General features: G+C 55.2%; 234 protein-coding genes, 13 tRNA genes and 2 pseudogenes (1 of these 249 only partly in view). 146 read left to right on the forward strand and 103 right to left on the reverse strand.

Annotated elements, in window-relative coordinates:
- The 6 genes and pseudogenes from E3E37_RS00005 to E3E37_RS00030 form a co-directional block, all read right to left on the reverse strand.
- Positions 1–204, reverse strand: a pseudogene (locus E3E37_RS00005) (acetyl-CoA carboxylase biotin carboxyl carrier protein subunit); the annotation flags it as partial.
- 2 nt (positions 205–206) lie between these two features.
- A complete protein-coding gene (locus E3E37_RS00010) occupies positions 207–578 on the reverse strand; it encodes an OadG family protein (RefSeq protein WP_167715175.1) in 372 nt (123 codons plus the stop codon).
- A gap of 18 nt (positions 579–596) precedes the next feature.
- Complete coding sequence (locus E3E37_RS00015; RefSeq protein ID WP_167714344.1) at positions 597–2,165, reverse strand: carboxyl transferase domain-containing protein; 1,569 nt, start codon at positions 2,163–2,165, stop codon at positions 597–599.
- Positions 2,166–2,263: 98 nt separating this feature from the next.
- Entirely contained in the window at positions 2,264–2,710 is a 447-nt protein-coding gene (locus tag E3E37_RS00020) for a translation initiation factor IF-2 subunit beta (RefSeq protein ID WP_088864036.1), read from the reverse strand.
- Positions 2,711–2,762: 52 nt separating this feature from the next.
- Positions 2,763–5,285 (reverse strand): AAA family ATPase, encoded by a 2,523-nt coding sequence (locus E3E37_RS00025; RefSeq protein ID WP_167714345.1) that lies wholly within the window; start codon positions 5,283–5,285, stop codon positions 2,763–2,765.
- Positions 5,285–5,779 carry a DNA replication complex GINS family protein gene (locus tag E3E37_RS00030; RefSeq protein ID WP_167714346.1) on the reverse strand — a complete coding sequence of 165 codons (495 nt, stop codon included), beginning with the start codon at positions 5,777–5,779 and terminating at the stop codon, positions 5,285–5,287. Before E3E37_RS00030 ends, E3E37_RS00025 begins: the two co-directional genes overlap by 1 nt.
- A gap of 142 nt (positions 5,780–5,921) precedes the next feature.
- On the opposite strand from E3E37_RS00030, the gene E3E37_RS00035 reads away from it, so the two are divergent.
- Together E3E37_RS00035 and E3E37_RS00040 are read left to right on the forward strand one after the other, a co-directional pair.
- Entirely contained in the window at positions 5,922–6,434 is a 513-nt protein-coding gene (locus E3E37_RS00035; protein WP_167715176.1) for a metallophosphoesterase, read from the forward strand.
- A 64-nt stretch (positions 6,435–6,498) separates the two neighbouring features.
- Entirely contained in the window at positions 6,499–7,341 is an 843-nt protein-coding gene (locus tag E3E37_RS00040; protein ID WP_167715177.1) for a hypothetical protein, read from the forward strand.
- Here the strand turns inward: E3E37_RS00040 and E3E37_RS00045 are convergent.
- Positions 7,322–7,912 carry a hypothetical protein gene (locus tag E3E37_RS00045; protein ID WP_167714347.1) on the reverse strand — a complete coding sequence of 197 codons (591 nt, stop codon included), beginning with the start codon at positions 7,910–7,912 and terminating at the stop codon, positions 7,322–7,324. The two genes, E3E37_RS00040 and E3E37_RS00045, sit on opposite strands and share 20 nt — an antisense overlap.
- 89 nt (positions 7,913–8,001) lie before the next feature.
- Here E3E37_RS00045 and rtcA point away from each other — a divergent pair, with 89 nt between their 5' ends.
- Positions 8,002–9,027, forward strand: a complete 1,026-nt coding sequence (rtcA, locus tag E3E37_RS00050) for an RNA 3'-terminal phosphate cyclase (RefSeq protein WP_167715179.1) — start codon at positions 8,002–8,004, stop codon at positions 9,025–9,027.
- A 10-nt stretch (positions 9,028–9,037) separates the two neighbouring features.
- On the opposite strand, the gene E3E37_RS00055 is transcribed toward rtcA, so the two are convergent.
- The 9 genes from E3E37_RS00055 to shyB form a co-directional block, all read right to left on the reverse strand.
- A complete protein-coding gene (locus tag E3E37_RS00055) occupies positions 9,038–10,978 on the reverse strand; it encodes a hypothetical protein (protein WP_167714348.1) in 1,941 nt (646 codons plus the stop codon).
- Positions 10,979–11,143: 165 nt separating this feature from the next.
- On the reverse strand, positions 11,144–11,989 hold the full coding sequence (locus tag E3E37_RS00060; RefSeq protein ID WP_167714349.1) for a TatD family hydrolase: 846 nt from the start codon (positions 11,987–11,989) through the stop codon (positions 11,144–11,146).
- 10 nt (positions 11,990–11,999) lie between these two features.
- Positions 12,000–12,308: a translation factor gene (locus tag E3E37_RS00065; protein ID WP_167714350.1), complete on the reverse strand. Its 309-nt coding sequence runs from the start codon at positions 12,306–12,308 to the stop codon at positions 12,000–12,002.
- A gap of 303 nt (positions 12,309–12,611) precedes the next feature.
- Positions 12,612–13,313, reverse strand: coding sequence for a DUF257 family protein (locus tag E3E37_RS00070; RefSeq protein ID WP_167714351.1), 702 nt, complete (start codon positions 13,311–13,313; stop codon positions 12,612–12,614).
- Positions 13,313–13,978 carry a DUF257 family protein gene (locus tag E3E37_RS00075; RefSeq protein WP_240921902.1) on the reverse strand — a complete coding sequence of 222 codons (666 nt, stop codon included), beginning with the start codon at positions 13,976–13,978 and terminating at the stop codon, positions 13,313–13,315. The genes E3E37_RS00070 and E3E37_RS00075 overlap by 1 nt, the downstream gene beginning before the upstream one ends.
- A gap of 113 nt (positions 13,979–14,091) precedes the next feature.
- Positions 14,092–15,339 (reverse strand): NAD(P)-dependent hydrogenase/sulfhydrogenase 2 subunit alpha, encoded by a 1,248-nt coding sequence (gene shyA, locus E3E37_RS00080; RefSeq protein WP_167714353.1) that lies wholly within the window; start codon positions 15,337–15,339, stop codon positions 14,092–14,094.
- Entirely contained in the window at positions 15,336–16,076 is a 741-nt protein-coding gene (shyD, locus tag E3E37_RS00085; RefSeq protein WP_167714354.1) for an NAD(P)-dependent hydrogenase/sulfhydrogenase 2 subunit delta, read from the reverse strand. The genes shyA and shyD overlap by 4 nt, the downstream gene beginning before the upstream one ends.
- Positions 16,073–16,948: an NAD(P)-dependent hydrogenase/sulfhydrogenase 2 subunit gamma gene (gene shyC, locus E3E37_RS00090; protein ID WP_167714355.1), complete on the reverse strand. Its 876-nt coding sequence runs from the start codon at positions 16,946–16,948 to the stop codon at positions 16,073–16,075. The genes shyD and shyC overlap by 4 nt, the downstream gene beginning before the upstream one ends.
- On the reverse strand, positions 16,945–17,949 hold the full coding sequence (shyB, locus tag E3E37_RS00095) for an NAD(P)-dependent hydrogenase/sulfhydrogenase 2 subunit beta (protein ID WP_167715180.1): 1,005 nt from the start codon (positions 17,947–17,949) through the stop codon (positions 16,945–16,947). Before shyB ends, shyC begins: the two co-directional genes overlap by 4 nt.
- 167 nt (positions 17,950–18,116) lie before the next feature.
- Between shyB and nuoE the strand changes: the two genes are divergently transcribed.
- The 5 genes from nuoE to E3E37_RS00120 all read left to right on the forward strand — a co-directional run bounded on the left by nuoE (position 18,117) and on the right by E3E37_RS00120 (position 25,780).
- Positions 18,117–18,581: an NADH-quinone oxidoreductase subunit NuoE gene (gene nuoE, locus E3E37_RS00100; RefSeq protein WP_167714356.1), complete on the forward strand. Its 465-nt coding sequence runs from the start codon at positions 18,117–18,119 to the stop codon at positions 18,579–18,581.
- Entirely contained in the window at positions 18,574–20,376 is a 1,803-nt protein-coding gene (gene nuoF / locus E3E37_RS00105) for an NADH-quinone oxidoreductase subunit NuoF (protein ID WP_167714357.1), read from the forward strand. The genes nuoE and nuoF overlap by 8 nt, the downstream gene beginning before the upstream one ends.
- A gap of 1 nt (position 20,377) precedes the next feature.
- Entirely contained in the window at positions 20,378–23,236 is a 2,859-nt protein-coding gene (locus E3E37_RS00110; protein ID WP_167714358.1) for an NAD(P)-binding protein, read from the forward strand.
- Positions 23,237–23,371: 135 nt separating this feature from the next.
- Positions 23,372–24,757 (forward strand): ATP-binding protein, encoded by a 1,386-nt coding sequence (locus tag E3E37_RS00115; protein ID WP_167714359.1) that lies wholly within the window; start codon positions 23,372–23,374, stop codon positions 24,755–24,757.
- 3 nt (positions 24,758–24,760) lie between these two features.
- Positions 24,761–25,780 carry a hypothetical protein gene (locus tag E3E37_RS00120; protein WP_167714360.1) on the forward strand — a complete coding sequence of 340 codons (1,020 nt, stop codon included), beginning with the start codon at positions 24,761–24,763 and terminating at the stop codon, positions 25,778–25,780.
- 2 nt (positions 25,781–25,782) lie between these two features.
- On the opposite strand, the gene E3E37_RS00125 is transcribed toward E3E37_RS00120, so the two are convergent.
- Both E3E37_RS00125 and E3E37_RS00130 read right to left on the reverse strand, forming a co-directional pair.
- Positions 25,783–26,970 (reverse strand): aminotransferase class V-fold PLP-dependent enzyme, encoded by a 1,188-nt coding sequence (locus E3E37_RS00125; RefSeq protein ID WP_167714361.1) that lies wholly within the window; start codon positions 26,968–26,970, stop codon positions 25,783–25,785.
- A 64-nt stretch (positions 26,971–27,034) separates the two neighbouring features.
- Entirely contained in the window at positions 27,035–27,937 is a 903-nt protein-coding gene (locus E3E37_RS00130) for an asparagine synthetase A (protein ID WP_167714362.1), read from the reverse strand.
- 199 nt (positions 27,938–28,136) lie between these two features.
- Between E3E37_RS00130 and E3E37_RS00135 the strand changes: the two genes are divergently transcribed.
- Complete coding sequence (locus tag E3E37_RS00135) at positions 28,137–28,718, forward strand: Flp pilus assembly complex ATPase component TadA (protein WP_167714363.1); 582 nt, start codon at positions 28,137–28,139, stop codon at positions 28,716–28,718.
- Here E3E37_RS00135 and E3E37_RS00140 read toward each other — a convergent pair.
- Both E3E37_RS00140 and E3E37_RS00145 read right to left on the reverse strand, forming a co-directional pair.
- Positions 28,711–29,496 carry a hypothetical protein gene (locus E3E37_RS00140; protein WP_167714364.1) on the reverse strand — a complete coding sequence of 262 codons (786 nt, stop codon included), beginning with the start codon at positions 29,494–29,496 and terminating at the stop codon, positions 28,711–28,713. The genes E3E37_RS00135 and E3E37_RS00140 overlap by 8 nt on opposite strands.
- A gap of 29 nt (positions 29,497–29,525) precedes the next feature.
- The gene (locus E3E37_RS00145) at positions 29,526–30,680 is read right to left on the reverse strand and encodes an alanine--glyoxylate aminotransferase family protein (RefSeq protein WP_167715182.1); all 1,155 of its coding nucleotides are present in this window, start codon (positions 30,678–30,680) and stop codon (positions 29,526–29,528) included.
- Between the two features lie 165 nt (positions 30,681–30,845).
- Between E3E37_RS00145 and E3E37_RS00150 the strand changes: the two genes are divergently transcribed.
- The 55 genes from E3E37_RS00150 (at position 30,846) to E3E37_RS00420 (ending at position 62,836) form a co-directional block, all read left to right on the forward strand.
- Positions 30,846–32,012: an MFS transporter gene (locus tag E3E37_RS00150; RefSeq protein ID WP_167714365.1), complete on the forward strand. Its 1,167-nt coding sequence runs from the start codon at positions 30,846–30,848 to the stop codon at positions 32,010–32,012.
- An 81-nt stretch (positions 32,013–32,093) separates the two neighbouring features.
- The gene (locus tag E3E37_RS00155; RefSeq protein ID WP_088864062.1) at positions 32,094–32,642 is read left to right on the forward strand and encodes a 50S ribosomal protein L16; all 549 of its coding nucleotides are present in this window, start codon (positions 32,094–32,096) and stop codon (positions 32,640–32,642) included.
- A 112-nt stretch (positions 32,643–32,754) separates the two neighbouring features.
- Positions 32,755–33,897 carry an RNA ligase gene (locus E3E37_RS00160; RefSeq protein ID WP_167714366.1) on the forward strand — a complete coding sequence of 381 codons (1,143 nt, stop codon included), beginning with the start codon at positions 32,755–32,757 and terminating at the stop codon, positions 33,895–33,897.
- 39 nt (positions 33,898–33,936) lie between these two features.
- Positions 33,937–35,319 (forward strand): ATP-binding protein, encoded by a 1,383-nt coding sequence (locus E3E37_RS00165; protein ID WP_371731659.1) that lies wholly within the window; start codon positions 33,937–33,939, stop codon positions 35,317–35,319.
- Positions 35,320–35,332: 13 nt separating this feature from the next.
- Positions 35,333–36,349 (forward strand): hypothetical protein, encoded by a 1,017-nt coding sequence (locus tag E3E37_RS00170; RefSeq protein ID WP_167714367.1) that lies wholly within the window; start codon positions 35,333–35,335, stop codon positions 36,347–36,349.
- 284 nt (positions 36,350–36,633) lie between these two features.
- A complete protein-coding gene (locus E3E37_RS00175; RefSeq protein WP_167714368.1) occupies positions 36,634–37,404 on the forward strand; it encodes a putative RNA uridine N3 methyltransferase in 771 nt (256 codons plus the stop codon).
- 1 nt (position 37,405) lies between these two features.
- Positions 37,406–38,449, forward strand: a complete 1,044-nt coding sequence (locus tag E3E37_RS00180) for a 50S ribosomal protein L3 (RefSeq protein ID WP_167714369.1) — start codon at positions 37,406–37,408, stop codon at positions 38,447–38,449.
- A 10-nt stretch (positions 38,450–38,459) separates the two neighbouring features.
- On the forward strand, positions 38,460–39,227 hold the full coding sequence (rpl4p, locus tag E3E37_RS00185; RefSeq protein ID WP_088864070.1) for a 50S ribosomal protein L4: 768 nt from the start codon (positions 38,460–38,462) through the stop codon (positions 39,225–39,227).
- Positions 39,228–39,233: 6 nt separating this feature from the next.
- Entirely contained in the window at positions 39,234–39,494 is a 261-nt protein-coding gene (locus E3E37_RS00190) for a 50S ribosomal protein L23 (protein WP_167714370.1), read from the forward strand.
- Positions 39,495–39,507: 13 nt separating this feature from the next.
- Entirely contained in the window at positions 39,508–40,227 is a 720-nt protein-coding gene (locus E3E37_RS00195) for a 50S ribosomal protein L2 (RefSeq protein WP_088864071.1), read from the forward strand.
- A gap of 2 nt (positions 40,228–40,229) precedes the next feature.
- On the forward strand, positions 40,230–40,631 hold the full coding sequence (locus tag E3E37_RS00200) for a 30S ribosomal protein S19 (RefSeq protein ID WP_088864072.1): 402 nt from the start codon (positions 40,230–40,232) through the stop codon (positions 40,629–40,631).
- Positions 40,632–40,641: 10 nt separating this feature from the next.
- On the forward strand, positions 40,642–41,112 hold the full coding sequence (rplV, locus tag E3E37_RS00205) for a 50S ribosomal protein L22 (protein ID WP_167714371.1): 471 nt from the start codon (positions 40,642–40,644) through the stop codon (positions 41,110–41,112).
- A 5-nt stretch (positions 41,113–41,117) separates the two neighbouring features.
- On the forward strand, positions 41,118–41,750 hold the full coding sequence (locus E3E37_RS00210; protein ID WP_167714372.1) for a 30S ribosomal protein S3: 633 nt from the start codon (positions 41,118–41,120) through the stop codon (positions 41,748–41,750).
- A complete protein-coding gene (rpmC, locus tag E3E37_RS00215) occupies positions 41,737–41,937 on the forward strand; it encodes a 50S ribosomal protein L29 (protein ID WP_167714373.1) in 201 nt (66 codons plus the stop codon). The genes E3E37_RS00210 and rpmC overlap by 14 nt, the downstream gene beginning before the upstream one ends.
- 36 nt (positions 41,938–41,973) lie before the next feature.
- Positions 41,974–42,240, forward strand: a complete 267-nt coding sequence (gene yciH, locus E3E37_RS00220) for a stress response translation initiation inhibitor YciH (RefSeq protein ID WP_206204009.1) — start codon at positions 41,974–41,976, stop codon at positions 42,238–42,240.
- A complete protein-coding gene (locus tag E3E37_RS00225) occupies positions 42,126–42,503 on the forward strand; it encodes a ribonuclease P protein component 1 (protein WP_167714374.1) in 378 nt (125 codons plus the stop codon). Before yciH ends, E3E37_RS00225 begins: the two co-directional genes overlap by 115 nt.
- The gene (locus tag E3E37_RS00230) at positions 42,500–42,835 is read left to right on the forward strand and encodes a 30S ribosomal protein S17 (RefSeq protein WP_088864076.1); all 336 of its coding nucleotides are present in this window, start codon (positions 42,500–42,502) and stop codon (positions 42,833–42,835) included. Before E3E37_RS00225 ends, E3E37_RS00230 begins: the two co-directional genes overlap by 4 nt.
- A gap of 5 nt (positions 42,836–42,840) precedes the next feature.
- Complete coding sequence (locus E3E37_RS00235; RefSeq protein WP_055429656.1) at positions 42,841–43,266, forward strand: 50S ribosomal protein L14; 426 nt, start codon at positions 42,841–42,843, stop codon at positions 43,264–43,266.
- 10 nt (positions 43,267–43,276) lie between these two features.
- Positions 43,277–43,642, forward strand: a complete 366-nt coding sequence (gene rplX / locus E3E37_RS00240) for a 50S ribosomal protein L24 (protein WP_088864077.1) — start codon at positions 43,277–43,279, stop codon at positions 43,640–43,642.
- On the forward strand, positions 43,642–44,373 hold the full coding sequence (locus tag E3E37_RS00245; RefSeq protein WP_088179853.1) for a 30S ribosomal protein S4e: 732 nt from the start codon (positions 43,642–43,644) through the stop codon (positions 44,371–44,373). Before rplX ends, E3E37_RS00245 begins: the two co-directional genes overlap by 1 nt.
- An 11-nt stretch (positions 44,374–44,384) precedes the next feature.
- Positions 44,385–44,936 (forward strand): 50S ribosomal protein L5, encoded by a 552-nt coding sequence (locus tag E3E37_RS00250; protein WP_167714375.1) that lies wholly within the window; start codon positions 44,385–44,387, stop codon positions 44,934–44,936.
- Between the two features lies 1 nt (position 44,937).
- Positions 44,938–45,108, forward strand: coding sequence for a 30S ribosomal protein S14 (locus E3E37_RS00255; protein ID WP_014012546.1), 171 nt, complete (start codon positions 44,938–44,940; stop codon positions 45,106–45,108).
- 11 nt (positions 45,109–45,119) lie between these two features.
- A complete protein-coding gene (locus E3E37_RS00260) occupies positions 45,120–45,512 on the forward strand; it encodes a 30S ribosomal protein S8 (protein WP_088179855.1) in 393 nt (130 codons plus the stop codon).
- Between the two features lie 10 nt (positions 45,513–45,522).
- A complete protein-coding gene (locus E3E37_RS00265; protein ID WP_088864079.1) occupies positions 45,523–46,077 on the forward strand; it encodes a 50S ribosomal protein L6 in 555 nt (184 codons plus the stop codon).
- A gap of 10 nt (positions 46,078–46,087) precedes the next feature.
- A complete protein-coding gene (locus E3E37_RS00270) occupies positions 46,088–46,471 on the forward strand; it encodes a 50S ribosomal protein L32e (RefSeq protein ID WP_167714376.1) in 384 nt (127 codons plus the stop codon).
- A 5-nt stretch (positions 46,472–46,476) separates the two neighbouring features.
- Positions 46,477–46,923: a 50S ribosomal protein L19e gene (locus E3E37_RS00275; RefSeq protein ID WP_088864081.1), complete on the forward strand. Its 447-nt coding sequence runs from the start codon at positions 46,477–46,479 to the stop codon at positions 46,921–46,923.
- Between the two features lie 10 nt (positions 46,924–46,933).
- Entirely contained in the window at positions 46,934–47,539 is a 606-nt protein-coding gene (locus tag E3E37_RS00280; RefSeq protein ID WP_167714377.1) for a 50S ribosomal protein L18, read from the forward strand.
- Positions 47,536–48,243: a 30S ribosomal protein S5 gene (gene rpsE / locus E3E37_RS00285; RefSeq protein ID WP_088864083.1), complete on the forward strand. Its 708-nt coding sequence runs from the start codon at positions 47,536–47,538 to the stop codon at positions 48,241–48,243. Before E3E37_RS00280 ends, rpsE begins: the two co-directional genes overlap by 4 nt.
- Before the next feature lie 11 nt (positions 48,244–48,254).
- Positions 48,255–48,722, forward strand: a complete 468-nt coding sequence (locus tag E3E37_RS00290) for a 50S ribosomal protein L30 (RefSeq protein ID WP_088864084.1) — start codon at positions 48,255–48,257, stop codon at positions 48,720–48,722.
- Between the two features lie 11 nt (positions 48,723–48,733).
- Positions 48,734–49,180: an uL15m family ribosomal protein gene (locus E3E37_RS00295; protein ID WP_167714378.1), complete on the forward strand. Its 447-nt coding sequence runs from the start codon at positions 48,734–48,736 to the stop codon at positions 49,178–49,180.
- A 34-nt stretch (positions 49,181–49,214) separates the two neighbouring features.
- Complete coding sequence (gene secY, locus E3E37_RS00300) at positions 49,215–50,660, forward strand: preprotein translocase subunit SecY (protein ID WP_088864086.1); 1,446 nt, start codon at positions 49,215–49,217, stop codon at positions 50,658–50,660.
- 75 nt (positions 50,661–50,735) lie between these two features.
- Entirely contained in the window at positions 50,736–51,326 is a 591-nt protein-coding gene (locus E3E37_RS00305) for an adenylate kinase (protein WP_088864087.1), read from the forward strand.
- The gene (locus E3E37_RS00310; RefSeq protein ID WP_088864088.1) at positions 51,319–51,846 is read left to right on the forward strand and encodes a DUF106 domain-containing protein; all 528 of its coding nucleotides are present in this window, start codon (positions 51,319–51,321) and stop codon (positions 51,844–51,846) included. The genes E3E37_RS00305 and E3E37_RS00310 overlap by 8 nt, the downstream gene beginning before the upstream one ends.
- Before the next feature lie 42 nt (positions 51,847–51,888).
- Positions 51,889–52,161 (forward strand): 50S ribosomal protein L34e, encoded by a 273-nt coding sequence (locus E3E37_RS00315; protein ID WP_088864089.1) that lies wholly within the window; start codon positions 51,889–51,891, stop codon positions 52,159–52,161.
- Positions 52,162–52,171: 10 nt separating this feature from the next.
- Positions 52,172–52,753: a (d)CMP kinase gene (gene cmk / locus E3E37_RS00320; protein WP_088864090.1), complete on the forward strand. Its 582-nt coding sequence runs from the start codon at positions 52,172–52,174 to the stop codon at positions 52,751–52,753.
- Between the two features lie 13 nt (positions 52,754–52,766).
- Entirely contained in the window at positions 52,767–53,018 is a 252-nt protein-coding gene (locus tag E3E37_RS00325) for a 50S ribosomal protein L14e (protein ID WP_167714379.1), read from the forward strand.
- Positions 53,019–53,202: 184 nt separating this feature from the next.
- A complete protein-coding gene (locus tag E3E37_RS00330; RefSeq protein WP_167714380.1) occupies positions 53,203–54,087 on the forward strand; it encodes a hypothetical protein in 885 nt (294 codons plus the stop codon).
- A 591-nt stretch (positions 54,088–54,678) separates the two neighbouring features.
- Positions 54,679–55,683 (forward strand): RNA-guided pseudouridylation complex pseudouridine synthase subunit Cbf5, encoded by a 1,005-nt coding sequence (locus E3E37_RS00335; RefSeq protein WP_167714381.1) that lies wholly within the window; start codon positions 54,679–54,681, stop codon positions 55,681–55,683.
- A 325-nt stretch (positions 55,684–56,008) separates the two neighbouring features.
- Positions 56,009–56,596 (forward strand): class I SAM-dependent methyltransferase, encoded by a 588-nt coding sequence (locus tag E3E37_RS00340; RefSeq protein WP_167714382.1) that lies wholly within the window; start codon positions 56,009–56,011, stop codon positions 56,594–56,596.
- Positions 56,582–56,668 (forward strand) — tRNA-Ser (locus tag E3E37_RS00345). The genes E3E37_RS00340 and E3E37_RS00345 overlap by 15 nt, the downstream gene beginning before the upstream one ends.
- Positions 56,669–56,707: 39 nt before the next feature.
- Entirely contained in the window at positions 56,708–57,157 is a 450-nt protein-coding gene (locus tag E3E37_RS00350; protein ID WP_088864095.1) for a 30S ribosomal protein S13, read from the forward strand.
- Positions 57,158–57,167: 10 nt separating this feature from the next.
- On the forward strand, positions 57,168–57,710 hold the full coding sequence (locus E3E37_RS00355; RefSeq protein WP_088864096.1) for a 30S ribosomal protein S4: 543 nt from the start codon (positions 57,168–57,170) through the stop codon (positions 57,708–57,710).
- Complete coding sequence (locus E3E37_RS00360; protein WP_055429679.1) at positions 57,707–58,126, forward strand: 30S ribosomal protein S11; 420 nt, start codon at positions 57,707–57,709, stop codon at positions 58,124–58,126. Before E3E37_RS00355 ends, E3E37_RS00360 begins: the two co-directional genes overlap by 4 nt.
- 30 nt (positions 58,127–58,156) lie before the next feature.
- On the forward strand, positions 58,157–58,942 hold the full coding sequence (locus E3E37_RS00365) for a DNA-directed RNA polymerase subunit D (RefSeq protein WP_088864097.1): 786 nt from the start codon (positions 58,157–58,159) through the stop codon (positions 58,940–58,942).
- A gap of 1 nt (position 58,943) precedes the next feature.
- Positions 58,944–59,031 (forward strand) — tRNA-Leu (locus E3E37_RS00370).
- A gap of 68 nt (positions 59,032–59,099) precedes the next feature.
- Positions 59,100–59,465, forward strand: a complete 366-nt coding sequence (locus E3E37_RS00375; protein ID WP_088864098.1) for a 50S ribosomal protein L18e — start codon at positions 59,100–59,102, stop codon at positions 59,463–59,465.
- A 6-nt stretch (positions 59,466–59,471) separates the two neighbouring features.
- Positions 59,472–59,900 carry a 50S ribosomal protein L13 gene (rplM, locus tag E3E37_RS00380; protein WP_167714383.1) on the forward strand — a complete coding sequence of 143 codons (429 nt, stop codon included), beginning with the start codon at positions 59,472–59,474 and terminating at the stop codon, positions 59,898–59,900.
- Positions 59,901–59,911: 11 nt separating this feature from the next.
- Positions 59,912–60,319 carry a 30S ribosomal protein S9 gene (locus tag E3E37_RS00385; protein ID WP_055430131.1) on the forward strand — a complete coding sequence of 136 codons (408 nt, stop codon included), beginning with the start codon at positions 59,912–59,914 and terminating at the stop codon, positions 60,317–60,319.
- A gap of 35 nt (positions 60,320–60,354) precedes the next feature.
- Positions 60,355–60,552, forward strand: coding sequence for a DNA-directed RNA polymerase subunit N (locus E3E37_RS00390; RefSeq protein WP_088864100.1), 198 nt, complete (start codon positions 60,355–60,357; stop codon positions 60,550–60,552).
- Between the two features lie 16 nt (positions 60,553–60,568).
- Positions 60,569–60,646, forward strand: a tRNA-Pro gene (locus tag E3E37_RS00395).
- A 21-nt stretch (positions 60,647–60,667) separates the two neighbouring features.
- A complete protein-coding gene (locus tag E3E37_RS00400) occupies positions 60,668–60,841 on the forward strand; it encodes a DNA-directed RNA polymerase subunit K (RefSeq protein ID WP_088853851.1) in 174 nt (57 codons plus the stop codon).
- Between the two features lie 6 nt (positions 60,842–60,847).
- Complete coding sequence (locus E3E37_RS00405) at positions 60,848–61,873, forward strand: hypothetical protein (RefSeq protein WP_088864101.1); 1,026 nt, start codon at positions 60,848–60,850, stop codon at positions 61,871–61,873.
- A 13-nt stretch (positions 61,874–61,886) separates the two neighbouring features.
- Complete coding sequence (gene rpsB, locus E3E37_RS00410; RefSeq protein WP_088864102.1) at positions 61,887–62,492, forward strand: 30S ribosomal protein S2; 606 nt, start codon at positions 61,887–61,889, stop codon at positions 62,490–62,492.
- Between the two features lie 40 nt (positions 62,493–62,532).
- Positions 62,533–62,620: transfer RNA gene (locus E3E37_RS00415), tRNA-Leu, on the forward strand.
- Positions 62,621–62,677: 57 nt separating this feature from the next.
- Positions 62,678–62,836 carry a 50S ribosomal protein L40e gene (locus tag E3E37_RS00420; RefSeq protein ID WP_012571071.1) on the forward strand — a complete coding sequence of 53 codons (159 nt, stop codon included), beginning with the start codon at positions 62,678–62,680 and terminating at the stop codon, positions 62,834–62,836.
- 69 nt (positions 62,837–62,905) lie between these two features.
- On the opposite strand, the gene E3E37_RS00425 is transcribed toward E3E37_RS00420, so the two are convergent.
- Positions 62,906–63,232, reverse strand: coding sequence for a PadR family transcriptional regulator (locus E3E37_RS00425; RefSeq protein ID WP_167714384.1), 327 nt, complete (start codon positions 63,230–63,232; stop codon positions 62,906–62,908).
- Between the two features lie 111 nt (positions 63,233–63,343).
- On the opposite strand from E3E37_RS00425, the gene E3E37_RS00430 reads away from it, so the two are divergent.
- Positions 63,344–63,643 (forward strand): FUN14 domain-containing protein, encoded by a 300-nt coding sequence (locus tag E3E37_RS00430; RefSeq protein WP_088864104.1) that lies wholly within the window; start codon positions 63,344–63,346, stop codon positions 63,641–63,643.
- A 24-nt stretch (positions 63,644–63,667) separates the two neighbouring features.
- On the forward strand, positions 63,668–64,990 hold the full coding sequence (locus E3E37_RS00435; RefSeq protein WP_167714385.1) for a lipopolysaccharide biosynthesis protein: 1,323 nt from the start codon (positions 63,668–63,670) through the stop codon (positions 64,988–64,990).
- On the opposite strand, the gene E3E37_RS00440 is transcribed toward E3E37_RS00435, so the two are convergent.
- Both E3E37_RS00440 and E3E37_RS00445 read right to left on the reverse strand, forming a co-directional pair.
- On the reverse strand, positions 64,962–65,717 hold the full coding sequence (locus E3E37_RS00440; RefSeq protein ID WP_167714386.1) for a metallophosphoesterase: 756 nt from the start codon (positions 65,715–65,717) through the stop codon (positions 64,962–64,964). The genes E3E37_RS00435 and E3E37_RS00440 overlap by 29 nt on opposite strands.
- A 249-nt stretch (positions 65,718–65,966) precedes the next feature.
- Positions 65,967–66,044: transfer RNA gene (locus E3E37_RS00445), tRNA-Arg, on the reverse strand.
- A 67-nt stretch (positions 66,045–66,111) separates the two neighbouring features.
- Between E3E37_RS00445 and E3E37_RS00450 the strand changes: the two genes are divergently transcribed.
- Positions 66,112–66,564, forward strand: a complete 453-nt coding sequence (locus tag E3E37_RS00450) for an Lrp/AsnC family transcriptional regulator (protein WP_198362198.1) — start codon at positions 66,112–66,114, stop codon at positions 66,562–66,564.
- Here the strand turns inward: E3E37_RS00450 and E3E37_RS00455 are convergent.
- From E3E37_RS00455 to E3E37_RS00475, 5 genes are read right to left on the reverse strand one after another with little or no spacing between them, the layout of a single operon-like run.
- Positions 66,550–66,876 carry a hypothetical protein gene (locus E3E37_RS00455; RefSeq protein WP_167714387.1) on the reverse strand — a complete coding sequence of 109 codons (327 nt, stop codon included), beginning with the start codon at positions 66,874–66,876 and terminating at the stop codon, positions 66,550–66,552. The two genes, E3E37_RS00450 and E3E37_RS00455, sit on opposite strands and share 15 nt — an antisense overlap.
- A gap of 5 nt (positions 66,877–66,881) precedes the next feature.
- A complete protein-coding gene (locus E3E37_RS00460; protein ID WP_088864108.1) occupies positions 66,882–67,598 on the reverse strand; it encodes a phosphoribosyltransferase family protein in 717 nt (238 codons plus the stop codon).
- A 54-nt stretch (positions 67,599–67,652) separates the two neighbouring features.
- Positions 67,653–68,153, reverse strand: coding sequence for a YkgJ family cysteine cluster protein (locus E3E37_RS00465; RefSeq protein ID WP_167714388.1), 501 nt, complete (start codon positions 68,151–68,153; stop codon positions 67,653–67,655).
- A 4-nt stretch (positions 68,154–68,157) separates the two neighbouring features.
- Positions 68,158–68,397, reverse strand: a complete 240-nt coding sequence (locus tag E3E37_RS00470) for an Lrp/AsnC family transcriptional regulator (RefSeq protein ID WP_088864110.1) — start codon at positions 68,395–68,397, stop codon at positions 68,158–68,160.
- The gene (locus tag E3E37_RS00475; RefSeq protein WP_088864111.1) at positions 68,394–69,740 is read right to left on the reverse strand and encodes a signal recognition particle protein Srp54; all 1,347 of its coding nucleotides are present in this window, start codon (positions 69,738–69,740) and stop codon (positions 68,394–68,396) included. The genes E3E37_RS00470 and E3E37_RS00475 overlap by 4 nt, the downstream gene beginning before the upstream one ends.
- A gap of 412 nt (positions 69,741–70,152) precedes the next feature.
- On the opposite strand from E3E37_RS00475, the gene E3E37_RS00480 reads away from it, so the two are divergent.
- The 4 genes from E3E37_RS00480 (at position 70,153) to mtnP (ending at position 73,537) form a co-directional block, all read left to right on the forward strand.
- Entirely contained in the window at positions 70,153–71,007 is an 855-nt protein-coding gene (locus tag E3E37_RS00480; protein WP_167714389.1) for a damage-control phosphatase, read from the forward strand.
- An 82-nt stretch (positions 71,008–71,089) separates the two neighbouring features.
- The gene (locus E3E37_RS00485; RefSeq protein WP_088179890.1) at positions 71,090–71,299 is read left to right on the forward strand and encodes a hypothetical protein; all 210 of its coding nucleotides are present in this window, start codon (positions 71,090–71,092) and stop codon (positions 71,297–71,299) included.
- 91 nt (positions 71,300–71,390) lie between these two features.
- Positions 71,391–72,692 carry a hypothetical protein gene (locus E3E37_RS00490; RefSeq protein WP_167714390.1) on the forward strand — a complete coding sequence of 434 codons (1,302 nt, stop codon included), beginning with the start codon at positions 71,391–71,393 and terminating at the stop codon, positions 72,690–72,692.
- A gap of 41 nt (positions 72,693–72,733) precedes the next feature.
- On the forward strand, positions 72,734–73,537 hold the full coding sequence (gene mtnP, locus E3E37_RS00495; RefSeq protein WP_167714391.1) for an S-methyl-5'-thioadenosine phosphorylase: 804 nt from the start codon (positions 72,734–72,736) through the stop codon (positions 73,535–73,537).
- 145 nt (positions 73,538–73,682) lie between these two features.
- Here the strand turns inward: mtnP and E3E37_RS00500 are convergent.
- Positions 73,683–73,760, reverse strand: a tRNA-Gly gene (locus E3E37_RS00500).
- 104 nt (positions 73,761–73,864) lie between these two features.
- On the opposite strand from E3E37_RS00500, the gene E3E37_RS00505 reads away from it, so the two are divergent.
- A tRNA-Arg gene (locus E3E37_RS00505) sits at positions 73,865–73,942 on the forward strand.
- Between the two features lie 461 nt (positions 73,943–74,403).
- Here the strand turns inward: E3E37_RS00505 and udp are convergent.
- Positions 74,404–75,240, reverse strand: a complete 837-nt coding sequence (gene udp, locus E3E37_RS00510; protein ID WP_167715186.1) for a uridine phosphorylase — start codon at positions 75,238–75,240, stop codon at positions 74,404–74,406.
- A gap of 70 nt (positions 75,241–75,310) precedes the next feature.
- Here udp and E3E37_RS00515 point away from each other — a divergent pair, with 70 nt between their 5' ends.
- From E3E37_RS00515 to E3E37_RS00535, 5 genes are read left to right on the forward strand one after another with little or no spacing between them, the layout of a single operon-like run.
- A complete protein-coding gene (locus E3E37_RS00515; RefSeq protein ID WP_167714392.1) occupies positions 75,311–76,375 on the forward strand; it encodes a pyridoxal-phosphate dependent enzyme in 1,065 nt (354 codons plus the stop codon).
- 33 nt (positions 76,376–76,408) lie between these two features.
- Positions 76,409–77,290 (forward strand): MEMO1 family protein, encoded by an 882-nt coding sequence (locus tag E3E37_RS00520; protein WP_167714393.1) that lies wholly within the window; start codon positions 76,409–76,411, stop codon positions 77,288–77,290.
- 50 nt (positions 77,291–77,340) lie between these two features.
- The gene (locus tag E3E37_RS00525; protein WP_088864118.1) at positions 77,341–78,345 is read left to right on the forward strand and encodes a mevalonate kinase; all 1,005 of its coding nucleotides are present in this window, start codon (positions 77,341–77,343) and stop codon (positions 78,343–78,345) included.
- The gene (locus E3E37_RS00530) at positions 78,342–79,130 is read left to right on the forward strand and encodes an isopentenyl phosphate kinase (protein WP_167714394.1); all 789 of its coding nucleotides are present in this window, start codon (positions 78,342–78,344) and stop codon (positions 79,128–79,130) included. The genes E3E37_RS00525 and E3E37_RS00530 overlap by 4 nt, the downstream gene beginning before the upstream one ends.
- 59 nt (positions 79,131–79,189) lie before the next feature.
- Complete coding sequence (locus E3E37_RS00535) at positions 79,190–79,924, forward strand: hypothetical protein (protein WP_167714395.1); 735 nt, start codon at positions 79,190–79,192, stop codon at positions 79,922–79,924.
- Here the strand turns inward: E3E37_RS00535 and E3E37_RS00540 are convergent, their stop codons facing one another.
- Genes E3E37_RS00540 through E3E37_RS00555 form a run of 4 tightly spaced genes read right to left on the reverse strand, consistent with a single transcriptional unit; the run spans position 79,925 to position 84,046 of the window.
- Positions 79,925–81,109, reverse strand: coding sequence for an NAD(P)/FAD-dependent oxidoreductase (locus E3E37_RS00540; RefSeq protein WP_167714396.1), 1,185 nt, complete (start codon positions 81,107–81,109; stop codon positions 79,925–79,927).
- A 4-nt stretch (positions 81,110–81,113) separates the two neighbouring features.
- Complete coding sequence (locus E3E37_RS00545; RefSeq protein ID WP_167715188.1) at positions 81,114–81,554, reverse strand: 4Fe-4S dicluster domain-containing protein; 441 nt, start codon at positions 81,552–81,554, stop codon at positions 81,114–81,116.
- Complete coding sequence (locus E3E37_RS00550) at positions 81,554–82,111, reverse strand: 4Fe-4S dicluster domain-containing protein (RefSeq protein ID WP_167715190.1); 558 nt, start codon at positions 82,109–82,111, stop codon at positions 81,554–81,556. The genes E3E37_RS00545 and E3E37_RS00550 overlap by 1 nt, the downstream gene beginning before the upstream one ends.
- Complete coding sequence (locus E3E37_RS00555; protein ID WP_167714397.1) at positions 82,112–84,046, reverse strand: aldehyde ferredoxin oxidoreductase family protein; 1,935 nt, start codon at positions 84,044–84,046, stop codon at positions 82,112–82,114. It lies immediately after the preceding gene.
- A gap of 142 nt (positions 84,047–84,188) precedes the next feature.
- Here E3E37_RS00555 and fni point away from each other — a divergent pair, with 142 nt between their 5' ends.
- Positions 84,189–85,313 carry a type 2 isopentenyl-diphosphate Delta-isomerase gene (fni, locus tag E3E37_RS00560; RefSeq protein ID WP_167715192.1) on the forward strand — a complete coding sequence of 375 codons (1,125 nt, stop codon included), beginning with the start codon at positions 84,189–84,191 and terminating at the stop codon, positions 85,311–85,313.
- Here the strand turns inward: fni and E3E37_RS00565 are convergent.
- The gene (locus tag E3E37_RS00565; RefSeq protein ID WP_167714398.1) at positions 85,310–86,404 is read right to left on the reverse strand and encodes a hypothetical protein; all 1,095 of its coding nucleotides are present in this window, start codon (positions 86,402–86,404) and stop codon (positions 85,310–85,312) included. The two genes, fni and E3E37_RS00565, sit on opposite strands and share 4 nt — an antisense overlap.
- A 154-nt stretch (positions 86,405–86,558) precedes the next feature.
- On the opposite strand from E3E37_RS00565, the gene E3E37_RS00570 reads away from it, so the two are divergent.
- From E3E37_RS00570 to E3E37_RS00580, 3 genes are all read left to right on the forward strand, one after another.
- A complete protein-coding gene (locus E3E37_RS00570; protein ID WP_167714399.1) occupies positions 86,559–87,881 on the forward strand; it encodes an RNase J family beta-CASP ribonuclease in 1,323 nt (440 codons plus the stop codon).
- A 67-nt stretch (positions 87,882–87,948) separates the two neighbouring features.
- Entirely contained in the window at positions 87,949–88,980 is a 1,032-nt protein-coding gene (locus E3E37_RS00575) for a polyprenyl synthetase family protein (RefSeq protein WP_167714400.1), read from the forward strand.
- 91 nt (positions 88,981–89,071) lie between these two features.
- On the forward strand, positions 89,072–90,601 hold the full coding sequence (locus E3E37_RS00580; RefSeq protein ID WP_167715194.1) for an MFS transporter: 1,530 nt from the start codon (positions 89,072–89,074) through the stop codon (positions 90,599–90,601).
- Positions 90,602–90,648: 47 nt separating this feature from the next.
- Here the strand turns inward: E3E37_RS00580 and leuS are convergent, their stop codons facing one another.
- A complete protein-coding gene (gene leuS / locus E3E37_RS00585) occupies positions 90,649–93,552 on the reverse strand; it encodes a leucine--tRNA ligase (protein ID WP_167714401.1) in 2,904 nt (967 codons plus the stop codon).
- Positions 93,553–93,807: 255 nt separating this feature from the next.
- Between leuS and E3E37_RS00590 the strand changes: the two genes are divergently transcribed.
- Positions 93,808–94,482, forward strand: coding sequence for a DUF257 family protein (locus E3E37_RS00590; RefSeq protein ID WP_167714402.1), 675 nt, complete (start codon positions 93,808–93,810; stop codon positions 94,480–94,482).
- A gap of 41 nt (positions 94,483–94,523) precedes the next feature.
- A complete protein-coding gene (locus E3E37_RS00595) occupies positions 94,524–96,101 on the forward strand; it encodes an amidohydrolase (protein WP_371731660.1) in 1,578 nt (525 codons plus the stop codon).
- Here E3E37_RS00595 and E3E37_RS00600 read toward each other — a convergent pair.
- Positions 96,091–97,161 carry a Xaa-Pro peptidase family protein gene (locus E3E37_RS00600; RefSeq protein WP_167715198.1) on the reverse strand — a complete coding sequence of 357 codons (1,071 nt, stop codon included), beginning with the start codon at positions 97,159–97,161 and terminating at the stop codon, positions 96,091–96,093. The two genes, E3E37_RS00595 and E3E37_RS00600, sit on opposite strands and share 11 nt — an antisense overlap.
- 127 nt (positions 97,162–97,288) lie before the next feature.
- On the opposite strand from E3E37_RS00600, the gene E3E37_RS00605 reads away from it, so the two are divergent.
- Complete coding sequence (locus E3E37_RS00605; RefSeq protein ID WP_167714403.1) at positions 97,289–97,873, forward strand: 50S ribosomal protein L15e; 585 nt, start codon at positions 97,289–97,291, stop codon at positions 97,871–97,873.
- Between the two features lie 53 nt (positions 97,874–97,926).
- Complete coding sequence (locus E3E37_RS00610; RefSeq protein ID WP_167714404.1) at positions 97,927–98,940, forward strand: hypothetical protein; 1,014 nt, start codon at positions 97,927–97,929, stop codon at positions 98,938–98,940.
- 46 nt (positions 98,941–98,986) lie between these two features.
- Here the strand turns inward: E3E37_RS00610 and E3E37_RS00615 are convergent, their stop codons facing one another.
- Together E3E37_RS00615 and E3E37_RS00620 are read right to left on the reverse strand one after the other, a co-directional pair.
- A complete protein-coding gene (locus E3E37_RS00615; RefSeq protein ID WP_167714405.1) occupies positions 98,987–99,355 on the reverse strand; it encodes a type II toxin-antitoxin system VapC family toxin in 369 nt (122 codons plus the stop codon).
- A gap of 1 nt (position 99,356) precedes the next feature.
- Positions 99,357–99,587: an AbrB/MazE/SpoVT family DNA-binding domain-containing protein gene (locus E3E37_RS00620; RefSeq protein WP_014788401.1), complete on the reverse strand. Its 231-nt coding sequence runs from the start codon at positions 99,585–99,587 to the stop codon at positions 99,357–99,359.
- Between the two features lie 106 nt (positions 99,588–99,693).
- Between E3E37_RS00620 and E3E37_RS00625 the strand changes: the two genes are divergently transcribed.
- Both E3E37_RS00625 and E3E37_RS00630 read left to right on the forward strand, forming a co-directional pair.
- On the forward strand, positions 99,694–100,149 hold the full coding sequence (locus E3E37_RS00625; protein WP_167715200.1) for an RNA-binding protein: 456 nt from the start codon (positions 99,694–99,696) through the stop codon (positions 100,147–100,149).
- Positions 100,146–100,820, forward strand: coding sequence for a Ribonuclease P protein component 3 (locus E3E37_RS00630; RefSeq protein ID WP_088864137.1), 675 nt, complete (start codon positions 100,146–100,148; stop codon positions 100,818–100,820). The genes E3E37_RS00625 and E3E37_RS00630 overlap by 4 nt, the downstream gene beginning before the upstream one ends.
- On the opposite strand, the gene E3E37_RS00635 is transcribed toward E3E37_RS00630, so the two are convergent.
- Positions 100,817–102,142 carry a TrpB-like pyridoxal phosphate-dependent enzyme gene (locus E3E37_RS00635; protein ID WP_167714406.1) on the reverse strand — a complete coding sequence of 442 codons (1,326 nt, stop codon included), beginning with the start codon at positions 102,140–102,142 and terminating at the stop codon, positions 100,817–100,819. The two genes, E3E37_RS00630 and E3E37_RS00635, sit on opposite strands and share 4 nt — an antisense overlap.
- Positions 102,143–102,722: 580 nt before the next feature.
- On the opposite strand from E3E37_RS00635, the gene E3E37_RS00640 reads away from it, so the two are divergent.
- Entirely contained in the window at positions 102,723–103,724 is a 1,002-nt protein-coding gene (locus tag E3E37_RS00640; protein ID WP_167714407.1) for a TIGR00341 family protein, read from the forward strand.
- Here the strand turns inward: E3E37_RS00640 and E3E37_RS00645 are convergent.
- Positions 103,721–104,167, reverse strand: a complete 447-nt coding sequence (locus E3E37_RS00645) for a hypothetical protein (RefSeq protein ID WP_167714408.1) — start codon at positions 104,165–104,167, stop codon at positions 103,721–103,723. The two genes, E3E37_RS00640 and E3E37_RS00645, sit on opposite strands and share 4 nt — an antisense overlap.
- An 81-nt stretch (positions 104,168–104,248) precedes the next feature.
- Between E3E37_RS00645 and nikR the strand changes: the two genes are divergently transcribed.
- Both nikR and E3E37_RS00655 read left to right on the forward strand, forming a co-directional pair.
- Positions 104,249–104,665 (forward strand): nickel-responsive transcriptional regulator NikR, encoded by a 417-nt coding sequence (gene nikR / locus E3E37_RS00650; protein WP_088864141.1) that lies wholly within the window; start codon positions 104,249–104,251, stop codon positions 104,663–104,665.
- 22 nt (positions 104,666–104,687) lie between these two features.
- Positions 104,688–105,098: an amino acid permease gene (locus tag E3E37_RS00655; RefSeq protein WP_167714409.1), complete on the forward strand. Its 411-nt coding sequence runs from the start codon at positions 104,688–104,690 to the stop codon at positions 105,096–105,098.
- Here the strand turns inward: E3E37_RS00655 and rqcH are convergent.
- Positions 105,095–107,044: a ribosome rescue protein RqcH gene (rqcH, locus tag E3E37_RS00660; RefSeq protein ID WP_167714410.1), complete on the reverse strand. Its 1,950-nt coding sequence runs from the start codon at positions 107,042–107,044 to the stop codon at positions 105,095–105,097. The genes E3E37_RS00655 and rqcH overlap by 4 nt on opposite strands.
- Positions 107,045–107,173: 129 nt before the next feature.
- On the opposite strand from rqcH, the gene E3E37_RS00665 reads away from it, so the two are divergent.
- On the forward strand, positions 107,174–109,165 hold the full coding sequence (locus E3E37_RS00665) for a 1,4-alpha-glucan branching protein (protein WP_167714411.1): 1,992 nt from the start codon (positions 107,174–107,176) through the stop codon (positions 109,163–109,165).
- A 68-nt stretch (positions 109,166–109,233) separates the two neighbouring features.
- Positions 109,234–109,551, forward strand: coding sequence for a P-II family nitrogen regulator (locus E3E37_RS00670; RefSeq protein WP_088864145.1), 318 nt, complete (start codon positions 109,234–109,236; stop codon positions 109,549–109,551).
- A 13-nt stretch (positions 109,552–109,564) separates the two neighbouring features.
- Here E3E37_RS00670 and E3E37_RS00675 read toward each other — a convergent pair whose 3' ends face one another.
- Positions 109,565–110,293 carry an alpha-glucosidase gene (locus E3E37_RS00675; RefSeq protein WP_088864146.1) on the reverse strand — a complete coding sequence of 243 codons (729 nt, stop codon included), beginning with the start codon at positions 110,291–110,293 and terminating at the stop codon, positions 109,565–109,567.
- A 157-nt stretch (positions 110,294–110,450) separates the two neighbouring features.
- The gene (locus tag E3E37_RS00680; protein WP_088864147.1) at positions 110,451–112,034 is read right to left on the reverse strand and encodes a sodium-dependent transporter; all 1,584 of its coding nucleotides are present in this window, start codon (positions 112,032–112,034) and stop codon (positions 110,451–110,453) included.
- Between the two features lie 612 nt (positions 112,035–112,646).
- Between E3E37_RS00680 and gdhA the strand changes: the two genes are divergently transcribed.
- Positions 112,647–113,906, forward strand: a complete 1,260-nt coding sequence (gene gdhA, locus E3E37_RS00685) for a glutamate dehydrogenase (protein WP_088864148.1) — start codon at positions 112,647–112,649, stop codon at positions 113,904–113,906.
- 22 nt (positions 113,907–113,928) lie between these two features.
- Here gdhA and E3E37_RS00690 read toward each other — a convergent pair whose 3' ends face one another.
- Positions 113,929–114,279, reverse strand: a complete 351-nt coding sequence (locus E3E37_RS00690) for a potassium channel family protein (protein ID WP_088864149.1) — start codon at positions 114,277–114,279, stop codon at positions 113,929–113,931.
- A 3-nt stretch (positions 114,280–114,282) separates the two neighbouring features.
- Positions 114,283–115,446 carry a hypothetical protein gene (locus E3E37_RS00695; RefSeq protein ID WP_088864150.1) on the reverse strand — a complete coding sequence of 388 codons (1,164 nt, stop codon included), beginning with the start codon at positions 115,444–115,446 and terminating at the stop codon, positions 114,283–114,285.
- A gap of 118 nt (positions 115,447–115,564) precedes the next feature.
- On the opposite strand from E3E37_RS00695, the gene psmB reads away from it, so the two are divergent.
- The 6 genes from psmB (at position 115,565) to E3E37_RS00725 (ending at position 120,738) form a co-directional block, all read left to right on the forward strand.
- Complete coding sequence (gene psmB / locus E3E37_RS00700; RefSeq protein WP_167714412.1) at positions 115,565–116,176, forward strand: archaeal proteasome endopeptidase complex subunit beta; 612 nt, start codon at positions 115,565–115,567, stop codon at positions 116,174–116,176.
- Positions 116,177–116,186: 10 nt separating this feature from the next.
- The gene (locus tag E3E37_RS00705; RefSeq protein WP_088864152.1) at positions 116,187–118,133 is read left to right on the forward strand and encodes a beta-CASP ribonuclease aCPSF1; all 1,947 of its coding nucleotides are present in this window, start codon (positions 116,187–116,189) and stop codon (positions 118,131–118,133) included.
- Between the two features lie 6 nt (positions 118,134–118,139).
- Positions 118,140–119,474, forward strand: coding sequence for a pyridoxal-phosphate dependent enzyme (locus E3E37_RS00710; protein WP_167714413.1), 1,335 nt, complete (start codon positions 118,140–118,142; stop codon positions 119,472–119,474).
- Between the two features lie 39 nt (positions 119,475–119,513).
- A complete protein-coding gene (locus tag E3E37_RS00715) occupies positions 119,514–119,867 on the forward strand; it encodes a hypothetical protein (RefSeq protein ID WP_371731661.1) in 354 nt (117 codons plus the stop codon).
- A 4-nt stretch (positions 119,868–119,871) separates the two neighbouring features.
- Entirely contained in the window at positions 119,872–120,555 is a 684-nt protein-coding gene (gene rpiA / locus E3E37_RS00720; RefSeq protein ID WP_167714414.1) for a ribose-5-phosphate isomerase RpiA, read from the forward strand.
- A gap of 95 nt (positions 120,556–120,650) precedes the next feature.
- Positions 120,651–120,738: transfer RNA gene (locus tag E3E37_RS00725), tRNA-Leu, on the forward strand.
- 190 nt (positions 120,739–120,928) lie between these two features.
- Here E3E37_RS00725 and upp read toward each other — a convergent pair.
- The 5 genes from upp to E3E37_RS00750 all read right to left on the reverse strand — a co-directional run bounded on the left by upp (position 120,929) and on the right by E3E37_RS00750 (position 129,835).
- Entirely contained in the window at positions 120,929–121,597 is a 669-nt protein-coding gene (gene upp, locus E3E37_RS00730) for a uracil phosphoribosyltransferase (protein WP_167715204.1), read from the reverse strand.
- A 50-nt stretch (positions 121,598–121,647) separates the two neighbouring features.
- Positions 121,648–123,102, reverse strand: coding sequence for an MATE family efflux transporter (locus E3E37_RS00735; RefSeq protein WP_167715206.1), 1,455 nt, complete (start codon positions 123,100–123,102; stop codon positions 121,648–121,650).
- A 38-nt stretch (positions 123,103–123,140) separates the two neighbouring features.
- Positions 123,141–124,532, reverse strand: coding sequence for an MATE family efflux transporter (locus E3E37_RS00740; RefSeq protein WP_167714415.1), 1,392 nt, complete (start codon positions 124,530–124,532; stop codon positions 123,141–123,143).
- 110 nt (positions 124,533–124,642) lie between these two features.
- Positions 124,643–126,997, reverse strand: a complete 2,355-nt coding sequence (gene ppsA / locus E3E37_RS00745) for a phosphoenolpyruvate synthase (protein WP_167714416.1) — start codon at positions 126,995–126,997, stop codon at positions 124,643–124,645.
- Positions 126,998–127,375: 378 nt separating this feature from the next.
- On the reverse strand, positions 127,376–129,835 hold the full coding sequence (locus E3E37_RS00750; RefSeq protein WP_167714417.1) for a glycosyltransferase family 39 protein: 2,460 nt from the start codon (positions 129,833–129,835) through the stop codon (positions 127,376–127,378).
- A 91-nt stretch (positions 129,836–129,926) separates the two neighbouring features.
- Here E3E37_RS00750 and E3E37_RS00755 point away from each other — a divergent pair, with 91 nt between their 5' ends.
- The 5 genes from E3E37_RS00755 (at position 129,927) to cdr (ending at position 139,697) form a co-directional block, all read left to right on the forward strand.
- Complete coding sequence (locus tag E3E37_RS00755) at positions 129,927–130,940, forward strand: hypothetical protein (protein ID WP_206203988.1); 1,014 nt, start codon at positions 129,927–129,929, stop codon at positions 130,938–130,940.
- A 142-nt stretch (positions 130,941–131,082) separates the two neighbouring features.
- Complete coding sequence (locus tag E3E37_RS00760) at positions 131,083–136,728, forward strand: S8 family serine peptidase (RefSeq protein ID WP_240921878.1); 5,646 nt, start codon at positions 131,083–131,085, stop codon at positions 136,726–136,728.
- 72 nt (positions 136,729–136,800) lie between these two features.
- Entirely contained in the window at positions 136,801–137,100 is a 300-nt protein-coding gene (locus tag E3E37_RS00765) for a DUF424 domain-containing protein (RefSeq protein WP_088864162.1), read from the forward strand.
- Positions 137,101–137,144: 44 nt separating this feature from the next.
- A complete protein-coding gene (locus E3E37_RS00770; protein ID WP_167715210.1) occupies positions 137,145–138,311 on the forward strand; it encodes a 60S ribosomal export protein NMD3 in 1,167 nt (388 codons plus the stop codon).
- Between the two features lie 60 nt (positions 138,312–138,371).
- Positions 138,372–139,697, forward strand: a complete 1,326-nt coding sequence (gene cdr / locus E3E37_RS00775; protein ID WP_167715212.1) for a CoA-disulfide reductase — start codon at positions 138,372–138,374, stop codon at positions 139,695–139,697.
- A gap of 4 nt (positions 139,698–139,701) precedes the next feature.
- Here cdr and E3E37_RS00780 read toward each other — a convergent pair whose 3' ends face one another.
- A complete protein-coding gene (locus tag E3E37_RS00780) occupies positions 139,702–140,946 on the reverse strand; it encodes an MFS transporter (protein ID WP_167715214.1) in 1,245 nt (414 codons plus the stop codon).
- Between the two features lie 118 nt (positions 140,947–141,064).
- The gene (locus E3E37_RS00785; protein WP_167714419.1) at positions 141,065–141,805 is read right to left on the reverse strand and encodes a Rossmann-like domain-containing protein; all 741 of its coding nucleotides are present in this window, start codon (positions 141,803–141,805) and stop codon (positions 141,065–141,067) included.
- A 141-nt stretch (positions 141,806–141,946) separates the two neighbouring features.
- On the opposite strand from E3E37_RS00785, the gene E3E37_RS00790 reads away from it, so the two are divergent.
- Genes E3E37_RS00790 through E3E37_RS00805 form a run of 4 tightly spaced genes read left to right on the forward strand, consistent with a single transcriptional unit; the run spans position 141,947 to position 146,467 of the window.
- Entirely contained in the window at positions 141,947–142,897 is a 951-nt protein-coding gene (locus E3E37_RS00790; protein WP_167714420.1) for a radical SAM protein, read from the forward strand.
- Between the two features lie 32 nt (positions 142,898–142,929).
- Complete coding sequence (locus E3E37_RS00795) at positions 142,930–144,375, forward strand: potassium channel family protein (protein WP_167714421.1); 1,446 nt, start codon at positions 142,930–142,932, stop codon at positions 144,373–144,375.
- A 4-nt stretch (positions 144,376–144,379) separates the two neighbouring features.
- Positions 144,380–145,510, forward strand: a complete 1,131-nt coding sequence (locus tag E3E37_RS00800) for an ATP-NAD kinase family protein (protein ID WP_167714422.1) — start codon at positions 144,380–144,382, stop codon at positions 145,508–145,510.
- Between the two features lie 57 nt (positions 145,511–145,567).
- A complete protein-coding gene (locus E3E37_RS00805; RefSeq protein WP_167715216.1) occupies positions 145,568–146,467 on the forward strand; it encodes a hypothetical protein in 900 nt (299 codons plus the stop codon).
- On the opposite strand, the gene E3E37_RS00810 is transcribed toward E3E37_RS00805, so the two are convergent.
- The 6 genes from E3E37_RS00810 to E3E37_RS00835 form a co-directional block, all read right to left on the reverse strand.
- Positions 146,464–147,663 (reverse strand): aminotransferase class V-fold PLP-dependent enzyme, encoded by a 1,200-nt coding sequence (locus E3E37_RS00810; RefSeq protein ID WP_167714423.1) that lies wholly within the window; start codon positions 147,661–147,663, stop codon positions 146,464–146,466. The two genes, E3E37_RS00805 and E3E37_RS00810, sit on opposite strands and share 4 nt — an antisense overlap.
- The gene (locus E3E37_RS00815; RefSeq protein WP_167715218.1) at positions 147,660–147,953 is read right to left on the reverse strand and encodes a hypothetical protein; all 294 of its coding nucleotides are present in this window, start codon (positions 147,951–147,953) and stop codon (positions 147,660–147,662) included. The genes E3E37_RS00810 and E3E37_RS00815 overlap by 4 nt, the downstream gene beginning before the upstream one ends.
- 90 nt (positions 147,954–148,043) lie before the next feature.
- On the reverse strand, positions 148,044–149,054 hold the full coding sequence (hypE, locus tag E3E37_RS00820) for a hydrogenase expression/formation protein HypE (RefSeq protein ID WP_167714424.1): 1,011 nt from the start codon (positions 149,052–149,054) through the stop codon (positions 148,044–148,046).
- 49 nt (positions 149,055–149,103) lie between these two features.
- On the reverse strand, positions 149,104–151,422 hold the full coding sequence (hypF, locus tag E3E37_RS00825) for a carbamoyltransferase HypF (protein ID WP_167715220.1): 2,319 nt from the start codon (positions 151,420–151,422) through the stop codon (positions 149,104–149,106).
- A 92-nt stretch (positions 151,423–151,514) separates the two neighbouring features.
- Positions 151,515–152,627 carry a hydrogenase formation protein HypD gene (gene hypD, locus E3E37_RS00830; RefSeq protein ID WP_167714425.1) on the reverse strand — a complete coding sequence of 371 codons (1,113 nt, stop codon included), beginning with the start codon at positions 152,625–152,627 and terminating at the stop codon, positions 151,515–151,517.
- A gap of 2 nt (positions 152,628–152,629) precedes the next feature.
- The gene (locus E3E37_RS00835) at positions 152,630–152,854 is read right to left on the reverse strand and encodes a HypC/HybG/HupF family hydrogenase formation chaperone (RefSeq protein WP_088864176.1); all 225 of its coding nucleotides are present in this window, start codon (positions 152,852–152,854) and stop codon (positions 152,630–152,632) included.
- Between the two features lie 101 nt (positions 152,855–152,955).
- Between E3E37_RS00835 and mobA the strand changes: the two genes are divergently transcribed.
- Positions 152,956–153,540: a molybdenum cofactor guanylyltransferase MobA gene (mobA, locus tag E3E37_RS00840; protein WP_167714426.1), complete on the forward strand. Its 585-nt coding sequence runs from the start codon at positions 152,956–152,958 to the stop codon at positions 153,538–153,540.
- Here the strand turns inward: mobA and E3E37_RS00845 are convergent.
- Genes E3E37_RS00845 through E3E37_RS00865 form a run of 5 tightly spaced genes read right to left on the reverse strand, consistent with a single transcriptional unit; the run spans position 153,532 to position 157,044 of the window.
- A complete protein-coding gene (locus E3E37_RS00845; RefSeq protein WP_167714427.1) occupies positions 153,532–154,404 on the reverse strand; it encodes a GNAT family N-acetyltransferase in 873 nt (290 codons plus the stop codon). The two genes, mobA and E3E37_RS00845, sit on opposite strands and share 9 nt — an antisense overlap.
- Complete coding sequence (locus E3E37_RS00850) at positions 154,388–154,867, reverse strand: hydrogenase 3 maturation endopeptidase HyCI (protein WP_167714428.1); 480 nt, start codon at positions 154,865–154,867, stop codon at positions 154,388–154,390. Before E3E37_RS00850 ends, E3E37_RS00845 begins: the two co-directional genes overlap by 17 nt.
- A gap of 44 nt (positions 154,868–154,911) precedes the next feature.
- On the reverse strand, positions 154,912–155,643 hold the full coding sequence (locus E3E37_RS00855; protein WP_167714429.1) for an Mrp/NBP35 family ATP-binding protein: 732 nt from the start codon (positions 155,641–155,643) through the stop codon (positions 154,912–154,914).
- Positions 155,640–156,059, reverse strand: coding sequence for a hydrogenase nickel incorporation protein HypA (gene hypA / locus E3E37_RS00860; RefSeq protein ID WP_167714430.1), 420 nt, complete (start codon positions 156,057–156,059; stop codon positions 155,640–155,642). The genes E3E37_RS00855 and hypA overlap by 4 nt, the downstream gene beginning before the upstream one ends.
- Positions 156,060–156,111: 52 nt before the next feature.
- Entirely contained in the window at positions 156,112–157,044 is a 933-nt protein-coding gene (locus E3E37_RS00865; RefSeq protein ID WP_167714431.1) for a hypothetical protein, read from the reverse strand.
- Between the two features lie 61 nt (positions 157,045–157,105).
- On the opposite strand from E3E37_RS00865, the gene E3E37_RS00870 reads away from it, so the two are divergent.
- Positions 157,106–158,062, forward strand: coding sequence for a PD40 domain-containing protein (locus tag E3E37_RS00870; RefSeq protein ID WP_167714432.1), 957 nt, complete (start codon positions 157,106–157,108; stop codon positions 158,060–158,062).
- 17 nt (positions 158,063–158,079) lie between these two features.
- On the opposite strand, the gene tdt is transcribed toward E3E37_RS00870, so the two are convergent.
- Both tdt and E3E37_RS00880 read right to left on the reverse strand, forming a co-directional pair.
- Positions 158,080–159,078: a tellurite-resistance/dicarboxylate transporter gene (tdt, locus tag E3E37_RS00875; RefSeq protein WP_167714433.1), complete on the reverse strand. Its 999-nt coding sequence runs from the start codon at positions 159,076–159,078 to the stop codon at positions 158,080–158,082.
- 44 nt (positions 159,079–159,122) lie between these two features.
- Positions 159,123–159,494, reverse strand: a complete 372-nt coding sequence (locus tag E3E37_RS00880; protein WP_167714434.1) for a NifB/NifX family molybdenum-iron cluster-binding protein — start codon at positions 159,492–159,494, stop codon at positions 159,123–159,125.
- Positions 159,495–159,632: 138 nt separating this feature from the next.
- On the opposite strand from E3E37_RS00880, the gene E3E37_RS00885 reads away from it, so the two are divergent.
- Genes E3E37_RS00885 through E3E37_RS00900 form a run of 4 tightly spaced genes read left to right on the forward strand, consistent with a single transcriptional unit; the run spans position 159,633 to position 163,270 of the window.
- A complete protein-coding gene (locus E3E37_RS00885) occupies positions 159,633–160,328 on the forward strand; it encodes an FmdE family protein (protein ID WP_167715221.1) in 696 nt (231 codons plus the stop codon).
- Position 160,329: 1 nt separating this feature from the next.
- Entirely contained in the window at positions 160,330–161,451 is a 1,122-nt protein-coding gene (locus E3E37_RS00890) for an iron ABC transporter substrate-binding protein (protein WP_167714435.1), read from the forward strand.
- Positions 161,452–161,456: 5 nt separating this feature from the next.
- Complete coding sequence (locus tag E3E37_RS00895) at positions 161,457–162,491, forward strand: iron ABC transporter permease (RefSeq protein ID WP_167715224.1); 1,035 nt, start codon at positions 161,457–161,459, stop codon at positions 162,489–162,491.
- Entirely contained in the window at positions 162,488–163,270 is a 783-nt protein-coding gene (locus E3E37_RS00900) for an ABC transporter ATP-binding protein (protein ID WP_088864189.1), read from the forward strand. The genes E3E37_RS00895 and E3E37_RS00900 overlap by 4 nt, the downstream gene beginning before the upstream one ends.
- Here the strand turns inward: E3E37_RS00900 and E3E37_RS00905 are convergent.
- The 3 genes from E3E37_RS00905 to E3E37_RS11745 form a co-directional block, all read right to left on the reverse strand.
- The gene (locus E3E37_RS00905) at positions 163,232–164,191 is read right to left on the reverse strand and encodes a lipopolysaccharide assembly protein LapB (protein WP_167714436.1); all 960 of its coding nucleotides are present in this window, start codon (positions 164,189–164,191) and stop codon (positions 163,232–163,234) included. The two genes, E3E37_RS00900 and E3E37_RS00905, sit on opposite strands and share 39 nt — an antisense overlap.
- 69 nt (positions 164,192–164,260) lie before the next feature.
- Complete coding sequence (locus tag E3E37_RS11615; RefSeq protein ID WP_371731662.1) at positions 164,261–164,869, reverse strand: PKD domain-containing protein; 609 nt, start codon at positions 164,867–164,869, stop codon at positions 164,261–164,263.
- Positions 164,755–167,241, reverse strand: coding sequence for a PKD domain-containing protein (locus tag E3E37_RS11745; protein WP_305849821.1), 2,487 nt, complete (start codon positions 167,239–167,241; stop codon positions 164,755–164,757). Before E3E37_RS11745 ends, E3E37_RS11615 begins: the two co-directional genes overlap by 115 nt.
- 202 nt (positions 167,242–167,443) lie before the next feature.
- On the opposite strand from E3E37_RS11745, the gene E3E37_RS00915 reads away from it, so the two are divergent.
- The 11 genes from E3E37_RS00915 to glmM all read left to right on the forward strand — a co-directional run bounded on the left by E3E37_RS00915 (position 167,444) and on the right by glmM (position 177,249).
- Positions 167,444–168,388, forward strand: coding sequence for a ribonuclease Z (locus E3E37_RS00915; protein WP_167714437.1), 945 nt, complete (start codon positions 167,444–167,446; stop codon positions 168,386–168,388).
- On the forward strand, positions 168,385–169,086 hold the full coding sequence (locus E3E37_RS00920) for a TraB domain-containing protein (protein ID WP_167714438.1): 702 nt from the start codon (positions 168,385–168,387) through the stop codon (positions 169,084–169,086). Before E3E37_RS00915 ends, E3E37_RS00920 begins: the two co-directional genes overlap by 4 nt.
- Positions 169,087–169,182: 96 nt before the next feature.
- Complete coding sequence (locus E3E37_RS00925; protein ID WP_088864193.1) at positions 169,183–169,362, forward strand: KH domain-containing protein; 180 nt, start codon at positions 169,183–169,185, stop codon at positions 169,360–169,362.
- 21 nt (positions 169,363–169,383) lie between these two features.
- A complete protein-coding gene (locus E3E37_RS00930; RefSeq protein ID WP_167714439.1) occupies positions 169,384–169,992 on the forward strand; it encodes a site-2 protease family protein in 609 nt (202 codons plus the stop codon).
- A 66-nt stretch (positions 169,993–170,058) separates the two neighbouring features.
- Positions 170,059–170,628 (forward strand): glucose-6-phosphate isomerase, encoded by a 570-nt coding sequence (locus tag E3E37_RS00935; protein WP_167715226.1) that lies wholly within the window; start codon positions 170,059–170,061, stop codon positions 170,626–170,628.
- Positions 170,629–170,699: 71 nt separating this feature from the next.
- A complete protein-coding gene (locus E3E37_RS00940) occupies positions 170,700–172,064 on the forward strand; it encodes an ADP-specific glucokinase (RefSeq protein WP_167714440.1) in 1,365 nt (454 codons plus the stop codon).
- 82 nt (positions 172,065–172,146) lie between these two features.
- Positions 172,147–173,328 (forward strand): mannosyl-3-phosphoglycerate synthase, encoded by a 1,182-nt coding sequence (gene mpgS, locus E3E37_RS00945; protein ID WP_167714441.1) that lies wholly within the window; start codon positions 172,147–172,149, stop codon positions 173,326–173,328.
- A 2-nt stretch (positions 173,329–173,330) separates the two neighbouring features.
- Entirely contained in the window at positions 173,331–174,062 is a 732-nt protein-coding gene (gene mpgP, locus E3E37_RS00950) for a mannosyl-3-phosphoglycerate phosphatase (RefSeq protein ID WP_167714442.1), read from the forward strand.
- Positions 174,059–175,441 carry a mannose-1-phosphate guanylyltransferase/mannose-6-phosphate isomerase gene (locus E3E37_RS00955; RefSeq protein ID WP_167714443.1) on the forward strand — a complete coding sequence of 461 codons (1,383 nt, stop codon included), beginning with the start codon at positions 174,059–174,061 and terminating at the stop codon, positions 175,439–175,441. The genes mpgP and E3E37_RS00955 overlap by 4 nt, the downstream gene beginning before the upstream one ends.
- A 2-nt stretch (positions 175,442–175,443) precedes the next feature.
- The gene (locus E3E37_RS00960; RefSeq protein ID WP_088864200.1) at positions 175,444–175,869 is read left to right on the forward strand and encodes a hypothetical protein; all 426 of its coding nucleotides are present in this window, start codon (positions 175,444–175,446) and stop codon (positions 175,867–175,869) included.
- A gap of 9 nt (positions 175,870–175,878) precedes the next feature.
- Positions 175,879–177,249 carry a phosphoglucosamine mutase gene (gene glmM / locus E3E37_RS00965; RefSeq protein WP_167714444.1) on the forward strand — a complete coding sequence of 457 codons (1,371 nt, stop codon included), beginning with the start codon at positions 175,879–175,881 and terminating at the stop codon, positions 177,247–177,249.
- A 13-nt stretch (positions 177,250–177,262) separates the two neighbouring features.
- Here glmM and E3E37_RS00970 read toward each other — a convergent pair.
- From E3E37_RS00970 to E3E37_RS01010, 9 genes and pseudogenes are all read right to left on the reverse strand, one after another.
- A pseudogene (locus E3E37_RS00970) lies at positions 177,263–178,039 on the reverse strand (energy-coupling factor ABC transporter ATP-binding protein); the annotation flags it as partial.
- Complete coding sequence (locus E3E37_RS00975) at positions 178,036–178,695, reverse strand: CbiQ family ECF transporter T component (protein WP_167714446.1); 660 nt, start codon at positions 178,693–178,695, stop codon at positions 178,036–178,038. The gene E3E37_RS00975 and the pseudogene E3E37_RS00970, both read right to left, overlap by 4 nt.
- Position 178,696: 1 nt before the next feature.
- Positions 178,697–178,945, reverse strand: coding sequence for a PDGLE domain-containing protein (locus E3E37_RS00980; RefSeq protein ID WP_167714447.1), 249 nt, complete (start codon positions 178,943–178,945; stop codon positions 178,697–178,699).
- Positions 178,942–179,556: an energy-coupling factor ABC transporter permease gene (locus E3E37_RS00985; protein WP_167714448.1), complete on the reverse strand. Its 615-nt coding sequence runs from the start codon at positions 179,554–179,556 to the stop codon at positions 178,942–178,944. The genes E3E37_RS00980 and E3E37_RS00985 overlap by 4 nt, the downstream gene beginning before the upstream one ends.
- A 140-nt stretch (positions 179,557–179,696) precedes the next feature.
- Positions 179,697–180,497: a proteasome assembly chaperone family protein gene (locus E3E37_RS00990; RefSeq protein WP_167714449.1), complete on the reverse strand. Its 801-nt coding sequence runs from the start codon at positions 180,495–180,497 to the stop codon at positions 179,697–179,699.
- A gap of 1 nt (position 180,498) precedes the next feature.
- Positions 180,499–180,678 carry an RNA-protein complex protein Nop10 gene (locus tag E3E37_RS00995; protein WP_088864207.1) on the reverse strand — a complete coding sequence of 60 codons (180 nt, stop codon included), beginning with the start codon at positions 180,676–180,678 and terminating at the stop codon, positions 180,499–180,501.
- Complete coding sequence (locus E3E37_RS01000) at positions 180,675–181,502, reverse strand: translation initiation factor IF-2 subunit alpha (RefSeq protein WP_167714450.1); 828 nt, start codon at positions 181,500–181,502, stop codon at positions 180,675–180,677. The genes E3E37_RS00995 and E3E37_RS01000 overlap by 4 nt, the downstream gene beginning before the upstream one ends.
- Before the next feature lie 101 nt (positions 181,503–181,603).
- Positions 181,604–181,801: a 30S ribosomal protein S27e gene (locus E3E37_RS01005; RefSeq protein ID WP_012571194.1), complete on the reverse strand. Its 198-nt coding sequence runs from the start codon at positions 181,799–181,801 to the stop codon at positions 181,604–181,606.
- Positions 181,802–181,804: 3 nt separating this feature from the next.
- Entirely contained in the window at positions 181,805–182,089 is a 285-nt protein-coding gene (locus tag E3E37_RS01010; RefSeq protein WP_014012391.1) for a 50S ribosomal protein L44e, read from the reverse strand.
- A gap of 183 nt (positions 182,090–182,272) precedes the next feature.
- On the opposite strand from E3E37_RS01010, the gene E3E37_RS01015 reads away from it, so the two are divergent.
- On the forward strand, positions 182,273–182,851 hold the full coding sequence (locus E3E37_RS01015) for a hypothetical protein (protein WP_167714451.1): 579 nt from the start codon (positions 182,273–182,275) through the stop codon (positions 182,849–182,851).
- Here the strand turns inward: E3E37_RS01015 and E3E37_RS01020 are convergent.
- The 4 genes from E3E37_RS01020 to E3E37_RS01035 are packed head-to-tail and all read right to left on the reverse strand — an operon-like array spanning position 182,833 to position 185,296.
- Positions 182,833–183,018 carry an HTH domain-containing protein gene (locus E3E37_RS01020; RefSeq protein ID WP_232460731.1) on the reverse strand — a complete coding sequence of 62 codons (186 nt, stop codon included), beginning with the start codon at positions 183,016–183,018 and terminating at the stop codon, positions 182,833–182,835. The two genes, E3E37_RS01015 and E3E37_RS01020, sit on opposite strands and share 19 nt — an antisense overlap.
- A gap of 55 nt (positions 183,019–183,073) precedes the next feature.
- Positions 183,074–183,655 (reverse strand): lysine exporter LysO family protein, encoded by a 582-nt coding sequence (locus tag E3E37_RS01025; RefSeq protein ID WP_167714452.1) that lies wholly within the window; start codon positions 183,653–183,655, stop codon positions 183,074–183,076.
- Positions 183,652–183,897 carry a hypothetical protein gene (locus tag E3E37_RS01030; protein WP_167714453.1) on the reverse strand — a complete coding sequence of 82 codons (246 nt, stop codon included), beginning with the start codon at positions 183,895–183,897 and terminating at the stop codon, positions 183,652–183,654. Before E3E37_RS01030 ends, E3E37_RS01025 begins: the two co-directional genes overlap by 4 nt.
- A 28-nt stretch (positions 183,898–183,925) precedes the next feature.
- Positions 183,926–185,296, reverse strand: coding sequence for an RNA-guided endonuclease InsQ/TnpB family protein (locus tag E3E37_RS01035; protein ID WP_371731678.1), 1,371 nt, complete (start codon positions 185,294–185,296; stop codon positions 183,926–183,928).
- Between the two features lie 163 nt (positions 185,297–185,459).
- On the opposite strand from E3E37_RS01035, the gene E3E37_RS01040 reads away from it, so the two are divergent.
- Positions 185,460–186,659: a pyridoxal phosphate-dependent aminotransferase gene (locus tag E3E37_RS01040; protein ID WP_167715228.1), complete on the forward strand. Its 1,200-nt coding sequence runs from the start codon at positions 185,460–185,462 to the stop codon at positions 186,657–186,659.
- Between the two features lie 15 nt (positions 186,660–186,674).
- Here the strand turns inward: E3E37_RS01040 and E3E37_RS01045 are convergent, their stop codons facing one another.
- On the reverse strand, positions 186,675–186,878 hold the full coding sequence (locus E3E37_RS01045) for a MoaD/ThiS family protein (RefSeq protein ID WP_167714455.1): 204 nt from the start codon (positions 186,876–186,878) through the stop codon (positions 186,675–186,677).
- A gap of 192 nt (positions 186,879–187,070) precedes the next feature.
- Between E3E37_RS01045 and E3E37_RS01050 the strand changes: the two genes are divergently transcribed.
- The 5 genes from E3E37_RS01050 (at position 187,071) to E3E37_RS01070 (ending at position 191,580) form a co-directional block, all read left to right on the forward strand.
- Positions 187,071–187,156 (forward strand) — tRNA-Ser (locus E3E37_RS01050).
- A gap of 21 nt (positions 187,157–187,177) precedes the next feature.
- Positions 187,178–187,252, forward strand: a tRNA-Cys gene (locus tag E3E37_RS01055).
- A gap of 355 nt (positions 187,253–187,607) precedes the next feature.
- Entirely contained in the window at positions 187,608–188,876 is a 1,269-nt protein-coding gene (locus E3E37_RS01060) for an Nre family DNA repair protein (protein WP_167714456.1), read from the forward strand.
- 60 nt (positions 188,877–188,936) lie between these two features.
- Positions 188,937–190,058 (forward strand): alkaline phosphatase family protein, encoded by a 1,122-nt coding sequence (locus E3E37_RS01065; protein ID WP_167715230.1) that lies wholly within the window; start codon positions 188,937–188,939, stop codon positions 190,056–190,058.
- A 238-nt stretch (positions 190,059–190,296) separates the two neighbouring features.
- Positions 190,297–191,580, forward strand: a complete 1,284-nt coding sequence (locus tag E3E37_RS01070) for an FAD-dependent oxidoreductase (RefSeq protein WP_167714457.1) — start codon at positions 190,297–190,299, stop codon at positions 191,578–191,580.
- Positions 191,581–191,636: 56 nt separating this feature from the next.
- On the opposite strand, the gene E3E37_RS01075 is transcribed toward E3E37_RS01070, so the two are convergent.
- The 9 genes from E3E37_RS01075 to E3E37_RS01115 form a co-directional block, all read right to left on the reverse strand.
- Positions 191,637–192,284 (reverse strand): 30S ribosomal protein S7, encoded by a 648-nt coding sequence (locus E3E37_RS01075; RefSeq protein WP_167714458.1) that lies wholly within the window; start codon positions 192,282–192,284, stop codon positions 191,637–191,639.
- Between the two features lie 5 nt (positions 192,285–192,289).
- A complete protein-coding gene (locus E3E37_RS01080; RefSeq protein WP_014788295.1) occupies positions 192,290–192,733 on the reverse strand; it encodes a 30S ribosomal protein S12 in 444 nt (147 codons plus the stop codon).
- 10 nt (positions 192,734–192,743) lie between these two features.
- Positions 192,744–193,181, reverse strand: a complete 438-nt coding sequence (locus E3E37_RS01085) for a NusA-like transcription termination signal-binding factor (RefSeq protein WP_088864220.1) — start codon at positions 193,179–193,181, stop codon at positions 192,744–192,746.
- On the reverse strand, positions 193,181–193,489 hold the full coding sequence (locus E3E37_RS01090) for a 50S ribosomal protein L30e (protein ID WP_167714459.1): 309 nt from the start codon (positions 193,487–193,489) through the stop codon (positions 193,181–193,183). The genes E3E37_RS01085 and E3E37_RS01090 overlap by 1 nt, the downstream gene beginning before the upstream one ends.
- Positions 193,490–193,502: 13 nt before the next feature.
- On the reverse strand, positions 193,503–194,678 hold the full coding sequence (rpoA2, locus tag E3E37_RS01095; protein WP_088864222.1) for a DNA-directed RNA polymerase subunit A'': 1,176 nt from the start codon (positions 194,676–194,678) through the stop codon (positions 193,503–193,505).
- A 5-nt stretch (positions 194,679–194,683) separates the two neighbouring features.
- Positions 194,684–197,401: a DNA-directed RNA polymerase subunit A' gene (locus E3E37_RS01100; RefSeq protein ID WP_167714460.1), complete on the reverse strand. Its 2,718-nt coding sequence runs from the start codon at positions 197,399–197,401 to the stop codon at positions 194,684–194,686.
- A 5-nt stretch (positions 197,402–197,406) separates the two neighbouring features.
- Positions 197,407–200,775 carry a DNA-directed RNA polymerase subunit B gene (locus E3E37_RS01105; protein ID WP_167714461.1) on the reverse strand — a complete coding sequence of 1,123 codons (3,369 nt, stop codon included), beginning with the start codon at positions 200,773–200,775 and terminating at the stop codon, positions 197,407–197,409.
- A gap of 17 nt (positions 200,776–200,792) precedes the next feature.
- Positions 200,793–201,041, reverse strand: a complete 249-nt coding sequence (locus tag E3E37_RS01110) for a DNA-directed RNA polymerase subunit H (RefSeq protein WP_088865748.1) — start codon at positions 201,039–201,041, stop codon at positions 200,793–200,795.
- A 552-nt stretch (positions 201,042–201,593) separates the two neighbouring features.
- Positions 201,594–201,670: transfer RNA gene (locus E3E37_RS01115), tRNA-Thr, on the reverse strand.
- A gap of 101 nt (positions 201,671–201,771) precedes the next feature.
- Here E3E37_RS01115 and E3E37_RS01120 point away from each other — a divergent pair.
- Together E3E37_RS01120 and E3E37_RS01125 are read left to right on the forward strand one after the other, a co-directional pair.
- Positions 201,772–201,847: transfer RNA gene (locus E3E37_RS01120), tRNA-Asn, on the forward strand.
- A 5-nt stretch (positions 201,848–201,852) separates the two neighbouring features.
- A tRNA-Ile gene (locus E3E37_RS01125) sits at positions 201,853–201,930 on the forward strand.
- Positions 201,931–202,035: 105 nt separating this feature from the next.
- Here the strand turns inward: E3E37_RS01125 and E3E37_RS01130 are convergent.
- From E3E37_RS01130 to gcvPA, 3 genes are all read right to left on the reverse strand, one after another.
- Entirely contained in the window at positions 202,036–202,350 is a 315-nt protein-coding gene (locus E3E37_RS01130) for a hypothetical protein (RefSeq protein ID WP_167714462.1), read from the reverse strand.
- A gap of 132 nt (positions 202,351–202,482) precedes the next feature.
- Entirely contained in the window at positions 202,483–203,988 is a 1,506-nt protein-coding gene (gene gcvPB, locus E3E37_RS01135; RefSeq protein ID WP_167714463.1) for an aminomethyl-transferring glycine dehydrogenase subunit GcvPB, read from the reverse strand.
- The gene (gene gcvPA / locus E3E37_RS01140) at positions 203,989–205,329 is read right to left on the reverse strand and encodes an aminomethyl-transferring glycine dehydrogenase subunit GcvPA (protein ID WP_167714464.1); all 1,341 of its coding nucleotides are present in this window, start codon (positions 205,327–205,329) and stop codon (positions 203,989–203,991) included.
- A 127-nt stretch (positions 205,330–205,456) separates the two neighbouring features.
- On the opposite strand from gcvPA, the gene E3E37_RS01145 reads away from it, so the two are divergent.
- The gene (locus E3E37_RS01145) at positions 205,457–206,134 is read left to right on the forward strand and encodes an HAD family hydrolase (protein WP_167714465.1); all 678 of its coding nucleotides are present in this window, start codon (positions 205,457–205,459) and stop codon (positions 206,132–206,134) included.
- On the opposite strand, the gene E3E37_RS01150 is transcribed toward E3E37_RS01145, so the two are convergent.
- Positions 206,126–206,410, reverse strand: coding sequence for a hypothetical protein (locus tag E3E37_RS01150; protein ID WP_088864229.1), 285 nt, complete (start codon positions 206,408–206,410; stop codon positions 206,126–206,128). The genes E3E37_RS01145 and E3E37_RS01150 overlap by 9 nt on opposite strands.
- A 91-nt stretch (positions 206,411–206,501) precedes the next feature.
- Here E3E37_RS01150 and E3E37_RS01155 point away from each other — a divergent pair, with 91 nt between their 5' ends.
- Genes E3E37_RS01155 through E3E37_RS01180 form a run of 6 tightly spaced genes read left to right on the forward strand, consistent with a single transcriptional unit; the run spans position 206,502 to position 209,667 of the window.
- The gene (locus tag E3E37_RS01155; RefSeq protein WP_167714466.1) at positions 206,502–207,182 is read left to right on the forward strand and encodes a metallophosphoesterase; all 681 of its coding nucleotides are present in this window, start codon (positions 206,502–206,504) and stop codon (positions 207,180–207,182) included.
- A 47-nt stretch (positions 207,183–207,229) separates the two neighbouring features.
- A complete protein-coding gene (locus E3E37_RS01160) occupies positions 207,230–207,988 on the forward strand; it encodes a hypothetical protein (RefSeq protein ID WP_167714467.1) in 759 nt (252 codons plus the stop codon).
- 45 nt (positions 207,989–208,033) lie between these two features.
- Positions 208,034–208,741 carry a PrsW family intramembrane metalloprotease gene (locus E3E37_RS01165; RefSeq protein WP_088864232.1) on the forward strand — a complete coding sequence of 236 codons (708 nt, stop codon included), beginning with the start codon at positions 208,034–208,036 and terminating at the stop codon, positions 208,739–208,741.
- A complete protein-coding gene (locus tag E3E37_RS01170; RefSeq protein WP_167714468.1) occupies positions 208,738–208,944 on the forward strand; it encodes a hypothetical protein in 207 nt (68 codons plus the stop codon). The genes E3E37_RS01165 and E3E37_RS01170 overlap by 4 nt, the downstream gene beginning before the upstream one ends.
- Before the next feature lie 53 nt (positions 208,945–208,997).
- Positions 208,998–209,480, forward strand: coding sequence for a hypothetical protein (locus tag E3E37_RS01175; RefSeq protein WP_167714469.1), 483 nt, complete (start codon positions 208,998–209,000; stop codon positions 209,478–209,480).
- 7 nt (positions 209,481–209,487) lie between these two features.
- Positions 209,488–209,667, forward strand: coding sequence for a hypothetical protein (locus tag E3E37_RS01180; protein ID WP_167714470.1), 180 nt, complete (start codon positions 209,488–209,490; stop codon positions 209,665–209,667).
- 145 nt (positions 209,668–209,812) lie between these two features.
- Here the strand turns inward: E3E37_RS01180 and E3E37_RS01185 are convergent, their stop codons facing one another.
- The gene (locus E3E37_RS01185; protein WP_167714471.1) at positions 209,813–210,565 is read right to left on the reverse strand and encodes a glycerophosphodiester phosphodiesterase family protein; all 753 of its coding nucleotides are present in this window, start codon (positions 210,563–210,565) and stop codon (positions 209,813–209,815) included.
- Positions 210,543–211,280, reverse strand: a complete 738-nt coding sequence (locus E3E37_RS01190; RefSeq protein ID WP_167714472.1) for a glycerophosphodiester phosphodiesterase family protein — start codon at positions 211,278–211,280, stop codon at positions 210,543–210,545. Before E3E37_RS01190 ends, E3E37_RS01185 begins: the two co-directional genes overlap by 23 nt.
- An 87-nt stretch (positions 211,281–211,367) precedes the next feature.
- Here E3E37_RS01190 and E3E37_RS01195 point away from each other — a divergent pair, with 87 nt between their 5' ends.
- From E3E37_RS01195 to E3E37_RS01205, 3 genes are all read left to right on the forward strand, one after another.
- On the forward strand, positions 211,368–212,693 hold the full coding sequence (locus E3E37_RS01195) for an SLC45 family MFS transporter (RefSeq protein ID WP_206204014.1): 1,326 nt from the start codon (positions 211,368–211,370) through the stop codon (positions 212,691–212,693).
- Positions 212,694–212,779: 86 nt separating this feature from the next.
- Positions 212,780–214,084 (forward strand): MFS transporter, encoded by a 1,305-nt coding sequence (locus E3E37_RS01200; protein ID WP_167714473.1) that lies wholly within the window; start codon positions 212,780–212,782, stop codon positions 214,082–214,084.
- Positions 214,085–214,087: 3 nt separating this feature from the next.
- Positions 214,088–214,957, forward strand: a complete 870-nt coding sequence (locus tag E3E37_RS01205) for an alpha/beta fold hydrolase (RefSeq protein ID WP_167714474.1) — start codon at positions 214,088–214,090, stop codon at positions 214,955–214,957.
- 14 nt (positions 214,958–214,971) lie between these two features.
- On the opposite strand, the gene E3E37_RS01210 is transcribed toward E3E37_RS01205, so the two are convergent.
- From E3E37_RS01210 to E3E37_RS01230, 5 genes are all read right to left on the reverse strand, one after another.
- Positions 214,972–216,201, reverse strand: coding sequence for an ABC transporter permease (locus E3E37_RS01210; RefSeq protein WP_167714475.1), 1,230 nt, complete (start codon positions 216,199–216,201; stop codon positions 214,972–214,974).
- Positions 216,198–217,088 (reverse strand): ABC transporter ATP-binding protein, encoded by an 891-nt coding sequence (locus E3E37_RS01215; protein WP_167714476.1) that lies wholly within the window; start codon positions 217,086–217,088, stop codon positions 216,198–216,200. Before E3E37_RS01215 ends, E3E37_RS01210 begins: the two co-directional genes overlap by 4 nt.
- A 358-nt stretch (positions 217,089–217,446) precedes the next feature.
- Positions 217,447–218,070 carry a dTMP kinase gene (gene tmk / locus E3E37_RS01220; protein WP_088864244.1) on the reverse strand — a complete coding sequence of 208 codons (624 nt, stop codon included), beginning with the start codon at positions 218,068–218,070 and terminating at the stop codon, positions 217,447–217,449.
- A 101-nt stretch (positions 218,071–218,171) separates the two neighbouring features.
- Positions 218,172–218,879, reverse strand: coding sequence for a phospho-sugar mutase (locus tag E3E37_RS01225; RefSeq protein WP_088864245.1), 708 nt, complete (start codon positions 218,877–218,879; stop codon positions 218,172–218,174).
- Between the two features lie 10 nt (positions 218,880–218,889).
- The gene (locus tag E3E37_RS01230; RefSeq protein ID WP_088865751.1) at positions 218,890–219,975 is read right to left on the reverse strand and encodes a sugar phosphate nucleotidyltransferase; all 1,086 of its coding nucleotides are present in this window, start codon (positions 219,973–219,975) and stop codon (positions 218,890–218,892) included.
- Positions 219,976–220,200: 225 nt separating this feature from the next.
- Here E3E37_RS01230 and E3E37_RS01235 point away from each other — a divergent pair, with 225 nt between their 5' ends.
- Positions 220,201–222,078, forward strand: coding sequence for a phosphoenolpyruvate carboxykinase (GTP) (locus tag E3E37_RS01235; RefSeq protein ID WP_206203993.1), 1,878 nt, complete (start codon positions 220,201–220,203; stop codon positions 222,076–222,078).
- Positions 222,079–222,175: 97 nt separating this feature from the next.
- A protein-coding gene (gene malP, locus E3E37_RS01240; protein ID WP_167714477.1) for a maltodextrin phosphorylase crosses the window boundary here: on the forward strand, positions 222,176–222,180 show its start. The gene runs 2,494 nt beyond the window's last position; 5 of the gene's 2,499 nt are visible here — the first part of the coding sequence; its start codon is at positions 222,176–222,178; the stop codon falls past the right edge of the window.

The raw sequence follows: 222,180 nt of genomic DNA on the forward strand, positions 1-222,180 counted from the left end.
GGCGGCCGTGGGAGCGGGAACGCTCGGGGCACTCGGGGCACTTGCGGCGGGAACCGCGCTCAGGGCACCCACGTCGATTCCAAGGCCCTTCGCCTCAACGGTGTACTCTTTGTCCTCAAAGGCAACCTTAAAGCGGCCCATCCCAAGCTCCTCAACCTCAACCTCGTACTCAACACCATCAACGATGACCTTGACCTTCGCCATCTTCACCACTTCCCCATTTCGTAGTTGAAGTCCTCAACCTCTTCCATCTGGCTCTGGACGCCGTAGAGGCGCCAGGCATCGGAAACTTTCCTCTTGAACGGCAACAGTCTGAGCTGTGAAGCCTTCTCCGCGGTGTATGCCAGCACCGCGGCCGTTATGACCGCGAGGTCCCTCGGCGGTATGGCGGGCTTCTCTTCGCTCTCTGCCCTGGAGGGTGGAACGGGGACTGGGGAAGGGGCTTTCCCCTCCCTTTCCACCAGCCTTCTCTCTGTCCAGCCAACGGCGTAGAGAACGACCGCCAGTATGCTGAGCACCATGAAGACTATCGTCACTCCCAGCACCGTCAGGTTCAGGCCCTCCATGAACTCGCTCATCACAACCATGCTAACACCTCACAGCGGTATGTTGCCGTGCTTCTTGGGCGGCAGCTTAACACGCTTGCTCTCCATGGCCTCCAGAGCGAGGATTATCTTTGCCCTCGTCTCCGCCGGGTCTATGACGTCGTCGATGTATCCCCTCGCGGCGGCGACGTACGGGTTGGCGAACCTCTCGCGGTACTCGGCTATCTTCTGCTGGCGAACCTCCTCCGGGTTCTCAGCCTGAGCTATCTCCTTTCTGAAGATTATGTTTGCGGCCCCCTCGGGACCCATAACCGCTATCTCCGCTGTGGGCCAGGCGAAGACGAAGTCGGCACCCAGGTGCTTGCTTCCCATCGCGAGATAAGCACCGCCGTAGGCCTTCCGGAGGATGACGGTAACGAGCGGAACTGTGGCTTCCGAGTAGGCGTAGAGAACCTTTGCGCCGTGTCTTATGATTCCGCCGTACTCCTGCTGAGTTCCCGGGAGATAGCCCGGAACGTCCACGAGGGTAACGATGGGTATGTTGAAGGCATCGCAGGTTCTGACAAATCTCGCTATCTTGTCGCTTGAGTCTATGTCAAGAACGCCCGCGAAGTGTATCGGGTTGTTGGCGACTATGCCGACGGTCTGGCCGTTCATTCTGCCGAAGCCCACCACGGCGTTGGGGGCGAAGTACGGGAGTATCTCAAGGAAGTCCGGGTTGCCGTTCTCGTCCCTGTCAACTATCTCGTAGATGACCTGCCTGACGTCGTAGCCCTTGTTCGGGTCGTCCGGGACGATGGAGTAAAGGCTTTCCGTCTTCCTGAAGGGCAGGTCGGTGGTCTTGACGCGCGGCGGCTTCTCCATGTTGTTTGATGGCAGGTAGCTTATAAGCCTCCTTATTAACGCCAGAACCTCTTCGTCGCTCTTGCCAACTAAGTGGGCCTGCCCGCTTCTCTGGGCGTGAACCATCGCGCCACCGAGCTGAACCGGTGTAACCTCGACGCCTGTCACAGCTTTAACGACCTGCGGGCCTGTGATGAACATGAAGCTCGCCGGGTTGTCCACCATGAGGATGAAGTCACCTATTGCCGGGCTGTACACCGCACCACCGGCACAGGGGCCCATAATGGCTGTAATCTGCGGCACAACACCGCTGAGAATCGTGTTCATCTTGAAAATCTCGCCGTAGCCCTTGAGGGAATCGACGCCTTCCTGAATCCTGGCTCCACCCGAGTCGTTGAGGCCTATGATTGGCGCTCCAGCTTCGAGTGCCAGCTCCATTACGCGCTTTATCTTGGCCGCGTGCATCTCACCGAGGGAACCGCCCATGACCGTGAAGTCCTGGGCAAACACGAAGACGAGCCTTCCATCGATGGTACCGTAGCCGGTGATGACGCCGTCGGCGGGCAGTTCCTTCTTGTCCATGCCGAATTCGGTACCGCGGTGCTTCACGAACATTCCGATTTCCACGAAGCTTCCGGGGTCCAGGAGCTTTTCAATTCTCTCGCGAGCCGTTAGCTTTCCCTTAGCGTGCTGTTTTTCGACGGCCTTTTCGCCGCCCATCTCAAGAATCTTCTTCTTTCTCTCATACAGTTCGTTAACCTTCTCTTCCATGCTCATGAGAACTCCCCCTGACCGCTGAGAGTGTCGCCTACTTGTAGTTTGTAAAGTTTAAAAGAGTTTTTATCGGCCCTCAAATCATGAAAAGAAAAGGGTATTCAGAGGTGCTGAATCGGCGTTTCGGCACCACAGGCCTCGCACTTGAGGAAATGGAAGCGGCCGCGCTTGATAATTTTCGTATCCGGGCTTCCACAGACCGGACAGATGACGTAGTCCTTGAGGTACTTCTTCATCTTGTTGGCTATCAGGTAAGGTGTGAAGCGTCCCTGCAGTATGACGCGCCTTCCTTCGAGTGTTCCGGCCGTTGCCACCTCACGCAGGATGAACTTGAGCAGGTGGTTCGGGTCGCGGTTCATGGCCTCGGCTATGTCCACGAAGTTCTCGATTATAGTCCTGTTTCCGGCTATCGTGACCACCGCAGCGGGAACCTCGAAACGAGATGTGTGATGCTTGACGTTCTCGGGGAGCTCCTCGTAAGCCTTATCGAGTAAGCCTTCGAAATCGTAAAAGTCAACCTTCTTCTCGCTCACTTTCCTCACCTCCATCTTAACTATCGGGAGACGTTTATAACCTTTTGGCGTGGATAAATGGTGAGAATCAGAGCACGCGGTAGAAGCCCGCACGCGGCTCGTATATCCTCGCGTCCCTCTTAAGGTCGTTGAGGAGCTTCTTTATCTCGTTCTCCGAGCCGAGGCCGGCCTGCTTCGCGGCCTCGATTATCCTGTCCTCCGGGGCTCCAAACTCTCCCTCGCTCTCCAGGCTCTTTATGATGTCCACCATCCTGTCGATCTTGTTTATCTTCTTGGAGCTCTTGCCGACCTCCAGTATGGAGACGTCCAGCGTTCCCTCCTCGTCAACGGCTATTTTCCTTATCATGTCCTCGATTATCGCTATCGCAGCTTTAGCATCTTCCCTCGTGACCGTCTCGCTGAGGCGCATCCTTGCGTGGGCCTCGCTGAGCCTTATCAGGGCCTCCAACTGCCTTGCGGTTATTGGAATCGGCTGCACGCCGTCCTCCTCGCCCGGGCGCTTGAAGCCCTTCCTCATCCTGACGTAGTAGCGCTTTATCTCCTCCATCGCTTCCCTGCTCAGCACGGGATGGACGTTCTTCCTGGCGTAGGCTATGTACTTCTTGAGCAGGTCGTAGGGTATCTTGGGCGTTACGGCCTCGGCCTCCCCGCGGCGGACCTTGAGGATGTGCTCCGCTATGCTCGCGTCGACCTTCTCGTCGGGCTCGTCGAGGAGCAGGAAGATGAGATCGAAACGGCTCAGCAGGGTTGGTGGGAGGTCGAGCTGCTCGGGTAGGGACTTGTGGCGATTGAAGCGGCCGTACTTTGGATTTGCGGCCGCTATGACGGTGGTTCTTGCGTTGAGAGTGGCCGTAATGCCCGCCTTGGAGATGCTTATTGTCTGCTGCTCTAGTGCCTCGTGTATCGCGCTCCTGTCGCGGTCGCTCATCTTGTCGAACTCGTCGATGCAGTTGTGGACTATGATTCCCTCGGCCAGGAAGTTGTGCTCGCCCGGCACGTAAAGGTCGTAGACGTAGCCCTCGTAGGGAACGCGCTCGATGGAGACGATTTCGTCCGACCTGGGTTTGAAGTCCTCATCCAGCCCCACAACGCTTTCTCCAACCCTGAACTTCTCCGCCTCTTTCCACTCAAGGGTCTGGCCGTCTATGAGGAGGTGGTCAGGGGTTAGGGTTACCTCGTTGCCGGAGCGGAACTTCAGCCTGAGTAGCTCACCTTTCCATGGCTTCCTGCGGATTATCGTGGCCGTGGAAGTCCCCGTCTTCATGGTTTCAAGGTTCAGGGCGACGACGCTCATCTCCTTCTCCTGAATATCAACGACCTGGCCGTCGGAGAGGGCCTTATAGGATTTCTCAAGCTCGAAGAGGTCTTCGATGCGAACGTACTTCCCATCTACCAATACCCTCGAATCGGGGTGCAGGCAGGCGAACCCGCCATCTGCCAGAACGAGAACACCCGCTTCGAGAACCCAAGACCCCGTGAACTCGTCCCGGACTGCTGCGGCCGTCAAACCGGCGGCGGAGCTGCTCTTTCCACTCGTATAAATCGCTCTCGGCGCTAAATTGGCAACGTATCGGAGGAGCTGACTCTTCGCTACTCCCGGATCTCCAACCAGCAGAACGTGGCTCTCTCCCCTTAGCTTCGTTCCATCGGGGAGCGTTCTCTGCACGCCACCGAAGAGGGCCAGGGCTATGCCCTTCTTGACGGTCTTGTGCCCCCATATTGCAGGTGCTATTGAGTCAACTATCGCATCGACGATGTCCTTTCTCTTTGCCAGCTCCCGTATCTTCTGCTCGTCCTCCGGTGAAATCTCAAGCTCCTCTATCTCCTTGCTGAGCTGTTCGATGTGGTTTACCTCCAGAACCTTCTTGAATATCGGCCTCTTGTCCCTCTGCTCAAGGATGACGCGCAGTATGCCCGTCACGAGAACCCTATCGCCCGGCAGTGCCGTGTCCACGAGGTCATCGAGCAGGATCGCATCAACGAAGCGCGGCATCTGGCCTCCTTTAAGGCTCTCGGGTCTGTCCTGAAGGCGGAAGCTCTGGAAGTTGATAAACCTGCTCTTCTCGACGTCGAGGTCAACGTTTCTGGAGCCGCAGGCGTCGCACTTGCTCGGCTTGACTATGTTCTCGTAGGGTCTCTGGAGGCGAACCATCTCGTTGCCGCAGTCCTTGCAGACGAATACAGCCTTCTCAACGAAGGGCTTCACCTCGCTCACGCGCGTGATTATACCCTCAACCTGAATGAGCCTGTTTATGTGCTCGCTCCCAAGTTCTTTGACCAGAAGGGTTCTGGGAAGGTTGTAAAACCTCGCGTGAACTTTGAACTCTTCCTCCTTGAGGAGGGGCGGCTCTCGCAGGACTATCTGAATGGCATCCTCCGCCGCAAGAATGCTTTCCTCAGGGTTCTCAAGGAGCTCCGCCGCCAGCTCGGGGTCAAAGGAGTTGAGGTGCGTCCAGTCTATAGCCAGCGAGCGCTTTGGGGTGACCGTGAGAAGGTCTTTGAGCTTGTTCAGGTATACCTCGTTCCCGCTGTCGTCCACGTACTCTCTCAGAAAGCGCGCATACCTCTCTATCATATCCTCCCTGTCCATCAGTCCTCACCCAGCCACTCGTTTCTAATCCTTGAAAGCTGAAGGTATATCCTTCTCTCCTCCGGCGAAAGCCTCGAAAGAAGCTCCAGGCTGTTGGGCCTCAGCATGACCGCCTTCAGGATTTTGTTGAAGCGTATCGTCTTCAGGTGTTCCAGCTTCTTCTTCAGGTTCGCCAGCTTCGTCAGCTTGACGTTTATTGTCTCTATGCTCTCCCCTGCGTTCATCCTCACGTAGTTCTCCAGGTAATACATGTAGAACTCGGCCCTCTCGTACAGCCCGGCAGGGAGGGGCATCAAGGGCTCGTTCTCACGCTCCTCCGCTATCGCACGGTCTATCTCCCCTATCACCTTGTCGGTCTCGTCAATAACTTCGACTATCCTAGCCTCCCAGAGTTCCTTTGCCTTCCAGTCCTCAAGGAGAACGACGTCACCAGCGCTCCAGTCTCCCAGGGGACGGAGGATTTTAACCGCTATGACCGCCCTACCGGTGAACATGACATCACCCTCTCGAATATACCCATCCTCTCGAATGCCTATTAATTTTGTGTTGTTTTTTGTATGAAAAAACTGGAAGATTTTCACGTATTTCCACGTTAACCCTATAAGCCTTGAGGGTGTACTCTTCATGGGTGAGGACATGCTGATAGGTATAATGAGCGATACCCATGACAACCTTCCTGCAATCGCTAGGGCGGTCGAGCTGTTTAACGGAAGAAACGTTGAGCTGGTCATCCACGCGGGCGATTACGTTGCCCCCTTCGTTGCCAGGGAACTCAAGAAGCTCCGGGCACCGCTCAGGGGTGTGTTTGGCAACAACGACGGCGAAAGGAAGGGCCTCTACGAGGCGCTGGGCATCTACGATGAGATACTCGAAATCGAGGCCGACGGAATGAAGATAGCCGTGACGCACGGCACCGACGAGCGCATCGTCCGCGCGCTGGCCAGGAGCAGGCTCTACGACGTTGTCATAGTCGGTCACACCCACCGCTACGAGATACGGGAGGAGGGCAGGACCATACTCGTCAACCCCGGCGAGGTCTGCGGCTACGTCACGGGGGTGAAGAGCATCGCCCTGCTGGACACCAGAAAGAGGGAGGTGCAGATAGTCAACCTCGACACTGGGGAGCTCCTCGGGGCAATGAGTCTCTGAAGGTTGATGATTTTTGCATCCTGTTTTTGTTCCTCCAATCAGCAGAGACAAACCGGGGATGGGTATGGAGGATATACTGATTCCGAGGGAAAGGCGCGACGCGGTCGTGCTGATAGGGGTCGACGGGGGGGAGAACGTGGAGTTCATAAAGGTTTACGCGGTCAGCGAGGAGAAGGCAAAGCAGACACTTGAGGAGTTTTTCAGTGCCCGGGGCCTATTTCCCGGCGACTACCGGCTCGTGAGCAGGGGAAGCGAGGAAGTGGGGGGGAGAAAGGCGATAACAACGAAGAGCGAAGCCTCGCTCAGTGCCTCCCTAGCCAGGCTTGGCCTCAGGCTTCTCTCCAACGGGGTTCTCTACCTTGAGGGTGTTGAGAGGATCTACCAGTTTACACTCGTGAGCGAGTCCCTTTACCGGCGCATAACCACCGAAAAAGAGGGAGATGTGAAAGAAGAACCCATCCCCGAGTTTGAGCCGCTGGATGTGCTCTCACTCGGCGTTGACGTCCTGGTTGAGAACCTGAGGGGAATCGAAGTGGCAGAACTCCTCCCGCCTAACGCGGTTCTCCTGAGGGAGCCGCCACTTGAGGAAGTCTACGAACTGCTGGAAACGGAGCGGGATTTCCCGGTTGTCGTGGAAACAAAGGACGCGGGAAGGTATTCCTCCCTGGATTTTCCCGCCGTCGTCCGCCTTCCGCCCCTGACCGTCGAGGAATTCGCGGCGGAGCTGTCGGAGAGGCTGGGCTTTGTGGTTGAGCCGGAGCGCTTCCTCGACTATCCCCCTGAGCGGCTGAACCTGAAAAACGCGGATGCCCTGGCGGGGCTGGTTAAGGCCCTGATGGCTCAAAAGAGATTTTCCCCCGAGGAGGCCCTCTCCCTCGCAGTGAGGCTCAACCTCGGAGGGCCTTAAAGTAGCGAACAACCATTTCGCGGAACTCTCTGTTGTGCTTGCCGAGGGCGGCGTTCACGAGCTCCTTCAGTCCGGCTTCCTCCGACAGGTAACTCAGAAGAAGGGCGGCGTCAACGCTCAGCTCGCTCAGGAAGTCAGCCTTGGCCAGAAATTCGGAGCGGTCCGCGGTCTGTTCTCTGAGCTCCACGATTCTTCTGAGGTAGGGTTTCACCTCCTCTTCCCGCCTCTCGAACTCCAGCCAGTCTATTGTCGTTGAAGTTCCCACGCGGATGTACTCCCAGGGTTCCCTTAGGTAATCTCCAACGGCCTTCCCCAGCTCGGAATTCAGAATCTTCTGCCTAAACTCCTCTAACTTCCGATAATCATCGCTCAGACGTTTTCTGTCAACCACGTCAAGGCTCGCAAAGAGCAGCAGCCCTGTGAGATAGCATTTTGCCGCAAAGGGAATTTTCGGGAGGAGCAGAGCGTTTCCAGAAATTGTGAGTGTGCCGCCCTCCTCTCTCAGGAGGTTTTCAACGCACATTCCCAGCGGGTAGCTCATGCTCTTGATGCAGAACTCAAGCTCGTCCATGCTCACACCACCTGAAATTGGTTTCACCGAGTAAAAGCCTTTCGGCAAAATTTTTAGCATCCCCGCCGAAACCTCCGACGGTGGGAGAGATGATAGTGATAGACGGCTCCTACGGTGAGGGAGGGGGGCAGATACTGAGGACGAGCGTCGCCCTTTCAGTGATCACCGGAAAACCAGTTAAAATCGTTAAGATTCGCGCGAACAGACCGAACCCCGGCCTGAGGCCACAGCACCTCCACGGAATTCTAGCCCTGAAGGAGCTGAGCAACGCGAGGGTTAAGGGTGCTCAGGTCGGCTCAACGGTTCTGGAGTTCATACCCGGGAAGGCAAAGCCCCGGCATATTCGTGTGCCCATAAAGACGGCCGGGAGTGTAACCCTTGTCCTTCAGGCCCTGCTCCCTGCGATGGCCTTCACCGGGGGAAGCTTCGAGGTAACCGGGGGAACCGACGTCCCCTGGAGTCCACCGGTGGACTACCTCAGGAACGTTACGCTCTTCGCGCTGGAGAAGATGGGTCTTAAAGTTGAACTCGAAATCAGGCGGAGAGGTCATTACCCGAAGGGAGGTGGCCTCGTCATTGGAAAAGTTGAGCCCTGGGAGGAGAGGAAACCCCTGAAGGCCGTCGAGTGGAGCAGAATAGAGCGCTTCGCCGGAATAAGCCACGCCACCAACCTTCCTTCTCACGTCGCCGAGAGGCAGGCCAAGGCGGCCAGAGAACGGCTTGAGGAGCTTTACAACGTCCCCGTGGAGATAGAGACCGAGGTCTCGCGCTCCCTCGGGCCGGGAAGCGGTATCGTCGTCTGGGCCGAGACGGATGAACTGAGGCTCGGCGGTGATGCCCTCGGGAAGCGTGGGAAACCCGCGGAAGTGGTCGGGAGGGAAGCGGCTGAAGAGCTGATAGCCCAGCTGACCGGCGGAAAAGCGGTTGGCAGGTTCCTCGGCGACCAGCTGATACCGTTCTTAGCCTTCGCCGGCGGCGAGCTTGGGGTGGCGGAGGTTACCAACCACCTTGTCACCAACGTCTGGGTCGTGGAGCGGTTCCTGGGAAAGGTCTTTGAGGTGGAGGGGGAGGTTGGAGAGCCTGGAAGGGTGAGGGTGGAGAACTTTAGGCATTAAATATTAAATTCTAGTCATTACTAAAGAACTTGCTAAATATTCCAAATTTGACTCCTATCGATAGGCTTTTCCACGTAGCGGGACATAATGTTAAAAGTAACTTTAATTCTTCTTGTCTTAGGTTTGGAAAGCTGCCATGCTTTTTGTGGTAACCTCGTATATAAGCTAGCTGTGGGAAATACAACACTACAGACTCCAGATTTGATTTAAGGTCTTTTATCAAAAACTTTGTTTTTGTGTATTCTTTTTTATTAGGTATCTTTTGGAGGAGTTCATTAAAAATCTTGTCAATTTCCTTTTGGAGTTTTTTAACTTCATCTGGGTTATATATTGGCGGTCCTCCATTAACGTTGTTCTCATAATACTCGATTTTCCTTTTATATTTCTCCCAGATATCCTTTTTTATTTTTTGAAGTATGTTATTGGCATCCGCAAGCATACTTGTATTTAATGTTTCCGACAACTCATTGAATATCTTATCAACATGAGATCTGCGTATATCTATCGCATCAAGATACTCTATTATGTAATCTTCGCCTCCTAGCTCAGGTATAACAATAGAACCATCTTTGTAGTTGTCTAGGTCTTTGAGATATTCATTGAAAAGATTCTCGTTTTTAAACATTTCCCTGACTTTATCAATTGATAACAGTAGTATGGGTTCTCTAATGAATATCTCCCCTGTAACATTATGAGTTTTTCTTTCGATAACTTTGGTTAACTCACCTGTTAGAGGATAAACATTTTCATCAAGTTCAATTTCGTACACTCCCAAAATGTCGATTCCCTGTTCAAAGGGATTTATTGTAAATATAACATCAGATACAATGCTTTTTTGTTGTCTGTATTCTTCAGTATCATATGTTATTTCAACCTCAAAAGGAGTTTCGACTGGATGGAGAACTACTATTTGTTCTTCATCAGTACTTAAGACCATCTCATCTATTTTTTCCCTTAGGGATACATGTCTTTTTAAGTGTTCATAAAGTTCATCCAATGTTTGGGGAGGTAAATACGTTGAGCATCCTCTTACAGTAAAGTTTTTGAATTCTATTTTTCTCTGTTGAGGGTCTCTAATATATTGCAGAAGGGCTTTTCTGTTAACTATTAATACTTCTTCATGAAACTCTCTTAGCATTAGTTCCCTTAAGTTTTTGTATTCTGACTTAGTTTCAGAGGCGCCTAACGGTAGATTCCAACCGATTGGGGGTATAGTCCTGAAAATTAGCATTATGTAGTATTTCTTTCCTATCTTTACTATTGGCAAAACTCCTGCGGATGCCCACCTAAATGGAGTCTCACGGATTTTCGTGTTTAAAAGCTTCTTATATTTAATCCATTCAATGAAGTCCTTTTCAATGTCTTTGTATTGTTCTTTAGCTTTTTCGAAAAAATGTGTCTTAAGAAATTTTTTCCCATCATTATTGTATATCCCATAAGACTGGCCAGTTAAGTCTATTTTCAGTGTATATTTCCCACCTCTGTAGTTCATTTCCAGTTTGTTCCTTAAGACTACTATTGAAAATGCCCACTTTTTCCAGAAGTATTTTTCTGTTAAGTGCCTTCGTTGAACATACAAAGGTTTTTTGCAGCCTACTTTTAATTTTTCTTGTTTGTCTTTACATTTAGTGGACTCAAGTACTAAATTGAGATTTCCAGTAACATTTCCATGCTTTTTGCTGATTTTGGTGACCATTAGATCAGTATCTTCATTTAGTGATTTATACAGATTGTTCCGTATAAATTCCCACCTAATAGCGAGATTTAACATGAAAGGAGAATAAAAGATTTTCAATAACATAACTATAAAAATATGCCTAATTTCTTCATTTACACTCTCTATATACAATCTAAATTTAGAATTTCTTAGAGCTATTATAAGGAGAATCGTGGATATTATAGTGAATCCTATTATTAATATTGGCATTTTGCTTAATGCAATACTCAACACAATTGTCGATGTTATAACCCATAATGATCTTAAGAGCTTTTTTGTTTTCTCATTTTCTCCTGTCAACTCAATTAGAGCTCGTATAAACATTAGCAGGACTAACCAGAGAATTAAGAAAATAGGAGATTGAAAAAACACTTCCAGTAACATTGGAATCCCCAGCTTTTATGTTTGTAAATCCACCTTATAAACCTTCTCCGGGTTCTCGACGTGAATCTTGTAGACGTCCTCCTCGGTGAAGAGGCCATTCTGGAGGAATGCCTTCGTTCTCTTCGGCACGGTCTTCGGCCCGAGAACAGCCCCGGGACGGCTCTTGTCGTCTATGTAGTCGGTCTCCATCATGAAGCGGTTGCCCTGCTTTATCGCTTCCTCGATGTTCTTCCTGCTCGCGATGATGCTCGGGAAGACTCCGACCTCCTCAGCGACCTTCACCAGCGGCGGCGAGAAGTGCTTGACGACCCTGTACGGCTTTATCCCGACCTCCCTCACGTACTCGCCGAGCTCCCTGAACTTCTCCTCGTCGAAGCTCTCTGTGTGAAGCTGAACAGCACAGCCGGCCTCCTTCGCTAGGCTCATCCCGTACTTCATCAGCTCGATGCTCGCCCCCCAGATTTCCTCGCTTACCTCGTAGTGGGGCCTACCTATTTCGCCTATCGCTATCGCTTTCCCTTCCAGGCAAAGTCTCTGGGCGTATTCAAGTGCCTTCATGACCTCGTTTCTGGCATAGTTTAGGCCCTTCTGCTCGGCCATATAGACAAACTCCGCGGGGTGAACGCCGACGACGGCATAGGCTTTAACCGGCGTTTCTCGGTTGATTCTCTCGACGAGCCCGATGTGGAAGTCCATTGCCCTCATGAAGTCCTCGGCCCTCAGACCTTGGAAGCCGTAGTCGTGGGCCGTCTTGTAGACAACCACCAGGTGGGTTCCTCCGGCACGGTGGAACTGCTTGACGGCCTCAAGGAAGAGGCCCTTGTAGGGGTCAACGTGAAAGTGGTCGTCCCAGATTATCATGACAATCACCTCACGAGCGGTAAACTTCGAGGATGTCTCCTTCTTTAACCTTAAGCACTCCCTCAAGAACCAGGGCCGCTTCGTCGTGCTCCACGATGAAGTCCACCCTTCTGTTCTGGAGGCGTATCTCCCTCACGAGCGCTATTCCACCGCCCTTGAGCTTGTAACCTGGATATATAATCCCCTCAAGCACGATCCCCCTCAAAACCTGCTTTCCGGGGATGCGAGTAGTCCCAACAACCTTGAACTTCCCGATGTGATGCCTTGAGGCTATCTCCGGCCCATTCACTTTCCTTCTGAACCGTTTGAAGATGTCCATACACCTCCCCCGAGAAGATTGGTAAAAGGGGATTAAAACTTGTCCCTGTGTTGCCTATTTCGCGTCATCACGGGTATATCCTATAGTACCTCATAATTCTCTACAGGCATGCTTTCTCCGGCATTACTTCGACTTTGTCCCCGCTGACGATGGGGGATCCCTGGTCTTTCTCCTTTACATTCACTGTGATTTATTGAATGCCAAGAATCTTGGGACACTCCATCCTGAATTTCCACGGGTTTTTGGAACAATTTGAGTGTGCTCCATCTTTTCTTGCCCTACCCAGGAGCTCCCCAAGAAGGTTCACATCCACCACCGCAGTATCTCCCTTGGGGAGACGAGCAGGTGATCTCTGTGCATGAGCAGTGTGAAGACAGACTTTTTCAATTTTATATCTATGAGTTCGTCCTCGTCTTGGAGTTCTATCACGGATGTTGCCAGGTCTTCGAGCATCGGGAGGGGGTTGAACTCTAGGGTTTCCATGATCGGCGTTTCTATCAGGTACAGGTTTATTCTCCTCGCATCTCCCAGCTTCTGCTTTATCAGCCCCATAAGGGTGTAAATGCTGTGGACATCACCCTGAAGGACCAGTAGCCTCTCCAGGCCGAGGACGAGATGCACGTACGTTGAGTTACCCGTTATCTTCTGGAGCTCCCTGTCGATCTTTTCCTGATAGACGTGAGGGTCGTTTCCGAACTTTATTCTTGCTATTACGTCCCCTACCTCTTGGGTTCCACCCACCTTGATGACCTTCACATCGGGATCCTTTACCTGAACCCCCATCAGTCTCAGATGGGTCATGTAGACGGGTAGTGTGTCGAATATGTCCTCGACTATCAGGGGGATTCCCCTCTTTTTTGAGTACTGGATGAATGCATGGAGTGCGAACTCTATCCCCAGTGATGCCCTGTTCTCGACTATGGTGGTTCCTCCTGGCCAAATCTGCTCCAGCAGTTCGTCGAGGTCCCTTTCTGTGATCAGAACTGGTTTTTTTAGGGCTTCCATTAGCTCCACCCTCCCGCATCTATCGTTGTTTCCGTTCCAACCAGACTTGGATTAATGGTCTTCAGGACTTTAACATCTGCCCCAGTGTGGTACGGTGTCAGCCTGACGACGGTCGTGGAGATCCTTTCCAGCTCGTAAAGGCTTTTCACGGGGAGACTCTCCATTATCCCCTCATTGACAAGGTAGAACGCCTTTCTCCTCTTGTCTCCTGTGAATCTCTGCATGGCAAGTATAATGCGGTATGTGTCAAGGGGAGTTCTCGTGACGAGAAAGAGGTTCTCCAGCCCCAGGACGAGGTTTATCATTGGGGAGGGAATTTCTCTGAAGATTTTAATGCTGCTTTCTTCATAGTTTTTGAGGTAGACCCTTGGATCCGGGTGAAAAGGAACCTTTGCCAGGACGTTTCCTACGTCAAATTTTCCTCCGGTCTTAAGAACGTAGACGCTGTCCAGATCCAGGGAAAGTCCCATGGTCTTGGCGTGGATTGCAATAGCGTGAAGAGTGTCGAAGTTATCATCAATAACCAGGGGGACGCCCCTCTCCTTTGAGTACTCGATGAAGAACTTCAGGGTGAACTCTGGAATGTAGGATGTGGTGTACTTTACCAGAACCGTCTCACCGGGAAGAACAGAGTCAATTATTTCGGCGACCTTTTCCTGTTCCATTGCTCTCACCTTTTTAAGGTTATTTGGGAGGGATATAAATATTTTGGAAGAATCCTCGGTTTAACGGCGTTTATTGGAGATGTATGGAAAATAAAATGAAGTCCTTCGCCGACTTAGAGCTTCACCAGGTGAACCGAGCAGGAGATACACGGGTCAAAGGCCCTCACTGTCTCCTCGAGCCTCTGAATCATTACCCTCTCCTCGGCCTCCCCGTACAGCTTTCTTGCCTCCTCCAGCAGGCTGGCCTCCATCATCGCGTGGTTCAGCGCCGTGGGGGTTATTATGTTGGAGTAGGCTATGTTTCCGTTTCCGTCTATGCGGTAGTGGTGGATGAGCACGCCTCTGGGCGCCTCCACGTAGCCTATTCCCTCACCCTCCCTGGCTTCAACAGGGACGTTCTCCCCTTCGATTCCCCTATCCAGAAGAACCTTGGCTATCTCCTTTGCCCTCTCAAGGGAGTAAACCAGCTCTATCGCCTGGGCGAGGTTGTTGTAGCTCACGTACCCTGTGGCAAGCTTGTCTCTGTGCTCCTCGAAGAGCCTCTTTGCCGTGTGAGTCAGCATCTCCGACTTTAGGAGGAGTCTTGGGAGGGCGCCAACGAAAAATGGTTCCCCCTTATAGCGGCTCTGCTTTGCGAAGCTGTACACGAGGGAGCGCTCCTCTATCCGCTCGGTGTAGTGGAACTCCCCTTCCTCGTCTGATACCAGCTTTTCGCCCCAGAGGTAACCGTCGGTGGCGACGAAGTGTTCCGCCCGTGCGCCGTACGGGTCCAGCTGGGCGAAGAGCCTTACCGCCCTCCTGGCCAGCCTGAGGAGTGCCTCACTTTCCTTCTCCACCCTCTCAAGCTCTTCCACGGAGGGATACCTGCCGAAGCCGCCTGGCTTGACGTTTATACCGTGTATCTCCCTGCCGCCCACTATAACCCTTATCCTGTTCCCGAAGGACTTGAGGGCCAGGCCTTCCTTTACAAGCTCTCCGTGTTTGGTCGCCATCCGTATCGCATCGGGGTAGCCAAACACGTCGGGAGCAACGAGGAGATAGAGGTGCAGCGCGTGGCTTTCCAGCAGTTCGCCGATGAGTCCGAGCTCCCTGATGAGCTGAATCTCCTCCGGAACCTCCACGCCGAGGGCCCTTTCTATGCCCAGAACGGAGGCGACGCTGTGGGAGAGGTAGCAGATGGCACATATCCTCGCTTCGAGATCGGGCACGTCGTAGTAATGCCTGCCAAGGGTTAGAAGCTCAAAAAAGCGCGGCCCTTCGATGATCTTAAGCCTGACGTCCTTTACCTCCCCGTCATCTATGACAATCTCTGCCTTACCGTTGCCTTCAACCCTCGTAAACTCGTGGAGTTCTATTATCATGGCTCCCACCTCGCGAAGGTCTTGAACTTCCTTATGATGTATTTGTCATCGTAGCCGAGCTCCTTGAGTATCTCGTATTCGCCCGCAGGGTTCACTTCTCCGGGCAGCGGACCGCGGCAGCCTATACAGCCGAGGCCCGAGCGCACGCAGACGGCGTTGCAGCCGCCATAGGTTATCGGGCCGAGGCACGGAAGGCCCTTCTTCACCAGCACGCACTCGTATTCATTGAGCTTGCACTCGAGGCAGACGGGATAGTCTTTTTTAACGGGCTCGACGTCCTTGGCGATGTCCAGGAGAACCTGGTAGACCTCGTTCTTGTCGTAAGGACAGCCGGGGAGTGCGAAATCAACTGCCACGTACTCCACCACCGGCTTTGAATCGAGGGCACGCATCGGATTGCCTTCATCTCCGTAAACGGCCTTCAGCTTTTCTCTGATTGGCAGCTCAACGCTGGCCTGAACCGAACCGTGGGTTGCGCAGGTTCCGAGTGCTATCAGGTAATCAGAGTGGTTTCTCGCCTCCTTGAGCAGGTTCAAATCGCGCTGAGTGGAGACGGTTCCGGTAACGAGGGCCACATCGTAGTGATTTTCCACCTTCAGACTGGTTGCCATGTGGAACTCGGTTATCTCGTAGAACTCAAGGAGGTCGAAGAGCCTCTCGTAAAGGAAGAGCATGTTCAGGGCACAGCCACCGCAGTCGGTAAGCTCGAAAACTGCCAACTTAAGCTTGTCCATCATATCAACCCCCTCGTGGAGAGAGCGTCCCAGTAGGTGAAGACCGGGCCGTCCTGGCAGATGTACTTCATGGAGACGCTTGTTCCGACGACACAGTGGCCGCATTTGCCGACTCCGCAGCGCATGCGCCTTTCAAGTGTCATGTATATTCTGCCCGGTGAGAGCTTCCTGTCCAGGAGCTCCCTTATGACGAACTTGTACATGACCGGCGGGCCGCAGATGAGGGCGTACGTGTTGTCCACGTCGAACTCCTCGCCCCTGAACAGGTCGGTGACGACACCCTTGCAGACCCTGTCCGAGAACCCCTGTTCGAGGTAGATGCATGAGGGGCTCTCAACCTCATATGCCAGCTTCACTGAGCAGTTCATGGCCTCACCGTGCTTGAGGAGGTGAATTATCTCGTCGCGGAAGAGTATGTCCTCGTAGGCCTTGGTTCCGTAGAGCAGCCAGACGTTCTCGTATTTGCCAGTATCAATGGCGTACCAGAGCACCGAGCGGAGGGGAGCCATTCCCAGACCGCCTGCGACCAGAATCAGATTCGAGCCCTCCATCTTTTCCATCGGGAAGCCGTTGCCGTAGGGCCCGCGGATTCCAACAACGTCGCCCTCTTTCATTCTGTGGATGAACTTGGTCATCCTGCCCGCTTTCCTTATGCAGAGCTGGAAGTAGCCCTTTCTTGTCGGTGAGGAGCAGATGCTTATCGGGAACTCTCCGAAGCCCCGGATGTCAACGATGACGAACTGGCCCGGCCTAAAGTCGAACTTGTCTTCGATCTTTGAGTCAACGAAGCGCAGGGTGAAGAGCTTCTCCCTCGATGTTAAGTCCTTCACTTCGAGAATCCTTGCGTCATAGGTTTGATACGGATTCTCGCTCATCTCAGCGACCCCCTAACCTCCTCAAGAACCTTAACATGCTCTATCTTCGCCGGGCAGAACTCGTCGCAGCGGCCGCAGCCGACGCAGTTGTAGCCCGAGGAGGGGTCAAAGTAGCTCTTGCAGTAGTAGCGGTGCCTGAAGCGGTCCAACCGCGTGGGCCTGAAGTTGTAGTTGCCCGCAACGAGTCCGTGGTTCTCCATGAAGCAGGAGTCGTAGCGCCTCTCCCTCACCGCGCTGTAAGCATCTATCCAGCGGTCGCAGACCTCGTAACAGCGGCAGGTCGGACAGACCATGTTGCAGTTGCCGCAGGCGAGACATATTTCGGCGTACTTTTTCCACACCGGGCTGTTGTATGCCAAATCGAGCATGTCGGCGAGGCCCTCCTGTGGAAGCTCCTTCTGGAAGGCTTTCGCGCGCTTCTCTTCGAACTCCTTGAAGTTGGCCAGGTCTTCGTCGGTTACCTCCTCGAACAGCTCGCCGTTTTCCCATGCGATCTCATGTCCCCTGACGCTGCCGATCCTCACCAACCAGCCGTCGGGAAGCTCGTGCAGGAACAGGTCGAAGCCGTCCATCGCGAAGTGCGTTCCGAGGCTCTTGCAGAAGCAGTACTCATCTGGCATGCAGCTGATACCTACGATGACCGTTTTCTCACGCCTGGTCCGGTAGTAGGGGTCGGCTGGCTCGTCGAGGTAGACCTTGTCCAGTATCTTGAGGCCGTGTATGTCGCAGGAATGGAGTCCGAAGAGAACCATCGGTTCCACTTCGAGGTTTTCTTCCCAGCGGCCGTTTTTCATGCGAAGTACGGTGTCCCTCGGCCTGAAGAAAAACTTCTTTGGTGGGAGCATCGTTCTGTTGTAATCCAGGGCTATCTCTGCCGGGTCGTGGACTTTCTGGAAAGAATAGATGCCACCCCTCTTTACCGGGGCGTAAACACTGCCCCAGGCCTCAAGTGACTTGAAGAACCTCTCAAAGTTTTCGGAGGGTAGTTTTATGTATCTCAAGGGCATCACCGCCTTGAACGGGCTTACGATTTTAAGTTTGTAAAGGATTGATTTAAGAATTTTTCAAACAAATGGTTGCCAACCAGATGTTACAAACTTGTACTTTAGTGCACTCTTATAAACATTAAAGTCGAAACTTTTCCGAGAAAAGCTTGCGGTGATGCAAGATGGAAGCTTCGTTCGATTACATGCGCTCTTATCCGCCGGAGCCGAGTTCTCTAATCCCTCTTCTCCAGAGAACCCAGGAGCGCTTTGGCTACCTTCCCAGGGAGGCCCTTGAAGAGATTGCGAACTACCTCGGGATTCCCCTCAGCAGGGTCTACGGGGTCGCGACTTTCTACGCCCAGTTCCGCTTTGAGCCTCTTGGAAAGTACGTCATCAAAATCTGCCACGGTACAGCGTGCCACGTCAACGGTGCCGTCAACATAGCGCAGGCCATAACCGAGGAGCTCGGGATTGAGGAGGGTCAGACGACCGAGGACGGCCTTGTAACGCTTGAACGCGTTGCCTGTCTCGGCTGCTGCAGTCTTGCCCCCGTGATAATGATAAACGAGAAGGTCTTCGGCAAGCTGACACCGGACAAGGTCCGGAAGCTCGTCAGGAAGCTCAAGGAGGAGAAGCTCGATGTCTGAGATTAAAGCCATCGCAGTTGGTATGAACTCCTGCGGTATAGCTGCGGGCGCCAAAGAGACCTATGAGGCCATAAAACGTGAGCTTGAGAAAAGGAATCTCGACGTCAGGCTCAAGATAGTCGGCTGCGTTGGCATGTGCTACCGCGAGCCTCTCGTGGACATCATCACCGAGGACGAAATAATCACCTACGGCCACGTTGACCCGAAGAAGGTTCCGAGGATCATAGAGGAGCACGTCATTAATGGGAAACCCATAGATGAGTGGGTGGTTAAGCGCGACTGGTGGGAGAACGGGGAAAGAAAGACGTGGGACGTTGACGGCTATTTCGCCAAGCAGAAGAAGATAGTGCTTGAGAATTCGGGATACATTGACCCCGAGAACATCGATGAGTACATAGCTGCTGGCGGCTACGAGGCCCTCAAAAAGGCCCTCAAGATGGAGCCCGAGGAGATCATCGACGTAATCATGAAGTCCGGCCTGAGGGGAAGGGGCGGAGCGGGCTTCCCGACGGGGCTGAAGTGGAAGTTCGCGAGGGAAGCTAAGGGCGACGTCAAGTACATCGTCTGCAACGCCGACGAAGGTGATCCTGGAGCTTTCATGGACAGGAACGTCCTTGAGGGCGATCCGCACAGGGTAATAGAGGGCATGATAATCGGAGCCTACGCGATCGGAGCGACGAAGGGGTTCATCTACGTCCGCGCCGAGTACCCGCTCGCGATAAGGAGGCTGAAGATAGCGCTGAAGCAGGCGCGCGAGAGGGGATTCCTCGGCGAGAACATCCTTGGCTCGGGGTTCTCCTTCGACATCGTCATCAAGGAAGGTGCCGGGGCCTTTGTCTGCGGTGAGGAAACCGCTCTGATAGCCTCCATAGAGGGCAAGCGCGGAATGCCGAGGCCGAGGCCTCCTTACCCGGCTCAAAAAGGTCTCTGGGGCAAGCCCACGAACATCAACAACGTCGAGACGTGGGCAAACGTGCCGTGGATAATAAAGCACGGCTGGGAGGCCTACGCCTCAATCGGAACGGAGAAGAGCAAAGGAACGAAGGTCTTCGCCCTCTCAGGCAAGATAAAGCACGGCGGAAACGTCGAGGTTCCGATGGGCATGACCCTGAGGGAGATACTCTACGATATCGGCGGCGGGACGAAGACCGGTAAAAGAATAAAGGCCGTCCAGCTCGGCGGTCCTTCAGGTGGCTGTATCCCGGAGTACCTCTTTGACACTCCCGTTGATTACGAGAGCGTCAACGCAACTGGTGCAATAATGGGAAGCGGCGGAATGGTCGTCATGGACGAGGACACCTGTATGGTCGATGTCGCCAAGTTCTTCCTGGACTTTACCGTGAAAGAGTCCTGCGGGAAGTGCACCTTCTGCCGTTTGGGTACCAAAAGGATGTGGGAGATTCTGGACAAGTTCACCCAGGGCAAGGCCACCGGGGAAGACCTTGAGAAGCTCGAAAGGCTCGCCTACCATGTCAAAGCGGGTTCGCTCTGCGGCCTCGGCCAGACGGCACCAAATCCAGTTCTAACAACGCTCCGCTACTTCAGGGATGAGTACATGGCCCACATCGAGGGCCGCTGCCCGGCCAAGGTCTGCAAGCCGCTCATAAGGTACGTCATCATCGCCGACAGGTGCACCGGCTGTACGGCATGTGCGATCTTCTGCCCGGTGAAGGCGATAAGCGGCGAGAGGCTCAAGCCCCACGTCATCAACCAGGACGAGTGCATCAAGTGCGGGACCTGCTACGAGGTGTGCCGGTTCAACGCCATCGAGATAGTCGATGCGGGGGGTGAGTGAGATGGTCAAAATCATAGTCAACGGTAAAGAGCTTGAAGCTCCCGAGGGAAAGCCGCTCATAGACTTCCTGCGTGAAATCGGGGAGCACATCCCGGGCTTCTGCTACACGAACGAGCTCGACCCTTACGGCTCGTGCAGGCTCTGTCTCGTTTCAACGCCCAGAGGAGTGACAACCTCGTGCACGCTCAAACCAATGGAAGGGCTGAAGATAGAGACCCTCAGCGATGAAGTCGTTTCAATGAGAAAGACCGCGCTGGAGCTCATCCTCTCGGACCACTACGGCGACTGCATCGGCCCATGTCAGGACGGCTGTCCGGCGCACAGCGATGTTCAGGGCTACCTGGCGCTCATAGCGATGGGCAAATACCACGAGGCTGTTAAGCTGATGAAGGAGAAGTACATCCTTCCGGCGGTCCTCGGAAGGGTCTGCCCGGCCTTCTGTGAGGACGCCTGCAGGAGGAACCTCGTGGATGAACCCCTGGCGATAAGGCAGCTCAAACGTTTTGCCGCTGACTACGACCTCGAGCACGGCCCGTGGATGCCTGAGATACCGCCCTCGACAGGGAAGAGGATAGCCGTCGTCGGCGGGGGGCCAGCTGGCCTTGCCTGCGCCTATTACCTCAGGACCATGGGGCACGAGGTTACGATAATCGAGGCCATGCCCGAGCTCGGCGGAATGATGCGCTACGGGATTCCGCCCTACAGGCTTCCAAGAGAAGTCCTCGACAGGGACATCGCGACGGTTATAAACACCGGAATAGAGGTGAAGACCAACACCGCCCTCGGAAGGGACGTTACACTCGAAGAGCTCCGCGAGAGCTATGATGCCGTCTTCCTCGGCGTCGGCGCCTGGAGAAGCAGAAGGATGGGAATTCCGGGCGAGGAGCTTGAGGGAGTTATGCACGGCATAGAGTTCCTCCGGAAGGTTAACACCGGCGAAAAGGTTGAGCTCGGCGAGCGCGTCATAGTTGTCGGCGGCGGAAACACTGCGATGGACGTGGCGAGGACGGCTTTAAGGCTCGGTGCAAAGGTTACCGTCGTTTACCGCCGCTCAAAGGCCGAGATGCCCGCCAACGAGAGGGAAGTTGAGGAGGCCATGGAGGAAGGCGTTGAGTTCATGTTCCTCACCAACCCAGTCAGAATCCTTGGAGACGGCAGAGTCGAGGGAGTCGAGCTGGTGAAGATGCGCCTCGGTGAGCCGGATTCGAGCGGAAGGAGGAGGCCGATACCGATAGAGGGTTCGGAGTTCCGCGTTAAGGCCGACAACGTGATCCTCGCGATAGGCCAGTACTGTGACGAGGAGTTCCTCAAGAGCCTCGGCATAGAGGCGAAGCGCGGGAAGGCTCTCGTTGATGAGGTAACCCTCCAGACGAGCATCCCCGGCGTTTTCGCGGGCGGTGACCTCGTCCTCGGGCCCTCAACCGTCATCGAGAGCATCGCGACGGGAAGAAGGGCCGCGATAATGATAGACCTCTACCTCAAGGGCAAGCTCGATAAGGCAAAAGCAGTCCTCACCGAGCCGGAGAAGTACATAGAGGAGGTTCTCGGCGACGACGACCTGTATAGGGTTCTCTTTGACCTCAGGCCCTACAACCACTGGAAGAGGGTCACCGAGAAGGACTACGAGGGTGTGGAGAGGCTGCCTAGGGCCAAGGTCAAGCTCCTCGAACCGGAAAGGAGGAAGAAGACCTTCGAGGAGGTCGAGCCGGCCTTGAGTGAGGAGGAGGTTCTGAAGGAAGCCCAGCGCTGTATGAGCTGCGGCTGTATGGAGGTCTTCCGCTGCAAGCTGAGGGAGTACGCAACGCTCTACGGTGCCGAACAGCACGCCTTCGAGGGCGAGGGGAACAAGTTCGAAATAGACGAGAGCCATCCGTGGGTGACGCTCGACAACAACAAGTGCGTCCTCTGCGGCCAGTGCGTCAACTTCACCCATGAGGTCGCTGGAGAGGGCGTCCTTGACTACCTGTTCAGGGGCTTTGCCACGAGAATCGGGCCTCCACTTGGAGAGAGCCTTGGAAACATGGAGGGCAGGTTCATCGGGGAAATGATAGACGTCTGTCCGGTGGGGGCTATAACCGAGAAGCTCCCCTTCGTCAAGCCCGGCCCGTGGAAGACGAAGCCGGTAAAGACCATCTGCAACGGCTGCTCTTTCGCCTGCGAGATGAACGTGGAGGTTTACGACGGCATGCTCGTCAGGGCATCGAGCAGGGAGGATTCATGGAACAGGCATATCTGCGACCACTGCAGGTTTGACAGGCCCTGGGCCGAAGACCTTGCCGGGCCGCTCCTCAACGGAAAGCCAGTAAGCTGGGAGGAGGCAAAGCGCTTCATAGCTGAGGGGAGCTACGCCTTGATCCTGACTCCCGACTTAACCAACGAGGAGATTGCCTTCCTGAAGGAGTTTGCCGGAAGGAAGGGTATTCCAGTGGGCTCAACGGTGAACGGAGGCTCCTCGACGGCTACGCTGGAGGACATCAGAAACGCCAAGAGGGTTCTCCTGAAGGCCAGCCCGGAGAAGTTCCCGCTCCTCAAGATACTGCTGAAGGGCAAGGAAATCGTCGAGGAGGAATACGATGTGGCCGTTTTGGAGGGCCCAGCGGAGCCGCTCGAAGTGCCAACGCTTATCCTGCACGAGGGCGTCAACGCCGCCGGAATCATCAAGGCGGGCATCGGGGGAATCCCGGAGAGCGAAGCCTACGTGGTCGTGGGCAGGCCGGCGAAGGAGCTACCTGGAGATGTCCTCGTGATTCCGGCCGGAGTGTGGGCGGAGAAGAGCGGAACGGTAGTCAACGCCCTCGGAATGGAGCTGAAAATGGAGAGTGCGAGGGAAGGTTACTCGCCGCTGGGGCTTTTTGAGTGATTTTTGTCTTTACCCCTCCACTTTCTTCCAGACCTTTCCGGGATAGGTATGTCCTGGCTTGGTCATCTGGAACCCGTCTGGAAGTTGGAAATGCTCTCCGAAGTTTTTAAATAGCATAATGACGATTATATAATCATGATTACGCAAAAGTTCGTTGACAGGGAGGAGGAAATCGCGACCCTGAGGAGGGCATTTGAAAGGGGTGCCCTCGTTGTGGTCTACGGAAGGAGGCGAGTCGGGAAGACGCGGCTTCTCATCGAGGCCTCGAAGGGCTTCGAAACCCTCTACCACCTGTGCAAGGAGGAAGAGCCAAGGGAAACCTTAAAGTCCCTCAACGCAAAGCTCTTCTCGCTGACGGGGGATGATTCTCTTCTCAGACGCCCGGTCAGCTCCTTCGAGGAGTTTTTTGAGCGGCTTCCCGAGGGGGTCGTGGTGATATTCGACGAGTTTCAGGTGCTGGTCAGGAATCACCCGAGAATCCTCGGCGTCCTGCAGGAGTACTGGGACTTCTGGGGAAAGGGCAGCCTTGTCCTCTGCGGTTCAAGCGTCTCAATGATGGAGGAGCTGACCTCCTACGGGAGCCCGATCTACGGCAGGAGAACGCTCTCCCTGAAGGTTCAGCCCTTAAAGTTCCGCCACGTGGGGGAGTTCTTCCCGGGTTACAGCCTCGAAGATGACGTCAAGGTTTACGGCGCGGTGGGCGGTGTTCCGGAGTACCTCCTCCGCCTCGACCCCTCGCTTCCGCCTGAAGAGAACGTACGGAGAGAGTTTTTTGGCAGGGGTTTTCTCTACGAGGAAGCTGAGTACCTGCTCCGCTACGAGCTCAGGGATTTGAGCACCTACAACACGATACTTGAGGCAATAAGCTACGGCTACCGCTCCTTCAACGAGCTGAAGACCGCGACGGAAATTGACGGCTCGAAGCTGACCCGCTACCTGAGCATACTGATGAACCTCGGCATCGTTGGGAGGGAACTGCCGGTCACGGCCACGGCAAAGAAGAGGCGGAGGAACTCCCGCTACTTCATAAAGGACAACTACTTTGCCTTCTACTACACCTTCGTCCACCCATTCAAGGAGGAAATCGAGCTCGGCATTCCGGATGTTGCCGTTGAACATTTCGAGCGGAGCTTCAACCGCTACCTCGGCTTCACCTTCGAGGGCATCGCCAGGGAATTCCTCCTGGAGATGAACAGGGCTGGGAAGCTGCCGTTCAGGTTCACCAAGGTTGGAAGGTGGTGGCGTAAGAACGAGGAGATTGACCTGCTCGCTCTGAACGAGAGGGAGAGAAAGGCGTTGTTCGTCGAGGTGAAGTGGAAAAGCCTGGAGGAGAGGGAAGCACGTGGAGTTCTCAAAGACCTGGAGCGGAAGGCTGAGCTGGTCGGGCTTGAAGGGTGGAAGAAGAGCTACGGGCTGGTGGCGAGGAGGATTAAAGACAAAGAGAAGCTGAGGGAAGAGGGCTACCTCGTCTGGGATTTGGGGGATTTCGAAAGGCTTATCTCTTCCAGAGGTGAGGATTGAGGGGTGATGTCCTTGACGCTTCTCGCTTTGACCGGGATGTTCATCTTCGGGAAGAAGAAAGAAGAGAGAAAGGTAGATGAAAAAACAGAGCGGCTCAGAAGTGCTGTCACAATATTAGTGATGGACAACGGAAAGGGACTGTACAGAATACTGGCGCGTGCGGACCCAGACGGAGATGAAAATCGCATAAAAAAGATACTCAAACACGATGGAGTGCTTGAAAAGCCAGACGTGATCAGAGAGGCATGGTATATGAAAAAATACGTCGAGTATGATATTCCCGTAGAGCGTGAAATTCTTGCCACCCACTATCCGATAATCCACGCGTTCTTGGCGCTTGCGCTGGCACACCACACAGGAGTGCACAACGACACTCCAGGGTGGGCTGTGGAAAAAATTATGAGCGCCCTATACGCCCAGCAAAAGGACTACGAGGCCATGAAAAGGGAGTACCAGGAAATAGCAAAAGCACTGGCATACCAGGCAATGAAGCACGGCTTAACTACGGATGAAGAAAAAACCGCAAAAGTCATGGAGGAAGCATTGCTCAAAACTTTCAAGATCGTAGACAAGCTTCTGCCGGAGATCACAGAGGAGCGGGTACGAATCGTAGGAAGGGCGCTACACAAAGATACTGACGACCCATTCGTTGTCCTCCGAAACGCAGGCATCGACATCGAGCCAGAACTTGAAGAATTCCGGCAGTTCCTGGCGGAGATCGGCGGAAAGAAGATGGAGGCTGAGCCCCCGAAAGCCGGGGCAAAAACCGGGCACGCGTTGGCTTCTCCAGACCTCTCCAAAGCCAAGCTCGAAGTCCTCTCCGTCCTCAACGGCCTTGAGTTCGCGGGCTTTTCAGAGGAGGCAAAGGCCAGGGCGGTGGAGAAACTCTCGGCAAAGATAGCCGAGCTCTCGAAGAAAGAGCTCACTCCAGACAGCCTCCAGGCCATCGGTCTCTACGCCTTCGCGCTTGAGGCAGTAAAGAGGGAAAACTTCGAAAGGCTGAGGGAGGTCGATGACCTCTGAGCTCAGCTTTGGCCGCTTCCGAGCCCCTCGAACAGCGCCTCAAGGAACATCTCGACGTCCTCTCTTCCGTTGTAGAGGTGCGGCGAGGCCCTTATCCCGTAGTGGCCGAGAACGCCGCGGTGGCTGACTGAAATCCCCTCCGCGGCGAGCTTCTGATACAGTCTTTCCTCCTCCTCGTAGCTCAGCCCTGTTTTTATTGTGACTATCGGGGAGCCTTCCGCGAGAACCTCAAGACCGGCACTCAGGGCTTCGTCCCTTATCCTGCCCGCCAGTCTGATGTTGTGGCGCTCTATCTCCTCGATGCCTATCTCGTTTATCAGCCTCAGCGACGCGAGGAAAGCCCCTGCCACGAGATAGGGCGGCCCTCCGCCGAAGTCAAGCCTCTTTGCCCCTCTGGCGGGTTTCAGCTCTCCCCAGGGGTCCTTCTCCGGCAGGCCCCACCAGCTCCCCCATTCACCCGTCGGCGGCTCGCTGTTGAGCAGCCCCGCTATCGGCTCTGCCTCCTCCAAAAGCTCATCGGAGACGTATATCAGTCCCGCCCCGGTGTCCGGGCTGAGAAGCCACTTCTCGCCACCCGCGGAGAGCGCATCGATGCCCTCCCTCTCGGGGAAGAGCCTCAGGGAACCGAGGTGCTGGACTGCGTCGACTATAAGCAGGGCCCCGTGCTCGTGGGCAACCCCAGAAAGCTCCCGCAGATCGATTCTCCCGCCGGTGACCCAGTTGACGCTGCTCAGAACCACTGCAAAGGTGCCTTCGTCTATCGCTCTCTCGATGTCCTCGATGCAGTGAACCCCGTTCCTGTTCTCTACCACCCTGAGCTCGAGGTTAAAACGTTCGGAGTAGCTCTTGAGGAGTGCCGGTATCGTTGGAAACTCGGTGTCGAGGGAGACGATGTTCTGGCCCCTCTTCGGCTCTAGAGAAAGGAGAATCCTCCTGAGGCCTTCGGTGGTCTGTATGGAGAGGCCAACGTTTTCGGGGCTGACCTTCATCAGCCTGGCGGCCTCATCCAGAAGGGGCTTCAGAACACGCTCATCCATGTAATCGACGGAGTTGACCTCGCCGTTGAACTCGATAACATCGTTGAGGAGCTTTGTCGTCTCAAGAAGGGCCGTTGAGGGCATGAGACCGAGGCTCGCGGTGTTCAGGTAGGCTTTAAACTTTTTTAAAGCGGGAAACAGGCTCCTTCTCATGAAAATCCCCGGAGAAATATATGAAGGAGGGTTTAAATGGGTTTTGAGATGAAAACCTGAAAGCTCAGATCACCGCCGGAACGCCCGGAATCCTCGGGAACGGCTGAACCTCGGCTATGTGTTTCGCCCCCACCATGTAGCGGACGAGCCTTTCAACTCCTATACCAGCTCCGGCGCTCGGCCTCAGCAGGCCGGCTTTAGCCACCTCCAGATAGGGCCTGAAGGCCTCGAGGCTTATGCCGGCTTTCCTCATCTTCCTGACGATGACCTCGTACTCCCACTCCCTCTCGCCGCCGCTCGAAACTTCACCGTAGCCCTCCGGCAGGTAGAGGTCGTAGTTCCTGAAGTGGCCGGGTCTTTCCGGGTCCTCCCTGTCGTAGAACTCCCTCTCGATGTCCGTGACCCAGAAGGGTTCTTTCATAACCCTGCTGGCCTCGTCCTCATCTCCGAACTCCGCCTTTATCTCCTCCAGCGTGAAGCGCTTGAAGGGCGGCTTAACCCTGGGCACCTCCCTTTCGAGCCCCCAGCCCCTGGCCTCCTTGAACAATCCGCTTATAAGCCCCTCTATTAGGCCCATAACGTCGTCCATGCTCGCGCCGGCCATCTCAAAGTCCAGCTGGGTGAACTCGTAGGCGTGCCTGCCGTCGTCTGCCGAGCGACCTTCGAGCCTGATGTTGGGCGAGAGGATGAAGAGCCTATCGATGCCCATCGCAACTGCCATCTGCTTGTGGAGTATCATGCTGTGGGTCAGCCTCAGTCTGGAACCGTAAACCTCGACTTCAGGCGGCTTCAGAGCCTCTTCCGCCGCTGGATCCGGCCAGAGGGGATCGGTTATGGAGCTGAGCATGACCGGAAGGAGCCACTTGAAGCCCTGGCTCACCATGTATCTTGTCATATAGTCAATAACTCTCGTCTGAACTTCCATAACTGGTTCAATTTTTCTGGTCACAATTTGGAGAGCGTTCATGTTTACCACCTAATTTTTGTCACTGACTTTCTCCTTTATGGCCTTTGTGCAAAAAATTTTGGATTTTGGGCAAAGTATGACATTTAATTCCAGTGATTTTTGGATATATGACAACATATTGAGCTTTGTTTGACGTTCATCAAAGCCCTGCGGCGATAGCGTTATAACGCCCGCTGAGAACCCTATACGGTGGTAATGTATGGGAATATACATATTCACGCCGGAAGACCTTACCAGGTACGGGGCTGCCACCCAAGAGCAGCTTGAGGTTCTCAGAGAGGCAATCCTGAACAGGAAGGACATTTTGATAGTCGGTTCCAGCCGCTCCGGAAAGACCAAGCTGGTTGAGGCGCTGATGCACTTCATACCCGGCGACTGGAAGGTGGCCGTTATAACCGCCTACGGGGAGTTCAAGCCCTTCAAGCCGAACATCGTTGTGGTGGATACCAAGTTCGACAGCCGGCCCCTGGAGAGGCGCACCTCTGAGGTCATCTCAAAAATCAAGGCACTGAACCCGGACTACGTGGTCATAGACACCCTCCACACGGTAGATGTCGCGAGGATATTCCGCGAGCTTATAGACGACTACGCATTCATAGTGACCTCCCTCGCGCTGACCGACGACATAAAGGGCGAGGTTAAGCACTGGCTCAGGATAAGCGGTGAGACCTTTGACAAGTTCGACATAGTCGTCGAGCTCAAGAGGGACTTCAGGACAGGCAGAAAGAGCATAAACCGCATCTATGAGGTAAAGAACGGGGAGCTCAGGCCCGTTATTTAGAGCGTCCTTTCAGCCACTCCTTTACCTTTCTCCAGCCGTCATGGATTTCGTTTCTGACCTTCCTCTGCGGTTCTCTTGTAAAGTAGCCCTTCCTCCAGGCTGCGAACATCACCCCGTTGAATGCCAGGGTCGCCACTATGGCCAGGAAGAGGGAGTCGAAGGTTATGCCGGCCATCGAATACTGGGTTCTTCTGAACATTCCGAGGGCAACGTAGTCGTCCGGAGTCATGTGCCTCATGGGGAGCACGACCCTCTCCGTCCCGTTCTCCGGCAGAAGGGATAGCATGTGGTTCCAGGTAACCACGTAGACCTTCACGTGCGTCCCGTTGACGGCGCAGTCGGGGACGACCGTGTTCTCCTCAATCCAGAGGCAGCTGCCGTTATCGAGGAGCTGTCCGTTGACGTTGGTGTGCCCGTAGGTCTGGAAGTAGAAGGTTCCGTTGTTCGGATTCACCTGTACTACCTCTATGTCCTGCGTCGCCCCACCGTAAACGAGACCGCGGAAGAAGCGGTAGAGCTTGTCTATGAGCGAGTTGCTGAAGTACTCGTCCTCCCAGACGATGTAATAGTAGATGACGCCGTCGTAGTCCACCATGTAGAGGATTCCAACGGGCTTATCGTCCGGGGCGGTGTAGACAACGGGGGTGTACTGGTCAACCTTGTCGCTCTCTCCGGGCAGGTAGCCCTCCATGGAGTAGCCGCTCGAAGCTAAGCCGACGAACCAGAAGATGAGGAAGTTCAGGATGAGCCATGCGGTTATCCACTTCTTCGATATCATGCCCCTCACTGGAATAAAGGGAAAGGGGCTTAGCCCTTAAGCTTTTCTATGACCTCGCGGAGGTTGGCGAGCATTTCCTCGATGTCCTCGAAGGTCATGTAGCCCATATTTCCAATGCGGAAGGTCTTCTCGGCCACGCTTCCGTAGCCCTTGGCCAGCTCGAAGCCGCGCTCGCGCATCGCGTTGTAGACGTCGACGCCCTTCATCCCCTCCGGCACCACCACTGCTGTAATGGTCGGGCTTTCGTAGCCGGGCTCGGCGAGGATTCCGAGGCCCATCTCCTTGACTCCCTCGCGTATCATTTCGCTCCTCTTCCTGTACATGTCGAGCCATTCTTTCTTTCCGCCCATCTTTTCAACAATGCGGAGCACGACGTTGAGGCCGAATATCTGCGGGAGCGGCGGAGTTGAGGGTGTCCCCTTCTTTTTCTCGTTGAACTTCTTGTAGAGTGGCAGGTCGAAGTACCAGCCGCGCTCGGGCATCTTCTCGGCTATCTCGAAAACCCTTTCGCTGACCGCTGCAACTGCCAGCCCCGGCGGGACGCCAAAGGCCTTCTGGGAGCTGGCGAATATCATGTCGAGGCCCCACTCGTCGAACTTTATGTCGGCACCGCCCATGGCTGAGACCGCGTCAACGAAGAGCAGCTTATCGTGCTCGTGGACAACCTTTGCCAGCTCGGGGAGCGGGTTGAGGACACCGGTTGAGGTCTCGTTGTAGGTTATGGTTACCGCAACGACGTCGGGGTTCTTTCTCAGAGCCTCGTCGAGCTCCTCCGGCTTGATGGCGTAACCGGGTTCCTTCCTGAGAAGGATGGCTTTCCTGCCGTTGGCCTCGACAACGTCTGCAAACCTGTTTCCAAAGGCTCCCACGGTTGTAACGAGAACCTTGCCGCCGCGCGGAACGGTGTTCCTTACAGCCGCCTCCATGAAGCCGGTTCCGGAGCTGGGGAAGAGAATTATCTCGCCCTTATCGGCTTCGAGAAATGCTTTGAGTCTGTTGAGAGTGTCAACGTGAACCTCCTTCGCCTCGGCCGAGCGGTGGCTGAACATCTGAACGCTCATTATCGCGAGAACCTCGGGGAAACATGCGACGGGGCCGGCGGTAAAGAGCTTGTACTTAGGCTTGACGAGCTCATAAACCTCCCTGTAGGCTTCTTCATACTCCATTTCGAACCTGAGTTCCATCAGCATCACCTCGGCGGGAGTTTGGAGGCTAAATATAAAAAGGGTTCGCTGGCGGCGGGCACCCATCGGTTGAAGCTCCGCTCATTTATCTCGCCGATGGCTGAAAAATCTTCGGCATGGTCAACACTTTTAAAAGCTACGCCCTAGCGCTTAGAAGGTGGTCTGATGGAACGGAGACGCCTCGCCGGAATAGTCCTCCTTATAATCTCGGCGTTCACCGGGACGATAGCCTTCCGTCTCGCTACTCCCGCGATAGCCTTCTACACGCGCGACATACTCCAAGCTTCGATGCTGTCTGTTTCAATCGTCTCGATGTCATTTGTGCTTGCGAGGGCCCTTTCCTCGGTTTTCGGAGGATTGATGCTCGAAAGGGGAAAAAAGCTCGTCTATCTCGGCGCGATGGCAATGATGGGGAACGCAATAGCCGTTCAGCTCTATCCCCTCACCTCAACGTGGGTTCAGGTCGCCGGAATAAAGCTCCTTAACGGCTTCCTCAACGGTCTGAGCTGGCCGATGGCGCAGTTCGTCATAGCCGTTGCCACGCCCAAGGAGATAAGGGCGAGGGTGACGGCGGTCTATTTCTTCTTCGGGAGCATAGCCTCCCTCCTCGGGAACTACGTCTACGCCTACACCATAGACCTGGGGCTTGGGGGCCAGATGTGGATTTCCTCGGCCTTCTTTGTCCTCACGGGCCTGATAATGGTGGCCAGCTACGTCCTCCTCTACGGGCTGATAACGCCGAGGAGAAAGAAAACTCCCGATGGAGAGAGGCCGAGCCTCGATCCGAGGAGGATTTTGATAATCGCATCGCTGATGGCGGTCATAGTGGCCTTCACCTCCGGCGAGATAACATATGTCTACGTCTCTGAGGCCCTGGGGTTGGAGAAGGCAAGGACGGCCACGCTAATCGGCTGGGCGGGGTTTCTTGCAGCCATGCTGAGCTACTTCGCATCCTGGATAGCTGACGTGAGGAGCGAGCGGCGGATGGTGTTGCTCACGTCACTCATGGCAGCGCTCTCGCCACTGCTGGCGGCGATAAAGACCGCTCCAACGGTCTTCCTCGGCATATTCCTTGCCCTCTTTGCCTTCCAGAGCTTCAGGCCGATATCTAGGAAGGTTTTGGCAAGCTACCACCGCTCCTCCCTCGCGATAGGGGGGGTAAACGCGGTTCAGAACCTCTCAACCTTCATAGGCGGCATGCTATTTGGGGTTGCATACTCCCTCGGCGAGCTTCACGGCTTGGTGACGCTCAACCTCGCCCTGCTCGTGTTCTCTCCCGTTTCCGTCGCACTTTTGTGGCAAGGAATCCGGCTTAAGAGGAGGGGTGATTAGGGCCAAGGCCCTCCAAAACTTTTATAAAAGCGAGGTCAAGCTAAGTTTAGGCTTAGCTTACGCTCATTTGGAGGTGAGATAATGGGACTGAGACCAGCCAAGATTGATAGGGACGTTGACAAGCCCGCTTACACGAGGAGGGAATACATACGCGGTGCGCCCGGTCCGAAGATAACGATATTCGACATGGGCAACCTTTCGGCCGAGTTCGAGTATGAGGTGAGCCTTCACGCCGAGCAGGCCATGCAGATAAGGCAGAACGCCCTTGAGGCCATCCGTATACAGGTTAACAGATACCTCCAGAAGAACGTCGGAAGGAGCAACTATCACTTCAAGATAAGGGTCTACCCCTTCCAGGTTCTCCGCGAGAACCCGATGGCTACCGGAAGGAAGGCCGACCGTTACGGAAACGGTATGCGCAGGCCCTTCGGAAAGCCGATTGGCCTTGCCGCCCGTGTCAAGAAGGACCAGAAGATACTCACCGTCTGGGTGAACGAGAACCACCTCAAGTTCGCCCTCGGTGCCATGCACAGGGCCAAGATGAAGTTGCCCTACTCGGCGTACTACAGGATATACGACAGGGAAGGCAACGACATCACCACCAAGGTTCTCTCGACCATGAAGCGCTAAAGCGTAGCGCTGAAGCGCTTTACCTTATCCTTTTCTCGCATCCTTCTTCGTGGTCTCAGCGTATATTCATAATAATTATTAACGATGCAGTCCAACTTAGACTGGTGGGATTATGGTAAGCTCAGGTTTCAAGGCCATGCTCCTCAAGCTCGGCGTTCCTGAGGAGCGCCTGTCGGTTCTCGAGGGCAAGGGGGGCATTGTGGAGGATGAGTTCGCCGGTGTGAGGTACGTTCGCTTCCGTGACTCCGCCAAAGGCTTCCGGCGCGGGACGGTGGTCTTTGAGAACGGCGATGTTGTTCTGGGCTTCCCTCACATAAAGCGCATCGTTCAGCTGGAGAACGGGATAAGGCGGGTCTTCAAGGGCAGGCCTTTCTACGTCGAGGAGAAGGTGGACGGCTACAACGTGCGCGTCGTGAAGGTGCGGGATAAGATTCTTGCCCTCACGAGGGGCGGCTTCGTCTGTCCGTTCACGACGGAGAGGATTCCCGACTTCGTGAACGAGGAGTTCTTCAGGGACTACCCGAACCTCGTCTTGGTAGGAGAGATGGCCGGACCGGAGAGTCCGTACATTGTCGAGGGACCCCCATACATTAAGGAGGACATCCAGTTCTTCCTCTTCGACATCCAGGAGAAGGGAACGGGGCGGAGCCTTCCAGTGGAGGAGAGGCTCAAGTTGGCGGAGGAGTACGGCATCGAGCACGTTGAGACCTTCGGCGTCTACGACCGCTCGAAAATCGACGAGCTGTACGAGCTAATCGAGAGACTCAGCCGCGAGAGGAGAGAGGGCATCGTCATGAAGACGCCGGATATGAGGAGAATCGCGAAATACGTCACCCCCTACGCCAACATCAACGACATCAGGATAGGCTCCCACATATTCTTTGACCTTCCTCATGGTTACTTCATGGGGAGGATTAAACGCCTCGCCTTTTACCTGGCCGAGAGGAAGGTGAAGGGCGAGGAGTTCGACGAGTACGCCAGGGCCCTTGGAAAGGCCCTTTTGAGGCCCTTCGTTGAGAGCATCCACGAGGTTGCCAGCGGCGGCGAGGTCGAGGAGGTCTTCACGGTGCGGGTGAAGAGCATCAGCACCGCACATAAGATGGTGACCCACTTCGAGAGGCTTGGGGTCAAGATACACATCGAGGACATCGAGGATCTGAAGAACGGCTACTGGAGGATAACCTTCAAGCGCGTCTATCCCGACGCCACGCGGGAGATGAGGGAGCTGTGGAACGGGCTGGCGTTTGTGGATTGAGGCCGAAAGGCTTAAATTATTATCCTGCGCAAGATTATCATGGTGAAGATAATGTTTGTCAATCGAAAGGGTGAGCTGGCATTCCTTGAGTCGCTCCACTCCTCCGGCAAAAAAGAGGTTCTGATTCTCTACGGGCGCAGACGGGTTGGGAAGACGGAACTCGTGAAGAGATTCATTCGGGGGAAAAACGTCCTCTATTTCCTGGCCGACAGGGACGGACTGGAGTCGAACGCGAGACGGTTTTACTCGGAGGCGGCAGGGATTCTTGGACTTCCCGGGCTGGAGGTGAGGGACTTTCGTGAGGCCTTTGAGCTGATAAAGCTTAGGGCCCCGGAAAGGTTGGTGGTCGTTATAGACGAGTTTTCCTACCTTCTGCTTGCCGATAAGAACACTCCCGCCGTTTTCCAGCACGTGATAGACGAAATCCTCGACGACCGCTTCTTCCTGATCCTGAGCGGCTCGATAATCGGCCTCATGGAGGGGCTCATGGACTACGGCAACCCCCTCTACGGAAGGAGGACGGCACAGCTAAAGCTTAAACCTTTGAACTTCTTCCACGTTCGAGAGTACTTCAAAAACGCGCCCATCGAAACCGTCGTGAGGATATACTCGGTCACCGGTGGCGTGCCCATGTACTTCAGGCTCTTTGAGGGGAAGAACTTCGAGGAGGAACTCCGGAAGGTGGCGTTCTCGCCGACCTCGATACTCTACGAGGAGCCCGAGTTCATTTTGAGGGAGGAACTCGGCGACGTCCACCGCTACTACCTCATTCTCGAAGCGATTGCTCTCGGAAAGCACAGGGTCAGCGAGATTGCGAACTTCGCGGGAATCGAGGCGAAGGACATGCCGAAGTACCTCAGAACCCTAACCTCTCTCGAACTCGTGAGGCGCGAGGTTCCCGTCACGGAATCCGAGAGGAGCAGGAAGGCGCGCTATTACATTAACGACCGCTTTTTTGAATTCTGGTTCCGCTTCGTGAAGCCCAACAGGGGGCGGATAGAGATTGGGACGTTTGAGATGGACTGGGGGGCTTTCAACACCTACGTGGGGAGGGCCTTTGAGGAGGTCTCCAAGCAGTTCCTCATACAGCTGAACAAGTCCGGAAACCTGCCCTTCCGCTTCACCAAAATAGGCCGCTGGTGGCGTAAGAACGAGGAGATTGACCTGCTCGCCATGAACGAGAGGGAGAAAAGAGCCCTCTTCGTAGAGGTGAAGTGGAAAAGCCTGGGGAAGAGGGAAGCGCGGGGTATTTTGAAGGACCTTGAAAGAAAGGCTGAGCTGGTGGGTCTTGATGACTGGGAGAAGAGCTACGGGCTGGTGGCGAAGGCGGTTGAGGGAAAGGAGAAACTCAGGGAAAACGGTTACCTCGCCTGGGACTTAAGGGACTTCGAAAGGCTTATCTCTTCCAGAGGTGAGGATTGAGGGGTGGTGGGTTATGCTGCTGACAGTTCATCAGCTCCCCTTTGATGTGGTGCACCTGCAGGCGCTCCTGTTTTCGATAATGCCGGTGCTGTGGATCGCGCATGAGAAAAAGATAAAAAAGAATCCGAAAATCGTACACACATACCTAGCTACAACGATAGACATCCACCTCGGAAAGCAAGGGATCCCTCTGGAACTGCAAGGACTCATAAGTGACCGGTACAAAGGAGAGCCTATATACGTGGTTGCAAAAAACGACGTGGAACTGGCAAAAATTCTGATGTTTTTAGACATCGTAACCTCAATAGCGAGGAAAAAATTTGGCAGCACTGCAAAAGTCGAAAGTGCGATCCCCGTCGACATGCGATTGTTAAGCATGAAAGAAGACCTAGATCTTAAATTCGACAAAAAATACCGGGAAAAGAAACTGAGGAAGCGAGGAAAAAAGCCCCTTACACTCGACGACATCATAAACTCCGAGGATATTTTGAACTCTATCGCGGCAAAGATTGCCATATCATCTGGGACAAACGTTACCAGAGAGGATGTAAAGAAAATGATAAAGGAGTACATCCCATACATTAAAAGGATCGCCGACGCGTACCCTGAAGATCCATCGTTCTATGACAAGATCATGCAAATCCCAGACCTGCCAGATTTAGAAAGAGACATCAAACCGCTGAATCCCGAAATATACAACGCAGTGGAAGCGTTGGCTGAAAAGCTGAAAGAGGATCTCAAAGCACCAGAACCCGTGCAGGAGAAAATCCGCTCACAGACAAAAACCTCGCCGATTGATCTCTCCAAAGCCAAGCTCGAAGTTCTCTCCATCCTCAATGGCCTTGAGTTTGCGGGCTTTTCCGATGATGCCAAGACCAAGGCCATCGAAAAGCTCTCGGCGAAGATAGCCGAGCTCTCCTCCGGCGGGCTGACCCAGGGGAGGGTCTTTGAGATGGGCCTATACGCCTTCGCCCTTGAAATGATAAGGGCCGGCAAGTTCGAGAGGCTGAGGGAGGTGGAGCGGCTCTAACTTGCACCCCTACAAGTAGCTTGCGGGGGTGCAAGTTGATTTTACACGTTTTTGCCTATATTATAAGCTTGAAACATCTTCCTGGCAGGGGAGCTGTTGGGACAACGGTTGCTTCTGTAAATTCCGCCAAAAGCCTGTGGCTCTTCGCAACGTGAAGTCTGCTTTGCAAAAAAGTTTCACACCATCAACACCAAAAAAGGGTGGAAGGGTTCGAAAGCCTTTTAAATAGTCTCCATAGACCCCACTTCAGCGTTGAAGTTAGCACAGCGAAGGATGACGGAAAAATGGCCTGGCACGTCTTCATTCCCGATTCGCTCCTCGAGGAAACCGACGACCCAAAAATCAGGACGTACAAGGTTGGACAGATAGCCAGGAGCTGCGCGATATTCGGCGTCGAGCACATCTGGATATACAGGGCGGGCGGCAGGGACGGAAGGTTCATCAAAACGATCTTGGAGTACGCGGAAACGCCCCAGTACCTCAGGAAGAGGCTGTTTCCGCTGATGCCCGAGCTCAGGTACGTCGGCGTTATCCCGCCACTAAGGACACCCCACCACAAGCTCAAGGGCAAGCCTAGGGTTGGGGAAATCCGCGAGGGCTTTGCCTTCCGGAAAGGCAAACGGGTTTACGCTGACATAGGTCTCGACGAGCTCGCCTTGGTGGAGGGGGACGTTGAGGGACGCGCGACCTTCAGGATCGTCTCGGTAAGGCCGCTCAGAGTGATACCAGCGAAGCCAGAGGAGTACTGGGGATACAGGGTGCATCTCACGAGGAAGTCGCTGGCAAAAACACTTAAAAAGGCCAGGCTGGATTTGAGCATCGCGACCTCAAGGAGGGGTCGTGACGTTCGAGAGGTGAAGCTTCCCCCGCTTGAGGGGGAGGTCGGATTCGTCTTCGGCTCACCGAGGAAGGGCGTGATGGAGCTCCTCGGCGAGGAGGAATATGACTTTGATCTAATCCTCAACACCGTTCCAAATCAGCGGACAGCTACCGTCCGCACCGAGGAGGCGCTCCTCGCTACACTCGCGGTGTTTAATCTCATAAGGAGGGATTGAGATGGGAAAAATACACAGGCCAAGGAGAGGTTCACTGGCTTACTCCCCAAGAAAGAGGGCCAAGAGCATAGTCCCGAGAATCAGAAAGTGGCCGCAGGACAGTGAGGTCAGGATGCTCGGTTTCGCCGGCTACAAGGCTGGCATGACCCACATCCTCATGATAGACGACAGGCCAGGGCTCACCAAGGGCAAGGAGATATTCATGCCGGTCACGGTAGTCGAGGTCCCGCCGCTCTTCGTCTACGGCATCAGGGCCTACAGGCAGGGCTACCTAGGGCTTGAAACGGCCACCGAGGTCTGGTTCCACGAACTCAACGATTACGTTAGGAGGCGCATAAAGACCCTGCCGAAGGAGTACGGCGAAGAGGCCTTCAAGGCCAAGCTCGGCCAGCTTGAGGACCTCGTCAACGATGGCGAGATAGTTGACGTTAGGCTTCTCGTTCACACACAGCCGTGGCTCATCAAGCTCAAGAAGAAGCCCGAGGTCATGGAGTACGCCATCGGTGGCGACGACGTCAGGGCCAAGTTCGAGTACGCCAAGGAGAAGATCGGCAAGGAGCTCCGCGCGAGCGAGGTTCTCCACGAGGGCGAGCTACTCGACGTCATAGCGGTCACCAAGGGTAAGGGAACCCAGGGCCCTGTCAAGCGCTGGGGTGTCAAGATACAGTTCCACAAGGCCCAGAGGGCCGGTAAGGGCAGGCACATCGGTAACCTCGGTCCGTGGCACCCGACCAGGGTCATGTGGACCGTCCCGCAGGCGGGCCAGATGGGCTTCCACCACAGGACCGAGTTCAACAAGAGGCTCATAGCCATAGGCGAGAACGGCAAGCTTAAGCTCGACGAGAAGAACGAGATTGAGATCACCCCGAAGGGAGGCTTCCCGCACTACGGAATAATAAGGAGCGACTTCCTCATGATACAGGGCACCGTTCCGGGAGCCTTCAAGAGGATCATCAGGGTCAGGCCTGCTATAAGGCCGCCGAAGAAGAAGCCGCCGGTTGAGAGGCCGCAGATAACCTACGTCAGTAGGGAATCCAAGCAGTGAGGTGAGATAGATGAAGGTTAAGGTTTTCAATCTCGAAGGCGAGCCGGTGGAGGAGATAGAGCTTCCGAAGGTCTTTGCCACTCCTTTCAGACCGGACCTCATCAGGCGTGCCGTCATCGCCTCATGGACCCACAGGATACAGCCGCAGGGCAGGGATCCGATGGCCGGCAAGAGGCGCGTCACCGAGAACATAGGCAAGGGCCACGGAATGGCCAGGGTTGAGAGGATAAAGACCTCCCCGAGGTTTGCCGCCTTCGTACCCTTCGCGAGGGGTGGAAGGAGAACCCACCCGCCCAAGGTCGAGAAGATCATCTGGGAGGACATCAATAAGAAGGAGCGCAGGCTTGCCATAATGAGCGCGATAGCAGCTACGGCCAACTACGACCTCGTCAGGGCCAGGGGCCACATCGTTGACAACGTCCCGCAGGTTCCGATAGTGGTCACCGACGACCTCGAAAAGGTCTTCAAGACCGCCCAGACCAGGGAGATATTCAAGAAGCTCGGCGTCTGGGACGACATCGAGAGGGCCAAGAAGAACACCAAGATAAGGGCCGGGAAGGGCAAGATGCGCGGAAGGCGCTACAAGAAGGCCAAGGGCCCGCTCATCGTCGTTGCCAAGAACGAGGGCATCGTCCAGGGCGCGAGGAACCACCCGGGCGTTGACGTGGTCACCGTTGAGAACCTCAGTGCCGAGCTTCTCGCCCCGGGAACCCACCCCGGAAGGCTCACCATATGGACGAAGGGAGCCATAGAGAGGCTTAGGGAGATTTACGGGTGATGAGAGATGGATCCGTACAAGGTCATCATCAAGCCGGTCGTCACGGAAAAGGCCGTGGCGATGATAGAGAACGAGAACAAGCTCACCTTCATAGTTGACAGAAGAGCCACCAAGCAGGACATCAAGAGGGCCGTGGAAGCGATGTTCGAGGTCAAGGTCGAGAAGGTCAACACCCTCATAACCATGAGGGGAGAAAAGAAGGCCTACGTGAAGCTCAAGCCTGAGTACAGCGCAAGTGAGGTTGCCGCAAGGATAGGATTGTTCTGACGGGGTGAGTGAGATGGGAAAGAGTTTGATCCAGCAGAGGAGAGGTAAGGGAACCACGACCTTTAGGGCCCCCTCCCACCGCTATAGGGGTGCCGTCAGGTACGTTCCGCTCAACATTACCAAGGAGAAGACTATAGTCGGCAAGGTCGTCGAGATACTCCATGACCCGGGCAGGACCGCTCCGGTCGCCCGCGTCAAGTTCGAGAACGGAATGGAGAAGCTCATCATCGCCCCCGAGGGACTCCTCGTAGGCGAGGAGATAGCAATAGGCCCAAACGCCCCGATCAAGATAGGCAACACCCTTCCGCTCGCGATGATACCGGAGGGAAGCTACGTCTACGACATCGAGGGCGTTCCGGGCGACGGCGGCAAGTACGTTAGGGCAGGAGGTGCCTACGCCCTCGTCGTCAGCAGGGAGAAGGACAAGGTCATCGTCCAGCTTCCGAGCGGTGAGCTCAAGCAGTTCAAGCCCGAGTGCAGGGCCACCATAGGTGTCGTTGCCGGCGGTGGAAGGCTTGAGAAGCCCATCGTCAAGGCGGGCAAGGCCTACTACATCGCCAAGGCCAGGAACAGGTTCTGGCCGAAGCCGAGGGGTGTCAAGATGAACGCGGTGAACCACCCGCACGGTGGTAAGGAGCACCACATAGGAAGGCCGAGCACCGTTTCGAGGCGCGCCCCGCCCGGAAGGAAGGTCGGTCACATAGCCGCGAGAAGAACGGGTAGGAGGAAGTGAAGATGGCGAGAAAGAAGGAGTTTAAGTACAGGGGTTACAGCTTCGAGGAACTGCTCAACATGTCACTTGAGGACTTCGCCAAGCTCCTTCCGAGCAGACAGAGGAGGAGCCTCAGGAGAGGTCTCAGCCCGGAGCAGAAGAAGCTCCTCAGGAAGATCAGGCTTGCCAAAAAGGGCAAGTACAAGAAGCCCATAAGGACCCACAGCAGGGACATGGTCATCCTTCCCGAGATGGTTGGCATGACCATCCACGTCTACAACGGAAAGGAGTTCGTCCCGATAGAGATCAAGGAGGAGATGATAGGCCACTATCTCGGCGAGTTCGCCCTCACGAGGAAGATCGTCCAGCACGGCTCGCCTGGTGTCGGTGCGACCAGGTCATCGATGTTCGTGGCCATCAAGTGAGGTGGTATAGATGAGCAGGGGCAGGTTTTCCTACTCATTCCAAAATTTTGACCCGGACAGGATGGCTCGCGCCAGCGGAAGGGACCTCAGGATATCCTCCAAGCACAGCGTTGAGATCCTCAGGGAGATAAAGGGCATGATGCTCAACGACGCGCTTCGCTATCTCGACGACGTCATCGCCCTCAAGAGGCCGGTTCCGATGAAGCGCTTCAACGACAGCCAGGGTCACAAACCCGGAAAGGGCTTTGGTCCGGGCCGCTACCCGGTCAAGGTCGCCAAGGCCGTTAAGAAGGTCCTCCTCAACGCCAGGAACAACGCCGAGCAGAAGGGTCTCGACCCGGACAGGCTCAGGATAATCCACGCCGCAGCACACCGGGGGCCAGTGCTCCGCGGTTACATACCGAGGGCCTTTGGAAGGGCCACACCGTTCAACGAGCAGACCACCCACATCGAGATAGTCGTTGAGGAAGTTAGGAGGTGAGACTTTTGGCGATCGAGAGATACTTCATCAAGGAAGGCGTTAAGGAGATGCTCATCGACGAGTACCTTGAGAAGGAGCTCCGCAGGGCGGGCTACGGTGGAATAGACATCAAGAAGACCCCTCTTGGGACCAAGGTCGTCATCTTTGCCGCCAACCCCGGCTACGTCATAGGAAGGGGTGGAAGGCGCATCAGGGAGCTCACCAGAACCCTTGAGAGGCAGTTCGGCCTTGAGAACCCGCAGATCGAGGTCGAGGAGATCAAGAACCCCTACCTCAACGCCAAGGTTCAGGCCGTAAGGCTCGCCCAGGCCCTTGAGAGGGGAATCCACTTCAGGCGCGCGGCATACTCGGCCATAAGGGCCATCATGAGGAACGGCGCCAGGGGCGTTGAGATTCGCCTGAGCGGAAAGCTCACCGGTGAGAGGGCAAAGAGCGTCCGCTTCTACCAGGGCTACCTCGCCAAGGTTGGCAACCCGGCCGAGACCCTCGTCAGCAAGGGCTACGCCCAGGCCAAGCTCAAGCTCGGTGTCATCGGCGTCAAGGTCTCCATCATGCCGCCCGACGCCAAGCTCCCGGACGAGATTGAGGTTATAGAGAAGCCCGTCGAGGAAGAGGTGAGCACCAATGAAGCCGAGTGAGATTAGGGAGATGAGCATCGAGGAGATCGAGAAGAAGCTCAGGGAGCTCCGCCTTGAGCTCGCCAAGGAGAGGGGTGTGCTCACCATGGGGGCCTCTCTTGAGAACCCCATGGTCATCCGGAACCTCAGGCGCGACATCGCGCGCCTGCTGACCATAAAGAAGGAGAAGCTTAGGGAGAAAAGGTGATGGTTAGTGCCTAGGATTGTTAACCCTCTGGATGAGATGCTCTTTAAGGAAGTGCTGAAGGAGCAGCAGAGAATTAGAGTCTACATCGAGAAGGCCCGCTACGGAAAGCTTAAAACCATAATTGAGGGCATAGACGAAAAGGAGTTCGACCTCGAAGATATAGCCAAAAAGCTGAAGGCGAAGCTGGCATGCGGCGGAACGGTAAAGAAGGGAAGGATAGAGCTCCAGGGCGACCACAGAGAAAGGGTCAAGAAATTGCTCGGAGACCTTGGATTTTCAGAGGACTTGATAGAAATCGAGTGACGGCAAAGAACATCATCTGGAGCGAGCTCATAGGGCTGAAAGCAAAAATTATAAGGGCATCTCATCCAGAGCTGGTTGGCATCGAGGGCTACGTCCTTGACGAGACGAGGAACACCCTCACCATCGGCGGTGAGAGGGTCTGGGTTATCCCGAAGGACGTGGTGGAGCTCGAGTTTGAGGTTGGCGATAAGAGAATCCGAATCAACGGAAAAGAGCTGATTGGAAGACCCGAGATGAGATTGAAGAAGAGGTGGCGAAAATGAGAGAGATTGGATTGAAGGTTCAGCCTCCCGCTGAGAAGTGCGACGACCCGCACTGCCCCTGGCACGGGCACCTCAAGATACACGGCAGGTACTTCGAGGGTATAGTCGTTAGCGACAAGGGTAAGAAGACCGTCGTCGTCGAGAGGCAGCACTACCACTACCTCAAGAAGTACGAGAGGTATGAGCTCAGGAGGAGCAAGGTTCACGCTCACAACCCGGAGTGCATAGACGCCAAGGTCGGTGACAGGGTTCTCATAGCCGAGACCAGGCCGATAAGCAAGACCAAGAGCTGGGTTGTCGTTGCAGTTACCAAGAGGGCTGGCGAGAGGTGATCTGAATGGCGAAGAAGGGTGCAGGTGCTACGAGAGGAATTAGCCCTGTCAGACCGACCCGCGCTCTCCCAATAGGCGCTTACCTCAAGGTTGCCGATAACAGCGGCGCCAAGGTCATCCAGATAATCGGCGTCGTCGGCTACAAGGGAACCAGGAGGAGGCTCGCCTCCGCTGGCGTTGGTGACATGGTCATCGCCGCCGTCAAGAAGGGAAGGCCGGACATCAGGCACCAGGTCGTCAGGGCCGTTGTCGTCAGGCAGAGGAAGGAATACAGGCGCCTTGACGGTATGCGCGTCAAGTTCGAGGACAACGCGGCAGCGATAGTCACTCCGGAAGGCGTTCCGAGGGGAACCGAGATCAGGGGTGCCATAGCAAGGGAGGCCGCCGAGCGCTGGGTCAGGCTCGGAAGCATAGCGAGCATAGTGTTGTGAGGTGAGAATGATGAAGTTGAAGACGAGACAGCCCAAGAAGCAGAGGAGATTCCTCTACAACGCTCCCCTTCACCTTAGGAGCAAGATAATGGCCGCTACTCTGAGCCCGGAGCTCAGGAGCAAGTACGGCGTGAGGAGCCTTCCGATAAGGGAGGGCGACAAGGTTCGCGTTATGCGCGGCGACTTCAAGGGCAAGGAAGGTAAGGTCGTCGAGGTTGACCTCAAGAGGTACAGGATACACGTCGAGGGAGTCACCCAGAAGAAGGTCGACGGCACCGAGGTCTTCTACCCGGTTCATCCGTCGAACGTCATGATAATAGACCTCAACCTTGAGGACGAGAAGAGGGAGAAGATAATTAATAGGAGGGCTGGTTGATGGCGAGGAAAGGAGCCAAGAGGCACCTTAAGAGGCTTGCCGCTCCGAATCAGTGGTACATCTCAAGGAAGACCTACAAGTGGGCGGTCAGACCGAGGCCGGGTCCGCACAGCATGAGGACCTCAATTCCGCTGCTCTACATAGTCAGGGACTACCTCGGCTACGCCAAGACCGCCCGCGAGGCGAGAAAGATACTCAACGAGGGCAAGGTCCTCGTTGATGGGCGCGTTAGGAAGGACTACAAGTTCCCGGTCGGAATCATGGACGTCGTTTCAATCCCCGAGACCGGCGAGCACTACAGGGTTCTTCCGAACAGGATTGGCAAGCTCATACTCCACCCGATAAGCGAGAAGGAAGCCAACATCAAGCCGCTCAGGATAAGCAACAAGCGCATGGTCAAGGGAGCCAAGGTTCAGCTCAACCTCCACGACGGAAGCAACCACCTGGTCACCATGGACGAGAAGGACAAATACAGGACTGCCTACACCGTCCTGATGAAGGTTCCTGACAGGGAGGTCATCGAGGTCATCCCGTTCGAGGTTGGAGCCTACGTCTTCGTTACCCAGGGTAAGAACGTCGCCAGGAAGGGTAAGGTCGTCGAGGTCAGGCAGTTCCCGATGGGATGGCCGGACGTCGTCACCATCGAGGACGAGAACGGCGAGCTCTTCGACACCCTGAAGGAATACGCCTTCGTCGTTGGTAAGGAGAAGCCGGAGATTTCCCTTCCGTGAGGTGAGATGAGATGCAGATCAACAGAGAGGCAATCCTTGCAGACTGGGAAGCTCACCCGATGAGGAAGCCCAGGATTGCGAAGGTCACGATAAACATTGGAGTTGGCGAGAGCGGTGAGAGGCTCACCAAGGCAGAGAAGATGCTTGAGGGGCTTGTTGGCCAGAAGCCGATAAGGAGGCGCGCAAAGCAGACCAACAAGGACTTCGGAATCAGGCGCGGCGAGCCGATAGCGGTCAAGGTTACCCTCCGCGGCGAGAAGGCGGAGGAGATGCTCAGGAGACTCCTGGCTGCGGTTGACAACAGGCTCAAGGCGAGCAACTTCGACGAGCACGGCAACTTCTGCTTCGGTATCGATGAGCACATCAACATCCCCGGCGTCGAGTACGACCCTGAGATAGGCATCTTCGGTATGGACGTCTGCGTCACCCTTGAGAGGCCCGGATTCCGCGTGGCCAAGAGGAAGAGGCAGAGGAAGAAGATACCGAACAGGCACAAGCTGACCAAGGAGGAAGGTATCGTCTTCGCTATGGAGGAGTTTAAGGTTACCGTGGAGGGATTGTGAGATGGCGAAGGCTGACTACAACAAAAGGAAGCCCAGGAAGTTTGGGAAGGGTGCGAGAAGGTGCATGCGCTGCGGCCAGTACGGCCCCATCATCAGGATACACGGCCTTATGCTCTGCAGGCACTGCTTTAGAGAGATAGCCCCCAAGCTGGGCTTTAAGAAGTACGAGTGAGGTGAGAGGAGATGACTTTGCTTGACCCGCTGGCAAACGCGCTTTCGCACATAACCAACAGCGAGAGGGTCGGAAAGAAGGAGGTCTACCTCAAGCCGGCCTCCAAGCTCATGGGAGAGGTTCTCAGGGTTATGCAGGAGAACGGCTACATCGGCGAGTTCGAGTTCATAGACGACGGAAGGGCAGGCATCTACAGGGTGCAGCTCATAGGAAAGATCAACAAGGCTGGAGCCATAAAGCCGAGGTTCCCTGTCAAGGCCAGGGAGTACGAGGCCTGGGAGAAGAGGTTCCTTCCGGCCTTCGAGTTCGGTATCCTCATAGTCTCGACCTCCCAGGGTGTCATGACCCACAAAGAGGCCATCGAGAAGGGAATCGGCGGAAGGCTGATAGCCTACGTCTACTGAGGTGAGAGAGATGCCGATAGACGCGTGGGTAAGGGAAGAGGTTGAGATTCCAGAGGGAGTCGAGGTCACCGTTGAGAACAACGTCGTCAAGGTCAGGGGTCCCAAGGGCGAGCTCGAGAGGGAGCTCAGGTATCCTGGCGTTCAGATCTTCACCGAGGACGGCAAGGTCGTCGTCTTCAAGGAGTTCCCGAGGAAGCGTGACATAGCCATAGCTAGGACCTTCAAGGCCCACATAGCCAACATGATCAGGGGTGTCACCGAGGGCTTCACCTACAAGCTCAAGGTTGTCTACAGCCACTTCCCCATGACCGTCAAGGTTCAGGGAGATGAAGTCGTCATCGAGAACTTCCTCGGTGAGAAGAACCCGAGGAGGGCCAAGATACTGCCCGGCGTTACCGTCAAGGTCATGGGTTCAGAGGTTATCGTCGAGGGCATTGACAAGGAGGCAGTCGGTCAGACCGCGGCAAACATCGAGCAAGCAACGAGGATAACCAAGTGGGACAGGCGTGTCTTCCAGGATGGAATTTACATCGTTGAGAAGGCTGGTAAGCCGATAAAGTTCTGAGGTGTGAGAAATGAACGAGAAGGCGAGACTCCTTAGGATAAGGGCGAAGATCAAGAGGAAGAAGCCCCGCTTCCTTCGCCAGGAGTGGTGGCGCTATCCGAAGTTCAAGAACGACCCGAAGTGGCGCAGGCCGAAGGGAATCGACAGCAAGATGAGGCTCAAGAAGAAGGGCAAGGCCCGCTCACCGAGCATAGGCTGGAGCTCACCGAGGCTCGTTAGGGGGCTCCACCCGAGCGGCTACGAGGAAGTCCTCGTCCACAACGTCAAGGAGCTTGAGGCCATAGACCCGACCAGGCAGGCGGCGAGGATAGCCGGAACCGTTGGTGCCAGGAAGAGAGAGGCTATACTTGCCAGGGCGAAGGAGCTCGGTGTGAAGGTTCTTAACGCGAGGTGAGACTCATGCTCAAGATGCAGAGAAGGATTGCCGCTGATTTGTTGAAGTGCGGTGAGAACAGGGTCTGGATCGACCCTGAGAGGATCGACGATGTCGCTGCCGCCATCACCAGGGAGGACATCAAGAGGCTAATCAACGACGGCGTCATCAAGAAGAAGCCCGTTAAGGGCCAGAGCAGGGCCAGGGCAAGGGCCTTCCAGGAGGCCAGGAAGAAGGGCCGCCACAGGGGCCCGGGAAGCAAGAAGGGTAAGAAGACCGCCAGGATGGGCAAGAAAGAGCGCTGGATGATGACGATAAGGGCCCTCAGGAAGGAGCTCAGGAAGCTCAAGGCCGAGGGCAAGCTCGACGAGCACACCTACAGGAGGCTCTACATCCGTGCCAAGGGCGGCCAGTTCAAGAACAAGAGGCAGCTCTACATGTTCATGCAGGAGCACGACATACTGAAGGAGTGAGGTGAGAGAAATGGCACACGGACCGAGGTATAGGGTTCCGTTCAGGAGGAGGAGAGAGGGCAAGACTAACTATCACAAGAGGCTCGCCCTGCTTAAGTCGGGCAAGCCGAGGCTCGTCGTTAGGAAGAGCCTCAACCACCACATAGCTCAGATCGTCGTTTACGACCCGAAGGGTGACAGGACGATAGTTTCAGCTCACACCAGGGAGCTCATGAGGGACTTCGGCTGGAAGGGCCACGGAGGAAACACACCATCGGCTTACCTGCTCGGTCTCCTCATCGGCTACAAGGCCAAGAAGGCCGGAATCGAGGAGGCCATACTCGACATAGGCCTCCACCCGCCGACCAGGGGTTCGAGCATATTCGCCGTCCTCAAGGGTGCAGTTGATGCCGGACTGAACGTCCCGCACAGCGAGGAGATATACCCTGAGGACTACAGGATAAACGGCGAGCACATAGCGAACTACGCCAAGACCCTCAAGGAGGAAGACGAGGAGCGCTATAGGAAGCAGTTCTCGGGATACCTTGTCAAGGGCCTTGAGCCCGAGAAGCTCCCCGAGCACTTTGAGGAGGTCAAGGCGAGGATAATCGAGAAGTTTGAGGAGGCGAGAGAATGAGCGACCCGAGGGAGATTGCCCAGAGGGTTTTGGAGGAGTGGGAGCCGAGGACCAAGCTCGGCATGCTCGTCAAGGAGGGGCAGATAACTGACATTCACGAGATATTCCGCAAGGGATACCAGATAAAGGAGCCGGAGATAGTTGATGTGCTCCTTCCCGAGGTGAACCTCAGGGAGAACCAGGAGGTCCTCGACATAGCCCTCACCGTCAGGATGACTGACAGCGGCAGAAGGATCCGCTTCCGCGTTCTCGCGGCAGTTGGCAACAGGGACGGCTACGTCGGCCTCGGAATCGGCCACGGCAAGGAGGTTGGAATAGCCATCAGGAAGGCCATCAACTACGCCAAGATGAACATAATCGAGATCAAGCGCGGCTGTGGCTCTTGGGAGTGCAGGTGCAGGAGGCCACACTCGATTCCCTTCGCCGTCGAGGGCAAGGAAGGAAGCGTCCGCGTCAAGCTCATGCCGGGACCGCGTGGCCTTGGACTGGTCATCGGTGACGTTGGCAAGAAGATACTCAGCCTCGCCGGCGTCCAGGACGTCTGGTCCCAGAGCCTGGGTGAGACAAGGACAACAGTCAACTTCGCCAAGGCCGTCTTCAACGCGCTCTACAACACCAACCGCGTCGCAATTCAGCCGGGCATGGAAGAGAAGTACGGTATCATCGTCGGAAGGGAGATGCCGACGAGCTTTGAGCTGGAGTGAGGTGAGAGAGGATGGCAAAGCTCGCACTCATCAGGCTTAGGAGCGGGATCAGGGCGAGGGGTGAAGTTAGGGACACCCTCGCCATGCTCCGCCTCCACAGGATCAACCACCTCGTCCTCGTTGACGACAACCCGAGCTACAAGGGAATGGTTCAGAAGGTCAAGGACTACATCACCTGGGGCGAGATAGACAAGGAAACCCTCGCCAAGCTCCTCAGGAAGAGGGGCAGGCTCATCGGCAACAGGCCGATAACTGACGAGTACGTCAAGGAGAAGCTTGGAATGACCATCGAGGAGTTCGCTGAGAAGGTCGTCAACGGCGAGATGAAGCTCACCGACCTGCCAAACATCAAGCCGGTCTTCAGGCTCCACCCGCCGAGGGGTGGCCTCAAGGGCAGCAAGAAGCGCTCCTTCAAGGAAGGTGGAGCGCTCGGCTACCGTGGCGAGAGAATAAACGACCTCATTGAGAGAATGCTCTGAGGTGGCGAGAGATGATAAGGAGAAAGAAGAAGGTTAGGAAGCTCCGCGGAAGTCACACTCACGGATGGGGCTGCAAGAAGAAGCACCGCGGTGGCGGTAGCAAGGGCGGTAAGGGAATGGCCGGAACCGGTAAGAGGAAGAACACCAAGTGGACCTGGACCATCAAGTACGCCCCCGACCACCTTGGAAAGCGCGGCTTCCACAGGCCAAAGGCAGTTCAGTACACTCCCAAGACCATAAACCTCAGCGACATCGATGAGAACCTCCAGCTCTTCCTCGATATGGGCGTCGCCTACGAGGAGGAGGGGAAGATAGTCGTTGACGTCACCCAGCTCGGCGTCGACAAGGTTCTCGGAACCGGCAAACTCACCAAGCCCATTACCATCAAGGCCTACTACGTCACCCCGAAGGCAGAGGAGAAGATCAAGGCCGCTGGCGGCGAGGTTCTCCTCGCCTGATTCCCTTTAATTTAAGTTTTGGCGGGTGTTAATCATGGGGTTCAGAAACGTAGTGTTTGCGATTGAAAGGTACTTCCCAGAGGTTGAGCGGCCCAAGAGGCACGTGCCGCTCAAGGAGAAGTTCATGTGGACGGGAATCGTTCTACTACTGTACTTCATCCTCGCTGAGATTCCACTCTATGGAATTCCTGCGCAGATCCAGGACTACTTCGCCACGCTCAGGTTCGTCCTCGCCGGAAGGAGCGGTTCTCTTCTGACGCTCGGTATCGGGCCGATCGTCACCGCGAGTATTATCATGCAGCTTCTCGTCGGTTCCGAGATAGTTCACCTTGATCTCTCCAATCATGAGGATAGAAGGTTTTATCAGGCCGCTCAGAAGCTTTTCGCCGTATTCATGAGCTTCTTCGAAGCAGCCATCTACGTCTTCGCCGGTGCATTCGGTAGGGTTGATACCAGCCTTGGCGCCTTCCAGACAGTCACAACACCCGCCGGTGAGGCGTACATAGGGCTCGGTCTGGCGATACTCATCATACTTCAGCTTGGATTCGCCTCCGTGATGCTCATCCTTCTGGATGAGCTGGTCAGCAAGTGGGGAATCGGAAGCGGTATCAGTCTCTTCATCGCCGCGGGTGTTTCCCAGACCGTTATCACAAAGGCTCTGAACCCGGCAACGACCCCGGACTACATTGACCCCGTTACCGGGGGACCCGCGATAATAGGTGCCATCCCGGCCTTCATACAGCACCTGTTCTACGGCGACCTAACCGGAGCCCTCTACAGAGGGACGCTGCCAGACATGATGGATTTGCTGGCGACGATAGTCGTCTTCCTGGTGGTTGTCTACCTTGAGAGCATGCGTGTCGAGATACCTCTGAGCTATGGCCGCGTCACAGTCCGTGGAAGGTATCCGATAAGGTTCATGTACGTCAGCAACATTCCTATCATCCTGACCTTTGCACTCTACTCCAACATTCAGCTCTGGGCCAGGCTTCTCAACAACTTCGGCTACACCTTCCTTGGAACCTTCGACGAGAACGGCTACCCGCTTACCGGGTTCGTCACGTACCTCTACCCGCCAAGGGACATCTACCACGTCATAGCAGACCCAGGAAGGGCGCTGGTCTATGCGTTGATGACAATATTCTGGGCGATACTCTTCGGATTCCTCTGGGTTGAGCTAACCGGCCTCGACGCCAAGAGCATTGCCAGACAGCTCCAAAGCGCGGGACTTCAGATACCGGGATTCAGACGCGACCCGAGGATACTCGAGAGGGTGCTCAACAGGTACATACCCTACGTTACCTTCTGGGGCTCCTTCACACTGGCGCTGGTCGCAGTCCTGGCTGACTTCCTTGGGGCACTCGGTACAGGAACGGGAATCCTCCTTACGGTGGGCATACTCTACAGGTTCTACGAGGAGATAGCTAGGGAACAGGCAACGGAGATGTTCCCAGCTTTGAGGAAGTTCTTCACCAAGTGAGCCTTTTCTTTTCTTTCACAAAACCTTTTAAACCCGGTTCGATTACTTCTTCCAGAACCTCCTTGGGTGAGCGTGATGCCGTTTGTGGTCATGATAACAGGAATTCCAGGGGTGGGGAAGAGCACCATAACCCGGCTGGCCCTCAGGAAGACAAAGGTTAGGTTCAGGCTCGTCAACTTCGGCGACCTGATGTTTGAGGAGGCCGTTACAGCGGGGCTTGTTAGTCACAGGGACGAGATGAGGAAATTGAACCCAGAGATACAGAAGGAGCTCCAGATGAAAGCCGCTAGGAGGATAGTGGAGATGTCCAAGAGCGAGCCAGTGCTCATAGATACCCACGCCACCATCAGGACCCCTGTGGGGTATCTCCTCGGCTTCCCCAGGGAGGTTATAGAGGTCATAAACCCTAACTTCATAGTCATAATCGAGGCCACGCCGAGCGAGATACTCGGAAGGCGCCTCCGCGACCTGAAGCGCGATAGGGACGTTGAGACGGAGGAGCAGATACAGAGGCACCAGGACCTGAACCGTGCCGCTGCCGTGAGTTACGCCATGCACTCGAACGCGCTTATTAAGATAATCGAGAACCATGAGGATAAGGGCCTCGAAGAGGCCGTTCATGAGCTTGTTGAAGTACTTAACCTGGCGGTGGGAGAGTATGATTGAGGGGATATACGCTTTCCTTGACGATCTGTTCGGGCCCATGATACAGGCCCACCATCCGATAGTGGTGGTCACTGTTGCGGGCATAATGCTGGGCGGGCTCTTCACCCTGCTGAACTACGTTCTGGTCGACCAGAACAAGGTCAAGATGCTCCAGAAGAAGAGCAAGGAGTTCCAGAAGAAGTACAAAGAAGCCCAGGCCGCAAAGGATGAGAAGAAGCTCAAGAAGCTCCAGCAGGAGCAGATGGAACTCATGAAGCTTCAGAGCGAGGTCATGAAAGATACAATGTTCAAGGTCACCCTGCTGACGCTACCGATATTCTGGATTTTCTTTGGCTGGCTTAGGAGATGGTACGTTGAGGTCGGCATAGTGAAGTCGCCCTTCAACTTCTTCCTCTTCGACTGGTTCCACAGGCTCTATCACTCCGGACTGCCCGCGAACGAGCTCGGTTACGTTGGCTGGTACATAATGACGTCGATGATAACCGGTTACATCCTCAGGAAGCTCCTTGACATGGGTTAAATTTAAAAACACTCCGAAAATAGGGGTTGCGAGGTGAGAGAAATGAAGCCGATGTACAGGTCAAGGTCATGGAGAAGGAAGTACGTCAGAACTCCGGGCGGAAGGACGGTTATACACTTCGAGCGCAGAAAGCCAAAGGTTGCCCACTGTGCCATGTGCGGAAGGCCCCTCAACGGCGTTCCGCGCGGCAGGCCGAGCGAGATCAGGAAGCTCCCGAAGACGGCAAAGAGGCCCGAGAGGCCCTACCCGAACCTCTGCCCGAGCTGCATGAGGAAGGTCATGAAGGCGCAGGTAAGGGCCGGCATAGCCCTCTGAAGGTGTAATCATGCCGAAGGGCTGCCTCGTGATAACCGTCAGCGGTCTGGCCGGTTCGGGAACGACGACGCTCTGCAGGAACCTGGCCAGGCACTACGGGTTCAAACACATCTATGCCGGGCTCATCTTCCGGCAGATGGCCAAGGAAATGGGCATGACTCTGCAGGAGTTTCAGGAGTATGCGGAGCTCCACCCCGAGATTGACCGCGAGGTTGACAGGAGGCAGGTGGAGGCAGCCAGGGAGTGCAACGTCGTTATTGAGGGTCGGCTTGCGGGTTGGATGGTGAAGGATGCCGATCTCAAGATATGGCTCGACGCTCCGATAATGGAGCGCGCCAGAAGAGTTGCCCGGCGCGAGGGCATAACCGTTGAGGAGGCCTTCGTGCAGATTGCCGAGCGCGAGAAGGGTAACAGGAAAAGGTATTTAAACCTCTACGGTATTGACATCGACGACAAGTCGATTTACGACTTGATAATCAACACCGCTAAATGGGGTCCCGATGGGGTCTTCGCGATCGTGAAGGCCGCCATCGACCACCTTTACCCCGACGGTGACGCGGGGTCGGGTGCAAACCCGGGCAACAAAAGATAAGGAGGTGGGATGAATGCCAGCTATGGACGTTGGAAGGCTTGCCGTTATAATCGCCGGAAGGAGGGCCGGGGAGAAGGTCGTCGTCGTTGACGTCATCGACAGGAACTTCGTCCTCGTTACCGGCGCCGGCCTCAACAAGGTCAAGCGCAGGAGGATGAACGTCAAGCACCTTGAGCCCCTTCCTGAGAAGGTCAACATCGAGCGCGGCGCCGACGACGATGCAGTCAAGACCGCCCTTGAGCAGGCTGGAATCAGTTTAAACTGAGCCTGTCTTTAATTTCCTTTTTATTGGGGGATGCAGTTTGGGTTTACATGATCAGGCCCTTGGATTTGTATTGGGTATATTCAGTGCGTATGTTTACGATACTCTTCGTAATAATTGGAGTCACTTCAAAAAAAGAAGGATTTCTAGGCAACTTGGAATGACTCTGTCTAAGATTTCTGAGTTGGTGTATCCCTTGGAGGTTCTTCAACGAGGAATTTTTAGAGAAGGAGATATCGAGATATTACTTGAGAATTCTCCTGTAAAAGTGCCTAGTGATATAATCAGGTTAATTGATAAGTATGCTCATATCTGGGAAGAACAGGGCTTTTATGATGAATTTAGAATTGGTAGTGTCCGGGAAATAATTTTGACAAGAAGAGGATCTTCTGAAGACCCGTTCGTGATATTAAAATTACAACCTACTGGATATTTTCATTTTTTAGCTACTAATGCGAACTTAAATCTCAGGAAGGATTTCTATGAGAAAGACAGAGTAATTCTACAAACCCGAGCCAAGCAACTAAAAGACCCCTTTAATCCAATTCGAGATTTTGCAAATCCGCTAAGTGTTAATACAATAGTTTTATGTGATAAAGGGACAAAAACTATTATTGTTAAAAGATCCTCTAGGACATGTTTTAGGGATGGTTTGTGGTATCCAAGTGCGGCTGAGACATTTTCAATACCCCATGATACTTCTGAGGATGGAAGACCCAGTATATTTTCAACCATAAAAAGAGGCGTACATGAAGAGATAGGGATAATTCAAGAGGATATAACCGATTATTACATTAGTGGACTTTTCTTTGATTGGGAAGTCTATGACTATAAATTCAGTGCTATTGTTGATACTGCACTTTCATGTGAGGATATAATTGGAAGATGGAAATTACTGGCAAAAGATTCAAAATATGAAGGAATCTCGGTTAATATTGTTCCCTTTGAAGTGAAGACCCTCTTAAATGCTCAGGGATGGGCCCCTGAACTTAGAGCATCTTTTATTATGGGGCTTGTTTCTAAATATGGTCCAGCAAGAATAAAAAGAGAACTCGAAAAGCTGATTTTATAGTGAGGCATCATGAAATATCTTGTCACTGGAGCTTTTTGGAACAAGCTATTTTGTTTTGGGAGTTGGTAGGAATGAAAAGCCCTGGGAGAGCTAAGCTCCCTCTGAACTTTTGACTAACATTATTGCAACTCTAAGTGAAAAAAGAAGCGGCAAAGAAAGTTAAAGAGAAGCTGGAGTAGAGAAATTAAAAAGCTTAACATCCCCATTAACAAAGCTGGCTTTGCCATAGCTAGGCATCTCAGCAAAATGAAAGGAACTTGAGAAACTTTTCAAGATGATTACAATAGTCCTTTCTATTAATGAAAGAGCTCTTGGATATGATTTCCAAGATAGAAAACTCGTCTTTGTGATAAGTGCTGTAGCATGTTAATACAGTAGATCTGCTGTCCTGTGGGTCTGCAAAGGTTGCTTTTCAGTATATAGCTGTTAATATTGAAAAAGAACTGAGCAGAAAAGTTTGTTTCTGCTTATGTCGAGCTCGTTAGGTATCTCCTAAGATGGCTGATCTTTGACTACAGGTTTAAACTCTAAGGGCAGGTTTATAAAGCCGTAGTGGAAACTTAGGGCGATAACGCTCACCGGGTGATGTTCATGGCGAGGGACGAAGTGAGGAGAATCCTTCCTGCTGACATAAAGCGAGAGGTTCTGGTTAGAGATGAAAAGGCCGAGACGAACCCGAAGTGGGGCTTCCCGCCGGAGAAGAGACCGATGGAGATGCACATGCAGTTCGGTATAATCAACCTCGATAAGCCTCCTGGACCGACGAGCCACGAGGTCGTTGCGTGGATTAAACGGCTCTTCGACCTCAGCAAAGCGGGTCACGGCGGAACACTCGACCCAAAGGTCAGCGGCGTTCTTCCCGTCGCCCTTGAAAGGGCCACAAGGGTGGTTCAGGCACTGCTCCCTGCTGGAAAGGAATACGTCGCCCTCATGCACCTTCATGGGGATGTTCCGGAGGACAAAATCCGCGCGGTGATGAGGGAGTTTGAGGGAGAGATAATCCAGAGGCCCCCGCTAAGGAGTGCGGTCAAGAGACGCCTAAGGACAAGGAAGGTGTACTACATCGAGATACTCGAGATAGACGGCAAGGACGTGCTCTTCCGCGTTGGAGTTGAGGCGGGAACCTACATCCGTTCACTAATCCACCACATAGGCCTTGCCCTTGGTGTCGGCGCCCACATGGCCGAGCTTCGCCGTACCAGAAGCGGCCCCTTCAAGGAGGACGAAACGCTGGTAACACTTCACGACCTCATCGACTACTATCACTTCTGGAAGGACGACGGCATCGAGGAGTACTTCAGGAAAGCCATCCAGCCCATGGAGAAGGCCGTTGAGCACCTTCCCAAGGTATGGATAAGGGATTCCGCCGTTGCTGCCGTAACCTACGGCGCCGATTTGGCCGTTCCGGGGATAGTCAAGGTTCACAAGGGCATCAAGAAGGGAGACCTCGTCGCGGTTATGACCCTCAAGGACGAGCTGGTTGCCCTCGGAAAGGCCGCCATGACGAGCGGCGAGATGCTTCAGAGGAGCAAGGGCATAGCCGTCGATGTAGACAAGGTCTTCATGCCGAGGGATTGGTATCCGAAGATGTGGTAGAAACTTTGCTCTGCAAAGTTTCATCAAAGTTGTGGCTCTTTCCCAAAGTTCCTTTTTTGAGTGGTTTCTTGATTAATGGGTTGTTTGAAAGGGAGAACTAAGTTAGGTACTCTTTTGCTGAGGTTTAGCTCTAAAAAGACGCCCGAAGGGCGTCAAAAGAAAAGCAAACCTATACAAAAGGGCCCCTACAAAAGGATTCTTACTTAAAACGTCGGGCTTTAAGTTGGAAACCAGCCCTTCAGGGGTAACGCAATGGAGGAGCTACAATTTTTGGTCAAGCTTTGCGCAAGCAAAGGTTGATAAACCCCTCAACGAACCACCGCACATGACCCACTACTACTCCGAAGAGCCAAACGTTCCGCTGAGGACCAAAACTATAGAGGTTTGTCTTAGGGGTTACTGCTTCAAGTTCATCACAGCGAGTGGTGTTTTTTCCTTCGGCAAGCTCGACAGGGGGACGGAGTTGCTCATAGAGAGCATGGTGCTTGAGGAGGGCTGGCGCGTCCTCGATTTGGGCTGCGGCTACGGGGCGATTGGGATAGTGGCTTCTCGCTTCGTTGAATACGTGGTGATGACCGACGTGAACAGAAGGGCCGTAAAAATGGCGAGGAAAAATTTAAAAATCAACGGCGTTAGAAACGCCGAGGTGAGATGGGGAAGCCTCTACGAGCCAGTTAGGGGCGAAAAGTTCGACGCAATCATCACTAACCCCCCGGTGCACGCGGGAAAGGAAATCCTGAGGGAAATAGTTATAAACGCTCCCCGGCATCTCAACGATGGAGGCCTCCTGCAGCTGGTGATTAAGACGAAGCAGGGGGCAAAGTATATTAAGGCTCTAATGGATGACCACTTCACCGAAGTGAGAGAGCTGGCGAAGGGGAGCGGTTACCGCGTGTATGCCGGGATCGCCTAGCCTGGGATGGCGCGGGCCTTGAGAGCCCGTGTCCGCTTGGACACCGGGGTTCAAATCCCCGTCCCGGCGCCAAAATCCTCTATGAAGGATTGAGATGGAGGTGTATTCGTAATGACGGACAACTTCAGACACATCGTCCGTGTAGCGGGAGTTGATTTGGACGGAAATAAGCAGTTGAGATGGGCCCTTACGGGCATCAGAGGCATAGGCATAAACTTCGCCACCATGGTGCTCAGGGTTGCAGGAATTGATCCATATATGAAGACCGGTTACCTCACCGACGAGCAGGTCAAGAAGATTGAGAAGATACTGGAAGACCCGATTGCTCACGGCATTCCTGCCTGGGCAGTGAACAGGCCGAAGGACTACGAGACCGGTAAGGACATGCACCTCATTACAGCCAAGCTCGTCATGGCCTGGCGCGAGGACGTCAACAGGCTCAGGAGAATCAGGGCTTACCGCGGCATAAGGCACGAGCTCGGCCTGCCGCTCCGCGGACAGAGGACCAGGTCGAACTTCAGGCACGGCTCGACCATTGGCGTGAGAAGGAAGAAGAAGTGAGGTGGTTTAGATGGGAGACCCGAAGAGGCAGAGGAAGAAGTACGAGACTCCCTCTCACCCCTGGATTAAGGAGAGGCTCGACCGCGAGAGAGTCCTCATGAGGAAGTACGCCCTCAAGAACAAGAAGGAACTCTGGCGCCACGAGACCCAGCTCAAGGAGTTCAGGCGTAGGGCCAGGCGCCTCCTTGCGGCGAGGGGCAAGCAGGCCGAGGTTGAGAGGGTTCAGCTTCTGCAGAGGCTCAACAGGCTCGGCCTTCTCCCGGCCGATGCAGTCCTAGATGACGTTCTCTCGCTCACCGTTGAGGACGTCCTTGACAGGCGCCTTCAGACCCTCGTTTACAAGAAGGGCCTCGCCAGGACCATCAGGCAGGCCAGGCAGCTCATAGTCCACGGCCACATCGAGGTCAACGGACAGATCATCCGCTCCCCAGGATACCTCGTTCTCAGGGAGGAAGAGGACGCCATAACCTATTCGAAGACCTCTCCTTTCGCGAAGGAGAGCCACCCCGAGAGGATGGTTATCGAACAGGCTAAGCAGGGTGAGGCCTCATGAGTGAGGAAGTTCAGCAGGTTAACCTCAAGAAGAAGGAGAAGTGGGGAGTTGCCCACATTTACTCCTCCTACAACAACACCATCATACACATCACCGACCTCACCGGGGCGGAGACGGTAAGCAGGTGGAGCGGTGGTATGGTCGTCAAGGCAGACAGGGACGAGCCCTCCCCGTACGCGGCAATGATAGCCGCCAGAAGGGCCGCTGAGGAGGCCATGGAGAAGGGCTTCGTCGGTGTTCACATCAAGGTTCGCGCTCCGGGAGGAAGCAAGAGCAAGAGCCCTGGACCTGGTGCCCAGGCGGCCATACGTGCGCTTGCCAGGGCCGGTCTGAGAATTGGAAGGGTTGAGGACGTCACCCCGATTCCGCACGACGGCACCAGGCCGAAGGGCGGAAGAAGGGGCAGGCGCGTCTGACCCCCAATAACTTCTTTTTTGGTGATGCCGATGGAGCCAAAGTTTCAGATTCTTGAGAAAAGGGAGGACTCGATTAAGTTCATCGTCGAGGGAGTTGACGTTCCCTTCGCCAACGCCCTGAGGAGAACCATCCTTGCCGAGGTTCCCACCTTTGCCGTTGACGAGGTGGAGTTCTTCGAGAACGATTCGGCCCTCTTTGACGAGATAATCGCCCACAGGCTGGCGATGATTCCGCTCACCACCCCGGTTGAGAGGTTCTCTCTCGATGCCCTTGAGCTCGACGACTACACCGTCACACTCTCCCTTGAAGCCGAGGGACCCGGAATGGTTTACTCCGGCGACCTAAAGAGCGACGATGAGGGTGTGAAGCCGGCAAACCCGGACATACCTATAGTCAAGCTCGCCGAGGGGCAGAGGCTCACGCTCAATGCCTACGCCAAGCTCGGCCGCGGAAAGGATCACGCCAAGTGGCAGCCTGGCTTCGTTTACTACAAGTACCTCACGAAGATACACGTCAGCAAAGAAGTTCCCGACTGGGAGGAGCTCAAGAAGCTCGCCGAAAGGCGCGGTCTTCCCGTTGAGGAGGGGGAGGGGGAGTTCGTCATCACAACCACCAAGGCATTCTATCTGCCGAGGAAGTTCGAGCCGTATCAGGGCGATAAGATACGGGAAGAGGTAGTTCCCGGAGCGTTCGTGTTTACCGTGGAAACCAACGGAGAGCTTCCCGTTGAGGAAATCGTGGCCATAGCCCTCAAAATCCTCATGAGAAAGAGCGATAGATTTATAAGCGAACTCCATAAATTAGCGTCCGACTGACGCGGGGGTAGCCGAGCCTGGCCAAAGGCGCGGGATTCAGGGTCCCGTCCCGTAGGGGTTCCGGGGTTCAAATCCCCGCCCCCGCACCAGTATTTACGCTCACCCCGTTGGACCTGTCGGTTTCCCACCTGCGAGAGAGCGTTAAGGAGGTATGTTCATGGTCAAGAGAACCGGACCCACAGACATCAACCTGAGGAGGCTCATCCGCTACCTCAGAAAGAAGTCGAACGAGGAAGGGGTTAGGATATGGAAGGACATAGCCTGGCGCCTTGAGAGGCCCAGGAGGCAGAGGGCTGAAGTGAACGTCAGCAGGATCAACCGCTACACCAAGGAGGGCGACACGGTCATCGTTCCGGGAAGCGTCCTCGGTGCCGGAAAGCTCGAGCACAAGGTCACCGTTGCCGCGTGGAAGTTCAGTGAGACTGCCAAGAAGAAGATAATTGAGGCCGGTGGAGAGGTCCTCACGATTGAGGAACTCATTGAGAGAAACCCGAAGGGTAGTGGAGTAATCATAATGGAGTGATGGGCCATGAGGATAATTAACGCTGAAGGACTCATACTCGGAAGGCTCGCCTCTAAAGTTGCAAAGATGCTCCTTGAGGGCGAGGAGGTCGTCATAGTCAACGCCGACAAGGCCATCATCACCGGAAACCGCGAGGACATCTTCGCCAAGTACAAGCAGAGGACCGAGCTCAGAACCAGGACCAACCCGAGGAGGGGCCCGTTCTACCCGAAGAGGAGCGATGAGATAGTCAGGAGAACCGTTAGGGGAATGCTTCCCTGGAAGACCGACCGCGGAAGGAAGGCCTTCAAGAGGCTCAAGGTTTACGCCGGTGTTCCAAAGGAGTTCGAGGGCAGAGAGCTTGAGACCATAATCGAGGCCCACATGTCAAGGCTTGCAACCCCGAAGTACGTTACCGTTGGCGAGGTTGCCAAGTTCCTCGGTGGAAAGTTCTGAGGTGAGAGAAAATGAAGGTCATCCAGACTGCTGGTAAGAGAAAAACGGCCATCGCGAGGGCCACCATAAGGGAAGGAAAGGGCCGCGTCAGGATAAACCACAAGCCCGTGGAGATAATCGAACCCGAGATAGCGCGCTTCACCATAATGGAGCCGCTCGTCCTCGCCGGCGAGGAGATAGTTAGCAAGGTTGACATAGACGTCAAGGTCGAGGGCGGAGGCTTCATGGGGCAGGCAGAGGCCGCTCGCGTCGCCATAGCCCGCGCGCTCGTCGAGTGGACCAACGACATGAACCTCAAGGAAAAGTTTATGAAGTACGACAGAACCATGCTCGTCGGGGACAGCAGGAGAACCGAGCCCCACAAGCCCAACCGCTCAACCAAGGGTCCACGTGCCAAGAGGCAGAAGTCCTACCGCTGACCGCTTTCCTTTAATATTCGGAGAAGGTGATACGGGTGATAGTTCCCGTCAGGTGCTTCACGTGTGGAAAGGTCATAGGGGACAAATACTACGAATTTAAGGCCCGGGTTGAAAAGGGCGAGGATCCCGAGAAGGTCCTCGACGACCTTGGGGTCGAAAGGTACTGCTGCAGGAGAACCCTGCTGAGCCACGTCGAGCTCATCGACCAGGTAATGGTATACAGGGTATACTGAAAAACCACATTTCTGGGGGGCCGTGGGGTAGCTTGGTCTATCCTCCCGGCTTGGGGTGCCGGAGACCCGGGTTCAAATCCCGGCGGCCCCACCAAAATTTGCACGGGTGGTTGGAATGTTCAGGTACACGAGATTTGAAAAGGCCCGTATAATTGGAGCAAGGGCCCTCCAGATAGCGATGGGTGCGCCCATACTCATCGACGTTCCGGAAGGAATCACGCCGCTCGAAGCCGCGCTGCTCGAGTTCGAGAAGGGCATAATACCGCTCACCGTAATCAGGCCGAGCTGATGAAAAATGACCGTGATAGAGAACGTAATCGGCAGAGTCGCGGTGCTCAGGGGCGGGAAGTACTCCGTCGAGGTAGACGTCATAACGAGTTCGGGCTTTGGAAGATTCGCCGCTCCCGTGGACGAGAATCCCAGCCTCTACATCGCCGAGGCCCACAGGGCGGTGAGTGAGGTCGACGAGATAATCGGGCCCGAGCTGATAGGCTTCGACGCCAGCGAGCAGGAGCTCATAGACAGCTACCTCTGGGAGATAGACGGCACCGAGGATTTCAGCCACATAGGGGCCAATACGGCACTCGCCGTTTCGATAGCGGTCGCCAAAGCTGCGGCGAGCGTCAAGAGGATGCCCCTGTACAGCTACATCGGGGGAACTTTCACCACCGAACTGCCAGTCCCAATCCTTGAGATAGCGACCGGTGAGGCTTTCGACTACTACGTGATGGTCAGGGATTTGATGGAGATAACCGACGTCGTTGATGCAGCTAGCAGGGTCCTTGAGAATGCAGAGGCCGGAACGGTGGAGGCCTTTTCGAAGGCCACGGAAAGGGCAGCCGATGAGCTCGGCCTTGAGGTTGCCATCGGGCTCGTACAGAAGACGCCTATGGAGACCGAGGAAGTGCTCTCCCTGGTTGAGGACAACAACGTCGCCTACATAAAGCCCCTCGGTGACGAGGAGCTGTTCCTTGAGCTGATAGCAGGCACCCACGGGGTGTTCGTTGACGGCGAGCACCTCTTCCGTGAGAAGGACATACTGGACAGGCGCTACTACAACGCCCTGTCAATAAAGCCGATAAACCTAGGCACGCTCACCGACTTATACAATCTCGTGAACGATGCGAAGTCGGAGAGGATAACTCCCATCCTCGCGGAGGCTCGCTATGAGTCCTCCGATGAGGCACTGGCCCACCTCGCGGTGGGTCTGCGCTGCCCGGCGATGGTGCTCCGGAAGGACTCCATCGCCAAGCTGAACGAGCTGATAAGAATAGCGGAAGATCTGGGTGAAAGGGGTAGGATAATAACCTTTGAAGGATGAGGAGGTGTGAAGAATGGAGGAATACCTTGTTCCACTCGACCAGTACCTTGCCGCGGGTGTCCACATTGGCACCCAGCAGAAGACCCAGGACATGAAGAAGTTCATATACCGCGTTAGACAGGACGGCCTCTACGTCCTCGACGTCAGGAAGACCGATGAGAGGCTTCGCGTTGCCGGCAAGTTCCTGGCCAAGTTTGACCCAGCGAACATCCTCGCCGTCAGCGTCAGGCTTTACGGCCAGAAGCCGGTCAAAAAGTTCGGCGACGTCACCGGTGCAAGGGCCATCCCGGGCCGTTTCCTGCCCGGAACCATGACCAACCCAAAGGTCAAGAACTTCATGGAGCCGGACGTTCTCATCGTTACTGACCCGAGGGCCGATCACCAGGCCATGAAGGAGGCCATCGAGATAGGAATCCCGATAGTGGCCCTCGTTGACACCGAGAACTTCCTGAGCTACGTTGACGTCGCTATCCCGACCAACAACAAGGGTAGGAAGGCCCTCGCGCTCATCTACTGGATTCTCGCGAGGGAGGTACTCTACAACAGGAAGGAGATCGAGAGCAGGGAGGACTTCAAGGTCCCGGTTGAGGACTTTGAGATGAGGATTGTCAGAACCTGAGGGGAAAGCTTTTAATTTCCCCCGCTTTACACTCCCTCGCGCGGGGGTGCCCGAGCCTGGCCAAAGGGGGCGGACTTAAGATCCGCTGCCGCAGGGCTGCGCGGGTTCGAATCCCGTCCCCCGCACCAAAGCTTTAAAAGTCCGTTGCGGTAGGTGTGTTGGATTAAGATCATGGGGTGATCACGATGGCGAGATTCCCAGAGGCTGAGGCCAGAATCTTTAGGAAGTATATCTGCATGCGCTGCGGCGCTACCAACCCGTGGAAGGCCAAGAAGTGCAGGAAGTGCGGCTACAAGGGTCTCCGTCCGAAGGCGAGAGAGCCGCGCGGTGGAATGGGACGCTGAGGGCCCTGGCCCTCAAAGGTTTCTCTTTTGCACTTTTCTACGCACTGTAAAACCAAAAACTTCTGGAATTCACTCCTTGAGTTTCGAGAGCATGTTCTCAAGAAAGGCTATGCCCTCTTTGAAGAGCTTCTCGCCTTCGGGGGTGAGTCTGTAGTACTTCCTCGACGGCTTTCCGGTTTCGCTTTCCTGCCACTCCGCGGTAACGTAGCCCTCCTTCTCCAGCTTGTAGAGAACGACGTAAGAGCTAACAGTTGCTGGCTCAAAGTTGAAGGCTTCCCTTATCCTCTCCTTGAGCTCGTACGCGTACATGGGCCTCTCCTTTAGGAGCCTAAGGATGTAGAGCCACAGAACCTCCTTCGTTATCTTGTTCTTGAGCCTCTCCATTGGGGTCGTCATGTTCTCACACCTACTTTTATGCTTTGCAAATATTTTGGAACCGTATAATTTAAACGTTTTGGCAAAAACGTTTTATCCTCGGGCAGGCTAGTATCCTACAGGTGAGCATGCATGGAGTTCGATGTAAGTGCCATGATGGGCGACATGGGCGTGGGTGCAGTGGTTGGCTTCGTAACGGGCTACGCTGTCAAGAAAGTGATGAAACTGGCGCTGGCACTGATAGGGGCATACGTGGTTAGCCTTCTGTGGCTTGAGCAGAAAGGGGTCCTTATAATCGACAAGGACAAGCTCTTTAACCTTGCCGGCGAGTGGACCCATGAAATCCTGACCCTGGGGGAGAAGGTAATGGCGCTCCTTCCCGGAACGGCCGCTTTCCTCGGCGGCTTTGCCCTCGGCTTCCACAAAGGTTAAATTTTCCCCTTTCCTTCTCCATCCATGGGCTATGAGCGCCGGATCATTCTGCGCCATTCACTTGCATCGGTGATTGCCCTTGGCCTCACTGGGTTAACCCGGTTTCTGTACAGCGCGATAATTGCGAGGCGCTTCGGTCTTGAGGAGCTGGGGATGGCCAACTCCCTGATTTCGAAGGCCTTCTTTGCGGCGATACCCCTGAGCTTTTTCGCCATTGCCCTGGGTAAATACGCTTCCGAGTTCCTTGGCAGCGGCAAAACGGACTCGATACGCTCCATGACCATTCCTGCGTTTCTTCTCCCTCTGGCGGGACTCCTTCTCCTCCCGCTGAACCTCTACCTCGGAATCCTCGCAATCCTCCGGGGAGTTCAGCTGACCCTCAGGAGCTTCCTCTACGGCATTCACAGGGGGGAACACTACGCGTACATAATAACATTGGCTTTCTTGGGTTTCCTTGTGGGTTTCATACTGCCCAACGTCTTTGCCCCGTACCTGCTCTTTCTGGGTCTGATAGCGGTTTTCTCTGCGGTTTATCTGGTGAGGTTTGGCCTGATCGGAAAGCCAAGGAAAAGCGAGATTCACCTGCTCCTTTCGTATTCGTCCTTTGCGTTTCTGGGCACTCTCTCGGGCGTCTTCCTGATACAGGGGCCGTACTTTATGAGTGAATACCTCGCGGGCCCAGAGGTTGCGGGGGTTGTTTCGGCCATCCTATCTGCCGCCTTCCTGCTGACGTACCTGCCCCAGGTTCTCCAGTCCGCCATAATGCCCCTGTTCTCGTACAAGTATGGCAGACGCGAGAACGAATACGTCAAGTTCCTTGCCGAGAGGACAACCGCCCTGCTGGTACTCGTGACGGGCTCTATCATCTTCGTCTTGATGCTCCTTGGCAGGGAGATTCTCTCGGCGGTGTTCGGCTTCGATGTGGGCCCGGCATTTTATCTCGCCCTCATTGCGATGGAAGTCTACATAGCCTACAACCCGAGCATAGTTGCCCTCAACTCGACAGCCTACGTTAAAAAAGGAACCATCGTGGCGCTTCTCGGAGCCTTTGCGGTTTTTCTCTCATGGCTGTACCTCATCCCGACTTCTGGTGCCGTGGGTGTAATGATTGGCCTTATCATCGGCTATGGCTCCATACTCCTCGGCGTTGCTTATTATGCCAGGGGCTACCTGAAGATATCCCCTCGCATATACGTTCCCCTGCTCGTGGCGCTCTTCCTTCAGTCTCTGATGTTTTTCTCAAAGTACGCCTTAATTCTCGGCTTCATCGGCTTCCTTGCCTACGAAAGGAAGGAAATAGCTGAGGGGATAAAACTTCTCAAATCCTTCCGTGGTAGAGAACCTTAACCAGCTCCTCTGGGAGACCCTCGCGGCGGATTCTCTCTTCAATCAGTCTTTTGTCGTACTCGACCTCTATGAACTTGGTGTGGAGTGTATCAACGTCCACGAGAGCGAACGTGGCCCTGTGCTCCCTTCCGGGTGGAAACCCTATGCTTCCAGGGCAGACGACCCTTCCGTAGCGGGTCATGGCATTGACTGGGTACCTTGGTGATGCCACGAAGAGTATCTCGTAGTCTTTCACGGGACGCATTATGGTCTCGTAGTAGCTGGTTGGTTGCTCTGGAAGGACTTTTCCTCCAAACGGGTCCAGCGGGCTTCCATAGACGCCGAAGATGTCGTTCTTTCCAATCCTGTCGACTAAGTATATCGGCAGGTCCCTTATGAACTCTCTGCCATCGTGACCCAGCGCCTCCCACGTGTACTTCAGTGCCCTCTTAACGTACTCTGGATAGTCCGTTTTCTCTATGTAGTCAGGTCCTTCGGCGTGGGGATCGCTTGCGGCTATGACCTGGTCGAACTCACCCCGGATGACGCTGACCCTGTTGTTCCTTATGAGGTCATCCAGGGTGTCCAGAACCTCTTGAGGATAGGGGAACAGGCCAACAACGTTTCCAAGGATGTAGTACTTTTCGATTTCGTAGCCCTCTTCTCTGAGAGTCTCTATCTTTTCAAGGGCCTTTGCGAGGGCTGGAAGGTTTCCGTTAACATTCGCCAGAACCGCGACGTACACCATCCTCCCACCTCCCAATTTTTCTTACCTAAATTAACTAAAAGTTCGGGATATTTAAACGTTTCGGAAAATCTCATGGAAGGGCACCAGCTTTGTGCGGGGCTTAACGCCATTGTGAGCCGTGTTCCCGGAGAACACAGAAACTGCCGGTTCCACGGAAAGGTGCTCGAAGGGTGAAGGGTGTGTTTAATCATCAGAAACAGCCTGCCAAGAACTTTATGTTGGATTACAATTTCACAATCGGAGTTTCGATGGCGGACCGGCGGGGATTTGAACCCCGGACCTGCGGCTTAGGAGGCCGCCGCCCTATCCTAGCTAGGCTACCGGTCCACTGCCCGCTATTCCCTCCAAGGGAAGGGTATTTAAAGTTTACGGTGTATTCTCCCCGGTGGTGAGAATGGTGGACGAGCTGGACCTTAGGATACTCTCTCTGCTTCAGGAGAACGCCAGGCTCTCCTATCGCGAGATAGCCCGTGAACTGAAGGTTGCCGTGGGAACCGTGTACAACCGCATTAAAAGGATGGAAGAGGAGGGAATAATCAAGGGCTTTGCGCCGATTCTTGATTATGAGAAGCTTGGTTTTGGGCTGACCACGGTTATCGGGGTAAAAGCACAGGGGAGGAAGATAGTTGAGATAGAGCGGGAAATAGCCCAGAGCGACCGGGTGATTATGGTTTACGACATAACCGGGGAGTTTGACATAGTAGTTGTTGCCAAGTTCAAGGACCGGGCCGACATGAACCGCTTCGTCAAGTGGCTCCTCTCGCTGGAGGGCGTGGAAAAAACGAACACCAGCGTGGCGATGCAGGTTGTGAAGGAGGATCTACGGCTTAAACTAACGGAGGACTAAAACCTCGTCCAAAAAACGCTTTGCGAAGTCGTCAAAGCTCTCAACCGGGAGCCTTACCTCCCTTCCGTTCACCTTTCCCTCAAAGATGAGCATCTTGGCGGTAATCTCTCGTATCTTTTTGAAGTCCGAGTTCTCGGCTATCGTGTCCTCGATGGTTCTGGTGAACTCCTCCTCGCTTGCCAGCCTGACGATTCCCTCTATCACTATCTCCCTGCCGCACTCCTCCTCGGTACAGCGGAATTTGAAGGGGAGGCCGAGTTCGACCTCCACGGGTATCGTGAGACCGTCGACGTTGTAGATGAACACCTTCATCCCTATCACTCCAGCCGGATAAGGCTCTCGACCGGGATGCTGTATTCCTTCTTCAGGTGGTCTATGACATCGCCGACGCTTATCAGGAAGAACATGCCGACGGGTTTTGCCCCTGCTTTTCTGCACATCTCAAGGAGGGCCCTTTGGGTTTCCCCGCTCCTGATAACGTCGTCAACGATAAGGACGTTTTCGCCCTTTTTGAGAGCCCACTGTGGCAGGTAGAGCGTTGTCACGCTTCCAGAGGCACTCGGAACGTAGCTGACCTCGTAGAACTTCTCGACCCCGACCTCCTTCTTCTTCTTGGCGTAGACAACGTCAACGTTGAGTTCCCTGGCCACGTGGACACCGAGCGCTATTCCGTCGGTGGCCGCTGTGAGGACCTTGTCCACGTTCTTGTCCATGTACCTGCTCGCAACGTCCTCCGCTATGAGGCTCATCAAAGCCGTGTCGCTGAGGACGGGCATGTTGTCGAAGAACCCGTACTCGTCGAATTTTATCCTCTTCCTAACCTCTTCCTCTATGTTGATGTAGGGGAGCAGCAGTTCGAGGAGTTCCTTGGTTCTCTCCGCACTCGGCAGGACCTTCCCCCTAACGTACCTGTTGAGCACCGTGATGGGAAGGCCGGTTATCTTGGAGAGCTCCTCGTAGGTGTACGTCTTCTTGAGCAGTCTGAGCACCCTGACCAGTCTGAGCTTTTCCTGAACGGACTTTAGCTGACTCATTCTCTCACCTCCGGTGGCCAGAAATTAACAAGAAAATGTATAAATATGTTTCGGTTACTCCCGGCTCTTCACAACTTTCCTGCGGTACTCTTCCAGGACGTCGCCATATTCCCGCAGGATGAAATCCTTCGTTATCGGCTCTCCCTCGGGATGGTCGAGACCCGGGCAGAAGGAGTCCATCTTGACGTAAATTTCCATGGTCTTTCCCTGCTTCACGAAGACGAAGGGGTACAGCCTGCATGCCAGGGGCCTCTTCTCGTATATCCTGCATCTTTTGGTCTCGGGGTCGAGAAAAACGCATCCCCCGTCGAAGGGACGCTTCTTAAGGGCGTAGCTCAGGAACTTATCCCCCCGATAGAACATCTTTTCATAATCAACGAATTCCCATGCGTTGTAGCCGAGTTCCTCTATCCTCGCTATATCCTCATCCCTGACGGGTATCTCCAGCTCATAGCAGCATTTTCCGCAGTTTTCGATGCATTTAAATTTAAAAGAGGGGTCGTGCTCAACTTCGAGGGTGTCGAGGTGAATCCTGGCGACCCACCTCTTCTCCAAACCTTCACCCCCTGTACGAGCTGGCTATGAGTGTCTCGGTCATCTCTATGTTGCTTATCTTCCTCAGAACCTCATCGTGGAACCTGTCGAGCTCGTGGATGTTCTCAACCTCCACCCGGATTATGATGTCGTACTCCCCGTAGACGCGGTATATCTCCTTTACCTTCTCTTCCTTGGCCAGAGCGTTGTACACCTTCTCCTCGTTTCCCGGCTTAACAACCACCAACACGAAGGCCTCTATCATAAGCCAAACCCCCCAAAGTTGAATTTCCTTGCCATCTTAGAAAGCTTTCTCTTGTCCATACTCTTGAACATCTTCTTCATCTGGTTGTACTGGTGGAGCAGTTCCCTGACCTCCTGGGTGCTCGTCCCAGAGCCCCTGGCTATGCGTTTTATCCTCGAGTAGTTGATTATCTCTGGGTGCTCCAGCTCCTCCTCAGTCATCGAGTCCATTATTATCCTGTACCTCTTCAGCTTCTCCTCTCCGACTTTAACTGCATCGTCCGGAAGGGAGTAGCCCATTCCGGGAATCATCTGGAGAACCTGCTTGAGCGGCCCCATCTTCTGCATCGCTTCGAGCTGGGCGTACATGTCCTTGAGGTTGAACTTGCCCTTGAGGAACTTTTCCAGGTCCTCCTCCTTGAACTCCTGTTCCTTCTGGAGCTCCTCAAGCTTCTGGAGGAGCCCCTCTATGTCGCCCATGCCGAGGAGCCGCGAAACAAAGCGCTTCGGGTCGAAGGGCTCCAGGTCGTCTATTCTCTCTCCGACGCCGATGAACTTTATCGGCGCGCCCGTGGCAGCGACGGCCGAGAGAGCGCCTCCACCCTTGGCGGAGCCATCGAGCTTGGTAACTATTATCGAGCCTATGGGTGTTGCCTCCTTGAACGCCAAGGCCTGATTGTGGGCCTGCTGGCCGATGGTTCCGTCTATAACGAGAATGACCTCGTGCGGCTTTATCGCCTCGCTTATCTGCTTCATCTCCTCGATGAGGCCCTTCTCCTCCTTGTGCCTTCCCGCGGAGTCGACGATGATGACATCAACACCCTTGGATTTGAAGTATTCAACGCCCTCACGGGCAAGCTTTACGGCGTCCTTTTCCTCCGGATCACCGAAAACCTCTATCCCAAAGGGCTCAACGAGCTGTTTTAGCTGGTAATACGCACCCGGACGCCACGTGTCCGAGCAGACGAGGCCGACCTTGTAGCCCCTCTTCTGAAGGTGCCTCGCCAGCTTCGCCACGCTCGTCGTCTTACCGGAGCCCTGAATACCAACGGTCAGCAGTATGGTTGGCTTCTCCTTTATTTCGAGGGGCTTTGCCTCGGTTCCGAGGAACTTGGTGAGCTCTTCATAAACTATCTGGATTATATGCTCCTTCTTTGAGGCCCCTGCAGGGGGTTCCTCCTCAAGTGCCCTCCTTTCTATGGTCTTGGTCAGCTGGAGAACCAGTCTGACGTTGACGTCCGCCTGGATGAGCGCCCTCTGGATGTCTCTCACGACCTCCTTGATGGTGGCCTCGTCAACGGTGCTCGAACGGGCGAGCTTTCTGAGGGCCGTGTTGAGTGCCTTCCCAAGCTTCTCTAGAGCCATTTTCTCCCACCGTAGTGATGGAGTCTCCAAAGTTTATAAACGGTTGGGTTTTAATCCCGTGTTCAAATGTATGCTTTTGAAATGAAAACTGTTATTGGAGCACTTTGAATTGTCGATTTGTGTGCATTTCATGACAAAAACCTTCATCGCTGTTTTTCCGGGAGAGTAAAGGCCTTCTGTAGGCATAGATGAGATTTTGCGGGCTGACAAAGCTTTTAAGCAGTGAAATCGGCTAAATTTCCCTGGAAAAATCAGAGGGGTGAGAAAATGGAGTGGATGACCGTTCTCTACGGGTACATGGTCGAGGTGGGAATGAAGAGGAGGAAGAAACCCATTCCCGAGGAGCTTGAGTACGTCGAGATGCTGAGGGCTTGATTTATAAGGCTCTTTTCTATTCCCTCTGGGTGGTCCCATGAAAATCCACTACGAGTGCATAGCATGTGCGGTCAATCAGGCTCAGAAGATAGTCGAGATGGGCACAGAGGATGTGGTTCAGAGAAAAAAGGCGATGCTCTTTATCGCTAAGAAACTGGGAGAATTTTTTAATGAGGACTCGGTCCCAGCGACGGACGGGGGAAGACTGTTCCTGGAGCTCTATGAGTTCCTCCGGAACGATGACCCGTTCGAGGAGTATAAGAGACTCTCCACCGAGCTCGCCAGGGACGTGGTGAGCGATATGGGCCGTGTCAATGACCTGAAAACGGCCCTCAAACTCGCGATAGCGGGAAACTTGATAGACTTCGCCGTTGGCTACGACCCGAGGAAGGCGGAGGAGGACATGCTCAGGCTCACCTCCGGAGAACTTTACATTGACCACAGCAGCGAGCTTTTCTCTGAACTTGAAAATGCCAGATCACTCCTCTATCTCGTTGACAACTGCGGCGAGATATACTTCGACAGGATGTTTATAGAACGCATCCGCGAGGAGTTCCCGGGCCTTAAGGTGTACGTCGCCGCCAAGGAAGGGCCGATAATCAACGATGCCACGGTGGAAGACCTCCGCGAGGCGGGGTTCGATGAAATCGCGGAGGTGGTTTCCACAGGTTCCAGGTTGCCCGGGACGCCCCTGGAGTATGCATCGCCCGGATTTTTGAGGCTCTTTGAAAGGGTGGACGTGGTAATAGCGAAGGGACAGGCCAATTTTGAGACTCTGAGCGACCTGAAAGACCCGAGAATCTTTTTCCTGCTCAAGGCGAAGTGCACTCCCATATCGAGGGAACTGGGGGTTCCAAAGGGTTCCTTGGTTTGCGTAAGGGGAAGGTATTAGACGATTGCCGATATTATCTTTGACGAATGTCTATAGGAAAGCTTTTTATATTTTGAAGTAGTAGATAGTAGTGGTGATACCGATGACAACCGTTATTAGACGTGATGCGGAAAGGTTTTTGAGGGAGCTTAGGGCCCATTACGGCGATGTCTGGAGGATGCCCACCAGTAAGTATCTGTCCAAGCCGGATTTCGTTGTTGTTGACCCCAAGAGCGGTAGAAAGACCAAGGTAAGCTTTGTCTCCCTTGACGACGGAGAGGTCGTCGGCGTGGTTTACGACGAGCTCGGCTGAACTTTCGTTTTTTGACTAACCTTTTGCGTTCTGTTTTAGGTGTTGGAAATAATTAAATACCCTCATATCGTAAATTTTCCCGGTGGAAATAATGCCTGTGGACGTTTATCGCGAGGCCCTTCGGCTGGCTTCTGATATACGGGACAAGTACCTCAGAGCGGTCACCTACGCTAAAATTGGCTATTATATGTACCGCGCCAAAAAGCCGGAGTATAAAACCGCCTTCAAATATGCGTTCAACGCGGCCGCCTCCATCGAAAACCCCGTTCTTCTTGTCAAGGCGCTTGTGGAGATAGGGACGTACCTCAGGCGTGCCGACTCAAAAACCGCCCAGAAGGTTTTCCATCAGGCTTACGAATCCATACTAACCTTTCCCGAGCCCCTGAAGGACGACCTCCTGGAGGAGCTGGTTATACGCCTCCTTGAACTGGACATGCCCGACGATGCGCTCTTCTACGCCACCGATGTTGAGGACTCCGTAAAGCGCAACGACCTGTTTCTGAAGATACTCAGGGTCTATCTCAAGAAGGGAAACATGCGCAGGGCGAGGCTCATTATAGAGCAGATAGACGACGAGCCCTGGCACTCCATAGCGGCGATAGAGGCGATAAAGGAGCATCTTAAGAGGGAGGAGTTCGGGAGCGCCATCCGGGTTCTCTCTGAGCTCAAGAGCGAGTACTGGCTTGGAGAGGCCATGAAGGAGGTTGCAGTCTACCTGAAGAACTCCGACGTTCCAACGGCGACCTACGAAAAGTTCGTGGACATCGCACTTGGAATGTCATCCGACACGGGATTCGACGTCCTTAGGTCTCTCCTCATAGGCCTTGGAAATCAGGGGGAGCTGGACTTCGTTATGGACATTCTGAGCAGGGTTTATCCCGACGAAAGGCTCTCGATAATTGAGGGCATCGTCAAGACATCGGTGGACAAGGAAGACGTTCTCTTCGACCTGATAAATCACCTCGAAGGAGAGGAGTTCGAGAGAATAGCGGGTTTCATAATGGACCAGCTGCTCTCAAAGCCCGCCCATGAGAAGTACCGTCGCCTCGTTAAAACCATCGGCGAGCATACGAAGGAGGACTCCGTGAGGGTAAAGGTGGCAACCTATCTGGCCAAGCTTGGTGATTTTGAGGATGCCCTCAAGTTTGCCCAGCTCGTCCGCGGCCACTACCTCCGCTCTCTGGCCTTCGGAAGCATAGCCGTCGCGAAGCTCAAAGCCGGGGACATTGACGGGGCCATAGACGCGGCTTTGGAGGTCAAAGACCCCAAGTGGGGCTCGTGGCTCCTCAGTGAGATTCTGACCAAAATACTGGAACTCCACGCCGAGGGTGAGGTTAGCGAGGACATAGAAGAGAAGGCCAAGCATCAGCGGATTCTCTGGGAGAAGGGCTAACGTTTTAAGCTTCCCTTCGTTTCTTCTCTTCAGGTGATACCATGCCAAGGATAGCGATTATTGGAGGTTCCGGAGTCTACGATCCAAAGCTCCTGGAGAACGTCAGGGAGGAGTTCGTAAGCACTCCCTACGGGAAGGTCAGGGTGAAGATAGGGGAGTACGGCGGGGAGGAGATAGCGTTCCTTCCGAGGCATGGGGAAGGCCACAGCGTCCCCCCGCACAGGATAAACTACCGCGCCAACATCTGGGCCCTTCACGAGCTTGGTGTTGAGAGGATTCTCTCAACGTCCGCCGTTGGTTCCCTCAACGAGGCAATGAAGCCCGGCGACTTCGTAATCCTCGACCAGCTCATGGACTTCACGAAAACCAGGCACTACACCTTCTACGACGGCGAGGAGAGCCCCCACGACAGAAAGTTCGTCGCCCACGTTGACTTCACCGACCCGTACTGTCCGGAGCTCAGAAAGGCTCTCATAACGGCGGCGAGGGAGCTGGGATTTGAATACCACCCAACCGGCACCTACGCCTGCATGGAAGGGCCGCGCTTTGAGACGAGGGCCGAAATCAGGGCGCTCAAGATACTTGGCGCCGACGTCGTTGGCATGACCCAGTGCCCCGAGGCGATTCTCGCGAGGGAGCTTGAGATGTGCTACGCCAGCGTTGCGATAGTCACGAACTTTGCGGCCGGAATAAGCAGGGAAAAGCTCACACACAAGGAGGTCGTTGAGCTGATGGCCCAGAAGAGCGAGGAGATAAAGTACCTCCTGATGAAGTCCATCCGGTACATTCCGAAGGAGAGGCGCTGTGGGTGTAAGGACGCCCTGAAGGGTGCGACCGGGGACTGAGATTTCCCGCTCTTCTCATTTTGACTGCTCAATAACTTTCGGGCGCAGAGACCTGATGATTTTCCGAACATGGCCCGGTTGAGCCAGAGGGCCTTCCAATGCACCCTGGAAAGGGACTCTCATCAACACTTTGAGAAACGAGTTGTGGTGCGGTGGCCGGGATTTGAACCCGGGCCAGCGGCGTGGCAGGCCGCTGTCCTAGACCAGGCTAGACTACCACCGCAGTTCAGGCCCGTAGAATACTCACCTGTGCCCGATTTATAAATCTTTCGGTGAGCTGAGACGGTTAAATTTATAAAGCGTTGCCGAGAAGGGTTAGCGGGCAGTGCCCCGGTGGCCTAGTCTGGATAGGGCGCGAGGCTGCGGACCTCGAGGTCCGGGGTTCGAATCCCCGCCGGGGCGCCATAGAAACTTTTGTTTGGCAAAAGTTTCATCAAAGCTGGTAGCTCCTTCTCAAAAGTTAAATTCTGCGTGATTTTCTCTTTGAATGGCCAATTGAACTTGAGAACATTTCAAATTGTCCTTTGAATACAGTTTAACTTTAAAATCGACGCCCTTCGGGCGTCAGGGGGAGAGTAAACCCTTTATCGGGGCTTACCTAACGTGTTCTCTTCTGGAAGATGGGCGTTTAATTGGTAAAATCATCCCCTGCTGGGCCTTTCGACGGAGAGCTACTAACTTTTGGTGAAGCCCTTTCCTAAGCGTCCTCCGCAATCGCTGGCGGAAGATTAGGTGTATTCTAATCGTTGCTCGTTTTTTGGGTGGGTTTATCGGGTGTGGCTTTCTCGTTCCACAGAGCGCCCAAGGGACGCCAATAAGAGAAAAGAAATCTTCGCAAGACATTTCGGGGATAAAAAAACCAGCTGTCAAACCCTTCTCAGCCCCGGGAACCAGACCTTCTTTCCGGCCTTTTCCTTCTCCTCGTCCCACTCCGCGAGTATCTTCACTGCCTCGCTCGCGACCATCGCTGCCTCCTTCTCCCCGGCCTTTCCGAACTCGTTGGTTATCCTGTTGGCGAAGACGGCGCAGACACAGCCGGCCCTCAATCCGTAGATGCTTGCAAGGGTATAGAGCGTCGCCGCCTCCATCTCGAAGTTGGTAACGTTGGCCTGCCGCAGGTCGTCCATTATGTGCTTTGCAAAGCTCGGGAAGTAGCCCTTCAAACCTGGCCTCCCCTGTCCGAGGTAGAAGCTGTCGGTTGAGGCCGTTATGCCGATGTGATAGCGAACGCCCAGCGTTTCAGCGGCCTCAATCAGCGCCAAAGTAACCTCCAGGTCTGCAACTGCCGGGTACTCGACGCGGACGTACTGCTTCGAAGTCCCCTCAAGCCTCACCGCTGCCCTGGCTATGATGAGGTCCCCTATCTCCATCCCGGGCTGGATTGCACCGGTTGAACCCACCCTTATGAAGGTGTCGGCCCCAATCGCCGCCAACTCTTCTATTGCTATCGCCGTCGAGGGGCCGCCTATGCCCGTTGATGTGACGCTTATTGGAACTCCCTTGTATTTTCCAGTGTGCGTCCTGTACTCGCGGTGGAAGGCTATTTCCCTGGCCTCGTCCCAGAGGGAGCTTATCTTTGGAACCCTCTCCGGGTCTCCGGGCAGGAGGACGTACCTCGAAACGTCACCTGGCTTGCAGGCTATGTGGTACTGATAACCCTCCTTTGTCTGGGGCCTGTCTGCCGAAACGAACTTCTCTCCCATGGCAACCACCTTTTTATTCACCTGTGCCATAGATATCAACGCACGTCCTAAAAACCCTTGGGTGGTTCCCGTGCTGGTGTGCTCCAAATGTGGAGGAGAGTATCCCGAAAGATTCAGACTGCGCTGCGACTGTGGAGGCACGTTGATGGTCATGCGTGAAACCCCTGGCAGTCTAAGCGATGCCCTCACCGAATACCTCGACATGAGGAGGTACCTGGGGCTTCTCCCGCTTTCCAGCGGGTATCCCGAGCCCGTCCCCTCGATAACGCCGGTCTCGGAGCTCGATGTTGAGGGAACCACCGCCATCTTCAAGCTCGAATACCTCCAGCCGAGTGGCTCATTTAAGGACAGGGGAACGTGGGTGACGGTGGCGAAGCTGGTTGAGGAAGGCATCACCGAGGTTGTCCTGGACAGCTCCGGCAACGCCGCTCTTAGCCTCGCCGTTTTTGCGAGAAGAGCGGGGATAACTGCCCATCTCTTTGTGCCGGCTCGTGCAAGTCCCGGGAAGCTTTCCCTCCTCGGGAGGCTCGGTGCGGTGCTCCACGTCATTGAGGGTGACAGGATGGCAGTGCACGAGAGGGCGGTGGAGTTCGCGGAGCGGAGCGGTCTGACCTACATCTCCCACTGGCTCAATCCGTACTTCATTGAGGGTACGAAGACGGTTGCCTTCGAGGCTTACGAGCAGTTAGGCGTCCCCGACTACGTTCTCGCGCCGACTGGAAGCGGCACTCTCTTCCTCGGCCTCTGGAAGGGGTTCAGCGAGCTAAGGAGTATGGGTGAGATCGATAGGCTCCCAAAGCTGATAGCCGTCCAGGCTTCGGGCTACGAGAGTCTCTGCGGCCGCTCCTTCCTCAGGAGTTGCCTGGCGGAGGGAATAGCGATATCCGAGCCCCCTCGGCTGGAGGAGATGCGAAGGGCTCTCGCCGAAACAGGGGGGAGTTGCGTAAGCGTTGGTGACCCCGAGATAGAAAGGGCTCTGAAATGGCTCTGGGAGAGGGGCTTCATGGTGGAGCCAACCTCCGCAACGGTTCTCGCGGCCCTGTGGAAGCTGATGGAGTCGGATGGGATTGAGAGGGGGTCAAAGCTGTTACTGCCGCTCACCGGCTCGGGACTGAAGACGGTTGAAGGTATTTAAGGTTTGAATCCAAAAATGGCTGGAGGTGAGAGGATGGACGGCGTAAGGTATCCAGCCGTTGCGGGGAGCTTCTATCCCTCCGGAAGGGCTCTCATCGAGATGCTGGAGGAGTTCTTCAGCGACCTCGGCGAGGAAGGGAACGAAAGGAGGATAACCGCCGGAGTTGCACCCCACGCGGGCTACGTGTTTTCGGGCTACACCGCATCGAGAACATACAAGGCCATCTTTGAGGACGGCCTTCCCGAGACCTTTGTTATTCTGGGACCCAACCACACCGGATTAGGCTCGCCGATAGCGGTCTATCCGGCCGGAAAATGGCGCACACCGCTCGGTGACGTCGAAGTTGATGCGGGGATGGCGAAGGCCATAGCGAAGCTCTCGGGGATAGCTGACTTGGACGAGCTTGCCCACAGGTACGAGCACTCGATAGAGGTTCAGCTCCCCTTTATACAGTACCTCGCGAAAAGGGCCGGCAGGGCGGTGAAGATAGTGCCGATAGCCCTCGGCATCCAGGACGAGGAAACCTCCGAAGACCTCGGAAAGGCAGTATTCGAGGCGAGCAGGGAGCTCGGCAGGGACGTGGTGGTGATAGCGAGCACGGACTTCATGCACTACGGCCCAATGTACGGCTACATGCCCTTCAGGGCGAGGGCCGACGAGCTTCCGCATAGAATAAAGGAGTGGGACTTCAGAGTGATCAGGAGGATACTCGACTTCGACGTCAGGGGTATGTTCAGAGAGCTAAGGGAGATGAACCACACCATGTGCGGGCCTGGAGGAGTCGGAACCGCCATCGTTTACTCCCGCCTTGCCGGAGCGCTTGAGGCCGAGCTCCTCCATTACACGACGAGCTACGAGGTCAGCAGGAGCACCGAGGCGGTCGTGGGCTACGCGAGCATCGTGATGAGGAGGTGAGACCAAAAGCCACATAAACTTTCACTCCTCTTACCTGGGGAGGGTGAAAAATGAGGGTTTTAGCTTCCGCTCCTGCCAAGATTATCCTCTTTGGAGAGCACAGCGTGGTCTACGGAAAGCCGGCGATAGCCGCTGCAATAGACCTCAGGACCTACGTCCGGGCTGAGTTCAACGATAGGGGCACGATAAAGATAGAAGCCAAGGACATACGCGTTCCTGGCCTGACGGTTTCATTCTCCGAGGACGAGATATATTTCGAGAGCGATTACGGCAGAGCCGCTGAGGTTCTCAGCTATGTCCGCCAGGCGATAGAACTGGTGAGGGAAGAGGCCGGTGCGAACGGAAAAGGAATTACGGTCTCGATAACCTCTCAGATTCCCGTCGGTGCGGGCCTCGGTTCATCGGCGGCGGTGGCAGTTGCAACTATCGGTGCCGTCTCAAGGCTCCTCGGCCTTGAACTGAGCAACGAGGAAATTGGAAGGCTCGGCCACAGGGTTGAGCTCCTCGTCCAGGGTGCCTCAAGCGGAATAGACCCGACGGTTTCTGCCATAGGCGGATTCATCCACTACGAGAGGGGGAAGTTCGAGCACCTGCCCTTCATGGAGCTGCCCATCGTTGTCGGCTACACTGGTTCGAGCGGCTCAACAAAGGAGCTCGTCGCGATGGTCAGGAGGAGCTACGAGGAGATGCCCGACGTTATCGAGCCGGTACTCGTTGCGATGGGCAAGATAGTCGAGAAAGCAAGGGATGTCATTCTCTCGGAACTGGACGACGATGTCCGCTTCTCCCAGCTCGGGCGGCTCATGAACATCAACCACGGCCTGCTCGATGCCCTGGGCGTTTCAACCAAGAAACTCAGCGAGCTTGTCTACGCCGCGAGGGTTGCCGGGGCGATAGGGGCGAAGATAACCGGCGCAGGCGGCGGTGGCTGTATGTATGCCCTGGCCCCGGAGAACCAGAGCGAAGTGGCAACGGCCATAACGATAGCCGGCGGAACACCTATGATAACGAGGATAAGCAGGGAAGGGCTTCGCATAGAGGAGGTTCTGCCATGATAATCGTCAAGGTTGGGGGAAGCGTCTTCAGCGACAAGAAGGGCAAACCTGAGAACTTTGACAGCGCGACCGTCAGGAGCATAGCGAGGGAGATATCCAAGTTTTACCCACGTGAAAGCTTCATCGTTGTGCACGGTGGAGGGAGCTTCGGGCATCCGGAGGCGAAGAAGTACGGCATAAGGGAGGGCCTTCCCGAGGACTGGAAGACCGCCAACTTCAGGAGGATAGGCTTCACCGAGACCCACCAGGCCATGCTCCGGGCGAACGCGAGGTTCATTGAGGAGTTCGTCAGGGAGAACCTGCCGGCCTTCTCAGTCTCGACCTCCTCGGTCTTCATCACCGAGAACGGCGAGGTTGCCTACGGAGACCTTGAGGTGGTGGAAAGGCTTCTGGAGCTTAGGTTCATCCCCGTTCTCTTCGGAGACGTCTCGGTAGACCTCGCGAAGGGCATCGACATACTCTCCGGCGATCAAATCATCACATACCTCGCCAAGATGCTCGAACCTGAAAAGGTTGTCTTCCTGATGGACGTGGACGGTGTCTACGACGGGAAACCCGGCGAGGGATCGCTGGTTCAGAGCCTCGCCAGGGATGAGATAGACTCCCTCCTCGAAAGGCTCCGCTGCACAGCCTCCGGGACCGACGTCACCGGCGGAATCTGCAACAAGCTGGAGGAAGCGAAGAAGATAGCCGAGCACTCGGAGGTCTGGTTCGTCAACGGCAAAGTTCCTGGAAGGCTGAGCGGGGCGATAAGGGGTGACGGCTTCGGGACGAGGATAGTCTGATAACGCTTCCCAGGCGTAAACTTTTTATTTTCAGAAGGTTATCCCATTCGGGGTCTCGGATGGGAAGGAAAACGCTGGCCATCGTTATAGTGCTCGTGGTTTTTGGATGGACTTTCCTGAGTGTTAAGAGTGCCGTCCAGCACGGTCTCCTGAGCGGCTGGACCTCTGGCCCCGAGCAACTGAAGGTTCGGCAGGCCGTTCTCGACACCTCCGACGGAACGGTGCTCGTGGTTGAGTGGAACCTGACCGAGAAGCCGCTGGAAAAGCTGGTGGACGGCCGGGATGCAGTTTTCCTGTTCTACCCCGTGATGGTTTACCTGCCCGACGAGGGTCACGCCCTCACCCAGGGGATTCCGAGGGTGAACCTCACCGTCTACCCATCGGAGAGGAGGGTGAACCAGAACGGGATTGACTACACCTACTGGTACTACGACACCCCTGGATTCGCCTTGCCTAAAGTTGGCATGGTGCGGGCGGTTTATCCGCTCCCCCAAAACGTTACGGGCGGCAGGATTGAGCTCCTCCTCGATGCCCTCAACGACTCCCGCTGCTCGGTCGTCCCGGTCGTCTTCGCCTACTTCCACGGGACCGGCGGCGATGAGATTGAGCCGGACCACCTCGACCTCCGGTTACCGCTCCGCCTCGGCCCCGATTTCCCGCTCTTTGGCAACAGCACGCTGGAGGTGCTCCTCGACTTCAACGCCTCCCACTGGGTCGAGATGCACCTCGGCGAGCGCGGCGGCTGGGTCAGGGTCGAGACCTTCAACGTCACGCTCCCCTGCCAAGGTGGCTGATTATCCCCAATCCTCCTTTATCCTGATGTAAGCCTCTGCAGAGCCTATCGAGTGGAAGTGACCAATCTGGACCCTCTGCCATCCGAGGATCCTGTCTTTTTCGTCCGTTAGGATCGCCTCCGTCCAGCCCTGCCCCTCTGAAATCTCTATATTTGAGCGGAAGCCGAAGCGCTCCGCTTCCCATGGAGTAAGCCCTATGGAATAGACCTCAGCTTTTCCAATCCTCTCGTAGACCGCGGGGATTATCCCGCTGTCCTGTGCAGTCCTTCCAGCGATGTCCGCTGCTATCAGCCTCGCGTAATGCCCGGCGACGAAGCCCAGGGGGCGGTAAACAGCCCTTCCGGTTATGAAGTCCCAGCTCATTGCGCAGTCCCCAAGGGCATACACGTCCGGAATCGCAGTCCTCCCTGCCCTGTCAATCCATATCGGCTTTCCATCGTCCCTCAAAAGCGAGGAATTGGGCCTCACCCCCGCGGCGAGGACGACCGCGTCTATTTCCAGCTCCCTACCGTCCGCCAGCTCAATCCCATTTACTTTCCCGTTTCCCAGGACTTCCTTCACGATGGAGCCAGTGAGAACATGGATTCCCTCCTTCTCCAGGTGTTCCTCAAGGAGTTCCGAGGGTCTTCTGGCCAGAATGTTGGGCAGAACTCTCTTCTTGGCTTCCACCACGGTGACAGTGTGTCCCCTCTCCACCAGTGCCATTGCTGCCGTCAGCCCAACGAGTCCCGCCCCTATGACCGCTATCTTCCTCTCAGGGGGAAGGGTGGCGAGAAATTCAACATCCCTGAGGCCGTGGAATCCAATGACGCCCTTTTTCTCGATTCCCCTTATCGGCGGCACGAAGGGCCTTCCTCCCGTTGCCATAACCAGCAGGCCGTACCCAATCCTGAGGTTCCCTTTTTCGGTCCGCACACCCACCAGCTTTTCTTCCGTCCGCAGTTCAACCGCCTCGCCCCTCACGACCTCTATGCCCGCTTCCTGAAGGGAGTTCACGGCCCCTGGCATGGCATCATCCTGGGAGAGACCTTGGGAGAGCATCTCCGCAAGGCGGTGTCTAGTGTAGGGGGGCCATTCTTTCGCCACGATTGTTATTCTGCTGACTTCAACTCCGTTTTCGACGAGGTTGAAGGCTGTGTAGAGCCCTCCAATCCCGCCGCCGATTATCGTGATTTTCTCCTCCATGCTCTCACCGCAGGCCCTTTAGTTCAAGAAGCTCGGCCACCGAAGGCTTTCCCTTCATCAGACTCTTTTTCTCCACCCTTTCGTAGATGAGGGCGCCCTCACGGCAGGCCTCGGCACACTTCGGGCTTCCGGAGCAGAGGTCGCATTTTGCCATCGTGCCGCTGGGCCTGAGGAAGACCGCGCCGAAGGGGCACACCGCGATGCAGGCCTTGCAGGACGTGCAGAGGGCCGGGTTTAGAACCACGGCACCATCTCCCGAAACACCGAGCGCCCCGAAGTCGCAGACTTCCACGCAGGGTGCCGGGTTGCAGTGCCTGCAGACTACTACGTTCCATTCTCCCGAGGGGAGGGGAATCACCCTTATCCCGTCCTCGATCGGGCACGCCTCGACGCAGTCCATGCAGCCGGTGCACCTCTCTGCCAGGACGTGGAGGAGGTATCCCATCAGACGTCCAGCTCCCCACTCTTCTCAACGAGCTCCATCAGGTATTCAACGGCCTCTTCAGCTTTCTTCCTTGGATGTTCTGACGTCTCCTTTCCCCCGTAGAGTCCGTAAGCCACCCCCGCCGCCTTGGCCTTCTTCAGCTCCCGCGAGGCTTTCTTTTCTTCCATGTAGATTATGGCATCGTGAGGACAAACCGCCACGCACTCGGGCTCTCCCTCACAGAGGTCGCACTTTATCGGCTTTGCCTCAATCTCAAAGCTTATCGCCCCGAATGGGCAGGCGTAGGCGCACTCCCTGCAGCCTATGCAGCGGTCGTAGTCTATAACGTAGGCCCCCCTCGTGTCCCGGCTTATCGCGTCCATGGGACAGACACGCTCGCAGGCGGCGTCGCGGCACTGGAGGCAGTAGACCTGAACGGAGGTCTGGATTTCTGGCTTGGTCAGAATCGTTATCCTCGACAGCGAGAGGTCGAAGACGCCGTGGTGCTTGAATGAGCAGGCGAGCTCGCATAGGTGGCAGCCGGTGCAGTTCTCGTAGATGACCGCCAGGACAAACATTCAGGCCACCTCCCTCACAGGCCCGTCCCACTCGGGGAATTCCTTCCCCTCTATCCGGTTGGCGATGTGGCCGATGCCCAGTCTCTCAAGGGTGTCTCTCTTTGGATAGGCCGTTTTCACGTCACAGCCGCGCCTTTCCAGGTACTCGTCAACCAGCTTCCAGTGTCGCTTTACCTGGGCCTTTGCCTTCTCTGTTACGGCGAACTCCGGCGGGAACTTCACGTCGTAGTGCTTCTTCTTGATTCCCTGCCTGACGTTGAACGCCATCTCCGTCAGGTATATCCTGTCGGCCGCGTCAATGACGTCCTTCTCCGTGAACTCCATTCCGGTGAAGGCGCTCAGCAGAATTGCCGTCCCCCTGAATACGGGATACTTCCAGACGAGCGGAACCGCCTGGAGCCAGGTGTTTATCGAGCCCTTGCACCTTCCGAGGGAGTCCGCCAGGGTGCAGGCCCTCTCACCGTAGATGAGCGCTCCAACCGGGTCCTTCCGGTAGTCGGGTAACCCTGCATCGAGCATTCTGCGGACTGCGTCGGGGTCCATCAGCTTGTCGTTCTCCCAGTAGGCCCACGAGCGGCCCCTCAGGTGATCGGCTCCCCTCGTCGAGGTCGCGTGGGAGAGTGTGAAGATTCCATTGATGAAATCAACCTCGTACCAGCCCCTGTTCACTCCCTTGACGTCGTAGCAATAGGCTAAAGCCTCCCCTCCGTAGAGCTTTGCGAAGTTGCGGTAACCTTCCGCCAGTTTGTCCCCGAAGCCCTCTCTGTACGCGGTCATCTCGATGAGTTCAATCTGTCCCTCCGCGTCGCCCCACTCCAGTGAAATCCCCTCCACTTCCTCCTCACTCAGGATTCCTTTCTCATGGAGGAGCCTCGCGAGGGCTATCGTGTCTCCGAGGGTCATCACGTCCATACCGTACTCGTCCGCCATGTGCTCCATCCTCAGAACTGCCTCGGTGTCGGTTATGCAGTTGTTGCTTCCGAGGGCGTATATGGACTCAAACTCGCTCGCAGTACCGTATTCACCCGTGCTCGGCAGGTAGTAAACGTCCTTACACGCGAGCGGACAGGAGAAGCATTGAGTCCTTCCCACCTCGTACTCCGCCAGATCCTGAGGTCTAAGCCCAACAGGCAGTTCCTCGGCACTGAGCGGAACTTGGAAGTACTTCCAGCTCGGGTACCACTGTATCAGCCCGTAATGAGTCCCGATGACGGAGTAGATTCTCTTTACGAACTCGTTCCGATTGAAGTAGTCTATGTCCTCCCGGGCCATCTCGTAGAACCTTTCAGGGTCGGCCGGCTCAACCTCCCCCGTTCCGATAACCGCTATTGCCTTGAGGTTCTTCGAGCCCCACACAGCGCCGCTTCCCCTGGCCCCTGAGTGGTACTTGTCCACCATCGTCGTGGCAAAGCGCACGAGGTTCTCCCCCGCCGGGCCGATCCCGGCAACGCTGACCTCATCACCGTGCTCGTCCCTCAGCCAGTCAACGGTCTCGCCTGTGGTCAGGCCCCAGAGTTCCCCCGCGTCCCTTATTTCGACGTTATCGTCTTCGATGAAGATGTACTTCGGTTTTTTGGCCCTTCCGGTTAGAACGATCTGCTCATAACCGGCAAATTTCAGCATCGCGGAGAACTCACCGCCGGCGTTACCGTCCCCAAGAATCCCGGAGAGCGGCGAAAGGGTGCTTATGTGAAGCCTGCTGGTCATCGGAAGTGCAGTTCCAGCGAAGGTTCCGTTGCCCAGTGCAAGGACGTTCTCAGGACTCAGTGGGTCTATTCTTCCTGGCACCATATCTAGGAGGGCCTTTGAGTTGAAGCCCCTACCCCCGAGGTAGGCCTTTACATCCTCCGGCGAAACTTCCCGTTTAACGACCTTCTCACGCGTCAGGTCGATGATTAGAACGTTCCCGGCATTCTGCCCAGGTGATGTTGACATTTTTTCATTCCTCCGTTGAATGGCTCGTAATATATCAAATCCTGTATTGATGTATATAAGCGTTATCTGGGCTGTGGAGAAAATCCACCCGTGTTCCAAAAACCTCTTAACCCCTCGCTCCCTTCTCTCTCAGGTGGTTGGAATGGAGGCTTTTGATAAGGAAGAGCTCACGATCATCAGGAAGTTTGAGCACATAGAGCACTGCCTCAGGAGGAACGTTCAGGCTCATGTAAGCAACGGCTTTGAGGATGTGCACTTCGTCCATATGAGCCTGCCCGAGATAGACAAGGACGAGGTGGATTTGAGCGTCGAGTTCCTTGGAAGGAAGTTCGACTACCCGATTTTTATAGCCGGAATGACCGGCGGAACGAGGGGCTCTCAGCTCGCGGGCAAGATAAACAAGACCCTCGCCCAGGCTGCACAGGAGCTCAACATACCGATGGGCGTCGGCAGTCAGAGGGCCATGATAAGGAAGCCTGAAACCTGGGAGAGCTACTACGTCCGCGATGTCGCTCCGGACGTCTTCCTCGTCGGCAACCTCGGGGCACCGCAGTTCGCCGAGACGATGCCGGGGCGCTACGGGGTTGAGGAGGCCCTTAAAGCAGTTGAGACCATCCAGGCCGATGCTCTTGCCATACACCTCAACCCGCTCCAGGAGAGCGTTCAGCCGGAGGGGGACACGCAGTACCGCGGAGTGCTGAAGGCACTAGCCGAGCTTAAAGCCGAGTTTCCCTACCCGATTATAGCTAAGGAAACCGGTGCCGGCGTCTCGATGGAGGTCGCGATAAGGCTCGAAAGCATTGGAATAGACGCGATTGACGTCGGTGGCCTCGGCGGAACCAGCTGGAGCGCCGTCGAGTACTACCGGGCGAAGGATGAGATGGGCAGGAACTTGGCGTTGAGGTTCTGGGACTGGGGGATAAAGACGGCCATAAGCGTTGCTGAGGTTCGCTACTCAACGGATCTGCCGATTATAGCCACCGGCGGAATGCGCGACGGAATAACGATGGCGAAGGCCCTCGCAATGGGTGCAACCTTTGCCGGCGTTGCACTGCCGCTCCTTAGGCCGGCTGTGAAAGGTGACGTCGATGGAGTAATCAAAGTCCTCCAGCGCTACATCGAGGAGATACGGAATGCCATGTTCCTCGTTGGGGCCAAAAACGTCGAGGAGCTCAGGAAGGTTCCGCTTGTCTTCACGGGCTTCACTAGGGAGTGGCTTGAGCAGAGGATTGACCTGAAGGACTATCTAACGAGAAGAAGACATTAAATGACTGTTTGATCTTTGTGTTTCTTTATTATCCCCTCTATCTCCTCTGCAATGTCATTATAACCATGTGCTCTTAAGACTCCTGGATAATAATGCAAAATGAGAGAGAAAAACTGGGGGAAAACTTTGTTTTTGATTTCATCTGGAGCTTCCTGTATCCTTTCTAGTACAATATCTAATTCCAAAAGAACTTGAGAAACACATCCTTTAGCGTTAGGGTACTTTGGTAGTACAATCAGTATTAAAGTGGGCAAAATTTCTTGGAAACCCTTTCTAATCCATTCAAGAATCCATATTGCTTCGTCTTTGCTTATTCTCTTGGCTTCAAACTGGTCTATCGTGTACCATGATAAACTTCTGAACTGATAACACAATCGCTCAATGAATTTTAATTTTTGCTCAAGGGGATCTTTTTTGCCAGAGTAGTCTTCACTCTCAATTTCATCTGTCATTTCTTTTGTCATGTCTTGGATCTCGTCATTAATATGTGTAAGGAGGTAGAGTGTTGCCTCAACATTTTGGGTTTGTATCGTTTTTTGGGCTACTCTAAAATATATTCTAAGAGCATCTTCTCCGTAACTGTAAGAGAAAGGGAATATCTTGAATAATCTTTCAAAAAGATTCCTGGGATAGAACAGTTTAAATAAATGTTTGAGGAGGATTATAAGTGCAATGACATTAAACGTTGCCCAGCCAGCAATTAAGCCGCTTATGGGTATCGAGAGATGTTGGGTGTTGAGCATCGTGGATGCAATCCACTCAGATTTTCCTATCGATACAATGGATACGGAGATTAGTAACAATGTTGAGGAAAGTATCAACCAGAGTTCACGACTTTTAAAATATACCTCATAGATCACCTCTGAGTAGTCCCTTGTTAGTTGAATCCCCACAACCACGATTGTGAGATATATCCCTATGAGAGCAGCTTCTACTTGAGCGAGTGCACTTAGAAAATATCTTACATTGTCGGTACTAGTGAACAAGCTCCATTTTGATATAATCGCAATTACAATAATCGAGAACAAAACTGGAATTAGATATGTATCCAGCACTACATTCTGTAGCTTATCTTTTATATCTTTTATCATAACGCTTAATTTCTGGATACACAAGATTAAAGGATTTCGGTTTGGAATGGTTCGAATCCAAGGTGATGCACACCTTTTTAAACCCCTGCCAACAACTAAGACCAACGCAGCCCCACGCCTCAGGAGAGGCCTGGGGGCGTAAGGAGGAATAGACATGATAAAAATCTACACAGTTAGCGGTTACGAGGAAGTAGGCAAGAACATGACCGCCGTCGAATACAACGGCGAAGTTGTTATAATCGACATGGGGATAAGGCTTGACCGCGTTCTCATTCATGAAGACGTCAATATCCAGCAGTTTCCCACGAAGGAACTTCAAAAATTGGGTGCAATTCCTGACGATTCATCAATACGGAACAGGAAGGTCGTCGCGATAACCTTCACCCACGGCCATCTCGACCACATCGGAGCCGTCGCGAAGCTGGCTCCCCATTACCCGGATGTCCCGATATACGGCACGCCCTACACGATAAAGCTCGCGAAGGGCGAGGTCAAGAGCGAGCAGTACTTCGAGGTCAAGAACCCCATGTACGAGACAGAGTACGGCGAGATAGTCCAGGTGAGCGAGAACCTGGCGATAGAGTTTGTGAGGATAACCCACTCCATCCCGCAGTCCTCTATGGTCGTCGTCCACACCCCGGAGGGTGCCGTGGTTCACACGGGCGACTTCAAGTTTGACAATAACAATCCCCTCGGCGAGAGGCCGGACTACAAGCGCCTGAGGGAGCTCGGCAAAGAGGGCGTTAAGGTTCTTATCCCTGAATCAACGCGCGTTTCCGAGCCCACCAAAACGCCGAGCGAGGCGGTCGCCCAGATGCTCCTCGAGGACTTCTTCCTCTACGAGGGAATGGAGGCTGACGGCCTTATAGCGACCACCTTCGCCAGTCACATCGCCCGCCTTCAGGAGCTCATATGGATAGCCAACAAGATGGGCAGGCAGGCCGTTCTTGTGGGCCGCTCGCTCGCCAAGTACACCGGCATAGCCAAGCAGCTCGGTCTCATCAAGATGAAGGGTGCCAAGGCGGTGAGGAGTCCCAACGCGGTAAGGAAGGTTCTCAAGGAGGTCTCCGGGGCGAGGGAGAACTACCTCCTCATAGTAACGGGCCACCAGGGTGAGCCGGGGGCCGTTCTTACCAGGATGGCCAATGGGGAGCTCTACGACATCGGCAAGCGCGACACCGTCGTCTTTTCAGCGGGGACGATACCCAATCCCTTAAACAGGGCCCAGCGCTACGTCCTTGAGACGAAGCTCAAGATGAAGGGCGTTAGGATGATAAAAGACCTTCACGTCTCCGGCCACGCCAGCAGGGAGGACCACCGCTACCTCCTTCGGTTGCTCAACCCGGAGAACATAGTGCCGGCACACGGCGACTTCAGGATGCTCACCCACTACGCCGAGCTGGCGGAAGAGGAGGGCTACCTCATAGGCAGGGACGTCTTTGTATCGAGGAACGGGTACATGGTCGAGATAAAGTAGGGTAAAACTGATAAAGAGTTGCCCTACTTTTCCTTTAGGTTGCTTTCATCGTTCACGGGGTGATATGATGGGGAAGTACGACGAGCTGTTTGCAAGGGTTAGGGAGCTTGTAAAGGACGTTGATAATGCTATATTCGAGCTTATCCCTGAGAAAGAACCAAGAGAACTGTACGAGGCCGCGAGGCACTATCCACTCGCCGGAGGAAAGCGCGTCAGGCCCTTCGTGGTTCTCCGCGCCGCCGAGGCCGTGGGGGGAGACAGGGAAAAAGCCCTCTATCCAGCGGCCGCAGTCGAGTTCATCCACAACTATTCCCTCGTCCACGATGACATCATGGACATGGACGAGCTGCGCAGGGGAAGACCGACCGTCCATAAGCTCTGGGGAGTGAACATGGCGATTCTGGCTGGAGACCTGCTCTTCACCAAGGCCTTCGAGGCGATAGCTAAAGCCGAGGTTAGCCCCGAGAAGAAGGAGAGAATCCTTAACGTTCTGGTCAGGACATCCAACCTTCTCTGCGAGGGCCAGGCCCTTGACATCGAGTTCGAGACCAGGGATGAGGTCACCGTTGACGAGTACCTCAGGATGATAAGCGGCAAGACCGGGGCGCTCTTTGAGGGCTCGGCCGAGATAGGCGCGATAGTCGGGACGGATAACGAGGATTACATAAAGGCCCTCGCCAGGTGGGGGATGAACGTCGGAATAGCGTTTCAGATATGGGACGACGTTCTCGACCTGATAGCGGACGAGGAGAAGCTTGGAAAACCCGTCGGAAGCGACATAAGGAAGGGCAAAAAGACGCTCATAGTCAGCCATTTCTTCAGCAAAGCCAGCGAAGAGGACAAGGCCGAGTTCCTCAAGGTCTTCGGCAAGTACGCCGGCGATGCCAAGGGAGACGCCTTGATACATGATGAGATGGTTAAGGAGGAAGTTGCCAAAGCCATTGAACTCCTCAGGAAATACGGGAGCATAGACTACGCGGCAGAATATGCCAAGAACCTCGTTAGGGAGGCCAACGAGGGCCTGAAGGTCCTTCCGGAGAGCGAGGCGAGGAAAGATTTGGAGCTGCTGGCCGAGTTCCTCGTCGAGAGGGAGTTCTGATTTCTGCCTCCTTTCTTTGATTCTCCCATCAACGGGTTCTCATACAAAATCTTATAACATCACTTCCCCTAATTATCCTCTGGTGAACAGCATGGGACAGTCCAAATGGGGAGTTCTTATGATCATGAGCGCGGCGCTCTTCATTATGTTCATCGACACCACGATGATGAACGTTTCTATCAGCGCCCTTGTAAGGGATCTTGACACAACCGTGGCCGGCGTCCAGGGTGCGATAACGCTCTACGCCCTGGTCATGGCAGCCTTCATGATAACCGGCGCAAAGCTGGCCGACATCTGGGGTACAAAGAAGGTCTTCTTCCGCGGACTGGTTATATACACAATAGGAACGCTTATGGCCGCCTTTGCCCCCAATCTCGCCGTTCTTCTCCTTGGGTGGTCAATCCTGGAGGGCATCGGCGCCTCGATGATGATGCCGGCGACGGTCACCTACATAACCAAGGCCTACACCGGCAAGGACAGGGCCTTCGCCTTTGGCGTCTGGGGTGGCGTCGGCGGTGCCGCCGCGGCATTCGGTCCGATTATTGGTGGTTTCTTCACGACATACATCACCTGGCGTCTCGGCTTCTTCATGGAGGCCTTCATAGCGGCGGGAATATTCGCCTACATGAAGATACTCTCCGACTACAGGCCGGAGAGGAAGGTGAAGCTCGACGTGGTCGGGGCGGCGCTCGTTGGCATTGGTCTGTTCCTGCTCACGCTTTCCGTCCTCATTATGGATCCCCTATCCAACCCGCCGGTTCTGCTCCTCATGGTCGCCGGCCTGGTGGTGCTGGCGGCATTCTGGAAGTACGAAGAACGGAGGAAAAGCAGGGGCGAGGACATTCTCATAGATGTAGACATCTTCAAGTCCAAAATCTTCACCGCGGCCAACCTGGTGAGCATCTTCTTCCAGATAACGCTCGCGGGCATAATGTTCACAATCCCGGTTTTCGTCCAGCAGTACCTCCACTACAACGCCATCCAGACCGGTTTTGTCATAGTCCCTCTCTCGATAATGATGTTCATATTCTCCATGAGCGGCCAGAGGTTTTTGAAGTACCTCACCCCGAAGCAGATAATCCAGCTCGGAATAGCCCTCACCTTCGTAGGCCTCTACCTCCTCCTCCGCGTCCTCAAGCCCGGGGTCGAGGGAAGCGACTTCGCCCTCGGCCTGGCCCTCTACGGAACGGGCTTTGGGCTTATATTTTCCCAGATAACCAACCTGGCAATGATGGGTGCAAAGCCGGAGCAGCAGGCGGACGCTTCGGGAATATTCAACGCTCAGAAGCAGTTCGGCCTGTCCCTCGGAACGGCCTTCATCGGTGCCGTCCTCGTCCTTGGAGTCATACACAGCATAACGAGGCAGATCTACGAGTCGGGCCTCTTTGAGGGGAACAAGGAGCAGATAAAGGAGGCCGTCATCCAGTGGATAATTAAGATGCAGCAGGGCGAGCTGAACATTCCACCGGAGTACCACGACATTGTTGTGAAGATGGTGAACGCGTCTTTCATTGACACGATGAAGGTGGCGGTAATCTTCATGATGGGCATCCTCGTCATCAGCGCCCTGCTTTCATTCCTCCTGCCGAAGGGGGAGAAGGCCGTCGAAGAAGCTGCCTGAGAGTGAGCAAAGAGGTGTTCAAAAGGGTAGGAAAAAGAAAGCAGAGGTCACTCAACAAACACCGCCGGCTTCAGCGGCATCGCGGCCTTCTTCTTTCCTCCTTTGTCCTCCTCCGGGTTGATGATTATCTCGATGCCGAGCTCCTTTTCCATGAACTCCTTCGCCTCTCTCAGGGCCTTCTCCTCGTCTATGCGCTTGACCTCAAAGGCCCTCTCCTTGATGAGCTTCTGGATGAGCCTGCTTACCTCCTTGCCGCGCTTCCTCATCTCCGGGTCTTTCATCAGCTCGGCCATAGCTGACTTGAAGTCCTTCTTTTCTGAGACCACTTCCACAACGCGCCACTTCCACTCCGGGGCGGTGTAGACGTAGGCCCTCTTTGGCTCCTCTATCCTCGCCACGCGGATTATCTCCTTGATGTCCTCGATGAGGGCCTTGACGAACTCCTCCTCCGCCTCGACCGTCTCGTTCCACCACTCTGGAACCGGCTCGGGCCAGGGAGCGAGACTCACGAACCCTTCCCCGCCGAGCTTCTCCCAGAGTTCCTCGCTGATGTGCGGGGTGAACGGCGCCATGAGCCTGACCCAGATTTCTGCGAGCTTTCTGAGCACGTAGCGCTTGGCGGTATCATCTCTTCCCTCCGTCCGCCTCATGTACCAGCGCAGGTCGTTGAGAACGCTGTAAAACGCCCACTGCACTGCCGTCCTTGTCCTGAACTCTTCGAGGGCTTTGGTGGCTTCCTCGATTGCCTTGTTCAGCCTGTGGAGCATCCAGCGGTCGATGTCCTTGAGTTCGACATCTTCCTTTGCTTCATAGCCCGCGAACTCGCTTACCAGTTCGTAGAACCTCTCGACCTGCCTGCGGAGCTTTCCGACCTCCTTCCTGCGCCAGTCAAAGTCGCTGTCGTGCTCAGCTAAGCCCATTATGTAGAGCCTCACCACATCGGCACCGTTCTCTTCAATGGCATCAATGAAGTTCAGAACGTTGCCCTTGCTCTTGCTCATCTTGGTGCCTTCCAGTGTTCCGAAGCCGTTGACGGCTATTCCCTTCGGCCAGTGCTCCTTCCTGAATATCGCCACGTGGTTGAATATGAAGAACGTCAGGTGGTTCGGTATCAGGTCCTTCGCCGAGCAGCGCCAGTCGAGCGGGTACCAGTACTCGAACTCCTCCTTCATTTCATGGATAATCTCCGCTGGAATCCCGGTCTTCTCGGCCAGCTCCTTCTCGCGCTTCTCGCTGAACTCCTCCAGGAACAGGTAGTCGAAGAACTCCCTGTCGAGCTTCTCCGGGTCGAGCCTACCCTCCTCGCGGAGCCTGTTGATGTGCCTGCTTATCGTGTAGTAGGCCATGTAGATGGTTGAGTCGCTCAGGCTCTCGATGACCCAGTCGGGATCCCACGGGAGCGGCGTTCCCAGGCCGACTTTTCTCGCGCAGGCCTTCTTATCGAGCCACTCTATCACCGCCTCGAACTGTGCGCGCCTGCTCTCTGGATAAATCGTCATCTCCGCCAGGGCTTCCCTCGCCTTCTCCTTCCACTCGGGGTTGCCGTAGTCGATGAACCACTGGTCGTGGATTATCTTGATGACGGCCTGGTTTCCGAAGCGGCTTATCACGGGCTTCTCGGCGAACTCGTACATTATCTCGGCCCTTCCGCTCTCTAGCAGCTCCTTAGCTATCAGGTCTTTGGCCTCCTGGACCGTCTTGCCGGCGTAGGGCTCTATCTTGAAGATGCCCTTGTGGTACTCGGCCTTGTAGATGTTCTTTGTCGCTTCCTCAAGCTTCTCAACGTCCTTCTGGCTCTTCACCCCGAGCCTCTCAGCCTCTTCCACGGCGGGGAAGTCGCCGTAGCCTTCGAGCCTTATCAGTGAGATGTAGCTTATCTCCTCGACCACGCGCGGGTCTATGTCGTACTTGAGCAGGAGCTCGGTCTCCTTCTTCAAATCCTCCAGGGCCACGTGGTCGAAGGGAGCGTGAGCCGGAACGCTCATGACAACCCCAGTCGCGTTGTCCGGGTCAACGAACTCGGCCGGCAGGATTATGACCTCGTCACCGGTGACGGGGTTCCTCACATACCTCCCGATAAGCTTCTCGCCCCTGAACTCCTCGATGACTTCAATCTCCCTGTCCTGGAAGGAGAGCTTGTAGGCTGCCTCCTTGCTGATTATCCAGGTCTCTTCCCTTCCGTTGCGCCTGACTTTCGCCTTGACGTAAATCGCCTCTGGGTTCAGCCACATGTTGGTTACTCCATAGACTGTCTCCGGCCTCAGCGTAGCGGCGGGCAGGTAGATTTCCTCGCCGTTCTCCTCCAGTATGAACTTGATGATGACGTAGTCCAGTATCTGGACGTCCTCGCCCTCCATTATGTCGTGGTCGCCGAGAGGAGTGCCGACAACCGGATCCCAGCGGACCCTGTGGGCGCCCTTGACGACCAGCCCCATGTCCCTGAGCGTCCAGAACTGCCACTCAATGAACTTGCTGAAGGGCGGGAAGAGGCTTGTGGTGTGGAACTCGCGCGTCCAGTCAACGGAGAAACCAGCCCTTATGAAGGTCTCCTTCGCGGCCTTCATGAAGTACTTGACTATCTCCCTCGGGTCCTCGAACTTCCAGAGGATTTCCTCGGGAACTTTGTATACGTCGCGGTAGATGTGTATCGTCTTGGGGTCGCGGTTCTTGATGCGCTCGGCGATTCCTACTATGGGTGCGCCGGTGATGTGCCAGGCCATGGGGAAGAGAACGTTGTATCCCTGCATTCTCTTGAACCTGGCGATAACGTCGGGAATCGTGTAGGTTCTCGCGTGGCCGACGTGAAGGTGCCCCGAGAGGTACGGGAAAGCGACCGTTATGTAGAACTTCTTCTCTTTCGGTTTCTCATTTGCCTTTGGTTCAAAGGCCTTCTCTTCCAGCCAGCGCTTCTGCCACTTCTTCTCAATGGCCTTAAAGTCGAGCTCAGCCATGGCTATACCTCCTCAGAATTTTTTCAAAAGAGCGTGAGCGATACTCCAGAATAGGGGGGTTATCGGGGAAATCAGTCACAGGTGAAATCCAAGCCCTGGAGAAGGCACTCCCCCCTCATTGGCATCGGAGCGAGTAGGATTCCTTATATTTAAATCTTTTGTCGGACTCGTCCGGTTCTCTTCGTTTACTTTTTGGCATCTTCCGAACCAAAGTTGTTATATATCTTGGGTTCGTCGGGTTAAATTGGTGGGGTGATGGCCGTGGGTAAACTCGGCGAGGTGTTTCAGTTCCTGGATTCCGTCGGATTTGGAGAAACCGTACTGATAGAGTACACCTCACCCAACTACACCCTCGACTTCATGGTGCTCCTTCTGAAACGATACGCCGATGACAGGGGTCATCCGTTCGTCGTCGATGATAACTTGGATACGCTCCATGTAATCAACGAGCATCTCAGGTTCTTTGGGGTGAGGGGTATTTTTGACGATGCCATCGTTCTGAAGACCGGAGGGGTCGTGAACGTAGGAAAGGTCATTGATAGGGTGAAGGTGGAGAGTGAAGCCTCTATTTATCTGCGTAGATACGAAGAAGCAAGTGCCAAGGCTTTTTCTAACCTGGAAGGGTCTATAAACGTTGTCATTGGACTGGAAAAACTCTTCGCTTTCGTTGACAACTACCGCAACTTCTATGAGATGATATCCAGCATAGACCGGTTCCTGGGAAACAGGAAAAGAAAAGCGTTCTACCTGCTTGACAGGAACATCTGCGAGATGATACCAATCAACCCGCTTCCAGAACTTGAGAAGATCGCGAGCACATTCCTGGATGTTCAGTTCGACGGCACCAGGCTGATAGGGAAAATACACAAATCCCCGGACATTAGGATGATAGGATGGGAGATAGAGGTCTCGGTTGAGGACATCCTCTGACGCTTCGAAACCCTTTTCTTCCGTTTTGCCATCTCTATTCGGTGGTGTGTTTGAAGCATGCCTTCATAAACGGAAATGTCTACGTTTCATTCCGTCCGGTCCGGCGCGTTGAAGCGTTTTTGGTCGTGGACGGGAAGGTGGCCATGCTCGGGAGCACTGAGGATATCCTCAGGACAGCCGGGGTTCTGGGGGCAGGGGTAACCGACCTCGGCGGAAGAACCGTTCTGCCGGCTTTCATAGACTCCCACATGCACCTCGATGAGCTCGGCGAGTACCTTAACATGCTCGACCTCAGGGGAGTGCGGAGCATCGGGGAGCTCAAGGAAAAGCTCAGGGAGTTTGCGGAGGGAAGGAGGGGCTGGCTTCGCGGTCACGGCTGGGACCAGGAGCTCTTTGAGGAAAAACGCTGGCCCACCCGATGGGACTTGGACGAGGTGGTCAGCGACAGGCCGGTCATGCTCTCCCGCGTCTGCCTCCATGCGGCGGTTCTGAACACGAGAGCCCTGGAGGAGACCGGTCTGATCGACTGGGACTCCGAGGACGTTATCAGGGACGAAAGCGGGGAGCCCACGGGCATAGTGAAGGAGGAGGCCTTCAGCGTTGCCGTGAGGAAGTTCGACGAGATGATAGGCGAGGAGGAATACGCTGAATACCTGCTTCAGGCTGCTGAGTATGCCCTCTCCAAGGGCGTAACGACTGTGGGCTTCGTCAGCGTTGGCGAGAGAGCCCTGAGGGCTCTGAGCAGGCTTGAGGCCGAGGGAAAGCTGAGGCTGAGGGTGAGGGCTTACCTGAACCCCGGGGAGGAGCTTGAGGTTCTGGAGTCCCTTGAGAGGCTGGGGATAAGGCGCGGCTTTGGTGGGGGAATGCTCAGGATAAACGGAGTCAAGGTGCTGGCGGATGGCTCCCTCGGGGCGAGGACGGCGTGGCTTTCGGGCCCTTACAGTGATGCGGATACGAACGGGCATCCCAACGTGGGTAAGGAGTGGCTCGAGGCTGTGGCGAAAAGGGTTCACAATGCCGGCCTTCAGATGGCGGTTCATGCGATAGGAGACGCCACGATGGACATGGTTCTCGACGTCTATGAGTCCCTGGGGGACGTTGAAAGGGCCGGCCACAGGATAGAGCACGCATCCATAATGCGGTCCGACCAGATCGAGAGGGCGAAACACCTCGGAGTTAGACTCTCCGTACAGCCCCACTTCGTGCTCACGGACTGGTGGGTCATTGAGCGGGTCGGAGAAGAGCGTGCAAAGTGGGTCTATCCGTTCAAGAGCATTGCTAAGGCCGGGATTCCCTTCGGACTCGGCACGGATTCGCCGGTGGAGCCCCTGGATCCATGGGAGACTGTCTACGCCGCGGTAACGCGCGGAAAGTACGAGAACCTTCCGCTGGCGGCACTAACCGGGGACGAGGCGCTTGGCCTTGAGGAGACCCTCCATGCTTACACGGCCGGCTCGGCGCAGGTTCTGATGGATGAGGAGCTTGGAACACTCGAGGAGGGAAAGCTGGCCGACTTCATAGTGGTTAGCACTGACCCGTTTGAAGTTGATGAGAAGGAGTTGAGAAGAATCCGGGTTCTTGAGACGTACGTTGGAGGGGAGAGGGTTTTCAAAGCCTGATGAGCTCCCTCTCCGCTCTGGTGAGTCTCTTTCCTTTTCCATCGAGCACCGCCACGTCGTCCTCTATGCGAACCCCTCCGAGGCCGGGGACGTAGATTCCAGGCTCTATCGTGAAGGTCATGCCGTTTTCGAGGATGGTTTCCCCATTGGGGCCGATGTATGGCTCCTCGTGCACATCCAAACCGAGTCCATGTCCGGTTCTGTGGGTGAAGTACTCACCGTAGCCGGCTCTGGCTATGGTCTCCCTGGCCGCCCTATCGACTTCCTTTGCCTTTGTTCTCTCCCTGACCGTCCGATAGGCGTTCTCCTGGGCCTCCCTGACGACCTCGTAGATCTCAACCAGCCTCTCGCTGGGCCTTCCAATGGCTATCGTCCTCGTTATGTCCGAGCAGTAGCCCTTCCACCTGGCCCCGTAGTCGAGTATCACCATGTCCCCCTTTCTCAGCCTTCTGTTCCCCGGCTCGTGGTGGGGGTTTGCCCCGTTCTCCCCGCTCGCCACTATCGGCTCGAAGGAAATCCCGTCGCTGAGCTCCCTTACCGCCAATTCTATCTTCAACGCCAGCTCACGTTCGCGCATGCCGAGGAGGTCCCAGCTCAGTATCTCGTCGAAGACTCTATCTGCTGCCTTGGCAGCGTGCCCCATCATCTCTATCTCGTGCCTGTCCTTCCTCATCCTCAGTTCTCTGATTACAGAGCTCAGGGGATGGAACTCGAAGGGGCCGAGCCGTATTACCCCTATCAGCCAGTCCGCCCTCATGGTGTCCTCGATGAGAAGTCTGCCCTTCGAGAGATGGAGCTCCGCTAAAATCCACGCGAGCTTGTCGTAGGGGTTCTCCCCGTCGCGCCAGAACGTAACCGGGAAGTTCCTGACGACGTTTTCGTAGAGACTCGGAGCCAGGAGACGGTAGTCGCCGTCGGCGCTCACGACGAGGACGGTCAATCTTTCCCCTGCCTCGTGTATCCTCAGCCCGGTGAGGTAGTAGAGGTTCGTCCCGGGGCTTATTAGAGCTCCATCGAAGCCCCTCTCCTTCATGAGTGAGATCAGTTTCTGAAGGCGCATCCGTTTCACCGTACTAACTACTCCGCAAGGCTTAAAAACTCAACCTCGAACCCCGACCGACTGGGCGGGCTTGGCCCGCGGGATGTTCCCGTAAGGGAGAACCACAAACTCGGAAGGAGGGAACAAGATGGGAATGTACAAGTACATTAGGGAAGCCTGGAAGAGCCCGAAGAAGAGCTACGTTGGGGACCTTCTCAAGGTCAGAATGATAAAGTGGCGCCGCGAGCCTGTCGTTGTCAGGATCGAGAGGCCGACCAGGCTCGACAGGGCTAGGAGCCTCGGCTACCAGGCCAAGCAGGGCTACGTCATGGTTCGCGTTCGCGTGAGGAAGGGCGGAAGGAAGAGGCCCAGGTGGAAGGGCGGAAGGAAGCCGAGCAAGATGGGTATGGTCAAGTACAGCCCGAAGAAGAGCCTCCAGTGGATAGCCGAGGAGAAGGCCGCCAGAAAGTTCCCGAACCTTGAGGTTCTCAACTCCTACTGGGTTGGCGAGGACGGAATGTACAAGTGGTTCGAGGTCATCATGGTGGACCCGCACCACCCGGTCATCAAGGCCGACCCCAAGATCAACTGGATAGCCGGCAAGGCCCACAAGGGAAGGGTCTTCAGAGGACTCACCAGCGCCGGCAGGAAGAGCCGCGGCCTGAGGAACAAGGGCAAGGGTGCCGAAAAGGTCAGGCCCAGCATAAGGGCCAACAAGGGCAAGGGCAAATGAGCCCTTGGTTCCTTTCTATTCTCTTCCAGGACGGGCGGTAGAGGGACAACGTAATGCCCATGGCAAAAGGCATACCCTTTAAGGTGTTCATTGGCTTTTTTGTCCTCACGCTTTTCCTGCCTATTCCCTCGGTTTCTGGGGCGTATTCGGGCGTGAAAATCACTACCAAAGTTGTTCCCGGAGACGATGATTTTTTCGTTGAGACCTCTGCATACGGTGTCTACCATCCGGGCGACACCCTAAGTGCTCCCAATCTCACCGAGGACGAATTTCCGTGGCAATCCTTCATGTTCTACGTCTCCAATGGGAGTTCGTACATTGTATGGCGGGGGGACTTTTCATCGAAGTTTCACGGGGCTTTCTACTCGAACGGCTCCTGGTATCTCCTTCTTCAGGGCGGCTATCCTCTCCTCAGGATAGATGGGAAGCCATTCTCACGGACTTATCCTTACAATTCAACATACACCTCGATAACGGTTTACAGAATTGAAAACGGATGTATAGAGCCAACATGGGTTATTCCCGCCTCGTCTCCTGGGGTTTTTGGCTCCGCAAGATTGGAGAACAGCACCATCATTATGTCATCATATTCCCAGGCTTCTGGGAGGGGATTTGTGGTAAGGGTGCCCTTAAAATCCTTTGAGAGATACATCTCAATAACCAACGCTTCTGCCTTTGCGGATTTGCTCTCGGCTGTAGGATTGCCCAACGGCAACGTTATTATCTTCTTTTCGGAGCTCTACTATTTCAGATCAAACGGGACAGTCTATGGAGGAATGTTTAGGAACGGCGGGTTCATCCCGATTTTTAGGGGAAACGAGACATACATTTTCCTCTATAACGGCTCCCTCAGTGCGGTTCCCATTGTGAGGGTGGATCTCAACCTCGGGAAAGTTTTTCCCGAGATCACAGCTCAGTACGAGCTCCGCACCTGCTACCAGAAGAACTCCACAGAGGTGCCGGTTTCCAGAACTCCCGCCGGGACGGCTTTATTGAGCCTTGGCATCGGCCTTGTAACTGGAACCATCATCGGATACCTGCTGAAAGGGTGGAGAAGGAAAAGTTAATGCGCAGGATGATGAGTTAGGCTCTTGAGGAGGATGCGTGGTTCCCTTATTCTTCCCGACTTTCGAGCTTTATCCTTTTGATTCCCAACTTGTCAAAGGCCTTGTCAAAGCTGATTATCGTCCCGCCGCACTTTGCCGCGTGGAGGGAATCGAAGGGATTGAGGCCGTGCTCCTTCATGTAGTAGGCCGCCCTGAGGTAGGCCTCATCTTCGATGTCCGTTATCGCCATGACTGCGGCCATGAGCTTTACCGGGTCGAGGCTGAACTTCTTCGAGAGTATCAGGAGTTCCATTAATGTCGCCTCGGAGGTCGTTATCTGACCCCGGTACCTCTCGTAGATTTTCCTGGCGTTTTCCTTGAGCCAGTCGCTGGGTTTCAGCAGGGCAAGGAAAAGATCTGTATCTGCGTAGACCATCTCACCCACCCGCGAGCCTCTCCGCTTCCTTCAGGATTTCCCTCCTCAGCTCTTCGATCGGAACGTCGGGGAGGCCCTTCCCGAGCTCTTCGAGTTCCTTTACCGGATCATCGGGCTTTGGGACTATGAGTATGCCATCATCGACCCTGACCAGGTAAACCTCCCTCGGTAGGTTTTCCCTGAGCTCCTTGGGGAGGTACAGCCTTCCCCTTGAATCCACCCTTGCCAGCATTTTCCCACCATTAGCTAATTAGTAGGATTCTATTTAAGTTTTTCCCACCAACGCGCGCGGCGGTTACCTTTTAAAGCGCGGCATCGAATCAACCCCGGTGAGGGCGATGGGAAAGATTAGAGCACACCACGTCAGGATAACCACCTTCATTCAGGCAACCGAAGACGAGGACAAGGTTCTGGAGGCGATAGCGACCTTCATCCCCGATGAAATAGACGACGATGACGTTCTCTTCGACGTGGACGATACCACAGGCTTCTTCGGGAACCCAATTAAAGTGGTGAACGTCGAGATAAAGCGGAGCAGGGCGGTGAGGGCCTTCCTCGACCACTTCAGGGAACTGTTGAGCGAGGACGACAGGCGCTACCTCCTGGAACACCTTGATGAGAAGGTCGACGAGGAGGGCACCCTCTACGTCCGCTTCAACAAGCAGAAAGCGTATCTCGGCGAGCCGGAGATAGACGAGGGCGGCGACACCATCCAGGTCAGGATAAAGGTCAAGGCCTTCCCGATGAGGAAGGAGGCCGTGATGAAAGCCGTAAGGGAGTGGCTGGAGGAATGAGCGGGGAAGTGGAAGAGATCTCCTTCTCGCGCGAGCACTTCATCGAGATGGATGTGAGGAGCGAGGAAGCCTATGAGCTGGCCAAGGAGTGGTTCGACGAAGTGGTTTTCACGAAAAAGCTGGTTCTCGAAAGCTCTCCGAACTGGAGTGAGCTCAAAGAGGAGCTCAGGCTTCTCCGCGAGAGGTATGGAAGGGTGGCCCTTCTCATAGTCACGAAAAAGCCCAGCCTAATCCGCGAGGTGAAGAACCGCAACTTAAAGGCCCTCATCTACGTCCAGGGCGGAGATATGAGGGTGAACCGCTTTGCGCTGGAGAGCGGCGTCGATGCCCTGATAAGCCCCTGGCTCGGGAGGAAGGATCCCGGCTTCGACCACGTCCTGGCGAGGATAGCGGAAAAGCGGGGGGTTGCAGTGGGCTTTTCGCTCTCCCCCCTTCTCCGCGCGAATCCCTACGAGAGGGTTCAGCTCCTCCGCTTCATGGCGAAGACCTGGGAGCTGGTCAGGAAGTATCGCGTTCCCCGCTTCCTCACGGGCTCGGCTGAGAGCAAATGGGAGGTTCGCTCGCCGAGGGACTTGATGAGCCTTGGGATAAACATCGGAATGGAAATGCCCGAGGCGAGGGCGAGCCTGAACTTTCACCCCTTAAAAATTCTGAAAAAGTTTGAAGATTAACCCCAGAGGGCCGGGAAGTGCTCGGGCTCGTAGTCCTCCAGCTTTCCGTCGAGGTAGTCCTCGTAGCCCTTGAGGTCGAGCAGTCCGTGCCCGCTGAGGTTGAAGAGGATGACCTCTTCCTCCCCTTTCTTCTTCGCCTCCAGCGCCCGGTCGATGACGCCTTTAATGGCGTGGGCGCTCTCCGGGGCGGGTATTATGCCCTCAGTTTTGGCAAACACCTCTGCAGCTCTGAAAACCTCGTTCTGATGATAAGCTACCGGTTCGACCAGCCCGTGGTTTATGAGCACGCTCAGCGTCGGGGCTAAACCGTGGTAGCGAAGTCCCCCGGCGTGGATCGGCGGGACGTAGTAGGTGTGGCCGAGGGTGTGCATCTTCATCTTTGGGGTGTAGCCGCCGGAATCGCCAAAGTCGTACTTGTAAACGCCGCGCGTCATCGATGGGGCAGCTTTGGGCTCGACCGCTATGAACTCGTAGTCGGCCTTTCCTGCCAGGACTTCCCTGGCAAAGGGGTAGGCAAGGCCTGCGAAGTTGCTTCCACCACCGACGCAGCCGACTATCACGTCCGGCCCCTCGAACTCCTCCATCTGCTCCATCGCCTCAAGGCCAATAACGGTCTGGTGCATGAGCACGTGGTTCAGAACGCTCCCGAGGGCGTAGCGGGCCTTTTCGTCCCTCAAGACGTCCTCAATGGCCTCGCTTATCGCTATCCCCAGCCCGCCTGGGTGGTTCGGATCCTCAGCGAGGAACTTCCTGCCTATCTCAGTCCTGTCGCTCGGGCTCGGATAGATCTCGGCACCGTAGAGGCGCATTATCGTCTTCCTGTAGGGCTTCTGCTGGTAGCTCGCCCTCGCCATGTAAACGCGAACCTTCAACCCGAGGAGCGCTCCGGCCAGACTCAAGGCGGTTCCCCACTGTCCTGCTCCTGTCTCGGTGACGAGCCTCTCTATCCCCTGTTCCCTAGCGTAGTACGCCTGGGCCAGGGCGGTGTTTATCTTATGGCTCCCCGTCACCGTTGCCCCCTCGTACTTGAAGTAAATCCTTGCCGGCGTTCCGAGGGCCTTCTCAAGGTTCGTGGCCCTGAAGAGCGGCGTTGGGCGACCGATTTTGGCGTAGAGCTCGCGAACCTCCTTCGGTATCTCGATGTACCTTTCCCTGCTCATCTCCTGCCTTACGAGCTCCTCCGCGAAAATCCTCAACAGCTTCTCGGGCTCCATCGGCTCCTCCGTCTCCGGGTCGAGGGGCGGTGCCAGCTCCTCAGGGAGGTCCGGCAGGATGTTGTACCACCTCTTGGGTATCCTTGAATCAGGCAGAACGGCTTTCATTCCAACACCTCCTTGGTTTTGAGAAGTCCCAAAAACGAGGGAATAACGAGCGTGAGGACTAAGCTAAGGGTTTTCCCGCTGGAGGGGCCAAAAGCAATCCCCCCTCATGCTAAGGTCTCCAAAAACGATCCCGCCTAACCGCTATCCCAGGTCTCAAGAAGTGCCCGCTAGAGCCAAAAACAATCACTCCTGACACCCATGGTGCATCACTAACCAGATGCACTCTTCCTTTAATAGGTTTTCGGCTGGTTTTCTGGCAGTTGGACGAAAAATTGATGGAAGGGAGGGCCTGGAGCGTCACCGTGACTGGGTCAGGGCCCCCACTGCCACCAGCCGTACCTGAGGACGAGGAACGCTATCCCGACTCCGAGAACCATCAGCACCAGCAGGATGGCGGCGAGTTTCTTCTTGTCCTGGGTTTCCATGGTATCACCTCTAACAACTCCCCCTGCCGATTATAAAAACCTTCCCGACCGTCGGGACTGAAAACCCGTTTCCACCAATCACAGAGACGTTAGGGCGACGGAAATTTGTTCCGGAAATGTTATTAGGCCGGAAGGCCCAGTAAACCTGATGTCTCATGCTGCGCCTTGAGGTCTACTGCAACGAGGGTGAGGGGGAGAGGGTGGCGGATGTTCTGGGCAAGTGGAACCTCCAGTTCTACACCGAGGAGGTGCAGGGCAATGGACGCCGTGCCCTCAGGTTCACGGCCCTGGTTCCCGATTTCGTGATCAACGACGTCGTTGACGAGCTGATGAAGTCCATAGACCTCCGAAGGGGGCACGCCTCGATAACGTGGACGCCGGTTAGCGGGAAGTCTGTGAAGTACGCAAACTCCGTGAAGTCCCTCAGGAAGTTTCGGCGCCGCTGGAGCCTGGCAGCGATAGAGGGGCTCATTGAGAACGCCAACACCCAGGCCCGGGTTGACCCAATCCAGCTCACCCTCGGCGCCGTTGCCTCGATCATAGCCCTCTTCGGCCTCATCAACGACAGCATAGTCATGATAATCTCGGCCATGTTGCTCTCGCCGATACTCGGCCCTCTCTACGGCTTCTCCATCAACATCGTTATGGGTAAGGGCCGGGATGCCCTTGACGCGGTTTCCTCAATCCTGAAGCTCCTCGGCGTCATCTTCACCTCTGCCCTTCTGGTGTCCATTGCTCTCAGGTTTGCCGGCATTATGCCAGCCGAGCCCACCCACGAGATACTCGTCCGCGGCGAATCCGGACTGGTTTACATACTCCTCGCGATAATCCTGGGTTATGCAGGAATAGTCGCCATAGTTAGCAGGATTCCCGAGATTCTCGCGGGGGTTTCGATAGCGGCCGCGCTCGTTCCTCCAACGACGGTGGTTGGGATATCCCTCGCCATGGGCTGGTGGGATGTTTTCGGGGGCTCGCTCGTTCTGACAGTGGAGAACGTTCTCGGCCTCCTCAGCGGCTCACTTCTTGGGCTCTATATCCTCAACGTCTCACCCAGGAGCTACTATGAGAAGAGGGCTGCAAAGTTGTATACGAAGAGGACGATGCTGGTGCTGGCAGTTATGATCGCCGCTCTCACCCTCGTGGAGCTCCTCAGTTAGGCAACTTCCGTCTGCTCGTATACCGTCTTTCCTTTTCTGTGTTTGACCAGGAGACCGTAGAAGAACTCCTTCATGTCAGGAGCCATCTCATCGTCGAGGAGAAGGTCCGCCCGGCCGGAGTATTCTCTCTCGGCCTTCGTTATGAGAAGCGCTATCTGGGGGGTAAGATGCTCCAAGAGAACCCTGACGAGTTCTGGGTAGACTTCCCCCTCCAGCTCCTCGTCCGATTCGATGCCGAGATACACGATGAAGCCTTTCATCTGGACCGCAAGGACGAACTCGTCCTCGCTCAGCTCGAAGAATGAGAAGTTATAGCCCCTTGACTCTGTCCTCGCCAGCAGAACGCCCCTTATTGAGAGGGTCACCGGCTCATCGTCTATCTCGAACACGAGGTCTTTGGCGAGTTCCCTGGTGGCTATGGCGTACAGCTCCTCGATCGGCATGGGGCTATCTCCATCCGCGGAAATAAAAGGCTTTCGCGTCACGTTTTTAACGATGATGTCCAAAGAAATTACGGTGGTGTCATGAAGATCACGCGGTTTGGGGTTTCGGTTCCCGATGAGCTGCTTGAGAGGTTCGATCGCATAATCAAGGAGAAGGGTTACGTTAACAGAAGCGAGGCAATAAGGGACATGATGAGGGACTTCATAGTCAGACACGAGTGGGAGGAAGGTGACAGGGAGGTGGCCGGTACAATCACAATAGTCTACAACCACGATGAGGCCGATGTTGTGAAGGAGCTGCTTGACCTTCAGCACGATTACGTTGACGAAATAATCTCAAGCCTCCACGTTCACATGGACGAGCACAACTGCCTTGAGGTCGTTGTGGTCAAGGGCAAGGCCACGAGGATAAAGGAGATCGCGGAGAGGCTGATAAGCCTGAAGGGGGTAAAGCACGGCAAGCTTGTGATGACGACCACGGGGAGGGAGCTGGTTTGATAAAATTTGAGGGGTGGCGAAGGTGAGGCTCTTTTCCTTCCTTTCATCCCTGCTGGTCGTGCTCTCCTTCGCCCTGCCCTGGTTCCGTTTTGACGATGGGGAGATAACCTTCATGGGAATTCTCCGTGAGGTTCTGACGATTCCCAGTGGATTCGAGGGAGCCTTTTGGTGGCTCAACCCCCACAGCACCGCTGGCATGTTCACCTTCATAGCGTTCTTTGCCGGGATATTCATGATACTCGTGGCGGTGCTCTTCGGCGTCCTCGGGGGCAGACTCGGACCCGGAATAGGCACCGTCGGGATGTTCGTCTTCACAGTGGTTTCATGGCACGTCTACGGCTCCGGCTACTTTGGAATCTTGGCGGAGGGCTACGTTATAGCCCTGCTCAGCTTTGTGATAGGCTTTGTGGTTGCGGGCGGCGAAAAGCTCTAACCAACGACCTCGGCTATTTCACCGTTCCCCGGTGGCAGGACGGTCATTACGTCCTCTTCCCTCACCCTGTAGCCCCACTTTTCGAGGATACGCTTTATCCTCTTCACCAGCTCGCTCTTTTTCAGTGAGCCGGGACGGATTACGATGTACCTGTCCGTGTGGGCCTTAATCGCTTCTACCGGAGCGCAGACGACAAAATCTTCCCCCTCGTAGTTTATCACACCCACCGCGAGCTTGAGCGGAAGTCCGTGGAGCCAGTTCCTCTTGCCGTAGACCATGAAGGCCCCCTTGCCGAGGTACTCGCCGCTCGGCGTCTGCTTGGTGACCTGATTAGGATAGGCCCAGTAGGCATCTTCGCTGTAAACCCCCCTGCTCCAGGCCTTGCTCATCGAAACCGCGAACTGGCAGGCCTCGAAGATGGTCCTTTCGCCAGCCTTCTGGCCGTCCTTGATGACGACGTGGGGAGCGCCGTAAACGTCGGCGTGGCAGTAGAGGTCGTTCTCCCCCATGTGCCTCTTTATGAGAATCTCGTTGGTGCTCGCGTCTTTGCCTGCTAACACCAGAAATCCCTCGCTCGAAATGAACCAGCGGAACTTCTCGAACCACTTCTTCTTTCTCCTCTCTATGCGCTTGACGTTGAGCTCCTTCTTCATCTCCTCCTCTATCAGCCTCTCCACCTCGTCGAGTTTCCTCTTCGTGTCCTCGTAGGCTTTCAAAGCTCCCTCGTGCTTGTGCCTGAACTTCTTGGCCTTCTCGTAGTAGAGCTCGGCGTTCTCGCCTATGCTCCTGTTGAGGTAGAGCTTTACCCTCTTCCCTTCCAGTTCTATCGTCACCGCTTTCTCCCTCGGGTCGGTTCCCTTCACCATGAGCGCCGCCCTGTTGCCGGCCTTCTTACCCTCCTCGATTCGCTTCTTGAACTCCTCCCAGCCGAGCCTCTCGGTGGCCTTCCTGAACTCGTCGAGGAGCCTTTCAATTAAAGCGTAGTTCGCGTAGATGAGGTCGCCTATCTCCTGGTTCTCCCGCATTGCCTGCTCAAAGCCCTTCAGCATCTCCTCCTGCTTCCTGAGCGTCATGAGGAGCTGCCTCTTCTTCGCCTCTAACCTCTTCGTCTGCTCAAGCCTTGCCTTCTCGATGGTTATCCTTCCGAAGTACTCGTCGAGGGCCTCGCTGAAGGTGCTGAAATAGCGCTTCTCAAGCCCCTCGTATATCCTCAGCTCTATCGGGACGACGTCGTGCATGTTTCCATCCTTGAAGACTATGTTGGGCCTCGGTTCATCGTTGAAGGTTTTCACCATAGCTTCGTAGACTCTCCTCAGGTCTTCGTCGCTGAGTTCCTTAACAGGCGTCGTCTTGTCGAAGCCGGCCCGTATAGAGATCTCCTCCGCGTACATGCCGCCCATGTTGAGCTTCCTAGCTAAGGCGCGCACGAGCTCAAGCTCCTCCTCGCGCATCAGCTCCAAAAACCGCTCAAAGCTCACCTCAAGCGGGTTCTCTCTCGCGGGGGGGTACTTGTATTCTGCCTTCGGCTTTATCGCCCTGTCCTTGTACTCCTCGTAGCGCAAAGCTGCAACGATTCTGTTCTCTGAATCCACGAGGATCACGTTCCCCCTCCGGAAGAGCTCGCCGATGAGGGTGTACTCCCCAACGCGGATCTTTACAATCCTGTCAAAGCCGTGCTGTTCTATGGTATCGATGAAGCCACCGCTGAGATGCTTCCTGAGGAGCATGGTGAAGCTCGACGGCTGCTTTGGAGCCTCCTTCACGTAGCTCGTGAGGTGGAACCTCTTGCCGGCCTGGAGGATTAAGTCAGCCCTCCCCTCCCTCGTTCGAAGTTTTATCCTGATCTCGTCCCCGTCGTGGTAGACCTTATCAACGCGAGAGCCGACCAGCCACTGGAGTTCTCTCACGACGTAGCGTATATCAACTGAACTCATTTCCTCCTTCATTTTCCCACCCCTTCCGGGTTGGCGCTCCACCCTTTAAACCTAACCGGTGTCCTCAAGTGTTCACGGGCTCAACCCTGTCCCGGATAAGGTTAAATACTCCAAGTGCGATAACACTCCCGGTGATACAGAATGAAAGGCCACTTCACTTTCGTCCTCCATACCCACCTCCCTTACGTTAGAAAGCACGGTAAATGGCCCTTTGGGGAGGAGTGGCTCTACGAGGCCATGAGCGAGACATACCTTCCCCTGCTCATGGAGTTCGAGCGCCTCCGCTCCTCGGGGGTCAGGTTCCAGCTCGTGATTAACGTGACGCCCGTCCTGGCCGAGCAGCTGGCCGATGAGTACATCAAGGCCGAGTTCGAGAGGTACCTCCTCAGGAAGATTGAAGCCACCGAGGAGGACCTGAAATCGGGCAGGTACAACGAGAGAGCTGTCAAGGCTTCCCTCGACCACTTCAGGAAGGTCTACGACTACTGGAAGGCCATCAACGGGGACATAGTGGGCAAGCTCCGCGAGTTTCAGGATGCGGGCTACATTGAGATAATAACCTCAGCCGCGACGCACGGCTACCTCCCGCTCCTCGGCAGGGACGAGGCGATAAGGGCCCAGCTGGCCAACGGCGTGGCAACCTACGAGAAGCACTTCGGCAGGAGGCCGAGGGGGATATGGTTGCCTGAGTGCGCCTACCGGCCGGCCGGAGAGTGGGAGCTGCCCGGTGGAAGGAGGGTTAAGAGGGCCGGCATAGAGAAGTTCTTGGAAGAGTTCGGCATCGAGTATTTCTTCGTGGAGAGCAACCTCATAGACGAGGGTCCCGTAACGAGGGGCTACGGTGAGATTCCCCTCTACGAGGGTGATAAGAGCACCCTCAGGCCCTACTGGATTAAAGGCTCCCGCGTGGCAGTCTTCGCCCGCAACAGGGAGACAGGCCACCAGGTCTGGAGCGCCCACTACGGTTACCCAGGCGACTTCTGGTACAGGGAGTTCCACAGGAAGGCACCAAAGAGCGGAGGCCAGTACTGGCGCGTGACGGGTAAGGACGTTGAACTCGGTGAAAAGGAATTCTACGACCCCGAGAGGGCGATGGAACGCGTAGAGGAGCACGCGAGGCACTTCGTGGGCCTGGTCGAGAGACTTCTGGCCGAGTTCGAGGAGGAGACGGGCGAAAAGGGCATAGTCGTCTCGCCCTACGATACCGAGCTCTTCGGCCACTGGTGGTTCGAGGGGGTCAAGTGGCTCGGCAGGGTTCTTGAGCTGATGGCGGAGAGGGGAATAGTCACCACGACGCTCTCCTCCTACCTCGACAACTACGGCGGCGAGAGGTACGAGATCGAGCTGCCCGAGGGCTCGTGGGGGGCCAACGCCGACCACTCCACCTGGTGGAACGCGGAGACGGAGTGGACGTGGGAGCACGTCTACCGCGCTGAAGATAGAATGGTAGCGCTGGCGAGCCGCTTCTACGGAAAAGACCGGCTTGGCGACAGGGTGATAGAACAGCTGGCAAGGGAGCTTCTGATCCTCGAAGCCAGCGACTGGGAGTTCCTCATAACCACCGGACAGGCGAGGGGGTACGCCGAGCGCAGAATACTGCTCCACACCAGGGACTTCCACAGACTGGCCAACGAGCTGGTGAGGTACGTGAAGACTGGGGAGATTGAAGTTAAGCTCCTTGAGGAGCTGGAGGAGAGGGACAACGCCTTCAGGCCGGTGGTAGTGGCTCACTACGTGAGCGGGAATCCTCCAGAGCTTGAGGAGTTCGTGGAGCCCCCTGAGGTTCCGCAGGAGAGAACTGAAAAGCCAGATGAAAGGCCAAGGGAAGTTGCGGAGAGAGCCTATGCCACCGAAGTAGTCAAGGAGATGGCAGTTAAGCCCTCAAGGAGGACTATAAAGCGGGTGAAATCCAGCGGGATTGAGAAGCGCAGGCTGGTGAGAAAGAAGGACTCCGGCGGGGCCGGGAGTGACCTTCTCAGGATAAAGGGCATCGGGCCGAAGACGCTGGCAAAGCTTCAGCGCGCGGGGGTGTACACCACCGAAGACCTCAGGATGGCAAACATTGAAGAACTGGCCAGAAAAACGCGCATTTCGCCAAAGAGGTTGCGGAAGTTCCTGGCCCAGATTTCCTGAATTTTACCCCTTTTATTCCGTTTCGAAAGTCTTTTCTGGAGTTTCGACAAACCATCTATGTGGTTGCCATGAAAAAGGTTGAGGCCATTATCCGGGGAAACGATTTCGAGCGCGTGAAGAACGCCCTCAAGCAGATCGGCATAGTGCCGTTAACCGCATATCCCGTGCAGGGAAGGGGAGTTCAGGGAGGCGTTCCACCCTACGACCTCCTGCCCAAGATGAAGATAGAGATCGTTGTGAAGGACAGAGACCTTGAAAAGGTAGTTGACGTCATCGTTAGAAACGCAAGGAGCGGAACACCAGGAGATGGGAAGATATTTGTAATCCCTGTGGAGGACGCGATCAGGATAAGGACAGGGGAGAAGGGCAACGAAGCCCTCTACTGAGGGCTTCTTTTTTTCACAGGAATGCGTGTCTGTGCTTGTAGAGCATGTAGCTCGCGTACCCGAGCAGTATCAGCGTGGCCGCTCCGAGAACGCCTATGAGAGTCACAATTCCCTGGGCGAACGATATGCTCCTTCCGAACGCTTCAGCTATCCTTGAGAGCTCCGCTGGATCGTTGAACGCGTAGATTGCATACCTTATCGAGAACGCACCCATCACCATCGGAATGGGCATCACTGCAAAAGAGAGCATCAGGCCAAGGTTACCCCTCTTTCTCAGGCTGAGCATCGCCAGGAGGGTGGGGATTATAAGTATCAGCGCGGTGAACGCATACATCGGTCCGAATATCCCGGAAACTATGTAGAACGGGATCATTCCAGCGAGGAAAGCAAAATACGCCCTGCGGAGAACCTTGACCTCACCCGCAAAGTCGTACGGTGCAACCTTGGAGTATTTGTTCATGGCTGCAACGTCCTTCATGTACTCCTTTTCTCCCATCTTTTCGATGTACTTGTCCGTTGTGTTGTTCTTCAGCCTGACGGCCCTCTTGAGGAAGAAGTTGGCCAGCTCCTCGTTATCCACAGCGAGTGTTTCGGACAGCTTGAGGAAGTTCTCCCTTGCCTCGTGGAGCAGCCTAAGGGCCTTCTGTTTGTTTTTATCTGAGAGATTTTTAAGTGAGTTTATCCTCTTTTCAACATCCTCTAACGTCTGCGCAACATCTCGCAGAATTTCTCGGCTCTTCATAAGGGCACCTCCAAAAGGTAAAAGAAAAGGTGGGCTTTAAGCCTTTCCTTCCTTCTCGTGGCGCAGGAGCTTGGTAATGCTCCAGTACATCATGATAAATATTGAACCCCATGCAAAGAGTAGGAAAGCGAGAGCTCCCGTGTCCATCCTCATCACCTCAGAGCTTTATTAGCACCTCGTTCTTTGCAAGCTCCTCGCCGTACTTCTTCTTTATTGCCATGTATGCCTCGATGGCACCGATGATGAGTATTATGAATATCACTATCCTGGCCCTGGTGACGAGGCTAACGACCTCTGGGGTGTAGTCATAGCCAAGAACGTTGGTTATGTACTGCTCCGATGCTGTGAATGCACCCATCTGCCAGTAGTCCCAGGTGTTGCCGCCGAGGAGTATTATCATGAAGAGCGGCGCTATGAAGACCATTATTGGCTTGAACCAGCTAGGAACGTTGATGTATGCGCCCTTGTGGAGCTCCTCCCAGAAGTTGTCCGGCTTGAAGAGCCATACTGCAACGATGACGTCGAAGAGACCGAGCAGGACGAGGAAGTAGCTGCCGACCCACATGTCGAGTTCACTGAGGTATGCCAGGCTGCTGTCAAGGGCAACCGGCAGTCCGAGCAGGAACAGGAATACCCAGACCACCCAGGTGCCTATCTTCCTCTCTAGGTGGATGTCCTCTTCAAGCATGGCAACGAGGTAGTTGTATGTTGCTATTGCCGAAGTGAAGCCCGCGAACCAGAGGAGCAGGAACCACATCGCACCGAATATCTGACCCGCTGGCATGTTGGCGAAAACGTTCGGCAGGGCCATGTAAGCCAAGCCCACGCCGCCCTTGACTGCCTGCTCGGGACCGAGGTATGCAAAGGCTATTGGGATGGCGAGCGAGCCGCCGAGTATGACCTCCGCAAACTCGTTGAGCGAGACCGTGGCGAGACCGCTGAGGGCAACGTCATCTTCTGGGCCGAGGTAGGATGCATAGTTGTGGATGATACCCATACCGAGCGATAGGGTGAAGAATATCTGTCCCGCTGCGGCCAAGCTAATCTTGAAGAAGTTCTTGCTCAAGGCCTCAAAGTTCGGCTTCCAGATGTACTCCAGACCCTTGATGGCGCTCCACTCGGGCTTGACCGGTGAACCGAGGGTCAGTGCCCTGATAACGAGGAGTATGGCAAACACGTAGAGGAGCGGCATCATGACCTTGACCCAGCGCTCGATACCTTTGCTGACTCCCTGTCCAACCGCTATTCCGAGCAGCACCATGGTGAGACCCCAGAAGAATATCACCGCCTTGGTGTTGGCTACATAGCTGAGGAAGAACTGGACTGTGTCCTTGCCGAAGTAGGCCCCCGTGAGGCTGTAGTAGGTGTAAGCCGCTGACCAGCCTATGACCTGGTAGTAGTACGAACTCAGCAGCGAAGCTACCGAAAAGGCCAGCATTCCACCGATGATACCAAAGATAAGGGCAGTCTTGGGCTTAACGCTTTCCCTTGCCATGAGGTAGAACATTGGGCCTATGGTGCCGTGGCCGTACTTACCGCCGTACCTTCCTGTGGTCCACTCGATCCACATCACTGGGATTCCCAGGAAGAACAGCGCTATGAAGTACGGTATCATGAAAGCTCCGCCACCGTTGCTGGCGAGCTGGTACGGGAACCTCCAGAAGTTACCAAGACCGATGGCGTTACCTGCCATCGCTAAAATCAAACCAAGCTTAGTTGCCCATTGATCCCTCTGTTCCACACGATTCACCCCCGTTCTTAAATGCATGGGCTTTAGTACCCCGAGTACCGCCGTGGGGCATTATGTATAAGGCAAGGCATTCTATAAAAAGCTTTCTAATAGCTTTTTTCGACAAAAGACGATTTACTTAAGCGTTAAACCAAGGCAGTCACTCTCTCGTCATTTTTTTAATACGTTAACTGAACGTAAACCCTATCTTGACGTTATGACAATCTAAAGGACAAAAATGATTCAAAATGACGAATCTCTCCCAGATACTCTTCATCAAACTATTTAACTGAAGGCGATTACAATTGTAACTGTGCCCGATGATTGGAACAAGAGTGAGCTGAAGGGATGATGACCGACTTCTCGCTGAGGGCTTCGTTTCAACATTCTTTCATACATCTTTATTCAATGGTGTCTCTTTATGTGCGTCAATGTATAAAAAATCTTGGATGTACAGCGCCGATTTTGTCCTGAAATTTCGGGAGGATTTTTCTTTTCGCCGAAAATTTGCGTACATAACTTTTTGTTTAAAATTAACCGTTCTCCTGCCTTCTTTATCGAAAGGTTTATATATGCAAATGCCTAAGAGCCTATCGCAAATTACCGAAACCCGAGGTGGTAAAGATGGTCGAGATTGACCCGTTTGAGATGGCCGTTCAGCAGCTCGAAAGGGCTGCCCAGTTCATGGACATAAGCGAAGAGGCCCTTGAGTGGCTCAAGAAGCCCATGAGGATTGTTGAGGTCAGCGTCCCGCTCGAGATGGACGACGGTTCTGTTAAGGTTTTCACCGGTTTCCGCGTTCAGCACAACTGGGCCCGCGGTCCGACCAAGGGTGGTATAAGGTGGCACCCGGCCGAGACCCTCAGTACCGTTAAGGCCCTCGCCACCTGGATGACCTGGAAGGTCGCCGTTGTTGACCTCCCCTACGGTGGAGGTAAGGGTGGCATCATCGTCAACCCGAAGGAGCTCTCCGAGAGGGAGAAGGAGAGGCTCGCCAGGAACTACATAAGGGCTATCTACGACATCATCAGCCCCTACACCGACATTCCGGCTCCTGACGTTTACACCAACCCGCAGATCATGGCCTGGATGATGGACGAGTACGAGGCCATCAGCAGGAGAAAGGTCCCGAGCTTCGGCATCATCACCGGCAAGCCGCCTGGAGTCGGCGGTATCGTCGCCAGGATGGATGCCACCGCAAGGGGTGCCAGCTACACCGTCCGTGAGGCTGCCAAGGCCCTTGGAATGGATCTCAAGGGTAAGACCATCGCCATCCAGGGTTACGGTAACGCCGGCTACTACATGGCCAAGATCATGAGCGAGGAGTACGGCATGAAGGTCGTCGCCGTCAGCGACAGCAAGGGCGGCATCTACAACCCCGATGGATTGAACGCCGACGAGGTTCTCAAGTGGAAGAGGGAGCACGGCTCAGTTAAGGACTTCCCGGGAGCGACCAACATCACCAACGAGGAGCTCCTCGAGCTTGAGGTCGACGTCCTCGCCCCGAGCGCCATTGAGGGTGTCATCACCAAGGACAACGCCGACAACATCAAGGCCAAGATCGTCGCAGAGCTCGCCAACGGTCCGACCACCCCGGAGGCCGATGAGATCCTCCACGAGAAGGGCATCCTCATCATACCGGACTTCCTCTGTAACGCCGGTGGTGTTACCGTCAGCTACTTCGAGTGGGTCCAGAACATAACCGGCGACTACTGGGACACCGAGACAACGAGGGCCAAGCTCGACAAGAAGATGACCAAGGCCTTCTGGGACGTCTACAACACCCACAAGGAGAAGGGAATACAGATGAGGGACGCTGCCTACGTCGTCGCCGTCCAGAGGGTCTACGACGCCATGAAGTGGCGCGGATGGGTGAAGAAGTGATTTCTTCTCCCTTTTCTCTCCATTAGAATTTTCTGAGCCTGTCCCTGTAGAGCCTTTCTATGGCCTTCATAGCCGCCGCGACCATTATGCCCGTCAGTATCATGCCGAGGATGGGGAGTATTATTACCGCGAGAAACTTGGAGGCGGGCGTTTTTGGCGTTATGTCGCCGTAGCCCACCGTGAAGGCTGAGACGAAGGCGAGGTAGACGCCCTGCCAGGGCGTCAGGCCGTCGAGGAGGGACATCACAACTCCGAGCAGGGTTATCAGGCCGAAGAGGCCCGCGAGTATGCTCCTGACGTAGTAGATCACCCTGAGAAACTCCGTGAAAAATGTTCGAAAGCCAACGAGCTCAAAGTCGTCCTCGACGCCCATCACTCACACCTTTGCCCAGTACTCCTTCTCCTCGATCATTGCCCTTATCATCTCGTCCTCGTCCTTGAACATAGTCCTCCGCGAGGGATTCTGCATCCCGTAGAACTCCATGAACGGGCTCGGTCTCCTCTTGAACGGGTAGTAGAGGTATATCGCCGCCAGCGTCCTGTAAGCCTCTGCCATCTCGCTGATAACTCCAGCCGAAACTCCCTCCGCGTAGTGATAGACTGCTATTGCCTTGCTGACGTCCACGAGATTGAAGTCTCTCTCGACGAGCTGGCGCCGCAGTATGTCGGTTGCCTGCTCTATGTCCTCCCTGTCAAGTTCCTCCACCTGCTCCCCGTCGAGAAGATGCTTTATCTTGATGCGCTTTATGGAGGGATTCTTGTTTACCTGGGCGTCGTACTCGGCAACGACCCACCAGTCGTCAAGTGCACCGGGATCGAGAACCGTGAAGTGCTCGCTCAACTTGTTGTAGAAGTCCCTGACGCGGTGATAGTACTCCTCCTCGTGGCCGGTCATCGGATAGCTGAGGTAGACGAGGGGTTTTTCGGCCTCGTGGAATACGAGGTCCAGGAAGACGCGGTACGGGTGCCTTATGCCGAACTGGAGGATGTAGCGAACCTCGGTGCCCTCCTTCTTCAGCTCGTGTATCAGGGTCTTGACGTGGTTTATGGCATCCTCGCGCCACATGACAAGGGTCGTCAGCTTTATGTTCTCAGGGTTCTCCCCGAAGCGCTCGAACCACTCGGGATCGTTGATGATCCTTCTCCTGACTGAGAGAACGTCATCGAGGACTATTATGACGCGATCGGGCCTCAGAAGCTTCAGGTTACTGGTCGTAAATCCGATAACGCTTCCGCTTCCCCACCGGAAGAGGCTCGGTGTTGAAACTAGGTGGAACCTCATCTCGCTTTCATCTATTTCCTTTCTTATTCTACTGAAAGCCTCGTCCCGTATCTCGTTCATCAGATCCTGGTGGCTTATGGCAAAGTCGAGGACGTTCTTCCTCGTTATCTTAACGCCCAGCTCCTTTCCGACTTCCCTGATGTAGTCAAAGACGTGGTAATAGGCGTAGCTTTTCTCATCGGCGAGTTTTAGAGCCTCCGTTATGTACTCGTCCCGTCCGTTGAGCGGCGGCCCTGTGAGCAGGATAACCTCTTTCATTCTACCACCCCACTGCGTCTAAACGTACACTTCGGACGAAACCTTTAAATACTATTCCCCTAAACTGGCGTTGTAGAGGTTCTTCTATTCTAAAAACATACCAGCAGGGGTGTTGTAATTGGCTGAAAAGCTAAAGGGAACGACTACGGTCGGCATTGTATGTAAGGACGGCGTCGTCCTAGCGGCGGACAGGAGAGCATCGCTCGGCAACATGGTGCTTTCGGAGAGCGTTACCAAGGTGTTCCGGATAGACGACCACCTGGCCTTGGCTGGCGCCGGGAGTGTGGGGGATATACTCTCGCTCGTCAGGCTTCTGAGGGCCGAGGCCAAGCTGTACAGGGCAAAGGTTGGGTATGAGATGAGCGTGAAAGCCCTTGCTACGCTGACTTCTAACATCCTTCACGGCAGCAGGTTCATGCCGTACTTCGGATGGTTTCTCGTGGCGGGATACGACGAGAAGCCTGGGCTGTACTCCATAGACATGGCCGGGGGCATTACGGAAGATAAGTTCACCGCCGCTGGTTCCGGAATGGAGTTCGCCTTCGCGGTTCTTGAGGATGGTTACACCGAGGATATTAAGCTGGAAGAGGGCATAAAACTGGCCCTTCGGGCCATAAAAGCCGCCACAAGGCGGGATGTTTTCACTGGGGATGGAATAACCCTCGTTACGGTGACCAAGGATGGCTACAGAGAGCTGAGCAAGGAGGAGATAGAGGCTCTTCTGAAGTGAGGTGGTGACTTTGATAAGGAGAGAAACTTTCGTTGATGACATACTACGGGACATAAAGGCCGTCATAAGCCAGATGGTTCCCAGGGAGGCCAGGATAACCGACGTCGAGTTCGAGGGGCCGGAGCTCGTCATATACGTCAAGAACCCCGAGGCCATAATGCAGGACGGGGAGCTGATCAAGAACCTCGCCAAGGTTCTCAAGAAGCGCATAAGCGTTCGGCCTGACCCTGAGGTTCTCCTTCCACCGGAGAAGGCCGAGGAAATGATAAAGCAGCTTGTTCCACCTGAGGCAGAGATAACCAACGTGAGCTTTGACCCATCAGTTGGAGAGGTTCTCATAGAGGCCAAGAAGCCCGGTCTCGTTATAGGGAAGAACGGCGAGACCCTGAGGCTCATAACCCAGAAGGTTCACTGGGCCCCCAGGGTCATAAGGACCCCTCCGCTCCAGAGCCAGACTATCTATTCCATAAGGCAGATACTCCAGGCGGAGGCAAAGGACAGGAGGAAGTTCCTCAGGCAGGTTGGCCGGAACATTTACCGCAAGCCCGAGCTGAAGAGCGAGTGGATTAGAATCACCGGGCTTGGCGGCTTTCGCGAGGTTGGCAGGAGTGCGCTCCTCGTTCAGACCAACGAAAGCTACGTTCTCGTTGATTTCGGTGTCAACATAGCCGCTCTGAGGGACCCCAAAAAGGCCTTCCCGCACTTCGAAGCGCCGGAGTTCAGGTACGTCCTCGATACGGGCCTGCTCGACGCCATAATCATAACCCACGCCCACCTTGACCACAGCGGAATGTTGCCGTACCTCTTCCGCTACAAGCTCTTCGACGGCCCGATATACGCGACTCCCCCGACGAGGGACCTGATGGTTCTCCTCCAGCAGGACTTCATTGAGATACAGCAGATGAACGGCGTCGAGCCTCTCTACCGGCCGAGGGACATTAAGGAGGTCATAAAGCACACCATAACCCTCGACTATGGCGAGGTCAGGGACATAGCCCCGGACATGAGGCTCACCCTCCACAACGCCGGTCACATACTCGGTTCCTCGATAGTTCACCTCCACATAGGAAACGGACTGCACAACATAGCCATAACCGGCGACTTCAAGTTCATCCCGACGAGGCTCTTCGAGCCGGCGGTGAGCAGGTTCCCGCGCCTTGAGACACTCGTCATGGAGTCAACATACGGCGGTAGCAACGACTACCAGATGCCGCGCGAAGAGGCTGAGAAGCGCCTGATAGAGGTAATCCACCAGACGATAAGGCGGAAGGGCAAGGTTCTGATTCCAGCTATGGCCGTCGGTAGGGCCCAGGAGATAATGATGGTCCTTGAGGAGTACGCCCGCGTCGGCGGCATAGAGGTGCCCATTTACCTCGACGGAATGATATGGGAGGCGACGGCGATTCACACTGCCTACCCAGAGTACCTCAGCAGGCACCTCCGCGAGCAGATATTCCACGAGGGCTACAACCCGTTCCTCAACCCGATATTCAAGCCCGTTGCCAACAGCAGGGAGAGGCAGGACATCATTGACAGCGGCGAGCCAGCGATAATCATAGCCACCTCGGGCATGCTTGTCGGTGGGCCGAGCGTGGAGTACTTCAAGCAACTTGCCCCGGACCCGAAGAACAGCATGATATTCGTCAGCTATCAGGCAGAGGGAACCCTTGGCAGACAGGTGCAGCGCGGCCTCCGCGAGATTCCACTCGTCGGTGAGGGCGGGAAGACGGAGGTTGTGAAGGTCAACATGGAGGTCCACACCATCGATGGATTCTCAGGTCATGCCGACAGGAGGGAGCTTATAAGCTACATAGCCCGCTTGAGGCCGAGGCCGGAGCGCGTCATAACCGTCCACGGAGAGCCCCACAAGTGCCTTGACCTGAGTACGAGCATCCACAAGAAGTTCGGCATCTCAACCCGCGCCCCCAACAACCTCGACGCCATAAGGCTGAAGTGATGCCCGATGCAGGTTCGGTGTCCGAGCTGTGGGAGGCTCTACTCCTCCCTTATTCCCCCTACATGCTCATGTGGGGAGCCCCTTAGGATAACCTACGACTACGATAGTGTGGACGTTTCTGCCTGGGGTAGGAGAAAATCCGGCGTCTGGAAGTACCGGGAGCTTCTGCCCGATGTGAAGAGAGTCATCAGCCTGAACGAGGGCGGAACGCCCCTGTTGAGGGCAAAGCTCGGTGAGGAACTCGGGCTGAGGGTATTCATCAAGGACGAGACCAGGAATCCCACAGGCTCCTTCCGTGACAGGCTCATCACTGTGGCAGTCTCCTACGGCCTTCCATATGCTCATAACGGCTTTGTTGTTGCCAGCAACGGGAATGCGGCGGCTTCCCTGGCTGCGTACTCCGCGAGGGCCGGGGTCGATGCCTACACCGTTGTGCCGAGGCTCATAGAATCCGGAAAGCTCAGCCAGATAGTTGCCTTCGGGGCCAAAGTTATACGCTACGGTGAAAGTGTTGACGAGGGCATAAGCTACGCCGAGGGCCTTGCGGAGGGAAAGGGACTCTACAACGTAACACCGGAGAGCAACCTTATCGGCCTTGAGGGCCAGAAAACCCTTGCCTTTGAGCTGTGGGAGGAGCTCAAGCCCACCCATGTCATAGTTCCCACGGGAAGCGGGAGCAACCTCTACAGCATCTACAAGGGCTTTGCTGAACTTATGGAAATCGGGGCCATTGAGGAGATGCCCAGACTTATAGCCGTCCAGACCGAGAAGTGCTCGCCCATAGCCAGCGAGGTTCTGGGCGTTGAGCCAAGGGCAGAGCCAACAAAGGCTCTGGCGCTATACGTAAAGAACCCGGTGATGAAGGAGCTCGCTCTCAGGGCCATCCACGAGACCGGCGGAACCGCCGTGATGGTGGGTGAAGATGAGCTCGACCTCGGCCAGAGACTCCTAGCGGGCGAGGGAATCTTTGCCGAGTACGCATCGGCGGTGATAGTTCCTGCCCTGCTCAGGCTGGCCGAGGAGGACTACTTCGAGAGGGACGACAGGATAGCGCTCATTGTCACCAGCTCCGGCCTGAAGGGGCACTACTCCGAAACCAGGGAGAAGTTCAGCATAGGTGGCACGAAGCTCGACATCCTGAGGCTCCTCAGCGACAGGGTTATGTATGGCTACGAGATATGGGAGGCCCTTGAGAAGCCCCTCAAGTACCAGGCGGTTTATCAGCACCTCCGCGAGCTTGAGAGCCTTGGTCTTATAGAGGAATCCCACAGGGAGGGAAGACGCCTCTACTACCGGCTGACGGACAAGGGCCGCAGGTTTCTGGAGACACTGTCGGAGTAACGGAAAGGTTTTAAAAGGTCTTTTTAAAGCTAAGCGTAGGTGAAGAACGTGGAGCTGGCAATTGAACATAAGTTTTCACTCTCAGTTTACCTCTGGGGACTCATCTGTGGCCTGGTCAGTGGCGTAGCCGCCGCGAAGTTCCAGTATGGCTGGGTGATTGGCATCGCCATGTTTCTGGTCATCGATAAGGTGGTCATGGCCATCATAAAGGAGCTCCCGCCGGATATCGAGGAGGAGCGCCTCATACTCAGGAAGGCTTTCTGGGGCTGGTTCCTGTTCTGGCTGTACTTCACGATGCTCAGCTACACCCTGATGGTCAACTTCCAGCCTCAGTTCTACTCAAACCAGAGCCTGCTTTACCAGCTTACTCAGAACGGAACGGTGACGGGGTGAGCCTATGGAGGAACTCAAAAGGGCCGTTGCCAGGGAGGCCTTGAAATTCATTGAGGACGATATGATAGTCGGCCTCGGCACAGGCTCCACCACCGCCTACTTCATAGAGTACCTGGGCAAGCTGATAATGGAGGGGGAGCTTGAGGACGTCTACGGTGTTCCCACCTCCTATCAGGCGAGGCTTCTTGCCCTTGAGAGCGGCGTGCCGGTCGTTGGGCTTGACGAAGTTGATGCGATTGATATAGCCGTCGACGGCGCCGACGAGGTGGATCCAAACCTCAACCTCATCAAAGGCCGCGGAGCTGCCCTCACAATGGAGAAGATCATCGAGTACCGCGCCGGAACCTTTCTGGTACTCGTTGACGAGAGCAAGCTCGTCGAGAGGCTCGGCCAGAGGATGCCGGTTCCGATAGAGGTTATCCCGGCTGCATGGCGTGCCATAGCGGAGGAGATAGAGGTCTTCAACGCCACCGCCGAGCTCAGAATGGCGAGCAGGAAGGACGGGCCCGTCGTTACCGACAACGGCAACTTCATCCTTGACGCAAGGTTCCACCGCATAGACGACCCGCTTGACCTGGAGATAGAGCTGAACAACATTCCGGGCGTTGTGGAGAACGGCATCTTCGCGGACATAGCCGACATAGTCCTCGTCGGTACGAAGGAAGGCGTCAAGAGGATGGAGCGGTGAGTTTTGGGCCCAACGAGCTCAATGTTTTCTCTCCCTGGATTTCTCTGAGTTAAATTTATAAGCCTCCTGAGGGTTAGTATTCTCGAACCTCCCGCGCGGGGGTTGCCGAGCCTGGTCAAAGGCGGTGGACTCAAGATCCACTCCCGCAGGGGTTCCGGGGTTCAAATCCCCGCCCCCGCACCACAGAAACTTTTTCTGGCGAAAAGTTTCATCGAAGTTCGTAGCTCCTAACCCCATAAACCCGAGAAGAAAAAACAAATTCCCGAATACGGCAACGCGAAGAGCTACAAACTTCTGGTCAAGCCTTGCGGGAGCGAAAGGTACTTGTCCGGAAATCCAATGAGAGAAAATACGGGAGAAGCGGAAAGGTCCTTCAGACCTTAATCGGCGCCCCAAAGGCCCTGTCGCCCGCATCGCCGAGGCCGGGCAGGATGTAACCGTGGTCGTTGAGCTCCCTGTCTATCGCTGCAACGAACATCTCAACGTCCGGGTGGGCTTCCTTTATCCGGCTTATCCCTTCAGGTGCAGCGAGAACTCCAACTATGACGTAGCGCTTGGCCTTCCCGTACTTCTTTACCTCGTCGAGAACCCTGATGAGCGTCGAGCCGGTCGCTATCATCGGGTCTGCTATGATGACCGTGTCCTCCGGCTTTACCTGCGGCACCTTGACGTACTTCATCTCTATCTCGAACTTCGGCGCCTTTCCGCGGGATGCGGAGACGATACCCACCCTTGCGTGGTCGAGAACCTTGATGAGGCCCTCCATGAGCGGTATCGCCGCGCGGAGGACGGTTATTATGACCACATTGCGCCTGTCTCTGACTATTACTCCAGTTGTCCCCTCAAGGGGCGTCTTGATGGGAACCTCTTCGACCTCCATGGTCTTGGTCAGCTCGTAGGCCATGTACCTGCCGAGCTTGACGAGTCCCTTTCTGAACGGTATCGGCCCCGTTCTCTCGTCGCGAAGCTCCGTCAGAATCTCCATAATGAACGGGGAGTCCTCAAAGGAGTAAACACCCTTCCAGCGCCTGTCCTCTATCATTGCTCTCACCGGTGGTGGGTCGGGGAAAGGGTTTATTAGCCTTCCGGCTGTTAAGCCGCAGCTTTTTCGGGGACAGTTTTTGATTTCTCCTCGATTATCCGTTTCATCCATGTGCCGCGCATGAACCAAGCGAGAGCGACCACAGCCGCTATGAAGTTGCTCATCCCCATTCCAAAGAACACTCCCCTGCTCGTGAAGTTGAATATTTCAGCGAGGGGTATCGTGATTCCAAGGACGCTTATCGCTCCCACGTAGCCAAAGGCATAGCTCAGCGGAATCCTCAGGCCCCAGAGGCGGAATATTCCGAGGGTCATGCTCTTCTTCGTATGGCCGGCGGAGCTGAAGGTTCTGTTGACGACTATGAAGATTCCATTGAAGAAGGGCACCGAGATGAGGAAGTACTTCAGCACAATCTCGCTCTCCTCGATGACGGCCGGGTCGTTGAGGAAGACGCGGAATATCTCGACGCGGAAAATTCCAATTATCAGTATCGCGAGGCTCGCTATGGCAAAGTTTATGACCATCGTCCTCTCGGCTATTTTCTTCGCCCTCTCGTAGTTCTCCGCCCCGACGTTCTGGGCTATCATGGTTCCCATCGCCATGCTTATGCCGCGCGAGATGCTCGTTAGGAAGTTCACCAGACGGGTCGTTATGACGTAGGCCGCGTAGGTCACATCACCAAAGCCGAATATTATCCTGGTGAGGATTACAAAGCCAAAGCTGTTGGCGGACTGCCCTATGCTCGACGGCAGGCCGACCTTGAATATCCTCTTGTAGAACTCGAAGTCCGGTTTGAGGCTCTCAAGGCTCAGGCTCAGTCCAACTCTGTCGGTGAAGAGGAGGTAGAGGCCGATGAAAGCCCCCACCGAGTTGGCGAAAACCGTCGCTATGGCAGCACCGGCAACTCCCAGCTCGGGGAATCCGAGCCAGCCGAAGATGAGTATCGGGTCAAGGATTATGTTTATCGCAACCGTGAGGAGGGTTATTTTTACCGGCGTCTTCGTGTCTCCCGTCGCCCTTACAAGGGCTCCAAAGGCCATGAAGGTGAAGGAGAACGGAATGCCGAGGAATATTATCGTCGCGTAGGTGAGCGAATAGGGATAGACGTTCTCGCTGACCTTCATGAAGTGCAGGGCGTACGGCAGGAGGAGCGTTCCGATTATGGCGGTGGCAGTTGCGAAGAACAGCATGAGTGAGTAAAGGGCTCCGGCTGAGCGATTCGCCTTCTTGTACTCACCAGCACCGATGTACTGGCCAACAAAGGCGAAACCGGCCGTTGTGAATCCCATGCCCAACGCCATGAGGGTGCCGATTATTGGCCAGGTAACGCCTGGAGCAGAGAGCGCTTCCCTTCCGAGTTTTCCCAGCCAGAAAGTGTCGGTTATGTTGTAGACAACCTGGACTAGGTTGTTGACTATGAGCGGGCCCGCCAGAACGAGGAGCGTTTTTTCTATGGGTCCGCTCAGTATCTCCCTGCGCATCTTCTGGATTTTCTCGCCATTCATATGCAATCAGACCGCAATCGAAACGGTGATATATAAAGCTACCCCTTCTCCTCTATGATGCGGCTCATCCAGCTCCCGGTCAGGAACCAGGCGAGGGCAACCACAGCTCCCAGAACGTTGCTCAGGCCCATCCCCAGCCACATTCCGGCGGTGTCCTTAACCAGAAGCCCGAGGCCGTAGCTGAGAGGTAGCCTTAACCCCCAGAGCCGGAGCATGCTGAGGAGCATGCTCTTCTTGGTGTGTCCTGAGCTCTGGAACACGTTGTTCACCGCAGAGAATATGCCGAAGAAGGGTAGCGAGGCCGAGAAATACTTGACGACCTTTGCGCTCTCCGCTATTATCGCCGGATCTTTGATGAAGAAGCTGAATATCTGGACCCTGAAGAGGACGAACAAGAGCGTCCCGATGCCAAGAATGGCAAAGTTTATCGCCATCGTTCTCTCCGCTATGGCCTTTGCCCTGTCATAGAGCTTCGCCCCAACGGTCTGGCCCACCATTGTTCCCATAGCCATGCTTATCCCATCTGAGAAGGCGAACATAAAGTTGGTAAGCCTGTTGGTTATGCTGTAGGTCGCGAAGGCAACATCGGCCTCGCCGAACTGGCCGCCGAGGGTGAAGATTATCCTCGTGAGTATGACAAAGCCAAGGGCCGTTGTGGATGAACCTATGCTTGAAGGTATTCCCACGCGGAAGATGCGCTTGTAGAACTCCCAGTCCGGCTTGAGGCCCTCGACCGTGAGGTGTATGCCCACCCTGCCCTTGAAGAGCAGGTAACCGCCAACGACCGAGCCGAGGCTGTTGGAGAGCATCGTGGCAACGGCCGCTCCAACGACTCCAAGTTCTGGAAACGGCCCCCAGCCGAAGATGAAGAAGGGGTCTAAGACGAGGTTGAGAAGCACGGTTGAGACGTTTATCTTGACGGGAGTTTTGGTGTCACCTATAGCCCTTAGGAGAAAGTTGAATGCGAAGAGAGTGAAGGCGAAGGGAATCCCGGCGAAGATGACCCTCGTATAGGCCAAGGCGTAGGGATAAACCGTCTCGCTCACGTTCATGAACTTAAGGAGATACGGGGCGGAGATCACGCCGAATATCCCAACTCCAATCGCGAAGAACATCATGAGGGAGTAGAGGGCTCCAGCGGCGCGGTTGGCCTTGTCGTACTCCTTCGCCCCAACGTACTGACTGACGAAGGCGAAACCCGCTGTGGCGAACCCCATGCCGATGGCCATGAAGAACCAGACGAGGGGCCACGCTGTTCCCGGGGCAGCTAACTCTTCCCTTCCGAGCTTTCCGAGCCAGTAGGTGTCGGTGAGGTTGTAGAGAACCTGAACGAGCTGGTTTATGATTAAGGGGTAGGCTAATACGATGAGCGTTTTAACTATCGGCCCGTTGACAATCTGGTCTCGCATAGCCTCTACTTCGCGTTTCATTGAGATAGCTATCGAAACGTTGGTATAAAAGCCTTATCGTGGATAAAGAATCCACTGGCTCGGAGCTGCAAAACGGGTAGAAACGAATAGAAAAGGGAAGCCGGAAGGCTTCACTCGAAGAGCTTCTTCCTCGCCGCCTCCAGGAGAATCTTCTGCTCCTCCTGGGCGACGGTCTTCCTGATGAGCTCGACGGCATCGGGGTTGGCTGAGATGCTGTCTATGCCGAGCCTGACGAGTATCTTGGCCATCTTCGGGTCACTGCCGGCCTGTCCGCAGATGCTGGTCTCGACGCCGTACTTCTTGGCGACCTTGATGACGTTCTCGATGAGCTTGAGCACCGCCGGGTGCTTCTCGTCGTAGAGGTAGGCTATCCTGTCGTTGTCTCTGTCGATGGCGAGGGTGTACTGGGTGAGGTCGTTGGTTCCGAAGCTGACGAAGTCAAGGCCCTCCTTGATAAGGTCCTCGATGATGAGGGCAGCGGCCGGAACCTCGATCATGATTCCCCACTCGACGTCCTTGTGCGGCTCAAGGCCAACTGAGCGGGCTATCTCCTTGGCCTTCCTTATCTGGTCAGGGTTGGCCACGAGCGGGAGCATGACGCCGATGTTGTCGTAGCCCTCTTCGACGACCTTCTTGATGGCCTTGAACTCGGCCTTGAGGAGCTCGGTCTGGTCAAGGCTCCTCCTGATGCCGCGCCAGCCGAGCATCGGGTTCCTCTCGTCCGGCTCGTCCTCTCCACCCGGCATCTCCTTGAACTCGTTGGTCGGAGCGTCGAGGGTCCTGTACCAGACCGGCCTCGGGTAGAAGGCAGCGGCGACGGTCCTGATGCCCTCGGCGAGCTTCTCGACGAGCTCCTCCTCCTTGCCCTCCTTGATGAACTTGACCGGGTGCTGGCCGATGCTGAGTATCATGTGCTCGGCCCTGAGGAGACCGACGCCGTCGGCACCGGTGGCGGCGGCCCTTTCGGCGACCTCGGGCATCGAGACGTTGACCTTGACCTTGGTGGCGGTGACGAGCGGAGCGCCGGCAACGACGACCTGTCCACCCTCGGCCTTCTCCTCCTTCTTCTCGACGAGGCTCTTGACTATGCCCTTGTAGACGACGCCCCTGGTTCCGTCAACGGTGACATAGTCGCCAGTCTTGAGCTTCTTGGTGGCCTCCTTGGTTCCGACAACGGCCGGAATACCGAGCTCCCTGCTAACGATGGCGGCGTGGCTGGTCCTTCCACCCTCGTCGGTGACTATCGCTGAGGCCCTCTTCATGGCCGGGACCATGTCCGGGTTGGTCATGGTGGTGACGAGAACGTCGCCCTCCTTGACCTTGTCGATCTCGCTGGCGTCGAAGATGACGACGACCCTGCCGGCACCTATTCCTGGGGAGGCACCGAGACCCTTGAGGATGACCTCCATCTCCTCGGTTCCCTCGACGGCCTCTCCCTCGGCGGGAGCCTCCTTGAGGGTGGTGATCGGCCTGGACTGGACGATGTAGAGCTTGCCGTCGTCCTTGTCGTAGGCCCACTCAATGTCCTGCGGCCAGCCGTAGTGCTCCTCGATCTTGGCGCCTATCTTGGCGACCTCAACGATCTGCTCGTCGGTGAGGACCTGCTTCTCGACCCACTCCGGCCCGAGGTAGTCGGCGACCTTGACGTAGACGGTGCCCTTGCCGGTCTCAGGGTTCCTGACGACCATGACTTCCTTCTTGGCAATGAACTTCTCCTTTATCTTCCAGGTGCCCTTCTCAACGATGTACTCGTCGGGGGTGACGCTTCCGCTGACGACGGCCTCACCAAGGCCCCAGCTGGCGTTTATCATGATCTCGTTCCTGTCGTTGGTGACCGGGTTGGCGGTGAACATGACACCGCTGGTCTCGCTGTTGACCATCTTCTGGACGACTGCTGAGAGGTAAACCTTGCTGTGGTCAAAGCCCTGCTTGGCCCTGTAGAAGGTAGCTCTGGCTGTCCAGAGTGAGGCCCAGCACTTCTTGACCTTGTCTATGACGTCGTCAACGCCGTAGACGTCGAGGTAGGTCTCCTGCTGGCCGGCGAAGCTGGCCTCGGGGAGGTCCTCGGCGGTAGCGGAGCTCCTAACGGCGACGTAAACCGCTTCCTTGTTGAACCTCTGGGAGAGCTCCTTGTAGGCCCTCTCTATCTCCTCGGCTATCTCAGGGAGCATCGGGAGCTCGATTATCTTCTGCCTGATCTTGGCGGTGTTCTCCTGGAGCTGCTTGGAGTCGTCAACATTGGTCTGGGCGATGACGTCCATAATCCACTCCTGGAGGGTCTTACCGTCCTCGAGCTTAACGTTCTCGACGAAGTACTTGTAGGCCTCAGCCGTGACGCAGAAGCCGGGCGGAACCGGAATTCCGGCGTTGGTCATTTCTCCCAGGTTGGCACCCTTCCCGCCAACAAGAGCGACGTCGCCCTTTCCGAGTTCCTCAAACCACTTTATAAATTTGTATTCGCTCATGCGAATCCCTCCACAATCGTTTACTGCGGGTGATATATCGAGGGTTCATATTTAAAATTAACTATCCAAGGCTGTTCTCTGGCGTACAGGAATGAAAAAGAAAGCGAATGTGTCCATTCAAAGAATAAGGCTACCCTAATACCCCATGAGGTAAACAACAAAGTCCCCTTTTGAAAAATTCTTCTGCAATTAGATATCCACAGCTCTCTGTGTTGAACCCTTCACTTTCGTGCTCTTCAGGACACGATAAGCCCAAGTCCCAAACAGGTGATGAGTTTGTCACACTTTCAACCACCGACCTGGAAGGACCGAAGTGTGCCCTATAGTATGGTGCTGTATGTATCTTTCGGTAATAAGGAATGGCTCAAGAATAAAAAATCAACTGAACTCAAGGAGGGGATGGAGGCGAAGCAGCTCGTTTAATATTTCTACCGCCCTGTCGCGGCCGTAAGCGTAACCGAAGTAGCGGTACATAGTGAGGACTGCATCGAGGGGGTGGACTTCCCTGTTGGGGTTGAACGTCTCCTCAATGAACCTGAGCGTCCTCTCCTCTGCATCCGAGAGCCCTGCAACGTGGTAGATGTAGACCATCTGGGCGTAGGTTGCCCTGGAATAGGCGTATTCGTACTTCTCGGCCTTGAGCTTTCCGCTATCCTCCTGTTCTCCCGTCATCCACTGGGCGGCCTTTTTAACTGAGTCAAGAGCGCTCTCGTTGCCCGTAAGCTGATAGTACCTCGCGAGGCTCGAAGCGACCGCTATGGTGGTGCCGAGATTGTCGTTCCAGCTTCCGTCTCCCTTCTGCTCTTTCAGCAGCTGGCCAACTATGTTCTTCTCAGTCGTGGAATTCAAAATGCCAAGCTCCTTGTAAATGGGCAGCATGAGGGCATTCGTCACCATTCCCCCGCGAGAATCCTTGGGGGTCGTCATGAAATAGTCCTCCCGTTCTCTGCTCTCCAGCAGACTGAGAGATTTCTCCTTTCCATCGAAGTTAATATCCTTCAGGGGTTCGAGTGTGTATGCGGTGTACAGGGTAAAGTCGTTGGGTGGAATGCCCCAGGGGAACGCTCCGTTTTTCATCTGCTTGTATGAGAGCCAGCGGAGGAGCCAGTCAACCCTTGACTTGAAGTCCTCATCCCCTGTTCTCTGGTAGAGGCGCGAGTACAGGTCGACCATCCACGCGTTGAGGTTGAAGTACGCCTTGTACCTGCTGTCGAAGTCGGCGTAGTTGTATCCGGTCCAGAACTTCTCCAGGAAGTTCACCAGCGGGGAGTAGTTGCCGGTGTAGTTCACGGGAAACGGCTGTTCCATCTTCAGCGTTGGCTCCGGAATGAAGCGGTATATCACCGATCCGCCGTTGCAGAACTCCAGCTTGAAGTGGGTGTCGTAGGGGGCGTACTCCATAAGCCCGTAACGGATGAAACCGTAGGAATAGCGCTTCCTATCGACGAAGATGTAGCTCACGTTGTATTTTTTCATGAGGTAGTACGCCCATTTCCTCTGGTTTGAGCTGAACATGACGACGTGGTCGAAATACGCCTGGGTGGCCTCCTGAACTGTTGGTGCCTCCCCGAAAAAGCCCTGATAGACCTTCTTCCATATGACGACGTCCTTTCTCTTCGTGTTGCCTATCAGCAGGTACCCCATGTCCCACCAGACGAGTATTGTAGCATTCTCCGGTGTGTTCTGGGCTATCCACTCGTAGGCTTCCTTGTCGCTCACAGTCGGCGCTTCGATGTACTTGTAAGCCCCGTAAACACCCTGGGCGAGGGGAGAGACAAGTATTAACAGAACCACTAAGGATGCGAGCCACTTCTTCCTTGATACACTCTGTATCCACTCCGCACCGAAGCCTCTGACACCATCGAATGCCTTCCTAAGTGCAGGACCTATCACTGGAAAAGCCACATCAATTAGGTATTCAGCTGCCATTGCGGAGAGCGGTATGGCCGCATAGGGGTCACGGAAGCGGAAAGAGACTCCCCCGGCGAATATGAAGGCCCAAGCCCACAGAACGAAGCCACGCCTTATGCTGTCCCGCCTGAAGTAGTATGGACTTGCTATCGCTCCGAAAACTAGTTGAACGACGCCTATCCACTTGAAGTATCCAAGGAAGCTAACCTCGCTCCGCTGGAGCCTGAGGGCAAGCTCACCCAGAGTGGAGTGGATAAACGAGACCTGAGTGTACGCAATGAGAGCAATCACTGCGAGAGCCACGAAGTAATGGAGGTGTCTCTTTATGAAACCCCACCAGTACGAAACGAGCACGATGAGTGAAGCAAGGGCAAAGAATATCCACCCCCTGTGGGTTACCATATACAGGGCGAAGACGAGTGCCAGCGGGATTAGGTCTTTAAGTCTCTTCGATTTGAGGAACCTTATTCCAAAGAGCATGCTGAGGGAAAAGAAGAACAGCCCGAGGTTTTCAGGTATGTACAGGCTCGTCCGGTAGATGAAGTTCGGGGCGAACGCCAGAAGGGTCGTAGCCAGGAGTGCGCGCTTTCTATCCCCCATGAGTTCCTTGAAGGCCAGATAGAAGCCAAAAACGGCCAGAGTGCCGTAGATTGCAGGAAGGATGAAGAAGAGATAATCGGAGGGAAAGATCCTGTAGAACGCGGCACCGATTATATGGAACAGAGGGGGATAGCTGTACGCCCGAAGGCCGAGCAGGGAAGGGATATCCTTGGATATGGAATCCAGACCGTAGTGGACGATCCTCAGGGTTATATCCTTGTGAAGGTATTCGTCGTAGGTGGCGAGCAGGAGCGTCCTGTGAGGTATTAGCCTGAGGATGAAGGAGGCGATGAGAAGCAGCGGGAGGTAGAGGCTCTCCTTTTTCATTCCGCGACACCCCTCAAGTTTTTAAGTCCTTTTCTTAACATTAATTGGTGGTAAAGTGAGGGGGTTAAAAATCTTTAGCCTTGCCTTCTTTTTGTACCTCGCCCTTTCACTGTACGCTAACTATTTTGACGGGGACTTGCGGGAGATAATATACTCGCGAGGCTTTGAGCCATCGATGCTCCTTCTGGGGACGGTTTATGCCCTCGCGTTCTTTTCTGTGTTTGCCCTGGGATACGCTTCCCGAATAAAACTCAGCCCTGCTTTCCTGGCGGCGCTTTTCCTGGTGCTCTCCTTTCACGACTCCCCCGTGATTCCAATTCTGGCTGTGCTGGTTGTGATAGCCTACAAGCTCCGGATAAATCTCTTTCGCCTGTTCCCCCATATATCCCTTCTCGTTGCCCTCCTGATTCCGCTCAGCCTCTACATTGTGATTGGGGTTCCGTTCTTTGAACGTTCCCTTAGGTACGAGCTCGTCGGCCCCTTGGTTCTGGCGGCAATCCTGGCCGTCATCGGGATGGCTTATTCAAAGGTTTCCCTTCAATGGAAAACCCTTCTGGTGGCGGTTTATTCCATCGTGTTCTTCTTTGGCACGTTTCGCTCCCTGGTTCTTCTGGTGTACCTCTCCTACTTCCTGATTGTCTACTTTGATTATCCTCACTTCAGGAGATGGCTGCTCGCACTCAGCGCGGTTCCCCTTCTCCTAGTACTCGGCATGAGTGGGGGCTTAAACGCCCTTCTCGTCAGGATAGGGTTCACTTTCCTGGTTTTCCATAACTTGGTTCGTCTTTCGCTACCCTGGGGCTTTTTTCACGGTGCATTGCTCTTCAGTGATAATCCCCGCCACTTGGTGGCTTCCATGTTCGGAGCATCTACAAACTACACTTACTTCTTTTTCGGTCAGCCCATAGCGGATTTTGGCATCCTTGGAGCCTTGGAGGCATTTCTGCTTGGAGTGCTCCTCTACAACAGTGAACGTAGCAGGGAAAGCTTTGTGGTTGTGCTATCTTTAATGCTGTACTCCCTTGATCCTGGGGTGGATGCGTTCGTGATGTTATTCATCGTGGGAACTTTGCTATTCTTTTCTTCCGAGTCGAATGCAACATAAAGAAAGGTCACTAATGTCATGAAATAACCATCCAAGTTGTAATGTGGCCGCTATAGTTGGTTATACATCTATGTGGTGCGAAACGTTTATATCGGTGCTCTATCCACAGTATAGGTGAACATTACAACCTGGAGGTGTCAGGATGAATAGGAAGGCTTTGAGTCTTTTGATTGTGGTGGTAATGCTGTTGGCAGTAGTTCCAGGGGCATATTCTGGAGTTGCAGCGACCAATAACTCCAATCAAGAGATAGTGGCAAGTCTCCAGAAGGTTCCAGTAAGTTCAGGAAAGAATTCTGAGCACCAGCTCTCTCCTCTGGAGAAGATTGAGCCTAAATTGCTCGACATCCTTAAGGGAGTTGATTCTCAAGGAGTTGTGGAGATTGATGGCAAGAGATGGGTCATGATTCATATCTCTTCTGCTAAGGACATATCGACATCTCTTAGAGGCATCAAGATTCTGGGCAAAACCAGGATAATGGGCGATACTATTTACCTGGCGTTGATACCAGCACAGAAGGATAGCATCAACACGCTCATAAAAATCGCCTCGATACCTGAGGTCAAAGACATAACCAGAAGCTCACCCTTTGAGCCCATTGAAGTCAAAAAAGACCCAGAAGAAAAGATTCAATCAATGCCACTTCCGCATTCAAAGTTTGCTGAGAGAGTGAAAAACTGGAAACCCAAAGTGGAATCCCTGGATGGGAAGAAAATCGTCTCTGTTCACGAGCTTGTTAGCGGTGAGCTGAAGGAACTCCAGAAAAACAGCCCAGCAGTCAACGGAATGGCCACTATCGCAACCCCCAGGAGGTCCTTGGCAGTTGAACCCGGTCCGGATGACATTTTTGCAGTCTACCACCATGGCTCTTACATGACTTGGCTCGATCTAAATGTTACAGGAGAGGGGGTCAATGTGGCTATAATCGACAGTGGTGTTGACTTTGGTAACCCTGACCTTCAGGATGCCTATGCGGTTGACAACAACCAGAATTCTCCGTACTACGGGTGGCCAATAGCCTTTGATGGAAATTCCATGATATACTATCTAGTGTTGGGAGCAACGTTTGCGGACGCTTATTCTTACAGGGGATATCTGTATTCCTGGTACACCCCAACCATCGTCAACGTCACACCCTACATTGTTCCGGGATACTTTAGCATCGGATACAAGGGTAATTTCACCACGGTATTCACCAGTATGAGCCTCGCTAACATACCCAGCGATAGTGAGAGGGCACAGCTAATATACAACACTCTCCAGTGGGTAGGGAACGTTAGCAATGTCCTTTTGGTAGATGACGATGGTGGTGACGTACTCGAGACGTTCTATGAGACCGCCTTAGACGCCCTTGGAGTTAACTACACGTACTATGAAGTTCCCAGTGAAACTGCAAACGGTCCCAACTCAACGGTTCTGAGTGCCTATGACATGGTTATCTGGTTCACGGGAGGTGCATGGGAATACGTTCTTACAGACTCAGATGTTGGCAACCTTACATCGTACCTCGATGCCGGAGGAAAGCTTTGGCTCATAAGCGATGACTACCTGTACGATGGAGGCCTTGACAACACCACCGTTCAGTATGAGTTTACCACCAACTACCTCCACGTTAACGTCAGTAGAGTCATGGAAGACTTCCCGGTTCCGACGGTACTATACGACTATGCCAACGGCGTGTACCATGGTGGAGAGGTCTACTGGGGATTGTATGAGAGCCCCACGGACATGTACGCTGACTACATATATCCCGATGCGGAGGCTGTTCCTCTGCTTGTTGGATACACTGCCTACGCGTATGATACATTCCTTGGAGGAATTTACATAGACATTAAACTGCCTCTAAACGATGACCTGAGCGTGCCCACCACCAGCGGGATCATGAAACTTGGTCTCCATCCAGATCTTGCCCTCTGGGGAGGCTGGTATGGCGGATTTGTACTGGTAACTGATCCCAACGACAATGCTAAATATGACACAGTGTACGCTGACATAGCCCCCGCTACGGTTGTTGACTTCAACAAGGATTCCGGACATACCAAAGACAACCCTGTGATACAGCTTGACTTCTGGAACACCTTCAACGGCTGGTTCGGACAGGATGGCTACGCCGATCTGTCGGGAGGTATGATTTATTACATCGCCGACGGAAAGACGCCCATACCGTACTCTGACAAAGTTGCCAAGAGATGGGGACTCCCCTTAAGGATACCTGCCAATGGTGAGCTCGTTGCCTTTATGATAGGCAACACCTACACTGCCGGTGGAGACCACGGAACCTTGTGTGCCGCTGCCGTTGGTGCGAGGGGCAGAACGTTCTTCGGCCTTACCTTCGGAAACGCCATCGATGCAAAGATAATTGCTGAGGGCTCAATGTATCAGGGAGGCAGTTGGATTGACTACGTATACTTTGCTGTGGAAGGCTACGATGGAAAACCAGGAACCGGGGACGAGGCCCAGATAGTCAGCAATAGCTATGGGGCGTCTTCTATAATAAACAAGGGTTACACTTGGGCCGACAGGTTCCTGTACTACATAACCAGCATCTACTCCCCAACAACAACGTTCTTCTTCGCGGCTGGGAATGGAGGTCCCGGCTATGGAACGGTTACTAGTGAAGGCTCCTCCCCATTCGTCGTTACGGTTGGTGCAGCTATTGAGTGGGGATACAGGGGACTCTTCGGATACGATGATGGGCCCTGGCAACAGTTCGATGCAAACTATGGCGATGCCGCTGACTTCTCCAACAAGGGTCCCAACGCCCTCGGACAGCCTGATCCCGACGTCCTTGCAGTGGGTGAGTTTGCCCTTGGAAGCGTGGCTTTGAACTCGGTGGGGGATGGGTTCTGGGCCAGTGACCTCTGGTCAGGAACAAGCCTGGCCACCCCAATGGCATCTGGAATTGCGGCTCTCGTTTACCAGGCTTATTATGAGAAGCACGGTAGATGGCCCACCTCCCAGGAGGTCAAGGAGATACTCATGAGCACAGCCAAGAACGTCAACCATGACGTCTTCACTCAGGGAGCTGGATTCCTTGACGCTTACAGCGCCGTTGAGGCTGCGAAGAACATAGACGGCATAGTGGTCTCGCCGAGCGAATGGGCTGCGGGCAAGACCGACTATAAGGGCTTTGCAAATGTGCTCTATCCCGGAGAGAGTGACTCTCAGACATTCATAGTTCGGAACATGAATCCGGAGAGTGCCAAGGAAGTCAACGTCTCCGCAGAGGTGTTCCAGAAGATTGACGAGGTTGAGCTCGATGTCGTGGGCAACTCATGGGCATACTACAGAATAGACCAGTTTATCCCAGAGGATGCCGACCTCATGAAGGTGACCCTGTACACCTCCTATGATAACTTCGACAACAACAGTGACTATTCCCCGGATGCCTATCCGTGGTTCAGGATCTGGGACGTTACCTTCGTTAATGGCAACGCCACCACTAACTTGCTCCAGCAGGCATCGAAGGAGGGTGACGTGGTTTCCGTCATGCTCGGCAATCCGAACGAGAAGTACCATGACATGATGCTCATCCAGATCAGAGACATCTGGAGGTTCTATGGAAAGACCAGCACATACCCTGCCAAGGTAAAACTTGAGTTCTACAAGAGGGTTCCGTGGGAATGGGTGACCCTTGACAAGGATACCCTTACAGTGGGGGCTAATGGAAAGGCCCAGTTTACCGCCAAGATCTCCGTTCCGAGCAACGCTACATACGGTGTTTATGAGGGCGCAATTTACCTCAAGTACGATGGTAAGGAGACCACCATCCCAGTCAGCGTTGTTGTTGCCTCTCCAACACCTGAATTCGAGTTTGGCGGTAATAACGTGTCCAGTGGTCTCTATGACAATGGCAATGTCTACGGTTACTTCGACTGGGGATGGAGGTACGAGAGCGGCGACTGGAGGTTGTTCTATTTCAACGTCCCGAAGGCAAAAGAGGGTAGTTATGTGCTCGCAGACGTTTCGTGGGACGGCACTATAACCGACATAAACCTGCATCTCCTTGGTCCAAGCGTTGACGAGTGGAGCATGAAGTACCCGGACGTGATGGGGCAGTACTCACTGAAGGAAATTGGTAGGAGTGACGATGGATATGTCGGTGGAGGACTGTTTGTTTACCAGACCTCCAGTGGTGCCAACGAGGAACTAATAGCTGGTAAAGCCTCCGCTGGAATGCACGCACTCTGGCTTCACAACGTCCTCTTTGATGGAAATGCCAGCTATAGGACGTTCTATGGCCATGTAGGGATGGCTAGGATCTACCCAGAGAAATGGCTGGAAGTCCTTGGTCCAAAGACCGGTGAGAAGACTTTCACAGTCGAATTGCCAGAATGGGCTGGCGACCTCTCGGTTATTGCTACAGGCTTCAGTACGCCGATTATGTATGAGGATGTCATAGCACCACCGACCGGTGACTCCGACTACTACACCGTCAATGTGACAACTTCTCCATTCCTCGATGTGCAGCTTACCAGCATTTGGGACGATCTCGCAGGAGTTGACCTCGATCTGTATGTATACTACAATGCAAGCGGTACTCTAGTTGAGGTAGGAAGCTCCCTTACCTCCAGCTCCGATGAACATGTCTCAATAAACTTCCCGTATCCTGGCCAGTACATTATAGAGGTCTACTCATACAACAACCCGGCACCTGGAGATGCTACCTACGACCTTACAATAACGACAGTCGAAGGAAATGAGCTCCAGGTTAGTGATATAAGGGAGACCTCCACAGGATACCTGATTGACATGGCATACAACTTGAGTGACGAGCACCTCAATGCCACGACTCCATTAAACGGATTGATCCTCATAGGCACTAACAAGAACCCGGTCCTCTTCCGTATACCTGTGACAATAACCCCTGCACCCTATGACGTCAAGATATCAAGTGTTACGACTACGGGAGTACCGGATAAGGGCGGCGAATACAACATAACTGCGTACATAACAAATATCGGAGAGTACAATGCCACAAATGTCCAGGTAAAGTTATTCAGGGATGGCCTTCCAACAGACGTTCAGCTTACCATCCCACTCCTTCAGCCCAACGAGGTCTACAAGGCTACCTTCAGCATTCCAGTGGGGGATGCGGTTGGCCACTCATACAAGGTAGTTGTATCAGCACCAAACGACCTTAACCCAGACAACAACGAGAAGATGGTCTATGCCATGGCCGTGGATGAGAACAACGTACCGTGGACGTATGCAATAGGGGAGAGCATTGGTAGAGCAAAGATAACCAAGGCCACTGCAGCCGGCAGAAGGATTTACTATCTGACCATTGATGGCGACCATGGCACCAAGACAACCGTGTTGCTTAAGCTTCCGCAGGATACAACTTATTATAACGTCAGAATACAGGGCGCCACGCTCCTCGACGTCACTTCAAGAAAGGTCGCCGATGGCATGTTACTCTACATAACGCTGAGGCTCAATTCACCTGGTACTGTAAGGGTTGAGTTCAGAACTCAGTCAGACTACACCAGAATCTCAACTATGAACTACGTCTGGTACATGCTCTACTGGAGGTACGACCAGAAGTTCGACCCGCTCTACCAGAAGGCAGTCGAGCTCGGCGTTGACAACGAGACCCTCAGCCTTGCCATGGAGCACAAGAAGCTGGCGGATCAGTATTATGAAGAGGCCGAGAAGTACCTCACCCCCGGCAGGGAGGTTCTTGCAATAGCAGGGCTGCCGTATATCCGCAAGGCCTACGTACACATTAGAGAGGCGTACAGCATCCTGGAGGAAGCCATTCGCGAGCTTGAGGGCACAGAGGGCTGATGCCCTCTCTTTTCTCTTGATTTTTCCCAACACTTTTAAACTGTCGGGCGTTTCTTCATTCGGTGTCGCTTCATGATATACGTCAAGGTTTACAGGGTTCAGGGAGAGGTACTCCTGGCGGCATGCGACGAGGAGCTACTCGGGAAGACCTTCAGAGAGGGCGAACTCAAACTGGAGGTGAAGGAGCGCTTCTACAAGGGAGAGCTTGTGGAAGAAGACGCTCTCGGCCCCTTGCTCGAAGAGGCAACGATAGCAAACCTGACCGGGGAACGGTGTGTGTCCAAGGCTGTTGAACTGGGCTACGTTGATGAGGAGCGCATCCTGAGGATTGAAGGTATTCCTCACGCCCAGATGGCAAAGCTCTTTCTGTGATTAGATTTTTAAACTCCCTTCCTCACCTCTCCCCGGTGGGAGAGATGAGTGAGAGGTTCTGTTACAGATGCGGGATAAGCGAGAGGGAGGGAGGACCGCTCATAGAGGGCCTTTGCCAGGTCTGCTACCGGAAGGAGAATCCCGTTCTGATAATTGAAGATGAGATAAACACCGAACTCTGTCAGAACTGCGGAAGTTACAAGCGCAGGGGGGTGTGGGTTGACCCGAGGAGCTATGACTTGGAGGAGCTGATATTTGAGGTCGCTGATAACGCCCTGCTTGAGACCATCGAAGACTCACTGGACGAGAGGGTGAGGGAGTTCGGGGTGGTCCCCATCGAGGAACTTGATGGGATTGCCGAGCTCCCGGTTGGAAAGGCCCTCGTTGCTTTCCGGCCCGTTGACTGGCACATAGAGTACTTCCCCGCGATAATCACGTACGAGGTGAGGGTTAAGGCCCGGATACACGAGCTCCAGAGGGAGCTCCACGACGAGATCAAGACCGTCACCGTCTACGTTCGCCAAACAGTCTGCCCGCGCTGTTCAAAGTTCCTGGGAGGCTACTTCGAGGCGATACTCCAGGTTCGCGCCGAGGGCAGGCCCCTGACGGAGGAGGAGAGGAAGGCCATTGGAAAGCTCGTTGAGGAGAAGGTGGACGAGATAATGCGCAGGGACAGGATGGGCTTCATCCAGGACACGATAGAGAAGGAGGAAGGGCTGGACTTCTACATGGGCTCGACGTCGAGTGCCAGGAAGCTCGCCCAGGCCATACGGGAGCGCTTCGGTGGGACGATAAGCGAGGCCTACGAGCTGGTGGGGGTGGACAGGCAGACGAGCAGGGAAGTTTACCGCACAAGCGTGAGCGTTAGAATCCCGAAGTTCCAGAGGGGTGACCTGGTAACGGACAGGCACGGAAACGTCTATGAGGTCGAGAGGGTCGACGGGAAAGGCATGAGCATGAGGAACCTTGAGAGCAGGGAGAGCGAGCACCTCGACTGGAAGACCGTTAGGCGGGAGGGAATAGAGGTTGTCGAGGGTGAGGAAAGCGAGGCGATGGTGACGAGCATAACTCCGAGTGAAGTCCAGCTCATGGATATGGAAACATACGAGACCTATGAACTTGAAAGGCCTTCCATGGAGCTCAAAGAGGGCGAGGTCTACCGCCTGGTGGAGGTCAAGGGCAGGAAGTACTTCCTTAACCGAAAGGGGTGACACGTTTCTGTCCCACCAATCTTTTTAACCTTAGGTTTTGAACCTTTCCTGGTGATGCTCATGAGGAAGACCGTGGTTGTTATCGGTGGTGGAGCGGCCGGAATGAGTGCTGCCTCTCGCGTTAAGAGGCTCAAACCTGAGTGGGACGTCAAGGTCTTCGAGGCAACGGAGTGGGTCAGCCACGCCCCGTGCGGGGTGCCTTACGTTGTTGAGGGCATCTCGCCGAAGGAGAAGCTCATGCACTACCCACCGGAGGTCTTCATCAAGAAGAGGGGCATAGACCTCCATATGAGGGCGGAGGTTGTTGAGGTTGCCCAGGGAGAGGTTCGGGTAAGGGAGCCCAACGGAGAGCACACCTACGGGTGGGACTACCTGGTCTTTGCCAACGGTGCATCCCCCAGGGTTCCGGCGGTTGATGGGATAGACCTCAAAGGAGTCTTTACAGCCGACCTTCCTCCCGATGCGGTCGCTATAAGGGAGTATATGGAGAAGAACAGGGTAGAGGACGTTGTTATAATCGGAGGCGGCTACATAGGCGTTGAGATGGCCGAGGCCTTCGCAGCTCAGGGAAAGAACGTCACCCTCATAGAGCGAAACGAGAGGGTCATGTCCAAGGCCTTTGACAGGGAGGTCACCGATGTTCTTGAGGAAGAGATGCGGAAGAGGATAAACCTGAGGACACAGGAGATAATCCTGCGCATCGAGGGGAAGGAGAGGGTCGAGGGAGTTATTACCGATGCCGGCGAGTACAGGGCCGACATCGTCATCCTGGCGACAGGGATTAGGCCCAACGTTGAGCTGGCCAGGGAGCTTGGCGTGAGGATGGGCGAAACTGGCGCCATATGGACGAACGAGAGGATGCAGACGAGCGTCGAGAACGTCTATGCCGCCGGCGATGTTGCCGAGACGAAGCACCTCATAACCGGAAGGCGCGTCTGGATTCCCCTTGCTCCAGCTGGAAACAAGATGGGTTACGTTGCAGGAAGCAACATAGCTGGAAAGGATATACACTTCCCCGGCGTTCTCGGAACAAGCGTGACCAAGTTCTTCGACGTTGAGATAGGCAAGACCGGTCTGACCGAGGCCGAGGCCATAAGGGAGGGTTACGACGTTAGAGCAGCCTTCATAAAAGCCGGCACGAGACCGCACTACTATCCTGGAGCAAGGCCGATATGGCTGAAGGGAGTGGTTGACAACGAGACCAACAGGCTCCTCGGCGTCCAGGCGGTCGGTGCAGAGATACTGCCGAGGATAGACACCGCCGCGGCGATGCTGACGGCAGGCTTCACGACCAGGGATGCATTCTTCACAGACCTGGCCTACGCACCGCCGTTCGCCCCCGTCTGGGACCCGCTCATAGTCCTTGCCAGGGTTCTCAAGTTCTGAGCCTTTACCTTTTTAGGAGGGCAAGGCTTCCCCCGATGAGGACCAGCCCGAGGCCAAACGTGGCGGTGAACCCCGCGGAGGATATGAGCGCCCCGCCGATGGCGCTGCCCGCGATGTATCCCGCCGAGCTGACGACGTTGTAGGTTCCCATTGCACTGCCCTTCTCCTTTTCTCCAGCCTTTTCGCCCACTATTGCGGTCGATGAAACGCCGATGAATGCCCACGAATAACCCGCCAAGATGTACGAGGCGAAAGCCAGGGGAATCAGCACCGGGGAGAGTACCATACCCAACACAATCGTAGCGAATGCCCCTGCGCGGAGGAGCAGTCCCCTTCTCAGAACCCTCTCCTTACCTCCACCCATCGCTGCCCCGACGCGGGTGTAGTTTATAGCCGAGACTGCCGAGTTGGCTATGAGCGCCAGGTAAACAACCTCCCTTGTGTAGCCCTCACTCGTGAGGAGCACGGGTATCTGGGGGAAGTAGAGGCCCGCCGCTATCCAGAAGAGCAGGAATGCCGCGTAGAACCTCTCAAGTCCCTCTGGAAGGCTGAAGCTGGTGTGCAGTATAAAGCTGGGGAAGTAGCGCGCCTTCTCGACGACGTAGTTGCCGAACGCTCTGATGGCCCGCCGGTTGATGTATATCGGGGCCTCCCGTATCATCCTCTCCCCCATAACGACCGATGGAATGCCAAGGATTGCAAATGCTATGAACAGCTGGGGTATGCTCAGAAATCTCGACAGGCCGAAGCCGAGAACCAGCCCAAGGACCCATCCCCAGCCGCTTATCTCGTTGAACTTGCCTATGGCATGGTCCCAGCTGTGCTTTCTAACGCTCCTAAGCACGAGGGCTATGGGGACAGATAGCGTTGATGCCAGGAAAAATGCGTACGCGGTGTTTACAGCAATCAGCTGAGCCGGGGTTTTCACGAAGGCCATCGCGGAGAGGAACACAGGAACGCTGGCGAAGCCGAGAAGGATGAAGGGCTTTCTCCTGAGCGTCCTGTCGCTGAGCCTGCCCCAGAACAGCGCGCCGAGCATCGAGGCCAAGCTTGCGAGGGCGAAGGTCAGTCCAACTGTTGAGGCGTTTCCTCCGAGCTCCAGGAGGTAGAGGCTCACCAGGGCGGAGCTACCCCCGGTGGCCACCTTGAACGGCACGAAGGAATAAAACCACCGGGGAATCTTGGGGATGTAGCGGTAGCGATTTGCGACCGATGCGTTCCTCACCGCGATGGCTACCCTCTGACTCATTTTTCTCACCTTGAGGCCTCCGGGAGGCGGGTTTGGTTTAAAAAGGTTCGTGACACTGGTGGTACTCCAATGCCCTGAAATGTTCATTTTCTGGCTCAGAAAAGGGAGAAAGGAGGCGCTATACCTCCAGGACGTATTTCAGGCTCTCATCGGAGAAGCCCCTGAAGCGGCCGAGCTTCAGATTGAATATCGCCCTTTCAATGTTCTTGACCTTCATCGAGGCCAGGTGGGTCACCCCGCTGCCCCTGAGGAACTCGGGGAGAACCTGTCCCGTAGGGCCGGTTAGGAGGAAAATCCTGGCGTTCTTCGCCCTGTCCAGGAGCATGTCAAGGGTTCCGTTTATCATGCACGATGCGCTCGCAAGCACCGCGTCCATCTCCGGCAGAAGCCAGTACTCCAGGGAGTCGCTCAGCGTCTCCCTGTCCCAGAGCTTCGGGTTTCTCTCGAAGACGTAGAGCTCCAGCCCCTTCTCCCGCAGGGCACTAACTATCGGTGGCATGTTACCTATCACGGCTACCTTTTCGACGTTATCATCGAGGAGCTCCACGGCGTCTATCCATTTCGCGCTGCTCAGGTCGATGTAGTACTGGGAAACCGCGTTTATCGCCGCCAGAGCGAGGGACCTCTCGATGATGTTGAGGCTATCGGCCTTTTTAATGAATGCTTCCACACTCGTCTCGTCGATGGAGTTGTCGTACCTCTGTATCTCCTCTGGCAGGGTCATGGCAACCCCCAGTGCTTTCCCCCTCTCCCCTTCAACCAGCACGTAGGTGTAGGGGAGGCCGAAGGAGAAGTCCAGAACCCTGAGGTCCTCATCGATGAGCCGTAGGGCCCTTTTCTTGAGCTCAGTTAGCAGCATACGAACACCCCACTTCAAACATTTAGCGCTCCCTGTTTTGACTTCATCTCTTCTGATTTTGAACCTTCCGTTCTTGTATCTCCAAATCCCAGGCGGGCAAAACCTTATACGCTTTTAGGTTAACCTAACTCCGGTGGTGACATGATAGCCTTCGGTCCGGTTCCATCGAGAAGGCTCGGCAAGAGCCTCGGCGTGAACAACATACCCGACAAGGTCTGCAGTTACGCCTGCGTCTACTGCCAGATAGGGAGAACCCTGAGGATGGAGGTGGAGAGAAGGCCCTTCTACGAGCCAGAGTTCATATTCGAGGAGGTCTCCAAGAAGGTTGAGGAAGCCAGGATGAAGGATGAGAGGATAGACTACATCACATTCGTCCCCGACGGCGAGCCGACACTCGACTTAAACCTGTCCAGAGAGGTGGAAATGCTGAAGAGCCTTGGAATACCGCTGGCGATACTCACAAACTCCTCCCTGATATGGCGCGAGGACGTGAAGGAGGAGCTTTTTGACTTCGACTTCGTCTCCCTTAAGCTCGACGCGGTGACCGAAAGCCTCTGGCGGAGAATAGACAGGCCCCACAAGAGCCTGAGCCTGGAGAGAATCCTCGATGGCATGCTGGAATTCAGGGACGACTTCGATGGAACCATCGTCACCGAGACGATGCTGATCAACGTCGACTACGGCGATGAGCTTGAAAGGATAGCGGACTTTCTCGCGGAGCTGAAACCTGATAAGGCCTACATAGCCGTCCCCACGAGACCTCCGGCCGAGAAGTGGGTGGAACCAGCGAAGGAAGACCTCATAAATCTCGCCTACCAGCTCTTCTCCGAAAGGCTCGGAGAGGACAGAGTTGAATACCTCATCGGCTACGAGGGCAACGCCTTCGCCTCTACCGGAAATGTCGAGGAAGACCTGCTGAGCATCACCGCCGTGCACCCGATGAGGGAGGAGGCTGTGAGGGAGCTTCTAAGGAAGGCAGGGGCCGACTGGGAGACCGTGGAGAGGCTCATCCGGGAGGGGAAGCTCATCGAACTGGAGTACGGCGGGAAGCGCTTCTACATGCGCGCCCTTCCGAGCAGGAGAAAACCTTAATTATCCGGGAAACTAGTTTACCGGGGAGGGCCATGTGCGAGTACACCTACGAGAACGGCAAGAAGTGTCGCCTGAAACCTATCGAGGGTTCCGCCTACTGTCCCCTCCACATCCCCTACGACGAGGGGGAGAAGCTTCTGGGGGATGAGATAAAGAGGCTGAAGGAGGAGGCCTTCCTCAAGAGACTCAGGGCGGGTCAGACCTATTTTGAGGGCGTTTACCTCTACGACGTCAAGGTGAGCGACTTCAAAGCGGAGAAGCCGATAGTGTTCAAAAACTCCCATATTAGGACTGTACTCTTCGACGGTGTTAGCGCGCCCGGCATAACATTTCACAACTCTACCGTGGGCAGGCTGGTTGTCTTTGAGAGCGAGCTGGGGGCGTTTGCGGTCCACGGCTCCCGCATCTTCGGCCTGAACCTGCTGCGGGTCAGGTTCTCTAACTCGGTTTACATTAGGAGTTCGAGCGTTCGCTACGTCATGATAAACTCGACCGAGTACACCGGCGGTGGGGAGGGGGATGAAAGGGAGTACGGGGAGCGCAGAACAGCCACCGGAAGGATAGAGCTGAGCGACCTGGACGAAGTCCGCAGGATTGGAATAAACGTCCGCTATCCCCTCCTGAGGAAAATCCTTGAGGAACACGGTATAAAGCCATCCGAATCACGAGAGAGAGCCGTTAAGGCTACCGCCCTGGCCATTCGGGATATCAGCTTCGATCAGTCGGCACGCTTCAAGAGGCAGGTCAGGCTGAGCATAAGGCGCTTCCATGGGGGTCTTGTCCTTGAGAACCTCAACATATTCGGGCACGCCGAGATCCTCGCCAGCTGGCTCAGGAATCCCGAGTTCGTTCACACCAGGGTCATGGGGAACATAATATTCAGAAAAACCTCCTTCCATGGTGACTTTGCCTGGAATTCCACTGTTCTGCCCAACATCCCCGTGGAACTCAATGTGGAGGGCTTCGTTGAGGTTGAAGACTGTAGGTTCAACAGCCATCGGGCGGCAGAGGTTCTTTACCGCCTCGCGAGGATAAGCTGGGAGCGAAACGGGGACTTCGAAAGGGCCGACCGCTACTACTACCTGGAGATGGTGGCCAAAAGAAAATCCCGGCTGGGCGGAAGGAGGAGGGGGATTAAAAGGCTCCTCATGAGGATGGAATCGGCCTTTGAGTGGCTCTTCGCGGATCTTACCTGCAAGTACGGCACCGACTGGAAGAGGCCGATACTCATATGGCTTGCCGCGGTGAACGTCTTCTTCCCCCTGCTGTTCTTCCTGACCCGGAGCGTCGAGGGCATCTCCGGAAGCATGGGCTTCTTGGACTATGAGTACTTCAGCGTGGTAACCGCGACAACCCTCGGCTACGGCGATTACCACCCGATAGGCGTTGGAAGGGTCATAGCTTCGCTGGAGGCGCTCTTTGGAATGTTCATGTGGGCAGTCTTCCTGACGGTCTTTGCGAGGAAGTACATGAGGTGAAACCATGCGCGTTGGGTTCATAGTCAATCCCATAGCGGGGATGGGAGGCAGGGTGGCGCTGAAGGGCACCGACGGCGTTGTCGAGGAGGCCATCAGGCGCGGGGCGCGGCCCATCGCGCCCGACGTTGCGAGGCTCTTTCTCCACGAGCTGAGCAACTACGCCGAGGCCAGGGACCTTGGGTTCCTGACAGGTCCCGGTCCCCTCGGGGAGGACCTTCTGGCGGAGTTCGATTTTCCCTACGAGGTGATAAGGCACAGGGAGGTAGGCTACCGCGAAGTTCTCGGCGTCAGGGTTCCAGATACGAATAGCGACGACACGAAGGAGCTCGTGAGGAGAATGCTCGGACGTGTCGGGCTGATAGTCTTCGCCGGCGGCGACGGGACTGCGAGGGACGTTTTCACCGTCGCGGGAAAGACCGTTCCGATACTCGGCGTCCCGACCGGGGTTAAGATGTTCTCCGGAGTTTTTGCGGCATCCCCCGAGGACGCTGCCAGGCTCGTTGCCGAGTTCGTCGGTGGAAACGCCGAGCTGGTTGAGCGGGACGTCATGGATCTGGACGAGAACGCCTTCAGGCACGACGAGGTGAGGCCAAAGCACTACGGAAGGGCCCTTACCCCCTACGCCGAGCTCCTGCTCCAGGGCGCCAAGGAGCCAACGAAGACGGACGAGGCCGAGGACGTGGATGCCATAGTGGAGGCACTGGCGGAGGAGCTTGAGGACGGGATATATTTCCTCGGTGCCGGCTCGACGGTAAAGAAGCTCAAGGACCTCCTCGGGATAAACGGAACCCTCCTGGGTGTTGACATCGTTGAAATCAAGAACGGCAGGGCTAGGCTCCTCGTTAAGGACGCCGCAGAGAAAGACCTGCTGAAGTTCGCGGGAGAAAAGACCAGAATCGTCGTGACCGTGATCGGGGGCCTGGGCTTCCTTTTCGGCAGGGGAAATCAGCAGTTCTCGGCCGAGGTTCTGCGGAGGATTCCCAAGGAGAACATCATCGTCGTTGCAACGCCTTCAAAGCTCAGGAACGGCTTCATACGGGTCTACACCGGTGACAGGGAAGTGGACGAGAGGCTTCGCGGATACATCCGCGTTCGCGTCAGTCCCTGGATGGAGAGGCTTGTGAAGGTCGTTTAGGCAGGCGAACCAGAAGCCGTTTATAGAACCTCTTCCTATTTTCCATCGGTGAATCCCATGAAGTACAGCCGTATAGCGGTCAGGCTCTTTGAGCGGGAAGGGGAGGACGTTTTCTACGACCCCGTTTACCACGGCAGGACGCTGAAGGTCTTTGGAATGGACGAGTGGCCGGGCAAGGCCCTGAAGTACTTCGCGGACAGGTACCGCGAGATAGACTACGGGGTCGTTATCTTCGACACCGAGGGCGACTTCCCGGAGGAGGGGTTTGACACGATCATCGGGGTGAAGGACGGCCAGGGAACGGGTCTCGACCCGCTCGCCCTGGCATCGAAAGGAGTGCTCGACGGATACACCGCGGCAACGATAGTCCAGACCGTTTACGGGCTCGACAGGAGCCTTACGGACAGGCTTTACGCGGATTTCCTTGCAGGGAAGGTGAAGAGCGTTCCCGATGCCCTGAAGTCCGGTGGAAAGTATGCCGAGGTTATAGGAGAGAGCTACACCGCCCTGGACGAGGCCTTCTACTCCGGAGAGCCACCGCGCTTCGGAAAGAACATTCTGGTTGACCTGGGAAAGACCTACAGCATAACCCTGGCGGGCATAGCCTTCCTTGTGGTGAGCGCGGTGGTCAGACACAGGAGGAACACGATGATAGGCGTCAACGACGCGGCGGTTCTGGCTTATACCACCGCGGGGAGCGCTGCGATACCGCTGATAACCCGCCCAATGAGGGCAAGGGTGACCGTTCTGGCAACTCAGTACGCGATAGACTCGATAATGAACCTTGCCGGCCCGAGCCTTGTTCTCTACCACGATCCGGACACACAGAGCGTTATCTACGAGACCAACGGCGTTCCCCCCGGCCCCATGAGGAAGCACGTCCACAAGGGGGAGGGGGCGTTTATCTACCGCACCCCGGAGACGATAAACGTTGAGTGGGGCGAGATGCCCCTTTAACTCCTTAAACTTTTTACCAGTCCTTCCATGACGCCGAGGAAGGTCTCGACCTCCTCAACGCTGTTGTAGACGTGGAACGAGGCCCTGACCGTGCCGTTTATCCCAAGCTTCTTCATGACTGGTAAGGCACAGTGGTGGCCGCTCCGTACCATGATGTTGTTCTCGTCCAGTATCGCCGCCACGTCGTGGGGATGAAGGCCTGGAACGTTGAAGCTCACAACCCCGGCGTGCTTCTTCAGGTTCTTCGGCCCGTACCAGGGAATTTCAAGTTCATCAAGCCCCTCGGTTATGCGCTTGACGAGCTTCCTCTCCTGTCTCTCGATTTTGTCGAGGCCTATCCTCTCGATGTACCTTATCCCAGCGGCGAGGCCTATCGCACCTCCTATGTTGGGCGTTCCGGCTTCAAAGCGCTCGGGCGGTTCGGTGAGCTTGTATCCCTCCAGTCCAACGTCCTCTATCGTTCCACCTCCGATGAGGGGCGGCTCGAACACCTCAAAGAACTCCTCGTTTATGTAGAGAACGCCTATCCCAGTCGGTCCCATCGGACCCTTGTGGCCGGAAAATCCAAGGAAGTCCGCGTGGAGCCTCTTCACGTCCACCCCCATGTGGCCGGCGCTCTGGGCCGCGTCGACAACAAATATCGCCCCTTCCTCCTTCGCCATCTTTCCGAGCTCCTCGACCTCGTGGATGACACCGAGGGCGTTGGAGACGTGTTGCACAGCTACCAGCTTAGCTCCCCTGATCTTCCTCTCCGCATCGCTCAAATCGAGGTTGCCCTCGTTATCTCCTTCAATGAACTCAAGCCTCAGACCGAGTTTTTTGGCCAGCCTCTGCCAGGGGAGCAGATCGGAGTGGTGCTCGTAGGGCGTCGTTACTATCTTATCACCCGGCCTGAATATGTGCTCCAGCCCGAGGGCGACGAGGTTAAGGCTCTCGCTCGTGTTCTTGGTGAAGACTACCTCCTCAAACCTGGCGTTGATGAAGTCCGCGACGACCCTCCTGCTCTCCTCGTACTTATGGGTCGCCATCTGCGAGAGCCTGTGGACGCCCCTATGGACGTTGGCGCGGTATCTGAGGTAGTACTCATCCATCGCCTCTATCACGGGCTTCGGCGTCAGAGAAGTGGCAGTGTTGTCGAAGTAGATAACTTCGCCCGTAAGGGGTATGTCATTTCTCACATCTTCCGGAATCCTCATGAAACCACCTCCAGAACTCCAGCGCAGTCGTATATGATTCGAGCGAGCTCCTCGCCCTTCTTTGCATCTTCCAGGAGCTTGATTATTATCTTGCCGCTCGGATAGACGCTCGTCTCGTAGCCCTCCATCTCGACGAGAAGCATCATCCCCGGCAGGAGCTTCTTCACCGTGTAGCCCCTCTCCCTCAGGCACTGGGCGGTTCTCGTGAGGTCGAGCTTCACCTTCCTGTCCCACGAGTAGCCGCTTATGACAACTCCCTTCATCGTTACGCAGGGCTTCGCTATTATCATTTCCCCCACCGGTCAAAATTGGAAAAGGGGCCTTATACGGCTTTCCCAAACCGAAGGTTAAGGACAAAAGTGGGAATCGTGGAAAGGGACTCAGCAGACCCTCGGAACGGGGTCTCCGGCAGATGGCTCAAGGAAGCGCTTTCCGCCTATGCCGGTCTCAACCAGAACCCTGCCCCTGTAGTCCCCTATGACTTCGCCGATTATCGCCGCGTTCCTTCCCCGCTTCGTGCTCCTCATCGCCTCCAGCGCCTCTTCCGCGTGTTCCCTTGGGACGATCATGACGACCTTGCCCTCGTTCGCCACGTCGAAGGGGTTTATGCCCAGCATATCGCTTGCCGCCCTGACCTCCGGCCTGACCGGTACGTCGGATTCCCTTATGAGGATTCCCACGTTGGCCTTCTTGGCCATCTCGTTGAGGGCGTTGCTCAAGCCGCCCCTGGTGGGGTCCTTCATCGCATGGATGTTCTCCCAGCCGATGGTCTCTGCAACCGCCTCGACGACCTCCCATATCGGCGCAACGTCGCTTTCAAGCTCGGTCTCGAAAGCTATGCCCTCCCTGTGGCTCATCAAAGCGATGCCGTGGTCTCCAACGGTCCCGCTGATAAGAACGGCATCGCCCACCTTCGCTCCGGCGTCGCTTATCGGCCTCTCTGCGATTCCTATCCCTGCTGTCACGACGAAGATGCCGATGTCCTCTTCGACGACCTTTGTGTCGCCGGTGACGATTGGAACCGGCACCTCTCTGGCCGTTTCGTCCATCGAGCGAAGGATTCTCCTCAGATCTTCGCCGTCGAAGCCCTCCCCGATTATCATGGAGTTGGCCAGGGCCAGTGGCCTCGCCCCCATCACCGCGAGATCGTTCACGGTTCCGCTGACAGCGAGCCTTCCGATGTCCCCGCCCGGGAAAAACAGCGGCTTGACCGTGTGGCCGTCTATTGTAAACACGAGGTGCTTATCGCCGAGGGGTATCGTTGCCCCGTCGTCGAGGGCATCCAAGCCTATTCCCCCGGCCGATTTCAGGCTCAGGCTCTTCAGTATGACCTCCCTGAGCAGTTCCTCCATTATTTCCCCGCCTGCCCCGTGTTCGAGCTTTATCCTCATACTTTCCCCCTCCGGATAACCGTCCAGCAAACCTGAATTTAACCTTTCCTTACAGCATCAGATCCTCCCTTGAGAGGTAGCCCTCCAGGTAAAGGCCGCCGAGGAAGGCCTGACCGACGTTTATTCCGTTGTCGCCGCGCGGAACCTCATGGGTTGTGTGGAAGTTCAGTCCTGTGGCCTCGACGATCTTTCTGGCGGTCTTGACTATAAGCTCGTTGAATGCGACGCCGCCGCTTATTCCAACGTTTTTAACTCCAAACTCCCTCGCCCTTTCTATGGCCGTTTCGGCGAAGGCCCTCCCGAGGGCAAGGTGGGCCGAGTAGGCTATGTCCGCCGGACTGGCGGTGTCCATGACGTCCAGTGCCTGGGCAAAGAGCTCCTCCACCCTTATCAGCTCGCCGTCAACCGGAACCTCGAACTTCAGGTCGTTCTTCCCGCGCATCGCGAAGCTCTCCAGCTTCATCGCAGGTTCGCCCTCGTAGTGCCTCCTGTATGCAACGTTGAGGAGAACCGAGAGGGCATCGAGAACCCTGCCTGTTGATGATGCGTAGCTCGTGTTGACATCCTTCGCCAGCTGGGTCAGGACCACGTTGAACTCCACCCTCCCGTAGCGGAGGCTCTCGATGGCCTTCGGACAGCATCTCTCGATTATCCCCTCAAGCTCTTCGACACCGTAGACTTTGCTCAGGATGCCCATCAATGCCCTCAGAGGGTAGTAGCTGGCCAGGTCGCCACCTGGGAGCGGGTAATAGTCTATATGGGCCAGCCTCTCCACGTCCTCGTAGCCAAGGTATATCACCTCGCCGCCCCAGGTGTGGCCGTCCGTACCGTAGCCGACCCCATCAACGGCTATGCCTATCATCTCGTCCAGCTTTCTCTCGGCCATAACGCTCGCCACATGGGCGTAGTGGTGCTGAACCTGGAGGAACTCAACGTTTAGCTCATTGGCCATCTCCATGGCAAGCTTTGTGGTGTTGTAGCCCGGATGCAGGTCTGCGACGATGAGGTCGAACTCATTGACGCGGAGAATCCTCTTGAAGTGCTCTATGGCTTCCTCCATGAACTCAAGAACCTCGACTTTGGAGGTGTTCCCGATGTACTGACTGGGATAAACCCTTCCGTTTTTGACGACGCCAAAGGCGTTGAGAAGCTCCGCCCCAACCGCTAAACCGCGGTAGCTGAAGGGTATCTCTATAGGCAACGGCACGAAGCCGCGGGAGCGCCTTATCACCGCCCTCCTTCCGTTGACGAACCTGATGACGCTGTCGTCGGCCCTGTTAAGTATCTTCCTGTTGTGGAGGAGGAAGTAGTCCGCAACATCCTTCAGCTCCTCAAAGGCCCCCTCATTGTCCTTGACCATCGGCATTCCCGGGTAGTTGGCAGAGGTCATAACGTAGACCTTTGCCCTGCTCCAGTGGAAGAGTATGTAATGCGTTCCCGCGTAGGGGAGCATTACTCCAATCGTGTGGAGTCCCGGTGCGAGGTTCTCCGGCAGGGGGAAGGGCTCCTTCTTGCGGAGGGTTATTATCGGCCTCCTGTAGGAGGTCAGCTCCTCCAGCTCCTCCGGTGAGAGGAAGGCGAACTCCTCGACGGTCTCGACGTCCTTCGCCATTATGGCGAAGGGCTTCTGCGGCCTGTGGGTTCTCCTCCTGAGCTCAGCCACGACCTCCTCGTTGCTCGCGTCGCAGGCGAGGTGTATTCCACCTATTCCCTTGATGGCGACGATGTAGCCCCTGTCTATCAGCTCGGCCGCCTTTTTCAGTGGATCGCCAATGATTTCCTTGCCCTCGTTCGTGTAGAGCCTGTAACTGGGCCCGCAGACAGGACAGCAGACGGGCTCCGCGTGGTAGCGTCTGTTGAGGGGATCCTTGTACTCGCTCTCGCAGAAGTCGCACATCGGAAACTCGCGCATCGTGGTGTTGATTCTATCGTAGGGCAGATCCTCGATTATAGTGAACCTGGGCCCGCAGTTGGTGCAGACGATGAATGGGTACATGTAGCGCTTGTCAGTCGGGTCGAATAGCTCCCGCAGGCAATCGTCACAGATTGCTATGTCCGGAGGGATTATCGAGTCCCCGCCTTCTCCTCCCTGGGAGCTCTTCTCGATGTAGAACCTGTCGAAGCCCTGGGGAGGGAGTTCCTTCTTCTTTATCCTGTCTATCCGTGCAAGTGGAGGAAGCTTCTCCCGGAGGTCTCGCAGAAAAGCAGCTATATCCTCCTCCCTGCCCTCGACGACTATCTCAACTCCAGCATCGCCGAGGTTTTTAACGTAACCGCGGAGGTTGTGCTCGTGGGCTATCCTGTAGACGAAGGGCCGGAATCCAACGGCCTGAACGATGCCCTGAACGTGAAGCCGGTAAGCTTTCATTCCTCTCACCGGTTTCTTCTTGGTAATCCGGGCCTTTATAGGTTTCTAAAACCAAAAGTTAAAAACCGGGGAGGAGTTTTCAACCTTTGGTGTCAGAACAAAGCTCCGTATTTGTAGAAGATGCTGCAGGTTCCTTCGTAAGAGACCATGCACGGCCCTATAGGACTCCTGGGCGTGCATGTTTTCCCGAAGTGTGGGCACTGCGGTGGTAGGGCAAGTCCGCGCAGTATTGCGCCGCAGATGCAGCCCTTCTCAAGGTCAGGAAGCTCCGGAACCTCCGGGTCGTAGTACGTCCTTATCTCCAGCTCCCTCCACTCCTTCCTGAGTTCGAGGCCGCTCTTTGGTATGGTTCCAAGAGCGCGCCACCTGGCGTCCCTGACCTCGAAGAACTTCTCTATGAGCTTCTGAGCAACAACGTTGCCTTCGTACTTTACGACCCTGGTGTACTCGTTGAGTATCTTGACCTCGCCATTCTTAACCATCCGTATGAGGAGCAGTATGCCCATCAGCATGTCCACGGGCTCGAAGCCGGCTATGACCTGCGGTATGCCGTAGTCCCTTGTTATGTACTCCCAGCCCCTTACTCCTATTATGGTCGAAACGTGGCCGGGATCGATAAGTCCGTGGAAGCGCGTTCCGGCCTTCACGAGGGCCTCAACGGCAGGGGGAGTCAAGCGGTGAACGGAGTAGATTTTGAAGTTTTCAAGTCCTTCCTCGACGACGGCGTTCAGCATTCCTGCCGCCGGGGCGGTTGTGGTTTCGAAGCCGGGGCTGAAGTGGACGACGGTTCTATCGGGGTTCTCTTTGGCTATCCTGTAGGTGTCGTAGATTGAGTAGACCACCCTCACGTCGTAGCCCTCGCTCCTCAAGTCTGCAAAGCTCCCGAGCGGGGTGGGTATCTTGTACATGTCCCCGAAGGTGGTCAGGATTATTTTGTCCCCCTCGGCGTAGGCCTCCTTCATAATCTCGCGCATCTTGACGATGTCCTCAACGGGGGTTATGCAGACGGGACAGCCCGGCCCGCTGACTATCTTAATGTTATCCGGTAAAAGTGAGCGTATCCCGGAGCGGGTTACCGTATCTTCGTGCGTCCCGCAAACGTGCATGAAGCGGAGCTCATCGAGGCCTTTGGATTCGTCGTGGATTTCCCGGACTATCTTCTGGGCGAGTTCCCTGTCCCTGAAGGCGTTCAGGACATCGGTCATTTTTACCCCTCCAGTGCCCGCTCGACCTCTGCCCACGCCTCGAGTATCTCCAGCGCTCTCTCCTCATCCAGCCTTTCTATTGCGAAGCCTGTGTGGACTATTACGTAATCCCCGATTCCGACCTCTGGGAGCAGATCGAGGCGTACTTCCCTTCTCACGCCTCCAAAGTCAACAACGGCGGTTTTCCCGTGAATTTCAATCACCCTTCCCGGAATTGCTAGGCACATTTTCTCTCACCCGTGATTAGTTCTCGCGGGCCTTTTTAGGGATTTTTTAAACCTCTGGTTTTCAACCGTCAACCCTAAAAGTCCGGAATCCAACGGATATCATGCTCGGTGCGGTTCTTGCCGGTGGCAGGAGCAGGCGCTTCGGGGACGATAAGCTCCTCTTCAGGATAGACGGGAGGCCGCTCATCCTGCACGCCATCGAGAGACTTGAGTCGGCATCGCTGATACGGGAGGTCGTTATAGTTGCATCTGCCGACAACGCGGGGAAGCTGGGGCACCTCGGCTATGGTGTTGTGGTCGATGAGCTCTCTGCCGGACCCATCGGGGGTGTCTATACGGCGTTGGGCCTCGGCGATGCCTTCGTCGTTGCTGGCGACATGCCGCTAATCGTCCCGGAGTTCGTTGATTACATAGTTCGTGAATTCGGGAAAAGTGGAAAAGCAGTCTGCGTCCCGCGCTGGGAGAACGGCTATCTGGAGCCGCTCCACGCGGCCTACTCGAAGGCGTTCCGCCGCGTTCTCGATGAGAAAATAAAAATCGGGAAGTACTCGCTGAACGATGCAATACGCTCCGCGGATGCGTGCTACCTGGACGTGGATGGACTGCCTCCCCACTGGAGGGAAAGCTTCTTCAACGTTAACCGCCGGAGCGACCTCACGAAACTTCTGAAAACCGGACTAAAGTGACTTTGCAAGAATGAGAACCTCGTCCAAGGGTGTTATGCTGAACTCCAGACTGCCGCTTATCAGCCCCCGGTCTAGACTCGTTCTGAGGGTTTTGAACCCCCGCCGCCTTGCGAGAGCCGTGAGCTGCCTCAGTCCCTCCAGACCGTTCTCGCCCCAGAAGTATGCAGTAGCGGTTTTTCTGTCGAAGAAACTCCCTTCAAGAACGTAAAACCCTCCCCCAATCCTTCCGCTCTCGAAGTGTACCCTTCCGTCCACATCGGCTACCCTGTCAACGAACTCCGAGAACCAGTGGTTGTAGGAGCTCTGAAACTGTCCCAGGCTGAGAGGCAGTCCCCTCAGGTCGCCCCAGCCGGGAGTGAGTTGGGTTGCTTCGGGGGATTCCTTGCCGGCATCGGTTGCGATGTCAGCGATAACCCCATGGTAAACCGTTCTGTCGAATCCAAGCTTCCTGTAGAATCCGAGGGCCCTCTTCTCTGGGGTCACCGTGAGGAGGTCGCAGTTCTCTTCCTCGGCCAGTTTCATCACGTGCTCCAGGAGGGCCCTTCCAATACCCTTTCCCTGGTACCACCGCGCCACCTCGATAACGCTGAGGTGTGCTGTTTTTGTCCTCTTGCCTCCCCAGACCTCATCGCTTATGAAAACCTCCGCCTCGCCTGCCACCTTTCCGTCCAGCTCGGCGATCAGTGCCTTTCCCCCCGCGAGCTTGAGGTTGTTGAGGTGGATTGCGCAGGTTTCCTCCAGTCCCCAGGGCCCAACCTGAAGGTAGGTCTCGTAGGGGGAGTCCCTCCAGGGCGAGTTGGAGAGGTATATTCCAACTATCCTCTGGCAGTCCCATATGGTGGCTTCCCTAATCCTCAGTTTCATTGAGAGCACCGGCCATGGATTCTGCAAGAGCATCGGCCCTTTCAACCACTATCTCGCTCGGTTCCTGAAAGAGGCCCAGAACGGCCGGCTGGCAGCCGATGAGAACGAACTCCGCGTTGAGGCGCGTTTTCAGGTAGCCCACAAGAACCCTGAGGGGTAGGCTGTGGGTCGAAACGGCATCGCCGATGGTCCCCTCGGGGTCTGCCACGATAAGCTCCCCGTGCTCCCCGCCGAAGTCAACGGCGTCAATGAATATAACCAAGTCGGGCTCGAAGTTCGTTATTTTCCTGGTGTAGCTCTCGGGGACTTCACCACAGTTGAGAACAAGGACGTTCGGGTTCTTCACCAGCTTTTTCAGTCTCTCCGCTACAAGAACGCCGAAGGCGTCATCTCCGCGAACCTCGTTGCCTATGCCACAGATGACAACGCGTCCGGCTTTCTTTAGGATATCGATGAGCTCCATGTTCGCACCACAGAAGATTGGATGAAGAGGAGAAAAACCCTTCGCTAAATTTCCCCAGCGACTTTCCTTATTCTCTCTGCAAACTCCGTCTTGAGGAGCTCGTCCGGCTTTCCAATCTTCTCCTCCAGGTCGCTGTAGAGGGGTATGCCTGTCAGGTAGGGTACGTCAAACCTCTTTGCCAGCTCCTCTATGTTCCTTTCCTCGTCCAGTTTGAGGTTCTCGACGATTCCAAGAACTCTGTGCTTTCTCTCCTTCAGCAGGGTCAGGAGCTTCCCGACGACGTTCATGGAGAGCTTTGAGGGCGTTGCAACGACCAGGAACTCCCCCCTTCTGAGGAATCTCAGGATATCGAGGAACTGGTCGCCGAGGCCCGGCGGCATGTCTATTATGAGGTAGTCCAGCTCGTCCCAGCGGGTTATGGCGAGAAGCTCTATGAGGGCGTCGCTTATCTCCATACCCCTCATGGGCGTCGGTTTGTCCTCGGAGTAGTAGACGATGCTCATGAACTTTATTCCGTGAACCGTCGGCGGAATTACTCCGTACTCCTCCTCCGGGAACTCCTCAGGCTGGAAGCCGAGGATTACGTGGTCGCTAGCACCGTGGAAGTCGAGGTCGAGCAGGCCGACCTTATAGCCCTTCTCGGCCAGGACGAGGGCCAGCGTAGTTGAAACCAGCGACTTTCCAACGCCGCCCTTTCCACTGACGACGGGAATGATGCGCTTCACCTTCTCAAGCCTGCCCTCTATGCCCTTGACGCGCGGGTCTATGCTTATCATGCCTCTCCCTCCTTTTCAATCTTTATGCCGCTTATGTAAACTCCCCTGCCCTGCACAACCTCGAAGTCCCTGCTGCCGCACTTCGGACAGGCGAGGAAGGCATGAACGACCTCCGGGATGAAGTGGATGTCCTCCTTTATGCGCTCGTCAAAGCTTCCCTTCACTTCCTTGAGCTTCCATTCGTGACCGCAGTCACGGCACTTGAAAACCGCCTCCTCCTCCACGAACTCTATCTCCGCCCCCTCTCCTATGGTACCCTTGAAGAGTTCCCTCATCGCAAACTCAACTATCTCTGCGTTAACATCCTGGAGTTCGCCAAGAACTACCTGAACGGCCAGGAGCTTAGACGCGCCTTCTTTTTGTGCGTAGTCGAGGGCGGTTCTAACTATTCCATCGGCGAGTGCCCACTCATGCATCTTGATCCCTCCGTTTAAATTTTGGCCCCAGACGCTTAAAAATGGGCGGGTTTCAAACCTTGGGTTCACTGGCATTCATTTTCCTCAGATTCCACGCCAGAAGGGCGAAGGTGGCCACGCCGAGGAACGCTTCACCCATCATACCGTTGAGCTCAAGGATTATGTCGTAGGGCACGAACCAGAAGGCCAGAAAGCCAAGGGCGAGGGCGTAGCGGCCCCTTTCGTCCAGATGGGCCGGTATGGAGTAGAAGTGAAGGGCCACCAGGAGTCCTAAGATGGCGGGTACAATCGGCGGCGCAGAGGAGTGGGGAAAGGCCGTGAAGGTGAAGAACAGCGTGAAGGACACTAGGAATCCGTAGACGAAGGGATGCCCCCTCGGAAGACCGCGCTTGAAGATGGCTTCCCTCCTCACCCTCCTCGCAAGGAACAGCAGAAGCGCCGTAAGGACGATGGTGAGGCAATACTGGACCCCGGGAGGGCGGTATGGAACGAGGAAGGTGAAGAAAACCGCCCCCGAGACCATAAACGAGGCGGATGCAATGATAAGCCCCCTCCGTCCAAGGAGTCTTTCCCCCGAGAACTCGGGGTAGAGGGCGTCAACAACCATTATCGGCATGGCTATGCTCATCAGGGAGTGGAATATTGTCAGCCACACCGCCCAGACGGTGTTGACTCCCCATACCCGCCCGTAAACACCGAGGATGTCCAAATCCGGCCAGTCGGGGTTGAACCACGACTTTATTACGAGACCCTCCTCTACGATGCCGTAGATAAATCCGAGGAGCATGAGCCTGATGTAGTTCCTTCCCCAGCGCACCCAGACCTCTCTGACGAGGAGAACCCCTGCACCGTAGTATGCCCACAGAAAAGGGAATGAGAGGGGCTCCGTGAGAACCTCGAGCGGTGGAGTCGAGCCGCTCAGCACCTCGGCGAAGAAAGGTGAGATGAGCGAGAGGATTAAAGCGACCTTGGTCTTCCGCTCCATGCTTCAACTTGGGGGGATAGGCATTTATACCTTGCCCCCCGATGCAGTACCGGGGTTGCGTATGAGAATCTTTTCAATCGTGCTCATCCTCATGCTTCTGGTGTCCATGTCGGGATGCATGGGCTCAAACCAATCGCAGACAACAACCACGACCATGGACAGGCTGGCCTCCATACCCAATGGGGCGGTTAAGATAACGCCCGAGACGGACGCTTTTCCACCGGTTCTCCATTCTAACGAGTGGGAGGCTCCGGTCCCGCTGGAAGGTCCCATAAACACTGCCGGCGCGGAGGATTCCCCTTTCGTGACCCCAGATGGAAAGAACCTCTACTTCTTCTTTACGCCCGATGTCAACGTGCCGCCCCAGAAGCAGCTCGTGGACGGAGTCACGGGGATATGGTGGTCGCGGAAGGTCAACGGAAAGTGGAACGAGCCGGTTAGGGTCGTGCTGGGAAGCACCGAATCTCTCGATGGGGCGGTCTTTATCCTCAACGATACCATGTGGTTTGCCTCGGTCAGAAAAGGGAACTACGGAGAGGTGGACATCTACATCGCAAAATTCAGGGACGGCAGATGGACGGACGTAAAAAACGCGGGAGAACTTTTAAACAGGGTTTACGATGTGGGGGAGCTCTGTATCAGCCCCGATGGCAGGACTATGTACTACGGCTGCGGTGGGGACATATGCATGATGGACTACGTTAACGGCTCGTGGGTGAACCCTAGGAAAGTGCCGAACATAAACAGTGAGCTGAACGAGGACCAGCCGTTCATAACGCCCGACGGGAGGGAGCTCTGGTTCACGGGGCAGAGCAGGCTCGGCTACCCCGGCCCGGCGGTATTTCGCTCGGTGTGGAATGGCAGCGGATGGAGCGAACCTGAGGAGATAATCTCGAACTTTGCAGGGGAGCCGGTACTGGACGCCGAGGGGAACATATACTTCGTGCACCACTTCTTCACAAAGGACATGAAAATGATAGAGGCGGACATCTACGTGGCCTACAAAAAGAAAAGCTGAAGGGGGTAAAGGAAAGATCAGCCAAGAAGGAAGTGCTTCACCGTTTTTATCCCCGTGACCAACCATATTGCCAGAAGGAGCCAGTAGAGGACAAAGCCGAAGTTGACGATAGCGTTTATCCCGAAGGTCGTCCCCACGTTGAAGGTGGCACTGACGTAGGCACCGAGGGGGAATATGAACGCCCACCAGGCGAGGCTGTAGGGGAGGTTGAGCCTTCTGATGTAGTGGAGCGTCATGAGGATCGCCATGACGAGCCACCAGACGCCGAAGCCCCAGAAGAGCAGGCCGAAGGCCAGTAAGGGCTCCTTGACGGATATGAAGTCACTCGCCTTAACCAGGGCATAGAGAGTGCTCGTTCCCGCGCCGATAGGACCCAGGTTTATCCATATTGACGGGGCTATCCCGCAGGGCATCGGTTCGTGGCGGATGAAGCGGAGCATCACCAGCGCGAACAGAGCGAGGTAGAGGAAGAAACCGGAACCCCACGCGAAGAAGTTGATGAAGGCCATGATTTCCCTCGCTGTTCCGCCCGTCAGCGTCATCAGCTTGGCACCGCTTATCGGAATGACTATCAGGCCTACGGGCGGAATGAACCACGCCGGTGTTATGGCCTTGGTGTCAATTCCTTCGCAGGTGAAGAAGAGGTAGGGGATGAGGAAGGCGAAGAAGACCGTAAGTGGAACGCCGGCCAGCCAGAATGCCCATGCGATGGTGGTGTTTTCGAATATCATTAGATAGTCCGCTGAAAGGATCAGCATGGCTATCGCGATGGTGCCGTAGAAGTTGCCGAGAACCGGGTGGTGAAGGTCCCTGAGGGCGTCTTCCCTGTATTTTAACCATCTCAGAATCCACGGGAGCAGGAGGACAAAAAACAGTGCGGTGTTGAGACAGACGAGGATTTCTGCAAAGACTTCCAGTGCTGGCAGTTTTGGGGAGTAAGCTTTGCTCACAATGGCTAGGGCGCCGGTTCCCATAACACTCGCGAACCAGCTCGGCGCGAAGTCCCTAACATTCATATGATCACCAATACAAATGAAAAAAATTTCATTTAAAAACCTTTTCACTGGTGCTTGGTCGCCTCTATCCGCTCCCTCCAGTGGGGGTCAACCTCAAGAACCTGGTGTGTGAAGGCCTCAACGACGTCTCTAACCCTTCCATGGGCGCCGGTGACGACGGCTATCCCGAGGCTCTCGAAGTAGGCTATTGCCTTTCTGCCCATGCCGTAGGCGAGAACCACGTCACCACCGTGCTCCTTTATGAAATTCGGAAGGTCGCCCGGCCCGTGCTCTTCGAATGGCATCTCAAAGACCTCGGCACCTTTGATGGTGTTTTCCTCAACATCGATGAAGGCGAAGTATCTTGCCCTACCAAAGTGCTCGCAGACCTCGCTTTCCAGGCCTCTACCGTCCTTCAGGGGGACCGCAATTCTCATGGAACCACCAGTATTATGAAAAAGCCTTCACATATAAAGTTTGTGCATATGCACACTTCATGGAACACCAAAGGTTAATAACACCTAGCTCAAAAAATCGTTAAAAATGTGTTACCCAATTCGCCTTTGGTGATACCATTGCTCGCTCTAAACAGGCTGGTGAGTGAGGGTGACGCTAAGGGAATCCTGGAGTACGCCAGGGAGTTCCACGGTCATGTCTGTCCCTACTTGGCCCTTGGAATTCGAGCGTCGCTGATAGCAATGGAGGAGCTTGGTGTGGGGCGGCTCGACTGTTCCGGGAGTGTTGATGAGTCCATCCTCGCCGTGGTCGAGGTCAACAGCTGCTTCACCGACGGCGTCCAGGTGGCGACGGGATGTACGCTGGGCAACAACTCCCTGATTTACCTTGACCTCGGAAAGACGGCACTCACCCTTGTCAAGCGCTCAAGCTGGGAGGGCGTTCGGGTCTATGCCGATGCCGAGAGGCTGAGGAAGTACTACCCTCCCGGGATTATGGAGCTGTTCAGCAGGGTTGTCAGGGAGAGGAAGGGAACCGAGGAAGAGAGAGAACACCTCTGGGAGCTCTGGGAAGAAATGGCCCACGTCATGCTCGACCTGCCGAGGAAAGAGTTTAAGATTGAACGCGTCAAAGTACCTCCAGTGGAGCAGGCGCCGATAGTGGAGAGCGTCCGCTGTTCGAAGTGCGGGGAGCTGGTCATGTCAACTCGGACCGTTTACATAAACGATGAACCCTTCTGCCTCCGCTGTGCCGGCGAGTCCTACCGTGCGGTCGTTGGAAGGGGGATAGTGAAAGTCCAGCCGAGGGGGTGCTGAGATGAGGAGGCTTCTTGCCCTGCTTCTAATCCTGCTGGTGGTTTCAATAAGCGGATGCATAGGAAGCAGCACCGGGACGACGGAGACGGGGAAGGCTACAATAACGGTCACTGACACCCTGGGAAGGAGCGTGGAGGTTCCGGCGAAGGTGAGCCGGATAGTTGCCGTTGGTCCGGGAGCGCTGAGGCTGGTGGTTTACCTGAACGCGAGCGATATGGTGGTCGGTGTTGAGGACTTCGAGAAGCGGTACAACTTCGGGAGGCCCTACATCATAGCCCATCCCGAACTCAGGGAGCTTCCAACCGTCGGACCTGGGGGGCCGGGCAAGCTGCCGGACTTCGAGGCGCTCATAGGGCTGAAACCCGACGTTATCTTCATAACCTACGTTGACGGGAAGACCGCCGATGATATACAGGCCAAAACTGGAATACCCGTCGTCGTCCTCAGCTACGGTCAGCTGGCGACCTTCGAGGATGAAGAGCTGTTCAAGTCCCTTGAGCTGGCGGGCAGGATACTCGGAAGGGAGGAGAGGGCGAGGGAAGTGGTGGACTTCATCAGGGCCATTCAGGATGACCTGATGAAACGCACGGCCGGCGTTGAACCGAAGACGGTCTTTGTTGGAGGAATCGGCTACAAGGGCGCGCACGGCATTGAGAGCACCGAGGCGGAGTACCCGCCGTTCATTGTTGTTCACGCCAGGAACGTTGCCGACGAACTCGGAAAGGGCCATCAGTTCATAGACAAGGAAAAGCTCCTCGAATGGCAGCCTGAGTACATCTTCATCGATGAGGGAGGCCTTAAGCTAATCCTCGACGATTACTCAAAGAATCCGGACTTCTACGCCTCGCTCAGGGCGGTTAAAAACGGCAACGTCTACGGCATACTCCCCTACAACTTCTACACCACAAACGTTGGGACGGCTTTGGCAGATGCCTATTTCATTGGGAAGGTGCTCTATCCAGAGCGCTTCAGCGACGTTGACCCCGCGAAGAAGGCCGACGAGATATACTCCTTCCTGGTCGGAAAGCCCGTCTACGACACGATGAGGGAGCAGTTCGGCGGCTTTGGGAAGATAGACCTATCCAACGGAACGATTAAATACTCACTGCCGACCTCACCGTGATGGGAATGGACTACGAGGGCTACGTGGCCAGAAAACTGTCCATCGGACTTTTCCTCCTTCTTTCCATTCTCGCGGTTAGCCTCTACTCCCTCTCCCACGGCGCTTATTCACTTTCCGTTGGTGAGGTCGTTGATGCACTTCTGGGCGGCGGAACCGAGGGTGCCAGGCTGGTGATCTGGAACATAAGGATGCCGAGGATAGTTGCAGGTCTCCTTGTTGGAGCCTCGCTGGCCATCGCTGGTGCGGTCATGCAGGGCTTTCTGAGGAACCCGCTGGCAACGCCCTTTACGATGGGAGTCTCCCACGGGGCGATGTTTGGGGCCTCCCTCGCTATTCTCCTGGGGGCGGGCTACGCCGAGAGTTCCGGCAGGATTTCACTTGACAATCCCTACGCCGTCGTGCTCTTTGCCTTCATCGGTGCCATAAGCGCCACGGCGGTAATCCTCGCACTGGCGAGGCTGAAGGGACTCAGCCCGGAGGCCATAATCCTGGCCGGAGTTGCCATGAGCTCCCTCTTCGTTGCGCTTACGACCCTCGTTCAGTACTTCGCCGATGAGCTTCAGCTTGCCGCGATGGTTTACTGGAGCTTTGGAGACCTTGGAAGGGCCACGTGGCGGGAGAATGGCATAATGCTCGCTGCGTTCCTTCCGATTTTTGTTTACTTCGTCGTTAAGCGCTGGGACCTGAACGCCTCCCTGATGGGGGACGACGTCGCCAAGAGCGTTGGGGTTGACGTTGAGAGGGTTCGCCTCATCTCGACGTTCCTGGCGGCGCTGATAACCGCCGTGAGCGTTGCTTTCGTCGGGGTTATCGGCTTTGTCGGCCTCATAGCGCCCCACGCCATCAGGCTGGTCGCCGGGGGTGACTACCGCTTCCTCGTACCCCTCTCGGCCCTCGCCGGTGCCCTTTTGCTGGTGGCCGCGGATACAATTGCCAGGCTGGTGCTTTCCCCCATGATACTCCCGGTCGGCATAGTAACCTCTTTCCTTGGTGCCCCCGCCTTCATATACCTCCTGGTGCGTATGGAGGGACGGAGATGAGGGCCGTACGGGTAAGGAACCTTCACTTCACATACAACGGGTCGGAGGTTCTCAGGGGCGTTGAGCTGGAGATTGAGGAGGGAGAGTTCGTGGTGATACTAGGCCCGAACGGTGCCGGTAAGTCCACCCTCCTCAAATGCGTGGGGGGCATTCTGAACTGCGGCGCCGTTGAAGTGTTTGGGCGCCCCGTGATGGACTACTCAAGGGACGAGCTGGCCAGGGTTATTGCCTACGTGCCCCAGAGGTGTGAGCCGGGCTTCATGACGGTCTTTGACACGGTTCTGCTCGGCAGGAGGCCGTACATGGGACTGAGGCCGTCGAGGCGGGACGTTGAGACCGTGAGAAGAGTCCTTAGGATGATGGGCATATCCCACCTTGCGCTTAAGCCCACCAACAAGCTGAGCGGGGGAGAGCTCCAGAAGGTGAGCATCGCGAGGGCTCTGGCTCAGGAGCCGAGGATACTCCTCATGGACGAGCCAACCAACAACCTCGATATCAAAAGTCAGCTGGAGGTCATGGAAACGGCGCGGAAGTTCGCGGAGGACGGGGGAACGTCCATCGTGGTCATGCACGACGTCAACCTGGCCCTCCGCTTTGCCCGGAGGTTCGTCTTTATGAAGGACGGGGTTGTCGTGGCCGACGGCGGGAGGGAGATACTGAAGCCGGGCCTCTTTGAGGACGTCTATGGCGTGAGGGTCAGGATAGAAGAGGTGGGGGGAATCCCCGTGGTGGTTCCCCTCTCACATCTCGGCCTCGCCGAGGAACTCAAGCAGGTCTAGCAGGCGCGGGTCTTTGACGCTTTCTATTGCCTTACCTGCCTCTTCCGCCTCAATTTTGCCGTCCTTGTAGAGGGCTATTGCTTTGATTGCCTCGAAGAAGTCCGCCAGTTCTGGCATCGCGTTGGCGAACATGTCCATGTGCAGGTAGACGGTCTCGAAGTCGTCCTCAAGGAACAGCTGCCAGAGAACGTCCATGAGCGAGCCGAAGGCTATGTCCTCGTAATCGCTTCCCCTCGCGTGAACGAGAGCGTAGAGACATTCCTGCAGGGCTGCGTCGTAGTTCTCGTCCTCCTCGAATATCTCCTCGAAGCTCAGGTGTATCTCGACGAGGAGGTCGTTCTTGTCCAGAACCTTCGGAAGAAGACCTGCCAACATTGCCTTTGCCTCGTATGTCTCCCCGGACTCGAAGAGCACGTAGGCCTTGTGGATGGCTATCCTCAAAACTTCCTCCTCGTTGCCGAGCTCCTCCTGTATCTCTTGAGCCTTCTCCATGAGTTCGATCGCTTTCTCATACTCCTGGAGTTCCTCGTGGATGAGTGCCATGGCGTAGTATATCTTTGCTATGTTCCCCTTGTTGCCTTTCTCGGTCTCTTCTTCCAGAAGAGCGCGGTACAGCTCAAGGCTCTTCTCCAGCTCTCCGATGAGGTAGTACAGGTCCGCCAGCTCGAACTTTACATCGAACGTGTCCTCCTCCTCGGCCATTCTCTCGAACTCGCTCAGCTTGTCTATACCGAGGAGCTCATGGAAGTAATAAACGGTGAGCTTGTAGAGTTCGAAATCCTTACATTCCAGGGCGAGCTTTTCGGCCTTTTCGAGGACTTCCTTAAGCTCCTCGTCGCCCAGCTCGTCAACCCTGTGGTACAGAAGGGTTGCAACCTTTTTGCAATCCTTTTCCTCGATTGCCTTCAGAATCTCCTCCATCTCAGAACACCTCAGAATAATTAGCCGTACGGGAGTATTTAACGCTTTGGTCAAAATTAAATGAAGGGACTAGTGCCTCCTCCACAGGGCAACGAGTGCCGCCAGGATGATGATCACTCCGGGCCCGCAGGTGCCCCCCGACCCGGTCGGGGATGGTTGGGCACTGGAGGTACTGGTCGTCCCGCTCGGTGTGCTTGACGTCGTTTCCGGCGGCGTGCTCGTAGTTGGTGCAGGGCTTGATGTCGTTTCTGTCTGAGGGTTCTCTGCGGCTCCAACGGCAACGGTAATCCTCCTGACGTCCTCTCCTCCCATGTCGTCCCTTACGGTGAGCGTCACCGTGTAGTTGCCGGCGCTTGAGTATGTGTGAACCGGCTCGGCCTCGCTCGATGTGCTCCCGTCTCCGAAATCCCAGCTCCAGCCAACTATGCTTCCGTCCCTGTCGTATGACTTGTCCGCGAAGCTTATCTCTTCCCCGGCCTTGGGCTCCTTTGGCAGGAACGTGAAGTCCGCCGTCGGCGGGTAGTTCTGCGGTTCGACGGTTATCTCCTTGTAGTATGAACCCTTCAGCCCGCTCTCGTCCTCACCGTCAGCATGACGGTGTAGGAGCCGGGGTTTGTATAGGTATGCCTCGGGTTTCTGTCGGTTGAGGTCGTTCCATCGCCGAAGTTCCAGCTCCACCCGACAACGCTTCCGTCCGGGTCTGCGGAGCTGTCAGTAAAGCTCACCTCCTCCCCCGCCCTGACCTTTGCTGGCGAGTAGCTGAAGAGCGCCGTTGGTTCTTCGTTCGGTCCGACGCTTATCCCTGCCGTACATGTTGAGTTGGCGTTCCAGGGGTCATAAACGGTGAGAATGGCCGTGTAACTCCCCTCTTCGTGGTAGACGTGCGTCGCCTCGGTGCCGTTTCCCTCCGCCCTGGAACCGTCCCCGAAGTCAATCTTCCACCTCATGGAACCGTTCTCCGGGTCGTTTAAGTCCAGAGCGAAGACAACTTCGAGCGGGAGCTTTCCTGAGCTTGGGGAGGCTGATATGGAACACTCCGGGGGCTTGTTCATGAGGCGGAAGACGTCGTAGTTTATCCTGAGGAGGCCGATGTTTATGAATATCGGGCTCTGGCTCCTCTCTTCGTAGTGGCTGCCCTTGCTCGGCACGAGGAAGTCGAGAACCAGATGCCCGTCCTCGCTGTCGAGGTAGATGACCCCGGTCGCGTTGTACCACAGGCTCCTGTCGCTTATTCCGCCCCCGTAGACGACCTTGACGCTGGTCTCGTTGGAGACGGTGACCTCGTGGGTGCTTACCCTCTCGTAACCGTAGCTACCCTCCACCTTCATGTCAAAGCTTGACGTTTGGGAGTTGTAGCCCCCTCCGAAACCGAGTGAGACCCCAACGTTGAAGGTGTTCTGCCTCTTACTCCAGCTCAGCTCCTTCACCGCCCTCTCGTAGGAACTTCCAACCTGGCCGATCTCCATGGTGAAGGTGTCGAGGAGGTTCCCCGGTTCGTAGTTCTTCAGCTCGTTCAGGTTCTCCGGGTAGGTGTTTATGTCCCCAATCTCGTGGAGCTCCGACCGGTAGTTCTGGAAGTGAACGTGGGGCGGTCCCTTGGGAACCGTCACGAGTATGTACTGCTGCTCGCCGTTCACCACCGCCAGCTCGGGCGGGCTTATTATCGGGAACTCGTAGACGTCGTAGTCCGTCGTGACGTAGAGCGCTCCGTCGCCCATGTCGGAGGTCATCTCGTAGGTTATGCTCTCCTCGTAGCTCTGCCCGCTTTCCCTCTGGAGCTTGATGCCCATACTCATCTTCAGGTTGATTTCGGTGTAGGCAACCTTCTTGTTGCCCAGTACGCCCTTCATTCCGAGGCTCATTTTGATGTCGTGGGTCGCCTTCACCGAGAACTTGGTAGCCTTGGTGTGTTCAGTGGCGAACTGGGAGTAGAAAACGCCCGTCTCGTTTATGGCGTCGTAGTCAACGGGCGGGCCGTTTATCACGGCTATCACGAGGTTCTCAACGTGCATCCTTCCCTTCCTAGGGGGTCCGACGACTATTGAGTCGCCCTCCACGTCGCCAACCGCAAGGCCCGCCCCGTAGGAGAATTCAGCCTCCATGCCCTTGGGCCCGTTCAGCAGCTCCCCGCCGATGTTGTAGACCTTTACGTGGCCGTCCTGCGAGGCCCAGACTATCTCCTCCAGACCGTCGGCGTTGACGTCTCCAACCGCCATCCTGTCCCCCTTCTGGAAGGGGATTACGAACGTCGCCAGCTCTCTGCCCCCAAGCTGGGCCCCATTTTTAGAGAACCCAAAGATATGGACGCCCCTTTCCTGGTAGTCGCCTGAATCCTGAGTAGCCACGATCAGTTCGTTAAGGCCGTCGAGGTTCACGTCTCCAATGGCCATCTCGTCCCTCGACGTCAGTTCGAAGTAGTCGTTCGTCGCGAGGCTGCCGATAACGTTGCCGTTCATGTCGTAGATCGTTATCGTGTTGGCGGTGACGTCGGCGTGGACTATCTCCGCTTTACCGTCCCCATCGAGGTCTCCGACGGCTATCGAATCGCCATCGGCGAAGTCATCCACCTTGAACTGGTTCAGCATCCCGAGGTTCTCGTCGAAGATGTGTATCCAGTTGTTCCTGTCCGCGTGGACTATCTCGGCCTTTCCGTCGCCTGTGAGGTCTCCACAGGCTATATCGTCGCCGGCCTCGAAGTTAACGTCCCGTTTCCCCAGCTCGGCTCCGGCTATCGTGTAGATGTATATCTTGTCCGTGCTCCTGTCGCCCTGGATTATCTCGGCTTTTCCATCACCGTTCACGTCGCAGGCGGCCATTTCGTCCCACTTTTCATAACCCGTGTGGAACTTCCCCACGAGTCCCCCACTCTCATTTTCGTAGGCCCAGAAGTAGTCCGCACGGTCTCCAATGATGATCTCATCGTCCTCTATAACCATACCACCCGAGCCGTTCAGAAGGTCGGACTCCTCGGCGATGACCCGATGACCCGGCAGGGTGAATACCGAAAAGGCCAGAAGTAGAATAATAAACAGAGCGGTTTTCCTGTTCATGTGAACGTCCCTCCTTGGAGTGAGCCACGAAGGTTTCCAGAATGGCAACCTACGTAAACTCAATACTTGTTACACTTCAAAATATAAAACGGTTTTCATGAATATATCTTACATTCACAGGGGATAACTAGAAAAATTTTCAGAAATCCTCCTGCGGTAAAGGCTCCGGGAGCTTTTTAAACTTCTCTCCTGAGGTGATAACATGCTTGAAGTGATTTTCCTCGGCACCGGCGGCATAATGCCAACGCGTGAAAGGAACGTCCCGGCCATAGCGCTCCGCTACAAGGGCGAGCTCATACTCTTCGACGTTGGCGAGGGAACGATGAGGCAGATGAACACGGCGAAGCTTAGTCCCATGAGGGTGGAGAAGATTTTCATCACCCACTTCCACGGCGACCACTACCTCGGGTTAGCTGCGCTGATTCAGACCATGAACCTCTGGGACAGGGAGAAGCCCCTCCACATTTACGGCCCCAAGTACACCTTTGAGTTCGTCCAGAACCTCCTACAGAGCGGTTTCTTCAGGCCGGGCTTCGATATACACGTCCACGAGCTCGGGGAGACGAGGCTTAGGTTCGGGGACTACGAAATCTGGAGCTTCAAGGTCGAGCACGGGATTCCGGCTCTTGGCTACGTCTTTAAGGAGAAGGACAGGCGGGGGAGGTTCCTGCCGGAGAAGCTTGCCGAATACGGCCTGAGTGAGGGGCCGATACTCGGGAAGCTTGAGAGAGAGGGAAAAATTGAGTGGAACGGCAGGATAATCCGTCTTGAGGATGTAACCGGGCCGAGGAGGAAGGGTGTTAAGGTAGCCTACACCGGCGACACCGAGCCGACCGAGCGCGTTAAACTCTTCGCGGAAAGGGCTGATCTGCTGATACACGAGGCCACGTACCTCTCCCCGGAACACAGGGGCGAGAGTTATCACTCCACCGTCGGAGAGGCCTGTGAAATCGCCAGAAAGGCCCGGGTGAAGCTGCTCGCCCTCTTCCACAGGGCCTTCCGCTACACCTATGAGGAGTACCTGAGTGAAGCCTCGCGACTCTGCCGGGAGTTCGGGGTCAGGTACATAGTCCCGCGGGACTTCGACATTTTGGAGTTTAAATCGGGCGAATTCAGCGTGAGAAACCTTCTGGAGGAGAGAGGATGAGCTATCTTCGCTACGTCAAGCTCATAGGCACGATGCATGTCTCGCCGAAGAGCAGGGAGGAGGTCGTCAGGACGATTCTCAACGAGCGGCCCGATGCGGTTGCGATAGAGCTTGACAGGGCACGCTTCCTGGCCATGAACGAGAACAGACGCATGACCCTCGAAGAAGCCCTCCGCTTCGGTAGGAGAGGGCTGATAAACTACGTTCTGGCCAAGGTCGAGGAGAGACTCGGGGAGGAATTTGGAATGGCCCCGGGTGAGGAGATGAAGGCGGCCATAAGCGCCGCCCAGAGGTTGGGTGTTCCGCTCTATCTCATAGACGAGGACATAAACGTCATACTCTCCAGGATAGCCGCCGCACCCGGTCGGGAGAAGCTCCTCATGGCACTGGAGGCGCTGGGTGTATTCCTTCCCATTAAAGCGGGTGAGGTCGGCGACCCCATGGAGGAGTACCGGCTTATGATGGTGCAGTTCAAGCGCCGCTATCCGTACCTCTACCGCGTTCTGGTCGAGGAGAGGAACGAGGTTATGGCGAGGAACCTGATCTCGATAGTGGAGAACCTAAAGCTACGGGGGATCAAGAGGCCGAGAGTCATAGCGATTGTTGGCCTCGGCCACAAGCCGGGGATAGAGCACCTCCTCGACAGGGCCAGGGAGCAAAGGTTTCTCTCGCCATACTGGACCGCAGGGGCGATGTGATAACCCTCAGAGGAGAGTCCCCCGGGGACTTCGATTGGTTCGTTGCTTTCGTTACTTTTATATTTAGAACCGCCCCAGCATTCTTGGGGATTCGCCATGAAGGACAGACTCGAAAAGATGCTCAACGTCAAGATCCTTGAAATCGAGGAGCTTGAGGACAGGATAGTCGTTTACGTTCCGGAGGATCAGGTGAGGATAGCTGTGGGAAGCGGCGGCGCGGCCGTTAAAGCCGCCGAGCTTGTAATCGGCAAGAAGATTGAAGTAAAGGGCAGGTAAACCTCCCCATGGGGAGTTCCAATGGCCTACGAACCGTGGAAAGGGGCCCACAGGGGTAGCACTGGGAGAAGGGAGCTTGAAGATCTGCTGGTTTCTTTTCTGGTCCTCGTTCTGCTGTTTTCCAACTTTGACCCCTACGCGGTTCCGTACTCCGTAGTGGCAGTTCTAACGGCCTTCGTCTTCCACGAGCTTGCCCACAGGTGGGTGGCGCGGCGCTACGGGTACAGGGCGTACTACAAACGCTGGGACACGGGCATACTCCTGGCTCTCCTCGTGGGTATAACGACCCGCCTTCTCACTGGCACCGTGTGGATATTCGCCGCCCTCGGTGCCGTTCAGGTCTACGCTCCTTATGCCTACGATGAGAGGGAAACCTTCGGAAAGATAGCCCTCGCGGGACCGCTCGTCAACATAGCCGTCGGCGCCGCCGCCCTGGTGACCCTGAGGGCGGTGATTCCGTTCACTCCCCTCTGGTGGGTCGTAGAGACCACGGCAACCGTCAACCTGTGGCTGGCCTTCTTTAACCTCCTGCCCTTCCCGCCGCTGGACGGCTCCAAGGTCGTCCGCTGGAACGCTGGAGTTTGGGCCGTCTCCATCGGTGTCTCCTACCTTCTCTTCAGGCTTCTGTAACACTCCCGGTGATATAGAAGGGAAAGGTTAAATAGGCCCGCCCTCACTTCTATAACGGTGATCCCAATGGAGTACAAGAATCCGCTTGGTGTTGATATTGACCTCGAAACCGGCGTCATTCCCGGGGCCAAAAAGCTCGTCAGAAGGCTCAGCGACCTGAAGGGATACTTCGTCGATGAAAAAGCTTACGAAGAGCTTCTCAAGGAGAACCCGGTTGTCTACGAGGTTTACGCGATTGAGCAGGAGGAGAAGGACGGCGACCTCAACTTCGCAACCACAGTGCTCTACCCCGGCAAGGTCGGAAGGGAGTTCTTCTTCACCAAGGGGCACTATCACTCCAAGGCTGACAGGGCCGAGATATACTACGGCATCAAGGGAAAGGGCGGGATGCTCCTCCAGACACCTGAGGGAAGGGCCGAGTGGATTGAGATGGGACCTGGAACGGTTGTTTACGTCCCGCCATACTGGGCGCACAGGACCGTCAACACGGGGGACGAGCCCTTCATCTTCCTGGCGGTCTATCCTGCGGATGCAGGCCACGACTACGGCAGCATAGCGGAGAAGGGCTTCTCCAAGCTGGTCGTTGAGGAGGGCGGTGAGGTAAAGCTGGTGGACAACCCCAGGTGGAAGGAATGAGTCCCTGATTTTTCTTCTTCTCACCGCAACCCTTATTAGCTTTCGGTAGTTACATCACTCCCGGTGATACAATGGACTGGGACGCTCTCTACTCATCTGCCTTCGAGAGGGTTCGCGGAAACATCGGGAAAATCGGGGGAGTTCTCCTCGCGTATAACACCAACATTGATGCCATAAAGTACCTTGACCCCGCCGACCTGGAGGGACGAATAGAGCGGGCCGGAAAGGATGCAGTCCTGAGGTACTCCGAGGAACTCCCGGAGAGGATAACTTCGGTCGAGCATCTCCTCGGCGGGATTCTCTGGAGCATCAGACGCGGAAAGGCGGCGGAGCTCTTCGTCGAGAGCTGCACAGTCAGGTTCTACATGAGGCGGTGGGGCTGGGACGAGCTTAGGATGGGTGGACAGGTTGGGATAATGGCCAACCTCCTCGGCGGCGTTTACAACGTTCCAGTGATAGCCCACGTCCCCCAGCTTTCAAGTCTTCAGGCGGAGCTCTTCAAGGAGGGGCCGATATACGTTCCCAAGGTTGAGGGAGGGGACCTTAAGCTCGTCCATCCAAAGGAGTTCCTGGCCGACGAGGAGAACTGCATCCACTACATCTACGAGTTCCCCAGGGGATTCAGGATTCTCGGCTTTGAGGCTCCAAGGGAGAACCGCTTCATCGGTGCCGCCGATGACTACAACCCGAACCTCTACATAAGGCCCGAGTTCACCGAACACTTTGGGGAAATAGCGAAAAAAGCCGAACTGGGAATCATCAGCGGCCTTCAGACCCTGACTAAGGAGAACTACCGCGAGCCTTTTGAGGAGATGGTGCGCCACCTCGATGTACTGAACGCGAGGAACGTTCCAGTTCACCTTGAGTTTGCCTTCACCGCAGATGAAACCGTCAGAATGGCCCTTATTGACGTTCTGGGCCGTTTCCACAGCGTAGGCCTCAACGAGGTCGAACTGGCTTCAATAATGGAGGTCATGGGTGAGAAGGGTCTCGCCGGGAGGCTCCTCGCCAGCGATCCGGTCGATCCGGTGGCGGTCACCGAGGCCATGCTAAGGCTCGCCGAGAGAACCGGCGTCAGGAGGATACACTTCCACACCTATGGCTACTATCTGGCTCTCACCGATTATCACGGAGAGTTCGTCCGGGATGCGCTTCTCTTCGCGGCCCTGGCAGCCGCTGCAAAGGCGAAGCTCGGCGACGTCCGCTCCGTAGACGATGTTGTTGAGGCCATGGACGTCCCGGTGAACGAGAAGGCTGGAGCGGTGGAGGAGAGGCTTAAAGCTGAATACGGCATGAAGGACGGCATTGCCGAGGTGGATAACTATCAGCTCTCCTTCGTTCCAACGAAGATAGTGGCGAGGCCAAAGAGCACCGTCGGAATAGGGGACACCATATCCAGCTCGGCCTTCGTGGGGGAATTTGCATTGCGCCCGTAAAACAAACCTTTTTATTTTCGTGTTCCCAAATTTTTTACGGGGTTTCCTTTTCATCTTCGAAAATTATCAAGGGGTGGTTGAATTGCTTTTGGAGGCTCCGGTTTACAAGGAGCTGTTTGGAGCGGTTGAGATCTACGAGGTTCAGAAGGTTATCAAGCTGGACACTCAGACGCGAGACGTGGGGAGCTTTACAGTCACGAACGTGCCCCGTGAGGACATCTACAGAACCCTTGAAGACATTGCGATAGTCGTTCCGATGAGGAACGAGAAGCTCCAGCTGGTAGATGGCGTCCTGAAGGCCATACCCCACCAGTGCCCGATAATAATCGTCTCAAACAGCAAGAGGAAGGGACCAAACCTCTTCAAGCAGGAGGTTGACCTCGTCAAGCACTTCTACAACCTCACCCGCTCGCGCATAATAATGGTTCATCAGAAGGACATTGGGGTCGCTGAGGCCTTCCGTGAGGTGGGATACACCGACATCCTCGACGAGAACGGTAGCGTAAGGAGCGGAAAGGGTGAAGGGATGCTGATAGGAATCCTCCTGGCAAAGGCCATAGGAGCCAAGTACGTGGGTTTCGTTGATGCGGACAACTACATCCCCGGCTCCGTCAACGAGTACGTGAAGGACTACGCGGCGGGGTTTCTCATGAGTGAGAGCGAATACGCGATGGTTCGCCTGAGCTGGCGCCACAAGCCCAAGGTCAGTACGAAGGGACTATACTTCAGAAAGTGGGGCCGTGTAAGCGAGATAACGAACCGCTACATGAACGCCCTTTTCGGCGTGGCCACTAACTTTGAGACCAGCATTATAGTGACCGGGAACGCGGGCGAGCACGCGATGAGCATAAAGCTGGCCGAAATAATGCCGTTTTCAACGGGCTACTCGATAGAGCCCTTTGAGCTTGTGTACCTCTTCGAGACCTTTGGAAGGTGGGGAGAGGATCCCCACACGGACGTTTACGACCAGGGGGTGGAGGTGTTCCAGATAGAAACGCTTAACCCACATCTACACGAGGACAAGGGGCAGGAGCACGTCGTTAACATGATTCTCAGCTCCCTGGGAACGATATACCACTCCCGGCTGGCGACGGACTCTCTGAAGAGCCAGATACTGAAGGAGCTTCGCCTTCACGGTCTCCTGGGTGAAAACGAAGAACCTCCGAGTCCCAGGGTCATGGCCCCCATAGAGAACATAGACGTGAATAGGTGGATGGAAACCCTGGAAGACAACGCTGAGACACTTCTGCGCTTCGAGGTGTAACGATGAGGGTGCTCTTCCTCGACCTCGACAGGACACTGCTCGGCGACGACTACTCCCCCGAACCCGCCAGACCGCTCCTTAAAGCACTCCTCGGGGCTGGTTTTGAGGTCGTGCTCAACTCCTCAAAAACCCTGGCTGAGCAGGAGTACTACAGGAGCGCATGGGGTCTGAGGGGTCCTTTCATAGTCGAGAACGGGAGTGCCCTCGTTATTCCCGAGGGTTATTTCCCCTTTAAGGTTAACGGAAGGAGGCGCGGGGAATACGTTGTCGTTGAGCTGGGGGAGAGATACAACCGGATAAAAGCTGCTCTCGACGGGCTTGCAGAAGAATACGGTCTCAGGTACTACGGTAACTGCACGCTTGAAGAGGTCATGGATTTTACAGGACTCCCCGAGGGTCTGGCAAGGCTTGCCATGAAACGGGACTACAGCGAAACGATATTCACGTGGAAAAGAGCCGGCTTCGAGGGAGTCCTTGAAGGCATGGGGCTGAGGGTGTCGAGGGGCAGCAGGTTTCTGGGCGTTACCGGAAACACCGACAAGGGGCGGGCCGCCAAGGAATTGCTGGGCCTCTACTCCCGCCTGGGGGAGGTTGAGAGCTACGCTTTGGGGGATGGGGAGAACGACCTGCCCCTCCTGGATGTCGTTGATCATCCCTTCATCGTTGGAGACCTCAGACACCGAAGGGCTAAAAATATAAGCTCCGCTGACGAACTACTGGAGGTGGTGTTATGAAAACCCTGATTCTCGCCGGCGGGAAGGGAACGAGGCTGTGGCCCCTTAGCAGGGAGCTGATGCCCAAGCAGTTCATCAGGATGTTCGATGAGTACTCGCTCTTCCAGAAGACCGTTCAGAGGGCACTTATCTTTTCGAAGTCCGATGAAATCTTCGTGGTTACCAACGATATGTACCGTTTCAGGGTTCTCGACGACCTTAGGGAGCTCGGCTTGGAGCTTCCCGAGAACAACATACTCCTCGAGCCACTGGGGAAGAACACCCTGCCGGCCATATTCTGGGGAATAAGGAGAATCGAAGAGACCTTCGGGGACTCCATAGTCGCGGTGCTCCCCTCCGACCATCTGATAGAGGCCAATGAGAACTACATAGAGGCGTTCAGAAATGCCGAGAGACTTGCGAAAAGGTACCTTGTGACCTTCGGCATAAAGCCGACAAAACCACACACCGGCTACGGCTACATAAAGCCCGGTGAGAGACTTGATGGAGGCTATACCGTGGCTGAGTTCAAGGAGAAGCCGGACCTTGAGACCGCAAAGCGCTACGTCGAGAACAACTACCTCTGGAACAGCGGAATGTTCATGTTCGACACGGGGGTCTTTACAGAGGAGGTGAAGAAGCACGCCCCCAATGTCTACGAGGCCTTTAAAGAGGCGAGGGATATCAGGAAGGCCTATGAGCTTGTTCCGGAAGTTTCCGTTGACTACGGCGTCATGGAGAAAACGGACAGGGCGGCGGTGGTTCCCCTCAATGCCTACTGGAACGACCTGGGCAGCTTTGATGCCATCTACGAGGTGATGGAGAAGGACGAGAGCGGAAACGCCGTTAAGGTCGGAGGCAGGAAGGGCTACCACATCGGCGTTAACTCAAGAAACAACCTCGTGATGACGAATCGCCTAACGGCCACGGTTGGTGTTGAGGATCTCATAATAATCGACACCGACGACGCCCTGCTCGTCGCGCACCGGGGCGAGGGTCAGCGGGTAAAGGAGGTCTACAGGCGCCTCAAGGAGATGAAGGATGAGCGTGTCATGGTTCACAGGACTGCGTACAGACCCTGGGGTAGCTACACTGTCCTGGAGGAGGGGGACAGGTACAAGATAAAGCGCCTCACCGTTCTGCCCGGCAAGAAGCTCTCCCTCCAGATGCACTACCACCGCTCGGAGCACTGGGTGGTGGTTCGGGGCACCGCAAAGGTTCGCATCGGGGAGAAGGAAATCCTCCTCCGGCCCGGTGAGAGCACCTTTATTCCGGCAGGTGTCGTACACAGGCTTGAGAACCCCGGAAAAGTTGTTCTTGAGGTCATCGAGACCCAGATAGGTGAATACCTGGGTGAGGATGATATAGTTCGCTTTGCGGACGATTTCGGGAGGGATTGACGATGGCTGAAGAATCCGAAAAGACGGAAAAGAAGGAGAAGGTCAGGAACTGCGGGGACGAGTGGGAGCGGTTCAGCAGCTCGATATCCTCCCTTTCGCTCAGTCTCCTGCCTACGCTGCTCTTCGTTCTCATAATGTCCTACATAATCGTCGTTGGACTTCAGAACGCGGATATAACCTTTACCGTTCAGGGGCAGGAGGTCACCATAACCTATCCGCAGATAAACATACCCGTCGACTACTCCGCCATAAAGAACGCTGTTATATACCTCTTCGCCGCGATACTGATAGGCATCCCCGTACCCCTGCTCTCGGGCAAATGGAAGCCGCTGAAGATACTCGTCTCGCTGATTCAGGCTGGGGCGTTCGTTTACGGACTCTACATATTCGTGATGATGATAATCAACTTCGCCAGCGCTCTGATGTGAGGTGATAGCATGGGAAGGCTCTTTGGTACCTTCGGCGTCAGGGGGATAGCCAACGAGATGATAACGCCAGAGTTCGCCCTGAAGATGGGAATGGCCTTCGGGACGATGCTCAGGAGGGAGGGAAGGAAAAAGCCGCTCGTCATAGTCGGCAGGGACACGAGGGTAAGCGGGGAGATGCTGAAGAGTGCATTGATAAGCGGCCTCCTCAGCGTCGGCTGCGACGTCATAGACGTTGGAATAGCTCCAACGCCTGCAATCCAGTGGGCCACAGCTCACTTCAACGCCGACGGTGGGGCCGTTATAACCGCTTCCCACAATCCACCTGAATACAACGGCATAAAGCTCCTCGAGCCGAACGGCATGGGGCTGAAGAAGGAGCGCGAAGCGGTCGTTGAGGATGTTTTCTTTAAAGAAGACTTCGACAGGGCCAGCTGGGACGAGATAGGTGAGGTCAGGGAGGAGGACATCATCAAGCCCTACATCGAGGCGATAAAGGCTCGCGTTGACGTCGAGGCGATAAGGAAGAGGAGGCCCTTCGTGGTCGTGGACACATCCAACGGCGCCGGCTCTCTAACGCTTCCCTACCTCCTCAGGGAGCTCGGGTGTAAGGTGGTGAGCGTGAACGCCCATCCCGACGGCCACTTCCCTGCCAGAAACCCCGAGCCCAACGAGGAGAACCTGAGGGGGTTCATGGAGATCGTCAAGGCCCTTGGCGCGGACTTCGGAGTCGCCCAGGACGGCGATGCCGACAGGGCGGTGTTCATAGACGAGAATGGCAGGTTCATACAGGGTGACAAGACCTTCGCGCTCGTTGCCGATGCCGTTCTGAGAGAGAACGGCGGTGGGCTTCTCGTTACCACGATAGCGACCTCGAACCTGCTCGATGATGTAGCGAGTAAGAACAACGCGGAAGTGCTGAGGACGAAGGTCGGTGACTTAATCGTCGCAAGGGCCTTGCTTGAGCACGGCGGAACCATCGGCGGCGAGGAGAACGGAGGAGTAATCTTCCCGGACTTCGTCCTCGGCAGGGACGGGGCGATGACAACGGCAAAGATAGTCGAGATTTTTGCAAAGTCGGGCAAGAAGTTCAGCGAGCTGATTGATGAGCTTCCGAAATACTACCAGTTCAAAACGAAGAAGCACGTTGAGGGCGACAGGAAGGCGATAGTGGCCAGGGTGGCGGAACTCGCTGAAAAGAAGGGTTACAGGGTGGACACCACCGACGGAACCAAAATTCTCTTCGAGGACGGCTGGGTGCTTGTGAGGGCAAGCGGGACCGAGCCGATAATCAGGGTCTTCAGCGAGGCGAAGCGCGAGGAGAAAGCCAAAGAGTACCTTGGGCTCGGGCTGGAGCTTCTGGAGAGTGTGCTGAAGGAGTAGTCTTCTTCCACTCTTTTAGTATTTTCATCGCTTCCTCTGTGCTTCTTGGAAGTGGCAGGCCAAGGCTCAGGAACAGTTCTACCAGTGGTGGGACATCCAGATTGTGCTCTCTAAGGAGCTCTGGATTTCCAAGTATCTCTTCAGGAGTTCCGACTGTGATAATCCTTCCGCGGTCCATAAGGGCTATCCTGTCGCAGAGCGAGAGGTAATCGGCCTCGTGGGAAGCAAGGATGACGGTTTTCCCCTCGCCCTTCAGTTCGAATATGAGCTCCCGCATCAGTCTCCTGCCCCTGAAGTCGAGGTTGGCGAAGGGTTCGTCAAATACTATTATCTGTGGCTTCATGGCAAGGACTGTGGCTATCGCTATCCTCTTCTTTTCCCCGAAGCTGAGCTCCTTCGTTTCCCGGTTCGCATATTCTGCCATGCCCACTTTGTCAAGCGCCCACATAACGCGTTCTTCGAGCTCCTTTCCCCTGAGGCCGAGGTTGTAAGGGCCGAATGCAACGTCCTCAAAGACGGTCGGCGAGAACAGCTGGTCGTTGGGGTCCTGAAAGACTATGCCAACTTTTCTCCTGACATCTTTTGGCCTTTTTACAGGATCGAGGCCGTCCACAAGGATTCTGCCTTTTTTGGGAGTGAGAATTCCGTTGAAGTGGAGGAGCAGAGTGCTCTTTCCGGCTCCGTTGGGGCCAAGGAATCCGAAGAGTTCTCCCTTCTCAATCGCGAGGTTTATTCCCCTCAGCACTTCACTGCCGGAGTAGGAGAAGTAAAGGTCTCTCAGCTCTATCATAGCAGCAGTCCCCCCAGAGCGAGTACCGCCAGCAGTACTGTGTGGAGACTTGTCCCGGGCTCCTCCAGGCTCGGAAACTCCCCGAAGCCCCTCGCCAGCATAGCCCGGTATATCCTCCCGTTCCTGAGGTAAGCCCTGACGAATATCTCGCCGATGAGGGAGCCGAGCTTTTTGTAGTATTCCTTCTTCCCGATCCCAAAGGCCCTTGAGTCGAGGGCACGCTTCATTTTCATCGCTTCATCGAGGAAGAGGTCGAGGTAGCGGTATGTGAAGGCCAGGGTCAGGGTTAGTATCCTTGGAAACCTCAGTGCCTCCATCTCGGCGAGTATCCTGGAGAAGCCCACCGAGCTGGTCACGACCACGGCCGTTCCGGCGGAGAGGAATGCCTTTCCAAGGAGCATGAAAAACGAGTGGATTCCCTCATGGGTTATTGGACCAAGAGGGGTCTCTAAGATTGCTTGTCCCGGATTGAAGAGCGCCATGATAAACAGAAGCCCTTCGAAGCCGAGGAGGAAGCCGAGCTTTTTGAAAACACCCCTCTTTGGCCTCATTGTGAGCACAACGACAAGGAAAAGGAGCCCAAAATAGGCTAACTCTGTGAGGCTCTTTCTCGTTACGACCCCAATCGCGTAAAGGAAAATGAAAGGCAGGTACACCTCAGGCACCCTTTGCAAGCTTTGCCAAACCGTAGCCGACTCCAAACGCCAGTGCTATGCCAAGCAGACCCATCACAACGCTCTGGCACCAGGTTTCCCCGTAATCAAGGGGAGCGTGGTAAACCGGGTTCTCCTCAAGGCCGACTTTCTCCATAGTGGCTTCGAGTCCATCCGGATTGCTTGAAGCCAGCGGCAGCACAAGCGCCAGTACGACGGCTATAACTACCAGCCCTTTGAAAACCGTTCTCATGCAGGCACCCCCTCCACCAATGGAAGCTTTGCCCTCACGGCGTAGACTATCAGGACGGTGAGTACGGCCTCGCCGATTCCAATTATCGAGTGGTAGCCAACCATCAGGGTGAGGACCTTGAGGAACGGAAGGCTGTGGCTGAGGCCTATCTCGACCGATGCGAGGGCAGCTCCAAGAACGACGGAGAGCCAGGCAGCAAAGCCCATGGCAAAGGTTTCGTTGAGGGACTTGAGCCTAGTGTAGAGGCCGTAGCCTATGAAAGCCCCAATCAGCCCCATGTTGAGGATGTTTGCACCTATTGCAGTTATCCCGCCGTCTCCAAAGAGGAGCGTCTGTATGAGAAGAACCGCGGTCATGACTATTACCGCCGCGTAGGGTCCAAGCATTATTGCAACTAGAGTTGCCCCCAGCAGGTGTCCGCTGACGCCTCCTATTATCGGGAAGTTTACCATCTGGGCAGCAAAGATTCCGGCAGCGAAGAGGCCCAAGAGGGGGATCTTCTCCTCCGGGAAATCCTTCAGTTTCCGTATCGCGTAGGCTATTCCGGCTATCGTTATTGCGTAGGTTATTGCTATCACGGGAGTGCTCAACAGTCCGTCCGGAATATGCAACTTAAACACCTCCTCGGTTTTTGTGTTATCAACTGAATAAAGAGTAACACGAAATAAAAGTGTTTTTAAAACCGCGTATTACCAACCAAAGGTTGAGAACAGTGGTTGTGATATCCAGTCATGGAAAAAATAGAACGGGCTCAGAGGTAGCCCCTGTCTTCCTCCTCCGGGGCCGGTGGCATCTGCTGCTCCAGCATCGCCCTCTGCATCTCTTGGACCTTCCGGAGTATCTCCTCCGTCTCCTTGGCACGCTCCTCAAGTGCTGTCATGTCGAGCTCAAGGCCGAGTATCTTGGTAACGGCCAGGAGGACGGATTTTGCCGCCTTGGCGTCGACGATGTAGCCAAGGCTCTCGCCGAGCAGGCTTACCCCGAACATCGAGCGGAGCTTGCCCATACCGAGGAGCAGTCCGGCGGCGCCTACTATGGCCCCTCCCTCGTCCTCGCGCCAGATAACCTCGACCTGACAGCCCTCAAGCTTTTTCTGGTAGTACTCCACCAGCTCCTCGTGGGTCACCGCAGCGAGAACCTTTGGCTCCCCCTGGAGCTCGGGCACCTGGTAGCCACCCATAGTGATTATTTCTCTGACCCCGAACTCGCTCACGAAGTCCAGCATCTTTCCAACGACCTCAAAGTGACCGGGGCTGTCCGTTGGCGGAACCTGCTGGTCGCCGGTGATGATTATGATGTCCCTGCCGTTTTCGTTCGGGTTCTTCCAGTAGTAGAACTCGTTCTTCATCAGCTCAACGACGGAGTTCTTCTTTATGAGAACCTGGTGCATGAAGTGCGGCGAGTAGAGCTCGGCGAACTTGACCGCGTTGAGTTCCTGAATGAGGTGCTCAGCGGCGAGCTTTCCGACCAGCCCTATACCGGGCAGGCCCTCTATGAAAACGGGGTCTCTGAGCTGGGGCCTCTCATAGACGTGAATGACTGACTCCTTCATATCACTCCCTCCCGACAATGCCCAGCTGCTCGCGCTTCAGCCTCCTTCTGTACTCCCCGTAGGGATCCTCCGGCGAGAAGCGCGGCGGATGGGCTACCTTTGTTTTAGCCCCGCAGACCGGACAGATTTCCTTGAGGGTGTAGCGCCCGCATTCGGGGCACTTTCTTATCCGGAACCTCATGCCCCTCTCCTCTTTATCTTCTTGATTCTCTTCTCCTTTCTGATGAGTGTCGCTTCACCACCCGCCTCCTTTATGACTCGCAGTATCTCTTCGGCTATGTCCTCAAGAACCTCCTCGGCCTTGTAGTAGTCCGGGGCTGTTATGTCTATTCTGTACCTCGGAGCGCCCTGATAGGAGAACTTGACCTCTATATCCTTCTCCTCGTTGGCCCGATCTCTCGCCCTTATAAGGGCCTCCTTGATAATCTCGACTCCGTTTGGACTCGGGACGGTTATCTCGAACTCCGCATCTATGGTAACGGTCGGAATCTCAACGTAGGCCTCGATAATGGGCTTGAGCGCCTCAATCCACTCGTCGCTGATGAGTCCCTTGAGAACCTCCATCCCGTTCTGGGCCGCGTCTTCGAAGGCGGCATAGACTTCTCCGTACTCCTCCTCGAGGGGAACCCAGACCTCGCGCCAGGCCGTCTCGAAGTCCTTACCAATCTTCTCAGCCGCCATCTTGAGCAGGTTCTCGGCCTTCTGGGCGCGCTTGTACTCCTGGAGCTTGGCCTTCCTCTGCTGCTGGTTGACGCGCTTGAGGCTCAGGTCGATGTGCCCCTTGCTGGGGTCAACTCGGATGACTTTGGCGACTATCTTCTGGCCCTCCTTCACGTAGTCCCTGATGTTCTTGACCCATGTGGAGGCAACCTCACTTATGTGCATGAACCCCTCCTTGCCCGGATACTCGTCAAGCTTGAGGAACGCACCGTAAGGGTGAATGCTCTTCACGGTGGCAACCACAAACTCTCCCTCTTCAGGGTACTCTTTGGCTTTCCTCGGCATTTTAACCACCTCAAAATTTTCTCTGCCGGGGTAAGTTACGAAAAGAGGTATTTAAAGTTTAGCAGAAGCCTCCGGACACGGAGGCAAAGGAAAGAAAAGGTTCACTCAAGAACCTCGAGTATCTTGGCCTTGATGACGCCCTTTCCGCCGGTCGGCTCGACGAGGGTAGCACCGCAGACGAGGCAGCGGACGGTCGTTGCAGGGTTGCTGAAGACTATCTGCTCGTTGCCGCAGTCTATGCACTTGACGCGGAGGAACCTGCTCCTCGGCATCGGAATGAGGTTCTTCGGGAGCGCCATGCTTCACACCTCCACCAGCTCGAACTTCTTAACGCGGAAGCCCTGTCCCCTGGTGTGGGCCTTGCCGCACACGGTGCACCTAAACCTGAGGTCGAGCTTCTTGACCGGCTTCTCCCTTCCGGCCGGGTTCGGCCTCGGGAAACCGCGGTAACCCTTCATGATTCTCCTAAAGCGTCTCTGACCCTGGCTGAGCTCGCTCCTCGGCCTCTTCTTGACCTTCTCGACCTTGTGGATGGTGTGCTTCTTACAGTAGGGGCAGTAAGTTCTTATCTGCTTCGGATACTTCATTCTCTCACCTCCACGCAGAGGCCCGGTGGGTTCCTACTCGCCCCAGCCTCGGACACCCCCGAGCCGTGAGGCATGATAGTGCCTGCAGGCATCGGTAAGCGTGAGGCTTTAAAAAAGTTTTGCGGACTGAACCAAAACATTTAAATAACAAAAAGTTATTAAACGTTCCGGGAGGTGAGGGCCATGGAACGTATGATAACCACCGTGGAGGAACTGAAGAGGCTGGAGGCGAAGGCAGAAAAGGAGTACAGGAGGCTTCTCAAGAAGCTCAAGGACCCGGAGTACGCTGATCTGAGGGCCCTGATCCTCAGGATGGCTATAGACACCGCCTTTCACAAGCACCTGATGGAGGCCCTTGAGAGAGCGTACCATGAGTCCCTGAAGCTCGTGGATGAATACGGAACCAGGGAGGATGTGGGTGAGATTGCACTCATCCCCGGTCTGCCGACGATGGTAATGCCCTTGGGCTTCGGTGCAATTGGCGCCAGGGTCCCCCCGGAAGAGATAATCGAGGAGTACCTAAAGGACTTCCCGACGGAAGTTGTACTGCCTGAGAACGGAGACGGAAAGCTTGGTGAGTTGCTTGGGGAGTATATCAAGCTCCAAGAGAGGATGCTGGAGCTCTACGACAGGCTCTCAAGGAGGGCATTCCACCCGGTAGTTAGGGGTCTTGCCACGGAGATAAAGAGAAACGAGGAACAGCACGGGGCAATCCTCAAAAAGCTCGATGAGAGGTACGGGACTCACTCGGCAGGTGCGTAGTAGCAGCGCTTCGGTGAGATTATTTTGCCCTCCTTTTTGAGGACTTTTATTGCCTTGTCCACTTCCTTCTTGTCGATACCGGCTATCTCTGCTATCTCCTTGCTCTTGAGGGGCCTCCCTGCTTCCTTCAAAACCTTGAAAACGAGTTCAACCTCGGCCATTTTCATCACCGGTTAAGTTTATACATAAAACCTAAATCGTTTGAACTTAAAAGATTATTGGTTAGAACTGAAGGATAAACGGAACAACGAAGGGCACCAGAGCGGTGAGCACAAAGCCATGAACGAAGGCTATGAGCGCAACGTCACTTCCCCCAAACTTCGTCATTATCGGCAGCGTGGTATCCATCGTGGTCGCGCCGCCCATGGAAACGGCCAGCTCCTTTGGAATTCTCCTTATTGCCAGCGGGTACAGCAAAACGGTGAATATCTCCCTGGTAAGGTTGGCCAAGAAACCGAGCGTTCCATAGACTGCCGAATACTGTGCGATGAGTGGCCCTGTGAGGCTGTACCATCCACAGCCGGCCGCAACGGCCAGTCCCCACCTGAGTTCTATGCCCAAAAGCAGGGAGGCGACAAGGCCTCCGAGGAGCGAACCCAGAAGAGTCCCGAGGGGCAGTTTTATGGCCAGCCTTCCAAGCCTTTTAATCTTCCCAAGTCGGAAGGTCTGGCCGAGGTCTATCCCGATTATCAGTATCAGAAGGTAGAGCATGGCCTCATAGAGATTGCCAAATTCAGGGGCGTAGAAGTGCCCAAAGGCTATGCCGGCTATGAGGGAAACCAGAACGTAGACCAGAAACCTCATCCCTTCTCCCCCGCTAAAAAGGCGACTCCAACGCTGCCAACTATGGTGAGGGCTGCGAATACGATTGATGAAACTAGGAGCCAAAGGGCGTCTATCTCGACCTTGCCTGCCTCAACCCCCATGAAGAATATGAGGAGAATCAGCGAGGCGCTCATGGGCAGGTTAACGTTAACTCTGCGCCCCTTTCTCCGAATTATGTAGCCAATAAGAATCCCCGCGATTAGTGGGATGAAGATGTTCATGTAAACCCCTCCTCTGAAGGTTAGTGAACTACCCCACCCTTACGGACGGGGCTTCGTGAGGAGTGAGACCACCCCAAGGTAGCCTCACCCTCACAGGCCGGTTCACACGGCCACTACCGGCTATCCCCCTGACGGGAGAATCGCCGGCTACCTTCCTCAAAATGTTCAACGCACCGTTCACGTCGGCATTAACCAGCGTTCCAGTTGAGGACTGGAAGAGACCCCTCTTCACCCGCCTCCCGAGGTATTCCTTCTTTTTCCCAATAGGCTCCAGAGTGAGGGCATCAACCCTGCTCGTGTAGGACTCATCAACCTCGATGTAGTTAATCCCGTAACGTTCGCACTTGGCTTTCAGCTTCCGCTTGAAAAGGCCGAACGGAACATACTGGAAATTCTGGTTGTTCCTCTTGCCAAGGTTGGCGTTCTGCTTTATCCCTTTCAGCTCACCAATTACAATATTCCCAACCCCGTTCTCAAGGCAGTAGTTCACGATGTAGCTCACCGCCTTGTTCATGAAGTCGTTAATCACGTTCTTTCTTTTCCTCAAAAGCCAAGCCATCTTTTTGCCGAACTTTACACCCTGCTTGTCGTATCGACTTTGGAGGCGGGCCTTCTCCATGTTCCACCACCGGTTGAAGCTCTTCAACCCCCGGCCTTCGATGATGAAGGCCGTCCCGGTGGTGGAAACACCGGTGGCGAAGTTGTTAAGGCCCAAATCAATGGCGAGGTATTTTGAGTGGTCTAAATCCCTCCTCTCGGGCTCAACCTCATAAACGTACTCGATTTCGAACCAGAGGGCATTGTATCTTGGCACGATGCGGACTTCCTTTATCCTGTGGCCCTTAACGTTCTTCGGGAGGGTGAATTCGAGGTGTTTAACCCCGTATTTTTCTGCGAAGTTCCTGCCGAGGGAGAGGATTATTTTATCTCCTTTAACCCTGAAGGACTGGTATGGGAAGATGAGGAGGAAGTGGCCGTTCTTAGGGAGGTATCTCGGCGGCCTGACAGGACGGTTGTAGTTACCCTTCCTCCTCTCGTTGATGACGTGGAAGAAGGAGCGGAAGTTTCTCTCCACGATTTTCATCGTTTGCTGTGCGGCTTGGCTCGGAAGGAGTTTGTAAGGCTCGCTGTCCTTCACGAGGTGGTAGGCTTTGGCGTATGGCAGGAAAGTGCCGTTCAGCTCGTAGTGTTGTTTAACCGTGTAGAGTGTGAGGTTGTAGAGGCTCTTGGATAGATGGGTCAGGGTTCGGAGAATTTTGTAGGTCTTCTTGTCCACCCGGAGGTGGTTCTTTTGGGTGAGATACGTGGGAAACCACCTATTATTTTTTATTAAAGCTGTATTTAATGATTTCGGGGCTTTCGTCTCCCTTTCGGAAGGAGTCTTCCCGCCCGAAGGGATAAACGTATCGAGGGGCTCGGTGGGTGTTCACGTCATCATGGTGCATCTCTTCAGCATGCTTGCTAGTCGTCATCGCCCGTAATCCTTTATCTCCGCCTCTTTTTAAACCTATGTGGGCAAAGCTTTTTACTACAAACCTCTCATCCTTCAAATGGTGATCCATATGATTCGCGCATCTGAAAGGGCCATGGGAATTGAGTACGCCATCAGGGACGTTGTTCTCCCCGCAAGGGAGCTTGAGAAGAAGGGAATAAAGGTCATCCGGCTCAATATAGGCGATCCGGGCAAATACGACTTTCAGCCCCCGAAGCATATGAGGGATGCATACTGTAAGGCCATCCAGGAAGGTCACAACTACTACGGGCCAAGCGAGGGCCTTCCGGAGCTCAGGGAGGCCATAGTCACAAGGGAAAAGAGGAAGAACGGCGTTGATATAACCCCCGAGGACGTTCGCGTCACCGCTGCCGTTACCGAGGCCCTCCAGTTCATATTCGGGGCCCTCCTCAACCCCGGCGACAACATCCTCGTTCCGAGTCCCAGCTATCCACCCTACGTCGGCCTGGTCAAGTTCTACGGAGGAATCGCCAACGAGTACCTGACGGTCGAGGAGAACGGGTGGCAGCCCGACATAGACGACATGAGGAAGAAGATCAGCGAGAGGACGAAGGCCATAGCGGTGATAAACCCCAACAACCCAACAGGCGCTCTCTACGAGAAGAAAACGATAAAGGAGATACTCGACCTCGCCGGCGAGTACGACCTGCCCGTCATCAGCGACGAGATATACGACCTCATGACCTACGAGGGGAAGCACGTTTCCCCGGGTTCTCTCACCAAAGACGTCCCGGTCATAGTGATGAACGGCATGTCAAAGGTCTATTTCGCCACCGGCTGGCGCCTCGGCTACTTCTACTACGTTGACCCCGAGGGCAAGCTTGAGGAGGTCAGAGAAGCGATAGACAAGATGGCAAGGATAAGGATATGCCCCAGCACCCCTGCACAATTTGCCGCGATAGCCGGCCTGACCGGTCCGATGGACTACCTCGACGAGTACATGGGCAAGCTCAAAGAAAGGAGAGACTACATCTACAGGCGCCTCACCGAGATTCCGGGAATAAGCACGACGAAGCCCCAGGGAGCGTTCTACATCTTCCCGCGCATAGAGGAGCGCTCGAAGTGGAAGAGCGACAAGGAGTTCGTGCTCGACGCCCTCAACGAGGCCCACGTGCTCTTCGTTCACGGCTCAGGCTTTGGCTACGCTGGAGACTGGCACTTCAGGATAGTCTTCCTGCCGCCGGTGGAGATACTGGAGGAGGCCATGGACAACTTCGAGGCCTTCATGAGGAAGAGACTCGGGGCTTGAAGCCCCCTTTTCTCATCATCCTCCAGAAACGACGGGTATTACCTCCACGTAGTCGCCATCCCTCACGTTTTCATCTTCGAGGGCGACGCGGCCGTTCACCTTTGCTATGGCGCTCTCCGTGTTGAAGCCTATCTCATGGAGCAGATCTGAGACCTTCATGCCCTTTCTCCATTCAACTTCCCTCTCGATGCCCCTACCAAGAACCTTTACCCTTATCATTGCTCACCACCGGCTCGATGTTTTTTGCCCACCTTTATAAACCGAGCGGCCTCAGAAGTGGTGGCCCTCCGCACCCCTCGGTGCCGGGCCAGCCTCTCATCATCGGCCGCGGTAGAAAGTGGGTTTCTGGGATGGGATGCGTCCAAAAAACTTAAAAACCCTCTCCGGCTCATATAACCTGGGCATTGGAGTGCCGCGGTAGCCTAGCCTGGTAGGGCGCCGGCCTGCTAAGCCGGTGGGCGCTGCCCACAGGGGTTCAAATCCCCTCCGCGGCGCCAAAATCTTTCTGGGGTTCAAATGCCGGGATAGCCTAGAGGTGAGGCGGTGGACTGCAGATCCGCTTTACGGGGGTTCGAATCCCCCTCCCGGCTCCACAACAAACTTTTGCGGGGCAAAAGTTTGATCAAAAGTTGGTGATTCCTTTTTTTGAGGTGCTCCTTTGAGAAGGTTTGCCTTTTTGAGTGTAGTTTTTGGGTTTGGAATTCATAATTGGAGTGCTCTAATTTAAGGGGTTTGTTCATTTTCGCGCTCCAAAGGAGCGCTTTAAGCGTTTAAACCCGCGTTTTTGAGGGGCTTTGAATCGTGAATTCCTGCTTGAAAATGCCTGTTGAGATTGCAAACCTTTTCTCAGTTGGCTTTTTGTGAGGAATCACGAACTTTGATGAAACTTTGCCCAGCAAAGTCTGGCCCGCAACAAACCATAAATACCTCCCCGCTTACCTACATCCGATGAGCGCCCCTGTCTTCAACTCAAAACTCTGCGCAGTCTGCAAGGGCAGAAAGCTCCTCTGCGGCAGGCCAACCTGTCCAATCCTCGAAAGGTTTAGGGTAGCCCGGACGGTTGAACGGAGGCTCAACAAGCGTCACCTCTTCGGCTCTTCTCCCCCGAGCATCTTCGTCGGCGAGTACGGCTACCCCAAGGTGAGAATAGGTCCCCTCGTGCCGCCGATTGAGGGCGACACCAGTCACCTCGATAGTCCCCTCCGGTGGGAGGACAAGACCATACGCGACATCCTCTACTACCGCTCTCTCCTTGTCATGGGGGAGACAAGGGCAGACGTCCACGTGAGGAGGAGCGGTAGAATACTGGGCGAGGTTCAGGAGCTGGCAATGTCGATAAAGCCCGTTGACAGCGAGATTCTCCTCAAAAGAAAGCCCGTCCTCAAAGTCCTCCCGAGCGAGTTTGCACCGCCCATAGGGCCGAAGGCTGAGCTACTCGACTTTGAACTCACGGAGAACCCGAGGATTCCAAGGAGAACTGACTACGTTGTGAGCGACGAGCTGAAGGCCGAGCAGGCGATAATGAGGCTCTACAACTGGGGCTTTGACGAGTACTACATCATAAGGCTCCTCTCGGCCGGACTCCTCGGGGTGAACAAAAAGCTCGTTCCAACGCGGTGGAGCATCACGGCAGTTCAGGACACGATAGGGAAGAACCTGCGGCGCGAGATACTCCACTATCCCGAAATAAACGACTACGAGGTGTACTTCTACAGATTCCTCGGCAACCGCTACGCCGTTCTGCTCATGCCCGAGGGCTACGCCTTTGAACTGCTTGAGGTCTGGCTCAAGGGGTCGCTTTTCGGTGCCTCTGAACCCAGCGTCATCCACGACTACGAGGACTTCCGCGGGAGGAGAGAATACGTCAAGGAAACGGCAGGGGCATACCACGCCGCCCGGCTGAGCGTTCTGGAGGCGCTGAGGGAAAGGAGGAGGCAGGCGAGGGTGGTGGTCTTCCGCGAAGTTACTCCCGAGTACTACGCCCCCGTCGGAGTCTGGCAGATACGCCTCGGCGTGAAGAAGGCGATGGGTAACTTGATCGGTCGATTCGAGACGCTCAACGAGGCGCTCGATGCCATAAAACGGCGCCTTGAACATCCCTTTGAGAGGTATCTTGCAAGGAGCTACGTCCTTGGGAGCCTCGCGAGGCAGAAAACCCTAGATGAGTGGCTCGGAAGGAATTTATACCGCCTCGACCAAGGAAATCAAGGTGGATGATGACCACTCCATCCCACTGAGGCGTGATGAGTGCACGTCAGGCTGACACCGGTGATGAAGATGTGGAAGAAGCTGGCTCTCATAAGCCTCGATGGCAACGGGGTTTACAACCTGAAGCACATGCCCTTCCTGAGCGAACTCGCTGAAAGCGGCGAGTTCGCGGTGGTTGATTCCATCTTTCCAACGCTCACGGACTTAGTTCACACCAGCGTGATGACGGGGGTGTGGCCGAAAGACCACGGCGTCGTTGAGAACGGCTACTACGATAGGCTCGCCGACAGGAAGGTCAACTTCTACGACTACGAGGTTGCCTTCAACCCCCACAGGGTCATAAAGGCCCCGACGGTGGTGGATATACTCCGCCCCAGGGGCGTTAGAACAGCCAGCGTCTCGGGCTACACCATGCCCCCCTTCAGCGGGACGGACGTCAGAATCTTCCCGCCCTTCTTCGCGAGCGACAGGATGTACCGTCAACATGGCCGGGACTGGAGGAAGGACCTGTGGGTTCTAAGTTCAGCCCTCTACCTCTACGAGGAGTGCAGGCCTGACCTACTCCTCGTCCACTTCGCCTCGATAGACGGCATGAGCCATGACCACGGCCCGCTGAGCGAGGGGGCTCTGAAGGCCGTCGAGACCGTTGACACTGCAGTGAGAACACTGTGGGAAAGGTTGAAGGACGAGTACGCCTTCATAATCTTCGCCGATCACGGGCAGGAGGAAGTTCACACCTGGGTGAATCTAAAAACTTACCTGAGGAAGCATGGCATCGAGACGCTCCGCGTTTCCTCGGGAGGCGGAGCACACGTCTACCTCAGGAACCCAAACGAGGCGGAGGAGGCCTTTGAAATCCTCAGGAGAGCTCCAGGAGTTGGGGCGGTCTTCTTCCGCGAGGATTTGGAGCACCTAAACAGTCCGAACAGCGGCGAACTGATAGTCTCCGCCAGGCCCGGTTACTGGTTCTGCTCTCACAGGATGTGCAAAGGGGTAAAGGGAGTGAGCCACTGGGTCAGGGGGATGCACGGGTCGATGAACGAGCCCGTCGTTAAGGTCCCCCTCATCCTCTGGGGCTTTGAGGGGGCTGAGCTTGAGAACGCCTCGCTGATGGACATAGCGCCAACGGTTTTGAAGTTCTTCGGGATAGAAAAGCCAGGGAGCATGGTAGGGAAGAATTTAATAGAATGAAAATTGTGTTGCTCCCGCTTTTTCCAAACGATGGCAAGTGGGGAAGAGCGGATAACGCCCCAATACTATATACCGGGACCGTTATTCTCATTCCATATTGGATGAATGCTGTACGTATCTGATTGTCTGCTGGAACCAAGTCAATTTCAACATGAATCCAAACCCATATATACTTTGAGGGTGTAAAACGGAGTGAGAATAACTTTTCTTCAATCAATTGCAGCTGGGAGCTGGTTTTATGAAAAAGCACGCTGAGTATCTAGTTGTTGGTTCTGGGGCCGGTGGAGCCACTATAGCGAGAGAACTGAGTATGGCAGGTAAGGACGTTCTAATCGTGGAAGCTGGGAAGTACGAAGAGCACGTTGGGACTTTTAGGGACTCCCTCAGATACTTTGAAACGACCGGGTACAAAACCCCGAGGACTTCCAGGGAGGGGGTGATCCTGTGGAGGGCTATAATGGCCGGTGGTTCGACTGTCGTTTCATGTGCAAATGGAACCCGATGCCTCCAGGAAGAGTTCAAAGACCTCGGGATAAACTTGGAGAGCGAATTTAGGGAAGCTGAAGGGGAGATGAAAATAGCCCCAACTCCGAAGAGCCTCCTATCCGAGGCGTCACTGAGCATGTTAGAAGTTTCTGCCGACTTAGGCTACAAGATGGAACCAATGCCGAAGTTCCTAGACTTCTCCAAGTGCGTTCGCTGCGGGTGCTGCACCTTTGGGTGCCTTCAGGAGGCAAAGTGGACGGCCCTGGATTACCTGAACGATGCCCTTGCCCGTGGGGCTGATGTGCTCTACGAAACCAGAGCCCACGAGGTGGTCGTGGAGGATGGCAGGGCTATAGGCATTCGGGGAAGCGGGAAGGGAGGCTACACCGAGATAACGGCAGATAACGTCATACTGGCTGCCGGTGCACTGAGTACCCCCGTGACTCTTCAGAATTCTGGGGTGAAGAATGCCGGAGGAAACCTTTTCATTGACATCCTTGTGAACGTCTACGGCAGGGCGGAGGGCCTTCATCAGGCCAGGGAGCCAAGTATGGCCCTTGTTGACCACGAGTTCCATGATGAGAGGGGCTTTATTCTGTCCCCCTACATAAACATCAACCGTACCGTCCGGTTCATGGAGGCGGGTAGAAAGGGATTCATGATGCCCACGGACAAGCTTTTGGGAATCATGGTAAAGACTGCGGACGATCCCACGGGCAGGGTCTATCCCGGCGGGAGCGTTTCAAAGGGTGTGACCAGGGACGATCAGAAGAGACTGGATGAAGGCGCCGCAATAGCCAAAGAAATATTGGACGGCATTGGGGCTGATCCAGGTTCATTCGTTGTCTCAAAGCCTGAAGGGGCCCACTTTGGTGGTACCGCTGCCATAGGGGCGGTTGTTGACGAGCACCTTGAAACGGAGATAAGGAACCTCTACGTCTGCGATGCCAGCGTCCTCCCAAAAGCTCCAGGAATGCCTCCAATACTGACGATAGTGGCTCTGGCCAAGTGGCTCGGAAAAGCGCTGGCCCACTGACCTTTTAATTTTTGAACAAAATCCAGGAGAATAGGAAGGGAGAAACCGGCCAGCCCTCAGCGTGAGGACTGGGCGATCCTTTCGATCTCTTCCTTCTTGCTGTAGGCGAAGCTCTTCGGGTCCCTGTTGGCTGCAGCTATGATTTCCTCCGCCAAAGCCTGAGCGTAGCTGGTCTTGTTCCTGTAGCACTTGGCGGAAGCACCGAGGGCGATGTTCTTGAGGGCTATGTCGAGCCTCCTGAGCGGTGAAACGTCAACGGCCATGTGATAGCGGATTCCACCGAAGGCTATGGTGGTCGTATCTTCCCTCGGGGCGGAGTTCTCAATGGCTCTGACGAGGACCTGAATCGGGTTCTGCTTGGTTCTCCTCTCGATGATCATGAAGGCCTCCTTGACGACCTCGTAGGCCTTCATTTTCTTACTCATGAGGGAGCGGTGCTCTCTCCTCATGAAGTGACCGCCGACCTTGTGACCGCTGGCACCGCTGCGCATGACCTTGTTGATGAGCCTCTCGACGATGTGAACGTTGGCCTTGCCGAAGGCCTTCTTGGCATGCCTTCCGTGGCTGTGGGGAAGTATGCGGGCGTCGAGGTTGATGTAGGGCCTGAGCGAGGGGTCGTTCACGACGACGTCCTCAACGCTCCACCTGCCCATGACCTTGAGCTCCTTAGGCTGATAGAACCTCTCGGTAAGCGGCTTGGCCATTCACGTCACCTCCTCGGCTTCTCCTTCCTTCCCTTGACGAGTTCCTTGAGGGAAACCCTGTTGACCTTGACGACCTTGTACCTGATTCCTGGGATATCACCCATAGAACCGCCCTTTGGACCGCCGATTCCTTCAATGATGACCTCGTCGTGCTCGTCGATGTGGTTTATAGCTCCGTCACCAGGGGTGAAGGCGGTGACGACCTTACCGTTCTTGATGAGCTGAACCCTAACTGCCTTACGCATAGCCGAGTTCGGCTGCTTGGCCTCGACGGCTATCTTCTCAAGGACTATTCCCTTGGCCTGAGGAGCACCTTCGAGCGGGTCGCTCTTCTCCTTGAGCCTGAGAACTCTCCTCTTGTAGCGAATGTCACTCCAGCGGAACTTCTTCCTTTTGAGCTTGAGCTTTCTACCGGCAAACTCTCCATACGGGGCCTTCTTTCCAGGCATGAGCATCACCTCAAATTATGATCACATCTTGAATGCCGTGGTGTCTCTCCATCAACTCTTTCACGAGGTTGATGTTCTGGCCGCCCCTTCCGATGGCGCGAGGCTTCTCGCGCGGTCCTATGTCGAGGAGGGCGACCTTCTTACCATCACGCTTCTCAGTGATGTGAACCTTTTTAACCTTAACCCCGAGGCTCTTATAAATGTTCCTCAGGAACTCTTCGGGGTTCTCCGAGTGCTCTATGAGCTCTATGTCCTTTCCGAGCATGTTCTGGACGCGCTTGACGTTGGCTCCCTTCTTTCCGAGGGCCAGTCCCATCTCACCCTTCTTGATGACGTAGATGAGCCTGTTTCTGTTCGTGTCTATGAGGCAGTCGAGCACTGTAGCTCCCGTCATGCTCTCGAAGAGCGCTATGAACTTGATCTGGTCTGTGTTGAGCTTGAGCGGCATTACTCCTTACCCCCAGCCAAGGCCAGTATCTTGCTCTCACCGGGGTCTATCACGGCGAGGGCCGAAACGGTGTGCGGCCTTCCGAGAAGGGTTCCGAGCTCGACGCTGGTTCCCTCGAACTCGTAAACCGGTATGCCGCTGAGCTTGGCGTAGTACTCGATGTCCTCCTTGATGTCCGGCCTGGCGTTCTTGGCCACTATGAGCATCCTGGCCCCGCCCATCTTGGCGTACTGGATGGCCTTCTTGGCTCCCATGATTATCTTTCCGGTCTCCTCAGCCTTCCTAAGCTCGAACGCAAAGTCAACCATTAACTACACCTCCCTACTCCCTTTTCGGTCTCAGGGGGAGATTCATTGCCAGTTTAACGATTCCCGTACCGACGGGAACGGGTTGTCCGATGAGGACGTTCTCGACGACACCGTTGAGCGGGTCGGTTTCACCCCTCTCAGCCGCCTCAAAGAGGTGCTGGGTGGTGATCTCGAAAGCGGCCCTGGCAAGCACGCTGGCCTTCTCCCCAACTATACCGTGCCTGCCAATGGGCAGTATGACTCCATCGAGCGTCATCATATCGGCGACGAGCATTATGTGCCTGACGTCGACCTCAAGACCCTGCTCGCGCATCGTGTTGACTATCTCCTCTATGATGGCGTTTCTCGCGGCTTCGATGCCGAGCACCTCGGCGATTTCGTGGATGTTGTTGGTCCTGGTTCTCGTCGGGTCAACGCCCGGAACCTTGATGACCTGCTTGAAGTTGGAGCCCTCGGTGTAGATAACGTACTCGTCGCCTTCCTTCCTTATGATGGTCTTCCCGACGCCCGAGAGACCCTTAAGGCGGTGCTTTTTAACCTTTTCGGCAAGCCTCCTCAGGTCGGAGAGCTTACCGACCTTCTTGGGGCGCATTATGACTGTGTAGCCGTCGACTTCAAATTCAGCACTCTTAAAGGAGCTCTCAAGCTTCCTCTGGATCCTTTCCATGTCGAGACCGGCTTTCTCAAGTCTCTCTGGGTCTATCTCGACGATAAACTCGAAGTTGAGGATGTCTATGCTCATCTCCCTGGCGAGGTTCTCAAGGCTCGTTCCCTCAATGCGTCTGGCGACCTCCAGGGCCTTCTCTCTATCATACCTGTGCTTCTCATCGAGGTAGACGGTCATGATGGGTGTTGACGGGTTCTTTCTGGCATCAACGATCTCAATGATCCTCGGCAGACCGAGGGTGACGTTGATTTCGGCGACACCCGCGTAGTGGAACGTGTTCAGGGTCATCTGAGTTGAGGGCTCGCCGATGGACTGGGCCGCAACTGTTCCTATGGCTTCTCCAGGCTCGATGAGGGCCCTCTGGTACTCGTTAACGGCCTCGTCTATGATGGCCTGGACCTCGGCCTTCTTGAGCTTGTACTTTTTGTTGTACTCGACGAGCTTGGTGTAGAGCTCTTCCTTGATGTTGTCCGGGAGCTCTGCCTTGTCGACCATGCTCTTGATGGTTTTTGCGGCGACCATTTATATCACCCCTTCCCCCTCACCTTGAGCAGGGTTTTTACAATCACTCTACCAACGTCCAGCGTCTTGCCTCCCCAGCTCTTCATCGGGTCTATTCCGTCCTCGCCGTACTTGAACTGAACGATGATTCCAGTTGGGTCTCTGACGGTTCCGTCGTAGTCCACCTTGAGGTCCTGGAGCGCGTTTATCAGACGGCGTTGCATGTAACCGCTCTGGGCCGTCCTGACGGCCGTGTCAACCAGTCCTTCCCTACCACCCATGGCGTGGAAGAAGTACTCCTGCGGTGTTAGGCCGCTCTTGTAGGAGTTGGTGACGAATCCCCTGGCCCTGGCTCCGAGGTCCCCGGGCTTGAAGTGGGTCAGAACCCTTCCGCGGTAGCCGCGGTAGAGACGCTTTCCACGGATGGACTGCTGGCCAAGCATTGCCGCCATCTGGGTGATGTTGAGCATCTTACCCCTCGCTCCGGTCTTGGCCATTATGACGGCGTGGTTTGTCATACCGAGGTAGCGCTCGGCAACCTTACCCGCGTTGTCACGCGCCTCGGCCAGGACGGCCATTATGTTGCTCTCAAGGGTCTCCTCAAGTGTCTTACCCGGCAGGGGCTCAAGCTCGCCGTTCTTGTAGGCCTCTATGAGCCTGTTTACCCTCTCTTCCGCCTCGCGGATTATCTCGTGGATCCTGTCGAGGGCCTCGCTCGGGAGGTCTTCGTCGTCTATCGCAGTCGTGAAGCCCTTGTGGGTGATGACCCATATTGCCAGCTTGGTGACCTGGTCAAGGAACTGCCTCGCCCTCTCAACGCCGTACTCCCTCACGATGATGTCGAGAAGCTTTCCATCCTCCCTGCCGTAGGCCTTCTTGTCTATTGCACCGCTGAGGAGCTTGCCGTTGAGTATGTATGTGAAGCCATCGTAGGCGAGCTTTCTAACTTCCTCCTCGTCGGGGATGAGCTTTTCCTCTATGAGCTTCTCCAAAGCCTCACAGCGCTCCGGCTCATCGCAGAGCTTGTTGCGGTACCAGATTGTAAGGTCTTCCGGAAGCAGGAGCGAGAATATGGTCTTTCCGCTCCAGAGCTCGACGCCGTTCTCGACCTTATCCGGCTTGGGGAGCTTGTCCACGTCAACGCCGGCGAACATGAGCATCTGCTCGACCTCTGCGCGGGTGAAGTATGCTCCCTCGCGGGTGAGCAGGTAGCCACCGGAGATATGGTCCTGTATTCCAGCGATGAGCGGGCCACCGTAGCGCGGCGAGATGATGTGGTTCTGGACCTCCATGAGTATCTTCGCCTCTGCCTGAGCCTCCTCCGTCTGCGGCACGTGGAGGTTCATTTCGTCACCGTCGAAGTCGGCGTTGTAGGGCGGGCAGACGGCGAGGTTGAGCCTGAAGGTCTTGTAGGGCATGACCCTGACGCGGTGGGCCATGATGGACATCCTGTGAAGCGAAGGCTGCCTGTTGAATAGAACTATGTCGCCGTCGAGGAGGTGCCTCTCAACTGTCCAGCCTATGTCGAGCTTCTCGGCGATGAGCTCAAGGTTGTTTTCCATGAGGCGGATTCTCCTTCCTTCGGGGTCGATAACGTAGTTGGCGCCCGGATACTTCTCGGGCCCGTTGAGAACCATCTTCTTGAGCTTCTCGAAGTTGAACTCGGTGACCTTCTCAGGAACGGTGAGCTCCATGGCGACCGCTATGGGAACGCCGACCTCGTTGATGCTTATCATCGGGTCGGGGCTTATGACTGTACGGGCAGAGAAGTTGACACGCTTACCGCTGAGGTTTCCACGGAAGCGACCTTCTTTACCCTTCAAACGCTGGGCGAGGGTCTTGAGGGGCCTTCCGCTCTTGTGCTTGGCCGGCGGAATACCGGAGGTCTCGTTGTTGATGTATGTGGTAACGTGGTACTGTAGGAGGTCCCAGAGGTCCTCGATGATGAGCTGCGGCGCACCGGCCTCGATGTTGGACTTGAGGCGGTTGTTGATACGGATAATATCGACCAGCTTATGGGTGAGGTCGTCCTCAGCCCTTATACCGCTCTCAAGGGTGATTGATGGCCTCATGGTAACGGGCGGAACCGGCAGGACGGTTAGAACCATCCACTCCGGCCTGGCCTTCTCCGGGTGGAGTCCGAGGAGTGGCAAATCCTTGTCGGGTATCTTCTCAAGCCTGTCCCTGACCTCGCTCGGCATCATCCTGTGCTTGTACTCGTTGCCCTCCTCATCCTTCCTGAGCTCCCAGTATATCGTCGGTCTCTCGAACTTGATCGGGAACTGCGGGGCACCGCAGTGCGGGCAGACCATCCTCTCCTTGGCCTTCTTGTGTATCTCCTTGATGAGCCTGTCCTTGGCCTTCTTCCTGTCGCCCATGACCTCGAACTTGTGGGTGTACTCCTCTATCTCTTCCTCGGTGAGCTTTATCCTTCCACATTCTCTACATGTGCTCTCCAGAACCCTGTGAATGGTCTTGGCGAATCCGACGTGGATTATCGGCCTTGCCAGCTCAACGTGCCCGAAGTGGCCGGGACACTCTCCTGCTCTCGCTCCGCAGGTCTCACAGCGAAGTCCCGGGTCGATCACACCGAGCCTTTTGTCCATGAGGCCGCCCTCTATCGGGTAACCGTCATCGTCGTAGGTGTCCGGGACGGTTATCTCGGCCGCGCTCATCTTTCTGATTTCCTGGGGTGAGAGGATTCCGAACTCAATACTCCCGATGACCTTCTTCATCGACTGCATGGCAATCACACCCTATCAACTATGTTGAGAGACGGCCTTATTCCCATTGCCTTCAGCTCGTCCAGCAGCAGCTTGAAGGCGTAGCTCATCTCAACCTTGCTTATCTTCTCTTCCTCTCCACAGACCGGGCAGTAGACCTTGCCACGACGCTTGTCTTCGAGCGCCAAGTGGCCACAGCTCTCGCAGACCCATACCTCGGTCTTATCGCTCTCTTCGAGGAGACGCTCTATGAGCAGCATTGCAGCACCATGGCCGATGAGAACGTCACGCTCCATCTCACCGAACCTGAGACCACCTTCCCTGGCCCTTCCCTCGGTTGGCTGCTTGGTGAGAACCTGCACCGGACCCCTGCTCCTCGCGTGCATCTTGTCGGCGACCATGTGGTGGAGCCTCTGGTAGTAGATGACGCCAACGAATATGTCCGCCTCAAGACGCCTTCCGGTTATGCCGTCGTACATGACCTCCCTTCCGCTGTGCTTGAAGCCGAGCTCCTCAAGCTCCTTCCTGAGCTTCTCCTCCGGCTCTCCGATGAAGGCTGTACCATCAACCCTCCTTCCCTTCAGCGCCGCGACCTTCCCGCCTATTGCCTCTATGAGCTGTCCGACGGTCATACGGCTTGGGATACCGTGCGGGTTGACTATGAGGTCCGGAACGATTCCGCTCTCGGTCCAGGGCATGTCCTCCTGCGGGACGATGAGACCTATGACACCCTTCTGACCGTGCCTCGATGCGAACTTGTCTCCGAACTCCGGAATACGGAGGTCCCTGACGGTAACTTTGACGAGCTTGGTTCCGTCGCCGGTCTCGGTTAGAATAACCTTGTCGACGATGCCCCTCTCGCTTGGCCTCACCGCGACGCTCGTTTCGCGCCTCTCCTGGAGGATTATGCCTCCGAGGCCGCTCTGCTCCTCAAGGAACCTTGGCGGTGAGGTTCTTCCAACGAGGACGTCCTTACCCTCGACCTTTGACTCCGGGAAGATTATGCCGTCCTCGTCGAGGTGCCTGTAGTACTTCTCGCCCAGATAGCCCTGTATTGTCGGGTCGGGAACCTCAAAGCGGTCGGTCTGGCCACCGAGGTAGCGCTTCTCCTCAGCTTCATAGGTTCTGAAGAACGTTGAGCGGGCCAGGCCGCGCTCTATCGAGGCCTTGTTCATTATAACCGCGTCTTCCATGTTGTAGCCGCCGTAGCTGAGGACGGCAACGACAAAGTTCTGACCTGCCGGCCTCTCCTCGAAACCGACCGCCTTCATTATGCGTGAGTTGACGAGCGGAACCTGCGGGTAGTGCATGAGGTGCCCGCGGGTGTCAACCCTTATCCTGAAGTTGGCCCAGCCGAGACCGAGGCTCTGCTTGGCCATACCCGCTCCATATGTGTTACGCGGGGCCGCGTTGTGCTCCGGATACGGGACGAGTGAGGCCGGAATGCCGAGTATGGCAGCCGGCATCAGCTCAAGGTGGGTGTGCTCCTCCGTAACTTCCCAGGGCCACGTTGCCACGTAGGCGTTCTCCTCCTCTTCGGCATCGAGGTATTCGATGACCCCCATCTTAACGAGATCGCTCCAGGTGAGGGTACCGTTCTTTATTCCCTCGACGTGTTCCTTGGTGAGCCTTGGCTGGCCATTCTCAACTATTATGAGAGGCCTCCTAACGCGGCCATCATCGCTGTTAACGTATATCTCTCTGACCTCCTCGTCCTGGTAGAGTGCGACGTTGATGACATCGCTTATCCTTCCGCTTCTCCTGTCCGTCCTTATCCTGTTCACGAGTCCTTCTCCATCTTCGACGGTTCCGATGAGGACTCCGTTGAGATAGACGCGCCAGAGCTCGGGGTTTGGCCTCTGCTCCTCTATCGGGATAACTCCGAGTCTGCTCAGGTAGTCCCTTACCTCCTCCTCAGGGATTCCGGTGGTTATCTGGGCCATCAGGGAGAGGTTCTTGACGAGACCACAGTTCGGACCTTCCGGCGTTTCCGTCGGGCATATTCTTCCCCAGTGGGTTCCGTGGAGGTCACGGGCCTCGAAGTGGGGCTGGTCCCTGCTGAGTGGAGAAGTGACGCGCCTGAGGTGAGAAAGGGTTGACATGTAGTTGGTTCTGTCGAGGAGCTGGCTCACACCGGTTCTTCCACCAGGCCATGCGCCGGTGGCGAGGGCGTGCTCGATCCTCTCGCTCAGCACGTCCGGTCTTATCGAGTTCCTCACGAAGCGCTGTATGTTCTCGAAGGTGTAGCGCTCGCCCTTCCTCTGGTATGTCTTGGTCATCTGATACTGCATGTCCTTGACGAGCTGGCCGAAGGCAACGCGGAAGAGGTCCCTCAGAAGGTCTCCAGCCAGCTTGAGCCTCTTGTTAGCGTAGTGGTCCTTATCGTCCTCGCCACGCAGTCCAAGGGAAAGCTCAAGAACCTTGAGGGCCATCATGCCGAGGTAGTAGGCCTTGGCGCGCCTGTCCTTCTCCTCGACACCCATATGAGGCAGGAGGTTGTTGTCTATGATGTGCTGGGCCCTTCTGAGCCTGTACTCCTTAGGCTGGCCGGGGAGGGCAAGCTTGCCTATGTAGTCAAGGGCCTCTTCCTGGGTGGTTATGTCGCTCGCGTCCTCAAGGTTGTCGAAGAGAACCTGCTGTATCCTCGGGTCGTCGCTTACAGCCTCAACTATCTCCTTATCGCTGAGAACGCCCAGCGCGCGCATGACGTAGACGAACTTGACCGGCCTCGGAACGTTCGGTATGTTGACGTAGAGAATTCCATCCTTTCTCCTCTCAACAGTGATTAGAGCCCTGTAGCCGTGCCTGTATGAGAAGCACTTGGCTATAACCCTGTTCTGTCTCTCATCTCTCTCAACGAGGGTCTTGTTGGGGGCGAGGTCTTCGATAGAGACGATAACCCTCTCAGAGCCGTTGATGATGAAGTATCCTCCGGGATCCTTCGGGTCTTCGCCGAGCTTTATCAGCTCCTCATCGCTGAGGCCGTAAAGCCTGCACGCCTTCGATTTTAGCATTATCGGAAGTTCTCCAATGCGAACCTCCACGGCCTCCTGGGCTATGCCGTTAACGACGGGAATGAGTTCGAGGTACAGCGGGGCCGAGTAGGTGAGGTTCCTTATGCGGGCATCCATCGGGTAGAGAGGCTTCCTCTGGCCCTGGGCCTCCTGGAATTCCGGCTCGCCGAGGCGAACCTTTCCAAACTTGACCTCGAAGTCCGGGATGTCCGGCTTGATGCCGCCGAACTCGTCTATGACCTTCTGCATGCCGTAATCAATGAAGGCGTTGTAAGAGTCAAGATGCTGCCTCACCAGTCCCTTCTCCTTCCAGTATGCCTCCATAACGAGCCAGAGGTCGTCGGGAGTAACATCAACAACGGTCGGTCCTCTCGATGCCATAATCTCACCTCACAGAATCAGTCCTCAACCACCAGGCGGTAGTAGTAATAGTAACCAGCCGTCGGGCTCTTCCTTTTGATCTCAAGAACGTCGCCGGGCTTTGCGCCAAGCGCGACAACAGCAGGATCTGAAGCCTTGATCTGTGGAAGCTGGGAAATCCTGATTCTGTACTTTCTGAGGAGCTCTTCCTTCTCCTCTTCGCTGAGTATTCTGTGCTCAGGAACCAGCTCGTGAGTGAATATATCAAATTCTTTTTTCGCCGCCACCGAGAATTGCCCCCTTAACATTTTTTAAGAACGATTATCACTACCTCCCACCTGCGGGTTTCGGTATATAAGCTTTTCGAGTGATAAATCGCCCGCAGGGGTTTATATCGGTTACGAAAAGTTTAAGAACCTTTTTCCATGCCGAAAAGCTACGTTGATGCACTTCTCTGTTCACCTTTACTGGGAAAGGCTTATAAGGGCTCAACACGGGTTCGATGTTCAAACTTTCTGAAAAACGGCCAAACTCTCAAAGCTGGTTGGAGTATTGATATTATAACTGGTAAAAGACTGTCACAATGCCACTATCTTAGAAAGTTCTCTGCATATTCGACCTAAATAGGGTACAAAATTTGGTCAGTTTTTTGTATGAAACGAAGGAAGATGAGAGCTTTAAATCCTGGATGTGCCGCCATAAGAGTGTATCTATGTGAATGGCCGGGTTTCACTCCCAAATTGTGGAAAATCTCAGCATTCCGGAGGTTCGCTCTGGATTGAGCATCAAGAAGGGTCAGGACTTTGATCGAACTTTCGTTCATCCAAAGTTTGTCGTGGTGGAGCCCCGGGCGGGATTTGAACCCGCGACCGGCGGATTACAAGTCCGCCGCCCCGCCAGGCTAGGCTACCGGGGCACGGTTTTAAGAGTAACCGGGCTAAATATAAAGTTTTCTCTCCAGTCCAGCCATCACCGTAAGTTTTATAAATCCCCCCTGTATTCCCTACATTGGGTCGTGCCGCCGTAGCTTAGTCGGTAGAGCGCCGGACTGTTAATCCGGCGGTCCCCGGTTCGAGTCCGGGCGGCGGCGCCATTCGTGGGCCCGTAGCTCAGCCTGGTCAGAGCGCGCGGCTCATAACCGCGTGGTCGGGGGTTCAAAGCCCCCCGGGCCCACCATGAAAAACTCTTCTGAATTCTGTTTGATAAGGGTTTTTGTGAAACACCGTCCCCAGAAGTGCCGTTTTCAGGTAAGGCGCATCTTTGCTCCATTGACAAGGGGATTTAACTCTCCTCTGGAAGCTGGGTTACATGAACCGGCCACGTTCTATAGCCGTCCTGGATGTAGACCTCAAGGGCCTCCGCCCCAGCGTACCTAACTTCCCTTACGATTAACCTCTTTCCACTCCTCCCCCTGAGGATGTCCTCATGAACGTCCCTCGGAAGCTCCTCTGTGACCGGAAGGATGCCGCCCTTTACGTACACTCCCTCAAGCCTGCCGTCCTTGAAGAGAAACCCCCTCACGGGCACCTCGTACTCCTCAACGACGTCCCCATAATGAACAGTTTTGTACTTCTCAATGGCTTCGTCCATTATCATCACCCATATGCAATTTTTCTGTTACATATTGATTCGGGTGAGCCTTTATTAATCTTTTGGTGCATATATGGGCAACTGCAGTCAGAAATGGTAGAAAAGGATAGCCAAAAAGGAGAGATAATGGCGGCTGGTTCAGATGTCGACCTCTCCCTTCTCCTTCAGCTCCCTGTACATGCGCCAGGTGATTATTGGCCTCTTGGCGGCGAGAACGTCGTCCACCCTTCTCACCGCTGTGTTGTGAGGTGCGCTCTTAACGATTTCCGGATCGCTGTAGGCCTCTTCGCTTATCCTCTTGAGGGCCTCCACGTAGGCGTCCAGCTCTTCCCTGCTCACCGTCTCGGTCGGCTCTATCATCAGGGCCTCGTGGACTATCAGCGGGAAGTAGATAGTTGGCGCGTGAAGGCCGAAGTCGAGGAGCCTCTTGGCCACGTCGAGGGCCTTAACGCCGGTCTCCTTCTTCATCGGCTCGGCACTGAAGACGACTTCGTGCTTCCTCAGCTCTTTGTGGGGCAGCTCGTAGCCCCTCGTCCCTTTCAGCTTCTGGGTGATGTAGTTGGCGTTGAGAACAGCTATTTCGCTGGCCTCCTTGAGACCTTCGCGCCCCATGACCTTGAGGTAGGTGAGCGCGCGCACCATTACCGCGAAGTTGCCGTACAGTTCCTTGACCTTTCCTATGCTCTTGGGCACGTTGTAGTCGAGGTAGTAACCGCGCTCCTCGTCATAGCCGACCAGCGGGGCCGGCAGGTAATCTTTGAGGAAGTCCTTGACGCCGACGGGGCCGCTTCCCGGACCGCCACCGCCGTGCGGGGTTGAGAAGGTCTTGTGGAGGTTGAGGTGGACGACATCGAAGCCCATATCGCCGGGCCTCACCTTTCCAAGAACGGCGTTGAGGTTTGCACCGTCGTAGTAGAGCAGCCCGCCGGCCTTGTGGACTATCCTCGCAATCTCCAGTATCTCGTCCTCGAAGATGCCGAGGGTGTTTGGGTTCGTGAGCATTAATCCAGCGGTTCTCTCGCTCACGGCGTTCTCCAGCGCTTCGAGGTCAACGGTTCCGTTCTCGTTGGAGGGAATCTCAATGACCTTAAACCCTGCCATGGCGGCACTTGCCGGGTTGGTTCCGTGGGCTGAGTCCGGCACGAGCATCTCGGTTCTCTGCGTCTCGCCGCGGTCGAGGTGGTAGGCACGGATCACCATGACTCCCGTGAACTCGCCGTTGGCCCCCGCAGCCGGCTGAAGGGTGAAGCGGTCCATTCCGGTTATCTCCTTCAGCCACTGCTCCAGCTCCCACATTATCTTTAGCGCTCCTTGGACAGTCCTCTCGTCCTGATAGGGGTGAATGTAGGCAACTCCCGGGTGGCCGGCTATCTCTTCGTTGATTTTTGGATTGTACTTCATGGTGCACGAGCCGAGCGGGTAGATTCCGGAGTCAACGCCGTAGTTCATCTCGCTTAGTCTCGTGTAGTGCTTGACCACCTCAGGCTCGCTCAGCTCGGGAAGGTTCAGCGGGCTCTTCCTCCTGAGCTTCTCCGGAATCTCAACGCTTACATCTTCAATCGGCTTTGGCAGAGTGTACCCAATCCTTCCCTCGTGGGAGAGTTCAAAGATGAGCGGTTCGTCCCATTTAGCCTGGCGGAACATTCAGGCCACCTCCCTGAGGGCCTCGATGAGTGAATCGACCCATTCTTTTCTCGTCGTTTCGGTTGCGGCAAAGAGAGCACTCTCTCCCAGCTCCGGGAAGTGCTCCCCCACGTAGTAGCCACCGTGAATGTTTCTCTCAAGCAGCTTATCGTGTATCTCGTCGTAGGGCTTCTCGAACCTGACCAGGATATCTTTGAAGTTGATTCCCTCGAACGGAACCTCAGCGACCTCTGAAAGCCTCTTCTTGAGGTAGGCGGTGTTCTTGAGTATGACCTCTCCGAGCTCGGTCAGGCCCCTCGGGCCGAGGGTCGCGAGGTGTATCGCGGCCGCGACGGCAACCAGGGCCTCGTTCGAGCAGATGTTTGAAGTCGCTTTTGCGCGCCTTATGTGCTGCTCCCTGGTCTGGAGCGTCATGACGAAGGCCCTCTTCCCGTCTGCATCTTTCGTCATTCCGATTATCCTTCCGGGCATCTGGCGTATGAGCTTTTTGTCGTTCCTGACTGCAAATATCCCTGCCCTCGGGCCGCCGAAGTTCATGGGGTTGCCGAAGTAGGCGGCCTCGCCTACGACGATGTCGGCTCCAAGTTCTCCGGGCGCCTCCACCAGACCCAGAACAGTTGGGTCAACGCCTACCACGAAGAGAGCCCCAGCGTCGTGGGCTATTTCGCCGATGGCTGCGATTTCCTCCTCAAGCAAACCGAAGAAGTTTGGAACCTCCACGTACACCCCGGCGGCGCCGTCAACGGCTTCCTTAAGTTTCTCGATGTCCACCTGCCCCCTTTCGTTCCAGTCCACGTAGTCTATCTCAACTCCCGGGCCCGCGGTGTAGGTGTGCAGGACCCTCTTCTTTTCAGGACTGAGGGCCTTTGGCACAACGAACTTGCTCTTCTTCTTGACCCTGGCGCTCATCAGGGCCGCCTCCGCCATGGCCGTTCCCCAGTCGTACATTGAGGCGTTAACTATCGGAAGGCCGACGAGCTCAGCTATGAGGCTCTGGTATTCAAAGAGGGCCTGGAGCATCCCCTGGCTTATCTCCGGCTGGTAGGGGGTGTAAGCGGTCAGGAACTCGCTCCTCTCGATGAGGTACTTCACGTGGGCTGGAACGTAGTGGAAGTACGTCCCGGCTCCGAGGAAGCTGGGCATCTCAAGGACGGTTCTGTTCATAGAGAGAACCGAGTTGAGTTCGAGAAAAACCTCGTATTCGCTCTTGCCCTCCGGAAGGTTGAACTCCTTGACCATGCCCTTGGGAACGTCGGAGAAGAGGTCTTCAACGGAGGTGAAACCAATTTCCTTGGCAAGTTCTTCCTTATGCGCAGCGTTGGGGAGGTAATGCCTTCCCATACCTATCACCCTCTGAGCTTTAAGACAGTCGTGGAAAATAAGGTTGGGATTGTTATATGCTTTGTGTTCATGCACAAAAAAGAAAAACCCTTAAAGGCCCGATCGGAGAGCTTTGGGAGGGGTCATCATGATAATAGCCTTCGACTTCGACGGCACACTGGCGGACACGTACTCCTGCATCGAGGAAGCCTTCAAACAGGCCCTTGAGAAGCGCTACCGCTGGCTGCCGTTCAAGGGCTTCTGGGCCAAGGCCCTCACAAAGCTGGAGAACTACTTCGAGAGACCTACGTTCGGGAAGCACAAGAAGACGTCAAAGCCCCCGTTCTTCCTGCGCACAAAGTTCTTCGAGACGTGGTTCGAGGAGAGGGCAAAGCTCAGCAGGCCCCTCGACGATGCTCCGGAACTCCTCAAAAGGCTCAAGGAGGAAGGTCACACGGTCATTTCCTTCTCGGCAGAGGACTTCATCGACGGTATGAAGGTAAGACGGCTGAAGCAGATGGGCATCTATGACCTCTTTGACGACGTCATAGTCTTCGGCCGCGAGATGACCATAGATGAGGCCTTCAGGTTCGTTCGCCAGAAGTACGGTGACGAGATATTCGTCTGGGTGGATGACAAACCCTGGCGATTCATAGGGCATGGCGATGAGAACACGGAGTACGTCTGGTACTACTTCCCCTTCAGTGCGAGGTTCGTTGAGAAGAACCGTGAAAGGCTCGCCCTGATTCCACACCTCCACGTGATAAGGGATCTGTGGAGCATATTCGACGTTATAGAAAGAATAAAGCAGGAGCGCTCAGCCTGAGTCCGCGTTGGTGTACTCAATGGTGTCCTCGACGAACTCGTCGTATGTTTCCTTGTCAACCTCTTCCAACTCCATCTTGAACTCTCTTCCCAGGGCCCACCTCACGGCAACCTCTCCCCTGTCCGTTTCCGCCATCACCAGACCAAAGGGCAGGTCTCCCGCCCAGTGGTGCTTTGAGAACTCAATGGTAAATCCCCTTCTTTTCAGCTCGCTAAGTATGAGTTCGTAAGTTTTAACCGGTCCGTGGGGGCTTCTCACTAATCCAACATAGGGCATTTTTACTCACCATTGTTCCCTTTGTGGACAGATTTAAAACCTTTTCGGTTGGCCTAACAAAGTTTAAAAGTTGAGGGGCAAACTCCAACACATGAAACCCACACCGCTGCCGGAAAAGGCCCTGAAACTGGGAAAGGCGGTCATCATAGCGGACCTCCATTTAGGTTACGAAGTCAGCATGGCGAGGGAGGGCTTTTACCTGCCCAGAGTGTTCGGCGAGGTAGTCAGAAGGCTGAAACTTCTCCTTAAGAGGGAGAGGCCAAAGACCCTTGTGATTGATGGTGACCTGAAGCACTCCTTCGTGCCTGAATGGCGCGAAAAAAGAGAGTTGAGGGCCTTCGTTGAAGAGGTGGCACCCCTGGTTGACGAGCTGATTCTCGTGAGGGGAAATCACGATGTGGGAACCCTCTGGCTCAGAGAGCTGGGCGTTGAGGTTGTTGATGAGCTTGAACTTGCTGGATGGAAGCTGGTTCACGGCCACAAACTCGTCGAGGGGGAGCGCTTCATCATAGGACACGAGCATCCCTCGATACGGCTTCGGGATGAGGTGGGGGCGCTCCTAAAGGTGCCAGTCTTCTTGATGGGCGAAGAGCTCATAGTCCTGCCCGCGTTCAGCCCGTGGGCGTACGGGAACGACGTGCTCAGGGAGTTAGTCTCCCCCTTCCTCAGGGTTCATGAAATCTCAGATGCAAGGGTCCTAGTGCCTTTGGAGGATGAGCTCCTGGACTTCGGAAAACTCGCCGACCTGAACCGGGCACTGGCCTCGCTCTAATGCCAACCTTTTAATACCGGGAGCTGAACTATTCTCCGGGTGATAGAATGGGAAAGGGCTACATCGGAATCATCGGCGCAGTGCTCGTTCTCATGGTTTTCGCTTCGGGATGCATCTCATCCGGAGGGAACAATCCTGGCCATACAACAACTACCACTTCAAGCCTGCCTTTCACAAAGGAGCAGCTTGAGGGTGCCGTTGCAGGGATAAAAAGCTACGAGTACGTTATGGACGTTAAAACGTACAATGGAACGAAGCTGGTTGCAACGCTCCACTCGTCGGTTGCCATAGACAAGGAAAACAAGATGAAGTCATCGAGCACAGTAGCCAGCAGGACTGATGGGCAGGTCTATGCCGTCTACTACTACACCACCAAAACAGGTTTTGTGACGCTGACCAACAAGAGCGGCCTCGTGAACTGGCAGTTTTCGTGTTATGAGGCAGGTAAGGGGCCCGAGGTAAACTCGACGCTTCTTGACAGCCTGTGGAAGGATTTCCCACTCGAAAACGCGACCGTGGCCACTGAGGGAGACTACTACATCATCACGGTAAACCACACGATCTGGAGCGAGGGCGGGAATGAGAAGGACTACAGCGGCACCGTAACTGTGAAGCTGACCAGGGATCTCATTCCGGTGGAGATAATTCAGAAGGCGTACTACAAAAAGGATGACCAGAGGTGGGTGGACGAGATAACGATAGACATAAGGAACGTCAACGCTGTTTCAGTGAAACCCCCGGAGACCCTCGTGAACTACTTGGAGAGTCAGGGCTTGGACCTGGAGGAACTCCTTGGAAAATGCTAAACCTTTAAATTTTCAGCCTCCCAATTTCTTTTGGTGAAGTGAGGCATGGATTTCCTTAGTGCCATAGTGTTCTTCGCATACGCTCCGGCCCTGGTGATACTCTGGTACTTCTACCACGCAGACAGGTACGAGCCCGAGCCGAGGAGATACGTTTTAGGGACTTTCCTGCTGGGGGCAACCCTCTCAGTGGGCATAGCGTACATGATAGAGGGCGTCCTGACCCTGGGGGGAGCCGTCACCCCGGTTCTACCGACGACGGCATTCTACGTGGCAATGGTTGCGGGGATTGTGGAGGAGCCTGCTAAGGCTCTGGCCATCAGGTGGCCCTTTAAAGCAGGCCAGATGGACGGCATAATGGACGGTCTCGTCTACGGTGTTGCCGCAGGACTTGGCTTCGCCGCAACGGAGAACTTCCTCTACGGGCTGGGATACGGGGTCTCGGTGACGGTCATGAGGGCCTTCCTGACGCCCTTTGCCCACGGTGCCTGGAGCGCTGTGATAGGTGTCGGCTACGGGATGAAGGCGGAAGGGAAGATAGACTCGGTCGCTCCTTACTTCCTCCTCGCGATGCTCCTGCACTTCATCTGGGACTACTACGCCTTCCTGAGCAGGGATGTGCCGGCTTACAATATCATTCTCATACTGCTGATACTCGTGAACCTCGCGATACTCCGCTACTTCCTGATAATGGGCCAGGCTGAGGACGTTGGCCGGCTCTGGTACTACTGGTTCAAACGGAGGGATGAGATGTGAAGCTGGAAGAGGCCCTGTTTGAAGCGAGGCCGTACGTGGAGTACTATGAGAGGCTGGAGAGTCTCGTAAGGCAGTTGTGGAAAGAGGCAACCGACGAGAAAAACTTCCTTCAGCTCCTCAAAGAGGAGATAGAGCGCGCTGAAGAACCATTCAAGACGGACCTCAGGATATTTCTCCAGAAGTTCGAGGGTTTAGAACGTTAAAGGGACGAACCAAAGATATTTTAGAGCACCGCGGTGTGGTAATAAGGGGGGAAGTGAATAGGAGGATACTAGCCATTGGGATCGCTGTGCTGGCTTTAATTGCCGTTGGGGTGTTCTACTACCTTGGGAGTAGCTCAAGTGAGGTTCCCATGAACTACCGGGCAAAGATTCTGTCGAGCCTTGGGGGGATGAACTGCTACACCTATGAAGAAAAGGTCACGGTGAGTAGGGGCAACTCTTCGGTTACATCAACGATCAACGGGGGTCACTTCAACGACACTTACTTCTTCCACGGTAAAAGGGAGGGCATTGAGTGGTGGACGGTGGTCACAAAAAGGGCCATGGTTCAGAAGGTCATAGTCAACGGGACGGAGAGAACAGTAAAAATGAACCTCTCAGAAGACGAGTACTCAATGCTAATTTCCTATGACCCCGTTAAGTTCTCTCAGGGCAGTGGGGTCTGGGATGGAAGTCGGGGGTGGAAAATACGACAGAACCTACAGATACACAATAAGGCTAACATCCCACAACACTGAGACCCTGATGAGCGGGAACGTGACAGTGTACCTAAACCGAGACTTCGAACCCGTTGGGATGCCCATAGTCGGAAACATAACCACCTCCACGGAGAAACTTGGGGTCAGAGAAATCGAAGCAAACGTATCCGAGGAGTGTGATGTTCCAGACTGGGTGCTCGAACTAAAGGAGCAGCTGGGCGGTTGACTTTTCTCTCTTCTCAAACCTAGCCCTTCAGGGCGGGGAGGAGGTCAGTTCCCGCTCCGAGACTTTTTATTTCTTTCAACGATATTGGTAGGACCTTGGGAAATACTCTGTCCGCAGCACATGGTAAAAAGGAGAACTGGGGGCTTTATCTGAGCCCAAGTGTTTTAAGATACTCCAACATCTTTTCCACATCGTTTGCTATGACAACATCGAACAGTCCCTTGAGCCTGGCCAGGTTGTCGTCCCGGTAAAACAGAACATCGTTTTCGGTCCAGAGAACTACCTTGAGGCCAAGGGAACGCGTCCAGTGAAGGGCTTGGACCGTTTTTTCAAACCCGATGAGGGGTATCGCCTCCATGGGCACGTTTACCGACCACAGGTCGAGTTCCCTTTTCAGCTCTGGAATAAGGGGTACAACCTCCTCGCGGTCTATGAGGAGACCCATCACGGTCTCTCTGTCGTGTTTCCTGTACTCCCTGAGCGCATCTATGATGAAGGAGGACACCATGACCCTGTCAGGGTTGTTCCCGGCCACGATTTTGGCCACACCCTCCACCGCGTCGATGTCCTTAATCTCGATGTTGACGAGGGCATCCTCCGGAATGACATCAAAAACCTCCTCAAGCGTTGGGATTCTTTCTCCCATGCCTATGTCGGCCTTTTTCAGCTCCTCCAGTGTCATGTTCTTCTGGCTCCCGCTCATGTTGCTTGTCCTGTCTATGCTCTCATCGTGCATGACGATTATTTCTCCATCTCCTGTCATCCACACGTCCAGTTCGATTCCATCCGCCCCCGCTTCTATGGCCTTTCTGAAGGCCAGGAGGCTGTTCTCGGGGTAGGCACTCATGTACCCCCTGTGTCCAAGGACGATAACCCTATCGCGCTCCCACACTTCCATCGCCCCCTTTCGATACTCCCCTGCCATAAAAACATTTTCTCAGCCACGCGGGATTATCGGAGACAACCGCATCGGCCAGCGGCAGGAGCCTGGGAATCCAGGCCAGCTCGTTCATTCTGTAGTTCCAGAGGTAAACCTCTAACCCTCGCCTCCGGAGGGTTCGCAGGAGGACCACCAGCGGCCGATAGCCGATGTATGAGACGGCATCTATCGGAACGTGGATTGAACCCATGCCCTTGAGGCGGGGTATCCAGGGGACCGAGGAGTACCCAACTATCGAGAGGCCCGCCCTGCACTCCGGACACTCCCCGATGATGGCCTTTACCACCTCCGGGTTCTCGGAGGAGAACACCGAGTTTTCAAGGGACCCATGCCTTTCCACGAGTTTTAAAACCCCCTCAACTGCCTCCATCTCTTTGACGTCAATGTTGAGGAGGACGCCCGGAAAGGCGCGGAGAACCTCACTGACCGTTGGAACCAGCCTTCCGAGGGGATGCAGCTTCCACAGCTCCCGCAGGCTCAGCGTCCGTAGCCTGTACACCGAGCCGTCCGCGTAGAATGAATCGTCGTGGTGTACCACAGGCTTTCCGTCACCGGTTAGTCTAACGTCAAACTCTATCCCATCGGCGTATTTGAGCGCCCTCCTGAAGGCAGGGAGTGTGTTTTCAAGCCTTCCCCTGATTCCCCTGTGCCCCAAGATGTTCGGTCGTCCCATTCCCGGTCCCTACTCACCTGGAGACCGAAAATCCTTATAAACTCAGCGGTTTAGTTCATTGAGGACTAAAATAGTAGGGTGATGAACATGGTGGAGTTCAAGTACAGCAGGATATTCCTCCTCGGTTTTGGCTTCTTTGGAATAAGCATAATATGGGCGCTGTACAACGCTTACGTGCCGATATTCCTTCAGGACACGTTCCATCTCAGCAAGACCGTGACGGGCTTCATCATGACCATCGACAACCTGTTCGCGGTTCTCCTGCTCCCGTTCTTGGGCGCGCTGAGCGACATGACACGGACGAGACTGGGAAGGAGGAAGCCCTACATCCTCCTTGGTGCCCCATCGGCCGCGATAATGTTTGCTCTCATACCGATTTCAAGGATGTATGAGAACCTCGCCCTATTTATGGGGACGATAGTGTTTATGAACTTCTTTATGGCTCTGTTCCGCTCTCCGGTTGTTGCCTTCATGCCCGACATAACCCCCAGCGAGAAGCGCTCCCAGGCCAACGGAATAATCAACTTCATGGGTGGCCTCGGTGCCCTGCTGGCCTACTTCGGAGGCAAGGTTCTCTACGACATGAACTATGCCTATCCGTTCTATATGGGTGCCGCCATAATGCTCCTGGCCAACCTTCTCGTCGTCCTATTCGTTCCCGAACCTGAGGAATACCGCGTTCCTGGGAAAAAGCTCAACATAAGGAAGCTCCTTGCCGAGACCTCCCACAAGAGCTTCGGCGAGCTAAAAGAGAACCTCAAGGACGTCTTTGCCAGCCACGAGAAAAGCTTACTCGCGATTCTCCTTGCCATCTTCCTCTGGTTCATCGCCTTCAACTCTCTGGAAACGTTCTTCACCAGCTATGCTAAATACTACCTAGGCATCGAGGAGAGCACCGGGGCCTTCATGCTTGGCCTGTTCTCCCTGAGCTTTATGATATTCGCGATTCCCGCGGGCTTCATAGGTGCAAGGGTGGGCAGGAGGAGAACCATAACCCTTGGTCTTATAATAATTATAGGAATACTCTTGGGAGCGTACCTCGTCGGCGAGGGCCAGAAACCGGAATCCAGTTCCCTCTCGGATCCGGTGGTCATGACATTCATGGGGCTGTTCTTCGTGGGTGGACTGGGCTGGGCAATGGTCAACGTGAACTCCCTGCCGATGGTGGTTGACATGACCACTGAGGAGAAGCTTGGAGGCTACACCGGACTCTACTACTTCTTCAGCCAGGCGGCCAACCTCGTTGCGCCACCGCTGGCCGGGGCCTTCCTAGACGTCATCGGCTACAGAACGCTGATACCGTTCTCAATAGCCTTCTTCATCCTGGCCGCCATAGCGATGCAGTTCGTCAGGCGCGGAGACATCGTCAGACGTAGGGGAGAAGTGCTGGACTACGTTCCGGATATGGATTGAGCCCTCTTTTTAATCTTTTAGCCCGTTGAACCGAAAACATGAAAACTTCCTTTAACATAACGGTGTCAAAACAAGGGGGTGAAACCGTGAAGGGGAAGGGATTCAGCTGGGGCGTTGTTCTGGGCCTTGCTCTGCTTGGATTCAGCAGAAGTACTGGCTGGGCTCTCAACAAAGGCCTGTCTTTTCCTCTGCTATCCAGTTACACCGGTTCGGCTTTCGTTAAGGGGACGATTCTGGCCGTTGAGGGTTTCATTGGTCTTTTCATCCCTGTTCTCCTGGGATATTACAGCGATACGCTTAAATCGAGGCATGGACGGAGAAGGCCCTTCATAATGGCGGGCGGTGTTCTCGCCGGCATCGCGGCATTAATGATATACGGCTCCTACGTCATGGAAGCTCCCCTCTGGGGCTTCGCGCTTGTTCTGGGCTTTTTCTATCTCTCGATGCATCTCTACACCGCCCAGTACCGTGCCCTGATGCCAGACACCGTTGAGAGTGGCAGCCGCGGGAAGGCCAGCGGCGTTATAACGCTCCTCGAATGGGCGGGCAACCTCTTCCTTTTCGGTCTGGCAGGTTTTCTGATGGCGAAAGCAGTGGCCGAGACCGGGGAGAGTGAGGGGATAAAGGCCCTGGCCCAGACGCCATACCTTAAGATACCCTTCCTTGTAACGGCGGCGTTCCTGATAGGTGCGGCCCTCTTCGTGTACTTCATCGTCCGGGAGCCTAAGGCTCCGGAAATAGAGGAGAACGAAAGCCTCTGGGACTACCTCAGGAGCATCGTCGAGAACCGCGACTTCCTCAAGTTCTACGCCGCCCAAACCCTCTGGTGGATGAGCTTCGAGTTCATAGCCATCTTCCTCTACGGCATACTGGCCTACATCCTTCACGGCTCTGCAAGCGAGGAGAACATAAAGGCCGTAACATCGCTCGGTCTTTATCTGATGGCGCTCTTCAACGTTACTGTCCTCCTCGGCGCACTGCCCGGGGGAATAATCTACGACAGACTCGGCAGACGCCTCAGTATAGTCCTCGGAGGTGTTATCTTCGCCCTGCCTCAGCTCTGGGGGTGGTTCATAACCAGCCGGGCGGAGATAGTGATAGCCCTTGGGGTTGCTGGCGTTGGGTGGGGGATTCTGATGGCCGCCTCTTACCCTGTAATCGGCGACCTGCTCACTCGTTTTGAGAGGGAGGCCTTCACCGGCCGCTACTACGGCTTCTTCGAGGCCACCCGTGCCCTTCCGCTCCTCCTCGCGGGAGTCCTTGGTGGGGCCATAGTTGACCTGACTGGGGAGAACTACAGAGTCCTCTTCCCCATCGGGGCCTTCATGGTTCTTCTCGCGATGCCTATGATATGGCACATGAGGAACCTGGATTCAACCGCGGAGGGTTGAGGCATGATGTGGGTTGGTGTTTTGATACTTGTCCTCCTCGCTTTTCTTGCCTTTTCGGCTTTCGTGGCTTACAAGATGATAACGCCGCCCCGTCTCGTCGGGGATTGGACACCAAAGGACATTGGCTTTGACTACGAGGAGGTTACCTTTGAAACGAAGGACGGTTTGAGGTTGAGCGGCTGGTGGGTGGACAACGGAAGCGATAAGACTGTTCTCCCGCTGCACGGCTACACCGCGAGCAGGTGGGAAAGGCTGTACATGAGGCCGACGATAGAGTTTCTCCTGAGGGAGGGCTATAACGTTCTTGCCTTTGACTTCAGGGCGCACGGGAAGAGCGGGGGGAGGTACACGACTGTCGGCGACAGGGAACTGCTCGACCTCCGGGCCGCCGTGAACTGGCTGAGGAAAAATCATCCTCAGAGTGCCGAAAAAATTGGGTTGGTTGGGTTCTCGATGGGGGGCATAGTCACCATACGCGCACTTGCCGAGGTCGGGGAAATCTGCTGCGGTGTCGCTGACAGTCCGCCGATGTACATTGACAGAACCGGTGCGAGGGGGTTGAGATATTTTGCAAAGCTCCCCGAGTGGCTCTACCACTTCGTCAAGCCCTTCATAAAGCTCTTCAGTGGCGGGAAAGAGGTCCACCCCATAGAGTACTCCGACAGGGTCAGAAAACCCCTCCTCCTGATAGCCGGTGAAAACGATCCCCTCGTGAAGGTTGAAGAAGTTAAGAAGTTCTACGAGCGGAACAAGCGAATAAACCCCTCCGTCGAGCTCTGGGTCACCGACGTCCCCCACGTGAGGACGCTCAAGTTCCATCCCGAGGAATGGAAAGGAAAAGTTAGAGAATTCCTTGGGAAGTGGATGGGTTAGCGTTTCTTTATTCCTCACTCAAGCCTCCTGACCGCCCAGTTGTAGAGGAGTATCGCCACCAGCAGCATGCCAAAGCTGCTCACGGCCACCCACGCAACGTCCGGAAGGATCTCACTCGTCGGCCTGTGGTAGAGCTCCAGGAGGCGGAGGCTTTTGAGGGCCGTTCCGAGGGGGAAGTAGTCCGCTATGGGCCTCGCCCACTCCGGGAGTACGCTCGCCGGGATGACGATGCCCGCCAGGAAAAGAAGGGGCATCGAGATGAGGTTGACTATCGCGTTTGTTGCCCTCATGCTCCTCGTGCCCATGGCTATGGCCAGCCCCAGGCTCATCGAGAAGACTGCGGCGAAGAATATTATCGCCCATCCCAGGGAACTCGGAAAGACCGTTTCCCCAAAGACCAGCCTCGCGTAGGCTATGCCTATCAGTATGCTCACCGTTATGATGATGAACGTGGAGAGCATCTTTCCGACCAGGAAGTCCCAGGCCGTTGCCGGCGAGGCCGCTATGCGCCTCAGCGTGCCCTTCTCTATCTCCACAAAAACGAGCGAGGAAATGGTGAGCATTGTTGCGAAGAGGAACTGTATCCCTATGAAGCTCGTGACGTAGAATTGAATGGCTGAGGGAGCTTCTCCCTTAACCTCCCTCTCCTCCAGTTCGAGGGGATTCGTAAGCCCGAGCATGTATCCCCTGACATCGTCCATCGTGAGGTTTCCCGTCCCTTCATCTGGGATGTACCCCTCCATGTAGCTCAGGGTGATGTTCAGCCTTCTCTCAACCATCCTCTTCTCGAACTCCGAGAAGAAGCCCTTTATAACCCCGCTGACTATCTGGTAGTTCTGTGGGTCGCTCCTGTCGAAGTAGGCGTAAATCCTGCCCTGAAGACCACTCGAAACGTTCTTTCCAAAACCATCCGGAAAGACCAGGAGAACGTCGACCCTTCCTGCCTTAACGGCGTCTATCCCTGCGCTCTCGTTGGGGTAGGTTTTGACTCTGAAGACGTGAACCCCCTCCATCGTCACGTTCTCCATTACGTTCACGACGTCGGTCGCGCTGAACTGGGCGCTCTCGTTGGAGTAGACGACGCCGACGTCTATGCTTATCGGCGGGTTGTGGCCACCCCATATCCCTCCGAGCAGGGTGATCCACATCAGCGGAAAGACGAATATCCAGAAGAGCGCCATCTTTTCCCGCCCTGTCTCCCTCAGGTCCTTCTCCACTATGGCCCTGATGATTCTCCCCCTCATTCCAGCCCCCTCCCGGTGAGCTTCAGGAAAACGTCCTCAAGCGTCGGCTCCTCAACCCTTATCGTCCGTATCTTGCTCCCCGCCTCCACGAGGAGCTCCACAATCCTCGGCAGGGCGGTTTTTGAATCTTCTACGGCAATTCTAAGTTCATCTTCACGCTCTATCGTCCTTGGGAACTCTTCTTTCACGCGCTCCGTGCCCCTCAGGATGCCCTCGACGTGTATCACACTCCCTTCCCCAGCTAAGGACTTCAGTTCCTCCGGGGTTCCGACGGCTATCACAGTCCCCTCGTTCATTATCGCCACCCTGTCGGCGAGGGCTTCAGCCTCCTCCATGTAGTGGGTCGCGAGGAGTATAGTTTTTCCCCCTTCGCGGAGCCTTCCTATGGCCTCCCAGAGTTCCCTCCGCGAGGGCACGTCCAGTCCCGCCGACGGCTCATCGAGGATTAGAAGTTCCGGCTCGTAGAGTAGTGCTATCGCCAGATTGAGGCGCCTCTTGAAGCCGTCGCTCAGCTCCTTGACCTTTTTCTTTGCCGGGAGGGAGAACTCCAAGATGAGCTCCCTCACGCGCTCCCTGGGCGCATCGTAGAGGTCGGCGTAGAAGCGCAGGTTCTCCTCCACAGTCAGGAGGTCGTAGGCTATGCTCTCCTGGGGAGCGTAGCCTATCAGCCTGGCGGTCTTCTTTGAGAGGGGCTCACCGAAAACCCTTATCTCCCCGGAATCGTAGCCTAGCCCTTCCGCGAGAATCCTTATCAGTGTGGTTTTTCCGGCACCGTTGGGCCCGAGGAGTGCGAAAACCTCCCCTTCGTTCACCTCTAGGTCGATGCCCTTCAGCGCCAGAAAATCACCATAGCTTTTTCTCAGTCTCTTGATGTCAAGGGCTTTCATGCACTCACCCGATAATGAAAATGCACTCAAGTGATATAAAACTACAAGGAATTCTGAAACTCAGAGTAAATCTCACGGGGCAATTTTCTCCTTGATCGCTTGAGACGGGGACTTCCGAGACACGGAAACTCCTTGAGGAACATGCGACCGCGGGTAAAATACATGAAACAGACGTGAAACGTTTAAGGCCTCGGCTAACCCTCTTCTCCTCACCTTTCAGCGTGGCTAACGCTCGTCATCGGCCGAAAAAGGGTTCGCCTCAACCTTTAAAAAGAATCCGTCGAGGAAAGAAGGGGGATGAAGAGCGTTTACCGGTCTGATCGCTACCGGATGAAGAGACTGGCACTGGCCGACCCCATCACTTCTTGAAGAGTTCGTGCTCAACCAGCGCCACTATGTCGTTGTGGATATCCTCCACGCTCGCGAGGGCATTGACTATCCTCATCTCCGGGAAGCGCTCCGCGAGCTTGAGGTAGTTCTCGCGCACCTTCTTCTGGAGTTCCGCTATCTTGTCGAACTCGGTCTTTATGCTCCGCCCGTTTATGCGCTTCATGCTCTCCTTCACCGGCAGATCGAGGAGAATCACGAGGTCCGGCCTTACGGCGAATCTGTTGAGGTCAATGAGCCACTCAAGGTCGAGCCCCCTCGCCCACTGATAGGCGAGTGAGGAGTAGAAGTAGCGGTCCGAAATTACAACCTTTCCTGCCTCAATTGAAGGCTTTATCAGCTTGGCAACGTGCTCCGCCCTGTCGGCGGCAAAGAGAAGTGCCTCCGCTTCGTGGCTTATTCTAGCTCCATCTATTATGCCTTCTCGCCCACCGGTGAGAACCAGCTTCCTTATCAGCTTCCCGAAGGCGGTATCCGTTGGCTCCTTGGTTAGAACCACGTCGTAGCCTCTTTCCTCGAACCACTTCGCCAGAAGCCTAGCCTGAGTTGACTTGCCTGCACCATCGATGCCCTCAATGACTATGAATGTTCCCACAGACGTCACCCCCAAAATGAACGGAGAATTATAACTGGTCCCACCCTTTTAACGCTTTTCTCTTAAAGATTTTTTGAAGGTTTAAAAGGGAGGGCAAAAATTCAAAGGTTCTTCTTCATATGGTCCAGGAGCTTCCACATGCTTCCGAACTCGAACTCCTCCCCGTCCCTGTAGAACTCAACGATACCCTCCGGTCTGAAGCGCAGCCCAAAGTCATAGTCCCCCTTCTGGAGTTTGTGCATGAAGACCTCCTTGGGCTTCGGCGGCAGGTAGCTCGTCATCATGTCGTTCATCAGCTCGGCCTCGAAGCCGAAGTGGTCACTCATCCTCGGGAAGAAGAGCACAGCCGGTGTATTCATGGCATCAACGAGGGCCTTGCCATCGATGCGGAAGTTGTAGTGTTTGAAGACCTCGTGAAGGAAGTCGTCGAGGGCGTTTGGGTAGTACACCGTTGCACCGATGTCGTTTGGCTGGGCCTCTATGAAGCTCTTACTCTCCATTATTGCCCCTATCTCGTCGCTGTCTATGCCGCTGACATAAACCCTGACGCCACCGTAGTAGTAGACGTAAGCCAGCGGAAGTCCCTTTCTGTGGGCAAAGTCCTTTAATGCTATCAGCGGAATCAGACGGACGTCCATTATGGTGGAACCTGTGCTGACGATTCCGACCACCATCGCTCGTTTCCCGTATCTGGATATCGCCCTGCCGTCTCTTCCGACTATTATCGTCCCGTGGGATATCGTTCCTATGGCCCTTCCGAGAAGGGCGAGCTCCTCGGGGTTGAACCTCTGGGAGTAGTACACTTCCACTTCCACCACCTCAATCCGGGAGTATTATACTCTCCTTACCAATCCTCGACTCCACCCAAATCTTGACGTTGGAGCCGATCTTGCTGAAGTCCTCAATGAGCGTGTTGTCCCCTATAACACTACCGGGCTGTATAACAACACCCTTGCCTATGTGAACGTTCTCTCCTATTATGGCCTCCTTAATCTCTGCACCCTCCTCTATGGTGGCCCCTGAAAATATCACCGAACGCTCTATTTTAACGTTTCTGCCTATCTCCACGTCGTCTCCGAGCACCGCGAAGCCCCTTACCTCGGGCCGCCTCAGAACACAGCGTCTGCCGGTTATGAGGGCCCCACCGTACTCCAGATTGCCCTTGAGGCTCTCGGTTTTCAGGCCCGGCAGAACCAGCCTGCCCAGAAAAACGTCCTCAGTGGCCTGGAGGTAGCTCGACGGCCTTCCAACGTCGTTCCAGTACTCGCTGAACGGAAACCCGTAGAGTGGCAGGTCGTTCTCAAGCATCCTGGGGAACAGGTCTTTGGAGAAATCGAAGTTCTTGCCCTTTGGGACGAGGTCAAAGGCCTCGGGCTCGAAGACGTAAATGCCGGCATTGACGAGGTTGCTGAAGGCCTCCTCCGGCTTTGGCTTCTCCTTAAAGCGGAGTATCCTGCCTTCCTCGTTTATTATTGCTATGCCGTACTGGGTAGGATCTTCAACCCGTGAGAGGGCTATCGTCGCGAGGGCCTTTTTTTGAAGGTGATAATCGTACAGTGCCCTCAGGTCCAGGTTCGTGAGCACATCGCTCGAAACGACGAAGAACGCCTCGTCCATCTTCTTGACCACCTTTTTGGTGGCCCCGGCCGTCCCGAGCTTCACGTTGTCCTTGTTGGAATAGTGTATCCGGATTCCCCAATCACTGCCGTCGCCGAAGTAGTCCATTATGCGCTCCTTGAGGTACCCAACCAGGACGTAGACCTCATCGACACCCGCTTTCACGAGGCTCTGGACGGTGTACTCCATCAGAGGCCTGTTGAAGAACGGTATCATGGGCTTTGGCCTGTAAACCGTCAGCGGTAGCAGCCGTGTTCCCCTGCCCCCGGCCAAAATCACTGCCTTCATTACGCGCACCATTGGAGTATATCACCGCTAGTTAATATACTTTGCGCCTGAGGTAGGCATATGGACATCGGTCACTAAATTTGTGCATTCAACACCTGTCGTTGTGACGACCGGTTCACTTTTTCTGAAGGATTGAGTCAATGGAAGGTCGGAATTGGACTTTTCTCTGGTCACAACGACGAAGAATTTTTAAGTTTAAATCCAACTCTCCTCGGAGGCGATATTATGAACGCCTTGGAGAGACTCGAAAGGCTCCTCGACAGAGAACAGTTTGAGAAAATCAGGGCGATAAACAATCCCGAACTCCACGAGTTTCTGGCGGAATGGATCGAATGGCTTGAGCCGGATAAGGTTTTCGTCTGCACCGATAGCGAGGAGGACGAACACTACGTCCGCTGGAAGGCCCTCTACTATGGGGAGGAAAGGCTCCTCGAAACTCCGAACCACACGGTTCACTACGACAACTACTACGACCAGGCCAGGGACAAGGCCAACACCAAGCTTCTCGTTCTAGGTGGAAAGGAGATTCCCTTCCTCAACACCAAGGACAGGGACGAGGGTCTCAGAGAGATACGGGAGCTAATGAAGGGTGTTATGCGCGGCAAGGAGCTCTTCGTGTGCTTCTTCGTCCTCGGACCGAGGAACTCGGTCTTCACGATTCCGGCCGTTCAGCTCACAGATTCGGCCTATGTGGCCCACTCCGAGTTCATCCTTTACCGGAAGGGCTACGAGGAGTTTAAGAGACTCGGCAGCCAGGCCAGGTTCTTCCGCTTCGTCCACTCCGCCGGGGAGCTGGACGAGAGGAAAACGAGCAAGAACCTTGATAAGAGGCGCATTTACATAGACCTCGCCGGAGAAACCGTCTACTCCGTCAACACCCAGTACGGCGGCAATACCATCGGCCTCAAGAAGCTCGCGTTCAGGCTCACCATACAGCGCGCCGTCAGGGAAGGCTGGCTCAGCGAGCACATGTTCCTCATGCGTGTGAATGGGCCCAACGGCAGGAAGACCTACTTCACCGGCGCCTACCCGAGCATGTGCGGAAAGACATCCACGGCCATGATCAGCTGGGAGAACATCGTCGGCGATGACCTGACATTTATAATGCCCTTCAACGGCGTTGCGAGGGGAGCGAACGTTGAGAAGGGTGTCTTTGGAATAATACAGGGCGTGAACCCGGAGGACGACCCGATAATATGGCAGGTTCTCCATTCGCCGGTCGAGATTATCTTCTCCAATGTGCTCATCAACGACGGAAAGCCCTACTGGAACGAGATGGGAATTGAGATTCCGGACGAGGGTGAAAACCACAGCGGAAAATGGTGGCGTGGAAAGAGGGACGCTGAAGGAAACGAGATACCTCCCAGCCACAAGAACGCGCGCTTCACCGTTTCGCTGGAGCACTTCCCGAACGTTGACATGGAGGCCCTTGAGGCCCCGTGTGGCGTTGAGGTCGGTGGCATGATATTCGGGGGCCGCGACAAGGACACCTGGCCGCCGGTGAGGGAGGCCTTCGACTGGAAGCACGGCGTCATAACGATGGGTGCCGCCCTTGAGAGCGAGACCACAGCGGCAACGCTCGGGAAGGAAGGAATAAGGGCCTTCAACCCCATGGCCATACTCGACTTCATAAGCGTCCCGCTCGGGGAGTACATCGAGAACTACCTTGAGTTCGAGAAGAAACTCAGAAAGGCGCCGAAGATATTCGCCGTCAACTACTTCCTGCGTGATGAGAACGGCAACTGGCTCAACCACAAGCTCGACAAGGCTGTCTGGCTCAAATGGATGGAGCTTAGGGTTCACGGCGACGTCGATGCCATAGAGACGCCGATAGGCTACATTCCAAGGTACGAGGACCTTGCGAGACTCTTCAGAGAGGTTCTCAACAAGGAGTACAGTCGGGAGGCCTACGAGAAGCAGTTCACCATCAGGGTTCCGGAGCTTCTCGCCAAGATTGACAGGATAGAGAAGATCTACCGCGAGCAGGTCAAAGAGGTTCCGGAGGAGCTCTTCCGGGTTCTTGAGGAGGAGCGGGAGAGGCTCCTTGAGGCCCGGGAAAAGTACGGGGACTACATCAGCCCCTTCGTCCTCGAAGGGGAGTGAGCTTTTCTTCTCCTCTTTTCGTCGAACGCCGAGCGGCAAGGCTTTTTAAGGTTAGTGCCGATTACGTATCACCCAAGATGATACACGGGTGGTTGCCATGGT

The organism is Thermococcus sp. ES12 (assembly GCF_012027515.1).
Taxonomy (GTDB): Archaea; Methanobacteriota_B; Thermococci; order Thermococcales; family Thermococcaceae; genus Thermococcus; species Thermococcus barossii.

Excerpts from the sequence above, each read along its gene's own strand:
- E3E37_RS00010 (WP_167715175.1), bottom strand. The coding sequence starts at position 578 with ATGAGCGAGTTCATGGAGGGCCTGAACCTGACGGTGCTGGGAGTGACG.
- E3E37_RS00015 (WP_167714344.1), bottom strand. The coding sequence starts at position 2,165 with ATGAGCATGGAAGAGAAGGTTAACGAACTGTATGAGAGAAAGAAGAAG.
- E3E37_RS00020 (WP_088864036.1), bottom strand. The coding sequence starts at position 2,710 with ATGGAGGTGAGGAAAGTGAGCGAGAAGAAGGTTGACTTTTACGATTTC.
- E3E37_RS00025 (WP_167714345.1), bottom strand. The coding sequence starts at position 5,285 with ATGGACAGGGAGGATATGATAGAGAGGTATGCGCGCTTTCTGAGAGAG.
- E3E37_RS00030 (WP_167714346.1), bottom strand. The coding sequence starts at position 5,779 with ATGTTCACCGGTAGGGCGGTCATAGCGGTTAAAATCCTCCGTCCCCTG.
- E3E37_RS00035 (WP_167715176.1), top strand. The coding sequence starts at position 5,922 with ATGCTGATAGGTATAATGAGCGATACCCATGACAACCTTCCTGCAATC.
- E3E37_RS00040 (WP_167715177.1), top strand. The coding sequence starts at position 6,499 with ATGGAGGATATACTGATTCCGAGGGAAAGGCGCGACGCGGTCGTGCTG.
- E3E37_RS00045 (WP_167714347.1), bottom strand. The coding sequence starts at position 7,912 with ATGGACGAGCTTGAGTTCTGCATCAAGAGCATGAGCTACCCGCTGGGA.
- rtcA (WP_167715179.1), top strand. The coding sequence starts at position 8,002 with ATGATAGTGATAGACGGCTCCTACGGTGAGGGAGGGGGGCAGATACTG.
- E3E37_RS00060 (WP_167714349.1), bottom strand. The coding sequence starts at position 11,989 with ATGATAATCTGGGACGACCACTTTCACGTTGACCCCTACAAGGGCCTC.
- E3E37_RS00065 (WP_167714350.1), bottom strand. The coding sequence starts at position 12,308 with ATGGACATCTTCAAACGGTTCAGAAGGAAAGTGAATGGGCCGGAGATA.
- E3E37_RS00070 (WP_167714351.1), bottom strand. The coding sequence starts at position 13,313 with ATGGAAGCCCTAAAAAAACCAGTTCTGATCACAGAAAGGGACCTCGAC.
- E3E37_RS00075 (WP_240921902.1), bottom strand. The coding sequence starts at position 13,978 with ATGGAACAGGAAAAGGTCGCCGAAATAATTGACTCTGTTCTTCCCGGT.
- shyA (WP_167714353.1), bottom strand. The coding sequence starts at position 15,339 with ATGATAATAGAACTCCACGAGTTTACGAGGGTTGAAGGCAACGGTAAG.
- shyD (WP_167714354.1), bottom strand. The coding sequence starts at position 16,076 with ATGATGGACAAGCTTAAGTTGGCAGTTTTCGAGCTTACCGACTGCGGT.
- shyC (WP_167714355.1), bottom strand. The coding sequence starts at position 16,948 with ATGAGCGAGAATCCGTATCAAACCTATGACGCAAGGATTCTCGAAGTG.
- nuoE (WP_167714356.1), top strand. The coding sequence starts at position 18,117 with ATGGAAGCTTCGTTCGATTACATGCGCTCTTATCCGCCGGAGCCGAGT.
- nuoF (WP_167714357.1), top strand. The coding sequence starts at position 18,574 with ATGTCTGAGATTAAAGCCATCGCAGTTGGTATGAACTCCTGCGGTATA.
- E3E37_RS00110 (WP_167714358.1), top strand. The coding sequence starts at position 20,378 with ATGGTCAAAATCATAGTCAACGGTAAAGAGCTTGAAGCTCCCGAGGGA.
- E3E37_RS00115 (WP_167714359.1), top strand. The coding sequence starts at position 23,372 with ATGATTACGCAAAAGTTCGTTGACAGGGAGGAGGAAATCGCGACCCTG.
- E3E37_RS00125 (WP_167714361.1), bottom strand. The coding sequence starts at position 26,970 with ATGAGAAGGAGCCTGTTTCCCGCTTTAAAAAAGTTTAAAGCCTACCTG.
- E3E37_RS00130 (WP_167714362.1), bottom strand. The coding sequence starts at position 27,937 with ATGAACGCTCTCCAAATTGTGACCAGAAAAATTGAACCAGTTATGGAA.
- E3E37_RS00135 (WP_167714363.1), top strand. The coding sequence starts at position 28,137 with ATGGGAATATACATATTCACGCCGGAAGACCTTACCAGGTACGGGGCT.
- E3E37_RS00140 (WP_167714364.1), bottom strand. The coding sequence starts at position 29,496 with ATGATATCGAAGAAGTGGATAACCGCATGGCTCATCCTGAACTTCCTC.
- E3E37_RS00145 (WP_167715182.1), bottom strand. The coding sequence starts at position 30,680 with ATGGAACTCAGGTTCGAAATGGAGTATGAAGAAGCCTACAGGGAGGTT.
- E3E37_RS00150 (WP_167714365.1), top strand. The coding sequence starts at position 30,846 with ATGGAACGGAGACGCCTCGCCGGAATAGTCCTCCTTATAATCTCGGCG.
- E3E37_RS00155 (WP_088864062.1), top strand. The coding sequence starts at position 32,094 with ATGGGACTGAGACCAGCCAAGATTGATAGGGACGTTGACAAGCCCGCT.
- E3E37_RS00160 (WP_167714366.1), top strand. The coding sequence starts at position 32,755 with ATGGTAAGCTCAGGTTTCAAGGCCATGCTCCTCAAGCTCGGCGTTCCT.
- E3E37_RS00165 (WP_371731659.1), top strand. The coding sequence starts at position 33,937 with ATGGTGAAGATAATGTTTGTCAATCGAAAGGGTGAGCTGGCATTCCTT.
- E3E37_RS00170 (WP_167714367.1), top strand. The coding sequence starts at position 35,333 with ATGCTGCTGACAGTTCATCAGCTCCCCTTTGATGTGGTGCACCTGCAG.
- E3E37_RS00175 (WP_167714368.1), top strand. The coding sequence starts at position 36,634 with ATGGCCTGGCACGTCTTCATTCCCGATTCGCTCCTCGAGGAAACCGAC.
- E3E37_RS00180 (WP_167714369.1), top strand. The coding sequence starts at position 37,406 with ATGGGAAAAATACACAGGCCAAGGAGAGGTTCACTGGCTTACTCCCCA.
- rpl4p (WP_088864070.1), top strand. The coding sequence starts at position 38,460 with ATGAAGGTTAAGGTTTTCAATCTCGAAGGCGAGCCGGTGGAGGAGATA.
- E3E37_RS00190 (WP_167714370.1), top strand. The coding sequence starts at position 39,234 with ATGGATCCGTACAAGGTCATCATCAAGCCGGTCGTCACGGAAAAGGCC.
- E3E37_RS00195 (WP_088864071.1), top strand. The coding sequence starts at position 39,508 with ATGGGAAAGAGTTTGATCCAGCAGAGGAGAGGTAAGGGAACCACGACC.
- E3E37_RS00200 (WP_088864072.1), top strand. The coding sequence starts at position 40,230 with ATGGCGAGAAAGAAGGAGTTTAAGTACAGGGGTTACAGCTTCGAGGAA.
- rplV (WP_167714371.1), top strand. The coding sequence starts at position 40,642 with ATGAGCAGGGGCAGGTTTTCCTACTCATTCCAAAATTTTGACCCGGAC.
- rpmC (WP_167714373.1), top strand. The coding sequence starts at position 41,737 with ATGAAGCCGAGTGAGATTAGGGAGATGAGCATCGAGGAGATCGAGAAG.
- yciH (WP_206204009.1), top strand. The coding sequence starts at position 41,974 with ATGCTCTTTAAGGAAGTGCTGAAGGAGCAGCAGAGAATTAGAGTCTAC.
- E3E37_RS00225 (WP_167714374.1), top strand. The coding sequence starts at position 42,126 with ATGCGGCGGAACGGTAAAGAAGGGAAGGATAGAGCTCCAGGGCGACCA.
- E3E37_RS00230 (WP_088864076.1), top strand. The coding sequence starts at position 42,500 with ATGAGAGAGATTGGATTGAAGGTTCAGCCTCCCGCTGAGAAGTGCGAC.
- E3E37_RS00235 (WP_055429656.1), top strand. The coding sequence starts at position 42,841 with ATGGCGAAGAAGGGTGCAGGTGCTACGAGAGGAATTAGCCCTGTCAGA.
- rplX (WP_088864077.1), top strand. The coding sequence starts at position 43,277 with ATGAAGTTGAAGACGAGACAGCCCAAGAAGCAGAGGAGATTCCTCTAC.
- E3E37_RS00245 (WP_088179853.1), top strand. The coding sequence starts at position 43,642 with ATGGCGAGGAAAGGAGCCAAGAGGCACCTTAAGAGGCTTGCCGCTCCG.
- E3E37_RS00250 (WP_167714375.1), top strand. The coding sequence starts at position 44,385 with ATGCAGATCAACAGAGAGGCAATCCTTGCAGACTGGGAAGCTCACCCG.
- E3E37_RS00255 (WP_014012546.1), top strand. The coding sequence starts at position 44,938 with ATGGCGAAGGCTGACTACAACAAAAGGAAGCCCAGGAAGTTTGGGAAG.
- E3E37_RS00260 (WP_088179855.1), top strand. The coding sequence starts at position 45,120 with ATGACTTTGCTTGACCCGCTGGCAAACGCGCTTTCGCACATAACCAAC.
- E3E37_RS00265 (WP_088864079.1), top strand. The coding sequence starts at position 45,523 with ATGCCGATAGACGCGTGGGTAAGGGAAGAGGTTGAGATTCCAGAGGGA.
- E3E37_RS00270 (WP_167714376.1), top strand. The coding sequence starts at position 46,088 with ATGAACGAGAAGGCGAGACTCCTTAGGATAAGGGCGAAGATCAAGAGG.
- E3E37_RS00275 (WP_088864081.1), top strand. The coding sequence starts at position 46,477 with ATGCTCAAGATGCAGAGAAGGATTGCCGCTGATTTGTTGAAGTGCGGT.
- E3E37_RS00280 (WP_167714377.1), top strand. The coding sequence starts at position 46,934 with ATGGCACACGGACCGAGGTATAGGGTTCCGTTCAGGAGGAGGAGAGAG.
- rpsE (WP_088864083.1), top strand. The coding sequence starts at position 47,536 with ATGAGCGACCCGAGGGAGATTGCCCAGAGGGTTTTGGAGGAGTGGGAG.
- E3E37_RS00290 (WP_088864084.1), top strand. The coding sequence starts at position 48,255 with ATGGCAAAGCTCGCACTCATCAGGCTTAGGAGCGGGATCAGGGCGAGG.
- E3E37_RS00295 (WP_167714378.1), top strand. The coding sequence starts at position 48,734 with ATGATAAGGAGAAAGAAGAAGGTTAGGAAGCTCCGCGGAAGTCACACT.
- secY (WP_088864086.1), top strand. The coding sequence starts at position 49,215 with ATGGGGTTCAGAAACGTAGTGTTTGCGATTGAAAGGTACTTCCCAGAG.
- E3E37_RS00305 (WP_088864087.1), top strand. The coding sequence starts at position 50,736 with ATGCCGTTTGTGGTCATGATAACAGGAATTCCAGGGGTGGGGAAGAGC.
- E3E37_RS00310 (WP_088864088.1), top strand. The coding sequence starts at position 51,319 with ATGATTGAGGGGATATACGCTTTCCTTGACGATCTGTTCGGGCCCATG.
- E3E37_RS00315 (WP_088864089.1), top strand. The coding sequence starts at position 51,889 with ATGAAGCCGATGTACAGGTCAAGGTCATGGAGAAGGAAGTACGTCAGA.
- cmk (WP_088864090.1), top strand. The coding sequence starts at position 52,172 with ATGCCGAAGGGCTGCCTCGTGATAACCGTCAGCGGTCTGGCCGGTTCG.
- E3E37_RS00325 (WP_167714379.1), top strand. The coding sequence starts at position 52,767 with ATGCCAGCTATGGACGTTGGAAGGCTTGCCGTTATAATCGCCGGAAGG.
- E3E37_RS00335 (WP_167714381.1), top strand. The coding sequence starts at position 54,679 with ATGGCGAGGGACGAAGTGAGGAGAATCCTTCCTGCTGACATAAAGCGA.
- E3E37_RS00340 (WP_167714382.1), top strand. The coding sequence starts at position 56,009 with ATGACCCACTACTACTCCGAAGAGCCAAACGTTCCGCTGAGGACCAAA.
- E3E37_RS00350 (WP_088864095.1), top strand. The coding sequence starts at position 56,708 with ATGACGGACAACTTCAGACACATCGTCCGTGTAGCGGGAGTTGATTTG.
- E3E37_RS00355 (WP_088864096.1), top strand. The coding sequence starts at position 57,168 with ATGGGAGACCCGAAGAGGCAGAGGAAGAAGTACGAGACTCCCTCTCAC.
- E3E37_RS00360 (WP_055429679.1), top strand. The coding sequence starts at position 57,707 with ATGAGTGAGGAAGTTCAGCAGGTTAACCTCAAGAAGAAGGAGAAGTGG.
- E3E37_RS00365 (WP_088864097.1), top strand. The coding sequence starts at position 58,157 with ATGGAGCCAAAGTTTCAGATTCTTGAGAAAAGGGAGGACTCGATTAAG.
- E3E37_RS00375 (WP_088864098.1), top strand. The coding sequence starts at position 59,100 with ATGGTCAAGAGAACCGGACCCACAGACATCAACCTGAGGAGGCTCATC.
- rplM (WP_167714383.1), top strand. The coding sequence starts at position 59,472 with ATGAGGATAATTAACGCTGAAGGACTCATACTCGGAAGGCTCGCCTCT.
- E3E37_RS00385 (WP_055430131.1), top strand. The coding sequence starts at position 59,912 with ATGAAGGTCATCCAGACTGCTGGTAAGAGAAAAACGGCCATCGCGAGG.
- E3E37_RS00400 (WP_088853851.1), top strand. The coding sequence starts at position 60,668 with ATGTTCAGGTACACGAGATTTGAAAAGGCCCGTATAATTGGAGCAAGG.
- E3E37_RS00405 (WP_088864101.1), top strand. The coding sequence starts at position 60,848 with ATGACCGTGATAGAGAACGTAATCGGCAGAGTCGCGGTGCTCAGGGGC.
- rpsB (WP_088864102.1), top strand. The coding sequence starts at position 61,887 with ATGGAGGAATACCTTGTTCCACTCGACCAGTACCTTGCCGCGGGTGTC.
- E3E37_RS00420 (WP_012571071.1), top strand. The coding sequence starts at position 62,678 with ATGGCGAGATTCCCAGAGGCTGAGGCCAGAATCTTTAGGAAGTATATC.
- E3E37_RS00425 (WP_167714384.1), bottom strand. The coding sequence starts at position 63,232 with ATGACGACCCCAATGGAGAGGCTCAAGAACAAGATAACGAAGGAGGTT.
- E3E37_RS00430 (WP_088864104.1), top strand. The coding sequence starts at position 63,344 with ATGGAGTTCGATGTAAGTGCCATGATGGGCGACATGGGCGTGGGTGCA.
- E3E37_RS00435 (WP_167714385.1), top strand. The coding sequence starts at position 63,668 with ATGGGCTATGAGCGCCGGATCATTCTGCGCCATTCACTTGCATCGGTG.
- E3E37_RS00440 (WP_167714386.1), bottom strand. The coding sequence starts at position 65,717 with ATGGTGTACGTCGCGGTTCTGGCGAATGTTAACGGAAACCTTCCAGCC.
- E3E37_RS00450 (WP_198362198.1), top strand. The coding sequence starts at position 66,112 with ATGGTGGACGAGCTGGACCTTAGGATACTCTCTCTGCTTCAGGAGAAC.
- E3E37_RS00455 (WP_167714387.1), bottom strand. The coding sequence starts at position 66,876 with ATGAAGGTGTTCATCTACAACGTCGACGGTCTCACGATACCCGTGGAG.
- E3E37_RS00460 (WP_088864108.1), bottom strand. The coding sequence starts at position 67,598 with ATGAGTCAGCTAAAGTCCGTTCAGGAAAAGCTCAGACTGGTCAGGGTG.
- E3E37_RS00470 (WP_088864110.1), bottom strand. The coding sequence starts at position 68,397 with ATGATAGAGGCCTTCGTGTTGGTGGTTGTTAAGCCGGGAAACGAGGAG.
- E3E37_RS00475 (WP_088864111.1), bottom strand. The coding sequence starts at position 69,740 with ATGGCTCTAGAGAAGCTTGGGAAGGCACTCAACACGGCCCTCAGAAAG.
- E3E37_RS00480 (WP_167714389.1), top strand. The coding sequence starts at position 70,153 with ATGAAAATCCACTACGAGTGCATAGCATGTGCGGTCAATCAGGCTCAG.
- E3E37_RS00485 (WP_088179890.1), top strand. The coding sequence starts at position 71,090 with ATGACAACCGTTATTAGACGTGATGCGGAAAGGTTTTTGAGGGAGCTT.
- E3E37_RS00490 (WP_167714390.1), top strand. The coding sequence starts at position 71,391 with ATGCCTGTGGACGTTTATCGCGAGGCCCTTCGGCTGGCTTCTGATATA.
- mtnP (WP_167714391.1), top strand. The coding sequence starts at position 72,734 with ATGCCAAGGATAGCGATTATTGGAGGTTCCGGAGTCTACGATCCAAAG.
- udp (WP_167715186.1), bottom strand. The coding sequence starts at position 75,240 with ATGGGAGAGAAGTTCGTTTCGGCAGACAGGCCCCAGACAAAGGAGGGT.
- E3E37_RS00520 (WP_167714393.1), top strand. The coding sequence starts at position 76,409 with ATGGACGGCGTAAGGTATCCAGCCGTTGCGGGGAGCTTCTATCCCTCC.
- E3E37_RS00525 (WP_088864118.1), top strand. The coding sequence starts at position 77,341 with ATGAGGGTTTTAGCTTCCGCTCCTGCCAAGATTATCCTCTTTGGAGAG.
- E3E37_RS00530 (WP_167714394.1), top strand. The coding sequence starts at position 78,342 with ATGATAATCGTCAAGGTTGGGGGAAGCGTCTTCAGCGACAAGAAGGGC.
- E3E37_RS00535 (WP_167714395.1), top strand. The coding sequence starts at position 79,190 with ATGGGAAGGAAAACGCTGGCCATCGTTATAGTGCTCGTGGTTTTTGGA.
- E3E37_RS00540 (WP_167714396.1), bottom strand. The coding sequence starts at position 81,109 with ATGGAGGAGAAAATCACGATAATCGGCGGCGGGATTGGAGGGCTCTAC.
- E3E37_RS00545 (WP_167715188.1), bottom strand. The coding sequence starts at position 81,554 with ATGGGATACCTCCTCCACGTCCTGGCAGAGAGGTGCACCGGCTGCATG.
- E3E37_RS00550 (WP_167715190.1), bottom strand. The coding sequence starts at position 82,111 with ATGTTTGTCCTGGCGGTCATCTACGAGAACTGCACCGGCTGCCACCTA.
- E3E37_RS00555 (WP_167714397.1), bottom strand. The coding sequence starts at position 84,046 with ATGTCAACATCACCTGGGCAGAATGCCGGGAACGTTCTAATCATCGAC.
- fni (WP_167715192.1), top strand. The coding sequence starts at position 84,189 with ATGGAGGCTTTTGATAAGGAAGAGCTCACGATCATCAGGAAGTTTGAG.
- E3E37_RS00565 (WP_167714398.1), bottom strand. The coding sequence starts at position 86,404 with ATGATAAAAGATATAAAAGATAAGCTACAGAATGTAGTGCTGGATACA.
- E3E37_RS00570 (WP_167714399.1), top strand. The coding sequence starts at position 86,559 with ATGATAAAAATCTACACAGTTAGCGGTTACGAGGAAGTAGGCAAGAAC.
- E3E37_RS00575 (WP_167714400.1), top strand. The coding sequence starts at position 87,949 with ATGGGGAAGTACGACGAGCTGTTTGCAAGGGTTAGGGAGCTTGTAAAG.
- E3E37_RS00580 (WP_167715194.1), top strand. The coding sequence starts at position 89,072 with ATGGGACAGTCCAAATGGGGAGTTCTTATGATCATGAGCGCGGCGCTC.
- leuS (WP_167714401.1), bottom strand. The coding sequence starts at position 93,552 with ATGGCTGAGCTCGACTTTAAGGCCATTGAGAAGAAGTGGCAGAAGCGC.
- E3E37_RS00590 (WP_167714402.1), top strand. The coding sequence starts at position 93,808 with ATGGCCGTGGGTAAACTCGGCGAGGTGTTTCAGTTCCTGGATTCCGTC.
- E3E37_RS00600 (WP_167715198.1), bottom strand. The coding sequence starts at position 97,161 with ATGCGCCTTCAGAAACTGATCTCACTCATGAAGGAGAGGGGCTTCGAT.
- E3E37_RS00605 (WP_167714403.1), top strand. The coding sequence starts at position 97,289 with ATGGGAATGTACAAGTACATTAGGGAAGCCTGGAAGAGCCCGAAGAAG.
- E3E37_RS00610 (WP_167714404.1), top strand. The coding sequence starts at position 97,927 with ATGCCCATGGCAAAAGGCATACCCTTTAAGGTGTTCATTGGCTTTTTT.
- E3E37_RS00615 (WP_167714405.1), bottom strand. The coding sequence starts at position 99,355 with ATGGTCTACGCAGATACAGATCTTTTCCTTGCCCTGCTGAAACCCAGC.
- E3E37_RS00620 (WP_014788401.1), bottom strand. The coding sequence starts at position 99,587 with ATGCTGGCAAGGGTGGATTCAAGGGGAAGGCTGTACCTCCCCAAGGAG.
- E3E37_RS00625 (WP_167715200.1), top strand. The coding sequence starts at position 99,694 with ATGGGAAAGATTAGAGCACACCACGTCAGGATAACCACCTTCATTCAG.
- E3E37_RS00630 (WP_088864137.1), top strand. The coding sequence starts at position 100,146 with ATGAGCGGGGAAGTGGAAGAGATCTCCTTCTCGCGCGAGCACTTCATC.
- E3E37_RS00635 (WP_167714406.1), bottom strand. The coding sequence starts at position 102,142 with ATGAAAGCCGTTCTGCCTGATTCAAGGATACCCAAGAGGTGGTACAAC.
- E3E37_RS00640 (WP_167714407.1), top strand. The coding sequence starts at position 102,723 with ATGCTGCGCCTTGAGGTCTACTGCAACGAGGGTGAGGGGGAGAGGGTG.
- E3E37_RS00645 (WP_167714408.1), bottom strand. The coding sequence starts at position 104,167 with ATGCCGATCGAGGAGCTGTACGCCATAGCCACCAGGGAACTCGCCAAA.
- nikR (WP_088864141.1), top strand. The coding sequence starts at position 104,249 with ATGAAGATCACGCGGTTTGGGGTTTCGGTTCCCGATGAGCTGCTTGAG.
- rqcH (WP_167714410.1), bottom strand. The coding sequence starts at position 107,044 with ATGAAGGAGGAAATGAGTTCAGTTGATATACGCTACGTCGTGAGAGAA.
- E3E37_RS00665 (WP_167714411.1), top strand. The coding sequence starts at position 107,174 with ATGAAAGGCCACTTCACTTTCGTCCTCCATACCCACCTCCCTTACGTT.
- E3E37_RS00670 (WP_088864145.1), top strand. The coding sequence starts at position 109,234 with ATGAAAAAGGTTGAGGCCATTATCCGGGGAAACGATTTCGAGCGCGTG.
- E3E37_RS00675 (WP_088864146.1), bottom strand. The coding sequence starts at position 110,293 with ATGAAGAGCCGAGAAATTCTGCGAGATGTTGCGCAGACGTTAGAGGAT.
- gdhA (WP_088864148.1), top strand. The coding sequence starts at position 112,647 with ATGGTCGAGATTGACCCGTTTGAGATGGCCGTTCAGCAGCTCGAAAGG.
- E3E37_RS00690 (WP_088864149.1), bottom strand. The coding sequence starts at position 114,279 with ATGGGCGTCGAGGACGACTTTGAGCTCGTTGGCTTTCGAACATTTTTC.
- E3E37_RS00695 (WP_088864150.1), bottom strand. The coding sequence starts at position 115,446 with ATGAAAGAGGTTATCCTGCTCACAGGGCCGCCGCTCAACGGACGGGAC.
- E3E37_RS00710 (WP_167714413.1), top strand. The coding sequence starts at position 118,140 with ATGCAGGTTCGGTGTCCGAGCTGTGGGAGGCTCTACTCCTCCCTTATT.
- rpiA (WP_167714414.1), top strand. The coding sequence starts at position 119,872 with ATGGAGGAACTCAAAAGGGCCGTTGCCAGGGAGGCCTTGAAATTCATT.
- upp (WP_167715204.1), bottom strand. The coding sequence starts at position 121,597 with ATGATAGAGGACAGGCGCTGGAAGGGTGTTTACTCCTTTGAGGACTCC.
- E3E37_RS00735 (WP_167715206.1), bottom strand. The coding sequence starts at position 123,102 with ATGAATGGCGAGAAAATCCAGAAGATGCGCAGGGAGATACTGAGCGGA.
- E3E37_RS00740 (WP_167714415.1), bottom strand. The coding sequence starts at position 124,532 with ATGAAACGCGAAGTAGAGGCTATGCGAGACCAGATTGTCAACGGGCCG.
- ppsA (WP_167714416.1), bottom strand. The coding sequence starts at position 126,997 with ATGAGCGAATACAAATTTATAAAGTGGTTTGAGGAACTCGGAAAGGGC.
- E3E37_RS00750 (WP_167714417.1), bottom strand. The coding sequence starts at position 129,835 with ATGAAAAAGGAGAGCCTCTACCTCCCGCTGCTTCTCATCGCCTCCTTC.
- E3E37_RS00760 (WP_240921878.1), top strand. The coding sequence starts at position 131,083 with ATGAATAGGAAGGCTTTGAGTCTTTTGATTGTGGTGGTAATGCTGTTG.
- E3E37_RS00765 (WP_088864162.1), top strand. The coding sequence starts at position 136,801 with ATGATATACGTCAAGGTTTACAGGGTTCAGGGAGAGGTACTCCTGGCG.
- E3E37_RS00770 (WP_167715210.1), top strand. The coding sequence starts at position 137,145 with ATGAGTGAGAGGTTCTGTTACAGATGCGGGATAAGCGAGAGGGAGGGA.
- cdr (WP_167715212.1), top strand. The coding sequence starts at position 138,372 with ATGAGGAAGACCGTGGTTGTTATCGGTGGTGGAGCGGCCGGAATGAGT.
- E3E37_RS00780 (WP_167715214.1), bottom strand. The coding sequence starts at position 140,946 with ATGAGTCAGAGGGTAGCCATCGCGGTGAGGAACGCATCGGTCGCAAAT.
- E3E37_RS00785 (WP_167714419.1), bottom strand. The coding sequence starts at position 141,805 with ATGCTGCTAACTGAGCTCAAGAAAAGGGCCCTACGGCTCATCGATGAG.
- E3E37_RS00790 (WP_167714420.1), top strand. The coding sequence starts at position 141,947 with ATGATAGCCTTCGGTCCGGTTCCATCGAGAAGGCTCGGCAAGAGCCTC.
- E3E37_RS00795 (WP_167714421.1), top strand. The coding sequence starts at position 142,930 with ATGTGCGAGTACACCTACGAGAACGGCAAGAAGTGTCGCCTGAAACCT.
- E3E37_RS00800 (WP_167714422.1), top strand. The coding sequence starts at position 144,380 with ATGCGCGTTGGGTTCATAGTCAATCCCATAGCGGGGATGGGAGGCAGG.
- E3E37_RS00805 (WP_167715216.1), top strand. The coding sequence starts at position 145,568 with ATGAAGTACAGCCGTATAGCGGTCAGGCTCTTTGAGCGGGAAGGGGAG.
- E3E37_RS00810 (WP_167714423.1), bottom strand. The coding sequence starts at position 147,663 with ATGAGGATTCCGGAAGATGTGAGAAATGACATACCCCTTACGGGCGAA.
- E3E37_RS00815 (WP_167715218.1), bottom strand. The coding sequence starts at position 147,953 with ATGATAATAGCGAAGCCCTGCGTAACGATGAAGGGAGTTGTCATAAGC.
- hypE (WP_167714424.1), bottom strand. The coding sequence starts at position 149,054 with ATGAGGATAAAGCTCGAACACGGGGCAGGCGGGGAAATAATGGAGGAA.
- hypF (WP_167715220.1), bottom strand. The coding sequence starts at position 151,422 with ATGAAAGCTTACCGGCTTCACGTTCAGGGCATCGTTCAGGCCGTTGGA.
- hypD (WP_167714425.1), bottom strand. The coding sequence starts at position 152,627 with ATGACCGATGTCCTGAACGCCTTCAGGGACAGGGAACTCGCCCAGAAG.
- E3E37_RS00835 (WP_088864176.1), bottom strand. The coding sequence starts at position 152,854 with ATGTGCCTAGCAATTCCGGGAAGGGTGATTGAAATTCACGGGAAAACC.
- mobA (WP_167714426.1), top strand. The coding sequence starts at position 152,956 with ATGCTCGGTGCGGTTCTTGCCGGTGGCAGGAGCAGGCGCTTCGGGGAC.
- E3E37_RS00845 (WP_167714427.1), bottom strand. The coding sequence starts at position 154,404 with ATGAAACTGAGGATTAGGGAAGCCACCATATGGGACTGCCAGAGGATA.
- E3E37_RS00850 (WP_167714428.1), bottom strand. The coding sequence starts at position 154,867 with ATGGAGCTCATCGATATCCTAAAGAAAGCCGGACGCGTTGTCATCTGT.
- E3E37_RS00855 (WP_167714429.1), bottom strand. The coding sequence starts at position 155,643 with ATGATAAGCATAGACCCGCGCGTCAAGGGCATAGAGGGCAGGCTTGAG.
- hypA (WP_167714430.1), bottom strand. The coding sequence starts at position 156,059 with ATGCATGAGTGGGCACTCGCCGATGGAATAGTTAGAACCGCCCTCGAC.
- E3E37_RS00865 (WP_167714431.1), bottom strand. The coding sequence starts at position 157,044 with ATGGAGCGGAAGACCAAGGTCGCTTTAATCCTCTCGCTCATCTCACCT.
- E3E37_RS00870 (WP_167714432.1), top strand. The coding sequence starts at position 157,106 with ATGAGAATCTTTTCAATCGTGCTCATCCTCATGCTTCTGGTGTCCATG.
- tdt (WP_167714433.1), bottom strand. The coding sequence starts at position 159,078 with ATGAATGTTAGGGACTTCGCGCCGAGCTGGTTCGCGAGTGTTATGGGA.
- E3E37_RS00880 (WP_167714434.1), bottom strand. The coding sequence starts at position 159,494 with ATGAGAATTGCGGTCCCCCTGAAGGACGGTAGAGGCCTGGAAAGCGAG.
- E3E37_RS00890 (WP_167714435.1), top strand. The coding sequence starts at position 160,330 with ATGAGGAGGCTTCTTGCCCTGCTTCTAATCCTGCTGGTGGTTTCAATA.
- E3E37_RS00895 (WP_167715224.1), top strand. The coding sequence starts at position 161,457 with ATGGACTACGAGGGCTACGTGGCCAGAAAACTGTCCATCGGACTTTTC.
- E3E37_RS00900 (WP_088864189.1), top strand. The coding sequence starts at position 162,488 with ATGAGGGCCGTACGGGTAAGGAACCTTCACTTCACATACAACGGGTCG.
- E3E37_RS00905 (WP_167714436.1), bottom strand. The coding sequence starts at position 164,191 with ATGGAGGAGATTCTGAAGGCAATCGAGGAAAAGGATTGCAAAAAGGTT.
- E3E37_RS11745 (WP_305849821.1), bottom strand. The coding sequence starts at position 167,241 with ATGAACAGGAAAACCGCTCTGTTTATTATTCTACTTCTGGCCTTTTCG.
- E3E37_RS00915 (WP_167714437.1), top strand. The coding sequence starts at position 167,444 with ATGCTTGAAGTGATTTTCCTCGGCACCGGCGGCATAATGCCAACGCGT.
- E3E37_RS00920 (WP_167714438.1), top strand. The coding sequence starts at position 168,385 with ATGAGCTATCTTCGCTACGTCAAGCTCATAGGCACGATGCATGTCTCG.
- E3E37_RS00925 (WP_088864193.1), top strand. The coding sequence starts at position 169,183 with ATGAAGGACAGACTCGAAAAGATGCTCAACGTCAAGATCCTTGAAATC.
- E3E37_RS00930 (WP_167714439.1), top strand. The coding sequence starts at position 169,384 with ATGGCCTACGAACCGTGGAAAGGGGCCCACAGGGGTAGCACTGGGAGA.
- E3E37_RS00935 (WP_167715226.1), top strand. The coding sequence starts at position 170,059 with ATGGAGTACAAGAATCCGCTTGGTGTTGATATTGACCTCGAAACCGGC.
- E3E37_RS00940 (WP_167714440.1), top strand. The coding sequence starts at position 170,700 with ATGGACTGGGACGCTCTCTACTCATCTGCCTTCGAGAGGGTTCGCGGA.
- mpgP (WP_167714442.1), top strand. The coding sequence starts at position 173,331 with ATGAGGGTGCTCTTCCTCGACCTCGACAGGACACTGCTCGGCGACGAC.
- E3E37_RS00955 (WP_167714443.1), top strand. The coding sequence starts at position 174,059 with ATGAAAACCCTGATTCTCGCCGGCGGGAAGGGAACGAGGCTGTGGCCC.
- E3E37_RS00960 (WP_088864200.1), top strand. The coding sequence starts at position 175,444 with ATGGCTGAAGAATCCGAAAAGACGGAAAAGAAGGAGAAGGTCAGGAAC.
- glmM (WP_167714444.1), top strand. The coding sequence starts at position 175,879 with ATGGGAAGGCTCTTTGGTACCTTCGGCGTCAGGGGGATAGCCAACGAG.
- E3E37_RS00980 (WP_167714447.1), bottom strand. The coding sequence starts at position 178,945 with ATGAGAACGGTTTTCAAAGGGCTGGTAGTTATAGCCGTCGTACTGGCG.
- E3E37_RS00990 (WP_167714449.1), bottom strand. The coding sequence starts at position 180,497 with ATGAAGGAGTCAGTCATTCACGTCTATGAGAGGCCCCAGCTCAGAGAC.
- E3E37_RS00995 (WP_088864207.1), bottom strand. The coding sequence starts at position 180,678 with ATGAGGTTCCGGATAAGAAAGTGCCCCGAATGCGGGCGCTACACCCTC.
- E3E37_RS01000 (WP_167714450.1), bottom strand. The coding sequence starts at position 181,502 with ATGCCGAGGAAAGCCAAAGAGTACCCTGAAGAGGGAGAGTTTGTGGTT.
- E3E37_RS01005 (WP_012571194.1), bottom strand. The coding sequence starts at position 181,801 with ATGGCGCTCCCGAAGAACCTCATTCCGATGCCGAGGAGCAGGTTCCTC.
- E3E37_RS01010 (WP_014012391.1), bottom strand. The coding sequence starts at position 182,089 with ATGAAGTATCCGAAGCAGATAAGAACTTACTGCCCCTACTGTAAGAAG.
- E3E37_RS01015 (WP_167714451.1), top strand. The coding sequence starts at position 182,273 with ATGGAACGTATGATAACCACCGTGGAGGAACTGAAGAGGCTGGAGGCG.
- E3E37_RS01020 (WP_232460731.1), bottom strand. The coding sequence starts at position 183,018 with ATGAAAATGGCCGAGGTTGAACTCGTTTTCAAGGTTTTGAAGGAAGCA.
- E3E37_RS01025 (WP_167714452.1), bottom strand. The coding sequence starts at position 183,655 with ATGAGGTTTCTGGTCTACGTTCTGGTTTCCCTCATAGCCGGCATAGCC.
- E3E37_RS01030 (WP_167714453.1), bottom strand. The coding sequence starts at position 183,897 with ATGAACATCTTCATCCCACTAATCGCGGGGATTCTTATTGGCTACATA.
- E3E37_RS01040 (WP_167715228.1), top strand. The coding sequence starts at position 185,460 with ATGATTCGCGCATCTGAAAGGGCCATGGGAATTGAGTACGCCATCAGG.
- E3E37_RS01045 (WP_167714455.1), bottom strand. The coding sequence starts at position 186,878 with ATGATAAGGGTAAAGGTTCTTGGTAGGGGCATCGAGAGGGAAGTTGAA.
- E3E37_RS01060 (WP_167714456.1), top strand. The coding sequence starts at position 187,608 with ATGAGCGCCCCTGTCTTCAACTCAAAACTCTGCGCAGTCTGCAAGGGC.
- E3E37_RS01065 (WP_167715230.1), top strand. The coding sequence starts at position 188,937 with ATGTGGAAGAAGCTGGCTCTCATAAGCCTCGATGGCAACGGGGTTTAC.
- E3E37_RS01070 (WP_167714457.1), top strand. The coding sequence starts at position 190,297 with ATGAAAAAGCACGCTGAGTATCTAGTTGTTGGTTCTGGGGCCGGTGGA.
- E3E37_RS01075 (WP_167714458.1), bottom strand. The coding sequence starts at position 192,284 with ATGGCCAAGCCGCTTACCGAGAGGTTCTATCAGCCTAAGGAGCTCAAG.
- E3E37_RS01080 (WP_014788295.1), bottom strand. The coding sequence starts at position 192,733 with ATGCCTGGAAAGAAGGCCCCGTATGGAGAGTTTGCCGGTAGAAAGCTC.
- E3E37_RS01085 (WP_088864220.1), bottom strand. The coding sequence starts at position 193,181 with ATGCCGCTCAAGCTCAACACAGACCAGATCAAGTTCATAGCGCTCTTC.
- E3E37_RS01090 (WP_167714459.1), bottom strand. The coding sequence starts at position 193,489 with ATGGTTGACTTTGCGTTCGAGCTTAGGAAGGCTGAGGAGACCGGAAAG.
- rpoA2 (WP_088864222.1), bottom strand. The coding sequence starts at position 194,678 with ATGGTCGCCGCAAAAACCATCAAGAGCATGGTCGACAAGGCAGAGCTC.
- E3E37_RS01100 (WP_167714460.1), bottom strand. The coding sequence starts at position 197,401 with ATGCAGTCGATGAAGAAGGTCATCGGGAGTATTGAGTTCGGAATCCTC.
- E3E37_RS01105 (WP_167714461.1), bottom strand. The coding sequence starts at position 200,775 with ATGGCATCGAGAGGACCGACCGTTGTTGATGTTACTCCCGACGACCTC.
- E3E37_RS01130 (WP_167714462.1), bottom strand. The coding sequence starts at position 202,350 with ATGATAATGGACGAAGCCATTGAGAAGTACAAAACTGTTCATTATGGG.
- gcvPB (WP_167714463.1), bottom strand. The coding sequence starts at position 203,988 with ATGTTCCGCCAGGCTAAATGGGACGAACCGCTCATCTTTGAACTCTCC.
- gcvPA (WP_167714464.1), bottom strand. The coding sequence starts at position 205,329 with ATGGGAAGGCATTACCTCCCCAACGCTGCGCATAAGGAAGAACTTGCC.
- E3E37_RS01145 (WP_167714465.1), top strand. The coding sequence starts at position 205,457 with ATGATAATAGCCTTCGACTTCGACGGCACACTGGCGGACACGTACTCC.
- E3E37_RS01150 (WP_088864229.1), bottom strand. The coding sequence starts at position 206,410 with ATGCCCTATGTTGGATTAGTGAGAAGCCCCCACGGACCGGTTAAAACT.
- E3E37_RS01155 (WP_167714466.1), top strand. The coding sequence starts at position 206,502 with ATGAAACCCACACCGCTGCCGGAAAAGGCCCTGAAACTGGGAAAGGCG.
- E3E37_RS01160 (WP_167714467.1), top strand. The coding sequence starts at position 207,230 with ATGGGAAAGGGCTACATCGGAATCATCGGCGCAGTGCTCGTTCTCATG.
- E3E37_RS01165 (WP_088864232.1), top strand. The coding sequence starts at position 208,034 with ATGGATTTCCTTAGTGCCATAGTGTTCTTCGCATACGCTCCGGCCCTG.
- E3E37_RS01180 (WP_167714470.1), top strand. The coding sequence starts at position 209,488 with ATGAGCGGGAACGTGACAGTGTACCTAAACCGAGACTTCGAACCCGTT.
- E3E37_RS01185 (WP_167714471.1), bottom strand. The coding sequence starts at position 210,565 with ATGGAAGTGTGGGAGCGCGATAGGGTTATCGTCCTTGGACACAGGGGG.
- E3E37_RS01190 (WP_167714472.1), bottom strand. The coding sequence starts at position 211,280 with ATGGGACGACCGAACATCTTGGGGCACAGGGGAATCAGGGGAAGGCTT.
- E3E37_RS01195 (WP_206204014.1), top strand. The coding sequence starts at position 211,368 with ATGGTGGAGTTCAAGTACAGCAGGATATTCCTCCTCGGTTTTGGCTTC.
- E3E37_RS01205 (WP_167714474.1), top strand. The coding sequence starts at position 214,088 with ATGATGTGGGTTGGTGTTTTGATACTTGTCCTCCTCGCTTTTCTTGCC.
- E3E37_RS01210 (WP_167714475.1), bottom strand. The coding sequence starts at position 216,201 with ATGAGGGGGAGAATCATCAGGGCCATAGTGGAGAAGGACCTGAGGGAG.
- E3E37_RS01215 (WP_167714476.1), bottom strand. The coding sequence starts at position 217,088 with ATGAAAGCCCTTGACATCAAGAGACTGAGAAAAAGCTATGGTGATTTT.
- E3E37_RS01230 (WP_088865751.1), bottom strand. The coding sequence starts at position 219,975 with ATGAAGGCAGTGATTTTGGCCGGGGGCAGGGGAACACGGCTGCTACCG.
- E3E37_RS01235 (WP_206203993.1), top strand. The coding sequence starts at position 220,201 with ATGAACGCCTTGGAGAGACTCGAAAGGCTCCTCGACAGAGAACAGTTT.